The sequence below is a fragment of the Bradyrhizobium sp. 25ACV genome (assembly GCF_054863005.1).
The window spans coordinates 1-225,124 of sequence record NZ_JAVAYO010000014.1 but is presented as its reverse complement, the minus strand read 5'-3'; the positions used below and the strand labels follow the sequence as shown (position 1 = coordinate 225,124).

The following is a 225,124-nucleotide window of genomic DNA, read 5'->3' as shown; positions in this document are numbered from 1 at the left end:
AAGTACAGTGCGCCGACCGCAGCGTAGCCCGCGACGTTCGCGATCGACGGGATTGCGGGCATCGTAGCCTGAAAGATGAAGAAGCCGCCCGCCAGCGCCGACTGGCCTCCGCTGAGCACCATGGCCCATTGCGCGCCGTAGCTCCTCCAGCGCCGGACCGCCGTGCCGAGCTGAAGCAATCCGGCAAGGACCGCCCACGCACCGAAGATCCCGAGCACCCAATTCATGCTCACACGCAAGGCGAGGATGACCGCGATGGCGGTCGCCAGGCTGACCAATACGTTCAGGGACTGGGTGCGGTTTTGGTTCAATCCGCCGCTGCAGAACGCGTCGAGATAATTGGCCGCGGCGTCCCATGCTGGATAGGCGACGAGCAACGTTCCCGCGATTGCCGCAGACGACGGCGCGACGGCAAAGGCGGCAATGACCCAGGCAACGGAAAACGCGGCGCGAAGGAAATAGTATTGCTTCAGCCATTGCGCACGCTCGGACGTATCCGAAGCCATCTCAAGATCTCTCATTTTCTCTTCCTTACCTACTAGTTGGTAGTTTTCTTGCGAAACGAAATCGCCCCGCCGTTCAGGTCGATTGCAGCGTGCCGGTTGCGTCAGTGCCTGGGGGAAAGCCGATCCAGCAACGGCCGGGCGATGATCCCGAACATCTTTGGATCGCCATAGGCCCGCGCCGACAGCATCGCGCCGTGAACGGTGGCCATGAATCCTTCAGCCTCGACCCGAGCCGTGCCGGAGAGCTGGAGCCGCCCCTGCCGCTTGCCGCGCTCCATCACCGATGTCAGCCACGACGCCAGGGAGCGGAAGTGAGCCCGGACCTCGAGCGCGACTTCCTCAGGCAGGATCGGAAGCTCGCTGGCGAGCAGCGCGCAAACACAGAACGGAGCCGTCGCGTCCTTGATGCACGCTTCCCAATACGCGAGATAGCTCTTGAGCTGCTCGCCGGGGTCGGGGACGTTTCGCTCCATGGCCGCCAGCCCCGCCTGGGCTTCCTCGCGATATCGCGACACGAGGGTGCGGACCAGATCGACCTTGCTGGCGAAATGGTGATGGATGCTCGGTTTGCGGATGCCGACGATCTCGGCCACATCGGCGTAACTGAAGCCGTTGTAGCCGCCTGCAATGATCAGCGTGCGAGCGCAGGCCAGAATGTCGTCGGCGGTCGAGGAAATCTTGGTCATGGCAGGTTAGCTACCTTCCAGTTGGTAGGTCGTCAAGAACGGCGTGCTTCAACCCTCCGTGAGTGGTAGGAGCCCTGCATGACCATCCGCCCCATCGTCCGTTACCCCGATCGCCGGCTCACAATGCCGGCACGTCCGGTCACCACATTCGACGACGGCTTGCGCGAGCTTGCAGCAGACCTGCTTGACACCATGCGCGCCGCCCCCGGCATCGGCATCACCGCGCCGCATATCGGCGTGCCGCTGCGGCTCGTCGTGCTCGAGCTCGACGCCAAGGGTGGCCCCCTCACCTACGTCAATCCGGTCATTGAATGGACGTCACCCGAGATGATCCTGCACCGCGAAGGCAGCGTCTCGATGCCGGGCGTCAATGACGAGGTGCAGCGCCACGCCCGGGTGCGGATCAGCTACCACGATCTCGACGGCGAATTGCAGAGCGAGGAGTCGGAAGCCTTGCGCGCCGTCTGCCACCAGCACGAGATCGACCAGCTCGACGGCTTGTTCTGGATCCAGCGGCTGTCGCGGCTGAAGCGCGAGCGGCTGGTGAAGAAGTTCGAGAAGATGTCGCGGGACTCGTAGGGGACTAGCGGACGCGCAATCCACCGCCCCACCGCGCTCCCCAGCGCGACGGGCATGAGTTGCTGGATGACGCCAGCGGCCTTTGCTTTCGCGCAGCCGCTGGCGAGACCTTCGCACCCTCGCTCAGATCATCCTGCGTTGCCGGGAACAGGCGTGTTGAGCAACTGCTGCTCCCACAGATACGCGATGCCGCTACCGCCGGCATGCTGCGTGATCACCTCTGTCAGCGCCACAGCTTGATCGGTCCGAGCCCAGTCGCGCTGCCATTCGGCCGCCAGCGCCAGCCAGGTCATCATATTCGCCCCGGCCGCAATCATCCGCTGGATTGCGACCTCGTGGGCCTCCACTGACACGGCGCCAGAGGCATCGGTGATCACCGTTACATCCCAGCCTTCGCCGAGGGCCTGAATCGCCGGCATCGCAACGCAAATTTCGGTCCACAGGCCGGCGATAATGAGCTGCTTGCGGCCCGTGGCCTTGACTGCGTCCACCACCTTTCGGTCCTGCCAGGTGTTGATGAACGTCCGGTCGATCACGTCCTGGCCAGGAAAGACATCCGTGATCTGAGGGAACAGGAGACCACCCCGCTCAGCGATCACCGTGGTCAGGATCGTGGGGACACCGAAGGTCTTCGCGGCTTTGGCCAGACCTGTCGTATTGTTGATCACCATCTGCGGTTCGTGGCTGTTCACGTTCGCGAGCTGATAAGGCTGGTGGTCGATCAGAACGAGCACCGAGTCTTCGGGACGAAGAAGCGAAGCAAGGCCGTTACGAAAGTTCATCGTTGCATCCTCTATTGCCGTTGTGAGCGGCACTGGTTTTTTTAAAGACGTACGCCAGCAGCGACGTAGCCAACGCCGAGATTGGTGTTCCCGAGTGCGATGCGGTAGTGTCGCATTGCGGCACGCTGTGTCGCGGAATGAGGAACGCTGAATTGGATATCGAAGAGATACAGACGTTCGTCGAAGTCGCTGATACCGGGGGAATTTCATCCGCCGCGCTTCGGCTGGGCGTCGCCAAATCGATCGTCAGTCGTCGGCTCCTCCGGCTTGAAGAGGAACTTGGCGTCCAACTCCTTGCACGAACGACCCGCGGGGCTGCGCTCACGGAAGCCGGCGTTACCTTCCGCGATTATGCAGCCAGAGTCAGCGCCGAGATCGATGCAGCGAGGGAGGCGATCCTACCCGCTGGAGAGCTGCGCGGCCGCTTGCGGGTTGCAGTGCCGTTTTCCTTCGGCCCGACTCACTTCGCTCCCATCCTGTCGGAAATGGCCCGACGTCATCCCCAGCTCCAGATCCACACCTGCTACAGTGATCGCTTCGTCGATCTCGTCACGGAGGGTTACGATTGTGCGATACGGGTTGGTTATCTTCAGGACTCCAATTTGATCGCAAGACGCGTCGGCGCCGTCTATGGAAAGCTTGTCGCGAGCCCGGACTACATCAACGCCCATGGGTCGCCCGAGTCGCCGGAAGAACTCGGCGCCCATGAGGCCCTCATGCAAGGCACCGAAGCGTGGCAGCTCATGGATGGCGACAAGATCGTCACGGTTCGTCCGCAGGGACGCTTCAAGGCCGACAACGGCACAGCTCTGGTCTTGGCCGCAACGGCAGGACTCGGAATCGCCTATCTTCCCGACAGTCTCACTCGCGAATATGTAGCCTCCGGAGCGCTTGTGCCGGTCATGACACGATATCCCCCGCCTCCGGCGGGTGCATATGTGATCCGCCCACCGGGTCAGCATCCCGCGCGGAAGATACGGGTCCTCACGGAATTGCTGATCGAGTATTGTGAGCCCGCTCCGCATCCTGCGTGAACTCCCCCGCCGGCGTGGTCTCCAGATCTGGATCACGAAGGCGACGACTGACGGTGGTTGCCGGATCCAGCGGCTGTCGCGGCACGATAGGGTCCTAGCAGCGCTATTTCAGCGGCAAGAACAAATCCGCGACCGTTTCATGTTCGGGCACTTCCGGGAAGAAGCTCAGCCGCTGGCAATAGATCGGGAAGTCGCGGGCTTCCTCGCCGCTGGCCGGAAGCCAGTCGCGATAGAGGTAGAGCGCGGCGGGCTCCAGATTGTCGGTGTAGCCGACGATTCGCAGCACGGCACAGCGTCCGCCAGGGATCTCGCCGGCCTTGATCTCTTCGCCATTCGCCTCGATCGGCTGGTCGGTGCCAACACAGAGGTCCGTGCTATAGTCAGCCGACGACGCAGGACGCCGCTCGGATCGCCAGACGTTGAAGGTCGGGCTTGTCCTGGGGTGCAGGCCGGCGGCTCTGCGCCAAGCGATGAACCGCTGGATGGTGGCGCCGAGCGTCGCCGGGTCGCCCCGATGCTCCATGATCGCCACCCGCGTGGTGGGCACCTCGCGGATCGTCACATCGTCACTGCTAAAGGTCTTCATGAGCTTGTTCCTCGCATTGTCTAGAGGCCCGAAGGCCGCAAGCCACGGCTCCCAGTCGGGAGACTTCCGGAACGACGACGGCGATTGCCCGAACCGTTGCCGAAAGGCGCGGGCGAAGGCGTCCGGCGTATCGTAACCGGCATCCATCGCAATATCGGTGACGCTTTGGGCTTTACCGTAAGCCAGCTGATGCGAAGCGCGCTTCATACGGGCCAACTGGACATAGCGATGCACTGACAACCCGAAGGTCGCGGTGAATTGCCGGTGGAAATGAAACTTCGAGAACGCGGCAACAGCGCTTAAGCCGTCCAGGTCCAGATCATCGTCGAGATGCCGGTCGATATGATCCAGCACCCGTCGCATCCGGTCCTGATAGTTTTGCAGCGCCGCCTTCATCTTCGCTCCTTCCGTGGCGGCTCGATCTAGTCGCAGATGGCGATAACGCGCTCGACCGATCTTGCGGTTTGAAAGGATATCGGGGCGTTCGCCGGCCCGTAGGGCGGATTAGCGAAGCGTAATCCGCCATCTCGAGCGAGCAGCGGCGGATTACGCCTTGCGGCTAATCCGCCCTACGCACTTATCCCGCCATCAGCGCCTTCGCCAACGCCATATAAGCCGGCAGCGTCACGGGATCGTTGGCGGCGTTGCCCGCGACGGGGTGCGATGCGTAGCGCGCGATCACCATCTCGGCCTTGGGATCGACATAGATGCCCTGGCCGTAAACGCCGCGCGCCATGTAGGCACCGTGGGCGTTGTGGCTGACCCACCATTGGTTGCGATAGGAGGCGCCGGGCAAGGTGGTGTAGCCGGCGGCCTTGAACTTTTCGGGGTCGCCGCCGCGCGCGATGTCCTCGACCACGGATGAAGGCACGATCTGGCGACCGTTGAAGCAGCCCTGGTTGCGCATGGTCTCGCCGAAGCGGGCGAGGTCGCGCAAGCTGGTGGAGAGGCCGCCGCCGCCACTTTCGGTGCCGATGCGGTCGACGTGATAATATGCATCCTCCTCCGCACCCATGGGGATCCAGATGCGCTCGGACAGAAAATCGGACAGCGTCATGCCGCTGGCGCGCCTGATGATCCAGGCCAGCACGTCGGTGTTGACGGTCTTGTACGCAAAGACCTTGCCGTGCTCGCCCTGCTTCTTCTGCGCCACGAGGAAATCGAAAATGGTGGTCGGGCCGTCATAATCAGGCTCGATCGGCGCCATGCCGTTGGCGCGCCGCAAGCCCCATACGGCGGAATTCTTGTCGGTGTAGACCTCGGTGTATGCAAGCCCCGTGGTCATATCCATGACCTCGTGCACGCGCGCATCTCCGAACGCGCTGACCTTCAGCTTCGGCACATAGTCGGTGACAGGCGCCTGCGGATCGATCCTGCCATCGGCCACCAGAATGCCGGCAAGCACGCCGGTGAACGACTTCGTCACCGACATTCCGATATGCGGCTTGTGCGGTTTCAACGCGCCAAAATAGCGCTCATAGATCAGCTTGCCCCTATGCAGCACGGCGATGCCGTCCGCGTAAGTCTCCTCCAACATTTTTGCGAAGGTCATGGGCCGGCCGTCCATCGTGGTCGATGCGACCGCGCCGATGTCGTGGTCCTCGCGCGGAAGTGGCGAGGCCGGCCCTGCCCCGCGCCAGACGTTTACCGTCGGCACCAGCTGCCGGACATTGCTCCAGGCCCAGCGCAGCTCGGGAAAGCTGCGGAACGAGCCGTTCTGGAAGGTGATGGTGCGATCCGGCGCCGGCGGAAAGCCCTTCATCCAGCCGACGGTCTCGGGGTCGGTCTCGGCGGCGGTTGCGGGCTGTTGGCTGGGGGCGATCGCGGTGGACATGCAGGCTGGCTCCGGAGAGGACGATGCGGATGTCGTATCACGGCCGAACGTGGCGGAGATCCGACGTTTGCGCCGGGTCCCTGCGCGCCGATCAGGCAATCGTTCATCGCCAGAGGTGCGGCCGAGACCTCCTGATGGATGGCGCTGCGTCAAACCGTCCCGCGGCGACCTTGAACAAACACCGGCCTCGGGCGTCTACCGTTCCATCCTGTCAACTCAGGCGCAGAACGGAAGGATCCCATGAAGGTTCGCAAGTTTGCCGTGGCGGATGCGTCGTTCGAACGCTCGCCCGGGCAGGACGGAGACATTTTCGCAGGCAACGTGATCGACCAGCGCCACGGCGGCCCGATCACCATCGGATTCGGCCGCTATGCGCCGAACCAGAGCCTCGATGAAAAGCTCGTCGTGGACGATGTCATGCTCGTGCTGGAGGGCAAGCTGTCGGTGTCGAGTGCAGCCGGCACCGTCACCGCCGGCCCCGGCGAGATCGTCTACATGCCCAAGGGCGAGAAGGTCACCATCCGCTCGCACGAGCAAGGCGCCGTCACGGCCTACGTCACCTATCCACATTGGCAGGAGGCGCGCGAGTGAGGCGCTTCGGGTTCGGCACAGCTCTCAGGCCCTCTTGCCGCTCCGCTTGGTCAGCGGTGCATTGCGCCGCTCCCGCTTGCCGCGCGCGATCTCGGTCGCCAGCGCGTCCAGCTTCGGCTCCCAGAAAGTCCTGAACCGACCGACCCACGCATCCACTGCCTGAAGTCCAGCCGCGTCGACCGAGTAGAGGCGTCTTTGCGCTTCGGCCCGAACGGTCGCAAAGCCGCTCTCGCGCAGCACCTTCAGGTGCTGCGACACGGCGGCTTGCGTGATGCCGAATTCGGCGCCGATCGCCTCCACGATTTCCCCAGAGGCCATCTCTCCCGGGGCGAGCAGTTCGAGGATACGTCGGCGCACGGGATCGGCGAGGACTTCGAAGACGTGCATCAGCTTCCTGTGCCGGGGTGCGCGATGTCAGGCGGCATCTCGCCGCGATAGAAGGCAATGGTACGGTCCGAGCGCTGCTTCGCCGTGGCCGCATCGACCCCGCTCGCGACATGCGCTGCGCGCCACAACTCACCGCTCCCGGTCATGAATTCCTTGCCCTCGGGCGAGCCCATCCACGCCTCGGCCGTCTCGTGGTCGACCGATGCCCCTGTCGCAACGTATCGCTCGAGCCCGGCAATGGCGAGGTCCCAACCGATGCCGACCGCACCCGGACCGAACTGATTCCAATGATCCTCGATGATCGCGCTGTGCTCAAGCGTCAAGCGCGCCTGGCTCCGTTCTGCCGCCAGCGTGACGTCGATCCAGCTCACCGCGCCTGCAAATTCCCACGTCGCCGCGAAATGAGTTGGCGGCGCGCAGGCCGTGATGGCGCCGCCCGCGTTGCCCTTGAGCTGATACCTTCCGCCGAGCTGGAGATCTCCCTCGACCGGCAGAAACCAGCGCGGGATGCGTTCCCTGCTCGTCACCGCATCCCAGAGATCGTCGACGCAGGTGTCGTAGAGCCGCGTCAAGGTGACCGCGCTTGCCGCCTTCCCGTCCTTCTCGAAATTGCGCACCGAACGCGTGACAAGTCCCAACACCCTGGCAACGTCGATCTCCATCCCGGTCCTCCCTTTTGGCTTTGGAAGGAATATCGGCACATGCTTATATAAGTCAATACTTATATTATAGCTTGACCCTCACCTCGCCGTTAGGCGCGGTGGGTTCCGCTGCACACCTTGAGCGCGCGCCTGACGTCGCGCGCTTCATCCTCGGCCTGGAGGACTTCAACCGGCGCTGACGCGGCCAGGGGCGCGCTTGCGCTGGCGTTACCTCAGTACCGATGCTACGAGGCTGCACGCACAGGATGAATCACGGACGCCCCTCAAGAACGTCCCATTCTCAAACGGAATCCAGGAATGAATGTAACTGTCTCGATCGTCGTCGTGGCTGCCGAGCTTCTCGTCAGCGCGCTGAGTGCCTTCATCTCGATTGCCGCGCTCGGCTTTGCAGGAGAGGCCACCCGATCCAAGGACCTGACGGCCTTCGGCTGGTTCCTCGGGGCTCTCTACATCATCGTCGCCCTCACCCCCCTCGTCGCAACCGCATGGGTGGCTTACAGGCGGTTTGTGTCAGACAAGACATTTCCCGCGCTCGAAGTCATCTCGTCGCCGTATCTGGTCCCGGTGGTGCTGGTGGTCGGCGCAGCGATCTTCTGCGTCGGGCTGCTGGCGTTCCAGAACGGCGCGGGGTTGGCGCCGCGATAATTTCGCGAGCGCGATGGGTTTCGCTGCGCTCTGCCCATCCTACGGGCTCCGCATCATACCAATTCTCGGCAATGTTCTCATTGCTTGAAACAATGCTCGCGGTGCCACTTTAGAAAATGCGGATGAGGCCGATCCGACGGCCTTCTTGGCTCAAGTGCACGACCGAACTTGTTGATGATCGATCGGACTCCTTCCATGTCGTTTGTCTGGCGCGAGATCAGTATCTCCAGATCGTCGGCCAAGCTGATCAAACCACGGTCGAACATCCAATGTGCGGTACCGGACAGAGCGATCCCATTGCTCACGATGTCGGGCCCATGTGCCTCGACTGGCCGTATGTGAGCAGCCGCGACTTCCGCACGCCCCATTCCGTTAATGAGCTTTAGCCCCGTAATGGCGCAACGCTCATCATAGGCGCGGAGGACGATGCGGCGAAAAACGCGATCGCGCAAAATTCTCGACACTGTCAGGCTAACACGGTCGCGCTGCTGCACGAAGTGGAACGGTACCTGCTCCTCGTTAAGATCGAGTGGTCGAACGTCATCATCGCGCCGCGGCAGCAGCGGCGCATTCTCGGCCAAACCAAGTTCGCATATTCTGTTGAAATCGTCGGGAGCGATCGGCCGGACTGCCGACTGGGCACGCCCTGAAACTCGTCCCTGCTCATTCAGGACGCCGCGCTCCACGGGACCAGACGGTCCGTTGAAGGGCACCGGATTGGCAAAATCGAGATAACTTCCGGGCTCAATCAGAGCGAGATACATCCCTGAAGCACCGGAGTCGGGAATGACCTGTTGAACCCGAGCGATTGCAAAATAGCCGCGTGTCTCGGCGACTTTGCTCGGCTCGTAGTAGATTATCCAATCACCGACGCAGGCTTCAACGCGGCGAAGATACTGACTGGGAAATTGATATTGTTCAGCGGGGCTGTCATCGTAGATCGAGTCCGATCGGTGGATGAATATCCCAAATCCCATGATTTAATCGGTGCCGCCACTCCGAAACATTGGAGATTGAATGGGCACCCCTACTCCCATTCAATCGTCCCAGGCGGCTTGCTCGTCACGTCGTACACCACCCGGTTCACGCCCTTCACCTCGTTGATGATGCGCGTGGCGGTCTCGCCCAGGAATTTCATGTCGAACTGATAGAAGTCCGCGGTCATGCCGTCGGTTGAGGTGACGGCGCGCAGGCCCACGACGTAGTCGTAGGTGCGGCCGTCGCCCATGACGCCCACCGTCTTCACCGGGAGCAGCACGGCAAAGGCCTGCCAGATCTCGTCGTAGAGGCCGTGCTTGCGGATCTGGTCGATGTAGACGGCATCGGCCTTGCGCAGGATGTCGAGCTTGTCGCGGGTGATGTCGCCGGGGCAGCGGATGGCGAGGCCCGGCCCCGGGAACGGATGGCGGCCGACGAAGATCTCGGGAAGGCCGAGCTCGCGGCCGAGCTTGCGCACCTCGTCCTTGAACAGCTCGCGCAAGGGCTCGACGAGCTTCATGTTCATGCGCTCGGGCAGACCGCCGACATTGTGGTGCGACTTGATGGTGACTGAAGGTCCGCCGGTGAAGGAGACGCTTTCGATCACGTCAGGATAGAGCGTGCCCTGCGCGAGGAAGTCGGCGCCGCCGATCTTCTTGGCTTCCTGCTCGAACACCTCGATGAAGAGGCGGCCGATGGTCTTGCGCTTGGTTTCGGGATCGGTGACGCCTTCGAGCTCGCCGAGGAATTGCTTCGAGGCATCCACGTGCACGAGCGGGATGTTGTAGTGGTGGCGGAACAGGTCGACCACGGTCTTGGCTTCGTCGAGGCGGAGCAGGCCGTGATCGACGAACACGCAGGTGAGCTGCTCGCCGATGGCTTCGTGGATCAGCACGGCCGCGACTGCGGAATCGACGCCGCCCGAGAGGCCGCAGATCACCTTGCCCTTGCCGACCTGCTGACGGATCTTCGCGATCTCCTCCTCGCGGAAGGCGCGCATGGTCCAGTCGCCGGTGAGCCCTGCGATCTTGCGCACGAAGTTGCGGATGAGTTTCGCGCCGTCGGGCGTGTGCACCACTTCGGGGTGGAACATCAGGCCGTAATATTTGCGCTTCTCGTCCTGGATGATTGCGAACGGCGCGTTCGGCGAGGTGCCGGCAACCGAGAAGCCCGGCGGCATCTTGGTGATGCGGTCGCCATGGCTCATCCAGACCTGGTTCTTGCCGCCTGACGACCAGACGTCCTCGAACAGCTTGCTCGGCGCCTTCACCTCGACGTCGGCGCGGCCGAATTCGCGGTGATGGCCGCCCTCGACCTCGCCCCCGAGCTGAGCCGCCATGGTCATCTGGCCGTAGCAGATGCCCATCACGGGCACGCCGGAATCGAATATCGCTTGCGGGGCGCGAGGCGAGCCGGCCTCGTGGACCGACTCGGGGCCGCCGGAGAGGATCACCGCCTTCGGCTTCATCTCGTTGAAGGCGGCTTCGGCCTTGTTGAACGGGACGATCTCGCAATAGACGCCGTCCTCGCGCACGCGACGCGCGATCAGCTGCGTCACCTGGCTGCCGAAGTCGACGATGAGAATCTTGTCGTGCGCCGAGGCCACCGAGGGCGTCGACGCGGAGCGGTCGTTCTGTGCTGCTGTCATGGCCAGCAGATACGCGACGGGGGCTTTTCCCGCAACCGCGCGGGCCGCGCGCCCACATTCTTCTTTGGGCATGGACAAAGCAGATATAGGTAAGTATCATTGACCTAATTTCCCCTCTTCAAACGGGGGCCGATCAGGGAGAACGCCATGTCACAGCACCACCCGCCATCGTCGCTTGCCGCGCTCGGCCGGACCTGGGTCGAGGCCTGGAACGCGCGCGATCTCGAACGCGTGCTCGCGCTCTATGACGAGGCCGCATTGATGACCTCGGACCGCATTCCTTTGCTGGGGTTCGATGCCAGCGGCACCGTCCGCGGCAAGGACGCTTTGCGGGCGTATTGGGGCAAGGCGCTTGGGCTGCTGCCGGAGCTGCATTTTTCGCTGATCGATCTGTTCGTCAGCCCGGATAGCGTCGTGGTGTTCTACGCGAACGAGCGCGGGAAGAAGATCTGCGAATATCTGCGGGTGAATGATGCGGGCCAGATCGTGCAGGGCTCGGCAAACCATTTGGTGGCCTAGTCGCGGCCTGTTTTGGCGCTGCGGCGTCGCTCTCGTCGCAAGTGCTCCTCGCAATGACGGAGACTGCGGCACGCCCTTGCGCTAACAACAAAACCGCCGGCACCGAGACAGGACCTCCCTCATGAAACTCCCCGCCTCCCCCTTCACCGTCACCGACTGGAGCAAGGTCGAGGCCACCACGCATCCCGGTGAGACCGGCCAGGCCAGGTGGCGCATGCTCAACATCGGCGATCTCCGGGTGCGGATGGTCGAGTATTCGCCGGGCTATTTGGCCGACCATTGGTGCGATCGCGGCCACGTGCTTTACGTGCTCAATGGCGAGCTCGACAGCGAGCTGCGCGACGGGCGCAAATTCAAGCTCACGGCAGGGATGAGCTACCAGGTCTCGGACTACGGCGACGCCGCGCACCGGTCCTCGACCGCGACCGGAGCGACCCTTTTCATCGTGGACTGAGATCCGCCGGGCGGTTTAATTTGCACCGCAAAATAGCAAAGTCGTGCGACGTGCCGAGCCACGGGTGGTGCCTTGAACTGGCCCCAAATTCTCGCTATATTGTGATCATCGATACTTGGCCGAACGACTGGGCCGCTTCGCTTCGTTGCTGACGGGCGCGCACGCTTCAGATGAATTCTCCAAACATCGACTCATCAGGGACTATGGGCGCAATGCTGCGTACCGGTCCGCGTGCGTACTCAATCTAACTAACTAAAGGAAATTCCCATGGCTATGGGCACCGTGAAGTGGTTCAACACCCAAAAGGGTTATGGTTTCATCCAGCCGGATGACGGCCAGAAGGACGTGTTCGTGCACATCAGCGCCGTCGAGCGCGCCGGCCTCTCCTCCCTCAACGAGGGTCAGAAGGTCTCGTTCGACATCGTCGCCGATCGTCGCAGCGGCAAGTCCTCGGCTGACAATCTCCGCGTCGGCTAACGCCCGCGCACCGTTCTGACCACGGACGTACCGGCAGAACGTCAAGTTAGAAAACCCCGCGACCGGGATCCCGGTCTGCGGGGTTTTTGTTTTGGGGGAACTGTGGCGCGGCAGCTGCGGTGCCGTAGGGCGGATTAGCCCCGCGGATTGCGCAAAGCGCAACCCGCGAGGCGTAATCCGCCAACGCCTACGTCCCCGGGTACGGAAGTGGTGGATTACGCCGCCGGCCTGCGCTGCGCGCAAGCCGCCGGCTAATCCACCCTACGAGACCTTTTTCAGGATCGAGACGAAGAACCCGTCCGTCCCAGTCCGCCGCGGCGTCATCAGCCAGCCCTCGGGCGATTGCAGCGCGGCCTCGCCAAACGCCTCCGCCTTGTCCCACAGCACGCTCGCGGTCTGCTCGGGCGGCACGGCCGCGAACTCACCATGGCGCGCGACGAACGCCCTCACCTGTTCGCCGTTCTCTTCCGACAGCACCGAGCAGGTGATGTAGGCGATGCGGCCGCCCGGCTTCACGAGCGGCACCGCGCGCTCCAGCACCTCGGCCTGGTCACGCAGGCGAATCTCCAGCGCGCCCGGCCGCATCCGCCATTTGGCGTCGGGGTTGCGGCGCCAGGTTCCGGTTCCCGTGCAGGGCGCATCGATCACGACGAGGTCGGCAGAGGCGCGGATGTCGGCCAACGGATCGGCCTCGCCCTTGGGCGTGCGGACATCGGCATTGTGGACGCCGGCGCGCGAGAGCCGTTCGTGGATCGGCGCGAGCTGGCGCTTGTCGCTGTCGGTCGCGATCAACCGGCCCTTGCCCTGCATCAGGGCGGCGAGCGCCAGCGTCTTGCCGCCGGCGCCGGCGCAGAGGTCGATCACCTGCTCGCCGGGCTTTGCCGCGGTGAACTGGGCCGCAAGCTGCGATCCCTCATCCTGCACTTCAATTCCGCCCTTGATGAAATCCTCTTCGGCCTGGATCCCGGGGTTGCGCGCATCGGCCGAAAGCGCGATGCGCAGGCCCGTTGCCGACCAAGGCGTCGGTTTCGCATGAAGATGAGCAAGCGACTGCAGCGCCTTGTCGCGATTGGATTTAAGCGTGTTGACCCGCAGGTCGAGCGGCGCCCGGCTCGCCATCGCGGCGGCCTCCGCGGCGCGATCCTCGCCGAACACTTTTGCCAGGTGCGGATCCAGCCATTCGGGATAGTCGCCGGCGATCGCGGCCGGCGCGTCCTTGAGAGAACGCCGGCTGAGTGCCGCCTGCTCAGCCTCGGTCAGCGGCGCCGGCGCAAAGCGGCTGCCGTCGAACAACGCGCCCATGGTGGCCGTGTCCATGTCGCGCTCGAGCCGGAGCATGCCGATCAACCTGGCCCGCGCGGTGTCGGACTCCATCAGGAACGCGCTCGAGGCGTAGCGGCGCAGCACGTCCCAGACCAGGCCGGCGATGGCGGCGCGGTCGCCCGAGCCGGCAAAGCGGTGCGCAGTGCCCCACTCCTTCAGCGCCTTGGCCGCGGGCACGCGGTCTTTCTCGATGGTGTCGATCAGTTCGATGGCTGCGGACAGCCGGGCAGCGGGGGTCATTTGAATTGAATCTTTCAGATCAGATCCGACGGCTAACCGTCAGATCAACAACAGCATCTTCAGCGCGAAGTAGATCCACATCGCCAGCAGCACGAGGCCGCCGGCGAGCCAGACCGTGGAGCGGCGGCCGAGATCGTTCGAGGAGATGAACACGCCGGCATGGGCGAACCGCGTCACCACGAACACCCAGGACATCAGCACGATGAAGAGATCGGCATGGCGGAGCGGGAGCGCCAGCGCGATCAGGACGTAGAACAGCACCGGCAGTTCGAACTGGTTGCGGTAGCAATTGCCGATTTGCGTGGTGCCCTTCGGCCAGTTCGGCTCACCCAGCGCGATGTCGCGGATTTTGGTCTCGCCCGCAACCAGGGCGCGGCGGCGCGCCAGCACCATACCGATCAGAAGCGCGAAGGTGAGCCCCACCTGTACGAAGACAGGCAGCAGAACCATCTGGATAGACATCGGAACTTTCCCGTAAGGCGGCACGCCGCAGACCGTCATTAGCCGCGTCTGCTGGTCCTGACAATCAACCAGTTGAACCGGCGTTCCCGGTCTTGCGACCAACTGCCGATAGTTAAAGCGATTTGCCCCTGGGCCGCACGGCGAGCCAGCCATGAACACCCTGTCCAGCCTTTTGACCGATTCCGCTGACGGCGGGCTCGGTATCCTGATGTCGGCGCTGTCGGGCGTCGCGGCGGCCCTCGCGGTCGCGCTGGCAATGACTGTGTACTTCCGCCTGTCCTACCGGACCTGGCACGACGTCATCAGGCACGGCCTCGCCACCCTCGCCGCGACTGCCCTGTTCGCCTTTGCCGCCTACGACATGCGCCACGCCGCGCTCGCCTATCTCGGCCTCAATCCGTCCAAGCCCGCCGTGGAGTTCGAGATCCGCATGCCCCGGGCGATGCTGACGGCGGTGACCGACAGCCAGATCGAGCTGCATACCGACCGCAACCAGACGCTGGCGCTGGTCGACGGCGTACGCGACCTCTCGGACGGCCGCGCGTTGCTGCGCGGCGCGGTCGCGCTCAACCATCGGACCGCGGACCGCGTGCTGGTCGTGAACCTGCCCGGCAAGGGCACTTTCGAGTTCCGCCTCCGTCTGCCCGCCGAGCCGCATCGCTCCCAAGAGTTCGGCCCCTGGCACCTCGCCGACCGCATCGCCTCGCCGCCCGCCGACACCGTCGCGCCGCAGGACGCCTACACGATCCGGTACCGCGTGCTTTAAACTTTGTTCGTTGCGATCCATGCCCGCGCCGTCATCGTTCCGACGCGCGAGCACGGGTACGATGATCGCATGTCCGAATTTCGCCTGACGCAGATTTCCGACACCCATCTCGGCCGGCGCTTCCCCGGCCTGATCGCCAACTTCCAGGCGATCAGCGAGCATATCGACGGCAACCGGCCCGATCTCGTGATCAACACCGGCGATGTCGCCTTCGACGGGCCGACCGGCCGCGACGATGTCGTCTTCGCAAAAGACCTGCACGACGCCCTGCCCGTCGCCTGCCGCTACCTCCCCGGCAATCACGACATCGGCGATAATCCGACCGCGGTCGGCCCGGCGCCGAAGCCGCCGGTCACGGAAGCGCATCGCCGACAGTTCTGCGACCTCATCGGCGAAGACCATTGGTCGTTCGGGGCCGCCGGCTGGCGCTTCATTGGCCTCAACTCGCTGGTGATGAACTCGGGGCTCGCCTTCGAGGCCGAGCAGTTTGACTGGCTGTCGCAGGAGATCGCGCGCACGAATGGCCGGCCGGTCGCGCTGTTCCTGCACAAGCCGGTGTTTCTCAATCTGCCCGACGATCCCGAGACACCAGAAACCGCGATCCGCTACGTGCCGCAGCCGGCGCGGGCACGGCTGATCGAGATGTTGGGGACGATCGACCTGCGCCTCATCGCCAGCGGCCACGTGCACCAGCGGCGCGACTTCACCTGGCGCCACACCCGCCATGTCTGGGCGTCGTCGGCCGGCTTCGTCATCAACGATCAGCGCCAGGACCGGATCGCGATCAAGGAAGTCGGGCTGGTCGAATACCGCTTCCGACCCGACAGTTTTGAAGTCCGCCACGTCAGGGCCGCGGGCCAGGTCGATGTCGACATCGAGGAGCTGCTCGTCCAGATGGGCGGCGAGCATTAGGGCGCGCCGATCGGCTCAAGCGACGCTCTTGAGGTCCTGCTGGATCGCGGCGAGCAAGGATTGCAGCGCCTCGCTGTCCACCCGCTTGGCCGCGAGATCATTGGCAGGCGGCTGCCTGGCAGGCTGCGCGGCCTTGACCGGGCGCTTCGGGAATGGCGGGGGCGGTGCCGGCATCGAGGGGCGAGTAAAGTCGCTCTCCTCGTCGACACGGACGAACTTGCCATGGATGACGTCGTCGTGGCGGCCCATGACGAACATGGCCAGCCAATAGCCGGCGGCAAGCAGGATAACGCTGAAAACACTGATCTCTAACATCGCAGCACCTAAAATATGCCCGATGATTCAATGCCTTCGCGATCCCGTCAATGAACAGCCGGTCACACCTGCGGCTTTTGCGGGCAGGTGTGACCATTTGGTGACTCTTTCTTAACTATCCCCAGGAGGGCTGTGGCTCTGTAGCCACGTGAGTCCCAGTCCCTGTCGCCTAAAGCGCGATGAATGAGATCGTCATCGCGCTTTAGGTTGTTGTTTCGGCATGATCTTTCCGGAAAACCGCTTCGCACTTTTCCGGATCATGCCTAGGCCTTGTCCGGCCCGACCCGGACCAGCTGCTTGCCGAAATTGGCGCCCTTCAGGAGGCCCATGAAGGCGCCGGGCGCGCTGTCCAGGCCCTCGGTGACGAACTCCTTGTATTTGACCTTGCCGTCGCGGACCCATCCCGACATGTCGCGCAGGAAGTCGCCGTGGCGGGAGGCGAAGTCGGAGACGATGAAGCCGCGGAAGGTCAGCCGCTTGGTCAGCGTCGCGCGCATCATCGATGCGGCCCATTTCGGCGGCTTGGCCTCGGTGTCGTTGTAGTGCGCGATCAGGCCGCAGACCGGGACGCGCGCGAACGGATTGAGCAGCGGGAACACCGCCTCGAACACGGCGCCGCCGACATTCTCGAAATAGACGTCGATGCCTTTCGGGCAAGCGTCCTTCAGTTTCGCGCCGAGATCGGGATCGCGGTGATCGATGCAGGCATCGAAGCCGAGCTCCTTCACCACGTAGTCGCACTTGTCCTTGCCACCGGCGATGCCGACCGCGCGTGCGCCCTTGATCTTCGCGATCTGACCGACGGCCGAACCGACCGCGCCGGAGGCCCCCGCGACCACGACGGTCTCGCCTGCTTGCGGCTTGCCGATGTCGAGCAGGCCCGTGTAGGCGGTCATGCCGGGCATGCCGAGCACGCCGATCGAGGTCGAGATCGGACCGAGCTTGGGATCGACCTTGATCAGGCCCTTGCCGTTCGAGGTCGCGTGAGACTGCCAACCGGTTCGTGCACGGACGATGTCGCCCTTGGCGAAATCAGGATTGTTGGAGGCCGCAACCTCGCTCACCGCCTCGCCTTCCATCACGCCGCCGACCGGCACCGGCGCAGCATAGGACGGACCATCGCTCATGCGCCCGCGCATATAGGGATCGAGCGACAGCCAGATCGTGCGCAGCAGGACTTCACCCGCCGCGGGCGTCGGGACGGCGAATTCCTCGATACGGAAATCAGACGGCTTGGGCTCGCCGACGGGACGCGCGGCGAGAACGATGCGCTTGGCTTGGGACATGATGGCTTCCTCCGATTATCTTTCGACGTGAACGGAAGCGGAGGGAGCTAGCTGCGTCAATACAAAAGCGGCGGAGCGGTCAGGTGCAGAGGCGCGCACGGCTCTCGTGTCCCGGACGCGCTGCAGCGCGCAGCGTTGCTGCGCAGAGCCGGGACCCAGAAAGCAACACGGCAAAACGCGGAGACATGGGCCCCGGCTCTGCAGCGCATCACCGAAGAAGTGCTGCGCTGCGTCCGGGGCACGAGAGCGGAGTTGAAGGCGAGACCGGAGACTAACCCCCGCCCGGATAGTTCGGGCTCTCGCGCGTGATGGTGACGTCGTGGACGTGGCTTTCGCGCAGGCCGGCGCCGGTGATGCGGACGAACTGGGCTTTATCGTGCAGGTCCTTCATGTCGCGTGCGCCGACATAGCCCATCGCGGCGCGCAGGCCGCCGGCGAGCTGGTGCATGACGTTGCCGACCGGGCCCTTGTAGGGCACCTGGCCCTCGATGCCTTCAGGCACGAGCTTGAGCGTGTCCTTGATGTCCTGCTGGAAGTAGCGGTCGGCCGAGCCGCGCGCCATTGCACCGACCGAGCCCATGCCGCGATAGGCCTTGTAGGACCGGCCCTGCCACAAAAACACTTCGCCCGGCGTCTCGTCGGTACCGGCCAGTAGCGAGCCGACCATCGCGATGTCGGCGCCGGCGGCGAGCGCCTTGGCGAGGTCGCCGGAGAACTTGATGCCGCCGTCGGCGATGACGGGGATGTCGGCCTTCTTCGCCGCTTCCACCGCATCCATGATTGCGGTGAGCTGGGGAACGCCGACACCGGCGACGATGCGCGTGGTGCAGATCGAGCCCGGACCGATGCCGACCTTGATGCAGTCGGCGCCCGCGTCGATCAACGCCTGCGTGCCCTCGGTGGTGGCGACGTTGCCGGCGACGACCTGCACCGAGTTGGAGAGACGCTTGATGCGGTTCACGGCGTGCAGCACGTGGCGGGAATGGCCGTGCGCGGTGTCGACGACGACGAGGTCGACGCCGGCATCGATCAGCCGCTCGGTGCGCTCGAAGCCGGTGTCGCCGACGGTGGTGGCGGCGGCAACGCGCAGGCGGCCCTGCGCATCCTTGCAGGCGAGCGGATGGGCAACCGCCTTCTCCATGTCCTTGACGGTGATGAGGCCGACGCAACGATACTGCTCGTCGACCACGAGCAGCTTCTCGATGCGATGCTGGTGCAGCATCCGCCTCGCCTCGTCCTGGCTGACATTCTCGCGCACCGTGACGAGGCCTTCATGCGTCATCAGCTCGGAGACTTTTTGCCGGCGGTCGGTGGCAAAGCGCACGTCGCGGTTGGTGAGGATGCCGACCAGCTTGCCCGGCGTATTCTTGCCGGCGCCGGTGACGACGGGAATGCCGGAGATGCCGTGATCGCTCATCAGCTTGAGCGCGTCCTCGAGCGAGGCCTCGGGGCTGATGGTGAGCGGGTTCACCACCATGCCGGACTCGTAGCGCTTGACCTGGCGCACCTGGGCGGCCTGCCCTTCGGGATCGAAATTGCGGTGGATGACGCCGAGGCCGCCGGCCTGCGCCATGGCGATCGCCATGCGGGCCTCGGTGACGGTGTCCATGGCCGAGGCCATGATCGGGATGTTGAGCGGAATGGCGCGGGTGACGCGCGAGCGGATGTCGACCTCGCCCGGCATGACGTCCGACAGGCCCGGCTTCAGCAGCACGTCGTCGAACGTAAAGGCTTCGCGGATGCCCTGAAGTTGCACCGTGGCCATTTGCCAACTCCTTCCTGCGGCCTTGCCGCAAATGCTAATGGATGAGCGCCGCCCTCGGCGTACCTTGCGGCATCGCCTTGAGAATCGGAGCCCATCGGTGGGGTTGACGCGGGTCGATAGCACGGCCGCGTGACGAATCAAAGCAATTCGGACGGCTGGCCAGCCATGCACAGGCTTTTTTGGCGGATTCGGCCGAGAGTCAGCCCCACCCACCCACTGTCATTCCGGGGCGCGACGAAGTCGCGAACCCGGAATCCATCGCGCAGCAGGCCCTCCGGCCCAATGGGTTCGCGCCAAGGGCCGCGCCCCGGAATGACGAGGGAGCGAGAAGTCGCGAACCCCGTTTGACGCAGCGGAGGGTCACACCGTTGTTACGCGGGACTTAGGTGCTATGCGTCGATCCGCAATGGTCGGGGACCAGTGGCAGTGATAAGCCGCAACTCCACCCTCTTCCGATTTTCATTACCAATCCGTCATGGTCGACAAGCAACGCATCATTCCGCTGATCGTGGCCACTGCTCTCTTCATGGAGAACATGGACTCGACGGTGATCGCCACTTCGCTGCCGGCGATCGCGGCCGACATCGGCACCAGCCCCCTGACGCTGAAGCTCGCGATCACGTCCTATCTGCTGTCGCTCGCGGTGTTCATCCCCGCGAGCGGCTGGACCGCCGACCGGTTCGGCGCGCGGATGGTGTTCGCGATCGCGGTCGGCGTGTTCATGGTCGGATCGGTCGGCTGCGCGCTATCGAGTTCGGTCACCGATTTCGTGTTCGCGCGCATCCTGCAGGGCATGGGCGGGGCAATGATGACGCCGGTCGGGCGCCTCGTGCTGCTGCGCTCGGTCGACAAGAGCGCGCTGGTCAACGCCATGGCCTGGGTGACGGTCCCTGCCCTGATAGGTCCGGTGATCGGACCCCCGCTCGGCGGCTTCATCACGACCTACGCGTCCTGGCACTGGATCTTCCTGATCAACATCCCGATCGGGCTGCTTGGCATCTTCATGGCGCTGAAGTTCATCGACCCGATCAAGAGCGAGCAGCGCGAGCCGTTCGATCTGTACGGCATGGTGCTGGCGGGCATCGGCCTCGCCGGCATCGCCTTCGGCCTGTCGGTTGCCGGTCTCAACCTGCTGCCGTGGAGCACCGTCGCCGCGCTGATCGCGGGCGGCGCGATCTCGATGACGCTCTACGTCATTCACGCCCGGCGCACCGGCTCGCCGGTGCTCGATTTCTCGCTCCTGAAGCTGCCGACGTTGCGCGCGGCCGTGTTCGGCGGTTTCATGTTCCGGCTCGGCATCGGCGCGCTGCCGTTCCTGCTGCCGCTCTTGATGCAGATCGGCTTCGGCCTGTCGCCGTTCCATTCCGGCCTCGTCACCTTCGCCTCCTCGCTCGGCGCCATGGGCATGAAGACGCTGGCGGCGCGCATCATCCGCACCTTCGGCTTCCGCAATCTGATGACGGTGAACGCGATCATCAGCGCGTTCTTTCTCGCCGTCTGCGCGCTGTTCACGGTGACGACGCCCCTGCTGATCATCATGGTCATCCTGGTGGTCGGCGGCTTCTTCCGCTCGCTCGAGTTCACCGCGATCAACACGGTCGCCTATGCCGACGTCGAGACTGCGCAGATGAGCCGCGCCACCACCCTCGTCAGCGTCAACCAGCAGCTCGCCGTCTCCGCCGGCGTCGCCGTCGGCGCGGCCTGCGTGGAAACGACGATGTGGTTCAATCATGTCAGCGAGATCGACGCCACCGTGTTCGCCCCCGCCTTCCTCGTGGTCGCGCTGACCTCGGCGGCATCGAGTTGGTTCTTCTGGCAGATGCCCGTCGACGCCGGCCACGAGATCTCCGGCCGCAAGGCCGTGGAGATCGCCAGCCGCAAGGGCGCCGGCAAGGGCGCGGAGAAGGCGGCGGTCAAGACCGCGACGGAGGATACCCAGGACGTGCGGGATCAAAGGTTGGGGTGAGTTGGGCGAGCGGGCGCCTCACACTCGGTGTCGTCCCTGCGAACGCAGGGACCCATAACCGCAGGGACGAGACGTTGCGCGAGTCTGCCACTCCGAGTCTTCGCCAAACTTCTCCCTGTGGCTATGGGTCCCGGATCGGCGCTTCGCTCCAGACAACGCTACGCGTTGTCGGGAGCTTCGCTTGTCCGGGACGACAGGTGGAGATTGGCTCAGGCAGCCCCGCCCCGAAATCCCGTCGCCAGCACGTAACGCTCCGACGAATCCTGCCGGCTCGCCGCGGGCTTCACATGACGCACCGTCGCAAAATCGCGCTTGAGCTGGGCGAGCAGATCGGCGTCGGCGCCGCTCTGGAACGTCTTTGCCAGGAACGCGCCGCCGGGCTTGAGCACGTCGCAGGCAAAGGCAGCGGCGGTCTCGACCAGGCCGACGATGCGGAGCTGGTCGGTCTTGCGGTGGCCGGTGGTGTTGGCGGCCATGTCGGACATCACGAAATCGGCGCCGCCCCCAAGCATCGCGGTGAGCTTGTCCGGCGCATCATTCGCCATGAAGTCGAGCTGCGCGAAATCGACGCCGGGAATCTCGGGCATTTCCAGCAGGTCGATGGCGACGACCTTGCCCTTGCCTTCCACCGAGCCGACGCGCTTGGCCGCGATCTGGCTCCAGCCGCCGGGCGCCGCGCCGAGGTCGACGACGGCCATGCCGGGTTTCAAGAGCCGGAATTTGTCGTCGATCTCCAGAAGCTTGAACGCGGCGCGCGAGCGATAGCCCGCCGCCTTGGCCTTCACGACATAGGGATCGTTGAGCTGCCGCTCCAGCCACAGCTTCGACGACAATTTGCGCTTGCCGCCGGTCTTGACCTGGACGTGCAAGCGGCCGGTGGTGTCCTTGGCCATCTCACCAGCTCCTGAGCGCGCCGTCCTCGCGCATCATCTCGACCAGCATGCCTTCGCGCAAGCCCCGGTCGGCGACGCGCAGGCGCGGCAGCGGGAAGGCGCGGCGGATCGCGTCGAGGATGGCGCAGCCGGCGAGCACGAGATCGGCGCGCTCGACGCTGATGCAGCTGTTGCCGGCGCGCTCCTCATAGCTCATGCCGAGCAGCTTGTTGATGGTCGCGGTGATGTCGGAATCGTTCATCCAGATGCTGTCGATGCGGCGGCGGTCATAGCGCGCGAGGTTGAGATGGATGCCGGCGAGCGTCGTCACCGTGCCCGAGGTGCCGAGCAGGTGCATGCCGGCGAGATCGCTGCCGTGGACTTCGGCGAACGGCGCGACGTGGTTCGCGACCTCCTGCTCCATCGCGGCGTAGATCTCCGGCGTCACGTCACGGCCGCCGAACTGCTCGGCGAGCGTGACCACACCGTAGGGGATCGACATCCAGGCCTTGATCCGCGGCTCCGGATTTTGCGGATCGCGCTCGATCCGCACCAGCTCAGTCGAGCCGCCGCCGATGTCGAACAGGATCGCGCCGCGTCCCCGCGGGTCGACCAACGGCGAACAGCCGAGCACGGCGAGCGCGGCTTCGGTCTCGCGGTCGATCACCTCGAGCTCGATGCCGGTCTCGGCTGCGACGCGGCTACGGAACCCCTCCGCATTCGAAGCCGCGCGGCAGGCTTCGGTCGCGATCAGCCGCAACCGCCGCGCTTTGCGCAAATTGATCTTGTCACGGCAGATGCTGAGCGCGGCGATGGCGCGCTCGATCGCGGCCTCGCTGATGCACCCCGTCGCCGAGACCCCCTCCCCGAGCCGGATGATGCGCGAGAAGGAATCGACGACGCGAAAGCCGTCCTGGGTCGGACAGGCGATCAGCAGCCTGCAATTGTTGGTGCCGAGGTCCAGCGCCGCATAGACGCCGGTTCCCGACGCCTGCGCGCCGACAGCCGGTTCGGTGGCCAACGCCACCGCCGCCATCGACCCCTCCAGCTCACCGTGCGGCGCATGGCCGTCGCGGAGCCGCGTGTGGTCATTCATACAAACTGTCTTTCCGCGGCCGGTCGGGCCGGTCTGGAATTGATTTTTCGCCTGAAACATTAGCAGCGCAGCCGGCCTGCGCAACAACGCATCACATGGGACCATGCCCATTCGTGCGTTGTCGTGAACGGGGTGGTGGGTTATCTCAATGGAGTCCGGTGCCCCGCTGCCGCGAAAATGCGCAAATGCCGGCTTTTCAGGTCATTTCCCATGCAAGAACACACCAAATCGTCCACGCTCGAAAACGCTATTGCACTGCAAAAATATGGCGTCGGGCAGCCCGTCCGCCGCAAGGAGGACGACACGCTGGTGCGCGGCAAGGGCCGCTACACCGACGATTTCAACCTGCCCAACCAGGCCTATGCCGTGGTCGTTCGTTCCACCCACGCCCATGGGCTCATTCGCGGCATCGGCATCGACGCCGCCAGGGCGATGCCGGGCGTGCTCGGCGTGTGGACCGGCAGGGATCTCGATGCCGCCGGCTATGGCCCCTTCACCTGCGGCCTGCCGTTGAAGAGCCGCGACGGCTCGCCTTTGCTCCAGACCAACCGCCAGCCGCTGGCGACCGACAAGGTCCGCTTCGTCGGCGATCCCGTCGCCTTCGTCGTGGCCGAGACTCTGGCGCAAGCGCGCGATGCGGCCGAGGCGGTCGAGCTCGATATCGCGCCTCTGCCGGCTGTGACCGACCCTGAAGAAGCGGCCAAGCCCGGCGCGCCGCAGCTCTACGACCACATTCCTGATAACGTGGCGCTCGACTACCATTATGGCGACATGGACAAGGTCAACGCGGCCTTTGCCAGCGCCGCCCATGTCACCAGGATGGACATCGAGAACACCCGTGTCGCCGTGGTCTCGATGGAGCCGCGCGTCGGCCTTGCCTCTTACGACAAGACAACCGAGCGCTACACGCTTCAGGTACCGACGCAGGGCGTCGCCGGCAACCGCGCGAATCTCGCCAAGAACCTGAAAGTGCCGAACGAGAAGGTGCGCATCCTCACCGCCAATGTCGGCGGCTCCTTCGGCATGAAGAACATCAACTATCCCGAGTACATGTGCATCCTGTACGCGGCGAAAGTGCTGGGCCGCCCAGTGAAATGGCTCGACGAGCGCTCGACCGCCTTCCTCTCCGACAGCCACGGCCGCGCCCAGAAGATCCATGCCGAGCTGGCGCTCGACGCCGAGGGGCATTTCCTCGCGGCCAAGCTGTCCGGCTACGGCAATCTCGGCGCCTACATCACCGGCGTCGCGCCGGGGCCGCTCTCGCTCAACACCGGCAAGAACTTTTCCAGCGTCTACCGCACGCCGTTGATGGCGGTCGACATCAAGGTGGTGCTGACCAACACCACGCTGATGGGCGCCTATCGCGGCGCCGGCCGGCCTGAGGCGAACTATTACATGGAGCGGCTGATCGACCGCGCCGCCGACGAGATGGGCATCAACCGGCTGACCTTGCGCAAGCGCAATTTCATCAAGCCGAACCAGATCCCGTTCGCGGCCTCCTCCGGCGTCACCTATGACAGCGGCGACTTCCAGGCCGTGTTCAACAAGGCGCTCGAAATCTCCGACCACGAGAATTTCGCCAAGCGCAAGAAGGAGAGCAGGAAGGCCGGCAAGCTGCGCGGCATCGCGGTCGGCTCCTATCTGGAGGTCACCGCGCCGCCGAGCCCCGAGCTCGGCAAGATCGTGTTCGAAGCCGACGGCACCGTGCAGCTCATCACCGGCACGCTCGATTACGGCCAGGGCCATGCCACCCCGTTCGCGCAGGTGCTGAGCGAGCAGCTCGGTGTTCCCTTCGAGAGCGTCAAGCTGGTGCAGGGCGACAGCGATATCGTCCACACCGGCAACGGCACCGGCGGTTCGCGCTCGATCACGGCAACCGGCCAGGCCATCGTGGGGGCTGCCAAGCTCGTCATTGAGAAAGGCAAGCGCGCAGCGGCGCATATGCTCGAAGCGTCCGAAGCCGACATCGAATTCGAAGGCGGCAGCTTCACGATCGCCGGCACCGATCGCAGCATCGACATCATGGAGCTCGCCAAGAAGCTGCACGACGGCAAGACGCCGGAGGGCGTGCCCGATAGCCTCGACGTCGATCACACCAGCGAACCGGTCGCCTCGGCGTTCCCGAACGGCTGCCACGTCGCCGAGGTCGAGATCGATCCGGAGACCGGCGTGGTGCAGATCGTGCGCTACAGCGCGGTCAACGATTTCGGCACTGTGATCAACCCGCTGCTGGTCGCAGGCCAGCTCCATGGCGGCGTCGTCCAGGGCATCGGCCAAGCGCTGATGGAGCATATCCGCTACGACGAGAGCGGCCAGCCGATCACGGGTTCGCTGATGGACTACGCCCTGCCCCGCGCCGAGGACGTTCCCAACATGACAGTCGGCGATCACCCGGTGCCCGCCACGACCAATCCGCTCGGCAGCAAGGGCTGCGGCGAAGCCGGCTGCGCCGGCAGCCTGTCGACGGTGGTGAACGCCGTGCTCGATGCGCTCTCGGATTACGGCATCAAGCAGATCGACATGCCGCTGACGCCGGAGCGGGTGTGGCGGGCGATCCAGGACGCGAAGAGCAAGGCGGCGTAAGCTCCGTTCGTCATTCCGGGGCGGTCCGCAGGACCGAACCCGGAATCTCGAGATTCCGGGTTCGATGCTTCGCATCGCCCCGGAATGACGTTACCTGTGATTACGCCACCGCCTGCTCGCGCGGCTGGTAGATCGCAATGTGCTGGCAATGCGCCAGAGGCGTGGTGCCGTTGGCGACGACGAGCGCGACGAGCTCGACGAAGCGGTGGCCTTTCTTCTCGTAATTCGCAGTGACTTTCGCCCGCGCGGTGATCTCATCACCGGTGCGTGCGGCGGACAAGAGGTGCATGCGGCTGCCGACGTGGATCCACGGGCCGAGAATGGTGTTGTCGACCAGCACGCGGTTCATGACGCGCTGGATCAGGCCGGGATGGCCGAGCCCTTCGTGCGCAAAGATCGGATCGGTTTCCCTGATGTCGGCGAGATAGTCAGCCGCATCCTGCCCGGCCCATCGTCGGGGCGTCGTGCCCAACCATTTGCCTGTCTCGAACGTCGCGGGGCTGACCGGCGTGCGCTCAGCGACTGCGGGCACCGCAACGTAGTCACTCAGTGACACCGCAGGCGCCGCCGCCGGCAACGAGGCCGTGCCTGTCGCGCAGAGCTCGGTACGGCTGAACACCTCGATCGTCAGCAAGCCGTTGTGCTCGGTCGCATCGACATCGGCGGTCTCGCCGTCATAGACCGGCTTGATGAAGCGGGCCTCGACCAGCCCGCGCGACAGGAAATCGCGGCCCCAGCGAGCAATCGGCACGTGCATCATGTAGGCGAAGACATCGACGCCCGGGACCAGCCCGCCGGAAAAGCCGAAGCGACGCGCCACCGTGTCGTCATGCATCTTGTTTTCGGATTGCTTGGCGGTGTTGTAGGCCTCGACGCGCCAGGTTTCGAGCTGGTTCGGCATGGGGTCATCTTCCCTGTTCTTGTTGTTTCGGGCGGATCGTAGGCCCCAGGGAACACCGGTCAATCCCCTCGCCTTTGCGGCCCGAATGGGGTACCACGCGGCGAATGACTGACACCCCCACCCGCATCTATGTCGACGCCGACGCCTGCCCGGTAAAGGACGAGATCTATCGCGTCGCGCTCCGGCACGGCGTGCCCGTGAGCGTGGTCGCCGGCAATTTCATCCGCGTGCCGCACGATCCGCTGATCGAGCGTATCGCCGCAGGCGCCGGCATGGACGCCGCCGACGACTGGATCGTCGAGCGCGTCAAGCCCGGCGACGTCGTCGTGACATCGGACATTCCGCTCGCGAGCCGCTGCGTCAAGGCCGGCGCGGACGTGATCGCCCCGAACGGCAAGCCGTTCACAGAAGAGTCGATCGGGATGACGCTCGCGGTGCGCAATCTGATGACGGATCTGCGCTCGGCCGGCGAGGTCACCGGCGGCCCGCGATCATTCGCACCGCGCGACCGTTCCGCCTTCCTCTCGGCGCTCGACCAAACGCTGCGCCGGATCCAGCGCCGCCGCGCCGATCAGGCCGCAGCGAGCCAGAATTTGAGTCAGGGCTGATATGGCGCCGCCGCTGATCCAACTCAAAGACATCAGGCTGACCTTTGGCGGCACACCACTGCTGTCAGGCGTCGAGCTCAATGTCGCGCCGGGTGAGCGCGTCTGCCTGATCGGCCGCAACGGCTCGGGCAAGTCGACGCTGCTGAAGATCGCGGCCGGCCTCGTCGAGCCCGACGGCGGCACGCGCTTCGTGCAGCCGGGCGCGACCGTGCGTTACCTGCCGCAGGAGCCCGACTTCGGCGAGCACAAGACCACGCTTGCCTATGTCGAGTCCGGTCTCGCCCCCGGCGACGACCAGCACCAGGCGCGCTACCTGCTGGAGCAGCTTGGCCTGACCGGTGACGACAACCCGCATAACCTCTCCGGCGGCGAGGCCCGCCGCGCGGCGCTGGCCTATGTGCTCGCGCCCTCGCCCGACATTTTGCTGCTGGACGAGCCGACCAACCATCTCGATCTCGCCACCATCGAGTGGCTGGAGCAGGAGCTCGACTCCAGGCGCAGCGCGCTGGTGATCATCAGCCATGACCGCCGCTTCCTCACCAATCTCTCGCGCTCCACCGCGTGGCTCGACCGCGGCCGGATCAAACAGATCGATCGTGGCTTTGCTTCGTTCGAGAGCTGGCGCGACGAGGTGCTGGCGGAAGAAGAGCGCGACCAGCACAAGCTCGACCGCAAGATCGTCGACGAGGAGCACTGGCTGCGCCATGGCGTCTCCGGCCGGCGCAAGCGCAACGTCAAGCGGCTCGGCAATCTGCATGCGCTACGCGACCAGCGGCGCAACTATCGCGGCACGGCCGGCACCGCCAGTCTCGCAGCCAGCGAAGCGGAGCAATCCGGCAAGCTGGTGATCGAGGCGAAGGGCGTCACCAAGGCCTATGGCGAGCGCATGATCGTCGAGAATTTCTCGACGCGCATCCAGCGCGGCGACCGGCTCGGCATCATCGGACCGAACGGCGCCGGCAAGACCACGCTTGTCAATCTGCTCACCGGCGGCGGGGAACCGGATTCCGGCACGATACGTCTCGGCGCCAATCTGGAGGTAGCGACGCTCGATCAGCACCGCGAAAGCCTCGATCCGAAATCGACGCTAGCCGAAGCACTCACCGGCGGTCGTGGCGACCAGATCATGGTCGGCGGCAAGCCGAAGCACGTCGTCGGCTACATGAAGGACTTTTTGTTCGCGCAGGAGCAGCGCGGCACCCCGGTGGAGGTACTCTCGGGCGGTGAGCGCGGCCGGCTGATGCTGGCGCGGGCGCTGGCAAAACCCTCGAACCTGCTGGTGCTGGACGAGCCGACCAACGATCTCGATCTCGAAACCCTCGACGTCCTGGAAGACATGCTCGGCGATTACGAGGGCACCGTCATCCTGATCAGCCATGACCGCGACTTCCTCGACCGCGTCGTCACCTCCGTGATCGCGCCTGAGGGCAACGGCAAGTGGACCGAATATGCCGGCGGCTACAGCGACATGCTGACCCAGCGCGGCGCGGATCTGAAGCGTGAAACGGCGAAGGCGCAGCCGGTTGCGGAGAAGAGAGAGGAGCGCGCCGCTGCTCCCGCCTCCGCACCGAGGCGCAAGCTGAGCTTCAACGAGAAGCATGCGCTGGAAACGCTGCCGAAGAAAATGGAGACGCTGCAGGCCGATATTGCGAAACTGCAGCGCGTGCTCGACGATCCCAATCTCTATGCGAAAGATCGCAAGAAATTTGACGACACCTCCGCCGCCATCGCCAAGGCGCATGATGAACTGTCTGCCGCTGAAGAGCGCTGGCTCGAACTTGAAATGCTTCGTGAAGAAATAGAGCAGGCCTAGCGCGCATTCCGCAAAAGTGGGCACCGGTTTTGCCATCAGAATGCGCGCCAACTAAGAGACGACTCCCATGACAACTCCCCTCGCCGCAAAAATCGCCCGCGAATACGGCACGCCCTGCGCCGTCATCGACATGGACAGGGTCGAGCGCAACATCGCGCGGATCCAGAAAGCCTGCGACGAGGCCGGTGTCGCCAACCGTCCGCACATCAAGACGCACAAGAACCCGACCATCGCCAAGATGCAGGTCGCGGCCGGCGCCAAGGGCATCACCTGCCAGAAGCTCGGCGAAGCCGAGATCATGGTCAATGCCGGCATCGACGACATCCTGATCAGCTACAACCTTCTCGGCGAAGAGAAGATGGCCCGCCTCGGCGCGCTGCAGGCCAAGGCCAACATGACGGTGGCCGCCGACAATTCGACCGTCGTCGCCGGCCTGCCCAAGGCTGCGGCGGCATCGGGCCGTCCGCTCTCGGTCGTGGTCGAATGCGACACCGGCCGCAAGCGCGCCGGCGTCGAGACCCCGGCGGAAGCCATTGCGCTGGCGCGCGAGATCGCCGGCTCGAAGGGACTGCAGTTTGCAGGATTCATGCTGTATCCGACCGAGACCGGCTGGGCGGACGCGCAGAAATTCTACGACGAGGCGCTGGCCGGTGTGCGCGCGCACGGGCTGGACGCAAAAATCGTCTCGACTGGCGGCACGCCGAATCTGAAGAACATCGGCAAGCTCAAGGGCGGCACCGAGCATCGTTTTGGCACCTACATCTATAACGACCGCATGCAGGTCGCGGCCGGCGTCGCCAGTTGGGACGACTGCGCGCTCCACATCTATTCGACCGTGGTCAGCCGCGCCGCGCCCGAGCGCGGCATTCTCGATGCCGGCTCGAAGACGCTGACGACGGATACCGGCGGCCTCGACGGCCACGGCCTGATCCTGGAACACCCCGAAGCTAGAATCGCAAAATTCGCCGAGGAGCACGGCTTCCTCGATCTCTCCCGCAGCAACACGCGCCCGAACGTCGGCGACGTCGTCCGCATCGTGCCGAACCATGTCTGCGTCGTCGTCAACATGATGGACGAAGTGGTGATGGTGCGCGGCGAGGAGATCCTCGGCACGCTCCCGGTCGCGGCGCGGGGCAAGCTGAGGTAGCAGTTCGGCGCCCGCGCATCCTTCGAGGCTCGCCTTCCGGTGCTGTCGCACCGGAAGGCGAGCACCTCAGGATGACGCTTTCTCTTGAACTGTCCCCAAGACGACGCTCTCTCATAGCCGTCACCCTGAGGTGGCCGCTTCTTCAGCGGCCCTCGAAGGGCGACGGTGTTTTATGAACGCTTCAACCAGTCCAGCACGCCCCTGCCCGCGGCAGCCCCCGTCGCGAACGAGGCCTGGAGCAGATAGCCGCCTGTCGGCGCTTCCCAATCCAGCATCTCGCCGGCGGCGAACACGCCGGACAATTTGCGCAGCATGAAGTTTTGGTCGAGCTCTTCGAAGGATATTCCGCCCGCCGTCGAGATCGCGCGATCGATCGGGGCAACGCCGGTGAGCTGAACCGGAATGGCGTTGATCAGATGCGCAAGCTCGGCCGGCGAGAACGAGGCCAGTGGCCGGCCGGACACGATGGCGGCCTCCTGCATCAGGCCGATCCCGACCGGCGACAATTGCGCCGCCTTGCGCAGGAAGTTCGCGAGCGATTGCTTGCCGCGCGTCCCCGACAGCCGCGTGGTCAGCGCGGCGGCATCGAGGTCGGGCCGCAACGCGATCGAAAGCGTCGCTTGCCCGAGACCCAGCACCGCCTCCCGCAGCTCCGCCGACAGCGCGTAGATCGCGCCGCCTTCGATGCCGCTGCGTGTGATCATGGCTTCGCCCCGCACCGTGTGCGCGCCGATCGTCAGCGCCACGCCCTTGAGCGGCTGGCCCTCGAAACGATCGCGGAACACATCGGACCAAGCGACCGTGAAGCCGGAATTGGCTGGCCGCAGTTTTGAGATGGCAACGCCTTTCGCGGCAAGGAGCTCGACCCAGCCGCCATCCGATCCGAGCCGCGGCCAGCTCGCGCCGCCGAGCGCAAGCACCGTCGCATTGGCAACGACAGCCGCACCGCCATCTGGCGTTCGAAACAACAGCCGCCCCTCGTCATCCCAGCCGGTCCAGCGATGACGAAAGGCAAACCGCACGCCGCTCGCATCGAGCCGCCGGAGCCACGCGCGCAGCAAGGGCGAGGCCTTGAATGCCTTTGGAAACACCCGCCCGCTGGTGCCGACGAAGGTCGGCTCACCCAGGGCTTCGCTCCACGCGCGCAGCGCCTCCGGCGAGAACGCCTCGATCGCCGCCTGCAGCCTCGGAGCCGCCTCGCGATAGCGCGCCATGAATTCCGACAGCGGTTCGCTGTGGGTGAGATTGAGCCCGCCCCGGCCGGCCATCAGGAATTTGCGGCCCGCGGACGGCATCGCGTCGTACACGGTGACGCGCGCGCCGCCCTGCGCCAGCATCTCCGCCGCCATCAGCCCGGCGGGACCGGCCCCGATGACGGCGACGTCGGTCAGAGCTTGATCCCCGCCCGCGCCGCGGCCTGCGCCACGTATTTCTGCGTCTGCTCGAACGCCCCGGTCAGCGCCTTGGCTTTCGACATGTCGCTGATCTCCGCGAAATGCGCGGCGACCGCGTCCGGCGTCCATTCGGATTCCGGCAGGTTGATGCCTTCGCTCTCCACGATCTTGATCACCGCGAAGGAGCCCGCGCCGGCGCCCATGATGGTACGGGTCGGCGCGTCCTCGCTGAGCATGTATTCGACCGCGGGCGTGATCGCGTTCGGCTTCATCAGTTGCAGCGCCTGCGGCGGCAACAGCTCTTCCGTCATACGGGTCGCGGCCGTCGGCGAGATGATGTTGACGCGGATGTCGGACTTGCGGCCTTCCTCGGCCAGCACGTTCATCAGGCCGACAATGCCGGACTTGGCCGCGCCGTAATTGGCCTGGCCGAAATTGCCGTAGAGGCCGGAGGACGACGTCGTCAGCACGATGCGGCCATAGTTGCGATCGCGCATGCCGGCCCAAGCGGCCTTGCAGCAGTAGAAGGTGCCGACGAGGTGGACGTCGAGCACTTTCTGGAAGTCGGCGGCTTCCATCTTGCCGAACGACTTGTCGCGTAAAATGCCGGCATTGGCGCACAAGAGATCAACGCTGCCCCATTCCTTGGTGGCGCGCTCGACCATGGCGGTGACCTGTTCGAAATTCGAGACGTCGGCGCCATCGGCCATCGCGGTGCCGCCGGCTTTGCGGATTTCCTCGACCACGGTCTCGGCCGGCGACAGCGAGCCACCGGTGCCGTCACGCGCGCCGCCGAAATCGTTGACGACCACTTTCGCGCCGCGGCTGGCCAGCCCGAGCGCATGCGCACGCCCCAGACCATTGCCCGCGCCGGTGACGATGGCGACGCGTCCGTCGAACCTGATTGCCATGAGTGCGTTTCCTTTCTTCCTTCTCCCCCTTGCGGGAGAAGGTGGCATAGGCGGCCTACGGCCGCCGTCCTAAAAAGACGCCGACGCGTAGCGTCGGCTACGGCGCCGGATGAGGGGTTTGCTTCTACAGGCGAGTCCGCGGAGAGATACCCCTCACCCGGCTTCGCTCTGCGAAGCCACCCTCTCCCACAAGGGGAGAGGGTGAAATCGCGCGTTGCGTCGCTTTTGAGCAGCGATGGGTTGCCGGGTCAAGCCCGGCAACGACGCTTCGGGCCTAGGCGAAATAGATCAGACCCAGCCACTCCGCGACCAGCGCCGGCTTGTCCTCGCCCTCGATCTCCACCGTGACATTGGTGCGGGACTGCAGCTCGTTGGGCTTGCGGAGCTTGGCTTCGGCCAGCACGAAACGGCCGCGAACGCGCTTGCCCGAGCGGACCGGCGAGATGAAGCGCAGCTTGTCGAAGCCATAGTTCACGCCCATCGTGGTCCCCGCGATCACGGGCATCACCTCATAGGACATGATCGACAGCAGCGACATCGTCAGGAAGCCGTGCGCGATGGTGGTACCGAACGCCGTCTCCTTCTTGGCACGTTCAGGGTCGACGTGGATGAACTGGTGATCCTCGATCACGTCGGCATAGGTGTCGATGCGCGGCTGATCGATCAGGTGCCACGACGATACGCCGATCTCCTTGCCGACCATGGCCTGGTAGGCTTCCAAGGAAATCGGCGGCTTCTTCCAGACTTCGTTCACTTAGGTCTCACTCCGTGTTTTCGGCAGTTCCGGAAAATCCTCCTCACGGAATTCCCGGCCGCGCAGCGGATCGTTGCGATCATCGTCGCGCTCGAGCCTGCGTAGCTGCACGCGGCGGATTTTGCCAGAGATCGTCTTCGGCAGCTCGGTGACGATTTCGAGGCGACGGATGCGCTTGAACGGGGCGAGCCGCGTGTGCAGGTGCCGGAAGATGGACAGCGCGGTCTCCGGCGTCCGCTCCGCGCCCGAGGTCAGCAGCACGAACGCCTTGGGGATCGCGAGCCGGATCGGATCCGGGCTCGGCACCACCGCGGCTTCCGCAACCAGCTCGTGCTCGAGCAGCACGCTCTCCAGCTCGAACGGGCTGATGCGGTAGTCCGACGACTTGAACACGTCGTCGGAGCGGCCGACAAAGGTAAGATAGCCCTCGTCGTCTTCGAAAACGACATCGCCGCTGCGATAGAGCTCGCCTTCGTCGCCGGAGAGCTTGCCGTCGTCGCTCTGATAGCCCTGCATCAGCCCGGCGGGGCGCTCGACGCCGAGCAGCAGCGTGACCTCGCCTTCCTTCGCCTTGTTGCCGTCGGCATCGCTGATCTGCACGCGATAGCCCGGCAGCGGCCGGCCCATCGAGCCGATCTTGATCGTCTGGCCCGGCGAGTTGCCGGCCAGCGCGGTGGTTTCGGTCTGGCCGTAGCCGTCGCGGATGGTGAGGCCCCAGGCCGCCCGCACCTGGTCGATCACTTCAGGGTTGAGCGGCTCGCCGGCGCCGCAGACCTCGCGCAAGCTCACCTTGAAGGACGCCAGGTTCTCCTGGATGAATAGCCGCCACACCGTCGGCGGCGCGCACAGCGTGGTGACGCCGCAGCGGCCGATGGTGGCAAGCAGGCCTTTCGCATCGAAGCGCGGCTGGTTGACCACGAACACAGTGGCGCCCGCGTTCCATGGCGCGAAGAAGCAGCTCCAGGCATGCTTGGCCCAGCCGGGCGAGGAGATGTTGAGATGGACGTCGCCGGGCTTCAGCCCGATCCAGTACATGGTCGACAGATGCCCGACCGGATAGCTGCGCTGGCTGTGCCGGACGAGTTTTGGTTTTGCCGTGGTCCCCGAGGTGAAATAGAGCAGCATCGGGTCGTCGGCATTAGTCGAGCCGTCGGCGCTAAAACTCTCCGGGGCCTTTGCGGCATCATCATAGGAGAGCCATCCGTCGTGAGCCGGGCCGACCACGATGCGAACGATATTCTCGGCACCAAGGCTTTCGAATTTAAGGCTTGCGAATTTCGCGACTTGGTCCTCGGCGGCCACCACCGCCCTCGCCTTGCCGCGATCGAGGCGATCGCGAAGCTCGTCCGCGGTGAGCAGCGTGGTCGCAGGGATCACGACGACGCCGAGCTTCATCGCCGCCAGCATCGTCTCCCACAGCGGAACCACATTGCCGAGCAGCAGCAGAAGATGATCGCCGCGCTTCAGGCCCTGCCCACGGAGGAAATTCGCGACCTGGTTCGAGCGCTTCGACAGCGCCGCAAAGGATAGTTTTGTCTGCCGGTCCTGCGCGGCATCGACGATCCAGAGCGCGGCCCGGTCCTTGGCTTCCGCGTCCTTCGCGAGCTCATCGAACCAGTCGAGCGCCCAGTTGAAGGGAACCGGATCCGGCCAGCGGAAGCCTGTGACCGCCGTCTCGTAATCCGTGCGGTGCTTGAGCAGAAACGCGCGCGCGTCCTGAAATGTCGTCATGTTCCGGGCCCGTCGAATTGATGTTCGAGCGTAGCCCGGATGGAGCGAAGCGCAATCCGGGGCCGGCTACACCATTGGAAGCAGCTGTCCCGGATTTCGCTTCGCTCCATCCGGGCTACGAAGCCTCGCTATTTTCCAGCGAGGCTGCGAACGTGCTTGATAATTCCGGAAAAATCCACCCCACCTTGCCCGGCTGCGTCGAAAGACTGATAGATCTCCTGCGCATGCTTGCCGAGCGGGGTGGCCGCGCCCGCAGCCTTCGCGGCGTCCTGCGCCAGCGTCAGATCCTTCACCATCAGCGCCGAGGCAAAGCCCGGCTTGTAGTCGTTGTTCGCGGGCGAGGTCGGCACCGGGCCCGGCACGGGGCAATAGGTCGTCAGCGACCAGCACTGGCCCGACGAAGTCGAGGCGACGTCGAACAGCGCCTGATGCGAGAGCCCGAGTTTCTCGCCGAGCGCAAACGCCTCGCTCACCGCGATCATGGAGATGCCGAGGATCATGTTGTTACAGATTTTTGCAGCCTGCCCTGCGCCGGCCCCGCCGCAATGCACGATCTTCTTGCCCATGTTCTCCAGCACCGGCTTTGCCGCCGCGAATGCGTTCTCCTCGCCACCGCACATGAAGGTGAGCGTCGCGCCCTTGGCGCCGCCGGTGCCGCCGGAGACCGGCGCATCCACCGAAAGCACGCCGTGCTTGGCGGCGAGCGCATGCGCCTGCCGCGCACTCTCGACGTCGATGGTCGAGCTATCGATGACCAGCGCGCCCTTGGCCATCGCGGGAAGGATTTCGTTCCAGACGCCGAGCACATGCTTGCCGGCCGGCAGCATGGTGACGACGACATCGGCGCCCTTCACTGCGCCCGCGGCGCTGTCGGCGATGCCGGCGCCGTCGGCCTTGGCCTGATCGCGCGAGGCTTCGACGAGATCGAACGCCACCACCTTGTGGCCCGCCTTGACCAGATTGGCCGCCATCGGGCCGCCCATGTTGCCGAGACCGATGAATGCGATCGTGGCCATTGTCGTTTCCTCCAGCTTCAATCGTTGATTAGTTGAACTTCAGCTCGTCGGCGCCGATCTCGGCGAGATACGGCGCAAGCATCTCTGGCGTCACATCCTCGATCCGCGGCGGCGACCACGTCGGGTTGCGATCCTTGTCGATCACGGCCGCGCGCACGCCCTCGCGAAAATCGTCACTGCGAAACACCTCCAGTGCGGCGCGGTATTCGCGCACCAGGCACTCCTCCAGGCTCGACGCCTCGCGCGCCAGTCGCAACAGTTTCAGCGTCACCACCATGCCGCGCGGCGATTTCTCGTTGAGCGTCTTCAGCGTCGCCAGCGCGAAGTCGGAGCCGTCACGTTTCAGGGCAGCAAAGATATCTTCCATGCGGTCGAAGCCGAACAATGCGTCGATAGCAGGCTCTTTTGCGGCGACCGGTCCCGCGGTCTCGCCCGTCGCAAAGCCGTTGATGAGCCCGCCGACATCGGCGGCAGTTACGCCTGGACGAACCTTGGTTAGCGCCTCGCGCAGCTCCGGCCATTTGGCCGCTGGCACCACAGCGTCGGCGAACTTGGCATGGATCGCGTCGGGCCCGTTCATGGTCTGGCCGGTCAGGCCGAAGTAAGTGCCGACCTCGCCCGGCGAGCGCGACAACAGAAAGGTTCCGCCAACGTCAGGGAAGAAGCCGAGCCCGACCTCGGGCATCGCCAGTTTTGTGCGATCGGTGACGATGCGGTGGCTGGCATGGGCGGAGAGCCCGACGCCGCCGCCCATCACGATGCCGTCCATGAAGGCGATATAGGGCTTCGGGAATTTCTTGATCCGGGCGTTGAGGATGTATTCCTCGCGCCAGAGGATCTTGCCGAGGTCGCCGTTGACCTTCGAGCTCTCCCAGAGCGTGCGGATGTCGCCGCCGGCACAGAGGCCGCGCTCGCCGGAGCCTTCCAGCAGGATCACTGCGACGGCGGGATCGGCCTCGAAGCGGTCGAGCGCCTTGTCGATGTCGCGAAACATCTCCAGCGTGACGGCGTTGATGGCCTTGGGACGATTGAGCCTGATGATTCCGGCCGCGCCCTCGACGCGCGCGACCAGATCGCCCTCTTCCACCACCGTCATCGCGCGCCCTCGATCAGTTTGCGCGCCACGATCAGCCGCATGATTTCATTGGTACCTTCGAGGATCTGGTGCACACGCAGATCACGCACGATCTTCTCGATCCCATATTCGCTCAAGTACCCGTAGCCGCCGTGAAGCTGCAGCGCATGGTTGGCGACCTCGAAGCCGACATCGGTGCCGAAGCGTTTGGCCATCGCACATAGCATCGTGGCATCGGGGTCCTTGCGGTCCAGCGCCGCGGCGGCACGCCACAGAAAAGTGCGCGCGGCCTCGAGCTCGATCGCCATGTCGGCGAGACGGAATTGCAGCGCCTGGAATTCGTCGAGACGCTTTCCGAACGCCTTGCGTTCCTTCATGTAGGCGCGCGCCTTGTCGAGCGCGGTCTGCGCACCACCCAGCGAGCATGCGGTGATGTTGAGGCGGCCGCCATCGAGGCCGGCCATCGCGATCTTGAAGCCGATGCCCTCCTCGCCGAGGCGATTGGCAACTGGCACGCGGGCGTTCTCGAACATCACGGCGCGGGTCGGCTGCGCGTTCCAGCCCATTTTGCGCTCATTGGCGCCGAAGGAAACGCCCGGCGTCTTGCCGTCGATGACGAGCGTCGAGATGCCGCCGGGGCCATCGCCCCCGGTGCGCACCATCGCGACCAGCAGATCAGTGCCGCCGGCGCCGGAGATGAACTGCTTCTGGCCATTGAGAACGTAGTGATCGCCATCGCGCACCGCGCGGGTGCGGAGCGCCGCGGCATCCGAGCCCGCGCCCGGCTCAGTCAGGCAGTAGCTGGCGATCAGCTCCATGGTGCAGAGTTTTGGCAACCATGTATGGCGCTGGGTGTCGCTGCCGAAGGCATCGATCATCCAGCTCGCCATGTTGTGGATCGAGATGAAGGCGGAGGTGGTCGGACAGCCCGTCGCCAGCGCCTCGAAGATCAGCGCCGCGTCGAACCGTGTCATCGCGGATCCCCCGACATCCTCGCGGATGTAGATGCCGCCCATGCCCAGCGTCGCGGCCTCGCGCATCACGTCGACGGGGAAATGCTTCTCCTCGTCCCAGCGCAGTGCGTGCGGCGCGATCTTCTCCGCCGCAAACGCCAACGCCATGTCGCGAACCGCGATCTGATCCTCGTTCAGAGCGAACTGCATATGAGCCTCGCTCTCAAGGGGATCACTTCATCAGCGGGATCGAGAACTCCGCGCCTTCCTTGACGCCGGACGGCCAGCGCGAGGTCACCGTCTTGGTCTTGGTGTAGAAGCGGACCGAATCCGGACCGTGCTGGTTGAGATCGCCAAAACCCGACTTCTTCCAGCCGCCAAAGGTGTAATAGGCAATCGGCACCGGAATCGGCACGTTGATGCCGACCATGCCGACATTGACCTTGGCCGCGAAGTCGCGGGCGGCGTCGCCGTCGCGGGTGAAGATCGCAACGCCGTTGCCGTAGTCGTGCTCCGACGGCAGCGCCAGCGCTTCCTTGTAGTCGTGCGCGCGGACGACCGAGAGCACCGGGCCAAAGATCTCTTCCTTGTAGATCCGCATGTCCTTGGTGACGTTGTCGAACAGCGAGCCGCCGAGATAGAAGCCGTTCTCGTAGCCCTGCATCTTGAAGCCGCGGCCGTCGACGGCGAGCGTCGCGCCTTCCTTGATGCCGATGTCGATGTAGCCCTTGACCTTCTCGACCGCCTCGCGCGTCACCAGCGGACCGTAATCGGCGGACGGATCGATCGAGGTGCCGATCTTGAGCGACTCGACGCGCGGGACCAGCTTCTCCATGAGACGGTCGGCAGTGGACTTGCCGACGGGGACCGCGACCGAGACGGCCATGCAGCGCTCGCCGGCCGAGCCGTAGCCCGCGCCGATCAGCGCGTCGACGGCCTGGTCCATGTCGGCATCCGGCATGATGATGGCGTGGTTCTTGGCACCGCCGAAACACTGGCAGCGCTTGCCCGTTTGAGCTGCGCGCTCATAGATGTACTGCGCGATCGGCGTGGAGCCGACGAAGCCGACGGCCTTGATATCGGGATCGTCGAGGATGGCGTCGACCGCCTCCTTGTCGCCGTTGACGACGTTGAGGATGCCGGCCGGCAGGCCCGCCTCGATCATGAGTTCGGCGAGCAGCATCGGCACGCCGGGATCGCGCTCGGAGGGCTTGAGGATGAAGGCGTTGCCGCAGGCGATCGCGGGCGCGAACTTCCACATCGGGATCATCGCCGGGAAGTTGAACGGCGTGATGCCGGCGACGACACCGAGCGCCTGACGCATGGAATAGATGTCGATGCCGGGGCCGGCGCCTTCGGTGTATTCGCCCTTCATCAGATGCGGGATGCCGCAGGCGAACTCGGCGACCTCGAGGCCGCGCTGGATGTCGCCCTTGGCGTCCGGCACGGTCTTGCCGTGCTCGCGCGCGAGCAGCTCGGCCAGCTTGTCGTAGTCGCGCTGAACCAGCTCGACGAATTTCATCATGACGCGGGCGCGGCGCTGCGGGTTGGTCGCGGCCCACTCGGGTTGTGCTGCGCGGGCGTTCTCGACGGCGGCGCGGACCTCGGCCTTGGACGCCAGCGCCACCTTGGCCTGAACGTCACCGGTCATCGGCTCGAAAACGTCGGCGGTGCGGCCAGACGTGCCCTTTACTTCCTTGCCACCGATGAAATGTCCGACTGAGCGCATGAATGATCTCCTTGAGGCCGAGCTTGAACGCTTTGACAAATCCTATCGACCTGCATTTTATAGGATTCAAGTCTGAGATAATGCACCATAGATGTGCGAAAATGCTGGATCAAGGCGCTATCGATTGGGACGACTTCCGCTTCGTGCTGGCCATCGTGCGGGGCGGCTCGGTGTCGGCTGCGGCAAAACAGCTCGGAGTGGACCACGCCACGGTGATCCGCCGCGTCGATCGGCTGGAGAAACACCTGTCGGCCAAGCTATTCGACCGGCGCAAGACCGGCTACCTCCTCACCGAGGCCGGCCAGCGCGTCGCCGACAGCGCGGAAGCCATGGAATCGACCATCGTCGCCAACCAGGAGCAGGTCGGCGGCTCGGTGGCGCGGCTGACGGGGACGGTGCGGATCGGCGCGCCTGATGGCTTCGGCACCGCTTTCCTGGCGCCGCGGCTGGCCCCCTTCGCCGACCGGTATCCCGATCTCGATCTGCAACTTGTGGCCACCGCGCGGCTGTTCAGTCTCTCCAAGCGCGAGGCCGATATCGCCATCAGCCTGACCATGCCGAAGGAAGGCCGCATCGTCGGCCGCAAGCTGCTCGACTACCGCCTCGGCCTCTACGCCGCCCCCACCTATCTGGACCGCTTCCCGAAAATCATCTCGCGGCAGGACCTGCCGCAGCACCGCTTCGTCGGCTACATCGAAGAGCTCTTGTTCACGCCGGAACTCGATTATCTGCCGCAGGTGTCGCCGCGGATCTCCGCGCGCTTCCGCAGCGCCAATCTGATCGCACAGCTCAACGCCACGCTCTCTGGCTTCGGAATCGCAGTGCTGCCGCACTTCATGGCGAGCGATTATCCGCAACTCGTGCCGGTGCTGCCCGAGGAGATCTCGATCACGCGGACATTCTGGATGCTGATGCACGCCGACAGCAAGGATCTGGCGCGGATCCGAGCGGTGGCGGATTACATCGGCGAGATCGTCGAGCGCGAGCGAGCGCTGTTTGCGGGGCGCACTTCGTAGGGTGGATTAGCCGAAGGCGTAACCCACCAGGTCTGTCTCCGCGGAAATCGAAGAGGTGGATTACGCTTCGCTAATCCACCCTACGGCAGCTCGGCTAGTTCTTCGCCTTCTTCACCGCCGCCGCCTTCGGCTCGCGCTTCGTACCTTCCACCGCACTGTCCCGGCCCACCTTCAACACCTCGTCGGACAGCTCGCTCGACCCGGCAATGCGCGCCAGCAGCATGGTGCCGGCCATCGTCGCCAGCGTCGCAACCGCCTGCTTGCGTGCGGCCTTGCGCGGCATGTTCGGAATATTGTCCGCCAGCACCTCGATCATCTCGTCGAGCTTGCCGGCAAAGGCCTTTCGCGCCTTCGGGCTCTCGCGGGCGATCTCGGCACCGAGAGCGGGAATCGAACAGCCATGGCCGGGATTGTCGCGATGCAACGCCGACAGGTAGGCCTCCGCGATCATGGCCAGCCGCTTGTCCGGCGAAACCTCGTCGGTGATCTTGCGCCAGTGCTCCATCGAGCGGTCCATCGCGTAACCGAACGCCTCGATCACCAGCGCCTCGCGGGAATCGAAATGCGCGTAGAAGCCGCCATGGGTCAGGCCCGCCTCCTTCATGAGGTCGGCCACGCCGATGCCATGGGCGCCCTTTTCGCGCAGCCGCACAGAGGCCCTCTTCACGATGCGGTCGTGGGTTTCCTGCTTGTGTTCCCGGGAGTAGCGCATGCGGTTCTCATTGAATGTCGATGGTCATCTCATAACACGCAAATGACGAAAAGGGTGCATTAATTCATGTTAAGTTGCTTCCGATCATGGAAAACGTTGCAGTTGCGTGCACCGCAAGGGCGCCCTTGCCGTCCCGGACGAAGCCTTCGGTGTAGCTGGTCTGCCGTCCCAACTTGATCACCCTGCCTTCGGCCGAGATCAGGCCCGAGCGAACCGAGAGCGGACGCAGGAAGGTCATTTTCAGGTCGAGCGTCACAGAGCTCTGCCCCGCTTCCAACCGGGTCGAGATCGCGCATCCCATCGCGGTATCGAGCAGCGCAGCTGCTGTCGCGCCGTGGATGAGGCCGATGGTGTTTTCGAGATCCTCGCGCGGCTCCAGTTCCACGACGATCCGACCCGGCTCAACCACGCCCACCGTGAAGCCGATCAGTTTCGCAAAAGGCGGCGGCGGCAGCCGGCCGTCGCGAATGCCCAGCATGGCGTCCATGCCCGACAGGCCCATCGCCACTTTCGCGACCGGCGCCGGCACCTGCCAGTCCACCACGCGCTCGCGCCGCTGGGCGGGCGAAAACAGATCGAGTTGGTCGGATTCAGTCATGGCATCCCTTTTATATGATACATGTCATACTATGCCACGGAGTTCGCACTTGCAACTCGCCTCCCACCCGCTTGACAATAAGGACGTTTCGGCCCGGAAGTGGCACCGACCCGCGCGCCTCGCGCCGGTCCACGAAACCTTCGAGATGCCACGATGGAAATGCTCAACCCCCACTGCGGCGTGACGCGCGATACGCGCGGCGTCGTTCATGTCGCGATCTGCAACGCCGGCCCGCTCAATATTCTCGGCTCGCCGGTGACCGACGCCGTGCGCGAAGGCCTGCAGCAGCTTGCATCCGACCGCAGCATCCGCGTCGTGGTGCTGCGCGGCCAGAGCGAGAAGAGCATGATCGGCGGCGCCGACATCAAGGAGATGGCCAAGCTCGACCAACGATCGGCCGAAGACTTCATCAGCCGCCTGCGCGATCTCTGCGAGGCGGTGCGCGCCTTCCCCGCTCCCGTGATCGCGCGCATGCCCGGCTGGTGCCTTGGCGGCGGCCTCGAAGTGGCGGCCGCCTGCGATTTCCGGATTGCCGCGCATGATGCGCATTTCGGAATGCCGGAGGTGCGCGTCGGCATCCCCTCGGTGATCCACGCAGCGCTGTTGCCCCGCCTGATCGGTTGGGCCCGCGCGCGCTGGCTGGTGATGACGGCGGAGAATATCGACGCAGCCACCGCGCTCGCCTGGGGACTGGTCGACAAGGTCGCGGCGGAGGGCGAACTGGACGCGGCCGTCGAGCATACCGTGAAGGCGCTGCTCGAATGCGGCCCGGAGGCGCTGCGCTCGCAGAAGGCGCTGCTGCGGCAATGGGAGGAACTGCCGCTGACGGAGTCGGTGAATTTGAGTGTCAAGGTGTTCGGCGAGTCGTTTCTCACGGACGAGCCGACGCGGCTGATGCAGGCGTTCGTCAACAGGAAGCGGTAGGCGCGAGGAACGAAGGCGCTTCCTCAAAGACGGTGTCATGCTCCGCGAAGGCGGGCATCCGGTACGCCGCAGCCTCTCGGTTCTAGCCGCACGACCTCTGGAATACTGGATCGCCCGCTTTCGCGGGCGATGACAGTGTGCCGTAGGTAAGCCTCCCTCGCTCGAACGACCAAATCTCATCCCACCCACGACATTTTCTCATCCCTGGCGCGGTTGCATTTTTTGCACCGCATCATATGATGATCATAATCTTACACATCACCGCCAGGGAGCCCCATCATGGCTGAAGCCGCCGATCCCGTCGTCATCGTCTCCGCCGCCCGCACCCCGCTCGGCCGCTTCATGGGCAAGCTCTCGCCGCTCCCCGCGCACAAGCTCGGGTCACACGTGATCGGCGCGGCGCTGGAGCGCGCAAGACTTGCACCCGAGAAAGTCGACGAGGTCTTCATGGGCTGTGTGCTGCCGGCCGGACAGGGCCAGGCGCCGGCGCGTCAGGCGGCGCGCGCGGCCGGACTGCCCGACGCCACCGGCGCGACCACAGTCAACAAGGTCTGCGGCTCCGGCTTGAAGGCGACCATGCTTGCGCACGACATCATCCGCGCCGGCTCGGCCGAGATCGTCGTCTCCGGCGGCATGGAGAGCATGAGCAACGCGCCCTATCTGCTCGCCAAGGCGCGCGGCGGCTATCGCGTCGGCCACGACCGTATCATCGACCACATGATGATGGATGGGCTGGAGGATGCCTACGAGACCGGCCGTTCCATGGGCGATTTCGGCGAGGCCACCGCGGAGACATACCAGTTCACCCGCAAGGACCAGGACGCCTATGCGATGGAGACGCTCAGCCGCGCCCGCAAGGCCGTCGAGGGAGGCGCGTTCAAGGCCGAGATTGCGCCGATCACGCTCGCGGAAAAGGCCGGTCCCCGCGTCATCGCCAATGACGAGCATCCGCTGAAAGTCGACCCGGCGAAGATCCCGAGCCTGAAGCCGGCGTTCCGCGCCAACGGCACCATCACGCCGGCCGCCTCCTCCGCCAACGCCGACGGCGCCGCCGCGCTCGTGCTGGCGAAGCGGTCGCTTGCCGATCGGACTGGCCTGCCCATTCTCGCGGAGATCAAGGGCCACGCCACCCACAGCCAGGAGCCGCAATGGTTCACCACGGCGCCGATCCCGGCGATCCGCAAGCTGCTCGACAAGGTCGGCTGGGCTGCCTCCGACGTCGATCTGTTCGAGATCAACGAGGCCTTTGCCGTGGTCGCGATGGCGGCGCAGCGTGACCTCGGCATTCCCCGCGACAAGCTGAACGTCAATGGCGGCGCCTGCGCGCTCGGCCATCCCATCGGCGCCACCGGCGCGCGGCTGATTGTGACCTTGCTGCATGCGCTCGAGGCGAACAATCTCAAGCGCGGTATCGCGGCCCTCTGCATCGGCGGCGGCGAAGCCACGGCGATCGCGGTGGAGCGGTCGGCGCGCTGACGCGCCTGTGTCCGAAATAGAGGGAGGGAAGTCTGTCATTTCAGACTTCCCTTCCCCGTGCCAGACTGGAACCATGACGCGAGTCCCACCGGGCTCGCCAACCCACATTGAGGCCCAATGATCTCGAACTGGCTCGCGGCAGCATTGTCCCGCCGCAACATTCATTACGGCTGGGTGATGGTCGGCGTGACCTTCCTCGCCGCGCTGATCAGCGCCGGCACGGTCGGTGCGCCCGGCGTGTTCATCGTTCCGCTTCAGAAGGAGTTCGGCTGGAGCACGGCGGAGATCTCCTCCGCGCTGTCGATCCGCTTCATCCTGTTCGGACTGATGGCGCCTTTCGCGGCCGCCCTGCTCAACCGCTATGGCCTGCGCAACGTCACGCTGGCGGCTCAGCTGATCGTCGTCTCGGCGCTCGTGCTCTCCCTCGGCATGACCGAGGTCTGGCAGCTCGTCGCGCTGTGGGGCGTGGTGATCGGCATCGGCACCGGCATGACCGCGCTGGTGCTCGGCGCAACCATCGCCACGCGCTGGTTCGCAGACAGGCGCGGCCTCGTCGTCGGCATCATGACTGCGAGCGTCGCCACCGGCCAGCTCGTGTTCCTGCCGCTGCTCGCAAGCCTCACCGAACGCTACGGCTGGCGACTTGCGCTTGGATTCGTCTGCATCATGCTCGGCGTCTCCGCGCTGGCCGTCCTGCTTGCGATGCGCGACCGTCCGAGCGATCTCGGCCTGCGCCCGTACGGCGACGAAGGCACCGAGCCCCTGCCGGCTCCGCCCGTGAGCCACGGCTCGATCACGGGCGTGGCGCTCGGCACGCTACGCGATGCCTCGAAGTCGACCGCATTCTGGATCCTGTTTGCGACCTTCTTCGTCTGCGGCGCTTCCACCAATGGCCTCGTCCAGGTTCACCTGATCCCGATGTGTCTCGATTTCGGCATCCCGCAGGTGCAGGCGGCGAGCCTGCTCGCGGCGATGGGCATCTTCGACTTCTTCGGCACCATCATGTCGGGCTGGCTGTCGGACCGCTATGACAATCGGTATCTCCTGTTCTGGTACTACGGCCTGCGCGGGCTCTCGCTGATCTTCCTGCCCTTCAGCGATTTCTCGTTCTATGGCCTGTCGATCTTCGCGATGTTCTACGGCCTCGACTGGATCGCGACCGTGCCGCCCACCGTGCGCCTCACCGCGCAGAAATTCGGGCCCGAGCGCGCCAACCTGGTGTTCGGCTGGATCTTTGCCGGCCATCAGCTTGGCGCCGGTACCGCCGCCTTCGGTGCCGGCCTGTCACGGACGGTCTATGAGAGCTACCTGCCCGCTTTCTTCATCGCCGGCGCGCTCTGCGTGTTCGCGTCGCTGATCGTGCTGGCGCTGTCGCGGCAACCGAAACTACAGCCGGCAGCGGCCTCAGCCTAGTACCGGATCGTGGTGGTGACGCCGAACACTGCGGCGTCACCGATCCGCGAAACACCGCTCGGATCGTTCGGATTTGCAACGCCGCCGGAGGGACGGAACACATATTGAAAGTAAGGCGCGATCAGCCAGCCCGGCTTGATGTGCGCCTCGTAGATCATCTCGATCAGCGTCTCGTTGCTGCGCACTGGGCTTCGGATGCCGGTGAAGGCCTGCGTATCGACGTCGAGATGGCGCGCGGTGTTCGAGATCCGCATATAGGCCACCGCCACGCCGAAGCGGTCAAGCGGACGGCCCGGCGTGAAACCGACGAGGCCGATGCCACCGTCCATATAGAGGTCGATCAGATTGCGATCCGGCGGGCTGTAGGCGATGCGGCCGAACGCGGTGATGCCGGGGAGCGAGGCCGACGTGCTGGTCTCGGTGACCTCAGGCGGACGATACAGCACCTGCTCGATCACGGCGAAGATGCCGTAATTGCCTTTGAGCTTTGCGGGAATGCCGCTGCCGCCGGGATCGGCGATCGATATCCCCTCCGCCGTCAGGCGCTGGCTGTCGAACGAGCCGTAATGCCTCCACCCACCCGGCGTGAAATTGCCGGCGAGCGGGCGGCCGCCTATATCGATGTCGTAGTTGAAGCGGACCTGCCCGATCACCCATGGCGGATCGTTGATGCGGAATGCCAGGCCATGATGGTCGCGCAGCTGCGGATCGACATCGCCGGGCCCTGATGGATCGCCGTTGAACACCGCACCATACGCGGTGATCTTGTCGGTCAGTGCGGCCTTGATGCGAATGCCGGGCACCGCGATCGGCGGCGCGGGGCCGCCGGCCGGAAGGTTGGACGCCTTGATCGCGGGCCAGCCGAAGGTGCCGTTGATGAAGAGGTCGTCGGTCTGGCTGTCGAAGAACTCAACATCGGCGGCCTGCTGGCCGGCCCGGATGTTCAGGCGGTCATTGAAAAAGCTCTGCTCGACATAGGCATTGTAAAGCCGCTGGTCCGGCAGCGCCTCGATCTCGCTGATGGTGGCGAGGTTCATCACGTAGTTGCGGCTGAGCCCCTGGCCGTAGATGATGAAGGCATTGGCGTAAAAGCGGCCGCCGGTCCAGCCGACCAGTCTGTCGAGATCGGCATCGACCGACAGATCGAGCCGGCCGAATTGGATGACGCCGCGTTTCACGCCGCCGGCGGCATTGGCGATATTGTCTGCGATATAGGTGGCGCCGAAATTCAGGCCCTTGCTGGCAAGGCCGTCATGCCATTCGTTGAACCATTTGGGAAACAGCCATGCGGCCGCGCTCTCGTCCTTGGCACCGGCGAGCGCGCTCGTCGCCGTACAGGCCAGCGCAAGAGCGGCCGCCACGGATATTTGGGTCCCCCAACTCACGATCGACACACGCTACTTGAAGATACCGGTGCGCCGCATGAACAGATAGGCCGCGGCAACCGAGGAGGCCATCAGCACCGCGGCCCAGAGGAATCCGCTCTCGACCTCGGTCAGCGGCAGGCCCTTGGTGTTCATGCCGAAGATGCCGGTGATCAGCGTCGGCGGCAACAACAGCGAGGTCACGATCGAGAGGGTGTGGAGATGGCGGTTGCTCTCCTCCTCGTTCTTGAAGCGCAGCTCTTCCTCCAGCAGGCGACTGCGCTCGCGCAGCTCGACGATGTCGTGATCGAGCCCATCGAGCCGCTGCGCGAGCTTGCCGGCCTGGATCCGCAACGCCGGCGACAAATGATCGGTGTTCTTCTGATCGAGACGGTGAAACAGCGTGCGCAATCCGGTGAGCTGCCGATGCAGCCGCACGCAAGTGCGGCGCAGACGGCCGAGATTGCGGCGCATCTCCGGCTTGGCGTCGTCGGCCAGGATGCGCTCCTCGATATCGTCGATCTCCTGGCCAAGCTTGTCGGCCATCCGGTCAAGCGTGTCGGCGACCTCGTCGACGATCTTTTCGAGCAGATGGGCGACGTTGTCGACGCGGTAGCCGCCTTCGAGCACCCGCCGCGCGGCGTCCGCCGAGCACAGCGCCTGGTGGCGGCCGGAGACCAGCAGCCGCTCGGTCATGGCGAAGCGCAGGAACGCGGTCTCCTCCGTCGCGCTGTCGATCTCGCGCACGAGGTCGGAAAACACGCCATAGACGCAGTGATCGATGAGGTGAAGCTGCTGGAAGGTGTCGCTCGACAGCAGCAGCTCGCGCGCGAGCGGCGGCAGCTGCGACGCCGCGATCCAGGGCCGCGCCCGCGCGTCAGTCAGGTTGAAATGCAGCCAGAGCCGGCCGTCATGGCTGAACTCGATCGGCCGATCGACCGGCAGCGCCTCGGCACTGCCGTCGCTGTGCAGGCGGAAGGCCCAGACCAGGCCGGGAATGGCGGGTTCGCCGTCCGATAGTGCGCTGACAAGCTTTGCCGGCTCAGCCATGGCCAACCCCAACCGCCAACAACTGCCCCATTCCGGAAGATGGCTGACGGCATCTTCCGGACCCCACGCGGGTACTCAATTACGCCAGTGTTACAGTTTGATGATGCCGCCCTATTCCGCCGCGAGCCCCGTCGCGGCCGCCTCGGCTTGCCTGATGTAGTCGTGCACGACGCGGCCGAACGGCAGCGTTAGATCGGCAATGTAATGATGGGCGCCGAGGCAGCGGCGGACCGGGAAATCCGCAACCGGCGCGTTGACATGAGGCACCAGATGCAGCCGGCCCGGCCCCATCCAGGAGCCCTTCGGCACGATGTCGACGAGGTTGATCGCGACCAGTTGGCAGACCTCGAGACGGCCGTCCACGCCCGGGATCATCTTCAGATTGATCTGGGTTTTCGACAGCGTGGCGCGGGTGAGATCGCCGTTGCCGGCCATGCTCTCGTGCTTGTAGCCCATGGTGCCCATGGCGACGAGCTGGCCGGCATATTCCAGCGTGCCCGTCAGCGTGTCCTTGACGATCTCGAGTTTCGGATGGGCGTACTTCTTGGGAAAGCCCCAGATCTCGCGGCCGGCGGCGATCGGCGGATCGTCGTCGAGATACATCTGCGAGACGAAGTTGACGTCCTCGCCGTTGAGGCGCGCGGGGATGACGAGGCCGGATTCGGTGTAGCTGCCGAAGCCGGAGGAATCCGGCATCCTGATCCATTCGTAATGCACGATCGGCTGGTCGATCGGCTGTAATGGCTCAGGCAGGCCGGCGCGGATCAGCTCCGGGTCGGTCTCGTAGGTGATGACGAGGAACTCGCGGTTGACGAACCGATACGGCCCGGCCGGATAGCTCGGCCCTGCCGCGGGCATGGACGGAAGTCTCAGCACGTCTTCGCTTCGCATCGCTGGTCTCCTGTGAATCCTGATCGGCGGCAATTGCTAGCGATCCTCATTGACTGCGATGTGAAGCTTTTCCGTCAGGCGCACGACCCCCTGCCATTGCAGCGTGGTCGGTCTGCATTGCCGGCGATGCATCGGTACCGCCTTGTCATCACGCCGTCACCACGGGACGCAATCGTCTGGCGCAAGCAGGAGGCATCGCCATGGACGCCCGCACGTCGCAACCGACCTATCAGACACATCAGGCGCCCTCGCGGGGCTGGCGGCCCGAGCGCTGCGATCGCGTCGCGCTGGTGCTGCAGGGCGGCGGCGCGCTCGGCGCCTACCAGGCCGGCGTCTATCAGGCGCTGCACGAGGCCGGCATCGAGCCCGACTGGGTCTGCGGTGTCTCGATCGGCGCAATCAACTCCGCCATCATCGCCGGCAACAAGCCGGAGAAACGGCTCGAGGCGCTGCGCATCTTCTGGGAGCGCATCACCAACCGCAAGATCTGGCACTACACGCCCGACGGCGACATCTTCCGCCAGTGGCGCAATCTCACCAGCGCCTGGATGACCTCGGCGATGGGACAGCCGGGCTTCTTCACCCCGCACCAAATGAACCCCTGGTTCAGCCCGGTCGGCGCGCGCACCGCGACCAGCTATTACGACACGATGCCGCTGAAGGAGAGCCTGCTCGAGCTGGTCGACTTCGATCTCATCAACGAGAAGAAGGTCCGCTTCGCGGTCGGCGCGGTCAACGTGCTCTCGGGCAATTTCATCTATTTCGACAATTCCCATGACGAGATCGAGCCGGAGCACATCATGGCCTCCGGCGCCCTGCCCCCGGCGCTGCCGATGGTGCGGATCGGCACCGATCATTTCTGGGACGGCGGCATCGTCTCCAACACGCCGCTGCAGCATCTGCTCGACCAGGAGGATGCGCTCAATTCGCTGGTGTTCCAGGTCGACCTGTTCAGCGCGCGCGGCGTGCTGCCGCGCTCGATCCAGGACGTGATGGCCCGCCACAAGGACATCATGTATTCCTCGCGCACGCGCCACAACACCGACGTCTATCGCCGCACCCACAATCTCAAGGTCCTGCTCCACAAGGCGCTGGCGAAGTTGCCGGACGAGCAGCTGTCCGACGAGGAGCGCAAGCTCAAGGCGAGCCTGTGCCACATGCCGGAGATCGCGATCCTGCATCTGATCTACCAGCAGAAGGCCTATGAGGGCGACGCCAAGGACCACGAATTCTCGGGCACCTCGATGCGCGAGCACTGGACCAGCGGCTATGAGGACACCAAGCGCACCCTGAAGCGCCGCGACTGGATCAAGATGCCGGAGGAAGGCATGGGCCTCGTCGTACACGACGTGCACCGGGAGACGGAGAGCGCATAGGAGCCCTCGTGTCCCGGACGCGCTGCAATGCGTAACATTGCTGCGCAGAGCCGGGACCCAGACACTGCGCGGTCCGTCGCAACATAGGCCCCGGCTCTGCAGCGCATCGTCCTTCTGGACGATGCTTTGCATCGCCAGGGGGACGCTGCGCTGCGTCCGGGGCACGAGACTGCCCATAAAACATGATCCATTCAGAAGACACACTGTCGCATTCTCGCGACCCATTTCGCCCGAGCTTTGCTCTCTTCGTTGCCCTTCTTGTTCAGAAAGGGCGCAGGGAAGGCCGGGCGCCGGCTGGCACCCGCGGTCCCGTGTGCGAACAAGACGCGCACGGGGTGGACAACAGGTGTAGCCGGGCGACCGGCCTTCCCTGCGCGAATGGCTTTACGGCTTATGTCGTGCTCTCCCCGGGGAGCGATGCACTATTGCCCCCGTCGCCTTGCGGATGACTGATGTGCAGACCCGGTTGGGCCGCAACATCACCGCAACACTTGACGCACAGACCCCGGGCGTCAGGACCACACGATTTTGCCGTCCGCGCACATCCCCGTTCCTGTCCCCGATGGCTTGCGTGCGCTCACCATCGAGGCCGAACCGAGGACGCCGTCAGCGCCGTGTCGTATCGCGCGTGCCGCTGCTCACGGGGATTCCCGCCCTGCAGCCAGCCCAGCGCGCCGACGCCGTCGCGGCCACCGCCTCCCGGCCCGCGTCTCGTGACGATCGCGAAACGCCCCTTATGGCGGGCGGGATGGGCCATTGATACGACATATCCGAAATTCGGTAAACAAGAATGTTTTTGCGTCGGGGGATTGACAGGGTGTTTTGCCCGACGGGCGGCGGGCGGGTGTCACCGTGACTGAATATTCGATGCAATAGCGTAATGGGCGTTCGGGTCCCTCCCCTAATCACGGGGGGCGGGCAACAGCAGATCGTTTCGAGCAAGTCGCTCCCCTTCGGGCCGCGCCTGCCAGGGACAAAGAGCGCGCCTGGTCAAGCGCTCGAGCCGCGACATGGAGTCCTCGTCAGGTCAATTGCCCGTCAATTTCCACAGCGAAGCTTCGTCAACGGTGCTGACGGTAATTCTCCGGAATTGCCGTTGCGTCTGCCCCGGTCTGGGATGGGCCATTCAATGCATCCACGTCGAGACAAGACGACTGCCCCTGTATCTGTATCGTACATTGAGTCTGGAGATGATCATGCGCAACATTGCATCGGCGATTGCAATCGTGATCGCGTTGAGCGCGCCGGCTTTGGCTCAGAAGGCCGAGATCGAAGCAAACAATGCGAAATGGATCGAGATGTTCAACAAGGGAGATTTTTCCGGGATTGCGTCCCTCTACAGCGCCGATGCGACCGCGCTCCCGCCCGGCTCCCCGATGGTGCAGGGCCGACCTGCCATCGAGGTCATGTGGAAAAGCATGGCTGAACAAGTGACCGATCCGAAGCTCACAACGGTGGATGTCAAGCCGCTCGGTTCTTCCGCGGCCCGTGAGATCGGCACGTTCGTCCTGAAGACCAAGGGATCGACACCGCAGGACGTGACCGGAAAGTATGTCGTCGTCTGGGAGAAGGTCGGAGACGACTGGAAGCTCGCCACCGACATCTGGAACGACGGCAAGTAGTCGTCTTACATCCAAACCAGCGCTTGCGCAGAAAGCAGGAGGGATCAAACCGACGCGCGTGTTCATTCGCCGTTGTCATTCGATACGCAGGCGCTATCGTGCGCATGCGGCGCAGCCGCGACATTCATCCGATAATTCTAGCCATGGGAGAATCGCATGAAATTCATAACCACCTGGAGCGTACCTCAAGGCACCTTCAATGCAGCCGTCGCCCGCTTTCTCGAGACCGGTGGCGCACCACCCGAGGGCTGCTGGGTCGCTGGCATGGCATGAATGGACAGGGATTTGCGATCTCTGAATCGAGTGATCCAAAAGCCATGTACCGTTGGCTCGCGCAATGGTCTGACCTGCTCCCGTTGACCGTCACGCCCTGCCTTGAGGACGGAGACGCGGGCGAGGTGATGGCGTCGCTTCCCAAGCGTTGATCATCAAGCGAGCGAAGGGTTCCTTCGGGCTTGCTCCGCCTCTCCCGCTTGCGGGAGAGGCCGACGCGCTCACAGAGCGCGGCGGGTGAGGGCTCTCACCGCGCAGGGACGCCCTCGGCCATCCTCTAGCAATCCCGACGCGGAGACACCCCCACCCCGCCCCTCCCCCGCAAGCGGGAGAGGGAGCCGAGTGCCGATGCCGCCGCATCCTGCACACCATACGCTATCGCCTGGCCTCCGTCGGACCGGGCATATTGCCTGCAAACTGCGGATAACACTCGCGCAGTTCCTCGCGAATTCGGCCCCGGATCAAGGCCAACGTCGCCTCGTCCGGCAGCGGCGTCGTGACCTCGCATTGCTCGTTGTCGTACGAGAATCCCGTCGTGCCTCGAATGTCGCGCCAACCATATCCCGGATGGCTGCTCTCGAGGCGAAAGCGTCCCGCCTCTCGGTCGAAGGAAAACAGCGCCGCATTGGTCAGCAGCGCATGAGGACCGCCTCGCCGATAGACTGTCTCGTCGGTGACTCCAGGCGCGGAGACGAAGTCCACGTGCTCCACCAGGGATCGCAGGCTGTGCTCTTCACGGAACAGAATGACCCGCGGCACCAGGAAATACAGGTAGGCGGAGCCGAACGAGCCGGGCCACCTGACCGGATTGTTCGGATAGTCGCCGGTGCCAACAAGATTGACGTTGCCCTGGCCGTCGATCTGGCCGCCGCCGAGAAAGAAGGCGTCGAGGCGCCCCTGCGCGGCGCAATCGAACAGCTCCTCGGCACCGCCGGTGAAGGAATTGTGCTTGACCGACCCGAGGATCGAGACCTGCACGTGCTCCAATCCGTCACGCTGGTTGAGCGCGCGCAACAGCATCGCTCCCGCCGCCGGCATCGGCGACGATTGACCGACTGCAACATGCCGCACGCCTTTCAGCAGCCGCGAGATCGTATAGATCATCAACTCGCGGCTGGTGCACGCCTCGCTCATGCCGCGCTCCCCAGGCCCCGAACGTAGGCCTGGAATCCCTCCGGCGAGCGCGCCGCTCGCGCGTATTTCTCGACTTCCTGCCCGTCCCTGGGATACTCCGCGTAAAGCCCCGTCGGCCACGCACCCTTCTCGAGCTGTGCCACCGCGCTCACATAGATCGCGGGCAGGACGCCCGCGGCCATTTTCTCGTCGTCGAGCAGCGAGACCTCGGAGATGCGCTCGACGGTGACGAAAGCCTTCTTCGACGCATGGGCCAGCAGCATCGTTTCGCGCCGGCGCCCCAGCCGGACGTTGCCGAACCGGTCCGCTTCAGGTGCATGAAACAGGGCGATGTCGGGCTGGATCGCGGAGACCACGACGATCTTCTCAGCGTCATCGAACGGATTGGACGTCACCTTCCAATCGTCGCGCTTCTCCAGGACGTCGCTGCCGATGATGCCGCGGATCGGCATGAACGGCACGCCCTTCTCCACGGCCGTCAGACCTGCGAACACCGCCGGACAGGTGGCATCCCGGAGGCGAATGGATCCATCGCGCACAGCCCGGCTGAAACAGGGCGCGCCGCCCGCTTCGCCGAGACTGACGGCGCTCGTCTCCAGCGTCGCCACGGCACCGGCGCCGATCAGCATATCGACTTGCATGCCGCCAATCGGCGCGCAGACCACATGGAGATCGCGAATGCCGCGATCGATCAGCATCCGAACCAATCCCGGGGCCGCGGCGTAATCGTCCGGCGCCAGGCCGAGCTTGCACCCCGACGGTATCATCTCCGCCATCTCTCGCGGCGTTACGAAGTCTGTCATCTCTTCTCTCCCTCGGCTCCCGATCAACACGCCGCGTCGCGCACGATAGCGCCCTAGTCCTTTGCCGCAAGGTCCCTTGACACGACGTAGCCATCGCGCGTCTGCGGCAGCTTCCAGCCCAGGACCTTGCTGGCAACCAATGTGCGCAGCACCTGGGCCGTGCCGCCCCCGATCGTGAACATGCGGACATCGCGCGCCATCCGTTCGAGCGGAAAGTCGCGCGAATAGCCGCGGGCTCCGAACACCTGCAGGGCGTCGTTGACGATCTTGATGGCGGCTTCCGAGGCGAAGATCTTCGCCTGGGCGGCAAGCATGGGATCGGGGAATGCGCTGCCGCCCGGCCCGCGTGAAGCTGCCGCAGCGTGCAGCATCAGGCGCGATGCGGTCAGCTGCGTCTGCATATCTGCGAGCATCCAGTGCAGCCCCTGAAATTCGCCGATCGGCCGGCCGAACTGCTCGCGCGTCTTCGCCCATGCGATGGCGTGCTCCAGCGCGCCGGCCGCAATCCCCATGGCGACCGTGCCGGCGCCGACACGCTGGCTGTTGTAGGCATTGATGAGGTCGGCGAAGCCGCGCTTGAAGCCTGACGGCGGCAGCACCACCATGTCCGGCGTGATCTCGAGGTCCTCGAAGACGAGCTCGCCCTCGGGCATGCCGCACAGTCCCATCGTCGTCTCGCGCTTGCTGACGCGGAGCCCTTCCGCCTCGCCGCGTACCGCCAGGAAGCCGCCGACGCCCAGCTCCTCTCCGCTCTCGTCGAACACGCGCGCAAAGATCAAATGGAGGCGGGAGACCCCGGCGCCGGTGATCCAGTGCTTCTTGCCGTTGAGAACATAGCGGTTGCCACGTTTGTCGGCTCGCGTCGTCATTCCGCTCGCGTCACTGCCCGCGTCGGGCTCCGTGATGCAAATGGCCGGCTTGTCGCCATCCAGGACGAGATCGGCGGCGAGCTTTTTCTGCGCATCGGTCCCATAGGCCATCACAGTCGAGATGGCGCCCATGTTGGCCTCGACCACGATGCGCGCAGACACGGTACAGGACCGGGCGATTTCCTCGATGACCAGCACCGTGTCGAGGAAGCTCCGACCCTCGCCGCCATATTCGACCGGAATGGTCATTCCCATGAAGCGCTCGGCCTTCAGCGCCTCGACGACGTCCCATGGATATTCACGCGACCGGTCGATGTCGGCAGCACGTTTGCGGATCGTCTCGTTGGAGAGCGCAGCAGCCCTCTCCTTCAGCGCCAGCTGCTGGGATGAGAGCTCCATGTCCGTTCTCCATGTCCGCGGACAAGCGTGCTTGCCGAACAGGTCCGTCGGCCCGGTCAGCCGCGTCCCATGTTATAGAATTCCGGGTTCGGACGCATGCTCGTGACGTTGGCAAGCCGGTTGGAGAGGCCGAAGAAGGCCGAGATCGCGGCAATGTCCCAGATGTCGTCTTCCGTGAACCCGTGCGATTTCAGCGTGGCGAAATCGGACTCGGACACGTTGTAGGCCTCGGTCGACACGCGCACGGCGAAGTCGAGCATCGCCTTCTGCCGGTCGGTGATATCCGCCTTGCGGTAATTGACCGCGACCTGATCGGCAATCAGCGGATCCTTGGCGCGGATGCGCAGGATCGCGCCGTGCGCGATGACGCAATACTGGCATTGATTGAGGTTGCTGGTCGCAACCACGATCATTTCCCGCTCGGCCTTGGTGAGGTTGCCGGGCTTGTCCATGAGCGCGTCGTGATAGGCAAAAAATGCGCGAAACTCGTCCGGCCGGTGCGCCAGCACGAGAAAGACGTTCGGGATGAAGCCGGACTTCTCCTGGACGGCGACGATGCGGGCGCGGATGTCCTCCGGCATGTCGGCCAGATCAGGGACAGGGAAGCGACTAATTGCAAGTGCCTGGGTCATGGCCTGGTTATCCTTGTTACTCGTCGATGGAAATCGGTACGATCACGCGTTCCTTCGCCTGGATCATCGCGAGAAATCCTCGCGCGAAGACGTCGAGCGCGTCGGGGCGTCTTTCCAGCTTCGCCCGCAGCACCGCGCCCTCCCAGCCGATCCAGAAGAAATGCGCGAGGCTGTCGCAGTCGACGCCTTCGGGGATGTCGCCCGCCTGCTGCGCCGCGCGGAGGCAGCGCGAGGTCCGCGCTTCCCAGTCCCTGAAGACGGCGGCCAGGCGCTTTCGGAACGGCTCCGGCAGCGCCCCCATCTCTTGTCCGAGATTGCCGACGAGACAGCCACGTCGATAACCGTAGCGAGCCATGCCCGACCGCGCGTCTGCGATGAAATCGCGCAGGCGGTCCAGCGGCGCCCGCGCTGCATCGTCGAACCATCGATCCAGCTTGCGGGCGAAATAGGCGGCGTAGGCATCGATCAGTTCGAGGCCGAAAGCCTCCTTGCTGCCGAAGTAGTGATAGAATGACCCTTTCGGCACGTCGGCGGAGTCAAGGATCTCCTCGACGCCGACGGCGCTGAATCCCTTCTCGGTCAGAATCGCAACGCCCGTCCGCAACAGACGCGCGCGCGGCGCGTTCGGCTGCGACTGGTCCTTGGGAGGACGGCCCCGTCGGCGCGGCTCTGAAACCGAGGCTGCTCTGTTCATGAAGATTTATTAGACCGATCGGTTTGCCAAATCAACCCTCTCCCTCCCATGCCTCAAATCTCCCGCGGACCGCATTCGTCACCGGCTCCAGATTCGAGACATCTTGCCGTTAGACTCCCCGCACCAAACGTGGACAATACCCGGGCACGTCACGTGCGCAGTGCACACCAAGATGCGCCAGGGGAAACGAAAATGCCGACTGCCTTCCCGTCGTCCGAACCCACCATTCCGACCGCTCCCTTGACTGCCGAGATGCGCGATGCGTTGCGCGCGATCGTGGGTGAAAAGGGCCTCATCGAGGACGAGCACGGCAAGCAGCCGTTCGTGACGGATTGGCGGGGATTGCTGGTTGGCGGTGCCGGCGCCGTTGTTCGTCCTGGCAGCACCGAGGAAGTTTCGAAAGTGGTCCGGCTTTGCCATGAGCACGGCGTCGCCGTCGTGCCGCAGGGCGGCAACACCGGCCTGATGGGCGGAGCGACGCCCTGGCCTGCACACACCGGCATCGTGTTGTCGCTCGGCCGCATGAACCGCGTGCTGGACGTCGATCCCGTCGGCTACGCGATGACGGTCGAGGCCGGCTGCGTGCTGCAGACGCTTCAGGAGACGGCAAGCCGGCACGACAGGTTCCTGCCGCTCAGCCTCGGCGCCCAGGGCTCGTGCATGATCGGAGGCAATCTGTCGACCAACGCCGGCGGCGTGCAGGTGCTGCGCTATGGCAATGCCCGCAATCTCGTGCTGGGGCTCGAGGTCGTGCTGGCAAACGGCGAGGTCTGGGACGGATTGCGCGCGCTCAAGAAGGACAACACCGGCTATGACCTCAAGCACCTCTTCATGGGCGCCGAAGGCACGCTGGGCATCATCACCAAGGCCGTGCTCAAGCTGTGGCCGGCGCCGAAGGACGTCTCTACATCGTGGCTGGCGATCCGCGATCCGCGCGCGGCCCTGGAGATCCTGTCGGAAGCGCACGCGGCATCCGGAGACAATGTCGGCTCTTGCGAGCTGTTGAGCCGCGCCGCCATCGACATGGTGCTGCGCCATATTCCCGGCGCCCAGGATCCCCTCAAGGCCGACACGCCATGGTACCTGCTGCTGGAATGGTCGTCCTCGCGGGCGCGCCAGGACGGCACCGAGGGCATGTCCGAGAAGATGGAGCAGTTTCTCGCCGATCAACTCGAGGCCGGCCGCGTGCTCGATGCGGTGATCGCCCACACGGTCGGTCAATCGCGCAACATGTGGCGCATCCGTGAAAGTGTCGCCGAGGCCTCCCGGGCCGAAGGTCCGGGGCTCAGCTTTGATGTGTCGGTGGCCATCTCAGGGATTCCGGAGTTCATCGCCAAGGGCACCAAGGCCGTGCTCGACATTCTCCCGACCATCAGGCCCTATCCTTTGGGGCACATCGGCGATGGCAATCTGCATTTTTCGTTCATGGGGCCGACCGGCATGGATCAGCAGACGCTGACCCAATACAAGGGCGCCATCACGCGGGCCGTGAACGATCTCGTCACCTCGATGGATGGCTCGATCTCGGCAGAGCACGGCATCGGCATCGACAAGCTCGACGAGCTCAGCCATTACCGCTCGAAGACCGAGCTCGACATCATGCGGACCATCAAGCGCGCGCTCGATCCGCAGAACATCATGAATCCCGGCAAGGTGCTGCGGCTCTGACCGACGCTCCGCCCCGCATCAACGATTGGTCCAGCATGGGCGGGTCGCAACGATGTTGCTACCCGCCCGCGATCTTGTCGAGAGTGGTGTCCTCAGTCCTCAAGCCGCCGAACCGCCGCGCGGATTGACGATCGCATACCCTCGCAGTGAACGTGCGTGGATTCGCGTGGTGTGTCCGCCCGAGTTGGCATCATAAGCCATCCAGACATCGCCTCCGAGGTGCTGCTCCAGAACGAAAACGTGTCCTCGTCGCGCAGCAACCATTCCCGGTGCCGGTGATGTCCGCGGAAAGCGCAGCCAATTGGCCGCAAGATTCAATTCCGGCACGATACGACCGAACACGCGCAGAGCCGCGCCGCAGCCGCAGAAGGACGAAGGGCAACCTGCCGGACGACCACCGACGACGCGAGCCCCGGAGACACCGGAGACGGTCGCCGGCGTGGCGGCGCCCCCAGCATCAGTCACTGTCAGCTGCGTCGAGCGGTACGCTTGCAGTGACGGCGTGGAATTCAGTGAGGATCTGGAAGTAAGTGAAGACTTGAAAGTCCGCTCGCGTTGCATCTGCGAATACGAGAAGTCGCAGGGCATGGTGACATTGCATTCGGAAGCATGATGAATGCGATAAGGTCGCGCTTCCGAAGTAACAGAGCTCAAGACAACGAAGAGATACGCAGAAATTACTAGCCTGTACATTGCAGGACTCCAAAATAGAGTGGTCCTGCCCCAAGCAACGAGAAACCAATAACAGTTTGGCTGAAATGGGCCTAAAGAGCGGCTGAAAATGGCAGCCCTTGCCCGACGCTGTCTGCAATCATCATAGCCTACAAATAGCGATCGAAATGATTAACTCGCAGAGAACGAATGAACGCTCGACGTGTCCAACGCACCGCATGCAATCAAGTCCAGTGCGCATTCGTCGTGGATTCTGCAGCAAGCTCTCCTCGTCACTGCGCTGCCCTGATCGGCACAACGCCGCTATTCACTGCATCATCGCTGCCGCGATCTTCTCCGCCGACATCAACACGGGAAAGTTGGTGTTGGCGCATGGCACCACCGGAAAGATCGAGGCGTCGACGACGCGCAGGCCCTGGATGCCCTTGACGCGGCCCTGATTGTCGACCACCGCCATCGGATCGTCGGCGCGGCCCATGCGGCATGAGCAGGAAGCGTGCCACACGCCGATGGTCGCCTTGCGCACGAAGGCTTCCAGCGCCTCGTCGTCGTTCATCACCTGATCGAAGGTGAAACCTTCAACCACGAAATTGTCGATCATGTAGTGGCGCAGCGCGGCCGGCCCGTCCATCAGCGTCGCGGCGATCTTGGTCAGGATCCTGTTCTTGGTGTTGACCACGCCGATCTTGCGGACCTTGTCCGTGTAGGCGGCCGGGAACGGCTTGTCCGTCACCGCCCTCACCACGTCGCTCATCTGCACCGCCGCCATCTTGCGGAAGCCGCTCATCAAGCGATCGAGATCGCGCCGGTCGGACAACAGATTGAACTCGACGATCGGCTCTGCCGAGGGATCGCGCGCGGCCAGCTTGACCTGTCCGGTCTCGGAATAGGTCTTGTTGACGAAGGTCAGCAGCGAGCCGATCTGCTCGCCGACCGCATGCCAGGCCGACTTGGAGAGCAAGACGACGAACATGTCGCCCTTCGGCACGCCGGCGAGACCGGAGGAATAGCGCAGGCCCAGCTGCATGTGGCGCCTGGTGTGCTCGTTCATGCGCGCGCCGCGGCGAACAAAGGACGACAGCGAGATCGAGGGATGATCCATCAGGCGCTGGCCGACGCCCGGCAGTCCCATCAGCACGGGAATGCCGAGATCCTTGAGGTGGCCGACCGGCCCGATGCCGGCGCGCAACAGATGCGCCGGCGAATGGATGGCGCCGCTGGAGAGGATGATCTCGCGTCCACGGAATTCCTGCTCGCGTCCGTCCACGACGGCCTTCACGCCGACGCAGCGCGTCCCCTCGAACACCAGCTCGCGCACTTGCGTGGTGGTGGAGATGGTGAGATTGGCGCGCTGGCGGGTGTCGCGATCGAGATAGCCCATCGCGGCGGAGACGCGTTGCTCGGCCTGGTTCGAATGCGTCACCGGGAAGAAGCCGTCGACGAACTCGCCGTTCTGGTCCGGCAGGAATCGGTGGCCGGCCTGCTGGAAGGCCTCGGCGAAGGCCTGCGAATGCCGCGTCCAGTGCTCGCGCGGGATGCGGCGGACCGGGATCCGGCCATCCTTGCCATGGTACGGTCCGTCGAAATCGAGATCGCGCTCGACTTTCTTGAAGAAGGGCAGCACGTCGTTCCAGGTCCACCCCTCGGCGCCGCGCGCGTCCCATTCGTCGTAATCGGTGGGAGCGCCGCGGTTGGCCATCTGGCCGTTGATCGACGAACCGCCGCCGAGCACGCGCGCCTGCTCGTATTTGCGCAAGGGAGGCCGGCCCACGTGCGGGTTGTTGTGGCTGACGACCTGCGTCGTGACCTTGAGCTCGGTCCAGTGGAAGCGCGGATCGAAATAGGCCGTGCCCGGATAGCTGTCCCTGATCTCGGCCGGCTCGTTGCCGGGCGGCGTGTCCTGGCCGGCTTCGCACAGCAGGACCTTGTTGGCACTCTTCGCGGAGAGCCGGTGGGCCAGCACGGACCCCGCCGAGCCGCCGCCCACGATAATGAAGTCATACACGATTGGCGTTTCCTGTTGTTTTTGTTGGTTAGTAGTCCGTCATCCTGAGGCGCGAGCCGCGGGACGCAACGCGTCGCGCGGGGAGCCTCGAAGGATGTACGGCCCCGATGCAGCCGGGCCGTCGTCCTGCGAGGGCCGCTGAAGAAGCGGCCACCTCAGGATGACGGTGATGGAGCTGTGACTCCAGATCTTCTTCGCCGAGGGTTTCTGGATTGCTTCGTCGCAAGAGCTCCTCGCAATGACGGCTGAGCCTAAGGCCTGATCGAAAAGTTCTCCGGCGGCCCCGGCTTTCGCAGCGGCTCGGCCAGCCTTGCGAACTCGCACAGCAGCGACCTTGTCTTCCGGGGATCGATGATCTCCTCGACCCAGAATTTTTCGGCCGAGCGGAACGGCGAGCGCAGCTTGTTGAGACGCGCCTCGATCTCCTTGAGCTTCTCCGCCTTGTCCTCGGCCGCATCGATGTCGGCGCGGTAGGCGGCCTCGATGCCGCCTTCGAGCGGCAGCGAGCCCCAATAGGCCGACGGCCAGGCGTAGCGGATCGAGAAGCGGTCGGCCGGCTGGTGCACGACACCCGCAACACCAAACGCGTTGCGCAAGATCACGGTGCACCAGGGCACGGTGGTCTGGTTCACCGCGGCCATGGCGCGAACGCCGTGGCGGATGGTCGCCGCCTTCTCGGCATCGAGGCCGATCATGAAGCCCGGGCAATCCATGAGATAGACGACCGGCAGATGGAAGGTCTCGGCGAAGTCGACCCAGCGCACCACCTTCTGGCAGGCATCCGCCGTCCAGGAGCCGCCATAGTGGAAGCTGTCGCTGGCGAGAACCATCACCGCCCTGCCCTCGAGTCGCGCGAGACCGACGATGATGGGCTTGCCGAAATTCTTGCCGACCTCGAAGAACGAGCCCTTGTCCACGACGGACTCGATGATGGGCCGCATCTTGTAGACCTGCTTGCGGTTGCGCGGCACCGCGTTCATCAGCGCTTCGTCGCTACGTTCAGGATTGTCCGTGCAGGGCAAGGTTGGCGGCAACTCATAGACCGAGGACGGTAGATAAGACAGGAAGCGCCGCGCGCAGGCGAACGCTTCTTCTTCGGTGTCGACGGCGTGATCGACCGCGCCGGCACGGGTCTGGATGTCGGCGCCGCCGAGTTCCTCCTTCGACAGGTCCTGCCCCAGCGCCTTCACCACCGGCGGGCCAGCGACGAACATCGCGGACTTCCGGGTCATGATCGAATAGTGGCTGGCGGCGAGCCGCGCGGCACCGAGGCCTGCGACCGAGCCGAGGCCGAGTGCGACCACGGGAACGCGCGACAGGTTCTCCGTCGTGAAGCGATACCAGCGTGTGCCGCCGATGCCTCCAGGCAGGTTCGCCGCGCCCTTGGTCTCGATGGTCTTGACCGAGCCGCCGCCGCCGGAGCCCTCGATGATGCGGACGATCGGCAGGCGGAAATCATGCGCCATCTCCTCCGCCATCAGCGGTTTTGCGGAAATGGACGCATCAGCCGAGCCGCCCCGTACCGTAAAGTCGTCGCCGACCACGACCACGGTGCGGCCGTCGACGCGCGCGCGGCCAAACACGCAGTTCGCCGGCGTCAATTTCTGCAGCTCGCCGCTGGTATCGTACTCACCGATGCCGGAGACGGCACCGATCTCGTGGAAGCTGCCTTTGTCGATCAGCTTGTCGATACGCTCCCGAACAGTCAGCCGGCCCTGGTCATGCTGTCGCTTGACCTTGTCAACGCCGCCCATCTCCCGCGCGAAGGCTTCGCGCCGGGCGAGCTCGTCGAGTTCCGGCTTCCAGTTCATTCACTCCCTCCGAATTGATCGGCTTGTTATTGTTGTGCACGGCCATTGCGACCGGTTTACGCGGGATGCGGTTGTTGAAGGCGTCGCCTTCCGCGCCCTCCATCAGGCTGCCGAGCGACCGGCCGAGCTCGAGCATCAGGGGTGCGACTTCGGCATGCAGCCGCTGCTCGTCATACATCGTGGACAGAAGGCCGATCGTGATGACGACGTAGGTCTGGTATTGCGGCGACCAGATCGGCACCGCGAGCCCGTTGATGTGCGGGCTCCACAAGCCACAGGCCACGACATAGCCGCGCTCACGCAACATCTGCCGATTGGCTTCAATGCGGGGTTTCAGGATCTTCGCAGCCTCGGGCGCTTCCCGTTCCACGTCCGCGATGAAGGCATCGCCGATCTCCGGCGCCAGCGCCGCGGTGTAGGCCGCGCCCGCGGCGGTCGAGGCCATCGAGATGCGGCTGCCGGTGCCCTCGTGCAGGCCGAGGGCGGTCGCCGAGCGCGCGAACTGGAGATAGACCAGATGGAAGCGATCGGGCACGACGAGGCCGACGGTGCCCGGCAGCTGCTCGGCGACTTCCTGAAGCCGTTGCCGGATCATGCTGCGCAATTGCGCGCCCTTCATCATCGAGGCGCTCATCGCCACTGCGCTCGGGCCGATGCGATATTTCTGATCGCGCGGCAGGTAGACCAACTGGCCCATCCGCGTCAGCGTGTGCGTGAGCCGCGACACCGTCGAGCGTGGCAGGCCGCAGCGATTTGAAATCTCGAGATTGCCGAGCCTTGCCTCGTGGCCCTCGAAGCATCGCAACACGTCGAACGCGCGCGAGACCACCTGGATGACATCACCCTCACCGGCATCGCCAGCGAGCACACCTTGCCTACTCAACCGCTCGGATCGTCGTCCCATGTTCCCTACCGTTTGTTCCGCTGTGCGGAATTAAATTCCACTTGCAGACGACGCTACCTCAGGCATTTTGCGACGACAACAAAAAGGGATGGCATGCCAGAAATTAAGATCGTCACGGAGGTCGCCGGGCGCGTCTGCGCAACTCCCGTGCAAGTTGGAGGAACCATTGCGGAGGGCGATGAAATTGTAATCGTCGAAGCCATGAAGATGGAAATACCGGTGCTCTCGCCTGCAAGCGGCACGATCACATCGCTTCTGGTGAAACTCGACGACCTCGTTGCCGAGGGACAGGCGGTCGCGATTGTCGCGTGCTGACGGCGTTATCCGCGGCAATCTGTCAGTCTCGTTCCCGCATGCGCGGTACGGCGTTGCCATCGCCTGATACGGGTGACATGATCCGTCGCAAACAAAACTCTGTTTCAAACAAAGAACGAAAATCTTCGCGGCAAACGCGAAAGATCATTGGAGGGAAACATGCATCGTGGGCTGCTCGTGCTCGCGCCTGCCTTGGTGGCGGGCATCTCTTTTGCGTCTACACGCTACTCGTTCGCCGAAGACATCAAGCTGCCGGCGACGTTGACGTTCACCGCCTATGACACCGGAACCGCCGGCTTCAACATCGCGGTCGGCGTCGGCAAGATGATGAAGGACAAGTACGGCACCGATGTGCGCGTGCTGCCCGCAGGCAACGACGTTGCCCGCCTCGCGCCGCTGCGCGCCAAGCGCGCGGCATCTTCGGCGATGGGATCCGGCACCTACTTCGCGCAGGAAGGCATGTTCGAGTTCGGCGCGAAGGAATGGGGTCCGCAGCCGCTTCAGATCCTGCTCTCGACCGTCGACTGCAATTGCGGATCGCTCGGCGTCGCCGCCGACACCGGTGTGAAGGAGCTGAAGGACCTCAAGGGCAAGCGTGTCGGCTTTGTGGTCGGCTCACCCGCGCTGAACCAGAACTCGCTCGCAGTGCTCGCCTTCGCCGGGCTGACGCAGAAAGACGTCAAGGCCGTCGAATTCGCAAGCTACGGCGCGATGTGGAAAGGGCTGATCAACAACGACGTCGACGCCGCTTTCGGCACCACCATCACCGGCCCCGCCAAGGAAGCCGAGACCTCGCCGCGCGGCTTGATCTGGCCGCCGCTGCCCGCCAAGGACAAGGAAGGCTGGGCGCGAATGCAGAAGGTTGGATCGTTCTTCTTCCCGCAAGTCGCGACCTGCGGGGCCGGCATCTCGCCGGACAAGCCGGTCGAGCTCGGCAACTACCCCTACCCGATCTTCGTCGCCTATGCCTCGCAGCCGGCCGACCAGGTCTATGCCATCACCAAGGCGATGATCACAAATTACGACGCCTACAAGGATTCGGCGCCCGGTGCCGGTGGCCTCGCGGCCGACCGCCAGACCAAGAACTGGGTGGTGCCGGTGCATCCCGGCTCGGTGAAGGCGCTGAAGGAAGCCGGACAATGGAGCGATGCGCAGGAGGCGCACAACAACAAGCTGATCAAGCGGCAGGAGGTGCTGGCAGCCGCGTGGGCCGATTACGGCAAGTCCAACCCGCCGTCGGACGACAAGGCATTTCTCGACGGCTGGATGAAAGCGCGCGCGACGGCGCTTGCGAAAGCCGACATGCCGAACGGGTTCGAGGATTAGAGCGCGATGTTGTTGGGCTTGATGGCCGCCGCGCGAGAAGTGCGTCGACCTCTCCCGCAAGCGGGAGAGGTCGAGGAGCCCGCGGCTTGATCGATTCAACCAACGGCCGTTCGCTTAGTTAGTTACCAGCCCACGCGGGACCGCTTATGTCTTCTTCCACCTCCACTGCCCCGCAAGACGAGACCAAGCGGGTCGTGTTCGACGATCCCCATGGCGCGGCCGGCAACATGCAGGAGGCCGAAGTCACGCGCGTGCGCACCTTGCGCGGCGCCTGGCGCTGGACGCTGGTCGCGGCGACCGCAGCCACGATCCTGCTCTGCATCAACCAGCAGTTCTCGTTGCGCTTCTTCATCGGCTACACCCAGCTCAACACGGAGTATTTCTATCTCCTGATCGCGTTGATGCTGCCCTTCACCTTCCTGATCTTTCCGGGCACCGAGCGCGCCCCGCTCGACCGGATCCCCTGGTACGACCTCATCTTGTTCGTCGCGACTTTCGCCGCAGCGCTGCTGCTGATGTCGAACGTGCGCAAGGCGGCGGAGGCCGGTTGGGAATTCGGCGGCGCGCCGAACAACGTAATCGCGGCGGGGCTCGTGATGTGGGCGATGCTGATGGAGGCGCTGCGCCGCACGGGCGGCTGGAGCCTGCTGTTGAGCGTGCTCCCCTTCACCGTCTATCCGCTGTTCGCCGAATCCAGCTGGCTCGGCCCGTTCCGCGGCACGCAATCGACGCTGGAGCAGGCGACCGCCTATCACGTGCTCTCCGGTGAAAGCCTGCTCGGCATTCCGATCCAGGCCTTCGCCGACACCGTGATCGGCTTCCTCGTGTTCGGCACCGCGCTGATGCTGACCGGTGCCGGAAAGTTCTTCATCAACCTTGCCTTCGCGCTGTGCGGCACGTTCCGCGGCGGCGCGGCCAAGGTCTGCATCTTTGCCAGCGGCCTGCTCGGCATGATGTCGGGCTCGATCATCTCCAACGTGCTGACCGCCGGCACCATGACCATCCCCGTGATGAAGAAGAGCGGCTTTCGCGCCTCCTATGCCGGCGCGATCGAAGCCTGCGCCTCGACCGGCGCGGTGCTGGCGCCGCCGGTGATGGGCGCGACCGCCTTCGTGATCGCGCAGTTCCTCAATATCAGCTACGCCGAGGTCGCGGTCGCCGCGATCATCCCGGCCGCGCTCTATTATGTCGGCCTGTTCATGCAGGTCGACTCCTACGCCGCGCGCCACGGGCTGAAGGGGATTCCGCGCGCCGAGCTGCCGCGGATCATGGATACGATCAAGGACGGCTGGTACTACGTCTTCGTCATCGCCCTGCTGGTCGTGATGCTGCTCTATTTCAAGCGCGAAAGCCATGCGCCGTTCTACGCGACCGCGCTGCTGCTGGTGCTCAACCAGTTCTTCTCCAAGGACACGCGCTGGACCTTTGCGACGATCGGCAAATTCCTCGAGGTCAACGGCCGCACTTTCGTCGAGCTGGTCGGCATCCTCGCCGGCTGCGGTCTCCTGATCGGCGCGTTCTCGATGACCGGTGTGGTGTCGAGCCTTGCCAACGATCTCTTGCATATTGCCGGCGACAATCCCTTCCTGCTGCTCGGCATGTGCGCCCTCACCAGCCTGATCCTCGGCCTCGGGCTGACGACGACGGCCTGCTACATCTTCCTCGCCATCCTGGTCGCGCCCGCGCTGGAGAAGCTCGGGCTGAACAAGATGGCCGTGCACATGTTCATCTTCTATTGGGGCATGCTGTCGTCGATCACCCCGCCGGTCGCGATCGCCTCCTTCGCGGCCGCAGGCATTGCCGGCTCGCCGGCGATGAAGACGGGCTGGGAATCGATGTGGGTCGGCAGCATCATCTATTTCATCCCGTTCTTCTTCGTGCTCAATCCGGCGCTGGTGCTGCAAGGGCCGAGCCCGTATCTCGCCGGTCTCGGCCTGATGGGACTTGCCGCGTTCGGCACGCTGTTCATCTGCGGCGGCATTCAGGGCTACCAGCCCTTCGTCGGCGACCTCCGCCGCGCTGGCGGGCTGGAATGGCCGATCCGGGTTCTGCTGGTGATCGGCGGCTTCGTGGTGGCGACACCGGGCGGCGGGATCATGCCGCTGTCGCAGATGCAGGTGACGCTGCTGGGCCTTGCCATCCTCGCGCCCACGGTTTTGCTCGCCCTGCTGCTGGTCCGGCGGCAGGCCGTGGTTCCGAACGGGTTGCGCGTACCCTGATTGCGTTGCACAAGAGAGGCGATGACCCCGCTCTCGCCTCTCGCCGCCGCCTGGACCCGCTCGAAGCCGCCCTTGCTGCGGTTTCTAAATAATTGCCTCAACGAATTCTCCGCCGAAACCTCGGGCAGCGTCGCCGACTACATCCCCGAGCTGAGCAAGGCTGATCCTGCCTATTTTGGCATCAGCCTCGCCACGCTCGACGGCCACGTCTACGAGGTCGGCGACTCCAGGGTGCCCTTCACCATCCAGTCGATGTCAAAACCGTTCGTGTTCGCGCTGGCGCTGGACCTTCTGGGCGCAGGCCGGGTCGAAAGCGCGATCGGCGTCGAACCATCAGGCGATCCCTTCAACTCGATCCGGCTGAATTCCGAGAACCACCCGTTCAACCCGATGGTCAATGCCGGCGCGATCGCCTGCACCGGGCTGATTTACGACAGCAAGGGCGCGGATGCCTTCGAGCAGATTCGCCTCGCACTGAGCCGCTTCGCAGGCCGCGATCTCGCCGTGGACGAAGCCGTCTACGGCTCGGAGAGCCAGACCGGCGACCGCAACCGCGCCATCGGCTATCTCCTCAAGACCAACGCGGTGATCTCCGACAATGTCGCGGGCGTGCTCGACGTCTATTTCCGGCAATGCGCCGTGCTGGTCACCGCGCGCGACATCGCGGTGATGGCGGCGACCCTCGCCAATCGCGGCGTCAATCCGGTCACGGGCGAGCAGGTGCTGACGCCTTACGCGATCTCGCGCACGCTCTCGGTGATGACCTCGTCGGGCATGTATGACTATGCCGGCGAATGGATCTACCGTATCGGCATTCCCGCCAAGAGCGGCGTGGGCGGCGGCATCCTCGCCGCCCTCCCCGCGCGCCTCGGGCTCGGCAGCTATTCGCCAAGGCTCGACAAGCACGGCAATAGCGTGCGCGGCATCAAGGTCTGCGAGGCGCTGTCCTCGCATTACGACCTGCACATGCTCAACCGCAGCGACGATGCGCGCAACGCCGTCATCGCCGACTACGATATCGGCAAGAGCCCGTCACGCCGCGTGCGCCGGCCGCAGGAGCGCGAGATTCTGGCTGCGCATGAGCAGGAGGTGCGGATCATCGAGCTGGTCGGCACGCTGTCGCTGTCCGCGGTCGACTACGTCTCCCGCCGGCTCGCGGGGCGGCCCCGTCCGCAATTCGTGATCTTCGATCTGCACCGCGTCACCTCCACCACGCGCGCCGGAGCGCGGCTCGTCGCCGAAGCGTTCGAGGAGCTCGCCGCACTGAATGTCACGGTGGTGCTGTCGGGCGTCAGGCGCGCATCCAAGGAATGGGACACGTTGCGGGAATGGACGGCCGAGCTGAAGAATGTCCGCGACTTCTACCTGCTCGACACCGCGATCGAATGGGCCGAAGACCAGATCGTCTACCGCTACGGCGGCTCGATCGACTTCCACGAGACCACCGAGCTTGCCGAGCAGCCGCTGCTCGAGGGCCTCGGCGAGGACGAGCTGGCGGATCTCGCCTCGATCTGCACCATCCGCACCTATCAATCCGGCGCCAAGATTCTCACCACGGGCGATCGCGCCGATTCCCTGTTCTTCCTGCGCAGCGGCGCCGTGCACGTCACGCTGCCCGACGGCGTGCGGCTCGCGACGCTGACCGCGGGCATGGCGTTCGGCGAGATGGCGCTGCTGGAGTCCACGCGCTCGGCCGACGTCTTCGCCGACATGGCCGCAACCGCCTATGAGGCTCCGCTGCAGGCGTTCGAACGCTTCCGCCAGCAGCACCCGCACGCCAGCGAGCGCATCATGCGCAACCTCGCCCAGCTCCTCGCCGATCGCCTGATCGTGGCGAACGCGAAGGTCGACATCCTGACGTCGACGTGAGTGCACGCCTACCGGCTCGCCGCCTCGCTCAGCCGCCGCTTGATCTTTGCCGCGCTCCTTTCGAGTAGCTCGGACGGTTTCTGGCCGGTCGTCGCGCAGAGGCAGGCCCAGTAATAGATGACGTCGCCGAGCTCATCGACGAGGCCAGCCTTGTCGAGCCAGTCATCGCGCAACAGCTTCTTGATGTGCTCGGCCACCTCGCCGGCCTCGCCCGCGAGCCCGAGACCGAGATAGGACAGCCGCTCGTTGGACGGATGTTCATCGACTTTCGCAACGCTCGCGGCCCAGGCCGCATATTCATCGATCGTCATTGGCATCCCTCGCCGCGGTGCTTCGATCAGCCCACCACTTCGGTAACGGGCTGGAGATCGATCTCGAACGTCTCCAGGAATTTTGACGTCATGATGTAGAAGCCGACCGAGAGCTGCAGCTCGACCAGCGCAGCCGGCGTCAGCTTCGCTGCGATCGCCTTGAAGGTCGCATCCGTCGGCTTCTTCAGCTTCACGATCTCGTCGGTGAAGGCGAGCGCCGCGCGCTGCACCTCGTTGAAGCACGTCGCCGCCTGCCAATTCTCGAGCGCCTCGTTCTGCGCGTCGGTGACGCCGACATTCTTGCCGATCCGCTTGTGCGCGACGATCTCGTACGGGGCCTCGCACAAGATGCCGGTGCGGGTGATCGCAAGCTCGCGCACGACCGGATCGAGCTCGCCCTTGTGACGGATGGCGCCCCCCAAGCGGCAGTACTGCTCGAAATAGCTTGGCGAGTGCGCCATCATGCGGAAGATGTTGGCGTTGCGGTTCTTGTCGAGAATTTCGCGGGTGCGGTCGGATGCCTTGGACGGGTCGCTGTAGCTGATACGGGCCATGATTTTCCTGAAGTTTTCCCTGATTTTTTGATGCTTTTTGTCGTCGTCCGCGCAAGTTCCCGAAGACTCTATTCGCGCGAGGACGCAGGAGCAACATTATCGAGTCAAATTGCCGCCGCATTGCTGATCGACCCTGACACAGTCGATATTCGCCGCGTGGGGACAAATCACGGTGAGTACTCGCAAATGGGGTGTTCCGAGTAAAACAATTGGCCATTGGGTGCGCTAGCCGCACAACGATGAGTCACGCCCAAGTCTAGGGAGAAAAAGGCATGAAGGAAGCCACCAAGGGGGCGGCCTCGGGAGCGCTCGCGCATATGCTGGCGGTGACGGCGATGCTCGTCATCGCCAGCATCTTGTTCTACGGGCGTTAGTTGGAGTTCTAGAGTTTTCGTCATTCCGGGGTGGCCCTCGCACAGGCCAAGCCCAGAATACCCGTTCCAGGCTCGGTCATAGGACCGCCCCCGAATGACGAATCCCGTTACGTGTCCTTCGTGAAGAACGGTACGAGTTTCCCGGCAAACGGCTTGAAGCTCGCGACGACCGAATCGCCGATGGCGAGTCCGTTGTCGCCATGCGCCATCATGCGAAAGCCCTCGGCGCAATCGATCAGCAGGATGTTGTAGGGCACGTGTGCGCGCGTCTCGGGCGTGGCGGCACGACAGACCAGCGAGGTGGCGTAGACCCTGCCCTTGCCGCTGGCGCGCTGCTCGCGCGGATCCGATTCGCCACAAGCCGCGCAGAAGGCGCGGTGGAAGTACTGCACGTGCCCGCATGAGTTGCAGGTCTGGTAGGTGATGGCCGCTTCGCCCTTGGTCCAGTCTGCCAGACGCCCGCTCATCGCACCCGCTCCAGGAACATGCTCACATGCGACGACAGCACGCCGCCGTCGCCATGCAGCAACGCAATCGAGGCGTCGCGCACTTGGCGGCTCGTCGCCCGCCCCGTCATCTGCAAATGCGCCTCAACCAGATGCGCCATCGCGCCGCCGACGCCGCAATGGCCGTAGCTGAGCAGCCCGCCATGGGTGTTCAGCGGCATCGCGCCGTCGCGGCTGAAATGGCCTGATCGCACGCGGGCTGCGGCCTCACCGCGGCCGGCAAGGCCGAGGTCTTCCAGCAGCATCGCGAGCGTGATGGTAAAACTGTCGTAGATCGCGGCGTAGCGCACATCGGAGATCGCAAGGCCGCAAGCCTCCTTGGCGCGCGCGATGGAGAGCTCGGCGCCGAGCTCACTGAGCGCGGGCGCGGCCGTGACATGCTGATGGGTATGCGCTTGCGCGCAGCCGCGGATGCGCACGCCCGCCTCCCCGGTCCGCTCGCGGCTGACGACGAACGCCGCGCCGCCGTCGGACACCGGACAGCAATCGAGCAGCTTGAGCGGCATCGCCACCGGCTTCGAGGCCATGACGTCGGCAACGGTGATGGGGTCGTGGGATTGCGCGCCGGGATGGGTGCAGGCGTGCGCGCGCATCAGCACCGCGAATTCGGCGAGATCCTCTTCCGTCACGCCGTATTCGTGCATGTACCTGTTGGCGACCAGGCCGTAATAGGCAGGAATGGTCGGCCCCAGCGGCACCTCGTAATCGGGATGGCCGACCTGCGCCAGCGCCTGGATCGAGGCATCGCGGCTCTGCCCGGTGAGGCGGTTCTCGCCGGCGACCACGAGCACATTGCGCGCGGCGCCCGAGGTGACGAGGTGATGCGCCAGCATCGTCATCGCGAGCCCCGTGGCGCCGCCAACCTGCACGGCGTGGGCGTAAGACGGGCGAATGCCAAAGTGCTCGGCGAACACGGTCGCCAGCATGATGTGGGGCGAGACGGTGGAATAGCCGCACAGGATGCCGTCGATATCCGAACGCTTCAGCCCGGCATCGTCGAGCGCGGCTTGCGCGGCCTTGCTCATCAGGTCGAGCGAGGACGAGCCTTCATGCTTGCCGAAGGGCGTGAGGCCGACGCCGGTGATGAAGCTCATGGTGCCTCTCCCCACTCAGGTGGCGAGCGTGTGACGCCGTCGCGCACCATGGCGGCGATCTCGTCGGCGGAGTATCCGATCTCGCGAAGAATCTCCGCGCCGTGCTCGTTGAGACGCGGGGCCAGCCGCACCGGCTCGGCCTCCGTCTCCGACCAGGTCGCGGTCACCTTCATGCTGCGGATCGGACCCTCGGTCGGATGGTCCACGACGGGGAAGAAATTCGTCGCCTGCAGATGTTCATCATGCAGGATCGAGGCAAGGTCGTGCATTGGCATGACGGGCACGTCGGCCTTGGTGAGCAGGTCGATCCATTCGGCGGTCGTGCGCGTCTCGAAGATGCGCGCGAGCTCGGCATAGACCACATCGATATTGGCGGCGCGCCCCGCGAAGGTCGCGAATCTGGGATCGGCGCGGAGGTCATCGCGCGCGGTCGCCTTGAAGAAATTGTCCCACTGCTTGTCGTTGTAGACGATGACGCTGAGATAGCCGTCCGAGGTCTTGTAGGGCCTGCGGTCGCGCGAGAGGTGGCGGGCATAGCCGCCCTTGTCGAGCGGCGGCTCATAGGTGAGCCCGCCCATGTGATCGCCCATGACGAAGCCGGCCATGGTCTCGAACATCGGGATATCGACGCGCTGGCCGCGTCCGGTGCGGTCGCGATGCACGAGGCTGGCGCAGATCGCGCCGACGGCGGTGAGGCCGACGATGCGGTCGACCAGCGCGTTCGGCACGTAGCGCGGTACGCCGTCGCCGGTCTGCGCCATCAGCGCCGGCAGCGCGGTGGCGCCCTGGATCAGATCGTCATAGGCGGGCTTTGCGGCATACGGGCCATCCTGGCCAAAGCCGAACACGCCGGCATAGACGAGGCGCGGATTGATTTTCGAGACGACGTCGTAGCCGAGCTGCAGCCGCGCCATCGCCTGCGGGCGGACGTTGTAGACGAGAACGTCGGCGTCCTTCAGAAGCCGCAGCACGGCCTCGCGGCCGGCGGGCTTCTTCAGATCGAGGCAGATCGAACGCTTGCTGCGGTTGGTGTTGAGAAACACCGGGCCCATGCCGGCGTGGCGCATCGGGCCGATCAGGCGGGTGACGTCACCGTCCAGCGATTCCACCTTGATGACGTCAGCGCCGTAGTCGCCGAGCATCTGGGTCGCATAAGGCCCCATCAGCACGGTGGTCATGTCGATGACCTTGATGCCCTTCAGCGGCCCCATCGTTCGCTCCCGATTGCGCGAGGGGCCAAGGCGCGGCCCCGCGATTTCGGTCCAGCTAAGGGCAGCGGTGCCGCGCGCGCAAGGGCGGCCGGCGTATGGCCGCATGCGCCGCGCGGTGATACCGGCCGCTATTTCTTCTGGCGGGAATCGCGGATCTTGAGGAGCCGGTCGAGCTCTTCGTTCTGCTGGCTGATCCGGTCGGCGATGCGCGACTCGTTCTGCTCGCCTGAGGCGGCCGCGGCCTGCTCGATGAGCTGCCTTATATTGTCCTCAAGGATCGCAATCCGACCGTTGAGTGCGTCCATCGACAGCGAGTCTTCGTAGTCAGTGCTCATGATGCTTTTCCGCCAATCAATCAGGAGCCGTAAGGTGGGCAAAGCGAAGCGAGCCCACCATGATCTAGCGCAAGGAAGATGGTGGGCACGGCGCCTTCGCGCCTTTGCCCACCCTACAAGACCTACTTCAGCGGCTCCAGCACCGAGACGTAGTTGGCGACCGCGGCACCGCCCATGTTGAAGATGCCGCCGAGCTTGGCGTTCTTGAGCTGCATGCCCTCGGGCGCCTGGCCTGCGAGCTGCATCGCGGTCATCACGTGCATGGAAACGCCGGTGGCGCCGATCGGATGGCCCTTGGCCTTCAGGCCGCCGGACGGATTGACCGGCAACTTGCCGTCCTTCAGCGTCCAGCCTTCCTTGATGGCGCGGGCACCCTGGCCCCTCGGCGTCAGGCCCATCGCTTCGTATTCGATCAGCTCGGCCACGGTGAAGCAGTCATGGGTCTCGACGAAGGAGAGATCGGACAGCGTCACCCCGGCCTTCTCCAGCGCGCGCTGCCAGGCAACCGTGCAGCCCTCGAACTGGAGGATGTCGCGCTTGGACATCGGCAGGAAGTCCTGGGCGTGCGCGGTGGCGCGGAAGCCGATCGACTTGGTCATGCCCTTGGCGGTCTCGGCGTCGGCCAGCACCAGCGCGGCGGCGCCGTCGGAGACCAGCGAGCAATCGGTGCGCTTCAGGGGGCCGGCGACGTAGGGGTTCCTCTCGCTCTCGGCGCGGCAGAAGTCGAAACCGAAATCCTTGCGCATCTGGGCGAAGGGATTGGCGACGCCGTTCTTGTGGTTCTTGGCCGCGATCAGCGCCAGAGCGTCGGACTGGTCGCCGTATTTCTGGAAATAGGAGCTGGCGATCTTGCCGAACACGCCGGCGAAGCCGCCGACGGTGTCGCCGTCCTCGGGCAGGTAGGACGCCTTCAGCAGGTTCTTGCCGATCTCGGCGCCCGGGGTGCGGGTCATCTGCTCGACGCCGACGACCAGGACGATCTTGGCGGCGCCTGCGGCGATCGCGCGCAGGCCCTGGTGCACGGCGGCAGAACCGGTGGCGCAGGCGTTCTCGACCCGGGTCGCCGGCTTGAAGCGCAGCTTCGGGTCGGCCTGGAGCACCAGCGAGGCGGTAAAATCCTGCGCCGAGAAGCCGGCGTTGAAATGGCCGAGCACGATCTCGTCGACATCGCCGGCCGAAATGCCGGCATCGGCCATCGCCTCATTGGCGACGCGGGTGACGAGGCTTTCGACGGTTTCGGTGTCGAACTTGCCGAACGGCGTATGCGCCCATCCGACGATGCTGGCGGTCATGGTCATGTCTCCCTGGGGTCTCTCTTCCTGAGCTAAGTCTTAGCGCAGGGATGGCAAGACTTCACGCGGGTTTCAGGGCCTTGAGGGTGCGCTGGCAGATGGCAGTTATGCCGGCCCAGTTCCCGGCCCTGATCTCGGCCGTCGGGCACAGCCAGGAACCGCCGACCGCGACCACATTGGGCTCGGCGAGCCAGCTCGCCGCGTTGGCCTCACCGATGCCGCCGGTCGGGCAGAACCGCACGTTCGGGAACGGTCCGCCGAGCGAACGCAGGCCCTTGATGCCGCCGGCCTGCTCGGCCGGGAAGAATTTTGCGACGTCGAGGCCGTGCGACAGCGCCAGCATCAGCTCGGACGCCGTGGCGATGCCCGGCGCGAACGGCAGCGAGCTGTGGGCGGCGGCCTTGAGGAGATCGGGGGTCAGGCCGGGGCTGATGCCGAAGGCGACGCCGAGCTTCTCGACACGGGTGAAGTCGGCCGGATTGAGGATCGTGCCGATGCCGACGACCGCCTCCGGGACTTCGGCCATCATCGCCCTCGCCGCCTCGATCGCAACCGGGGTGCGCATCGTCACCTCCAGCGTGCGGACGCCGCCGGCAACCAGCGCGCGCGCCAGCGGCACGGCATCCTGGATACGCTCGATGGTGAGGACGGGAATGACGGTCGCCGCCTTGAACAGCGCGGCGAGGTGGTTCTGTTGGGCAGTCGTGGTCATAGGGTCTCGATCTTTACTTGGTCGCCTGGCGGGAGGTCGCCGGCCGGTGTCGTTTCTTCGGCGGCATGGCATAGCCCGGAATGATGGCGCCGGAATAGCAGATCACGACGCCGGCGAGGCGATGCCCAGCCTGGGCGGCCTCGACCGGATCGGAACCGGCGAGCCGGGCCGCGATATAGGCCGCGGCAAAGCTGTCGCCGGCCGCCGTGGTGTCGACGACGGGCTTGGTCATCGGTTCGGCGCGGACCTCATGGGTAGCACCGGGGAAGCGCAGCAGGCTGACGGGCTCGGCGAGCCGGAACACCAGCTCGGGCGTCGGGATGCGCGCCATCAGCTGATCGTTGCTCTCGCCGGGATAAAGCGCGAGTAGATCCTCGGTGGAGGTCAACACGATGTCGGCGGCGGCGAAAGCAGCCGCAAACACCTCGCGCGCGACATCGCGGTCCGGCCATCCCCGCGCGCGAAAATTGGTGTCGAAAACGAAGCGGGTGCCGAGCAGGCGCGCGCGCTTGATCGCCGCGAACAGGCGTTCGCGCCCGGGCGCATCGTAGATCGAGAGCGTGATCGCGGAGAGATAGACGATGTCGTAGCTCATCAGCGAGTTGAGGAGCTCATCGGTCTCCGGCAGGCTCATCAGCTGGCGCGCCGCCGCGCTGTCGCGCCAGTGGAAGAACTGGCGCTCGCCCTTCGCATCCAGCTGGATCATGTAGAGGCCGGGCAGCTTGCCAGCCAGGCGCACGACACGCCTTGTACCGACATTCTCCGCGTTCCAGGCCGCGATCATCTCGTCGCTGAGGCCGTCATCGCCGAGCGCGGTGAGATAATCGACCTTGACCTCGAGCCGCGCCAGATAGACCGCGGTGTTGAGGGTGTCACCGCCGAAGCCGCGCGAATACAGCCCGCCGCCCTGCCCTTGCCCGGCAGACGCGTTTCCTTGCGCCTGTCTGAGCTCGACCATGCATTCACCGATGCAAGCAACGCTCGCCATCACCAGGGCCCGCTCAGTCAGGGATCATGCGACGAAGTTGCCGCCGAGCTCGTCTTCGATGTGAATGCGGATGATATCGTCGAAAGTCTTCTCGGCGGTGGTGAAACCGAGCTCGAGCGACCGCTTCGCATTGAAATTGCGCGGCCAGCCGCCGACGATGCCGACGATGAAGGGATCGGGCTCGCGCTTGATGCGCGCGGCGACCTTCTCGCCCGCAACCCGCTTCAGGGCGGCGATCTGCTCGCCGACCGTCGCCGACAGGCCCGGCATGGTCAAATTGCGGCGCGGGCCCACCGCGGCGAGATCCATGGTGCCGGCGTGCAGCAGGAATCCGACCGCCGAGCGCGGCGTGGCGTGCCAGTGGCGGACATCCTCGGAAACCGGGAGCACCGCTTCCTTGCCGGCCAGCGGCTCGCGCAGGATGTTGGAGAAGAAGCCCGATGCCGCCTTGTTGGGCAGGCCGGGCCGGATGCAGATGGTCGGCAGCCGGATGCCGATGCCGTCGAGGAAGCCGCGGCGCGAATAGTCGGCCAGCAGCAATTCGCCGATCGCCTTCTGCGCGCCGTAGCTGAGCAGCGGGGTGTGGAAGAACTCGTCGCCGATCGCATCCGGGAACGGCGCGCCGAACACCGCGATCGAGGACGTGAACACTACGCGCGGCTTGTAGCCGCCACCGACCAACCGAATGGCATCGAGCAGCATTCGCGTGCCATCGAGATTGATGCGGTAACCCTTGTCGAAATCGAGCTCGGCCTCGCCCGAGACGATCGCGGCGAGATGGAAAATCACGTCCGGGCGGCCGGCGATCAGCTTTTCGGCAGCGCCCGGCACGGCGAAATCGCCAGACACGGTCTCAACGGGGAAACCAGCCTTCTCGGGCTTCTTCGGCTCGACCACGTCATGCATGGTGAGCTTGGTGATGTCGCTCTTGCCGAGCCGGCCGTCACGCAACAGCCGTTCACACAATTTGCGGCCGACCATGCCGGCGGCGCCCAGAACCAGAACGTGCAAGAGCTTAACTCCTTGGTTTTTGGCCGGAGCGCGCAGCCTCCGGCGCGCTCCGTGGCAGACCCCGCGATTATTCCTTCACGGCGCCGGTCATCGCGGACACATAATGCTCCACGAAGAAGGCGTAAAGGATGACGAGCGGCAGCGAGCCGGCCAACGCTCCGGCCATCAGCGAACCCCAGCGGTAGATGTCACCGTCCACGAACTCGTTGACGATCGCGACCGGCACCGTCTTGTTGCTGGTCGACTGCAGGAAGGTCAACGCGTAGATGAACTCGTTCCAGCACAGCGTGAAGCAGAAGATGAAGGCCGAGATCAGGCCGGGGATTGCGAGCGGCAGAACGATCTTGACCAGGATCTGCCAGCGGCTCGCCCCGTCGATCAGCGCGCATTCCTCGAGCTCGAACGGGATGGTCTTGAAATAGCCCATCAGCAGCCAGGTCGAGAACGGGATCAGGATGGTCGGATAGGTCAGGATCAACGCCAGCGGCGAGTCGAACAACCCGTACTGGAACACGACGGTGGCGAGCGGGATGAACAGGATCGACGGCGGCACCAGATAAGCGAGGAAGATCAGCCCGCCGACGAGATTGGCGCCCTTGTAGCGCAAGCGCACGATGGCGTAGGCAGCCAGCACCGACGCGATGATCGAAAGCACCGTCGCGCAGACGGCCACGTACATCGTGTTCCAGAGCCAGTACGGGTAGTAGCTCTCGAACAGCAGCTTGTGGAAATGCTTGAAGGTCGGATTCCAGGTCCAGAACGGGTTGTACCTGTCGAGATCGAGCAACTGCTCGTCCGGCTTCACCGAGGTCAGCGCCATCCAGTAGAACGGGAACAGCAGAACGATGACGATGATCGCGAGCGGCAGGTACAGCGTCACCATCCGGCGCGGCACCGACTGCAGATAGCTCATGCCCTCGCTGTGATCGTCCTTCGCCACCGTCGGAGAGGATCCGGATAGCACGGCCTTGAGATCAACGGACCTGGTGGGCAGATCAGTCATTGTTCTCTCCCTGCTGCCATTTCCTGCGCTGGAGGCCGAACCACGAGACCATAATTGCGGCGAGCAGGAACGGGATCATGGCGCTCGAGATCGCGGCGCCCTCGCCCAGCTGCCCGGCGATGATCGCGCGCTGGTAGGACAATGTCGCCATCAGATGGGTGGCGTTGACGGGCCCGCCGCGCGTCATCGCCCAGATCAGCTGGAAGTCGGTGAAGGTGAACAGCACCGAGAAGGTCATCACGACGGCGATGATCGGCGTCAGCAGCGGATAGGTGATGAAGCGGAAATTCTGCCAGCGCGTGGCGCCGTCGAGCGTTGCGGCTTCATAGAGCGAGGGCGACACCGTCTGCAGGCCCGCCAGCAGCGTGATCGCCACGAACGGCACGCCGCGCCAGATATTGGCGAAGATCACGCAAATGCGTGCCCAGGTCGTGTCGCCGAGGAAGTTGATGTTCTGGTCGATGATGCCGAGATGCCTCAGCGACCAGGAGATGATGGAGAATTGCGAATCGAAGATCCACCAGAACGCCAGCGCCGAGAGCACCGTCGGCACGATGAAGGGGATCAGGACCATCGCGCGCAGCATCGCCTTGAACGGCATGTTCTCGTTCAGCAGCAGCGCGAGATAAAGCCCAATCGCGAATTTGAGGGCGCTGGCGACGAAGGTGTAGAGCAGCGTGTTGAACACCGACAGCCAGAAGATGGAATCGTCCCACAGCCACTCATAGTTCTCGGTGGCGACAAAGTGCCCAACCCTGCCGATGCGGGTGTCCGTGAAGGACAGCCAGATGCCGAGCCCCAGCGGATAGGCCAGGAAGAAGATCAGGAACGCCATGGCCGGCACCATGAACCAGAAGCCGAGCCAGTTGCGATTGTGTTTGAGCTGGGTCCAGGCGCTGTCCTCGCTCATATGAGGCTTGGCCCGGGGAATTGCGACATCAGCCATGCCCGATATCCCTGATCGAAATGTTGACGAGCGGGCGGCGCGACTGCCGCCCGCTCAGTGACCCTCAGCGATAGATGCGCTTCAGCTGGCGCTCGGCTTCCGCCATCGCGCCCTTCGCATCCTTGGTGCCGGTGCAGTAGTTGGCGAACATGTCGACGACGATGAAGTCGGCGATTGCCGTCGCCGCCTTTTCGCCGACGGTGCCGATACCGGCCGCCGGTAGAGTGCGCTTGGACGCCTGCGCGAACACGGCGTTCTTGGGATCCGCCGTCCAGATCGGCGCCGACTCATAAGCGTTCAAGGTCTGCGTCAGATAGCCCTGCGCGCCGTCCAGCCACTTCTCGTAGTTCTCCTTCTCCAGCATGAAGGCGACGAAGGCCTTCGCCGCGTTCGGATATTTGGTGAAGTTGAAGGCGAGGATCGGCAGCGCAAGCTGCAGCTCGGTCGGCTTGCCAACCGGTCCGACCGGCCAGAGCGCGTGATAGGTGTCCGCGGCGAGCTCCTTCTTGCTCGCATCGGTCTTGGCGGCGACGTAGATCGAGATGCCGTTCGCCGTGCAATAGAGCTCGCCGGCGAGGAACGCCTTGTTGTTAGACGAATCGTTCCAGGACGCGGTGCCCGGGATGAAGGCCTCGTACAGCGCCTTGCAATATTCCAGCGCCTTCGCCGTCTCGGGCGAATTGATGATGATCTTGTCGTTCTGGTCGACCGTGTAGGCGCCGTGGCCCCACAGCACCCAGTGCAGCCACGAATTGCCGTCGCCCGAGGCGTGCCCGAGAGCGAAGCCGGCCGGCGTGTTGTTCGCCTTCAGTGCCTTGCACATCTCGAGGAAGCTGGGGAAGTCCTTCGGGAATTCCTTGAACCCCGCCTTGTCGAGCGCCGACTTGCGGTACGTCATGTAACCGCCGTTGGTCGCGACGGGAATGCCGAGCCAATCGTTGCCTTGCTTGCAGGTCTTGGCGGCCGCATCGGTCCAGCCGCCGTATTTCTTGCCGAGATAATCGGCAACGTCGTTCATCTTCAGCACTTTGGTGGGGAACAGCTGCGGCAACGTGTGCAGGCCCCAGGCAAGATCGAGCCCGGAGCCGGTATTGGCCGCAACAGAGGCCTTCGGTTGCACGTCCTCGAAGGATTCGCTGAACACGTTCATCTCGGTGCCGGTGGCAGCCTTGAACGCCGCGACCATTGCGTTGAACGCATCGTCCTCAGCCGGCACGAAGCGCTTCCACCGCATCACGGTCAGCTTGGCACCGGGCTCCGCCTTCCAGGGCGCGCTCTGCGCCCAGGCCTTGGCGAAATCGAACAGTGCCGGCCCGGTAAGCATGCCGGTTGCAGCCAGTGCCGTTCCGCCTTGAAGCAGAGTCCGGCGGGTAAAGTCTTGCATGTCGTCCTCCCTGTGATGCTTTTTATTATCTTAACTTAAACTTACGCTACGCGTTCAGGCGCTTTCCCGTCGCCTCGTCGAACAGATGCACCAGTGACGGGTCGGGCTTCAGCCGGACCTTGTCGCCCGGGTTGAACTGGTGGCGTTCGCGGAAGACCGCGACGACCTGCTCGCCGCCGATCTTGGCGAACACCTGCGTCTCCGAGCCGGTCGGCTCGACCACGATGATCTCGGCTTCGGCACCGTCGTCGGCAATGGTGAAATGCTCGGGCCGCACGCCGTAGACCGCGGGACGGCCGTCGGACGCCGCGGGCGCGGTCTTGAGCGGCAGCTTGACGCCGTTCGGCCCCTCGAAGGTCGCAACGCCGTTGACGCGCACATGCCCCTTCAGGAAGTTCATCGCGGGCGAGCCGATGAAGCCGGCGACGAACTGGTTGTCGGGCTTGTCATAGAGCTCCAGCGGCGTGCCCATCTGCTCGACGATGCCGTCATGCATGACGACGATCTTGTCGGCCATGGTCATGGCTTCGATCTGGTCGTGGGTGACATAGACGGTCGTCGTCTTCAGCCGCTGGTGCAGCTCCTTGATCTCGGTGCGCATGGCGACGCGCAGCTTGGCGTCGAGATTGGACAAGGGCTCGTCGAACAGGAAGACCTGCGGGTCACGCACGATGGCGCGGCCCATCGCGACGCGCTGGCGCTGACCGCCGGAGAGCTGGCGCGGATAGCGATCGAGCAGCGGCGACAGCGCGAGGATCTCGGCGGCGCGCTTGACGCGCTTGTTGATCTCGTCGGCGCCGGCATTCCGCAGCTTCAGCGAGAAGCCCATGTTGTCGGCGACCGTCATGTGCGGATAGAGCGCGTAGTTCTGGAAGACCATCGCAATGTCCCGCTCCTTGGGCTGGACATTGTTGACGACGCGGTCGCCGATCGAGATCGTGCCGGAGGTGATGTTCTCGAGACCGGCGAGCATGCGCAGAAGCGTCGACTTGCCGCAGCCGGAGGGGCCGACCAGAACGACGAACTGGCCGTCCTCGATCGGTACAGTCACGCCGTGCAGGACTTCAAAATTGCCGAACGATTTCCGCACGTCGCGGATTTGCACAGACGACATCTAGCTCCCTCCTCGAAAGTCCACGGCGCCTCTAGCGCCGCGACCGTCTTGTTTTTTCAGACTTCACCGAACTCGGCCCGATCTTAGCGGGCAACATTGTCGGCAGTTTGTGCGGTTTTGGCAATTTGTCTTTGGTTAGTCGTTGCTGGTAGCGCTGTCAACGTTCCTTTGTTTGCGGGACTGACTGTGTTAAGAGCAGCAAATGGGTCGAAAACGCACCAAGTCAGGCAAGATCCGGCTGGCGGAAGTCGCCGAGCTTGCCGGCGTCAGCCCGATTACGGCGTCCCGCTTCTTCCGTAATCCGGAGGCCCTCTCGGTTGCCAAGCGGACACGGGTCGAGAGCGCCGCCAAGGAGCTCGGCTATGTGCCGAACCTTGCGGCCCGCGCGCTGGCCTCGCAACGCACCGAGGTGATCGGTGTCTTGATCCCCTCCCTCACCAACAACGTGTTCTCGGACGTGCTGCGCGGCATCTACGACGCGTCCGAAGGCAGCCGTTACTCGATCCAGCTGTCCAACACGCGCTACAGCATCCTCCAGGAAGAGAAGCTGCTGCGACTGTTTCTGGCGCAGAAGCCGGCCGGGCTGATCGTCACCGGCATCGACCAGACCACGGAATCGCGCGCCATGCTGGAGGCCGCCGATTGCCCGATCGTGCAGATCATGGAGATCGGCCCCGACCCGGTCGACATGATGATCGGCTTTTCGCACTATGATGCAGCCCGCGCAGCGGTTGCGCACCTGTTCGAGCAGGGCCGCCGCAAGATCGGCTTCGTCGGTGCGCGCATGGACCCGCGGGTGCAGCGGCGGCTGGACGGATATGTCTCGGCGATGAAGGATGCCGCACTGTTCGAGCAGCGCCTCGTCGTCACCACGGCGACACCGACCTCGGTGACGCTGGGCGGCGCGCTGTTCACCGATCTCCTGGCGCGCGAGCCGAATCTCGATGCGGTGTTCTGTGCCAATGACGACCTTGCGCTCGGCGTGCTGTTCGAATGCCGGCGCCGGGAGATCGCCGTCCCCGAGCAGATCGCGATCGTCGGCTTCAACGACCTCGAATTCATGGCCTCCGCCGTCCCCACCCTTACCAGCGTGCGCACCAACCGCTACGAGATGGGCAAAACGGCCGCCACCATGCTGATCGAGGCGATCGACGGACGGCGCCCGGAGCAGCCGGTGCTCGATCTCGGCTTCCGGGTGATCGAGCGGCAAAGCTCGTCGCCGCGCCATTCAGACAGCCGGCCGACTGTCTCGGGCGTGGGCACGGCGAACAAAATGGTAGCGTTACCAAGTAGCCATGACTAGTATCGCATTTGTGAGGAAACGACCCGCCAGCGGGCCAGCGATCCGTCATTCGCGCCGTTGGGCATCGCACAAGCCGACACCCCAAGACTTGATGTAAATGGACGGACGCCAGTGCGTTTGCATTGCAGGAGAAACCAATGACAAAAAAACCGACCAATGGGCATGCGCCCGCCGGCAACGGCTCCCGACGCCACCTTCGCTCCCAGGAATGGTTCAACAACCCGCATAATCCGGGCATGACGGCGCTCTACATGGAGCGCTACCTCAATTACGGCCTCACCCGTGCCGAGCTGCAGTCCGGCAAGCCGATCATCGGCATCGCCCAGACCGGCAACGACCTCTCTCCCTGCAACCGCCACCATATCGAGCTTGCCCATCGCATCCGCGAGGGCATCCGCGAGGCCGGCGGCATCGCGATGGAATTCCCGACCCATCCGATCCAGGAGACCGGCAAGCGCCCGACCGCCGCGCTCGACCGCAACCTCGCCTATCTCGGCCTGGTCGAGATCCTCTACGGCTATCCGCTCGACGGCGTCGTGCTCACCACCGGCTGCGACAAGACCACGCCGGCCTGCATGATGGCGGCTGCGACCGTCAACCTGCCCGCGATCGTGCTGTCGGGCGGCCCGATGCTCAACGGCTGGCATGCCGGCGAACGCACCGGCTCGGGCACCATCGTCTGGAAGTCGCGCGAGCGGCTCGCCGCGGGCGAGATCGACTATGAAGAGTTCATGGAGATCGTGGCCTCGTCGGCGCCGTCGGTCGGCCATTGCAACACCATGGGCACCGCCTCGACCATGAACGGTCTTGCCGAAGCGCTCGGCTTCTCGCTGCCGGGCTGCGCGGCGATCCCCGCGCCCTACCGCGAGCGCGGCCAGATCGCCTACGAGACCGGCAAGCGCGCCGTCGAGATGGTGTGGGAAGACCTCAAGCCCTCGGACATCCTGACCCGCAAGGCGTTCGAGAACTGCATCGTGATCAATTCGGCGATCGGCGGCTCGACCAACGCGCCGATCCACATCAACGCGCTGGCCCGCCACATCGGCGTCGAGCTCACCATCGAGGACTGGCAGAAGGTCGGCCACGACGTGCCGCTCCTGGTCAACATGCAGCCGGCCGGCTTCTATCTCGGCGAGGAATTCCACCGCGCCGGCGGCGTGCCTGCGGTGGTGCGCGAGTTGATGAAGCACAAGCGCATCCATGAGGACGCCGTCACCGTCAACGGCCGCGGCATCGGCGAGAACTGCAAGGACGCGCCGGTCCCCGACAACGACGTGATCTGGGCCTACGACAAGCCGCTGGTGAAGGACGCCGGCTTCCTGGTGCTGAAGGGCAATCTGTTCGATTCCGCGATCATGAAGACCTCAGTGATCTCCAAGGAATTCCGCGATCGCTATCTCAGCAATCCGAAAGACCCCAACGCATTCGAGGGCCGCGCCATCGTGTTCGAGGGTCCGGAGGACTATCACGAGCGGATCGACGACGCCTCGCTCGAAATCGACGAGCACTGCGTGCTGTTCATCCGCGGCACCGGGCCGATCGGCTATCCTGGTGGAGCCGAGGTCGTGAACATGCAGCCCCCGGCAGCGCTGATCAAACGCGGTATCCTGTCCCTGCCCTGCATCGGCGACGGCCGCCAGTCCGGCACCTCGGGCTCGCCCTCGATCCTGAACGCCTCGCCGGAAGCTGCCGCCAATGGCGGGCTTGCGGTCCTCAAGACCGGCGACAAGGTCCGCGTCGATCTCAACAAGGGCAGCGCCAACATCCTGATCTCGGACGAGGAGCTGAAGAAGCGTCACGCCGAGCTCAAGGCCAATGGCGGCTTCAAGCATCCGCAGAACCAGACGCCGTGGCAGGAGATCTATCGCAACACCGTCGGCCAGCAATCGACCGGCGCATGCATGGAGCTCGCCACGCGCTACCAGAACGTCGCCGGCACCTTTGGTGTGGCGCGGGATAATCACTAACCAAGATTGTCATTCCGGGATGCGCCGCAAGGCGCAGGCCCGGAATCCATACTCCCGATCGTGGTTATGGATTCCGGGCTCGCGGCTGCGCCGCGCCTCGGAATGACGGCACCCATTCAAGGAGAAAACAACATGGCAGACCGCCTCAAGGGCAAACGCGCCGTCGTCACGGCTGCAGCCGCCGGCATCGGGCGCGCATGCGCCCTCGCATTCGCGCGTGAAGGCGCAACCGTCATCGCTACCGACATCAACGAGGCCGGTATCGCTGATCTGACCAAGGAAGGCATCGCCGAGGTCGCAAAGCTCGACGTGCGCAACACCGCCGACGTCAACGCCTTTGCCAAGCGTATCGGCAAGATTGACATCCTGCTCAATGCGGCCGGCTTCGTGCATCACGGCACCATCCTGGAGTGCTCGGAAGAGGATTTTGATTTCTCGTTCGACCTCAACGTCAAGTCGATGCACCGGACCATCAGGGCCTTCCTGCCCGACATGATCGCGGGCGGCGGGGGCAGCATCGTCAACATCTCGTCCTGCGCAGCGCTGCGGCCGCCGGCGAACCGCTACGTCTACAGCTCGTCGAAGGCGGCAGTGTCGCTGCTGTCGCGTGCGGTCGCGCTCGACTTCATCACCAAGGGCATCCGCTGCAACTCGATCTGCCCCGGCACGGTCGAGACGCCCTCGATGCTCGACCGCGCTGCCGCACAGGGACCGCAAGGCAAGGAGATGTTCATCTCCCGCCAGAAGATGGGCCGGCTCGGCACCGCCGACGAGATCGCATCGATGGCGGTCTATCTCGGCAGTGACGAGAGCGCCTTCACCACCGGCGTCGACCTCGTCGTCGACGGCGGCTACATGCTCTGATCGCAGAGGCACCCGGCATGAACAAGATCGACCTCAACGGCCGCGTCGCCATCGTCACCGGCGGCGCGCAAGGCTTTGGCCGTGCCATCACCGAGCGCCTCACCGCCTCCGGCGCCAAGGTCGCGATCTGGGATTTCGACGCCGCGCTGGCCGAGAAGACGGCGAAAGAGATCGGTGGCGAGACCAAGGTCTTCAAGGTCGATGTCACCGACACCGCGGCCGTCGAGCAGGCGCGCGATGCGACGCTCGCCGCATTCGGCAAGATCGACATCCTCGTCAACAACGCCGGCATCGCCGGCGTCAACAAGCCGGTCTGGGAGACCGATCTCGAGGAATGGCGGAAAGTCCTGCGCATCAACCTCGATGGTCCCTTCATCGTCTGCAAGGCCATCGTGCCCGCGATGCTCAAGCAGAAATACGGGCGCATCGTGAACATCGCCTCGATCGCCGGCAAGGAAGGCAACCCGAACGCCTCGCACTATTCGGCGTCCAAGGCCGGCTTGATCGCGCTGACAAAGTCGCTCGGCAAGGAGCTCGCTGCGCATGACATCCTCGTCAACGCGGTGACGCCGGCGGCCGCGAAGACCGCGATCTTCGACCAGATGACGCAGCAGCATATCGACTTCATGCTGTCGAAGATCCCGAAGGGGCGCTTCGTGCTGGTCGAAGAGCTCGCCGCGATGGTGGCCTGGCTCGCATCCGAAGACTGCGCGTTCTCGACCGGCGCGGTGTTCGACATCTCCGGCGGACGCGCAACCTATTGAGGACACCATGATCCGGGAAGGCGGATGCCTGTGCGGCGCGGTGCGGTTCAAGGCGGAGGGCGAGCCGCTCAACGTTCGCGTCTGCCATTGCCGCCTGTGTCAGAAGGCGATGGGGTCGCCCTTCTTTGCCCGCGCGCAGTTCGACCAGCGCGCGCTGAGCGTCGAAGGCGAGACGGAGCGCTATGCGTCGTCCGAGGCGATCGACCGCGTGTTCTGCAAGCGCTGCGGCACCCGCCTGTTCGCGTGGCGGCGCAATGGTACGCTGGCGGGCGTGTCCCTCTCCGTTTTCGACGATCGCAACGCCTTTGCGCCGACCGAGCACATCTGGATCTCGGAAAAGCCCGCCTGGCTCAAGCTCGACGACGGTTTGACGCAATATCCGGGAACGATCCCGGCGTGATGTCAGGCTTGGCCTGACGCAGGCGCGCTTGCCGTCGGCGCACGCCGACCCTGTGTCGTCGCGATCCAGATCCCGCCAAAGACCGCGACGATCCCGGCCGCCAGATTCCAGCGCAACGGCTCGTTCAGCAGCCAAGCGCCGACCAGCGACGCCGTGATCGGGTTGACCGTCACCGAGATCGCGACACGCGTCGGCGTCGTCCGCTCCAGCGCGAAAGCCCAGAGATAGAAGGTCAGCGCTGCGCCGAATGCACCGAGATAGAGAGCCGCCATCCATTGCGGTGCACCGAAGCCCGCGACCGGCGCAAAGCTGCCGCGGATCCAGGAGAGCAGGATGAGGCAGGCTGCGCCGGCGGCCATGCTCATGGTGGTGAAGGCGATCGGGCCGGAGCGCCGGATCAGTGGCTTCGACCAGATACCATACAGTGCCATGCACAGTGCGGCCGCCATCATCAAGAGGTCACCGCGCCAGGCGCCCGATGGCGCCGAGCTCAGATCGGAGAGCAGCGCGACCGCGACGCCACAGGTTGCAATCACGACGCCGATCGATTTACGCCAGGTCAGGGCTTCAGCGCCAAGCGCAGCGCCGATCACCAGCGACAACAGCGGAAGTGTCGACAAGGCCAGCGCGCCGCGCGCGGCAGTGGTGAAGATCAGCGATGCGTTGAACAGGATCGGAAACAAAGCGAAGAACAGGATGCCGAGCCCGGTCGCGGCGGCCCAGTCCGCGCGCGGTGGCCAGCGATCTCCGCGCAGCAGCGTCAGGGGCAGCAGCAGGAGGAAGCCGATGCCGAAGCGGAAGGAACCGATCGCCAGCGGATCGAGGTTGCTCACGAGATAGCGCGTGGCGCCGATCGAGGTGCCGCCAAGACCGCTCGACAGCACGGCCGCCAGAACGCCGGAGATTTCGCCCACGCTTCCTCCCGTCGATACTTCGAAGGCAGCATACGAGGCACGCCGAAACAGGGAATGGAATTTCCGTGATGCTGGGATAAGTTTTCGTCATGAGCGCCCCCGATCTCGATCCCGACCTGCTGAAGGCGTTTCTCGCGGTCGACGAGCATCGTTCGTTCACCCGCGCGGCCCATGTGCTCAATCGCACCCAATCGGCGGTGAGCGTCCAGATCAGGCGGCTGGAGGAGCGGCTTGGCACCAAGCTGTTTCAGCGCACCAGGGCTGGTGTCATGCCGACCGCGACGGGCGAAGAGTTGCGCACTTATGCGCGGCGCATTCTCACGCTCAATGCGGAGGCCGTCGGCGCGCTCGGCGCACGCAAGGCCGACGCCGTCGTCCGCCTCGGCGTGATGGACGATTACGGCACCCTCGTCATTCCGCCGTTGCTGGCGAGCTTTGCCAGGCACCATCCACTGGTCCGGGTCGAGATCGAGACGGGACTGACCGCGACGATGCCGGCGCGGCTCGGCGAGGCCTACGACCTCGTCATCGCCATGCATCCGCAAGGATGCGGCGATGGCGAGTTATTGAGGCGCGAACAGGCGGTCTGGGCAGCCGCCCCATCCTATCGGACCGCGGCGCAGTGTCCCCTTCCCATGGCGCTCTACCCGCCGGGCTGTCTGTTTCGCCAATGGGCTGCAGAAGCGCTCGACGCCGCGGACATGCCCTGGCGTCTCGCCTATGTCAGCCGGACGCTCGCAGCGGTCGAGACGATCGCGGCTCAAGGTCTCGCAGTGACGGTGGTGAAGGCCGGGACCTTGCCGCCGAGCCTACGTGCGCTGTCCGATCGTGACGGCATGCCGCCGTTGCCGGCGGCGGAGATCCGCCTCCACCGCGCGCGCGACCTGTCGACCGCAGGCGCCCACCTGGCGGATCATTTGCAACGGGCAATTTCGGAATTGGACGCCATATAACGGTGGATCGTGAAGGATTGTGGCCCTATACGGCCTGCTTTGCGAAGCGCGCTGGCAAACCGGGACGGACGAGCCGTGAACATTTCCTTTTATGACCTTTCCGTCTGGGTGCTTCCCCTCGTGCTCGCCATCACCTTCCATGAGGCCGCGCACGCTTTCGTCGCGGACCGGCTCGGGGACGACACGGCCTCGCAGCTCGGCCGCGTCAGCTTCAACCCGCTCCGCCACATTGACCCGTTCGGCACCGTGATCCTGCCGGCGATGCTGCTGTTCGCGCACTCGCCGTTCCTGTTCGGCTACGCCAAGCCGGTGCCGGTCAACTTCCGCAAGTTGAACAACCCCAAACTGGACATGGTCTGGGTGGCGCTGGCCGGGCCTGTCACCAACATCCTGCTGGCGCTTGCAGTGGCCCTCGCCTTCCACGCCCTACCCCTTGTCCCCGCAAGCTCGGCGAAATGGGTCGCCGACAACCTCAAGAATGGGCTCATCATCAACGCCATCCTCGCGGTCTTCAACATGATGCCGATCCCGCCGCTCGATGGCGGGCGCGTCGCGGTCGGGCTGTTGCCCCGCCCGCTCGCCATGCCGCTGGCCCGGCTCGAGCCGTTCGGAATGCTGATCCTGATCGGCCTGTTGATCCTGCTGCCTCTTGCAGGTTCCCAGTTCGGTCTAAATCTTGATGTTATTTCAGCAATACTGCGAACGTTGACCGGTTATGTGATTCAGGCTGTTCTCTTCCTGACCGGCAATGCGTAGTTGAACAGCCACCCGAACTTTAAGCCGAAGGGCCAGAGGCCGACTTGGTCAAAGCTGCCGATATGCTGATCGCGCGACGCGCGGATACCCGCGCCCGCGCCGATTTTGCCACCTGGAAGATGATGGCCAAGCTCAACGGGGCGTCCGCGCTGCCGCCGGAAGCCCAGGAGTTTCTGGCGAGCTACCAGAACCTGCTGGCGCAGATGAGCGAGGGCGAAGCCACCGAGGCGACCATCGGTGCGATCTACAAGGCCTATTATGCCGAGATGGGCGGTGCGGGGGCGGCACCCGACGTCCGCCCTCGCCCCCCTGAAGCAGCAGCGGACAATGTTACCGCTTTCCGCCGTCCGGCGCCGAAGCCAAAGACGACCAGCTTTTTCGGGGCTGGTGCGGCAGCTGGAACCCAGAAACGGCCGCTCCCGGTGGCGCTGATCTTCGCCTGCCTAGTCGTCGTCTATGTCGGCATCCGGCTCTACTGGCGCTGAGCGGTCTTCTTCTTTTTCGCGTCGGCCGGCGTGAAGATGATATCGACGGTCCGCTCGAACCGGTCCTCGGTCAGCCCGGCAGGCGGCTGCGGGATCGGATCCGACTTGCGGACGATCGAGACCGCGGCCGCGTCGTAGGCTGAATCCCCTGATGACTCCACCACATCCACCGACAGCACGTTGCCCTTCCGGTTGATCGCGAAGCTCACCTTGACCTTCTGGTTATTGGGCTGCTTGCCTTCCGGATTGATCTTGTGCAGCGACAAATGCGCGCTGATCTTCCGGTTCCAGTCGGCGGTCAGCTTCAGGATGTCCTTGCCGATGCCGATGACGGGCGCCAGCGCCTTCTCGGCCTCGCGCGCGTCCTCCTCGAGCGTCTGCCGTGCCGTCGCAACCGATTTCGGCGAGGCTTCGGCGGCCGGCGTTTCGATCGCTTGAATTTTCGGATCGTCTTCGGTCGGCTTCTTCGCGTTGTTCTCGGTCACGACGCGGTCGGGATCCTCGACCTGCTGCGACTGGTCCTTTGGAAGCTCCGTCTCCTTGGTCTCGGCCTTCTGCTCGGGAAGCGCCTGCTGCTCCTGCATTGCTTCGCTGTCGGGCCCGGGCGGCAGATCTGTTTCGGGCGCCTTGGGCGATGCCATCTCCACGGCGAATTCCGCGCCGTTCGCACCCAGGCCGTCGCCGTCGTCGTCAGCGCGCAAATGAGCCAGCGCGAGCGCAGCACCACCCAAATGGAGCACGAGCGCGGCCACCGCCGCCAGGATCCAGAGCTTCCGGGATGGTCTGTGTTCGTCCGACATAGCGGGCCTCTAAGGCTGAGCGGCGCCTGCCGCAGGCGCCCCCGGCGCGCCTTCCAGCGCCACCAGCTTCACCCGCGTATAGCCGCCTGAACGCAAGAGCTCCATGACGCCCATCAACTCCCCATACGGTACCGACTTGTCGGCACGCAGGAACACGTACTTATCCTTGCTCATGTCGGACAGTCCGTCGAGCGTCCCGATCAACTCGGCCCGGTGAACGGGGTTCTCCCCGAGGGCAAGCGTCAGATCGGGCTTGATGCTGAGATAGGTCGGCTTATCCGGCTTCTTCTGCGGCGTCGCGCTCGACGTCGGCAGATCGATCGGCAGGTCGACCGTGGAGAGCGGAGCTGCGACCATGAAGATGATGAGCAGCACGAGGATGACGTCGATGAACGGCGTGACGTTGATGTCATGCGTCTCCGAGAAATCGTCGTCGTCATCATTGTCTGCGAGCGAAACGCCCATGGCTCACTCCGCTGCGCGCGAATGCACGCTGCCGTGGCTGCGGTCGAGATCACGCGAGAGCAGCCGCCCCGCGGCACCCGAGGCACGGCTGACGAGTTCGAGATAGCTCTTCGTCACGCGCGAGAAGTGGTTGTAGATGATGACGGCCGGGATCGCGGCGACGAGGCCGATCGCGGTGGCGAGCAGCGCTTCGGCGATGCCGGGCGCGACGACGGCGAGGTTCGTGGTCTGCGACTTCGAGATGCCGATGAAGCTGTTCATGATGCCCCAGACCGTGCCGAACAGGCCGACGAAGGGCGAGGTCGAGCCGATGGTCGCGAGCACGCCCATGCCGATGCGGATGCGCCGCGCCTCGGCGCGCACGATCTCGGAAAAGCTGGAGGCTGCGCGCTCCTTGATCCCCGCGTCGCTGGACAGGCCGGCCGACATCCGCGCCTCGCGCAGGGCCGCCGTCAGGAACGACGGCAGGATACCCTCCTTGGCTCCGAGCGCCATCTGCGCTTCGGCGAGGGAGCGCGTCTCCGCAACCTTCTTCAGCGCCGAGCGAAGCTTGGAGGATGCGACCGACAGCTCGATCGACTTGGCGATGAAGACGGTCCAGGTCATCAGCGACGCGAAGGCGAGCCCGATCATCACCGCCTTCACGATGACGTCCGCCGACATGAACATCACCCAGGGCGACAATTCCTTCATCGCCGGCGCGATGCCGGCCGACGCATCGGGCTTGGCATCAGGCTTCGCGGTGGTCGAAAAGGCGGCCGCTGAGGGCGCCGTCGGAGCGACCGGGGTGACCGCCGTCGAAGCCGAAGGCGCCGGGACCGCAGGCGCGGTGGCCGCGGGCGCCGCCGGAGCCGGAGCGACTGGGGCCGGCTGAGCCGTCGACTGCGCCGGTGCCGAGGGGGGTTGCGTCTGGGCCGAAACGGGGGATGCGAGCCAGGCGGCCGTCAGCATCAAAGCTGCGGCAAGGCTTGCTTGGAAGGTCATGGTCTTCATACTTCGGCCCAGTAGCGAATGAGGTTGTGATAGATACCCGTCAATTTGACCGTTTCGGGATCGTCACGCCCGAGCCGGTCCACCAGCGCCTGAATCGCGGTGTCGAGGTCGAAGATCATGGTGCGGGCTTGATCGTCCCGTATCATGCTCTGAAGCCAGAAGAAAGACGCAACCCGTGTTCCCCTGGTCACCGGCGTGACGAGGTGGAGGCTGGTCGAGGGATAGAGCACGCAGTCGCCGGCTGGCAACTTGACTTCGTGCGAGCCGTAAGTGTCCTCGATCACAAGTTCGCCACCGTCGTACTCTTCCGGCTCGGCGAGGAACAGCGTCACCGAGAGGTCCGTGCGGATGCGAAGGCCGGTCAGACGGTCGCCGCGGATCGCATTGTCGACATGCAGGCCGAAATGGTGGCCGCTATCCGCCGCATAGCGGTTGAACAGCGGCGGGAAGATCTGGAGCGGAATTGCCGCCGCGATGAAGCGCGGGTTCGACGTCAGCGCCGAGATGATACGGTTGCCGAGCTTGCGCGCGACCTCGCTGTCGGGCGGCAATTGCTCGTTGCGCTTGACCATCGCCGACTGCGCACCGGCAGTCGACCGGCCGTCCTCCCATGCGCTGGCGTCCATGATGCGGCGGAAATCCGCCACATCATCCTTGCTGAGAACGCCAGGCAGGCACGTCAACATGATCAGAACTTCGCTGTGGTCACGAGGTAGAACGCCCTGCCCGGCGCGACTGCGACGAACGGCACGGCGCTGCGATAGAACGAGTCGTAATACAGCTTGTTGGTCAGGTTCTGGGCGTAGAACTTCATCGTCCAGTTCTTGTCGATCTTCTTCTCGACGAACGCATCGAAGCGCCAATAGCTCGGCAACTCGTTGGTGTTGGCCGCGAACGTGCCGCCATAGACCTTCGAGCGATACACCGCCTGTCCGCCAAGCTCCCAGCCATCGTCGAACTTGTATTTGGTCAGCATGCTGAACGACTGGTGGGCGATATTGGCAAGCTGCAAGCCGATGTTCGAGGCAACGCCGCTCTGCGTGACCTTGGACTGCATCAACACCAGGCCGCCGAAGATGCTCCAGCGATCGGTGATCTTACCCTCGGCTTCGATGTCGATGCCCTGGATCCTGTAGGCAGCGCCCGAGGTAAGCAGGCCGCTGACGGTCTCGCGCGCGTTGTCCTTGGTGGTCTGGAACAGCGCGCCGGTCACCAGCAGATGGCGATCAGCAAGCTCCCATTTGGTACCGACCTCGATCGCCTTGTTGCGCTCGGGTCCGAGCAGGATGGTCGAGTTGGCGGGAACACCACCGTAGTCGGTACCGGTCGCGTCAAGCTCCGAGCCGAACGGATTGGCCGAGGTCGCGTAGGCTGCATAGACGCTGCCGATCGACATTGGCTTGTAGACCAAGCCGACGTTGTAATTGACCAGATCGTTGTTCTGCTTGAGGTAGGCCGAGTTCGTCGACGCGCTCTGGCTGTAGCCGTCGTAGCGGATACCGCCGTTGACGATGATCGTGTCCTGCCAGTTCGCGGTGTCCATGACATACACGCTGCTGGTATTGACGCCGTAGCGCGTCGGATTTCCGACGAGCCCCGGAATGCCGAAGGGAATGTTGGTATATTGCGGGGAGTAGAGATTGACCCCCGTGACGGCACCGGTGCTCGTGAAGGGGCTTCCGGCCAGTTCCGACGCGAGGCCGGCGTAGCGGTCGATCGAGATGTTCTCGTTCGAATATTCGACGCCGAACACTGCGGTGTGCTTGACCCCGCCGGTGTCGAGCTTGAACGTGGCCTCGTTCTGGTTGGCCCACACGTCCACGTTCTGCAAGCGGCTCTGCGCGCTCGCCGTCGTGGTCCAGAGCATCGGATTGGGGCTGGTCGTAATCGGGTTCTGCGGCAGCGTGCCGATATAGTTGAGCACAGAATGCTCGCCGCGCACCTTGCTGGTCAGCGTGATGGCATCGTTGACCTTGTACTCGATCGTGCCGGTGCCGAAATCCTGCCGCGCCGTCTGGAAGTCGCGATTGAGGAAACCGTACCAGTTGCCGCGCGGAATACCGGCCGAGGTCACCGGCACATTGCCCTGCCTGTAATAGGGCACGCCGAAATCCGGCAGACCGCTGAGGTCGGTGTGGACGTAGTTCGTGGTGATCTTGATATCGTTGGTCGGGGTGTACTTGGTCGAGATGAAGGTGCCCCAGCGATTGTCGGTCACGTAATCGCGGCCGGCGACGTTGGCATCCTGGAACAGGCCGCCGGTGCGCACCGAGAAGGTCGGATCGATGACCTGGTTGACGTCGAGCGTGACGCGCTTGGTCATGTCGGTACCGAACTCGGAGTCCATGCGCTTGAAGTTGACGTCGCCAGCCTGCTTGGTCACGATATTGATGGCACCGCCGGCGGTGCCGCGACCCGCGTAGGAGGATGCCGGTCCGCGCAGAATCTCGATCTGTTCGGTGAAGAAGTTCTCGCGGATGGAAACGGCGGGATCGCGGATGCCGTCGATGAACACGTCGTTGCGCGCATCGAAGCCGCGGATGAAGAAACGGTCGCCGAACGCGTTGCCGCCCTCGCCCGAGCCCAGCGTCACGCCCGCGGTCGAGCGCCCGATCTCCTTCAGCGTCGTCGCGTTCTTGTCCTCGAGCACTTCCTTGCTGAGCACCGTGATCGACTTGGGCGTGTTCAGCATCTTCTCGGGAAACTTGCCGCTGGCCTGGACGTGGTCGACCTTGTAGGGCGCGGCCGGATCGGCATAGGGATTGCCGTCGGGAGCGCCTGACGGCGTGGTCGGCGCCGTCTGCTGTGCCGCCTGCTCACGCTGCGCGGCGCGGCGAATCGCATTGCGGGCGCGGACTTGCTCCGGCGAGGGCTTCGACGACGTCGGACGCGGACGTTCGACGGGAGCATCGACCGTCACCGGCGGCAGGTTCGACTGCTGCGCCTGCGCACCACTCGACACCGACGCCACCGCGATCAAGCTCGCAACTGCCGAGACCTTCTTGCCGGAAACGCCTGCGAACTTTTCATCCACCAGACCGAATGCTGCGACCGAACGCAACGACTTCGGTGCGACCACCTGCCCCATTACCAAACGCCCCATCTTCCTGTTCGCTCATTCACTTCGACGAACGGTGGGTTGTTGGTATCGACCGCAAAATAGCGGGTCAATGCGAGCGCCTCGCAAGAACCCTTGAATCAGTCCAGTTCAAAACAATTCTAAACTACAGTTTGAAACCGTTCTAAACTGACATTGGACTCGTTCTAAAAGACAGCGCGCCGATGCGCGGCAATCGACGGTCTCGCTCACAACATCAATCGCTGCTCGGCGGCTTCATCAGCGAAAACAATTCATCGACGGTTTTCAGCGCGACGGCGCGCACGCGATCGGTTGAGTCCATGCCGGCGATGTTGACGCCGTTCACGACGGCTTTGATCTCGTCCCGGAAGTCGGTGAGGAAGCGCAAGGGATCGCGCTGCTCATTGGCGACACGCGCGATCAATCCCGTGATCAGAATCTGACACGCGATCAGCTTGCCGTTTAGCTCGTCCATCCTGCGCTCCCTTTGTGGCGGCGCCGATATGGACGATGCCGGAATTCCTGACAACCGAAACGGCTTCCGCCCGACTTAGAACCATTCTTGTTACCGATACCGACTGGCGGCTCGGCCCGCACCATTCGGCCCGAGCACACCGTCTGGGGTGCTGCTTGAGGTTTGCTCGCCGATCGCGCCTGCCGGGAAAATGCAGCACTGCACACCGCCGCGCCAGACCACTGCCCAGACGATGCAAAGCTTTCCAATTGTTTAGGATTCTCAACTGATAGTGCTGTTTACACTGGAACTTGGCGTGTATTATACAAACGCTATGGAACCCTACGATTGCCCCATAATTCGTAGCTGAGGGCACAAGAGCCGACACGAGACGATATGAAAAAGTCCCGGCCGATCCTCTGGATTCTGATCATCGCGGCCGTGGCCTCTGCGGGTTACTATGGTTGGCAGAAATTCGGCGCCCCCCAGGCTGGAAAAACCCAGACCGCCCAGAAGGGTCCACCCCGCCCGCCCGCCGTCCCCGTCAGCGTTGCCCCGGTCCAGAAGGTCGATTTCCCGGTCTATCTGACCGGTCTCGGCACGGTTCAGGGGTTCAACACCGTGCAAGTCCGCACCCGCGTGGATGGCCAAATCGACAAGCTCGCCTTCCGCGAAGGCCAGATCGTCCAGCAGGGCGAACTTCTGGTCTCGATCGATCCCCGTCCCTATCAAGCCACGCTCGACCAGGCCAAGGCCAAGAAGGCGCAGGACGAGGCTAGTCTCGCCAACGCCAATCTCGAACTTCAGCGCGCCATGAAGCTCGGCGAATTCGCGACCGCCCAGCGGGTCGACACCCAGCGCTCGACCGTCGCCCAGCTCACCGCCCAGATCGCCGCCGACGAAGCCGCGATCGCCAACGCCCAGACCCAGCTCGACTACACCCAGGTCAAGGCGCCGATCACCGGCGTCGCCGGCCTGCGCCAGGTCGACATCGGCAACATCGTCAACGCCTCGACGCAGACGGGCATCGTCACGATCTCGCAGGTCGAGCCGATCTCCGTGATCTTCACCGCGCCGGAAGACCAGCTGCCCTATATCACCGAAGGCCAGAAGAGCGGCGCGCTCAAGGTGATCGCCTTCACCACCGACGGCAAGAAGACGCTGGCCGAGGGCAAGCTTGCGGTCATCAACAATCAGGTCGACACCAGCAGCGGAACGATCCGGCTCAAGGCGGTGTTCGACAACAAGGACCACACGCTGTGGCCGGGCCAGTCGGTCTCGACGCGGCTTCTGGTGCGGACGCTGAAGGATGCGACCGTGGTTCCGGATGACGCGGTCCAGCATTCGACCAACGGCCTCTACGCCTATACCGTCAATCAGGACAACAAGGCCGAAGTGCACAAGGTCAAGGTCAGCTACGCCATCGATGGACATTCGGTCATCGAAGAAGGGCTCAGCCCCGGTCAGCAGGTGATCACCGGCGGCCAGTTCAAGGTGCAGCCCGGAAGCCTCGTCTCGACGACGGTGGCGAGTTCGAACCCGGCCAAGAACAAGGTACGACAGGAATGACCGAGGGCGGGATTTCGGCACCTTTCATCCGTTATCCCATCGGCACCTCGCTGCTGATGGCCGGCATCCTCTTCGTCGGTCTCGTCGCCTATCCCCTGCTCCCGGTCGCACCGCTGCCGCAGGTCGACTTCCCGACCATCCAGATCACCGCCAATTTGCCGGGCGGCAGCCCCGAGACGATGGCTTCGTCGGTGGCGCAGCCGCTGGAGCGGCAGTTTGCGCAGATTCCCGGCATCGCGCAGATGACCTCGACGAGCTATCTGGGCACCGCGTCGATCACCATCCAGTTCGATCTCAACCGCAGCATCGACGGCGCCGCCAACGACGTGCAGGGCGCCATCAACGCCGCCAGCGGCCAGCTGCCGAAGAATCTTCCCTCGCCGCCAACCTATCGCAAGGTCAACCCGGCCGATGCGCCGATCCTGCTGCTGTCTGCGACATCGGAGACGTTGCCTCTGACCAGCGTCAGCGACGCGGTCGACGCCCAGCTCGCCCAGCAGATCAGCCAGCTCTCCGGCGTCGCCCAGGTCTTCATCGGCGGCCAGCAGAAACCCTCCATCCGCGTCCAGGTCGATCCGGCGAAGCTGGTCGCCAAGGGCCTGTCGATGGAGGACGTACGCAGCCAGATCGCGATCACCACGGTTGACAGTCCGAAGGGCAATATCGACGGCGAAAAGCGCGCCTACACGATCTACGCCAACGACCAGCTCACGCACGCGAAGGACTGGAACGACGTCATCATCGCCTATCGCAACGGCGCTCCGTTGCGAATCCGCGACATCGGCCAGGCGGTCAGCGCCGCTGAAGACGCCAAGCAGGCGGCTTGGGCCAACGGCAAGCGCGGCGTGTTCCTGGTGATATTCAAGCAGCCGGGCGCCAACGTCATCGAGACCGTCGATCGGATCAAGGCGACCCTGCCCCGCCTCGTGGCGGCGATCCCGCCCGCCATCAAGATCGAGCTCATCAGCGACCGTACCACGACCATCCGCGCCGCGGTCGAGGACGTCCAGTTCACGTTGCTGCTGACCATCGCGCTCGTGGTCATGGTCATCTTCATCTTCCTGCGCAGCTTCTGGGCCACCGTCATTCCCGCCATCACGGTTCCGCTGGCGCTGCTCGGCGCCTGCGCGCTGATGTGGGTCGTCGGCTATTCCCTCGACAATCTATCGCTGATGGCGCTCACCATCGCGGTCGGATTCGTCGTCGACGATGCCATCGTGATGCTCGAGAACATCACGCGCTACATCGAGGAAGGCGAATCGCCGATGGCGGCGGCCTTCCGCGGCTCGAAGGAAATCGGTTTCACCATCGTGTCGATCAGCATCTCGCTGGTCGCGGTGCTGATTCCGCTGCTCTTGATGGGCGGTATCATCGGGCGCCTGTTCCGCGAATTCGCCGTCGTGCTGGCGATGACCATCTTCGTCTCGATGTTCGTGTCGCTGACCCTGACGCCGATGATGGCCTCGCGCTTCCTGCGCGCCCATGGCGAGGTGCGCCACGGCCGGTTCTATCAATGGAGCGAGCGCGCCTTCGACGCGATGCTGCGCGGCTACGAATACGTTCTCGATCACGCCCTGGCCTGGCGGCGCACCACGCTGGCGATCTTCTTCGCCACGCTCGGACTGTCGATCTATTTGTTCGTCCTGATCCCGAAGGGTTTCTTCCCGCAGCAGGATGTCGGCCTGATCACCGCCACCTCAGAAGCCTCGCAGGACATCTCGTTCAAGGAGATGACCCGGCGTCAGGAACAGCTCGGCAAGATCATCCTCGCTGATCCCGATGTTGCCAGCGTCGCCATGTCGATCGGCGGCAGCGGCCGCGCCGGCAACAACGGCAACATATTCATCACGCTGAAGGCTCGCGACAAGCGCGATGCCTCGGCTCAGCAGATCATCGCGCGACTGCGTCCCCAGTTCGACAAGATCGAGGGCGCCCGCGTCTACATGCAGGCAGCCCAGGATGTGCGGCTCGGCGGACGGCCGACGCGCACGCAGTTCGAATTCACGCTGCAGGACGCCGATCTCGCCGAGCTCAACGAGTGGGCGCCGAAAATTCTCGCCAAGATGCAGACGCTGCCGGAGCTGCGCGACGTCGCGACCGACCAGCAGACCCAGGGCACCACGGTCCAGCTCAAGATCAACCGCGACACCGCCGCGCGCTACGGCATCCAGCCGCAGCTGATCGACGACACGCTGTATGACGCCTTCGGGCAGCGGCAGGTCACGCAGTATTTCACCCAGCTCAACACCTACAAGGTGATCCTCGAGATCCTGCCGGAGATGCAGGGCAATCTCGACAGCCTGAACAAACTCTATCTGAAGTCGCCGCTGACGGGCGACCAGGTCCCGCTATCGACCTTCGCGACCTGGACCACCGATCCGGTCCGTCCGCTCTCGATCAGCCACCAGGGCCAATTCCCGGCGATCACCATCAGCTTCAACCTCGGCCAGGGCGTCGCGCTCGGCCAGGCGACGGAAGCCGTGCAGAAGGCGATGGCAGATCTCGGCGCGCCGCCGACGCTGAATTCGAGCTTCCAGGGCACGGCGCAGGCGTTCCAGCAATCGCTCGGCACCGTGCCGCTGCTGATCCTCGCCGCGCTCGTCGTGGTCTACCTGATCCTCGGCATTCTCTACGAGAGCTACATCCATCCGATCACGATCCTGTCGACCCTGCCCTCGGCCGGCGTCGGCGCGCTCGCGATTCTGATGGCGGCCGGGTTCGACTTCAGCCTCATTGCCTTGATCGGAATCATTCTCTTGATCGGCATCGTGAAGAAGAACGGCATCATGATGGTCGACTTCGCCATCGCCGCCGAGCGCGACGAGCACAAGACGCCGGCGGAGTCGATCCGCCAGGCCGCCCTGCTCCGCTTCCGCCCGATCATGATGACGACGATGGCCGCGCTGCTCGGCGGCGTGCCGCTGATGCTCGGTCACGGCACCGGCGCCGAGATCCGCCAGCCGCTCGGCTACGCCATGGTCGGCGGCCTGATCGTCAGCCAGGCGCTGACGCTGTTCACCACGCCGGTGGTCTATCTCTATCTCGACGAGCTCAACAACTGGTTCTCGGGCTGGGGCCGTTCGGGTGACGGCGAAGGCGGCGAGGCGGTCGAGCACGGCACCGTTAAGGAAGCCGCCGAGTAGCGGCTTGCACGGCGCTTCCGGCGACGCTACAGCGAGGCCCCCGGTTCACGCCAACGCGGTTTCGCCATGCTCATGCAATCCAGACTTGTCGCCCTCGCCGCAGCTGTCCTGTTGCCCTTGGGCGCCGCGTATGCCCAACAGGCTAAGAAGAACGCTCCCGCCCCTGCGGCACAGCCGGCACCGGCTCCGACGCAGCCACAGGCAGACGGCGCGCCGGCGCAACAGCCCGGCTGGATCGTGCGTTGCACCAGCGCCAGCCGCGACGCGCCGCTCGAATGTGCGATGGAGCAGAACGCGGTGCTGACCAAGACCGGCCAGACCATCGTCCTGATCAACGTCCGCATCTCGCCCGACACCCGAACGCCGGTGGCGCTGCTGCAATTGCCGCTCGGCCTCAACCTTCCCATCGGCGCCAAGCTCCAGGTCGACGAGGGCAAGACGGTCGACCTCCAGATCCAGACCTGCGAGAACCGCGGCTGCTACGCCTCGGCGCCGATCGCACCGGATTTGCTTGCCGCGTTGCGGTCGGGCAAGCAGCTCAAGGTCTCCTTCCAGAACATGGCCAAGGAGACGATCGCGATCCCGATGCCGCTGGGCGATTTCGCTTCGGCCTACGACAAGATCAAGTAACGAACTCCCCGCGTCACTGCCGCGCCATCTGCGCGTTGCCGACGGCATCGCCGTCGAGCCGCTGGTCATTGTGCATGGTGACGGTGACGCGCAGCAGCCGTCCGGCGAATTCGAACGGCGCCTCGTAATGCGACACCGGGCTGCCGCGGTCGCGGCCGATGTCGAGACCCGACCACGAGATCAGCGTGTGGAATCCGAGCTGGGTCTGGAGCGAGCCAGCCGGCTCGCCGTCGATCAGCAGCGTATATTCGGTGACGCCGGTGCGCGAGCCCTTGTCAGCTGACGACGTCGCTCGCCCTGAGCAAGGTCGTGAAGCCGCCATAGATCATGCGCTTGCCGTCGAACGGCATGCCCTCCATCTTCAGCCGCGGGTCGGCCATCACCTTCTTGTTGACGGCATCGCGGGTCTCCCGGTCGCGGTAGACGATCCAGGCGAACACCACGACCTCGTCCTCCTTCGCCATCACCGCGCGCGGAAACGAGGTGAGCTCGCCATAGGGGACATCGTCAGCGACGCATTCGACATAATCGAGCGCGCCGTGCTCCATCCAGAGCGCGCAGGCGGCCGTCGACAGCGTCTTGTAGGCCTCGATCTTGTCCTTCGGCACGGCCAGAACGAAACCATCGACATAGGGCATCAGGGATCTCCTTGAGTTGTGTGACCCAAGGACGATGCAGAGCACGGCGATCCGACCGGGGAAATGCGATTCCAGATGAGGCAAACGGTCGCGACCGACGGCGCGGCCCATGGACCGTCACTGTCACCGAGGGACCTCGAGATCTGGACCTTTAGGCGTGCCCTGAACTGGCTGGGGAACCTGGATTCGAACCAAGACAAACAGAGTCAGAGTCTGTTGTGCTACCGTTACACCATTCCCCACCGAAGCGCTTGAAATCGCTAAGCTTTCTTCGGAAGTTCTGCGAGGGCGGGCTGACAGTTTTGCAAATCAGCGGCTCGCAGGCCGCTGATATAGCCGCGCTGACCTTCGCGGTCCAGCCCTTCTGTGAACATCGTCGGCTTGTTCTGGCTGCGTTCGCACCGGCAGAACGAACTGTCTCAAGCCTTCCCGAAGGAATCCTGCGAGCCTTTGCGGCTGTAGAACAGCGATCGGCGCGCCCGATCGATCCATCGCTGGACCGTGAACTCGAAGGCGAGCGCGACGACCGTGGATGCGAGCAGGATGCCCAGGGTCTGAAACAGAATTCGCCAATGGCTCACAATGTGCGGGTTGGTCAGCGTGATCGGATCGAAGAACTGCAAATTGATCGCGATCTGGATGAAGAGAAAATGCGAGAGATAGACACCATAGGAGGCGTCGCCCAATGCGGTCGACAGCGGTCCGTTGATCCTTGAGAAGAGCGTCGGAATCACGATGCAGGTTGCGATAACCAGCGGTACGCCCTGAACGATGCCCCCGTGATAGTCGACGTCGGCATAGACGTCGCCGAGGAGATAGAGGCAGTAGAGAGCCGCGAGCCAGTAGCCCGCACGCGTCGACCATGTCAGGCGATCTCGCAACGAGAAAAGCAGAACGCCGGTGCCGAAATAGCCGATCTGGCTGTAAAACGGGAAGTAAGCCCATTTCCATTCGTAGACGTGCAGAATGGTCATCTTGATCGCGAAGGCGGCGACCACCAACCCGGCGAGCCATTTTCTGTTGAGGAGAAGCAAGGCAGGCAGCAGCGCGTAGAAGACGATCTCCGCGCTGATCGACCATGCCTGCGGAACCAGGAGATACGTGGTGCTGTGCATCGCCGAATAGAGATCGAGACCCAGCAGCGACAGGTTGATCACATAGGGCCGCTCATCCGTTCTGAGGGAATTGAAGATGCCGCTCTCGTTCGCCGGGTTCCACAGATGTAGCGCGAACGTAGCTGCCAGGACAGCGAGGTAGAACGGATAAAGCCTCGCGAAGCGGCTGGCGAAGAATGCAGCAGGCCGTCCCGGATAGTGCCGCTCATAGGCGGCGGCCATGTAGAAGCCACTGATGATGTAGAAGACTTCTACAGCGGCCAAGCCTCCGATTGTCTGGTGAATGACGCCAAATTGGCAATGAAATCCAACGACGATCGCCGCCAGCAGAAAACGAACAGTCCCCATCAGCCCCGCACCCGTTGGCTGATGCGAACTTAGACCGGCGACCGGCACTGAACAAGCGGCCGCCGCTCTCGACATGCGGCGGCCGGCTTATCTCATCGCGTGCCGCCCTACTCCAGCTTGATGTTGGCGGCCTCGATCACCTTCTTCCAGCGCGCCGTCTCAGCGTTGATGTAGGCCGCGAACGGCTCGGAATCCACGGCGACCGCGGTGGCACCGAGCTCGGCCATCTTCTGCACCGTCTCCGGTTGCTGCATGAAGGCGCGGATCTCGGCCGAGAGCTTTTCGACGATCGGCTTGGGCGTGCCCGCGGGCACAATGAAACCGTGCCAGGCCACCGCCTCGAAGCCGGGCAGGAATTCGGCAGCGGCCGGCGCCTCGGGATCGAAGGCGGCGCGCTTCGGCGTTGCGGTCGCGAGCAGCGCGAGCTGGCCGGTCTTCACCTGCGGCAGCAGCAGCGGCACGTTGTCGAAGGCGAGATCGATCTGGCCGCTGAGCAGGTCCGTCAACATCTGGCTGGAGCCCTTGTAGGGCACGTGCACCATCTTGGTGCCGGTCATCTGCTGGAACAGCTCGCTGGCAAGATGCTGCGAGGTGCCGACGCCGGCCGAGCCGAACGAGACCTTGTCCGGATTCGCCTTCAGATAGGCAATCAGCTCCGGCACGGTACGCGCCTTGATCTTGTTGGGATTGACGACGAGAACGTTGGGCACGACGCTGATCTGGGCGACCGGCACCAGGTCCTTGTCCGGCTGGTAGCTGAGCTTCGGCCCGTAGAGCGATGGGTTGATCGCAAGCGCGGACGTGCTGGCAAGGCCGAGCGTGATGCCATCCGGCGCCGATTTCGCCACCCGCGTCACGCCGAGGATCGAGCCGGCACCGCCGACATTCTCGACCACGAAGGGCTTGCCGAACTTCGCCTGCAAATGGTTGGAGACCATCCGCGCGAAGATGTCCGCGGTGCCGCCGGCGGCGAAGGGAACGACCACCGTCACCTGCTTGGACGGATAGCCGTCCTGCGCCTTTGCGGGTGAGGCCGCCAGCACTAAGGCTGAGGCAAGGACAAGCCACATCGATCTCATAGACGTTTCCTCTGTTTTCCGTGTTGTTGATTGGTTGCCGCGCGCGAGCGGCGGAGACTGTTAGAACGCGACCTCGTACATGTTCAGGATCGCATCCCGGCCGAGGTCGCGCGGATTGTTGTCCAGCAGGCGGCGAATGGCGTGCGCCTCGTCGGCCATCACGCCGAGATCGTCCCGGGGCACGCCGAGCGCGGACAGCCGCATCTCGATGCCGAGGTTCTTGCAGAACCCGTAGGTGGCGTCGAATGCGAGCTTTGGATCGCCCTGCTCCGGCAGCCCGAGCGCCTGGAGCACCGCGACCGTCTTCGCTTCCACCGCCGGCATATTGTAGGCCAGCGTATGCGGGAAGATCACCGCGCAGGCGAGGCCATGCGCCACATGGTGACGGGTGCCGAGCGGATACGCCACCGCGTGGCCGGCGGTCGTGTTCACCGGTCCCAGGCAATAGCCACCATAGAGCGAGGCCAGCGCGAGGCCCGCACGCGCCTCGCGATCGCCGCCATCGGCCACCGCGCGCTTGAGATAACGTCCGACCAGCCGCGCGCCTTCGAGCGCGTAGAGGTCAATCGTCGGATGCGCCTTGCGGCTGGTATAGGCCTCGACGCAATGCGCCAGCGCATCGACCCCGGTTGCCGCAGTGACCTCTTTCGGCACCGTCATCGTCAGATCCGGATCGACGATGGCGATGTCGGCCAGCATGAAGCGGCTCTGCACTGCCTGCTTGTTCTGGCTGACGGGATCGGTCACGAGCGCGCGGGTGCCGGCTTCGCTGCCGGTGCCCGAGGTCGTCGGAACCTGCATCAGCGCGACGCTGCGGCCGGCCACCTTCTCCGGCCCGACGATGTCGGCAAAGGGCACGTCGCTCGTGCACATCACCGCAACCAGCTTGGCGAGATCCATCGCGCTGCCACCGCCGAAGCCGACGATGAGGTCGGGCTTGACGTCCTTCGCCATCGCCACCGCCTTCTCGAGATTGGGCAGGTCCGGCTCGGGCTTGACGTCACCGAACACCTTCACCGCACCCGGCAGCGCCAGCATGTCGACCCTGCGTGCATTGAACGGATCGGAAATCACAAGCGGCCGCCTGGCACCGATCCGCTCGGCGAAGCGCGCCGCAGCGCCGATCGTGCCGTTGCCGAACTCGAGGATGGTGGGACGCTGGATTTCGATGGGCGTGAAGGCGTTGGTCATCGTGCGGTCGATCTCGTCACTTGGATACAGGGGAAGCGCCACCGGCGAGACGCTCGGCATAGTCGATGGCCTCGATCAGGCTGTGCTCGTTGGCGATGCCCTTGCCGGCGATGTCGAAGGCGGTGCCGTGGTCGACGGAGGTGCGGATGATCGGCAAGCCCAGCGTGATGTTGACGCCGGACAGCTCCTGCCAGCGGCCGGTCGCAGGATCGACCTGGAAACCGAGGAGCTTGACCGGAATGTGGCCCTGGTCGTGATACATCGCAACCGCGGCGTCGTACTGGCCGGCGCGCAGCTTGACGAAGATGGTATCGCCCGGCACGGGGCCGACGACGTCGAGGCCGTCGGCGACCGCTTCCGCAATCGTCGGCGCGGACACGTCGATGTCCTGCCGGCCGAACAGGCCGCCCTCGCCGGCGTGTGGATTGAGCGCAGCGATCGCGATCTTCGGTTTAACAATGCCGAGCCGCAGCAGGGCATCGTTGGTGAGGTCGATGACCATGCGCAGCCGCTCCGGCGTCAGACGCTTCGGCACGTCCTCGAGCGCCACATGGGTCGAGACATGGCTGACGCGCATGTTGCCATGGGCGAGCAGCATCACCGAGCCGCGCACGCCGGTGAGATGCGCCAGCATCTCGGTATGACCAGGGAAATGATAGCCGGCCTTGTTGAGCGCTTCCTTGTTGAGCGGTGCCGTGACGATCGCCGCGGTCCGGCCCCCCTGCGTCAGGCGCACGCCCTGCTCGATCGCCTTGTAGGCAAAGCGGCCGCCATCGGCGCTGAGCACGCCGGGCTTGATCGGGTCGCCCTCGATGTCGGCCTGGAGGAAGCAGAGGTTTGGCCAGTCGCGATCCTCGGCGCGCACTTCGGGAATCGCAATGCCGGCACCAAGCGCGGCTTTCGCACCATCGAGCGCCGCGCCGCTGCCGATGATCAGGATCCGCAGATCGCCTTTCGCGATCCGATCCTTCAGCCCGACGCAGGCCTTGACGATGATCTCCGGACCGATCCCGGCGGGATCGCCCATGGTGATGGCTAGATGACGAGAGGTCATGTCGGACTCCCCTTGCTAAGCAAATGATTATCCCGAAGCAGGTCGCGCCACAGCTCGCTGGGGCCGAATGCGCCGGACTTCGAGATGACATCGACGCCGGCCCAACGGCCGCCTTGCAAGATCGAGCGCGGCAATCCCGGCACGATACGTCCTGTCACCTCGAGCGCATGCGCGCCAAGGGCAACGCATGCGGCCTTCAGGGTTTCCCCACCGGCAACAACCAGCGTGCCCGGCGGTTCGAGTGCCGCGATCAGCCCCGCCATCTCGTGCGCGATCCGCCGCGCCGCCTCGGCCCGCACCAAGCCGTCGGCGAGGGCGAATTTCACCAGCGCCACACCCTCGTCGGCCAGCTTGCGCCGAACGCCCGCGTCGCCCTCCCCCTCGGCCAGCGCAATGGTGGCGTTACCACATGCCGCCAGCTGGGATGCGGTGGCGGCCTGGTCGGAGCCAAACAGCCCCAGCACCGGCCGCTTCAGTTGCGAGGACGCAGCGGTGCCTTGACCGCGGGCAAGCGCACCGGCCAGGCCGCCGCTCCCACACCACAACACGGGCCCCGGCATGCGCCGCGCCATTTCGACGACGCGATCGAGGTCGAGGTCGCTCTCGGCATCGAACACCTGAACGCCGCCTTGCGAGAGCGTGTCGGGCGTGCCCTGTCGTGCTTCGATGCCGTCTTGCCGCAATTGATCCAGCAAATTGTCGCCGACCCTGTGCCAATCGCCATGCACGGTGCGGGCGAATTGCTGGCCACCGACGGTGCGGCGTCCCTGATAATCGAACGCGGGCGCGACTACGCAGGAGGCCCAATGGCCACTGCGCAGGCAGGCGTCTAGCTCTGCCGTCCACGCGCCCCGAAGGAGGCTATCGACCTTCTTGTAGGCGATCGTCCCGCCCTGAAGGTGGGGCGCCAGTCGCCTAGCGATTTCGACGCTCTCGGCCTTCGATCGCTCACGGGTGCCGCTATCGATTGCCAGGCTCCCGGACTCCAGCGGCGCCAGCGCGTCCGACCAGACGACATCGAACGATCCGCACAGGCCGACGAACTCAGCCGCGGTGTCGAGCGCACCGGTGAGATCGTCAGCAAGCAGGCGGACGCTCGTCATGGTCATGCCGCTCCCGCACCAAAGATCTTGCCGGGATTCATCAGCCCGTTCGGGTCTAGCAAGCGCTTGATGTCTCGCATCAGCTCGATATCGAGCGGATCGGCGACACGGGCAAGCCGGCCACGATTGGTGATGCCGATGCCGTGCTCGGCACTGATCGCTCCGCCCTGCGCCGCCGTCTCGTCGTCGACAATCTCGTTGATCTCGGCCACAAGCGCAGCCGTCGCCTCCGGGTCCTGGCAACGCGCGCGGTCGATCAGGGCGATGACGTGGATGTTGCCGTCGCCGATGTGACCGTGCATCACGACCCGCGCGTGCGGTACCGCGGCGTTGATCCGGGCCTCGACATTGGTGACGAAAGCGGCCTGACGCTCCAGCGGAACGACACTGTCGTGCGAGACGACATAGCCGCTACGCTTGTTGCCTTCGGACACGCTGTGCCTGACAGCCCAGATCGCCTTCGCCTGCGCGAGGTTGGAGGCCAGGATGACGTCCTCGGCAAGGTGCGCCTCCATCGCATCCGCCAGCACCGTGGCGAGCGGCTCATCGAGGTCGACGCCGGCGAGCGTGTCGGTCAGTTCGACGATCAGATACCACGGCGTCGTCAGCTCGAAGGGGATCGTGACATGCGGCACGGTCTCTGCGATCGCCTCGATCTGCGCGCGCGACATGATCTCGAGGCTGCCGAGCCGGTCACCGACCGTGCCGCGCAAGCGCTGCATGATCTCGAGCGCCTGCTCCACGCCCTGCAGTTTCAGTAGCGCCAGCGCCGAGCTGCGCGGCGGCGCGAACAGCTTCAACACCGCCGCGGTGACGATGCCGAGCGTCCCCTCCGCCCCGATGAACAGCTGCTTGAGCGCGTAGCCGGTATTGTCCTTGCGCAGTGCGCGCAGGCCGTTGAAGATTCGCCCGTCGGGCAGCACGACCTCCAGGCCGAGCACGAGATCGCGCGTCGGACCGTAGCGCAGCACGGCGGTGCCGCCGGCATTGGTCGAGATGTTGCCGCCGATCTGGCACGAGCCCTCGGCGCCAAGGCTCAGGGGAAAATAGCGATCGACGTCGAGCGCCGCGTTCTGCACCTCCGCGAGGATGCAGCCGGCCTCCACAGTGATGGTGTTGGCGAGCGGGCTGACGTCGCGCACAGCGCGCATCCGGTCTAGCCGGATCACGACATTGCCGGCGTGATCGTCGGGCGTCGCTGCCCCGCACATGCCGGTGTTGCCGCCCTGCGGCACGATCGCGAGCTGCCGTGCCGCACAGAATTTGACGACGGCGGCGACCTCGGCCGTCGATCCGGGCTTCACCACCGCCACCGCACGGCCGTGATAGCGCCCGCGCCAGTCGACCACATAAGGCTCCTGGTCGGGCCCGGACGCGATGACGTGCTTGTCGCCGACGATAGCGGCGAGCCCGGCCAGCGCATCCTGGAAAGCATCGGACATCGGTTCGCCTCGTCGCCCGGGCTGACTCTAGACGGTGGCGGCTGCGAATGCCGCGGCATCCGCAAGCAACTCTTTCGCTTGAGCCGGCGGCAGCGACTCCAGCGGCGGCCGCAGGCGCTGCCATCCGGCATGGCCGGTGCGCTCGGCGACGATCGCCTTCAGCGAGGCCATCTGCGGGAAGCGCGAGACCAGCTCGCGCGCTTTCACGATGCGCGCCTGCGCCGTCTTGAGCGCCGCGTCGTCGTCGCTATCGCGAAAATGCTTGTAGACATAGGCAAGGTCCCGCGCGACCAGATTGGAGGTCGCCGTGATGCAGCCGGCGCCGCCCTTGCGCAGCAGCGGCAACAGCAACGGATCGGCTCCGACCAGGACCGAAAAGCCGGCGAAGCGCTCCACCATCGCGGTCATGTTCGCGAAGTCGCCGGAGGAATCCTTGATACCCACGAACGTTGCCGGATAAGCCGTTCGCAGCCGCTCGATCAGCGCATGCGAGATCGGCTGCGCCGACATCTGCGGGATGTGATAGAGCACGACCTTGAGCCTGGCATCGCCAATGCGCTGCACAATTTCGCTATAGGACGCGTAAACGCCGTCGTCCGTGACACCCTTGTAATAAAACGGCGGCAGCATCACGACGGTGTCGACGCCGACTGAAAGCGCGTGGCGCGTCAGGGCGATGGTCTCGCTGAGCGCGGCAACGCCGGTGCCCGGCAGAAGACGTTGCGGCGCGATGCCGGCAGCCACCACCGCCTCGAGCAGCGCCATGCGCTCCGCCGCGGAGAAGGAGTTCGCCTCGCCCGTCGTGCCGAGCAGCGCGATGCCGTCGCAGCCCTCATCGAGGAGATAGCGGCAATGCGCGATGAAGCGCGCATGATCGGGGGCAAGCTGGGCGTCGAGCGGAGTCAGCGCGGCGGAAAACACACCATGAGGGTGCAGCGATGGTGTCGACAAACTTCCTCCGATCGTCAAATCAGTTGTTCGGATTGCGAACATTTGTTACTAGCTTGCACCAGTCGTAAAATCAGCTTGCCGCCACGTCAAGGGCGGTGGCTGTCATGGCAAGGCATTCGAGCATGGCCAAGGTCGAAAAGAAGGCCACGAAGCGCAAATCGGAATCGCCCCCGAAAAACCCCAAGAATCACGTCGCGTCCGTCGGCAAGGCCTTTGCCGTGCTCAAGAGCTTCAGCAGCGAAGCCTTTGAGCTCACCCTGAGTGAGATTGCCGCACGGGCCGATCTCGATCGCGGAACGGCGTTCCGGCTGATCCAGACCCTGACCGAGCTCGGCTATCTCCAGACCGTGCCGCAGAGCCGCAGGTTCCGCCTCGGCGTTGCCTGCCTCGACCTCGGTTACACCGTGCTGTCGCACGGGTCGTTGCGCCCGATGGTCGAGCCATTGCTGCGAGATCTCGTGCCCGATGTCGGCGATGCGGCTTCGCTCGGCATCCTCGACGGCGGTGACGTGGTCTATCTCGCGCGCGTCGGCGCCGGCCTCGACCGCCACAAGATGGATCGCCGGCCGGGCACGCGCATTCCCGCCTATAGCGCCGCACTCGGTCATGTCATGCTGGCGCATCTGGCGCGGGACGAGCAGGTCGAGCGACTGGAATCGCGCCCTCGCGTCAAACTGTCGGAGCGCACACTGACCGATCTCGATGCCCTGCTCGCCCGGCTCGATCAGGTGAAGAAGAAAGGCCACGCCGTCTCCGACGGCGAAAACGCCTACGGCCTGCGCACGCTGGCAACGCCGATCTTCGACGCCCAGGGCCTCGTGATCGGGGGATTGAGCATCACGGTCGATGCCATGCGCATGGACATGGCGACCTTCCGCGACCAGGCGCTGCCGCGGTTGATGGAGCTGACCGGCGAGGTGCAGGATCTCGCGATCAAGTCGGGATTGACGAGCTGAGCGATCTCTTCGCGGACGTGTCCCGTGTGACCTCACAGCTGACGATCTGCATTCGAAGATCATTGTGAAAAAGCTTTCGCGACCTATATCCTCGAGACTTCTTCCGAAACCCGATCTCCCCTTGCGAAGAGCCGTGCTCATTTTCTTCCTGCTCCTGTTCGTGCCGATCGGCCTATCGGCCGCGCGGTACTATTGGCTTGGAGATGGCCGCGGCAATTGGCAGGCGGCTGACCGTTCCAGCGCAGGCCTGCTGCCGCCGGCTTCTTCCCATCCCGATGCCCTGATCCGGGTTTATGCGGCCCGAACGGTCCGGTGGCGAAGCATCTTCGCCGTCCACACGTGGATCGTCGTCAAGGAAAAGGATGCGACCAGCTACAGCCGATACGACTACACCGCGTGGGGCGAACCGATCCGGAGCAACGGCTTCGCCCCCGATGGAAGGTGGTTCGGCGCCCTGCCGGAAACCGTCGTCGCCGTAGATGGGTCACGGGCCGAGCTCCTCATTCCCAGGATTCGGACCGTCATCGAGACCTACAAGTTTCGAACCTACGGCGACTACAGCGCCTGGCCGGGACCGAATTCAAACACCTTCGTTCAAGCCGCTCTTGATGCCGTGCCGGAACTTCGCGCGGTTCTGCCGCCAACCGCGATCGGCAAGGATTATCCCTATTCCGGGGAATGGATCGGGCTGACCGCCTCGCGCACCGGCTTCTATGCCTCGCTCTTCGGCTATCTCGGCCTGACCCTCGGCTGGGTCGAAGGCCTCGAGATCAACTTCTTCGGCGCCGTGCTCGGCCTCGACATCCGCCGGCCTGCCGTCAAGCTGCCGGGCATCGGCCGCCTCGGTGTTGCCGCCGGTCTATAGCGCCGGACGAGACGGCGATGGCGATGTTTCGTCGCGACGACTAGATCACGATGTGATCGAAGTCGGCGGCGATCCGGCTGTTCGGAAAGATCCGCGCCGCCTCGGCGAGAATCTCTTCGTCCTCATAGCGTCCCGACATATGGGTCAGCACGAGCTGCTTCACATTGCTCGCTGCCGCAAACGACGCCGCTTCTGCTGCGGTGAGATGTCCGTAGTCCCGCGCGGTCGACGCGTCACGATCGAGGAACGTTGCCTCGATCACCAGCATGTCGGCATCAACGACGTGTTGCGCCAGCCCCTCGGTGGTTTCGGTGTCGCCGATCACGACGAGCTTCCTGCCGCCGCTCGGCGGCCCCAGGACATCTTCCGGATCTATCGTTCGATCGCCCTCGATCACGACTGCCCGGCCTGCGGCCAGCTCGCCGCGCAAGGGACCGTCGGGAACGCCAAGCGCCGCCAGCCGATCCGGCTGAAGGTGGCGGCGAGCGGGGCTTTGGAAGACGAATCCAAAACTGTCAGTGTCGCGATGGCGAACCGGAAAGCAGTCGATGGTGAAGTCACCGGCGTCGACGAACCGTCCTGCAGCCAAGGGAGAGAATTCCACCGGAAGCGGCGCCCTGCCCGCGCCCCACAAGCCGGCCAGCATTTGGATGACCGTCTCCAGCGTCGATGGGCCACCATGAATCATCATCACCTCGGCGCTCTGCCGCAAACGCAGCGTCGAGAACAGGCCGGGGATGCCGAGCACATGATCGAGATGCGCATGCGTCAGCAGAATGCGGTCGAGCCGTCGAAAACCTGCGCCACTGCGCAGCAACTGGCGCTGCGTGCCCTCGCCGCAATCGACCAACATGCGCTGTCCGGCGGCCTCGATCAGCAGGGCCGGATGGTTGCGTTCCGCGGAGGGAACGCTCGCCGAGGTGCCGAGGAATGTCAGGGCAAACATGGTCGTCGCTGTCCAGCGACCGCCCCTCTCCGCGACGGAACGGTGGACGGTCTCACCGTCCCCAATGCCACGTGAGCAACAGCGCGTACAGCCCCATCGACGCGGCGTAAAGCGCGGCAAGAAGTGCATAGCCCGCGATCTGGCGACTGATCGCCGCCTTCGGCGTGACCCACCAGTCGAGTGCCCGAAAGGCGGCGGGCACGAGCCACCAGCCGAGCAACTGGGTGCTGACGAGATTGCCGATGAACAGCGACAACCAGACTGGCACCCCGTGGCTGTCGATCAGCGGCCGGCTGACGAAAGTGCCCCACAGATAGACCACGGGATAAAGCACCAGCAGGACGATGAGGTTGCTCTTCCAGATCAGGGCTGGGCCCTGCTCTGGAGCCCCAGTCTTGCCGGCGGGAAACCAGAAATTGAAGCCGTAGCTAGCGCGCTTCACGTTCATGCCGGCGTTGAAGCGCTCGCCCTCCTTAAGCAGGGTCTGCCGGACGGGCGAGCCCAGCCATGCATTGAGGTTGGCGTCGCTGTCGAACGACAGGATGACGATCCATTCGTCGCGCAAGCCAGGAATCGGCCGCTCGATCTTATGGCGCAGAAATCCCTTGAACTCAGCCTCGGCGGCCTGGATGCGCTGCTGCCATTTGAGGAACGCGTCCTCTAATCCATCCGGCACCTTGAAGGAGATGACGGCCGACACCGCGCTGTCACGCTGAACGCCGGTGTCGGGCAAAATATGGACATCCTCCGAACCGACGAAGAAGCGCTGCACCTCTGTGATCAACCGCGCCCGCACCTCGCTCTGAAGCCAGGCGCGCGCGGCGGCCGGACTGGCGAAGCGCAGGATCGTCACCCAGTCGACATGCGCCGGCGGCTGCGGCGGCACCACCTCCTGGCCGAGAAAGCCGGGCCAGGCCTTGAGCGCCTCGCCCACCTCGCCGTTCCACCGCGCGAACGCGGCAAAGCCATCATCAGCGATGCGGCGCTGGATGACGAGGGCGACCGGCTTGCCGGCTGTATCCGGAGACGTGCTCATCGTCGCGGTCCGCTTCAGCTCTTCTTATAGAGCCGCTTGCCCATCACCCAGGTCTCGTCGACGCAACGATCGTCGCCGACCATCATGACGGCGAACAGCATGCTCGCGGCCTCGTCCATCGTGCGCGGGCCGGCGCCCTCGGCGATCAGCGATTGGTGCCACGCTTGCGCGATCTGCCCGCCATTCGGATCGAGCGCGACGAAATCGGCTTCCTTGCCGGGCTCGAAATTGCCGAGCTTGTCGTCGATGTAGAGGCCCTCGGCACCGCCAAGCGTGATCGACCAGAAGCCGCGATAGGGCGAGAGCTTGTTGCGCTCGGCTTCCGCAAGGTCCTTCCGCGTGGGATCGATGCTGCCGTCGAGCAGCGTGTTGTTGCACATGCCGACCTTGTAGGCGTCGTCGAGCACGGAGATCATCGAGAAGCGGTTGCCGCCGCCGACGTCGGTACCGAACGACATCTTCACGCGATGCTCGGGATCGGTGGCGCGGCCGAGGCGGAACAGGCCGCTGCCGAGGAACAGGTTCGAGCACGGGCAGAACACCACCGCCGCGCCCTTCTTCGACATGCGGCGGAATTCGTTGTTCGAGAGATAGACGCCGTGGCCGCCGGAGAATTTTGGTCCGACCAGGTCGAACTTCTCGTAGACGCCGAGATAGTCCTGGCAGTCCGGGTGCTCGACCAGCACGCCACTGCATTCAGCCGGGTTCTCGGAGATGTGGGTGTTGACCCAGCAATCCGGATGCTCGTGCTTGAGGCGCTGGCACGCCTTGAGCAATTCCGGCGAGGCGCCGAAGGCGAAGCGCGGCGTGATGGCGTAGAGGTTGCGGCCCTTGTTGTGATACTCTGCGATCAGCCGCTTGCTGTCGCGATAGAAATTCTCCGGCGTATCGATGAAATCGGCCGGCGCGTTGCGATCGATGCCGGTGAGGCCCGCGATCACGCGCATATTGCGGCGGGACGCTTCCTCGAACAGTTCCTCGGTTGAAACAGGCGACGAGCTCGTGAAGGCCTGACAGGTGGTGGTGCCGGAGGCCAGCAGCGCGTCGAGGAAACGCTTGACGCCCTCGCGCGCGTAGTTGCGATCCCGGTATTTGAGCTCTTCCGGATAGACCCATTTCTGGAGCCACGGCAGCAGCTGCTCGCCATAGGCCCCGAGCACGCGGGTCTGCGGCAGATGGATGTGGCCGTCAATGAAGCCCGGGACGATGATGCGGTCCTTGATGTGGGTGATCTCAACGCCGGGATGGGCGGCGGCGATCGTCTCGTAGGGTCCGAACGCCTTGATGACGCCATCGGTGACGATCATGAGACCGTCCTGGTGAAAGCGCGCGGCGGCCTGCTCGTTGCCGACGTGCTTCCAGGGATCGTCGACGAAGTCGAAGAACGTGCCGCGAATACCGACCGTGGTCATGATTGAGTCCCTTCCTTAAGTCTGAGTGGCTTGGCGCACTGAGGGCAGCGAGATCGCGAGCAGCATGCCCGCAACGGCGCAGAGGCCGAGATAGAGCCATCCGATCGGCGCTTGTGTTGCCTCAGGCAACACTGCCGCGATCGCCATGGCGCCGCTCACGGCGAGATAGCAGAGCGCGCTGATGAGGCCGCCGATCAGGCCGTGGTCGCGTTCGAACAGGCCGAGCGCCATGCCGTACATCATCGGGCACAGCACGCCGCAGCCGCCGAGCACCAGCGCACCGCCGATCGTGATCGACGCGAAATCGAGACCGACGACGATGCCTGTCACGGTCAGCACGGCGGAGCCTGCGAGAAACAGCGCGAAGGCACCGAAGCCCAGCATGCGGGCCGGCATGACGCGCGCGAAATGGGCGCAGCCGAGCTCGCCGGCGAGATTGACCCCGCCAAGGCCGAGCGCGACGAGGCCGTAGATCGCCGCGGAATAGCCGAGGCCGGTCTGGTAGAAGAACGGCGCGACGACCCCGAACGCCAGCTGCGCGCTGGCTGCTGCGGCGAAGACCAGCACGAAGGCCAGGAAGCCGGGGCGGACCAGCGCCTCGCGCAAGATGCCCGCGGTACGGCGCGGATCGAACGGCGCCCGCCGCTCCGCCGGCAACGTCTCGGGCAGAAGAAACACGACGATCGCAGCGACGATGGCCGCGGCAATCGCAATGATGACGAAGACACCGCGCCAGGACGTCAGCTCGACGATGAAGCCGCCGGCCGCGGGCGCAAGCACCGGCGCGAGCCCCCAGGCCGCGCCCAGCAGGCCGGAGATCGCCGTGAGCTCACGACCGCGATAGCAATCCGCCGCAACCGCATAGGCGACGACGAGGCAGGTGCAGCCGCCGATCCCTTGCAGGAAACGCAGCGCGAGCAGCAGCGAGGCGCTGGTGGCGAGCGCGCAGGCGATGCTCATCGCGATCAGCACCGACAGGCCTGCGAGCAGGACGTTGCGGCGGCCCAGCGTGTCGGAGGCGATGCCGACCGGCACCAGCGCGAGAGACATGCCGAGCATGTAGGCGGTGACGGTGTTCTGCATCGAGGCGGGATCGGCAGCCAGATCCACCACCATCTGCGGCAGGCCGGGCGTGTAGGCATCGAGCGGGATCTGGCTGAACGGCACGACGCACAGCAGGATCGGCACGATCCCCCGCTTCGCGCAACCGGCGTCCGAAGCAAGTGCGGTCATGAGCAACGCCCCCTTGATCTCCGCGGGCCCCCGTCTTTTCGTGCGCGCAATGAGAGGCGCCGATGCGGGTTGCGGATACGCGCGGGAAGCTGACACAACTGTGTGTAGAAACTCTTAGGGGTGCCCGGATCGTCACGGATTCTGCGACCGATGCCAGGGCTCGGATGCGCTCAAAACAAAAACGCGAAAACAACCCCATGCACAGTACAAATCATTGAAGAATATGGCTTGCATGCAGCTCGGACTCTGCCCGCAGACACATTTGACACGTCGGCCAAAACAGGCGCACGGTTACATCATCAGCCGAGGATCAATTCGCCGTTGAGCCGACCCATTAACCTGTCGGAAGGCATGAGCAACAGCGACCACCTCGCGCTCCATCGCGTCGGACCAAGATCGATTCGGATGACGGGGCCAAAGCTGCGGCACAACGGAGTTCGTGATGCAAAAGGGTTTGAACGCAGATGCCGGCGACCTGAGCTACGGCTCGATCAGAGCACTGGCGAGCGCCCTGCACGCCCGCAAGGTGTCTGCATCCGAATTGCTCGAACACACGATCGCGCGCATCGAGGCGCTGGACGGGCCGATCAACGCGATCATCGTGCGCGATTTCGATCGCGCGAGAGCGACCGCGCGCGCTGCCGATGCCGCGATTGGCCGCGGCGAGCGGCAGCCATTGCTCGGCATCCCCGTGACCTTGAAAGAGCCCTTCAACGTCGTGGGCCTGCCGACGAATTGGGGCTTTCCGCATTTCAGGGATTTCCGACCGACCGAGGATGCCCTCGTCGTCTCGCGCTTGAAGGCGGCCGGCGCCATCGTCCTCGGCAAGACCAACATCCCGATCGGCCTCAGGGATTTCCAGAGCTACAACGAGATCTACGGGACGACTAACAACCCCTGGGACCTCGGCCTGTCGCCCGGTGGCTCCTCAGGCGGATCGGGCGCGGCACTGGCTGCTGGCTTCGGTCCGCTCTCGATCGGCTCGGATATCGGCGGCTCGATCCGGGTCCCCTCGCATTTCTGCGGCGTGTTCGGACACAAGCCAAGCCTCGGCCTGGTCCCGCTGCGCGGATACAGCCTGCCGCCGGCACCGCCCGTCCCCGGCCAGGGCGATCTCGCGGTCGTTGGGCCGATGGCGCGCACAGCTTCGGACCTTGCACTGGCGCTCGACGTGATCGCCGGCCCGGACGAGACGCGCGACGGCGTCGGCTACCGCCTCGCGCTGCCGGCCCCGCGCCACGACCGGCTCGGGGATTTCAGGATCCTTGTGATCGATACACATCCGTTGATGCCGACGGGTGACGCCGTGCGTTCAGCCATCGGGCGATTGTCCGAACGGCTCGAGCGTTTCGGCGCGCGTGTCGCGCGCTCAAGCGCGGCGCTGCCCGATCTCGCCGAGTCTGCGCGGCTCTACATGAGGCTGCTGAACGCCGCGCGAAGTCCGCGCCTCACAGCGGTCGCCCTCGCGGAGGCGCAAGGAGCTGCCGCCGCACTCTCCCCCGACGACCGCAGCCTGCAGGCCGAGCGCGCCCGCGGCTGGGGCATGATCCATCGCGAATGGCTCGCGACCGATGCGGCGCGCCTGCAGCTGCAGCAACGGTGGCAGGAGCTCTTCCGCGAGTTCGACGCGGTGATCTATCCGGCAGCGGCGGTGCCGGCCTTTCCACACGACCATTCCGAACCGTTCGACGCGCGGCAGTTGGACATCGATGGCAAGCTCTACAACTACTCCGATGCGTGCTTCATCTGGGCTGACCCCGCTTCCACCTGCGGGTTACCTGCGACCGCCGTTCCGATCGAGCGCACGTCGTCGGGCCTGCCGGTCGGCGTCCAGATCATCGGGCCCTATCTGGAGGATCGTACGACGATGGCGCTCGCCGGACTGATCGAGCGCGAGTTCGGCGGCTTCGTGCCGCCGCCAGGGCTGTCTGCATAATCTGCGGGATGCCATCACGCTCTGTCGGCCGACTGCGCCTCGACCGCCTGCACGGCGACATCAGCCACCTGCCGCAGCGCTTCGCGATCTGCGCCCGAGGATGCCATCACGCCCATGCCGACCGCGACGGCCGAGACGTAGCGCGCGAGCGCGGCGGGGTCGGCGCTTTCCTTGAGATCGCCATCGGCCTTGGCACGAACAAAACGGTCCCGGAGCTGGTCCTCGTTCTGGGCGCGGCGGGCGGCGAGCTCGAACGGGACGTTTTCGGAGCCGGTGCCGCAGGCGATGCCGCCCTGCACGAGCAGGCAGCCGGGCGGATTGGCGGGATCGGTCTGCTTCTCGGCGATGCCCATCAGCATCCGTTCGGCGACGTCCCGGGCGGTGGATGCGGCTACCACCTCGTCCATCCAGACGCCGCGCAGCTTGGTGTAGCGATCGAGCGCAGCCTTCAGCAGACCTTCCTTATTGCCGAAACAGGCATAGAGGCTGGGCGGATTGATGCCCATGGCCTCGGTCAACTGGGCGATGGTGGCGCCCTCATAGCCATGGCGCCAAAACACTTCCATCGCCTGGTCCAACGCCGTTTCGGCGTTGAACTCGCGGGGGCGTCCCATGCGCATGTGCCTGTCTCCTCGGAATCGGCGGCCTGTGTCAGCTTAACGCCGGTCCTATCTATTTGTTCTGGCTTTCTTTTTCTTGTGTCTTCCAATCGTCGCGGTATCGGCGTACATTTTTCTTAGTGAATGGTACATAAGTATCTTGCACTGCGACATCCAGCTCCACATCTGTAGTGAACACTACATATCTGGAGCGCGCAAATGCCCCCCTCCCAACATACCTCCCGTGCCGGCCGCCTTCGCCGCCTTCTTGGCGGCGTCGCCATCGTCGGCACCCTTGCTGTGGCCGGTACGATTGCGACCGGCCACTATCTTCGTTCCGCCCAGGCAACCGCAACGGCCGCCGCGGCTGAACAGGCGGTGTCCGTCACGGTTGCCATGATCGAGCCGCGCCAGACGGCGCTGTGGGACGACTTCTCCGGCCGGTTGGAAGCCATCAACCGTGTCGAGCTCCGCCCGCGCGTTGCCGGTGCGATCCTCGCGACCAACTTCACCGAAGGCGCGCTGGTGAAGGCTGGCGACGTGCTGTTCAAGATCGATCCGGCGCCTTACGCCGCCGAGGTCGACAAGGCCAACGCCCAGCTCGAGGCCGCAAAGGCGCGCGTGGTGTTCACCACCAGCGAGGTCGAACGCGGCGCGCAGCTGGTCGGCAACGCCGTCGTGACGCGCCGCGATTTCGACCAGCGCGAGAACGCCAACCGCGAAGCGATCGCCAGCGTGAAGGCGGCCGAGGCAACGCTCCAGACTGCAAAGCTCAATCTCGACTACACCGAGGTGCGCGCGCCCGTGGACGGTCGCGTCGGCAAGATCGAGATCACCGTCGGCAATCTCGTCGCTGCCGGCACCGCCTCACCGGTGCTGACCTCGCTGGTCTCGGTCAATCCGATCTATGCGTCCTTCGATGCGGACGAAGAGGTCGTGCTGCGTGCGCTGAACTCGATCGCGGACGCCAAGGGGGGACGCGGCAAGCTCGACCAGATCCCGGTTGAGATGGCGACCTCCGGCGGCCTCTCGGCAAAAGGCCACATCCAGCTCATCGACAACCAGGTCAACGGCCAGAGCGGCACCATCCGGGTGCGCGCGGTGTTCCGGAACGAGGACGGGCGTCTGATGCCCGGCCAGTTCGCCCGCGTGCGCATGGGCCAGCCGAAGCAACAGACGCTGGTGATGATCGACGAGCGCTCGATCGGGACCGATCAGGACAAGAAGTTCGTGATGGCGGTCGGCGACGACAACCGCGCGGTCTACCGTCCGATCACGCTCGGCAGCGCCGTCGACGGGCTTCGCATCGTCACCTCGGGCCTGAAGTCCGGCGATCGTATCGTCGTCAACGGCCTGCAGCGCGTGCGTCCGGGCGCCCTCCTCAAGACGGAGGTCGCCGCGATGGGCGCGCGTGGACAACAGGCTTCGAACCACAGCAACCAGGACGTCGTGCAACGCTAGTGCACCCCGTCATCCCGGGGCGCGCATCGCGCGAACTACGGTGCGCAATTGCGCACCTGAGGATCTCGAAGTTACGAAACTCCGACCAGCTCACTTCTGGATTCCGGGGGCGCGCGTTGCGCGCCCCGGAATGACGGCGGAGCTGTCGGAGATGCACAAGACATTGCCCAGGGGCAAAGCCATGAATCTCTCAAAATTCTTCATCGATCGTCCGATTTTTGCCGGCGTGCTGTCGGTCCTGATTTTCCTTGCCGGCCTGATCTCGCTGTTCGCGATGCCGATCTCGGAATATCCGGACGTGGTGCCGCCCTCCGTCGTGGTACGCGCCACCTATCCCGGCGCCAATCCCAAGGTGATCGCGGAGACGGTCGCGACCCCGATCGAGGAGCAGATCAACGGCGTCGAGAACATGCTCTACATGTCGAGCCAGGCGACCACCGACGGCGCGATGACGCTGACGGTGACGTTCCGGCTCGGCACCGACCCCGACAAGGCGACGCAGCTGGTGCAGAACCGCGTGCAGCAGGCCGAGCCGCGCCTGCCCGCCGTGGTGCGTCAGCTCGGCATCGTCACCAAGAAGTCCTCGCCCGACCTCACCATGGTCGTGCATCTGTTGTCGCCCAACGGCCGCTACGACATGACGTATTTGCGCAACTACGCGGTGCTCAACGTCAAGGACCGGCTGGCGCGGATCGACGGCGTCGGCGACGTCCAGCTCTACGGCGCCGGCGACTATTCGATGCGGGTCTGGGTTGATCCGCAGAAGGCGGCCGAGCACGGCCTGACCGCGAGCGACATCGTCAAATCGATCCAGGCGCAGAACGTCGAGGCTGCCGCCGGCGTCGTCGGCTCCTCCCCGAACGTGCAGGGCATCGACCTGCAACTGTCCGTCAATGCGGAAGGCCGGCTGTCCAGCGAAGAGCAGTTCGGCGACATCGTGGTCAAGACCGGCACGCGCGGCGAGGTCGTTCGGCTGCGCGACGTCGCGCGGATCGAGCTCGGCGCATCGCAATATGGCCTGCGCTCGCTGCTCGACAACAAGCAGGCGGTGGCGATCCCGATCTTCCAGGCGCCGGGCTCCAATGCCCTGCAGATTTCCGACAACGTCCGCGCCACCATGGCCGAGATCAAGAAAAACATGCCGGAAGGCGTGTCCTACCAGATCGTCTACGACCCCACCCAGTTCGTACGCTCCTCGATCGAGGCTGTCATCCACACGCTGCTGGAAGCGATCGCGCTGGTGGTGCTGGTGGTGATCCTGTTCCTCCAGACCTGGCGGGCCTCGATCATCCCGCTGCTGGCCGTGCCGGTGTCGATCGTCGGCACGTTCGCGGTAATGCACGTGTTCGGCTTCTCCATCAACGCGCTCAGCCTGTTCGGCCTCGTGCTCGCGATCGGCATCGTCGTCGACGACGCCATCGTCGTGGTCGAGAATGTCGAACGCAACATCGAGGCCGGGCTGTCGCCGCGCGACGCCACCTACCAGGCCATGCGCGAGGTGTCGGGTCCGATCATCGCCATCGCCATGGTGCTGATCGCTGTGTTCGTGCCGCTGGCCTTCATCTCCGGCCTCACCGGGCAGTTCTACAAGCAGTTCGCACTGACGATCGCGATCTCGACCGTGATCTCCGCGGTCAACTCGCTGACGCTGTCGCCGGCGCTGTCGGCGCTGCTGCTCAAGGGGCACAACGAGCCGAAGGACCGGCTGACGCTCATCATGGAAAAGAGCCTTGGCTGGTTCTTCCGCGGCTTCAACAAGGCCTTCACGCGCTCCTCGGACAATTACAGCGGCACCGTCACCAAGGTGATCTCGGGCAAGGCCGCGGTGATGGGCCTCTACGTGGTCCTGGTCGGCCTCACCGCCTTCTTGTTCCAGCAAGTGCCGAGCGGCTTCGTGCCCGGACAGGACAAGCAATATCTCGTCGGCTTCGCCCGCCTGCCCGACGGCGCAACGCTCGACCGCACCGAAGAGGTGATCCGCAAGATGAGCGACGTCGCGCTGACCCAGCCCGGTGTCGAGAGCTCCGTGGCCTTCCCTGGCCTGTCGATCTCCGGATTCACCAATTCGTCCAATGCCGGCATCGTGTTCTCGACGCTGAAACCATTCGACGAGCGCAAGGGTCCGGCCCTCAGCGGGAATGCCATCGCGGCCGACCTGAACAAGAAATACGCCGGCATCCAGGAGGCCTTCATCGCCATGTTCCCGCCGCCGCCGGTCAACGGCCTCGGCACCATCGGCGGCTTCAAGCTCCAGATCGAGGATCGCGCCGGTCTCGGCTACGAGGCGCTGAACGAGGCGACCAACGCGTTCATGGCGGCAATGCAGAAGGCGCCGGAGATCGCGGGCGTGTTCTCGAGCTTCCAGGTCAACGTGCCCCAGCTCTTCGCCGACATCGACCGCACCAAGGCGCTGCAGCTTGGCGTGCCCGTGACTGAAGTCTTCAACACGCTCCAGATCTACCTCGGCTCCTACTACGTCAACGACTTCAACAAGTTCGGCCGCACCTACTCGGTCTATGTGCAGGCCGACGCGCCGTTCCGCGCACGCGCCGACGACATCAGGCAGTTGAAGGTGCGCTCGTCCTCGGGCGACATGGTGCCGTTGTCGGCGCTGCTCAATGTCCGCCAGAGCGCGGGACCCGAGCGCGCGATCCGCTACAACGGATTCCTGTCGTCCGACATCAACGCCGCCGCCGCGCCCGGCTTCTCGTCGGGCCAGGCGCAGGAGGCGGCAACCCGGATCGCGGCGGAGACGTTGCCGCCCGGCTTTGCCTTCGAGTGGACCGACCTGACCTATCAGGAGTTCATCGCAGGCAATTCCGGCCTCTGGGTGTTTCCGCTGGCGATCCTGCTGGTGTTCCTGGTGCTGGCCGCGCTCTACGAGAGCCTGACCCTGCCGCTCTCGATCATCATGATCGTGCCGATGGGCCTGCTCGCCGCCATGTTCGGCGTCTGGATCTCCAAGGGCGACAACAACGTCTTCACCCAGATCGGCCTGATCGTTCTCGTGGGACTCTCGGCCAAGAACGCGATCCTGATCGTCGAGTTCGCGCGTGAGCTCGAATTCGCCGGGCGCTCGCCGATCCGCGCCGCGATCGAGGCGAGCCGCTTGAGGCTTCGCCCGATCCTGATGACGTCGATGGCGTTCATCATGGGCGTGCTGCCGCTGGTGCTCTCGACCGGCGCGGGCTCGGAGATGCGGCGAGCCATGGGCGTGGCCGTGTTCTCCGGCATGATCGGCGTCACCGTGTTCGGCCTGTTCCTGACGCCGGTGTTCTATGTGCTGCTGCGGACCGTGACCGGTAACAAGCCGCTGGTGCATCATGGCAGCGACATCAGCGCGGCACCGGTCCAAGGACTTCACGAAGTCCAAGGACACTAGATCAGGGATATCCCCGACAGGAGCAACAGAACGAGCACGGTCTTGCGAAAGACCGTCTCGTTGACCCGGTGGAAAGCGATCACGCCGAGCGCCGAGCCGGCGAACAGCGCCGGCAGGCTGACGGCAAGGTCGACGAAGACCTTTGGCGACAGGTCCTGATGTCCGACCAGCAGGACGATCGCGAAGATCTGCATCGCGGCGATGAAGGGCTGCACCAGGCCGCGCTGCTCGCTCTTGGGCATGCCGCGCATGTCGCACCAGATCGTCGGGATTGCGCCCGGCATCGCGGTGAGCCCGCCGACGAGCCCTCCTCCAAACCCGATCAGCGCGACCCAGTGCCGGCCGACGGCCTCGCCGGCGGTCACCAGCGTCGGCCGCAGCAGCATATACGCGGCATAGAGCGCGACGATGATGCCGAAGCCACGCCTGAGCAGATGCGTATCCGCGCTCTGCAACAGCGACACAGCGATGGGAACGCCGATCAATCCGCCGACGATAAGCAGCAGACTGCCCTCCCAGCGGATGCTGCGCCGGAGCGCCCATAGATTGGTCGCCTGCACGCCGATGCTGCACGCCATCATCAGCGGCACGGCTTCGAGCGGCTGAAACACCCGCAGCAGGATCGCGCCCGCGACGGCCGAAAACGCGAAGCCCGAGAGTCCCGAAACGAAGGCGCCGGCGAAGACGGCAACGCTAAGCAGAATCAGAGTCGTGACATCAGGCACGGACCGTCCTCCGGTCAATCATAGGGGATTTGCGGAACGGCAACATCCGGGGCGTCTGTGCAGGCCGCCGGTTCGCGCGTAAACGACATTTGCATCGCATGGGCGTGGGATCGTTCCAGAAGCGCCAGCCCGACCAGTTGAAGAGCGACGAGCGCCCCGGTCAGCGCAATCGCGACGATGTTGAAATTACGCGCGCTCGTAGGCGGGCGCGCCGGCGGCGCGCTCGCGCGCATCAGATCCGTGGGCATTTCCTGAAACATCCTCTTGCTTGCTGACCGGAATGATTTCGTTCAAAGGCAATGTGTCGCCGGGCTGGGCCAGCAAGTGGTGATAGCGCTGCAATGCGCGTTGCGCGTCGATCTTGCGCTGCTCGCGGAACACGGCGCCGACGCGAGTGACGATGTCGCGGAACTTGTCGGCCATCGCAAGTGACGTCCTTGGCATAACGACCTCCTCTCAACCTGCGCGAGAGAATGATGAGATTCACCCCAGTCTGATGTGAGTTGCTTCACAAAGAAGTCTGACACGTCGAACAAGAAATCGTGTGACGTGTCTGTAGAAGAGAACGCAAAAAATCGCGTCATTCGATCGAATGACGCGCGATAACTTTCTAATGATGTCTCTGTTTGAACCTGTCGGCGTACTGCAGCGAGGGACCCGCGACGCACGTGCGCGTCAGTGCAGAAGCGGATTGGAAAATCCCGCCGCGAGCTTGACCAGATCAGCCTGACGGGACACGCCGGTCTTGGCGAAGACGCGATGCAGATGGGTCTTCACCGTCGTCTCGGCAATCCCCAGGGCCGCCGCGGTCTCCGGCACACCGCCGACCTCGACGATCGATTGCAGAACCCTCAGTTCCGCGGGCGTCAGTTCGAAGGTGCGGTCGATCAGGCCGGCACATGAGCGGCTGTCGAGTTCCGCCTTCCAGACCAGCAAGGCTCCGACGGCCGAGGTGCGCTCCGTCGCACCATCGCGCAGCAGCGAGGGCAGCGCAATTACGTGCGCGACGTAGTGCGAACCGTCATGCGCCGTCAGAGAAATATTTCGACCTTCGGCCGCAGCCAGAGCCACCTCGCCCGGATCGCGGAAGATCTTGCGCAGGGCCAGATTGGCTTCGGAGGATCTCGTCACCAGCCGGCCGGAGATCGAGCGCAGGACATCGTCCGCGGCCAGGATCGTCTCGGCCGCCGGATTGCTGTGGACGATTCGGCAGGCTGCATCGAGCAGGATGACGCCGGCATTCAGACGATCCACGACGTCGGCCAGCGCGGTCGCGCGTTGCTGCTTCCGCTCGATCGCGCGGTTGATCATCAGCGCCCGGCTCGCATGCGGGACCAGGAACTGCATGCGCGCGCGCTGCTCGGCGCCCAGCATCTCCCTGCCCGGGATGACGGTCAGCAACATCGGGCACGGAGACTTCGACTGTTCCAGCACCACATTGGCGACGTCGATGCAGCCTTGGGGCCGCAGCCATTCCTGATAGAAGCGCCCGCGGCGGTATTCGTCGAAATTCACGAGGTCCGGAATGTTGCGCACCTCGCCGTACCCAGGAAGCCGGGCGAGCGGATCGTACCGGGAGTAGGTTTCGGAATAGAGCTGGATGTAGTGCGGGTCTACTCCGCAATAATAGTGGGTCGCCCCGGACTTGCTGACCGTATCCTTCGAAATCAGGCCGCAGGCCTGGCTGCCGATGAACGCATTGAGCATGACGACGACGTCGCTCCACAACTCAGGGTGGAGCCCGGCATCATAGATGCTCTCGATCAGCTCGGAATGTCTTGGAGGTCGGGGCATCGGAAGAGCCAATGGTCAAAGTCGGAGATTTGCGGAATGTTCTCCGCGCCTAGCGGCTCCTGTGAGTCTGTCGCGGGAGAAAAAGGTTCAACGCCGACGGCGATCTTCAGTGGACGAGCGGATTGGCAAATCCCGCCGCGAGCCTGACGAGATCGGCCTGCCGGGACACGCCGGTCTTGGCGAAGACGCGATGCAGATGCGTTTTCACGGTCGTCTCCGCGATACCGAGCGTGGCCGCCGTCTCCGGGACACCGCCGACCTCGACGATCGACAGGAACACGCGGAGCTCCGCCGGCGTCAGCTCGAAAGTTCGCGCGATCAATTCACCGCAGGATTGTCCACCGAGCGCCACCTTGCGCACAAGCAGCGCACCGGCGGCATCGACCACGCGCTCGCCGCCGTTGCGCAGCAAGGACGACAACGGCAGCATGTGAGCGACGTAGCGCTCGCCGGTGGCGGACAACAGCGGAATCGCATGGCCGCCTGCGGCCAGCACTGCACCGTCGCGATGGTCCGCAAACGCCTTGCGCAGGCTCTGATTGGCTTCAGCGCTGCTGGTCACGAGTTGCCCGGCAACGGACCGCACCACGTCATCGGCCGCGAGCAGGAGCTGACCGGCCGAATTCGCATGCACCAGGCGGCAGAGGCCGTCGAGCAGGAAGATCCCGACCGTCAAACTGTCGAGCACGTCCGCCAGTGCCGTCGCCAGCGTCAGTTGCGCGGTCATGGCGCGGTTGATCAGCAGCGCGCGGCTGGCGTGCGGCACCAGCAGCGAGAGGCGCTGCTTCATGCCCGGGTCAACCATGCGGCGGCCCGACAGCACGGTCATCATCACCGGGCAGCTCGCATTCGACATCTCGAGCACGACGTTGGCCGCGTCGCTGCACCCCTGCGGCTGCATCCATTCCTGGTAGAAGCGCCCGCGCCGGTACTCTTCGAAATTGACGAGATCCGGAATGCTCACAATCCGGCCGTGTGGCGGCAGCACCGTCAGCGGATCGAACTTCGAATGGGTCTCGGCATAGAGCTGGATGTAGTGCGGGTCCGCTCCGCAATAGTAATGCGTGACACCGGATTTGCTGATCGAATCCTTCGAGAACAGCCCGCACGCCTGGCCGCCGACGAAATCCCGGATGCCGGCCACCGCGTTATTCCACAGCGAAGGATCGAGCCCGGCATCGTAGATGGACTCGACGAGATCTGGCAGCTTTTGCGATCCGTGCATGGCTCAAAATGGCACTGAATGATCAATGCCGGGGAGCATAACACAACCGTAGCATGCGACATCCTCCGATCGGAGGAGGCGCCGGCCGGGCGGATGGTGCCCGGCCGGCGGCATCGCGTTTGAGCCGCCAGCGCTGATGCCGGCTCAGAACGCGACGCGAACGCCACCCTTGGCCGTGCCGGTGCGGCTCTGGTCGGACATCATCATGCCCTCGACCGCGCCGAACACGGACAAATTGGCCCCGGTGCGGTAGTCGAAGCCGACGCCGGCCACTGCGCCGATGAATGCGCCTCGCGTCGAACTGGCGCAGACTTGCTACACCGAAGCGGCACTCACGCCTGGTCCCAGCCCTGCTTCTCGGCGCACTCCGACCAGACCGGGGCGCGATAGATTTCGCGGCCGCTGTTGTCTCTAACGCGGATCCAGGCGTCGCGGTCACGCAGATCATCACGCCAGACGAACAGATGGTTTGCCATCTCGTTGGCCACCACGAATGTCGCTTCCGCACATTCGAACACCATGCCGCCCGGGTCGATCTTCGCGATGTTGCCGACCAGGAGGTCGAAAAAGAAACGGCGCATTCAATACTCCGGCTGCGGATGCCGCACGCAACGCTTGGGTCATGGCTTTGCAATCAAGGATCACGTCGGATCCCTGTCTGCTGGCTGAAATGGGCAGTTGGCAGAAATTCAGTGGCGCACGGTCACGGCATTTCGCCGCTCCTGATGTCGCTCGGCGTCGCGTTATAGGTGCGCCGGAAGCAGCGGTTGAAATAGGAGAGATCGCCGAAGCCGACATCGTAGGCGATCGAGCTCACGGTTCGCCCGGCATATCCGGGTTCCCGCAGCATGCGGTGCGCGCGCTTGACGCGTTGCTCGATCAGGAATGACGAGAACGTCTTGCCGTCGGCCTCGAACAGGCGCTGGAGATAGCGCGGCGTCACGCCGAGCTCCTGGGCGACCGAGGCCACCGACAGATCTTGCCGCCAGCAATTGTTGGCGATGGAGACTTTCGCCTTCTGGAGCCGCGCCGCCTTGACGCCGCGCCGTCCGGCCAGCTCCCGCGCTTCTCCGGTGGCACCGAGGACGAGCGCCAGCAGATCGTGCAGATGCCCGACCCCAAGCTGCCGCAGCACGGGCGTCGCGAACGCCTTCTCCCGCACCAGCGTTACCGCGTAGTCGACCAGCAGCCTCAGTCCGGCGGAGCTTTCCGGCATGACGCGCATCACGGCATCGTCGACGTCCACGATCATCGGCGCCAGCACGCGCCTTGGCACGCGCAGCGAGAAGCAGCTTCCGAGCGATAGCCGCTCGAACGTCGTGACGTCCTCCGCGCTCGTCAGCACCGCCTCTCCGGCGTGAAGCCTCAGATCGTGTCCCCGCTCGGATATGCCGAGAACGCCCGACCTGTTCACGATCAGGGCGAGGCTGTCGTCGCCATCGGCCACCAGCTGCTTGGTGCGAATGACCCGCGCTCCGCACAGACCCCCGATCAACAACCGGGCTTCGGGCAAGACATGAGAGGTGAAGCTCGCCGCGGCCGGCTTTCCATCCCTTGCCTCGACCTCCGCCTTCAGCACCCCGCGGCAATAGAAATCGCGAAGCAACGGGATGCGCTCGTTTTCGGGAATTTCGTTCGTTGAAACATTGAGAACGGAAAAATCAACCATGCTGCTCACTGCAATCTCTCCAGCCGACGAGCAGACCCGGCCACGCGCTGTCGTTTCCTCACACGCGCGTTCGATGCCGTTGTGGCAAGCTTCGCGGCGCTCGCTGCTCTTCAATTATCAGATGCGCGATATACGAAAGTCTCGAATCACTCGCGTCCTGCATTCGGATGACCCGTGAGCGCGGATCATCACAATGGATTGAGAACGCGGCACGTAACATCGAGGCATGCGAAATGAATCACGCGACGCCGTCGTCGCTCGTTCGCCGCGCGAACGGCACGGCAAAGCCGGCGGCGATCTTCACCAGATCAGCCTGCCTGCCGGCGCCCGTCTTCTCGAACAGGCGACCGAGATGCGTCTTCACCGTCGTCTCGGCGATGCCGAGTTTTGCGGCGATGTCGGGAACACCGCCGATCTCGATAATCGCCATCAGCACGCGCAATTCAGACGGCGTCAGCCTGAAGGCTGCTACGATCGCGTCGGCTGCGAGCAGCGGCAGCATGGAAGCTCTTTGAACGAAGAGCATCGTGGCTGCGATGTCCCGCGGCAGGCTGCGATCCCGCTTCAGCGGAAAAGCATGGAGCAGATAATGCTGCCCATCGGCCGACGTCGCAAGTTCGATCTGACGACGAGCAGCGGAATGTGTGCCTTCATCGAATTCGCACAGGCCGCGGAATATTTTGTCGGTCTGGGTGTTGCGGGCCACGATCCGGTCACCGACGATCGCGAACAGATTGGCATCGGCGAACAACTGACGGCATGCCGCATTGGCATGGACGACGCGGCCGTCCGCGTCGAGCAGGCAGATCGCCGTGTTCAATCCGTCGAGGACGTCGGCAAGGTTGTCCACCGTGTGCGAGCGCGCCCTGATCTGACGGCCCATGATCTGCGACCGATGGATGTGCGGAGCGAGCAGCCGCATGCGCTCGCGCATCGCCTCGTCGACGGTTCCGCGCGAGCGATGGCGCAACACCTGCAGGATCGTGGTGCGCGCGGCCGTCTTCTCGAGCGCGACGGTCGCAAGGTCTATTGCCCCCTGCGGTTCCACCCACTCGCGGTGGAAGCTCGTCTCGAGGAAGTCCGCATGGGGCATGATGTCGGTCACGCCGATCGTCTGTTCGGGCGCGAGGGTGAGATGACGGTCGAGCAGAGGATCGAGATCCACATACCGGTCGCGATAAAGCTGACGGAAGCGGGCGTCGGTTCCAAAATGCTGGTGAATCTCGATCGATAGCCGTGCCGAATCCCTGGACAGGATCATCGCGGCGCAACCACCGACGAATTGCGAAACCTGTTCCAACGCGCCGCTGCGCAAGGCGGGGTCAACCGCCGCGTCGTAAATCTCGCCGATGAGAGACGAGAACCGGTTTGCCTGATGGGTCGTCATCGGACGGACGACGCCATCTGCGTTCGGTCCGTCCGAGACGGAGAGCTCGCGATCCGGGAACTGACGGAGAAGACGGGCCGGTCAATTGCCGCCTTCGACGAGGAAAAAACGTTGCAGCCAGATGCTGGAATATCGAACATCGTCCTTGCGTAACGTCAACCGCAGGGTGCGGCTTGGACTGTTTCGCCAAAGACTAGGATAAATGCGAACAGCGCGCGGACTGTGTGCGATGAGTCACGCGCCGGTTCGCTGCCACCCGCTTCATTGCCGACGTCCTGCCGGCTTCACGGCCGGCAGCGGCAACCTATTTCCGATTCTCCTCGCAGAACTTCAACGCCGCCAGCGCCTCGCCGGCACGCGGTACCTGCATCTCGATACTGTCGTCGTCATCGTCCTCGAAATCGAGCGTCAGGCGCCTCGCCTTCGACAGGCGATCCATCATCGACTGGTCGTACTCGAAGATGCCGCGCACGGTGGTCTTGTCCATGACCTCCCACTTCGCCTTCTTCATGATGTCCGCATCGTCAGTGCCGACATCGGCCCGAAGGATCTCGCCAACCTTCTCCCATTCCCAGCCATCGTAGATCATCACGATCACGATCGCCTTCTCGGAATAGGTGATTACGATGACGTAGTCGCGGTTCTCGTCATCCTTGTCCTTGTAGCCACGGCTCGCATTGCAATGCGTGTCCTGCGTGCGCTTTTCGATGGTCCAGTCGCCGACCTTGGATTGTTGCGCAAGCGCCGGCCCGGCGCTCAAGGCCCCCGTCGCGGTCAGCAAGGCGGCAAGAAGGAATCGTTTCATGTCAGCCTCCAGCGCGTTCCCCGGGCTGAGATGACCACCTCCGCGGGAGGGCCGCAAGGGCTTACCCGGGGCAGACGGCGGCGCCTGTGCCTATCCCCGCCGCGGCACGATCGCGATGGGAGTGAAGGTGTAAACCTCCTCGCCGCTCTGGTTGAACATGGTCCATTTCACCAGCGCGATACCCTGCGGCTTCGACTTCGAGGGCGTCAGGCTCATGACCTCCCCAACCAGATGCAGGCGGTCATTGGGCCGTACCGGCATCGTCCAGCGCAGGCCGTCGACGCCGGCGCCGATCAGCGGATGCGGGCCGAACGGGGGGGTCTGGATCGCGAGATTCATGGCAATCGCCGCGGTGTGCCATCCCGATGCTGCAAGGCCCTTGAACAGGGTCGCCTTGGCCGCCTCGTGGTCGAGATGCATCGGTTGCGGATCGAACTCGGCCGCGAAGCGCTTGATGTCGGCCTCGGTGACCTCGACCTCGGGGGACCTAAACCGCATTCCGATCGCCAGATCGTCGAACCATTCGACCTGCGCCATGATTTTGCCTCGCAATGTCGTGCGCCGCCTTCGAAGAGGCGGCCAAAGGGCTCCAGCAATAGCGGGACCGCAGCGCACAAAACCAGCCCCGGGGTTCCCCGCGAAACCCCTTTCCCGAGGCGACGAAACATCGCTGAAACAGATGGCCGCTTAAGTCGTTGTCAAAATAAATACAGGGACGGCTACCATGCAATTCCTTCTCGACCTGATCTACGACTATTCCTGCTGCCGCAACCTCGTTGCCCATTCACTACGGGAGGACGAGCTATGATCGAGCTGATCTCGGGTTTGCTCGCCCTTTGCAGCGCCGGTGTCTTCGCGGCGCACGCGCTGGACGCCTACCGCACCACGCACCACTAACCACTTCGCCGTTTCAGCCGCTAGAAAGGCCGCCGGTAGAAGTGCTCCGAATGCGTTGCCGGCGGAAACCGGTTGGCGAGAGAGAGCGCACCTGTCTCATCCGTCTCGAGCGCGATCTTCTGCGCCAGCATGACGTCGCCCGGCACCAGGAAGCCTGACGGGACGAAGCACCACCCCATCGTCGCGCGGCCTTCGCCGTCGATTTCGTGGACATTGGCGGCGGTGCCGTAGTGAATGCGATAGGTTTTGCCGGTGTCGCATCCGATGACGTCGAAATACCGGTGCTCTTCGAATTGCGCTCGCTGTGCGGGCGAGAGCCAATCGAAGAGCAGCCGGCGACCACGGGCATCCGGCGTGTTCTCGCCGAAAAAGCGCCGATAAAGTTCACGCAGCGCATGCAGACGCGCACGCGCCGGCGCGCGGAGCCAAACCGCTGTAATCATGAGCAGCTCAGATCAACCGCCGACCAGGCGGGGATAGAACAGCGTTTCGTGCGCGGTCGGGTCGAACGATCTGATACGAGTGACTTCGCCGGGTCCGTTGCGAAGGGCCGCGGTGAAGCCGGCTCCGGTCAGCTCCCGAAAGCGCCGTTCGGCTCGCGCCAGCGCTTCGGCATTGCCAGGATCAAACTCGTGGCGCGTATCGCCAGTCTGGTCCATCACGATCTGGGTTGCCATGTTGAGTCTCCTCATGCCCAGCCCTGAATCTGATCAAAGCAAACCTCGTGCCCTCGGTTCCTGATGGCAACAACTTTCTCATGTCGGCGCATCACGCCTTGCTGAGCGGGAGCGTTTTCGAGCGAAGTGGACGGGTTTTCGTCAGCGCGAGGCCGCCGCTCCGCCGCCCTCGTCGATCTGCCGGCCCATCAGCGCGATCGCCTTCTGATAAACACCTGCCGCATTCCAGGCCTCGATGGCGGCGAAATTCGGCTCGCCCGGCTGGTAACCGGCTCCTGCTTTCCAGCCATGACCTTTGAGGAAATTCGCCGTCGAGTTCAGCGCGTTGGCGGCCACCTCGAGGTTGCCGGTGCCATAGGCCAGGATGTTCTTGGGCATGAACTGGGTCTGGCCGACCTCGCCATGCATGGAGCCGCGGGTCGCCCGCGACAGCGTGCCGCGATCGACCAGCTTCAAGGCCGCGTAGAGCTGGTCGGTGAAGAATTCAGGACGACGGCAGTCATAGGCCAGGGTTGCGATCGACGACAACATGTTCTGGTTGCCGCGCTGGCTGCCGAAACCGGTCTCCATGCCCCAGATCGCGATCAGCGGGCCGGGCGGGACGCCATAGCGCTGCTGGATGGAGGCGAACAAGGCAGCCTGCGACTGCTTGAGCTGGCGCCCCTTGGCAACGATGGTGGTGGCGCCGCGCTTGGCGAGAAACTGGTCGAGCGTCAGCGAAAAGCTGCGCTGGCCGCGGTCGGCCGCGATGGTGGCACTGGCGTAGTTGGTCTGCATCAAGGCCGAGAGCGCGGTCTGGCCGATACCCTTGCCCTGCGCCTCCGCGCTGAACTCTCGTTTCCAGGCCTCGAACCCGCCCGGCCCGTTGCCGCAGGTGGCGGCCTCGGCGCGGGGCGCCAGAGAGAGCACCAGCGCTGTGGCGCCGATCATGGCCGTCGCAACGGTCCTGCCCTTGGTCATTCCTCTTATCCTCTCCTCAAATACGCGACCGGCTCGCGCGAGCGCATGATCCTACGTCGGCTTTGATCGCTCAAGCCCCGCGGAGCGCAACGGGCGCCTTGACATCCGGGCGGATCACCGCCCTTCGCCACGGCCGAGCAGGAAATCCACCATGATCCCCTGGTGCTGCTCGTACATGTCCGTGCCGGTCCCAGTCACGCAGCCGGCCTTTCGGGCCGCCGCGATGAAGGGCGAGATTTCGGGCTTGGTGATGACACAGCCGCAATAGGCCGAGGGCGCAAGCCGCGCCACATCGACCGGCAGCGGATCGCCTTCTTTCATCCCTGCCGGTGTCGCATTGGCGACAAATTCAAAACCGGTGGGATCCGTGCTGCCGGCCCGCACTGGCGTCTTGCCGAGCCCGCTGAGTTGGCCGATCAACGCGTCGCGGCGCTCAGTCGCGCTATCGTGAATGGCGAGCTCGCTCACGCCGGCCTCCACCAGTGCAAGCGCGATGGCCGAGCCCGCGCCGCCGGCGCCGACGAGCAGCGCCCGCATGCCCGCAGGGTTGACCCCTTTCGCCCGCGCGGCACCGACGAAGCCAAGGCCGTCGACCATGTCGCCATGCCATGCGCCATCGGCGCGCCGGCGCATGAGGTTGACGCTGCGCAGGAAGTGAGCGCGCTCCGTCGCACTCGTGCAAGCCTGGTAGCAGGCGAATTTGTGCGGGATGGTCACGACGAGGCCGTCGAGATTCTTCAGGCGCGGTACCAATGAGAGGAAATCCGGCAGATCCGCGACCGAGACCTGAACCGGAACGAGAATGCCGTCATGGCCGCGGGCCGCGAAGGCTGCGGTCACGCCCGCGGGCGAGCGCACCTGGGCGATGGGATCGCCGACGATGACATAGAGGCGCGTGGCGCCGGTGGGTGGCGGGATCATACCGCTCAAGCCGACAACGGAGAGCCGCCTGCCTCCGCCGCGGTCCCATAGGTCAACTCCAGTCCGTCCAGATTGCCTTCCTTCCGCCATTTGTCGAGCAGGCGCAGGAACGCCACCGGCCCGCGCCAATATTGGCTGTTTCTTGCCGCGATGGGATCGAACACGCCTTCGTTGTTGTAGTAGCCGGGCGTGCATTCGGCGAGATAGGTCTGGCGGCCGAGCGCGGCCTTGACGACCTCCTCGACCCAGGCGTTTTCCGCGGCGAGCGTCGGCTCCAGCGTTCGGGCTTTGCGCTTGCGCGCTTCGGCGATCACATGGGCGATGTGCTGCGATTGCTCGTCGATGATGTGCGGGAAGTTGGCGCTCTGCCCGGCCTGCACCGTGACGATCAGGAAGCAGTTCGGAAAGCCGCGGCTGTAGAACCCATGCATCGTCTTGACGCCGCCCTGCCAGCGCTCGGTCAGGCTCATGCCGTCGCGGCCGTAGACCTCGAAGCCCATGCGGCGGGCGTAATCGGTGCCGACCTCGAAGCCACTGGCATAGATCAGGCAGTCGAGCTCGTAAGCCTTGCCGCCGGCCACGACGGCATTCTCGGTGATGCGCTCGACACCCTGCCCTTTGGTGTCGACGAGATGCACGTTGGGACGATTGAAGACATCGAGATATTCGTCGTGGAAGCACGGCCGCTTGCAGAACGCCTTGTACCAGGGCTTGAGCGCGTCCGCGGTCGCCGTGTCCTTGACCACCGCATCGACGCGGGCGCGGATTTCCTCCATCTTGCGGTAGTCGGCCTGCTCGATGACCTTCAGCGCCTCTTCCATCGAGGTCACCGGCTGCGGCTGACGGCGCGGCGCCAGCAGGATCTCGCCGAGCAGGCCGGTCCAGCCGTCCTGCACCAGATCCCGTTCGACCGGTTCGCCCGAGATCACGGCGGTGAAATTGTCCATGCGCTCGCGCTGCCAGCCGGGCTTGAGGCTATGCGCCCAGTGTTGATCCGTCGACCGGTCGTCACGCACGCCAATCGCTGAAGGCGTGCGCTGGAAGACGTAGAGCTCCTTCGCAGCGCGGCCGAGATGCGGCACACATTGCACGGCGGTGGCGCCGGTGCCGATGATGCCGACGCGCTTGTCGGCAAGGCCAGTCAGTCCACCATCCGCATTGCCGCCGGTATAGCCGTAATCCCAACGACTGGTATGGAAGCTGTGACCTTTGAAGGTCTCGATGCCTGGAATGCCCGGCAGCTTCGGTCTGCTGAGCGGACCTCCGGCGAGAATGACGAAGCGCGCACGGATGCGATCGCCCCGATCGGTCTCGATCAGCCAACGCGCCTCCTGCTCCTGCCATGCCATCCGCGAGATGACGGTCTGAAACAGCGCGCGGTCGTAGAGGCCGAAGTGGCGGCCGATGCGGCGGGAGTGCTCGTAGATCTCCGGCGCGCGCGCATATTTGCGCACCGGCATGTAGCCGGTCTCTTCCAAGAGCGGCAGATAGATGTAGCTCTCGGTATCGCAGGCGGCGCCGGGATAGCGATTCCAGTACCAGGTACCGCCGAAGTCCGCAGCCTTTTCCACGATGCGGAAATCATCGATGCCGGCTTCGCGCAAACGCGCGGCGCAGAGAAGCCCGCCAAAGCCGCCACCGACGACGAGCACTTCAGTCTCTTCACTGACAGGTGCGCGCGCAAATCCGGGATCGGCCCAGGGGTCGTCGAGGTAGCGGCCGAATTCCCCTGTTACCTCGACATACTGGGCCTTGCCCTCGGCACGCAAACGGCGGTCGCGCTCGTCGCGGTAGCGCGCGCGGAGGGCTGCAATATCGACGGTAGGTTCGCCGGCTGCGCCGGTCTTGTGTCTTTCCGCTGACATGCATTTCCTCCACGGAGAACGCTGCTTCGCCGGCAGCTCGGATCAGTTAGCCCTGAAAAAGTGACGCATGCAATCGCGTCCCTTGTTTTTTGCGTGAACGCCGCGTGACGTTCCGCTAACCTCACGCGCAAATCACAAGCGCAACGCCACGCGACGACGTGGCCGTGGAGGAGACCATGCAGGGATTGATGATGGACATGCCGCTTCTGATCAGCGGCCTGATCCAGTATGCCGCGGACAATCACGGCGAAGCCGAGATCGTCGCGCGCGAGATCGAGGGCGACATTCATCGCTACACTTATGCCGACGCCCATCCGCGCATCAAGCGCATGGCGCTGGCGCTGAAGCGGCTCGGCATGAATCCCGGCGATCGCGTCGGCACGCTGGCCTGGAATACGCATCGTCATTTCGAGATGTTCTATGCCGCGCCGGGCATGGGCTATGTGCTGCACACCGTCAACCCGCGGCTGTTTCCCGAGCAGCTCGTCTACATCATCAACCACGCCGAAGACCGCCTGCTGTTCATTGACCGCGCCACGCTGCCCATCGTCGAGGCGATCGCGCCGCAGCTCAAGACGATCGAAGCCTATGTCGTGATGTCGTCGCGCGAGCGGATGCCTGAGACCAAGCTCGCCAACGTGCATTGCTACGAGGAGCTTCTCGACAAGGAGAACGAGGCCGGCTTCACCTGGCCGGAGTTCGACGAAAAGTCCGCCTCCACCATCTGCTACACGTCGGGCACGACCGGCAATCCCAAGGGCGTGATCTATTCGCACCGCGCCGCGATCCTGCAGACCATGACCTGCTGCAATTTCGACTTCCTGCCGGGACATGTCGAAGGCGTGCGCGAGGTGATGATGCCAATGGCGCCGCTCTTCCACGGCAATGGCTGGAACATGCCGTTCACCGCCCCCTATACCGGCTCGAAGCTGGTGCTGCCGGGCCGCAATTACGAGCCCGACAAGCTCTACGAATTGCTCGAAGGCGAGAAGGTGACGCTGTCGGCGGGCGTGCCGAGCTTCTGGCTGATCCTGCTCGACTGGCTGGGCCGCACCGGCAACAAATTCTCCACGCTGCGGGCAACGCTGTCGTCGGGCTCGGCGCCGCCGCGCGCCATGGTCGAGAAACTGAAGCGTGACTACAGTGTCGACTACATTCAGGCCTGGGGCATGACCGAGGCGCTCGGCTGCTCTATGCCGGGCTTGAGACCCGGCTCGGAGCATCTCGGCGACAAGGAGAGGTTCGACCGGCGCCAGGTGTCTGGCCGCGCCTGCTTCGGCACGAGCTTGCGCATCGTCGACGACAGCGGCGTCGAGCTGCCACGCGACGGCAAGTCCGTCGGCCATTTGCGCGCCCGTGGCCCCTGGGTCGCCTCCGGCTACATGAAGTTAGAGGAAGGTCTCGACCGCGACGGCTGGCTGATCACCGGCGACATGGCCGTGATCGACCCGCAAGGCCACGTCACGCTGACCGACCGCTCCAAAGACGTGATCAAGTCCGGCGGCGAATGGATTTCCTCGATCCAGCTCGAGGACGTCGCCTTGTCTCACCCCGACGTGCTTCAGGCAGCGGTGGTCGCGATCAACCATGAGAAATGGCAGGAGCGTCCCCTGCTCCTCGTCGTCCGCAAGAAGGGCGCGACCGTCGACGGCAAGACGCTGCTCGAGCACATGCGCCCGAAGATCGCGAGCTGGTGGATGCCGGACGCCGTCGAATTCCTGGACGAATTCCCGATGACCGGCACCGGCAAGGTGTTGAAATCGGCGCTGCGCGAGAAGTTCAGGGAGTATCGCGTCGCGTGAACGACACGCGATCACATGCGAGCCGTTCCGTACCCGATCGTCTTCATCTTTTGGTAGATTTGGGGGCGATATAGCGAGACGTCGCTAATCGCTCATTGAGGACATCATGGCGTTTTCCGGATTGGGCCTGCATCTCGGCAATCTGTCGCGCCTGTCGAACGCGCAGACGCGTTCGATCAGCCCCGAGAACTTCACCGGCGAGAAGGGCAAGGGCGGCATGTCCGTAGACGGCCCCGCCGCCCGCCAGGCCCGCGATCTCGGACAGGGCTGGAAGGTCTCGCCCTACGTCGTGATCGAACCGGGCACGACCTTCACGCTCGGCGACATCGCCGGGCAAGGCGCGATCCAGCAGATCTGGATGACGCTGGCGCGCGGACGGCTGCGGCATTCGATCCTGCGCATCTACTGGGACGACCAAACGCTGCCGAGCGTCGAGTGCCCGGCCGGCGATTTCTTCGCCTGCGGATGGGAAGAGTTCGCGCAGGTGTCCTCCCTCGCGGTCTGCGTCAATCCCGGCCGCGCCTTCAACTGCTATTGGGAGATGCCGTTTCGCAAGCGCGCGCGCTTCACGCTGGAGAACCGCAGCGAGGAGCAACTCACCGTCTACTACCAGATCAACTACACCCTGACCGACGTGCCGGACGACTGCGCCTACTTCCATGCCCAATTCCGCCGCACCAACCCGCTGCCTTACAAGGAGGTCTATACCATCCTCGACGGCATCAGCGGCGCGGGCCACTATGTCGGCACCTACATGGCATGGGGCGTCAACAACAACGGCTGGTGGGGCGAAGGCGAAATCAAGTTCTTCATCGACGGCGACGGTGACTTCCCGACGATCTGCGGCACCGGCACCGAGGACTATTTCTGCGGTGCCTATAATTTCGATCCCTATGTCGCCCATTCCGGCCAGGGCCAGCAATCGCGCTACCAGGAATTCACCACGCCCTATGCCGGCTTGCCCCAGGTGATCCGCCCCGATGGCGTCTACAAATCGCAGCAACGTTTCGGCATGTATCGCTGGCACATCCCCGATCCCGTGCGCTTCCGCACCGATCTGCGTGTGACGATCCAGGCGCTGGGCTGGTTGCCGGGCACCAAGGAGGCCAAATACCTTCCGTTGCAGGACGACATCGCCTCCGTCGCGTTCTGGTATCAGACGCTGCCGACGGCGCCCTTCCCGAAACTGCCCGGCCCGGATTATCTCGAAATCGGCTGATCCTGCCGCCGATCATCAAGGAGACCAGAGATGCTTTACCCGATGTCGCCAAAAGTCGTCGAGCTCAAGCGCAAGCTCGAGAGCTTCATGGACCGGCACATCTACCCGAACGAGGAGCGCTTCTATCGCGAGGCGGAAGAGCTGGGACCCTGGAAGGTTTATCCCCTCGTCGAGGAGTTGAAGCCGCTCGCGCGTGCGGAAGGCCTCTGGAATCTGTTCCTACCGGAGTCCGGGCATGGCGCAGGCCTGACCAATCTCGAATATGCCCCGCTCTGCGAGGTGATGGGCCGATCGCATCTGGCGCCCGAAGTGTTCAACTGCTCGGCGCCCGATACCGGCAACATGGAGGTGCTGGAGCGCTACGGTTCGGAGAAGGACAAGGAGCGTTGGCTGAAGCCGCTGCTCGCAGGCGAAATCCGCTCCTGCTTCGCCATGACCGAGCCAGCGGTCGCCTCATCCGATGCGACCAACATCGAGAGTTCGATCCTGCGTGACGGCGACCATTACGTCATCAACGGCCGCAAATGGTACACGACCAATGCGACCGACCCGCGCTGCAAGATCTGCATCTTCATGGGCAAGACCGATCCTGACAATCCGGACCGCCACAAGCAGCAATCGATGATCCTGGTGCCGATGGACACGCCTGGCATCGAGGTGAAACGTCCCCTGCCCGTGTTCGGCTTCTACGGCGTGCCTGACCGGGCGTCCGAAGTCGTCTTCACCAATGTGCGGGTCCCCAAGGAGAACATGCTGCTCGGCGAAGGCCGTGGCTTCGAGATCGCGCAGGGCCGCCTGGGGCCCGGCCGCATCCACCATTGCATGCGGCTGATCGGCCTTGCCGAACGTACGCTGGAGAAGATGTGCCGCCGCGTGCGCAGCCGCGTCGCCTTCGGCAAGCCGGTCTCCGAGCAGACGGTGACGCAAGAGCGCATCGCGGAATCCCGCATCATGATCGAGCAGGCCCGCCTCCTCACGCTGAATGCGGCCTACGCGATGGACACGGTCGGCAACAAGGTCGCGAAGGCCGAGATCGCAATGATCAAGGTCGCGGTGCCCAACATGACCTGCCAGATCATCGACTGGGCGATCCAGGCCCATGGCGGCGGCGGCACCTCGAACGATTTCGGCTTGACCCAGGCCTATGCCACCGCGCGTTTGCTGCGGCTCGCCGATGGACCGGATGAGGTCCACCGGAACCAGATCGCACGGTTCGAGCTGAAGAAATATTCGAACGCGTGAAAGAAGACGGCTAGCTCACCGGGCGACGCTCTCTTTCTTCCTTCTCCCCTTGTGGGAGAAGGTGGCGCGAAGCGCCGGATGAGGGGTATCTATCCGCACGCACGAAACTAGAGATTCGCGGGCGGAGACATACCCCTCACCCAAGTGAGCTTTTGTCTACGAACGGAGCTGCCCTCTCCCACAAAGGGAGAGGGCACAATAATGCGCAACCTCTCAGCCTCAGTTCACCACATACACATCCGGATCTGCGCTCCAGCTCGGCTTCTTGAAGGCGTTGCGCAGGGCGGGCGACATCGGGACGTTGTAGTTGAGGCCGTTCGGCGGCGTCGGGGACTGCAGCCATTTCTTGTAGAGCACCTCGATCTCCGGGCTTGCATAGAGCTCCGCAGTCGCACGGTCGGCGAGCGCCTTGAACGGCGCATCCTCTCGCCGCAGCATGATGCCGTAGGGCTCGGGCTTCGAGAACGCCTCCTCGCTGATCATGAAGGCTTGCGGCTCCTTCGAGCGCGCGATCGCGACCGCGAGCTGCACGTCGTCGAGTGCGTAGGCCTGGGCGCGGTCAGTTTCCAATAGCAGGAAGGCCTCGGCCTGGTCCTTGGCCGGCATCACATTGATACCGAGATTGCGCTCGGTGTTGACCTTGGCGAGCTGGGTCAGGTTGACCGAGCCGGCCACGGCCGTGACCGCCTTGCCCTTGAGATCGTCGATGGTGTTGATCTTTGCGGCCTTCTTGGCTGCAAAGCGCGTCGCACTGAGGAAATGCGTGTTGGTGAAGGCGACCTGCTTCTGGCGATCGGCGTTGTTGGTGGTCGCCGAGCAATGCAGGTCGAGAGTCCCATTGACCATCAGCGGAATGCGGTTCGACGACGTCACGGCGAGAGTGTCGACGGCGATGTCGGGCATGCCCAGCTGTTTCTTCACGGCATCGACGATCCTAAGGCAGATGTCCATGGCGAAGCCGACCGGCTTCTGGTTTCCGTCGAGATAGCTGAACGGGACCGAGGCCTCCTGATAGCCAAGGGTGATCTTCTTGGTCTCCTTGACCTTCTGGAGCGTGCCCGACAGGTCTTCGGCTGAAGCTGCGCCCGCAAGACATGTCAGGGCCAGGATAACGGTGGGTAGACGCATCGGCTGCTCCTAAGGCTGCTCCTAAAGGGGGCTGGCGCCTCCATCCCGGGCGCAATCGCGGGATTTGATAGCGCAGACGCACGCCAGCCGCCAGACGGGCTCGCGCCTATCAGCTATCGCAGCTTTCGATATGACGAGCGGCCGTTCGACTCCGCCTGTGCCGAGACGGACCTTACGCGTCGATGCCGCGCTGGACCAGGATGCGCTCGGCGCTGTCGTTCCAGACATCCATCTTGGTGATCTTGCCATTGCGCACCACGAAGCGGTCGACGTAACGGTTGCCCTCGAACGGGGTGCCGTCCTTCCATTCGCCGTAGAGCGTACCGACGCTGTAAACCACGGTCTCGCCGTCGCCGGGGCAGACGTCGAACCGGTCCATCTTCTTCTTGACCCAGCGGTAGCGCTTGGCGTTGAAGGCGGTCGGGCCGCGCGGATGATCGAACTCGCGCCCGCCGGTGAACGTGATGACGGTGCCCGGCGCCATATAGGCGGCCGCAGCGTCGGGATCGGGGATCATCGATGCCGTGAGATAGGCCTCCACGATCGCGGCGTCGGACAAATGAGCAGTTTCGGCTCTGGCGGCAACGGACATGGCAGGCTCTCCCGGGTTCGCGGAATATTACCGCCACTGTCGCGGAATCCATGCATATATTTTGAACATTTGCCTCGCTACACTGCCGACAATCTGGAGCCGCCGATCCCCGCCGATTGCTCTAAGTTCCGTCCGCAAGAGCCATGATCACCCAGCCCGCCTTCGACCTGATCTTCCGTAACGCGTTGTTGCGATCATCCGCCGCGCCTGTCGACATCGGCGTGAAAGGCGGCCGGATCGCCGCGATCGAGCCGAAGCTCGCCTGCGAAGCGGTCGAGGTCGATATCGGCGGTCACCTCACCCTGCCCGGCTTCGTCGACACCCACATCCATCTCGACAAGGCCTGCCTGCTCGACCGCTGCGGCCACGATCACGGCAGTCTCGGTGACGCCATCCGGGCCGTGTCGGCGATGAAGCGCGACTTCACCGTCGAGGACGTTTACGTCCGCGGCGCCAAGGTGCTCGAACGTGCGATCGTGAACGGCACGACGCGGATGCGCACGCATGTGGAAATTGACCCGCGGATCGGCCTGCGGAGTTTCGAGGCGGTGAAGGCGCTGAAGCGCGACTATGCGTGGGCGCTCGACCTGTCGCTCTGCGTCTTCCCGCAGGAGGGGCTAACCAACGATCCCGGAGCTGAGGAGCTGCTGGTTCAGGCGCTGCGCGATGGCGGCGAGACGATTGGCGGCTGTCCCTATACCGACACCGATCCGACCGCGCATCTCGCCCGCATCTTCGACCTCGCCCAGGAATTCGACGTCGACGTCGACCTCCATCTGGATTTCGATCTCGATCCCTCCTGGTGGCATCTCGACGAGGTCTGCCGCCAGACCGAGTGGCGCAACTATCATGGACGGGTCGCGATCGGCCATGCGACAAAGCTCTCGGCATTGCCGCCGGAGCGGATGAAGACGGCCACGGTGCAATTGGCGAAAGCCGGCGTCGCCGTCACCGTGCTGCCCGCGACCGATCTCTATCTGATGGGGCGCGAAGCCACCCACAATGCGCCACGCGGGCTGACCCTCGCCCACAAGCTCGCGGGCGACGGCGTGGTTTGCTCGGTCGCGACCAACAACGTCCTCAATCCCTTCACGCCGTTCGGCGACGCCTCGCTGCTGCGGATGGCGAACTTCTACGCCAATGTCGCGCACGCCTCGGTGAGGGATTTCGACACCTGCCTCGATCTCGTGACCGAGCTGCCGGCGCGGCTGATGAACTTCGACGATTACGGCATCAAGCTCGGCAATCCCGCCGATCTCATCGTGCTTGATACGCAAGACAGCCGCTTCGCCATCGCCGAGCTGCCCGACGTCATGATGGGCTTCAAGGAGGGCCGACAGACGTTTGCACGGCAGCGGCCCGCTCTGTTCCGGCCTGGGGCCTGAACGCGTTTCCGGTCGAATCTCCAACGGTAAAATCGTCGGGAACACGGCTGATCGTCGGACCGTTTCCGTACCGATTCGCGGCCGATCTGTCCTCAGATCCGAGCCCGGTAGAATCCCGGACCGTAGCTGTGCGCATTGCACAAGAGGCCATCAGGATCATACTAAGGGGACGCACTGAACGACCTGTTCAGTGGGGAAGCATGTATATGTTCAGCGCATTCAGTAGCATCGATTATCGCTCCATTCAGGCCAACACGCCGGCGGAAACCGCCGTCAAGCGACTGAATGGAATCGGCGAAGTCCTATCTGGCCTCGATATCTCGGCGATCCACACCCAGGACGACATGACCCGCGCGCTCTGGACGCTGGATACCGCCGACAAGTGCATCCGCATGATTCTCACCGAGTTCCGCACCGCGCCCGCCAAGGAGCAAGTGGTCCGCGAGGCCAAGCGCCTGGTCGACCTGATCGAGCTCGCCCGTGACGAAATCTCGAACTATCGCGACAGCGGCAGGGTTTTGAGCTCCACCTACGCGTTCGGCGTCAGCGTTTGATCTTGCTCAGGATTCGATCTGCCTCGGCACGCCAATCAGCGCTGCGCGCGAACTCCGCCGTGCCCCTGACGCCGAACAGCCCTTCATCGGCAAGGTCAGCCACCCAGGCCTGACGCTCTGCCGTGCCCTGCGCGGACCATGGTGTCAGTCCCGCCTCACGCACGGTCTCGGCGACCTCACGCACCTCCTCAGCACGCCTGCGACCGTGCTCGATAACGCGCTGAAAGAAATAGGCGCCCTGCTTCTCCCAATTGATCCCGGGGAACGTCTCCGCGAGCGAGGCCAGCACCGCGTCCTCGACCCCATAGGCGCGCGCGGTCGTAAAACTCTCGATGACCATCGCCTCCAGGCCCTTGATCATGATGCTGCGGCACATCTTCACCGCGGAGGACACGCCGAGCTTGTCGCTGGCAACCTTGGCGGCAAAGCCGATTGCGTTCAGAAGCGGCTCGATCTCTCGCGCGCCGGGACCGCCGAGCAGCAGCGGCACCTTGATGCGATACGGCGGAACTGAGGTCATCACGGCACCTTCGACGTAGCGTCCGGCGGCGCCGTCGATCAGCGCAGCGGCGCGCTGTTTGGCGCCTGGAGAGGCCGAATTGAAATCGAGGAACCAGGTGCCCTGGTTGATCACAGCGGCGCAGGCCTTTGCGACAGGCACCGCCTGGCTGGCGGTGACGGCGGAGATGATGAAGTCCGATTTCGCGGTCAGCTCGGCATGCGAGGCCGCGAGCAGCACGCCGAACTTCGCCGCATGCTCCTTCAGCGGCGCGCCCTGCTCGCCCCCGAGCTTGATGTCGTAGGCTGCGACCTTGATGTCCTGCTGGCGCAAATCCTCGGCCAAGATCCTGCCGACTTCGCCGTAGCCGACCAGCCCGATCTGCCATCGTTTCGGATCCACCATCAGTTCAATCCTCGTGTCGTCTCGTCGAACAGCTCCTCGACCGCATAGCGGCGCGGGATCAGCGCCTGCTGGAATGCGTAGTCGACGATCAGCTCCAGCGGCTTCCGGTTGGCCTCGATCCCGAAGGGGACAAGGTCGGGTGTCGCTGCGGGCCCCATCTGGTTCTTGTTGCGCTTGAGTAGATCATAGACGCCCGCAACGATCTCGGGACGCGTTCTCGCGAGTTGCTCGGTCACGACGACCAGATGATTGACCGGCACGACGCCGCGCTTGGCGTACCATTTGGCGGCCTCCGCGGCTGGATCGGGAAATAGCGGCTTCAGCTCGGGATTATCAGAGGTCTCGCCGAGGACAGCGTCGAGCTCGCCGTCGAGCAGCATCTGCAGGATATTCTTGCCCTTCGGCGCGCGCTCGGTGGTGTCGACATATTCGGCGACGTGCGGATTCTCGAAGGTGACCCAGCGGATCTTGTCGAGATTGACGCCATAGTCGTTGGCGAGGATGCCCCTGATCCAGGCGCCGGTCGTGGTCGTGAACGAGCGGATGCCGACGCGCTTACCTTCGAGATCGGGCGGCCCCAGCATTCCCCGTGCGGGATTGTACAGCGCATAGGAATGCTGGAAGCGCCCGAGCATGGTCGCCGGCAGCAGCACCAGCGGCTTGCCATGCGCCTTCGCCATCAAATACGTCACGATCGCCATCTCGCAGACGTCGAACGCCTGTTCCCGCACCATCGGCTTGAACGCAGTATTGGTCGGCGTGTACGTGATGAAGTCGAGATCGAAAAGATCGGAGCGGAGCGCGCCGCTCTTCACGGCCTGGACGTGGGGGTGACTACCGAGCACGGCCTTCAGCTTGAGACGTTCCATCCACCCGCTCCCGCCGTTGCTCTAGACGTCCTCGGGATTGTCGACATAGACGAGCCCGGCCTTCGCCAGCGCCTCGCGCATACCGTACATGTCGAGACCCAGTTCGCCCGAGGCAAGGCGCTTGCGCTTGCCGCCTTCGTCTGCGTTGCGCTTCCTCGCCTTCTCGGCGACCTCGGCGGCGTAGCGCTTCGGGACCACGACGACGCCATCGTCATCGGCCACGACGATATCGCCGGGGTCGACATTGATGCCGGCGCAAACGACGGGGACGTTGACCGAGCCGAGCGTCGCCTTGACCGTGCCCTTGGCCGAGACCGCGCGCGACCACACCGGAAACTTCATCTCGTGCAGCGCTTTGACGTCGCGGCAGCCGGCATCGATGATCAGCCCTTGCACGCCGCGTGCCTGCAGCGAGGTCGCCAGCAATTCGCCGAACATGCCGTCGGTATTGTCGGTGGTGCAGCCGACGACGAGGATGTCGCCCTTTTTGCACTGCTCGACCGCGACATGGATCATCCAATTGTCGCCGGGCTGCGCCAGCACGGTGACCGCGGGGCCGGCAATCGCCGCCCCCGGCCAGACCGGCCGCAAATAAGGCTTCATCAGGCCGATCCGCGCATAGGCCTCGTGCACGGTCGAGACGCCGTACTCCGCCATCCCGGCGGGATCGGCACGCTTGATATTGCGAACGACGACCGGCTTCATGCCAGCTCCTCCGCAACCGTCGGGAACAGGCGCTGATAGGCCTCGCCATAAGTCATGGGCACGCCGGTATTGCGGCTGCCCTGAATACCGCGGTTGAGCGCGACGCGCTCGTAATAACCCCACAAGTGTTTTTGTGCGGCCAGGATCTGGAACGCTTCGTATTTCTCCTTCCAGACCTCGTCGATCTTGAGGATCGTGTCGGGCTTGTAGTTGCACTGCTCGGGCTGGTGCGGCTCGAACAGAAACACGGGCGGCGCGGAATATTTGTACTGTGCGCCGGGCTTGTGGCCCATGGCCTGCGCGACCACGCGGGTCTCCTGCGCGAAATGCGCAGCGTTCGGATGGTCGAAATTATAGGGGTCTTCCAGCGCGTGGGTCAGCACGAAGCTCGGATTGAGCTCGCGGTAGATGTCGACCATGCGGTCGAAATGCGCCTCGGTGAGCTTGAGAGGATAATCGCCGCAATCGAAGAACTCGATCTCGGCACCGAGCAGCTTTGCCGCCCGCTCCGCCTCGTCCTTGCGGCCGGCTTTGACCGATTCCAGCGTCGCGCCCTTCTCTTTCCAGGCGAATTGGCTTTCGCCGCGCTCGCCAAAGGACATGCAGACGATCTTCATGCGATAGCCCTTCTTCGCATGCAGCGCAATCGCGCCGCCGGCGCGCCAGACGAAATCGCCGGGATGGGCGGTGACGACGAGACCTGTCTTCATGGGAGAAACTCCCCTCTCTTGTTCGTAACCATCATAGGCCGCCAGCGTCACGCCGGAAGCCAATTCATCAGATTGCAGCAGCCACCTGTTCCTCGCCGTCGAGCACACGCCTCAGGCGCTCGCCGTCGAGCGCGCCTTCCCATTTGGCAATCGCGATGGTCGCGACCGCGTTTCCGATCAGATTGGTCGGCGTCAGCCCCTGCGACATCAGGCGGTGGATGCCGAGCACCAGTGCCACGCTCGTCACCGGGATGGTGCCGGTCGCCGACAGCGTTGCCGCCAGCACGACGAACGCGGCGCCCGCGATCCCCGCCGCGCCCTTGGAGGTCACGAGCAGGATCAAGAGCAGTTCGATCTGCTCGGCCAGCCCGAACGGCGTGTTGGTCGCCTGCGCCAGGAACACCGAGGCGGCGGCAAGGTAGAGGCAGGTGCCGTCGAGATTGAAGGAGTAGCCGGTCGGGATCACGAGCCCGACCACGCTCTTCTCGCAGCCCGCCTTCTCCAGCTTGATCAGCATCCGCGGCAGCACCGTCTCCGACGACGTCGTGGCGATGCAGATCAGCAGCTCTTCCCAGATGTAACGGATCAGCTTCAGCAGTGAGAAGCCGCATAGCCGCGCCACCGGGCCGAGCGCCACGACGATGAAGACCACACAGGTGAGATAGAAGCCTCCGAGCAGCTTGCCGAGCGAGGCCAGCGATCCCACGCCGAACTTGCCGACCGTAAAGGCGATGGCACCGAACGCACCGATCGGCGCCGCCCACATCACGAAACCGACGACGGCGAACACCATTTTGGCGGCGATGTCGATCAGATGGACCAGCGGCGCCGCCCGTTCGCCGAGCTGCACCAGCGCAAAGCCGCAAAGGACGGAGATGAACAGCACCTGGAGGATGTTGCCTTCGGCAAAGGCGCCGATGAACGTCGCGGGCACGATGTTCATCAGGAACGGCACGAAGCCGATGACGCTGGTCTGCTTGACGTAAGGCTCGATCGCGCTGGCATTGATGCTGGCGGGATCGATGTTCATACCGACGCCGGGCTTGAGCAAATTGATCGCAATGAGACCGATGATCAGCGCGATCGTGGTCATGATCTCGAAATAGACGATCGCCTTCACCGCGACGCGCCCGACCCGCGCCATGTCGGCCATATGGGCGATGCCGTGCACGACGGTGCAGAAGATGATCGGCGCGATTAGCATCCGGATCGCTTTGATGAAGGCATCCCCCAGCGGCTGCATCTTGGCGCCCGCCTCGGGGCTGACGATCCCAAGCGCGATGCCGGCGGCCATGGCGATGAGCACCTGGATCCAGAGCTCCCTCCACCAGGGCCGCCCGCGCGGCTTGTCGATTGCAAGCACCGTCATCGGTCGAACTCGAACAGGCGCGCCGGATTGTCGACCAGGATCTTCTGCTGGAACTCGGGCTCGGGCGCGAACAGCGGAATCAGGTCGACGAGGTCGCCGTCATTCGGCATCATCTTGACGTTGGGATGCGGCCAGTCGGTGCCCCAAATGACGCGATCCGGCGCGGTCTCGACGATCTTTCGCGCGAACGGCACCGCGTCGGTAAAGGGCGGACCGCTGGAGGATACCCGCTCCGAGCCGCAGATCTTGACCCAACATTTCTCGTCGCGCTGCATCAGCTCGATCAGGATCCTGAACGGCAATTGGTCGAGCCCTTCGGAGGCCTTCACCCGTCCCATATGGTCGATGGTGTAGCTCAGCGGCAGCTTTGCCAGCATCTCGGCGTAATCAGGCAGGTCGATCGCATCGAAATGCAGGTCGATGTGCCAGCCGAGCGGCGCGACCATGGCGATGACGCGATCGAACACGCCCTTATCAGGGACGCCGCCGAGATGGCGGACGAAATTGAAGCGGCAGCCGCGAAAACCGCCCTCATGCAGCGCACGAAGCCCGCGCTCGGTGATGGTGTCGTCGATATTGGCAACGGCACGGTAGGCACCGTTACTCTGCGCGATCGCATCGAGCGCCACACTGTTGTCGGTGCCGTGCACGCTGGCATTGACGATGACGGCGCGCTCGACGCCGAGCTTGGCATGCAGGATGCGAAAATCCTCCAGCGGCGCATCCGGCGGCGTGTAGGATCGGTCCGGCGCATAAGGGTATTTCGCACCGGGCCCGAAGATGTGGCAATGCGCGTCGCAGGACAGCTTCGGCAGCTTGAACTTCGGCGTGCGCGTGTTCGGATCTGGCGGCGGAATGGTGGGCGTATACATCATCGTCATCACTTCAACCGTCGGGCGAGACGGCTTTTTCAAGACTTGCTGCTGACGACCGGCCGCCGCCGCGCCGGCGCGGCATGATCGAGCGGAAGCGCCTGGAATGCGGCAACCGTGGCCTGCACCAGCTGCTCGATAGCGCTGGCGGCATCGCCGCCATCGGCCTCGCCGCGCGACAGGCGCGAGACGCGATCGGGCGTCACCAGCGAGTAATAAAGTGCACCGAGCAGGAAGTGACTGCGCCAGACGATGTCGGTGCGCGGAATGTGTGGCAGGCTCTCGTGGATCGCATCGATGAAGGCGTGGCTGGTGTCGTCAAAGGTCTGCGCGATGATTTTTCGCGCGACCTCGTTGCCCTCGGCCGACATCACCGCGCGCAGCCGTGTGAAGCGCGCACCGCCGCCGGCAAGATCGCTGCCCGAGGTGAAAGCCGGCACGACATAGGCCCGCACCACCGCCTCCAGCCGGTCCTGGAGATCGCGCACCCGCCTGGCGGCGGCGAGCAGCTCCGAACGGCGCAAATTCATCGGCCCGCAATGCCGCCGGTAGATCTCCAGCAGCAGGCCGTCCTTGGTCTTGAAATGATAGGTCACGCTGCCGGGATTGGCGCCGGCAGCCTGCGCGATGTCGCGCACCGAGACGGCGTTGAAGCCGTTGGTGGCGAACAGCTCCTCGGCCGCGGCGAGGATCGCCTCGCGCATGTTCGGCTTGCGGGCCGTTTCCTTGCTGGTGGGCTTGCGTACCATGGGATTTGTACTATCGTACAAAAGATCAGGTCTCGTCAACAAAAACCATGGGCGGCGTCCGGACGGTTCGAAGACCGACGCAAGGATGCGTGCGCCCGCCAGGAGTGCTGGGAAAATGCTGGGTTTGAACAAGACAATCGGCGGATTGATGCTGGGCGCCGGTTTGCTGCTCGCGGGCAGCGTGGCGCAGGCGGCCGACAATTATCCGAGCAAGCCGGTTCACATCCTCGTGCCCTACGCGGCCGGTGGCGCGGTTGACGTGCTCGCGCGCACGCTGAGCCAGGCGCTGGCCAAGACCTGGGGGCAGCAGCCGGTGGTCGACAATCGTCCCGGCGCCGGTGGTATCGTCGCCTCGCAGGCGCTGACGCAGGCCGCGCCCGACGGCTACACGCTGATCCTGGTCGCCAGCGGCCATCCGCTCAACCAGTTCATCTATCCGAGCGTGCCCTACGACACGTTCAGGGATTTTACCGCGATCACCGAGGTCGCTTCCTCGCCGCTCGCGATCGTCGTAGCCAAGGACAGCCCCTACAAGACGCTCGGCGATCTCCTGACTGCGGCGAAGAAAGAGCCGGACAAGCTCTCTTATGGCATGTCCGGCAACGGCACCTCGGCTCATCTGGCCGGCGAACTGCTGAAACACATGTCCGGCAGCAAGATCGTCGCGATCCCCTACAAGGGCGGCGCGCCGGCACTGACCGCGGTCATCGCCGGCGAGATCCCGCTCAGCATCAATCCGCTTGCGGAAGCGATCGGTCAGCTCGAAGGCGGTCCGGTGCGCGCACTCGCGGTGACCTCGGCCGAACGCTCCAAGGCGCTGCCTGATGTCCCGACCGTCGCCGAGTCCGGCGTCTCCGGCTATGACGTCTCGGTGTGGTGGGGCGTGCTTGGTCCGGCAAAAATGCCGCCGGAGATCGTGGCGAAGCTCGAGACCGATCTCAAGGCGGCGCTGCAGGATCCGAACGTGCTGTCGACGCTCGGCAAGATCGGCGCCGCTCCGGTCGGCTCCTCCGCCAAGGAGTTTGACGCTTACATGCACGCCGAGGCGACCAAATGGGAGCCGGTGCTGAAGGCAGCCAACATCCGCGCGCAATGAGCCTCTTTGCATGAGGATATCGTTTGGAATTGTTGCGTGTTCCTTCTGCTCACAGGCATGGCGAACATTGCGCAAGCGGTGGCCGCGCGCGTGCAGGCGGCCGTTGTCGGCACCGGATGGCCCCGCGGCTACTCAATTGGGCGCGCTCGCCCGCATCTTTTCCGGCCGCGTAACGGGCCGCAGGAAATCGGCATCATCGTCGGCCGACGGCATCAGGATCGCGCGCTCGCGCGGCAGCGCCTCCGGCATCTCGTCGCGAATGAAGGCGACGAGCTTTTCCCTGATCTCGCAGCGCAGGTCCCACGACTGCGGCGCGTTTCTCGCGCTGACCAGCGCGCGGAGCTCGATGGTGCGCGAGTCCGCGTCGATCACCTGAAGATTGACCACCGCGCCATCCCAGAGCTTGGACTGCTTGACGGCGTCCTCCAGCCAACGCCGGATGCGCGGCACGTCGGCACGATAGTCGACATGCAGCGCAATCACGCCGATCAGGGATGCGGTGTCGCGGGTCCAGTTCTGGAACGGCTTTTCGATGAAATAGGACAGCGGCACCACCATGCGACGCCAGTCCCACAGCCGGATCACGACATAGGTCGAGGCAATATCCTCCACCCAGCCCCATTCGTTCTCGATGATCACGGCATCCTCGATGCGGATCGGCTGGGTGATCGCGATCTGCAGGCCCGCGATTAGGTTGCTGAGCAGCGGCCGCGCGGCAAGGCCGACGATGATGCCGGCCGCGCCGGCGGATGCGAACAGGCTGACGCCGTATTGCCTCACCGAATCGAACGTCATCAGCGCGGTGGACACCGTGATGACGACGATGATGGTATCGGTGACGCGCTTGAACACGCGAACTTGCGTGACGTGCTTGCGCGCGACGAAATTCTCGGTGACATCGCGGAAATTCTGCAAGTACCGCGCCGCGCTCATGTCCACGACCCGGATCGAGATCCAGCCGATCAGGGCGATGACGGCCACGACGAACAGGCGCATCAGCGGCGTGCGGATCATGTCGTCGAGCGGCGCAAGCGGCAGGACCAATGCGACGGCCGCCAGGCAAAGCGCCAACTGGGCGGGGCCAGCCGTGCGGTCGATGAACACGCTCAGCAGCGGGAGGCGGGTTCCGAAGGCGCGCGCGAGCAGCCATACGGCGACCCGATAGACGAACAGCGCAAGCAAGATCGCGCCGACAACCAGGCCGAGGCCGACAAACCACGACGGTATCCAGCCGAACATCCTGTCGATGTCGGCCATCAGGGCCTCCAGATTCATCGATTGTCCCCGTCATTGCATTCGCGTAGCCCGCTCAACGCCTCCCGGCCGGCTTGGCTCCCCTCTCTCGTGCAACGCAGCATTCCGCAGATGCAACCGTCGCCGAACTGCGATAATTTGGGGGCACCATGACCAGACGTACCGGCCGCGCCGATCTTCCCTTGCACACCGGACGAGTTCCGCCGTGGCTTGCGAGCCGCATGGCTTCGCTTGGGTCGATCGTCACGCAGGCGATCGTGCATCATTACGGCCGCGATGCGTTTCTCCAGCGCCTGTCCCATCCATTCTGGTTCCAGTCGTTCGGCGCCGTGATGGGAATGGATTGGCACTCCTCCGGCATCACGACATCAGTGATCGGCGCTTTGAAGCGGGGGCTCGGGCCGCTCCAGGATGAGCTTGGCATTTATGTCTGCGGCGGCCGCGGCCAGCATTCGCGCAAGACGCCGGACGAGCTGATGCAGCTCGGCGATCGCGTTGGATTTGACGGCGCAAAGCTGACCCGCGCCAGCCGCCTGGTGGCGAAGGTCGACAGCGCGGCCGTGCAGGACGGCTTCGACCTTTATCTCCACGGCTTCTTCGTCACCGCCGACGGCAAATGGACGGTGGTGCAGCAGGGCATGAACGGCGACAAGCGGCAGGCCCGCCGCTATCACTGGCATTCCGAGGCGCTGAAGAGCTTCGTCGACACGCCGCACAGCGCGATCGACGGCCAGCAGCAAGGCGAGATCGTCAATCTGACCGACCACCGCGCCGATATCTCGCGGAGCGCGCAGCTCGAGCTGCTCAGCGATCTCGGCCCCGATCGCATCCTCACCGAATTCGAGCGGCTCACCGGGACTGCGCCCGAGCCTGCGCAGGCCGTGCTGCCGCATCTGATCATGCCCGCGCATCATGATGTCCGGCCGAAGGATGTGTTCGCGCGGCGCCTGCACGGCACCCTCGCTGCAGCCGCCGAACGTGGCCCGGTCGATTTTCCGGAGCTGCTGCTGACGCCTGGCGTCGGCGCGCGCACCGTGCGCTCACTGGCGATGGTCGCCGAGGTCGTGCACGGCGCGCCCTATCGCTTCACGGATCCCGCGCGCTTCTCGCTCGCCCATGGCGGCAAGGACCGGCATCCCTATCCCGTTCCGATCAAGGTCTACGACGAGACCATTCGCGTGCTGAAGGGCGCGATCCAGAGCGCCAAGCTCGGACGTGATGAAGAGATGCAGGCGATCCGCCGCCTCGACGACCAGGCGCGGCGGCTGGAACGCACCGCGCACGGCCCGTCGGTCGATACCTATATCGCCGGCGAGCGCGCGGCGTCGCCCGATCTCGACGGCCGCTCCGTGTTCGGCTGGGAGCGCGATCTCGTGCCGACAAAAAAGCGGACCGGCTGAACACCGGTCCGCGAGTTCAGCGGGAGGAACGCCCCTCTCAGGTCTCGTCAGTCTCCGGCGTCTCGTCGAGCCGGTTGGCTGCATGATCCTGATACTGATCGGTCTGAATGGACTTGCCGTCCATGCCGCGAATGTCCGAATGCTGGGCCTTGTCGCGGTTGGACAGGACCATGTTATCGCCGATCTTGTCCTTGGGCACTTCGGTCAATGCACCGGTGCCGTCGCCCTTGCCATGCATGCCGGATCTGAAGTGCGTCTTGCTGCCGTGCCCACTTGGCATCAGTCTCTCCTCTTGGCTCGGTACGTCCGTTGTACCGGCATTGGTCGCGGCGGCTGCTGTGGTCTATCTGCCGCCGCCCTTGCCGGCCGCGTCGTGGCGGTGATGGGAATCCTGCTCGCCTCCACCACCGGAGACGCGACTGTGGCTTCGCTGTTCATCGTCCGCAGGCGGCTTCTTCACCTCCAGCGGCGCCTTCGCGTTCTCATGCGATGCGCCGGGGCCACCCTGGCGAATGCTGTTGGGTGTCTTGGTGGATGTCGACATGAATGTCGCCTCCTCAACGGTCTTGCTGGTATCCCTGATTGGTCGTGTTCTGCTTGATGTTGCCTTGCTGTCCCTGTTGGTCCGGATTTTCCGCGCGCTGCTGGCCGCGCGGAGTCTGATCGGCCGACGTTTGCTTGGTGTCGCCAGTTCCCTTCCGGCTCTGATTGTCCGGCGGAACATTCGGCATTTTGCTGGTCATGATCCAACCTCTTTGAAAGATGGGAATCCTGGACACGGAACTGTTCCTTCGCATGCCCTCAAGTCCCGGTGGACAACAGCAAGCGCCGCAGGCCGTTCCGAGCAGAGCATGGTCAGCGACGATTTGCCGAAGGAGAGAGCTTCACTCCGCCCGCACGGGAGAACGATCAGCCACCGCTGGCGTCGCAGCGGCAAATGTTCCGTGGACCTCGGCCGTGACAGGAAGCTTCGCAATCATGCGAATCCCCGGCCGCTTGCGCCAATGGATCTGCGAGGGATCGACGGCCAGACCAAGTTTCGGCCACCGCACGAACAGCGCTTCCAGCGCGCAGGCCGCCTCGATGCGCGCAAGCTGATGGCCGAGGCAGAAATGGATTCCTGTCCCGAACGAGAGGTGACGGTTCGGCTTGCGCTCGAGATCGAGGCTTTCGGGACGATCATGCATCGCCGGGTCCATGTTGGCGGCGGCGAGCATCACCATGACACGGTCGCCCTTCTTCAGACGCACGCCTTCGACCTCGACGTCCCGCCGCACATAGCGTGGCTTGGAGAACTGCACCGGTGACACGAAGCGAAGAAACTCCTCCACCGCAAGTCCGACGCGGCTCCAATCCTGCTCCAGCCAATCGCGGAGGCCAGGACTTCTGAGCAGCTCGTAGGCGGAGCCGCTGATCAGATGCGTGGTCGTCTCGGAGCCGGCTGCCAGCAGCAGAAACACCATGGAGACCATTTCATCCGGCGTGATCTGGGCACCCTCGCGCTCGACCTGGACCAGTTCGGCGATCAGGCCTTCACCGCCCTGCACGCGCGCGGCCTGCAATTGCTGCTCGAGGTAGCCCCGCATCTTTCGGAACGCCCACAGCAAGCGGAAAAAGCTGACGACATTCGTCAGCGAGGACATCGCGTTGCCCCAGGCGATGAATTTGGGCCGGTCGGCCAGAGGCAATCCCAGAAGCTCGGAAATCACTGCGAGCGGCAGGATGCGCGCGTAGCGCTGGACCAGATCGGCTGGCCGTCCCTCCGCGAACAGCTCGTCGGCCAAGCCGTCGGCAATGGCACGGATGCGCGGCTCCATCGCGACGATGGCACGGCGGCGAAAGGCCTCGTCCACGATGCTGCGGAGCCTCGTGTGATCCGGCTCATCCATCGTCAGCATGTTGTTGGCGATGGTTCTGACCAAGCTCGGCATCCACCAGCGCAGACCCGCGACGTCGCCATCCTCCTTGCGCAGCGTGAAGGTAGCGCCGTCCTTCAGCACCTGTGCCGTCGCGTCATGGGTCGTGGTGATCCAGACATCGCCGACCAGAGGAAATCGCGTCGCGACGAGAGGACCGGACATGCGCAACGCCGCGATCGCCTTGGGCGGATCGCGAAAGAAGGCCTCGCTGGTGAAATCGAGGCGCGTTGTCATGGGATCACCGGACTGATTGCTGGCGTCTCACCCAAATGGTATGGGCGGGCCAACGCGCAAGGGTCGGAACTGGCGCGAGGAGACGACGATTTATCCACGCCCCGGCGAGCGCTGACCGGTCTTGCGCTGCTGCTGGTTGGTATAGGCGTCCCAATGGCTCCAGCTGCCATTGCTGAGGCTCTGCATGTCGGTGCCGAGCGGACGGCGCGTGCGCTTGTCGTGATCAGCGATCACGCGCTCGGACTGGGCGATCTTGCGCTTGAGTTCCGCGATCGCCTTCTGGGTCTGGCCGTTCCGCTTCGAGGAGGCGATCTCGCCCATCGTGAAGCGCGCGGTCTCCAGCGCCTTCAACTCGGCGCGGTTCTTCTTCAACTGGACCCGGTGCCAGGCGATGTTGCTGTCGCTGTCCGCAACCATGTGGGAACTCCGCTGATTCGTTCCCACAGTGTATCAAGCGCCGAATCGGCGCCGCAACGGGCCCCTCGCGGCGAAAATGCGGTCTTCTCAAGCTAGAATTGCGCGTTAGCGCTCGGCAAAGGCCTTTTCGACCACGAATTGGGCCGGCTCGCCGTGATTGCCCTCCACAAAGCCGCGCTCTCCCAGGAGCATGCGGGTATCCGCCACCAGCGCGGGGCTGCCGCAGATCATGACCCGGTCATGGGCGGCCTCGAGCACCGGCAGGCCGATATCGGTGAACAGCTTGCCGGAGGTGATGAGGTCGGTGATGCGGCCGCGGTTGCGGAAGGGATCGCGCGTCACGGTCGGATAGTAGATCAGCTGATTCTGAATGTACTCGCCGATCAGTTCGTCCTTCGGCAGCGTCTCGGTGATCATCTCGCCATAGGCGAGCTCCTTGACGTGCCGGCAGCCGTGCAGCAGCACGACCTTCTCGAACCGCTCGTAGGTTTCGGGGTCCTTGATCACGCTCAGGAACGGCGCAAGGCCGGTGCCGGTGCCGATGAGGTAGAGGTTGCGCCCCTCCTCCAGATTGTCGATCACCAGCGTGCCGGTGGCCTTGCGGCTGACGATGATCTCGTCGCCTTCCTTCAAGTGCTGGAGCCGCGAGGTCAACGGGCCGTCCGGCACCTTGATCGAGAAGAACTCCAGCGTGTCTTCGTAATTGGCGCTGGCGACGCTGTAGGCCCGCAGCAGCGGCTTCTCGCCGACCTTGAGCCCGATCATGGTGAATTCGCCGTTGCGGAAGCGGAAGGTCGGGCTGCGCGTGGTCTTGAAAGAGAACAGCGTGTCGGTCCAGTGGTGGACGCTCAAAACGCTTTCCTGATTGAAATTGCTCATCTCACCTTCCCTGTCGCTTCCAATGCGGTTCCGAGGCGGGCAGCTATGCGTCGTTTGTACACGATCATTCGTGTACTAATGAATAATCCTGCTTGATCCCGCGGTCAAGGCTGCCCAAGATCGCGAGCGTTGCAGTTAGGAATAAGGAGCCCCCTCCATGGCGCATGACGCACCCCAGGCCACCGGACCCTCGAAGCTCGTGATCCGGAATATCGGCCTGATCCTGTCCGGCGCCCTGGAAAAGCCGATCCTGGACGGCGACACGATCGTCGCCGAGAACGGCAAGATCACCGCGATCGGCCGCTTCAAGGACCTCAACACCGAAGGCGCGACCACGATCGTCGAGGCCAACGGGACCACGGTCGCGCCGGGCCTGATCGACAGCCACGTCCACCCCGTGGCGGGCGACTGGACGCCGCGGCAGAACCAGATCGGCTGGATCGACAGCAATCTGCACGGCGGCGTCACCACGATGATTTCCGCCGGCGAAGTGCACATGCCCGGCCGCCCGCGCGACGTCGTCGGGCTGAAGGCAATGGCGATCTTCGCCCAGCGCGCATTCTGGAATTTGCGGCCGGGCGGCGTGAAGGTTCACGCCGGCGCGCCCGTGATCGAATGCGAGATGGTCGAGGAGGACTTCAAGGAGCTGGCCGCCGCCGGCGTCAAGCTGCTCGGCGAGGTCGGCCTCGGCGGCGTCAAGGACGGCCCCACGGCACGCAAGATGGTCGGCTGGGCGCGCAAATACGGCATCCAGAGCACCATCCACACCGGCGGCCCCTCGATCCCCGGCTCCGGCCTGATCGACAAGGACGTCGTGCTGGAGGCCGACACCGACGTGGTCGGCCACATCAATGGCGGCCACACCGCCCTGCCCGACGATCAGATCCGCTGCATTTGCGAGGGCTGCAAGCGCGGCCTCGAGCTGGTGCACAACGGCAATGAGCGCTCCGCTCTGTTCACGCTGCGCACCGCGCGCGAGATGGGCGATTTGCACCGGGTCATCCTCGGCACCGACGCGCCCGCCGGCTCCGGCGTGCAGCCGCTGGGCATTTTGCGCATGGTCTCGATGCTGTCCTCGCTCGGCGAGCTGCCGGCCGAGATCGCGTTTTGTCTCGCCACCGGCAACACCGCCCGGATGCGCGAACTCGATTGCGGCCTCATTGAAGTGGGGCGATCCGCCGACTTCGTCATCATGGACAAGGCCCAGCACTCGCCCGGCAAGAACATCCTGGAGAGCGTCCAGCTCGGCGACCTCCCGGGCATCGGCATGACCATCATCGACGGCATCGTGCGCACCCAGCGCAGCCGCAATACCCCGCCGGCCGGCAAGGTGCCGGAGGTGGTGGCGAAGTGACGCAGCCGGAGCGGCACACGGCTCCGATCGCCCCTCGAAGGCGTTGAACAAGTCTGCGGCCTGCTGCGTCTAACGCAGGCAGCCCTCGGTGGCGGCAGTTCATTGCTGGACCATCGAGGGAAACATGAAGAACTCATCGCGAATAGCCCTCGGCGTTGCTGGCGCGGTGGCGGGCTATGTCGCGATCTTTGTGCTGTTTTCCCTGTTCGATTTCGGCAACCGCGCGGACCCGATCACCTCGGGTCTGTTGGGACTGTTCGTCTACTCCCCCATCGGCGCGATCACCGGCGCGGTGTTTGCCAACTGGCTGGTGACGCGTTCGGGCCAGGACGCAGGCAATGGCAGCGTCGCGCGCAACAGCCTGAAGTCTCTCGGCGTCGTCGTCCTGCTCTGCGTCGCCGGGATCGGCATCTACATTGCCTACGCCTATGCGACGGCGACGCCCTGGCTCAACCGGAACGGCGGCAATCCCCTGCTCGTATTCGAGGTCCGTTTTCCGGCCGGGGTCGCGGTGCCGACATCGGCCCAGGGCATCACCATCGAATTGCAGACCGACCTCAACACGATGCCGGGCGAAGTGACCCCGGCCGCCTTCTATCGTGACGGCGACCAGCCCGTCATCGCAGGTGAAGTCGAGCTCGCGTTTCGAACCTCACACCGGCAGCTCGCCGTCAATATCGAAGGCCAGCCGAGCCGAATCTACCCGATCGACTTGACGGCCCGGGCGCCGCATACGCCGGAGTTCGGGACCTGGCGGCGGCTCGCCGACGGCAGCGAAATCCGCTACCGCGCCAAATGGCCGGGCAAGACGTAAGCATTTGAGATCAGCGCTTCTTCGCGATCTCACAACGCACATAGGTCTGGCGCTTGGCCTGCCCGACCGGTCCGTTGTCCATCACCAGCTTGCCGTCCACGGCGATGGAGACCCGGGGATTGGAGCGAAACTTCTCGCCCTCGCCTTCGCAAGCGAGCTTCATCTTCCAGCCGAGCTTTCCGTCGGCGGTGATCTCGCTGGCGCGACACCGCGTCTCGTACCAATACAGCCGATTGCCGCCTTCGATGCTCATGCGGTTGGGGCTGTCGTCATCGCGGCAGTCCTTTTTGGTCGACGCCCAGAAGCCCTCGTAGGGCTGCGCGGCAAAGGCAGGCGCGCTGCCCGCCAGCGCCGTACCGAGAGTGAGGAGCATTACAAATTTCGTGGCGACTCTCATGAATAAAGACCTCGACAGACCCTTCATCGAGATTAGTCGCCAGTCCTCGCACCTTGTTCAACTGCCGTAGGGTGGGCAAAGGCGCGAAGCGCCGTGCCCACGATCTTTTCCTGATTGAGCCAGATGGTGGGCACGCTTCGCTTTGCCCACCCTACGGCACCCTCACCGCAGCTTGTTCAACAACGCCATCAGCATCTCGCGCTCTTTCGCGTCGAGCGGCGCCAGCGTCTCGCGGGTGATGGCGAGCGCGTTCGGCGCGACCTTCTCCGAAAGCTGCTGACCGGCGCGCGTCAGGCTGACCAGCAGCCGCCGACCGTCCTCGGGATCCTGACTGGTTTCGGTCAACCCGCGCGCCGTGAGCCGATCGATCACGCCCTTGATGGTCGCGACGTCCATCGCCGTCAGCCGGCCGAGCTGGTTTTGCGAGCACGGGCCGGTCTCAGCGAGCTTCGACAATGCCGCCCACTGCGTCGGCGTCAGATTGGTGCCGATATCGCGGGAGAAGATGGAGCTGTGGCGCTGCCAGACCTGGCGCAGGATGAAACCGACCTGCTCGTCGAGCACATAAGGCGGTTTTGCCGGTTTGACGCCCTTCTTCACCGCGACACTTCTCGCCATCCGTCCCCCGCCTCTCACAACGACAGATGCGCGTCGCGGATATCCGGACGCGCATCGAGCTCGGCCATGGTGCCGCCGAAGCAGATGCGGCCGCGCTCGATGATGTAGGCGCGGTCGGAGATCAACCGCGCGAAATGCAGATTCTGCTCGGAGACGACGATGCTGACGCCCTCCTTCTTCATGGTCAGGATGGCATCGACCATCTGCTCCACGATCTTCGGCGACAGACCTTCCGAGGGCTCGTCCAGCAGCACCAGCGACGGATTGCCCATCAGCGTGCGCGCGATCGTCAGCATCTGCTGCTCGCCGCCGCTCATGCGACCGCCGGGACGGTTCTTCATCTCGCCGAGATTTGGAAACAGCGCGAACAGCTTTTCGCGCGTCCAATGCGGCGCGTTCGGACGCTTGGGCTGCTTGCCCACTTCGAGATTTTCCTCGACGGTCAGGTCGGTGAATATCCGGCGCTCCTCCGGCACATAGCCGAGCCCCTCGCGCACGATCTCGTGGGTCGGCCTGGCCGAGACGTCCTTGCCCTCGAACATGATGCGGCCGGTTCGTTGCGCGACCAGGCCGACGATCGAGCGGAACGTCGTCGACTTGCCGGCGCCGTTGCGCCCGAGCAGCGCCACCACCTCGCCCTCGCCGACCTCGAAGCCGATGTCGAACAGGATATGCGCCGGGCCATAATGGCTGTTGAGGCCCTCGACGGTGAGCTTCATGTTGCCGCTCCCTCGCGATGGCGGGCATCGTAGACCAGGCCCTCGCCGAGGTAGACCGCCTGCACCTGCGGATTGCCGCGCACCTCGGCTGGCGTGCCCTCGGCGATCAGCGTCCCTCGATTCAGCACGATGATGCGGTCGGCGTGCTCGAACACCACGTCCATATCGTGCTCGGTGAAGAGCACGCCGATTGATTTCTCCCGCGCAATGCACGCAGTGAGCCGCATCAGGTCGACGCGTTCGCGCGGCGCCATTCCGGCGGTCGGCTCGTCCATTAACAGCAGCTTGGGCTGGTTGGCGAGCGCCACCGCAAGCTCGAGCCGCTTGAGGTCGCCATAGGCAAGCTCGCCGCAGGGCCGATCGGCATAGCCGCCCATGCCGACCAGCTCGAGCAGACGGCCGGCCTCGCCGCGGTCGAACTTCGGCGCTGAGCCAAACAGATTGAAGAGCTGCTTCCCGTGCGAGATCAGCGCGACCTGCACGTTCTCGCGCACCGTCATGGTGGCGAAGGTCGCCGTGATCTGGAAGGTGCGCCCGACCCCGAGCCGCCAAACCTCGCGCGGCTTCCTGCCCGTGATCTCCTCGCCAAGCAGGCGGACATGGCCGGTATCGGGCTTGTTCTGGCCGTTGAGCATGTCGAAGCACGTGCTCTTGCCCGCGCCGTTCGGCCCGATCAGCGCCAAAATCTCGCCGGCGCGCAGCGAGAACGACACACCACGCACGGCGTGAATGCCGCCGTAGGATTTGGTCAAGCCTTCAACGGCGAGAAGTGGGGGTGCAACACTCATTCGGCAGACTCGATCGGCTTGGCGAGCAGAGGTGATCCCGGCGGCGATGCCTTCCTGCGGCGCTGCGCCAGCATCTCCAGCATGCCGACGATGCCCTTGGGGAAGACGACGACGATCAACACGATGAAGCCGCCGAGCACGAGTTTCGACAAATCGGTCTGGCTGACCAGCCAGATGTTGAGGGCTTTGTAGACGATGGCGCCGATCACCGCGCCCGACACCGTCTCGACACCGCCGAGCAGCACCATCACCAGCGCATCGACCGAGAGCGAGATGCCGAGATTGTCTGGGAAGACACTACCCTTGAGGTAGGCGAACAGCGCGCCGCCGATGCCGGCGGTCGTCCCTGCGATCACGAAGGCGGTCCACTGGATGCGCTTGGCATTGATGCCGATCGCCTCGGTGCGCAGGAGCGAGTCGCGCGTGGCGCGGAGCGCGTAGCCGAATGGCGAGAACACCATCGCCCGCAGCGCGATGGTCACCAGCGCCGCAACGCCGAGCGCCAACCAGTAGAAGTGCGACGGGCTAGCCGCCCATTTTTCCGGCCAGACGCCCAGGATGCCATTGTCGCCGCCGGTGACGCTCACCCACTGGAACGCGATCGACCACACGATCTGCGCGAAAGCGAGCGTCAGCATCGCGAAGTAGACGCCGGAGAGCTGCACGGCGAAGAAGCCGAACACGGCGGCGCCCATGCAGCCGAGCAGCGGCCCGAGCAGCAGGCACACGATCATCGGCAACCCCGCCATCTTGGCGAGGAAAGCGACGCCGTAGGCACCGAGCCCGAAATAGGCGGCATGGCCGAAGGACGCGAGCCCGCCGACCGACATCAGGAAGTGCAGGCTGACGGCGAAGATGACGAAGATCGCGATCTCCGAGCCGACGGTCAGCGCGTAGTTACCGGCGAACAGCGGCAGCGTCGCTGCGATCACGAGCGCGGCAAGCGCTGCAAGCCGCTCGTTCGACGTCAATGGCCGCCAGGGATTGACGGTGAGCCCCGGCGTCTTGCGCGCCGGCGCCTCCGGTTTGCCGAACAGACCCCAGGGGCGCACGATCAGCACCACCGCCATCACCAGGAAGACCAGGATGATCGAAATCTTGGGGAAGATCAGGATGCCGAAGGCATTGAGCTCGGAGACCAGCACCGCCGCGACGAACGCGCCGACGATGCTGCCGAGGCCGCCGATCACGACCACGACGAAGACTTCGACGATGATGCGCAGATCCATCGCGTGATGAACGGCATCGCGCGGGATCTGAAGCGCGCCGCCCAGCGCGGCGAGGAAGACGCCGACCGCGAAGACGGACGTGAACAGCCATTTCTGATTGACGCCGAGCGCTGCGACCATGTCGCGGTCCTGCGTCGCCGCGCGCACCAAAACGCCCCAGCGCGTGCGCTGGAACAGCAGCCAGAGAATGCCGAGCACGACGGGGCCCAGCACGATCAGGAACAGATCGTAGCTCGGGATGTTCTGCCCGAAGAAATCGATGGCCCCCTTGAATCCGGGCGCACGACGGCCGACGAGATCGTCGGGTCCCCAGATCAGCACCACGAGATCCTCGACCATCAAGGTCAGGCCGAAAGTCGCGAGCAGCTGGAACAGCTCCGGGGCGTGATAGATGCGGCGAAGCAGCACCATCTCGACCAGCACGCCGATCAGCGCCACGGCAATCGCGGCCAGCACGATACTGCCCCAGAAGCCGAACGCGCCCGACAGGCGCTCCGTCAGCGTGAAGGCAATGTAGGCGCCGATCATGTAGAAAGCGCCATGCGCGAAATTCACGATCCGCGTCACGCCGAAGATGATCGACAGGCCCGAGGCCACCAGGAACAGCGACGCCGCGCTGGCGAGACCGGTCAGAAACTGTACGACGTAAAAGGCCATCGGCGGTCCGGGTTGGTGTTGGGTCTCCTCCCTCCCCATGCGGAAAGAGCGAGCTTCGTAGGGTGGGTTAGCCCAGCGACTGCGCGAAGCGCAGTTCGCTCGGCGTAACCCACCTCTTCTCGTTCTGCAGATGCAGACCGTGGTGGGTTACGCCTTCGGCTAACCCACCCTACGGCAGCGGGGATCAATCCTTCGGACGCAGCTTCTCGACTTCGGCATCGCTGGGCAGATAGTCCGCGCCCTTCTTGTAGGACGAATCCACCATCACGCCCTTGCCGTCCTTCAGCGCGGTCTTGCCGACAAAGGCACCGAGCGTCGACTGGTGGTCGATCTTGCGGAAGGTGATCTCACCGAATGGCGAGGGCATGGAGATCCCCTCCGCCGCGACGATCAGCTTCTCCGGATCGGTCGAGCCGGCCTTGGCCAGGATCGCTGCCGCCGCCTTGATGGTCTGGTAGCCGACGATGGAGCCGAGGCGCGGATAGTCGTTGTACTTGGCCTGGTACGCCTTCAGGAACGCGTCATGCTCAGGTGTCTTGATCGAGTACCAGGGGTAACCGGTGACGATCCAGCCTTCGGGCGTTTCGTCCTTCAACGGATCGAGATATTCCGGCTCGCCGGTCAGGAACGAGACAACCTCGCGCCCCTTGAACAGGCCGCGGGTGTTGCCTTCACGCACGAGCTTGACGAGGTCGGCACCGAAGGTGACGTTGAGGATCGCTTCGGGATTGGCGGCGGCAACTGCCTGCACCACCGGGCCCGCGTCGATCTTGCCCTGCGGCGGCCACTGCTCGTCGACCCACTGGATGTCCGGACGCTTCTCCGACATCAGCTTCTTGAACACGGCAACCGCCGACTGGCCGTATTCATAGTTCGGCGCGATCGTCGCCCAGCGCTTGGCCGGCAGCTTTGCGGCTGCTTCCACCAGCATCGCCGCCTGCATGTAGTTCGAGGGGCGCAGGCGGAAGGTGTATTTGTTGCCCTTGGACCAGGTCACGGCATCCGTCAGCGGCTCGGCCGCGAGGAAGAACACCTTCTTCTGGTTGGCGAAGTCGCTGACGGCAAGGCCGATGTTCGACAGGAACGTACCCGTCAGCATCGCGACACCCTCGCTCGACACCAGCTCATTCGCCGCGGTCTGCGCGTCCGCCGGCTTGCCGCCGTCGTCCTTCGAGACCACAACCAGCTTCTTGCCGTTGATGCCGCCGGCCGCGTTGATCTCTTCGACCGCGAGCTGCCAACCCTTGCGATAGGGTTCGGTGAACGCCGGCAGCAGCGAATAGCTGTTGATCTCGCCGATCTTGATGTCCTGCGCCAGGGCCGAATGAGCCATGCCGCCCGCCAGAAGCGCGAAGGCCGCGCCGACGAAGTAATTTCTTGCTCGCATCCCAACCTCCAGTTTTGAACTCTTTACGTCTTCTGCGTGATCTCACCGGAGAGGCTGTGCCCGCCTCCCGCTTCGAGCCCTATCTCAGACCGTCCTCGCCCTTCACTTCCGCAACCGTGAGCCCGCCGACGCGCGGCAGCGGACGACCGCTGTCGGTGACGGCGACCGCGACCATGATCTCGTTGGCACACGGCGCATCGTTGATCTGCACTTCCATGCCGTCGAAATGGCTGCGCACGAAGGCCGCGTCCTTGTGCCCAAGCGGGATGTCGAGCGTCGTGCCCGGCCCGCTCCGCTTTTTCGACGACGGGATCAGGGCCGCGCCCTTGCTCAGCACCTTGCGCACCGGCGCGCCCATCTTGGGATGGAGGATCGCGGCGGCATGCTCCAGCTCACCGTTCTCGCCGACGGCAGCAGCCTTGCCATAGCTCTGCGCCTTCGCACCATCGATACCGAGCGCCGCCACGGCGCGCTTCGACAGCAGCTCTCCGAGCTCCTCGCCGATCGCGATCAGCGGCGAGAGATCCTCGACATATTGTCCGGCAAAGGGATTTTCGATGACGGCGATCGCAGCCGCGCGCCGGGTCGGCGGCGAGACCTGGCGGCCCATCTCCATCTGGGTCTCTTCGACGACGGTGACGATCTTGCGGATGATCGCGCTCATGTTTCGCTTCCCTGTTCAGGCACAGACCGCGTTCTCCAGCGCAAGCGGGCGCGTTCGTTGCTCTTCTATATCCTTAGGTCCGATGACAAGCATATCACCACAAAGCCGCACCACGGCACCCTCGATCAATCCGCGATCGAACAATTGGCGTGCACATTCCGCGCCAGATTCGAGCGCCGTCGCGATCTCGTCCTGCGACAACTCGCCGACGTCGCGGGTGACGAGGCGCGAGCCGAGATCGCTGTCGGGCTGAAGCTCGTTTGCGGGCGTCCGGATGATGGCGGGATGCCCGGGCAGATCGACGGCGTTGGCTATGACCGTGGCAGCCGCATCGGCCTGCGACGCCGTTGCCGCCAGCACCGTCACCGCGTCGGCAATGCCGAGCGAAAAGCTGCGGCCGTGCCGTCCGCTGGTCGCGATGCCGCGCACGGGGTCATCCGCATCGACCTTTATCCTCCGCATCACGCCCACTAAGTCGGGCCGATCCATCAGGCCGACCGAAAAATGCTCGCCCTTGCCGAGATGGAGCGCGATGTCGCCACCGTTATTGACATAGGCCTGATCGAGCGTCGCAGCGCCCAGCATGGCACCCAGGATCTCCTCGGCCACGCTGCCGGCAACAGCCGCCATCGGCGTGATGAAGCAATCGGCGGCGTAAGGCGCGACCGCAGTGTGCATCCGGCGCGCGACCACGCCCGTCAGCGAAGTCCGATTCCCGGCGGCCGTCCGCAACTCCGGCAATTCGGCGCAGAGCTCGTCGAGCAGTCCTGTGAAGCGGCGCACAGCCGCCTCATAGGCTGCACGCACATCGTCCGTGCGCCCCCTCGCCTCAACGACCAAATCAATCGGTCCATCCTGCAAATGCAGCCGCCGGCCATCAGACAGCAATGCGATTTGCGGGAGCCGTGTCATGCCCGCGGCCCCGGAATCGGGTTCTGCCATGGCAGCTGGCGGACATCGTCGCCGTTCTGGACCTCTGAGAGCGGCTTCACGTAATCCATGTGCCCGCCGAGCGCGGCGTAGTCGGACAGCTTCATCGTGAACTCGATCGGCGCGACCAGCGCCGGCGTCGGCACGTAGCCGAACGCGCCCGCCGGCATCTGCGTCACGTCGACCATGTAGGTGATGCCGCCCCCCGGCCAGACATAGACCGGTGCGCCGCCACTGGTGACGCGCGTCAGCGCATCCTTCACCGAGCGCGTCAGCCGCACCGGATTGTCGGTGACACCGGCGCGCAGCGAGCCGCCGGCCCCCGCCATGAACAGCACCGTGCACAGCGCCGGCTCGCAATTCTCCTGGATGCGCTCGACCGAGAATTTCAGGTCGTCAGGCATGTCGGTCTCGACCGGCTTCAGGGCGTCGTCGAGCACGTAGTAGGACGAATGCTCGCCAGTCGTGGAGACCATCAGCATCGAGAGACCCGGTTTTGCTTCCTTGGCGTCGAACGGCCCGAGGATCGCCAGCGGATCGGAGATGTTGGTGCCGCCCCACCCCGTGCCGGGATCGGCGACCTGGAAATAGCGGCCGGGCGTCGAGCGGCGGCCCTTCATCTTGATGCCGGTGTCGGCGATGTCGAGCAGCTTGCCGGCCTGATGCTCACTGAGCACGCCGGTGATGTGGTCGTCGACCACGACGACCTCGTCGACCTTGCCGTGCCATTGCTTGGCGAACATGCCGATCGTCGCCGAGCCGCAGCCGACGCGCATGCGCTCTTCTTTCATGCCGTTGACGATCGGCGGCTGGCCGGCCTGGACCACGACGCTCGCGCCGCCGTCGATGGTCAGCTCGACCGCCTTGCAATTGGCGAGATCCATCAGCGTGTCGCAGGTGACGCGGCCCTCCTTCTTGGAGCCGCCGGTCAGGTGATGCACGCCGCCCAGCGACAACATCTGCGAGCCGTATTCGCTGGTCGTGACGTGGCCGACCGCCTCGCCCTGCGCGCGCACGGTTGCGGTCTCCGGCCCAAGATAGCGATCGGTGTCGATCTTCACCTTGATGCCGCAATAGGAGAAGATGCCCTCGGTGACCACAGTCACCATGTCGACGCCGTCGACCTCCGCCGAGACGATGAACGGCGCCGGCTTGTAGTCGGGATAGGTCGTGCCCGCACCGATCGCAGTCACAAAGGTGGAAGGTTCGTGGACGATCTTGCCGTCCCAATCTTCGGTGCGGCTGAACGGGACCAGCTTGCCGCCATGCGAGACCGTGCGCTCCAGGATCACATGCGGATCGACGCGGACGAGCTTGCCGTCGTGGTTGGCGTAGCGGTCGCAAGCGCCCGCCGCCCCCGGCTTGATGTAGCACATCACCGGACAGGCATCGCAGCGGATCTTGTCGATAGCAGCGCTCGTCGTTTCCATCACCATGTCAGAGCCAGCGAGATCGCGGTTATCATTCGTATACGAACGATGTTGCGCGCGCCCCCGATGACTGTCAAGCGGCGGTGCAGCGCAAAAGATGCGGCTGCTGCATAAAACCTCATTTGCCTATCCGCTCTGTCCACAAAGAAGGCAGTCGCGCTGCAGTGCGGCATGCATGGCTTGCACGTTTGTGTACAAACGGTATCGTCGCGACGTAGATTTTCGCCATGACTTGGCCGAGCGCTTGGAAACGAGGATGACGCAGACACCGATCCGCCTCACCGTGAACGGGGGGATCCACGAGGTCGCTGCAGCGCCGGAGACGCCGCTGCTCTACGTGCTGCGCAACGATCTCGCGCTCAACGGCCCGAAATATGGTTGCGGCCTCGGCGAATGCGGCACCTGTGCTGTCCTGATCGATGGGGCCGCGGCCCGCGCCTGCGTGATTCCCGTCAGTGGCTGCGCCGGCCGCGACATCGTGACGCTCGAAGGGCTCGGCACGCGCGACAAGCCTGACGTGGTGCAGCAGGCCTTCATCGACGAGCAGGCTGCGCAATGCGGCTATTGCCTCAGCGGCATGATCATGACCACCAAGGCGCTGCTCGCGATCAACCCGCGGCCAACCGAGCAGGAGGCGCTGGCGGCGCTGCGCTACAATCTCTGCCGCTGCGGCACGCATATCGAAATCCTGCGCGCCGTGATGCGCGCTTCGGGCCAGCTCACCGAGGCCGTTGATTGATGGCGTCCCCTGCCCCTGATGGAGCTGAGCGCCAATCCGGCTCGCTCGTCGTCGCCCGCACCGTGGACGAACTCACGTCCGAGACTTTCATCCGCATTACCGCGGATGGATCGGTCAACGCCTATAACGGCCATGTCGATCTCGGCACCGGCATCCGTACCGCGCTCGGCCAGATCGTCGCCGAGGAGCTGGATGTGTCCTTTGCGCGCGTCGTCGTCGTGCTCGGCGACACTGCGGTCGTGCCGAACCAGGGCGCGACGATCGCGAGCGAGACCATCCAGATCACCGCCGTGCCCCTGCGCAAGGCCGCGGCGCAAGCGCGCCACTTCCTGATCGCGCGCGCGGCCGAGCGGCTGGAGTTGCCGGCGGCGGACCTCAGGATCGAGGACGGTCTCGTGCGCGGCCGCGACAACCGCAGCATCAGCTATGGCGAATTGATCGGCGACGAGACGATCAGCCTCGAGCTAGCCGACGATGTCACCGTCAAGGCGATCGGCGATTATGCCATCGTCGGCCAGTCGATGCCGCGCGTCGACCTGCCCGCCAAGGCCACGGGCGAGCTGACCTTCGTCCACGATATCCGTGTCCCCGGCATGCTGCACGGCCGCATGGTGCGACCGCCCTATGCCGGCGTCGATGCCGGTCCGTTCGTCGGCACCAGCCTGATCGCGGTCGACGAATCCTCGGTGCGCAACATTCCCGGGCTTGTCGCCGTGGTGCGCATCGGCGACTTCGTCGGTGTCGTCGCCGAGCGCGAGGAGAACGCGATCCGCGCGGCGGAGCAGCTCAAGGTGAGCTGGAAGCCTACGCCTACCCTCACCGATCTTGCCGACATCGAGACCGCGCTGCGCGCCAATCCATCGACCCCGCGCACGCTGATCGACAAGGGCGACGTCGATGCGGCCATTGCCGGCGCGTCCAAGCCGATGCAGCGCACTTACGTGTGGCCGTATCAGATGCATGCCTCGATCGGCCCGTCCTGCGCCGTCGCGGATTTTCAGGACGGCAATATCCGGGTCTGGTCGGGCACGCAAAATCCGCACGTGCTGCGCAGCGACCTCGCATTGTTGATCGAGCGTCCCGAGAGCGAGGTCGAGGTGATCCGGCTGGAAGCCGCCGGCTGCTACGGGCGCAACTGCGCTGACGATGTCACTGCCGATGCCTTGCTGCTGTCGCGCGCCGTCGGCCGGCCCGTGCGCGTACAGCTGACACGCGAGCAGGAGCACGCCTGGGAGCCCAAGGGCACCGCGCAGCTCATCGACGTCAATGGCGGTCTGGATGCGAACGGCGGTATCGCAGCGTATGATCTCGCCACGCGTTATCCCTCGAATGCCGCACCGACGCTGGCGCTGCTGCTCACCGGTCGCATTCCATCCGAGCCTGCCGTACTGCAGATGGGCGACCGCACGGCGATCCCGCCCTACGATTACGACCACATGCGCGTCGTCGCCCATGACATGCCGCCGATCGTGCGCGCATCCTGGTTCCGCGGCGTCTCGGCGCTGCCGAACACGTTTGCCCACGAATCCTACATCGACGAAGCCGCAGCCGAGGCCGGCGTCGATCCGATCGAATACCGCCTGCGCTACCTCAAGGACCAGCGCGCCGTCGATCTCGTCAATGCGGTCGCCGAACGCGCGGGCTGGACGCCCCGGCCGGCGCGCGAAGAGAAAGACGGCGAGATCGTGCACGGCCGCGGCTTTGCCTATGCGCTCTACGTCCACAGCAAGTTTCCCGGCTATGGCGCGGCGTGGTCGGCCTGGATTGCCGACGTCGCGGTGAACAAATCGACCGGCGATGTCAGCGTGACGCGCGTGGTTGCAGGACAGGATTCCGGATTGATGATCAATCCGGACGGCGTCCGCCACCAGATCCAAGGCAACGTCATCCAATCCACCAGCCGCGCGCTGATGGAAGAAGTCTCGTTCGAGCGCGGCACGGTGGCGGCGCGCGAATGGGGCGCCTATCCGATCATCCCCTTCCCCGATGTGCCCAAGATCGACGTCTTGATGCTGCCGCGTCAGGACCAGCCGCCGCTGGGCGTCGGCGAATCCGCCTCGGTGCCGAGCGCGGCGGCGATCGCGAATGCGATCTTCGATGCCACCGGCGTGCGTTTTCGCGAGCCGCCGTTTACGCCCGAACGCATCCTGAGGGGATTGCACGGTGAAACATCGCCCGTACCGCAGGCCCTGCCCGCGCCAGCTGCGCCGCAGCCGTCGCGCATCTGGGAGAATCCCTTCGCCAATCGCGCCGGCATCTTGGCTGCGATTGCCGCCGTCTGCACCGCCGCGATCGGCATCGGCGCGGCGCTGCTGCCGGGGCGCGCGATTGCGCCGATCGCGCGACCGGATGCATCTGTCTATTCCGCCGCGACGATCGCGCGCGGAGAGCAGCTTGCTGCGCTCGGCAATTGCGCGGAGTGCCACACCAATATCGGCGGCGTACTCAATGCCGGCGGCCGCGCATTGGAGACGCCATTCGGCACGATCTATTCAACCAACATCACCTCCGACGTCGAGACCGGCATCGGCGCCTGGTCCTATCCCGCCTTCGAGCGCGCAATGCGCGACGGCTTGCATCGCGACGGCCGGCAGCTCTATCCTGCATTTCCCTACACACACTTCTCCAAGACAAGCGAAGCCGACCTTCAGGCGCTCTACGCCTATCTGATGGCGCAGCCTGCAGTGCGCGCGACGGCGCCGGCGAACACGCTCGCCTTCCCGTTCAACCTGCGGCCGCTGCTCGCGGGTTGGAATGCGCTCTTCCACCAGGCAAAGGAATTCAAGCCCGACCCCACCAAGTCCGAGGCCTGGAATCGCGGCGCCTATCTCGTCGAGGGCCTCGGCCATTGCGGCGGCTGCCATTCGCCGCGCAACGCGCTCGGCGCCGAGCAGCGTGAGGCCTATCTCGCCGGCGGCTTCGCCGAAGGCTGGGAAGCGCCGCCGCTGACCTCGCTCTCTCACGCCCCGATCCCGTGGAACGAGGACGAGCTGTTCGCCTATTTGCGCACCGGCCATTCGCGCTATCACGGCGTCGCCGCCGGCCCGATGGCGCCTGTTGTCAGGGATCTCAAGGCTCTGCCCGATCAGGACATCCGCGCGATGGCGATCTATCTCAACTCGTTCAACGACACCGCAGCCGATGCGCCGGGGCTGCTTGCCGCGAAGCTGGAGAGCGCGACGCAGGTTACCATCGCCTCCTCCACCGGCGCACGCCTCTATCAGGGCGCCTGCGCCGTCTGCCACGAGGTCGGCGGCCTGCCGCTGTTCGGCAGCCGTCCCTCGCTCGCGCTCAACAGCAATCTGCACAGCGCCACATCGGACAATCTCGTGCAGGTGATCCTCCACGGCATCGCCGAGCCGGTGTCGAGCGACCTCGGCTACATGCCGGCGTTCAGGAACAGCATGAGCGACGCGCAAATCGAGGAGCTCGTCAGCTTCCTGCGCGGCCAGTTCGCGCCGGACAAGCCGGCGTGGGCCGGCCTGCGCGAGACGATTGCGCGGGTGAGGTCATCAACCCACTGATCTCATGAGCATGACCTTGTCGGAAAACCGCTTCACACTTTTCCGGGTCATGCTCTAAGCGTGCTTCTTCACGTCCACCGGCGGCGTGCCGTGGGTGTGGAAGGACTCGATCGTCTTCAGCCCCCACGCCTGGCCCTTCTTGCGCTCCTCCTCGGTCCACACGATCGGCTTCCAGTCCGGCGCGAGGATCAGGCGGGCGCCGGCATTGGCGACCTCGACGCGGTTGCCGCCGGGTTCGTAGACATAGAGGAAGAAGGTCTGCTGGATCGCGTGCTTGTGCGGGCCGGTCTCGATGTGGATGCCGTTCTCCAGGAAGATGTCGGCAGCGCGCAGAATTTCCTCGCGGCTGTCAAGCGCGTAGGTGACGTGGTGGAAGCGGCCCGGCACGCCTGAACGGTCGAGCGAATAGGCGAAGTCATAGCTCTTGTTCGACATCGTCAGCCACATCGCTGCTTCCCGGCCGTCGTTGAGCACGATCTGCTCGGTGAGGCGGCAGCCGAGGTAATTCTCGAAGAACTCACGGTTGGCCTTGATGTCGACGGCGAGGCAGTTGAGATGATCGAGGCGGCGGACATTGACGCCGCGCGCGGGAAACCGCTGCGCCTGGTTCTTCAGCGCCGGCTTCAGCTCGGGCGGCGCCTGATACCATTCGGTCTCGTAATAGAGCTCGACGATGTGGCCGTCAGGGTCGCGGCAGCGGAAGGTCGGCCCCTGCCCCATGTCGCCGTCGATCCAGCCGATATCGAAGCCGGAGCCTTTTAGCGCGGCGACGCGGCGATCGAGCGCCTGCTGGCTGCGCGCGCGCAGCGCCATGTGCTCCATGCCCGAAGTCTTGGACGCCGTGAGCTTGAGCGAATAGCGCTCGTAATCGTCCCAGCCGCGCAAGTAAACCGACTCGCCCTTCTGGCCGCTGACGGTCATGCCCATGACGTCGACGAAGAATTTCAGACTCTCATCCGGCTTGGGCGTCAGCAGCTCCATATGGCCGAGATGAGCGAGATCGAGGATCGGTTCGGGCTGCATGCTTTCCTCCAGGGCACAGCTGGCGATCCGCCGACCGGATCGCGTCATCGGGCGCAAGGCTGCAACGCGCTCAGCGCCCGGAGACGGTCACGAGGCCCGCCAGCCTATTTGTACTAATGTACAAATGATTAGGTCTCGTCAACAAAGCAAACACCCCTCGATCGAAGGAAGACGTCCCCCGAACGGTGGAACTGACTGGCCGGATGGTAAAATGTTCCTTAATTGCCTATCGGCTCCATTGGCCTGAATCGCGCCAATTTCCCGCCGTTTCCGCCCGTAAGTATGCAATCGGAACAAACCTCACGGCCGAATTGTCGCGGATTTAACGAAGTGCCCGCGCCTGGCGCTTAACCGTTTGTGCAGCCGCGGCCGCGCATAGTCCGGGCAAATCCCTCGCTCTCGCCAGGTTCATTCATCGTGACATCCTTTGGACGCGTGATTTCGGTTCGCGGATCGCTGGCCCGGGTCGGGTTGCTGGCAGAAAGCCAGATGCCGATCTCGGAAGTTCGGGCGACCGTAGGCCGCTTCGTCAGTATTCGCAGCGCCAGCTCGGTCATCGTTGCGATGATCACCGAGGTGTCCTGCGAGAACCTGTCGAGCAGCGACAGTTATATCGCGGTTGCCTCGGTCGACCTGCTCGGCGAGATCCTCAACGCCAGCGACAAGCCGAAATTCCAGCGCGGCGTCACCAACTATCCGACCATCGGCGATTCCGTCGATCTGATTACCAGCCAGGAGCTGCGCACGATCTACGCGCCCACCGGCTCGGACCAGATCAATGTCGGCTTCCTCCAGCAGGATCGCTCGGTCGTCGCCTATGTCGATGTCGAGGAAATGCTGTCCAAGCATTTTGCAGTGCTGGGATCGACCGGCGTCGGCAAATCCACCGGCGTGTCGCTGCTGCTCAACGAGATCCTGAAGGCGCGCCCGAACCTGCGCATCTTCCTGCTCGACGTGCACAACGAATATGGCCGCTGCTTCGGCGACCGCGCGCTGGTGCTCAACCCGCGAAACCTGAAGCTGCCGTTCTGGCTGTTCAATTTCGAGGAAATCGTCGACGTGCTGTTCGGCGGCCGCGCCGGCGTGCCCGAGGAGCTCGACATCCTGGCCGAGGTGATCCCGCTCGCCAAGGGGGTGTACACCCAATACCAGAACGCCGACCGCATCGGCCTCAAGCGCATCGATCCCAAGCAGATCGGCTACACCGTCGACACCCCGGTGCCGTACCGCCTGGTCGACCTGATGTCGCTGATCGACGAGCGCATGGGCAAGCTCGAGAACCGCTCCTCGCGCATCATCTATCACAAGCTGATCTCGCGCATCGAAGCGGTGCGCAACGACCCCCGCTACGCCTTCATGTTCGACAACGCCAATGTCGGCGGCGACACCATGGCCGAGGTCATCAGCCATCTGTTCCGCCTGCCGGCGAACGGCAAGCCGATGACGGTGATGCAGCTCGCCGGCTTCCCGGCCGAGGTGATCGATTCCGTCGTCTCGGTGCTGTGCCGCATGGCCTTCGATTTCGGCCTGTGGAGCGACGGCGTCTCGCCGCTGCTGTTCGTCTGCGAGGAAGCGCATCGCTACGCCTCCGCCGACCGCAACATCGGCTTCGGCCCGACCCGCAAGGCGGTGTCGCGCATAGCCAAGGAAGGCCGCAAATACGGCGTCTATCTCGGTCTCATCACCCAGCGTCCGGCCGAGCTCGACGCCACCATCATCTCCCAGTGCAATACGCTCTTCACGATGCGTCTTGCCAACGAGCGCGACCAGGCGCTGCTGCGCGCCGCGGTGTCGGACGCCGCCGCGAACCTGCTCTCGTTCGTGCCTTCGCTCGGCACGCGTGAAGTGCTGGCCTTCGGCGAAGGCGTCGCGCTGCCGACCCGGTTGCGCTTCAAGGAGGTGCCACCGCACCAATTGCCGCGCGGCGAGGCCACCATCAGCAGCGTGCCTTCGGTCACCTCCGGCCACGACATGCACTTCGTCAGCGCCGTGCTCGAACGCTGGCGCGGCGCCACCTCGCAGCGCGACGTGCCGAACGACCCTGTGTTCTCGGCTCCGCCCGCCAAAACGCTCTCCAACGTCGAGGCCCCGATGCTGCAGCCCTCGATGGGGCTCGATCCGGACCGCTTCTCGCTGTTGAAGAAGCCGCTGCGGTAAAGACTCGCGTGTCCCGGACGCGCTGCAGCGTGAAACGCTGCGCAGAGCCGGGAGCCACGCCACAATCACGGCACTCTCGGAGACATGGGCCCCGGCTCAGCAGCGCACCGCACCGGACGATGCTTCGCATCGCCGGGAGCGCTGCGCCCGGGGCACGAGACCTTGCTTGGCCTCTGGAGCGGCTCGCTGGCATCGACTATGTTTTGCCGGCGCGAAGCCGGCTTCATCCCCATGATAGCCCGCGCGCAACCTCATGGGACGCGTGCCGAGAGGGCGACGGACAAAACATGACCGAACTGGATTGGCCCGAAATTCTGCTGCGCCTCGGAAGCGCGACGCTCGCCGGTAGCGCAATCGGGCTGAACCGCGACCTGCACGGCAAGCCGATCGGGCTGAAGACGCTCGGCATCGTCGGGCTCTCCACCGCGGCCGTCGTGCTGCTCGCGGTCCAGTTCGCCGAGCCTGGCAAGATCACCGATGCGACGAGCCGTGTGATCCAGGGCATCCTGACCGGCATCGGCTTTCTCGGAGCCGGCGTCATCGTCCACGAGAGCGATCGTTTTCGCGTGCGCGGCCTGACCAGCGCCGCCTGCACCTTCCTCGCCGCCTGTCTCGGCATTGCGTGCGGCGCCGGGCAGTGGAAAATAGTCCTAGTCGCGCTGGCCTTCGCTTTCGTGCTGCTCACGATCGGCCGCCGTGTCGAACGCTGGCTGCATCGGATGCTTGGCGGCAAGGATGAGAGACGTGACGTCGACCACGACATCGAAGCACGCCATTTGTCAGAGCCCGATCGGCATCCATAGACCTCAGCGCGGTTGACCCGCGCGACGCCAGCAGAAGATGGCCAGAACGACCGGCAGCGACAACGCCAGCCACGAAAGAGCGTCCCAGACACCGTCTCCGACGAGCGCAAGGCCGAGCCCTGCGCCGCAGATGACGCCGACAAGGACAGGCCAGCGGAAGACATCCCACGCGCTTCTGTGGACGCGAGGCTGATTCCGGGAGGGAATGGCCATGGGACTAGACGCCGACTGCCGCGGTCCGGCCCGCGTCTAGCGGCTTGCGGCGGACCGATGATTTCCGCCGCGCGATCCAGAGATAGATCCCGCTGACGAGGACGATGATCGTGATGATGTCCAGCAGCGCCCAAATGATTTTCAGCGGAAGCCCGCCATAGTCCCCGAAATGCAGCGGGCGCGAGACCTGAAGCGTCTTCAGATACCAGGGCACCTCGGGGGCCACGATCGTCTTGCCGTCATTGGCGTCGACGAGCATCGGCTGGAGCATGCGCGCCGTGAAGGGCGTCGCGCCCTTGGTCCAGATGACCAAGTGCTGCGGGCTGCCGAAGCGTGCCGATGTCGGCATCGTCACCGAGGTGACCAGACGATCCGGAAATCTCGCGCGGACGAGCTCGACGGCAGTCTCAACCGACGGGATCGGAGCCACGGGCTTGCCGAGATGAGGCGCCAGCAAGACCGGGATCAACTGCGCGCGCCACAGGTCGAACAGCGGCGTCGCCAGCGTGTTGATCATGCCGGTGAGACCCACCACCGTCGCCCAGGTCACGGTGACGATGCCGAAGAGATTATGGGTGTCGAGCCATTTGGCGCGAGGCGATGATCGCCGTCGGATCGTGCCGAAATCGAGCCGGCGCATGAACGGCCAATAGACGATCACGCCGGAGATGATCGACGCGGCGAACACGAGACCCATCGCGCCGAGAAACAATTCGCCCGGCAGGCCTGCGAACATGTCCTTGTGAATTCGCAACACGAAATCCATGACGCTCTGATGTGGAGCTTCCTCCCCGAGCATTGCGGCCGTCCGCGCATCGAACGTTAGACGATGGAAGTTACCCGGCGCCGGGACAGCGGTCGGAGACACCGCGACCGTCACCAGCGGCTCCGTCTGCTTGAGATTGAGAAGCAGGACGTATTGCCCGGGAAAGCGCGCTTGAGCCGCAGCGATCATCCGGTCGAGCGAGAGCCGCGGCGTTCCCTCCGGCATGGCGGGCGCCGCGATCTCATCCTCGAGCAGATCGTCGATCTCGTCGTGGAAAACCAGCGGAAGCCCGGTCACGCACAGCATCAGCAGGAACAGCATGCACGCCAGCGACGTCCAGGTGTGGATGCGCGACCATAGCCGGATCGTGCGTGCCTGAACCATGATCTCTACCAGCGATAGCTGACGGTGCCCGTGATGGTGCGCGGGCTGGTGTATTGGCAGCCGCCGTTCGCCGTGCAGGCAAGCGTGACGCGATCGGCGATGTTCTTCACGTTGAGCGCCAGGTTGACGCCCTTCGGCTGGCGATAATGCAGGCCGGCATCGAACACGACGTAGCCCTCGTTGACGATGGTGTTGGTGATATCGGCGAAGGTCGGCCCGTTGTAGCGGACGCCGCCGCCAAGACCCCAGCCGCCCCATGTGCCGCCCTGGACAGTGTAGTCGAGATAGGCCGACGCCATCTGGCGGGCGACCAGCGTCGGCACCTTGCCGAGGTCGGTGCCAGTGCTCTGCGTCACCTTCACATCCTGGTTGGTGTAGGTCGCCACCAGGTTCAGCCCGGGGATGATCTGCGCCAGCGTCTCGAACTCGAAGCCGCGCGAATTCACCTCGCCGAGTTGGACCGAGAAGCCGAGATGCGATGGATCGCTCGTGAGCGAGTTTTGCCGCGTCAAGTCATACAGCGCCACCGTCATCAACAAGGTCCGCGACGGTTGATATTTGACGCCGATCTCATGCTGCTGCGCCCTCGTCGGCTTGAACGGGCTGCCCGCAAAGTCCGTGCCGGGCGTCGGCAGAAACGATTCCGAATAGCTGTAGTAAGGCGCCACTCCGGAATCGAACACGTAGGAGACGGCTCCTCGCTTGGTGAAGGCCGTGTCCTTGGTGTCGGTGGTCTTGTTGGTCGCCAAGGCGTAGGTATTTTGTTCCGAGTCGTCGTAACGTCCGCCCAACGTGAAGATCCAGTTCTGGATCTTCATCTGGTCCTGCGCATAGACGCCGACTTGGTCGATCGTCTGGTTCGCTGAGGGGGCAGTGAGCGCAGTCGGAACCGCAATGGCCTGGTCATAGACGGGATTGATCTTGCTCAGCGGCGGTGCAGCTCCGAAATAGGTCCGGTCCGTCATGTTGAACGTCAGATAGTCGACGCCGGAGACCACCGTATGTTGGAGCGGCCCGGTGCTGAACTTGCTGATCAGGTGGTTGTCGGTCGACAGGGTGTCGATCTGCTCCTGGATACGCATCGAACGTCGCGGAAAAACCGAGGTCGTATCGAGCGGAGTTCCGATGAACGTCAGATACCGATAGTCGAGCTCGGTGTGACTATAACGAGCCTTGGATTCGAAGATCAGGTTGTTGCTGAAGCGGTGCTCGAGCTGGTAGCCGACGCGCTCCTGCTCCTGGTCGAATTTGTTGTAGCTGGGGTCGCCGAGAAACACCGGCAACGCCGTGATGCCGGTGACCTTCCCGCCCGTCACATGGACCATCGACAGCGGAAAGGCATTTCCAGTCACATCGTGCGTGTAGTCGGCGAGAATGGTCAGCGTCGTATCGTTGGTCGGCTTCCAGGTCACGGCCGGAGCGATATAGGTCCGGTTGTCCTTCACGAAATTCGAGAAGTTCGCGATCTGCGCATCGGAATCCCTGAACACGCCGGTTAACCGGTAGAGCAATGTGCCATCCTTGGTCGCAGGACCGCCGAAGTCGAATGCGCCCTGAAAGCGGTCGTAATTGCCGAACTGGCCGACGATCTCGCCGAAGGCCCGTTCGGGCGGCCGCTTGCTGATGACGTCAACGAGGCCGCCTGGCGCGCCCTGCCCGTACATGACCGAGCTCGGTCCCTTGATGACGTCGATGCGTTCGAAGCCGTAGGGCTCGTTGCGGAACAGCGACAAGAAGTTGGGATCGCCGACCTCACGAAGCCCGTCGCGATAGGCACCGTAGCCATTGTTGTCGAAGCCACGGATGAAGACGTTGTCGAAGCGCGGGTCTTTGCCGCCCGGCTGGATGGCGAGACCTGCGACATACTGCAATCCTTCGACAAGCGTCGTGGCCGAGCGCGCATCGAGCTGATCGCGGCTGACCACCGAAACGGATTGAGGTGTCTCAAGAATAGGTGTGTCGGACTTCATCGCAGCCGAGCTGACGACGGGCACAAACCCCTTCACCGGATCCGTACCGCGTTCCACCGCAGCGGAGGCCGGCTGAGAACCGGCCTCGGCAGCCTGTCCTGCCACGTGTGATCGCGCACGTCGGACACTCGCAGATCGCGAGTTGCGCGATGTCGTGACCTGACGCTTGTTCGCGCGGCCTTGCTCGACCACGACGGGCGGAAGATCCGATGCTCCACTCACGCCCTGGGCCTGCGCGTTGCCGCCAAAGGCGATGGCCGGAGGAAGCACGAGAAGACCGCACAACGTCGACACGCATCCGCGCTTCGTTGCGCGTGCGTGAAACACAAATTCCAGCATTCCCAGTCCCCGAATTTACGGGGACGACCATGCAAAGACTCCGAACGCACAATCAAAGTCTTTCGGACATTCACGTCGTAGAATCTATGTAGACTAGACCTGTTCTAATGAAACGACGTCAGCATCTCGCAGGCGTCTTCCGTTGGCTGCACGAATTCCCGACGCTGAACGATTCCCGCCGCGCGCCGCGATGAGCGATCGACCTGCCGCGTCACCATTTAGAATCGCAGTCGCCGCGCCCAGATAGATTTCAGCAATTTGAGCACCGTGAGCACCAGCAATCCCGCGCCGAGCGTGACCATGAGATCGTCGAGGTGCAGGGGGCCGAAACGAAACAGGCTGGATGCTGGCGGCCAGAACAGGGCCGCGGCCAGAACGAGCGCGATCGACAGGAATATCCAGAGCAATGCCGGGTTCGGACGGAAGAAGGCTGACAAGAACGACGCGCTGAAGGACCGGTTGACCAGCACCAGCGCGACGACGCAAACGACCAGCGCAATGAAGGCCAGCGTGCGCGCCTCGTCGGGTGGAATACCGGAACGAAGCGCAACGACGAAAATCGCGGCGATCAAGGCAAATGCCATGACGCCTTGAAGGATGCTCCAGCCGACCAAAGCCCACGAGAACAATTCCGCATCGGCGCGCCGCGGCGGGCGCGTCATGACATCGCGCTCCTCCCGCTCGGCTTCGAACACGAGCGAGCAGACCGGGTCGATGATCAGCTCCAGAAACGCGATGTGAACGGGTCCGAGAATCAGAGGCAGCCCGAAAACCAGCGGAAGCAGGGCCAGCCCCGCGATCGGAACGTGGACGGCGAAAATGAAGGCCATCGCCTTGCGGAGATTGTCGTAGATCCGGCGCCCCAGCCGGATGGATGCGACGATGGAGCCGAAATCGTCGTCGAGCAGGACGATCGAGGATGCCTCGCGCGCGACATCGGTACCGCGGCCACCCATCGCGATCCCGATATGGGCAGCCTTCAGGGACGGCGCGTCGTTGACGCCGTCGCCGGTCATCGCGACGATCTCGCCGTTGCGCTTCATCGCCTGAACGATCCGCAGCTTCTGCTCCGGCAGGACCCGAGCGAACACGTTCACGTTCCTGACGAGGGCCTCCAGCCCGCTCTCGTCCGCGAGCTTGATCTGCTCACCGGTCGCGACCTCGTTGACGTCGAGCCCGGCCTGCCTGGCGATCGCCATGGCGGTCGCCGGATAGTCGCCCGTAATCATGACGACGCGGATGCCGACCGAACGACATTCGGCCACCGCCTCGGGGACGTGCGGACGAAGCGGATCGGCCAACCCGACCAGACCGAGGAAGCGAAACGAAAAACCTTCCTGCGAGCCCGGCAGGGCCTCGCCGTCGCAGGTCGCGGCGGCCACGCCGAGCACGCGAAGACCGTCCTTCGCCATCGCCGCGACCGCATCCCGCATCGCGTCCTGGTCCGCACCATCCAACTTGCAGAGGCGCGCAATCGCTTCGGGAGCACCTTTGGCCGAGGCGAACACTCCTTGGGACGATTGCCAAACTTGGGTCATCGCCAGGAGCTCGGGGCGCAGGCCGTAGGTGCGGATCAAGGTCCGAGCACCCGGGGTTTCATCATCCTCCGGCAGGCTCGCCTGCGCGAACGCGTGCAGGGCCTTTTCCATCGGATCGAATGGTTCGGGCGAGCTCGCCAGAGCACTGCAACGCGCCAGGTCGAAAAACTCCGCTCCCACGGGCGCTGGCTGCGAAGACACCAGGCGCACGCTCGTCCCGTCGCGTAGCCTCAGCTCCGCAACCGACATCCGGTTCTGTGTCAGCGTGCCGGTCTTGTCGGTGCACAGCACCGTGGCGGAGCCGAGCACCTCGATCGCGGCCGCGCGCCGCGTCAGCACCCGCGCCTTCGATATCCGCCAGGCGCCCATGGCCATGAACACCGTGAGGACGACGGCAAACTCCTCAGGCAGCATGGACATGCCGATCGCGATGCCTCCGAGCATCGCCTGCAGCCAATCCCCGCGCAACGTTCCGTAAAGCAGGACGGCGGCCAGGCTGATCGCCGCGCCGCCGAGAAAGCAAAGCCGTACGAGCCGTGCGGTCTGCTGCTGCAGCCGCGGCGGCTCCGGCTGCAAGCCATGCAGCGACAGCCCGATCTTCCCGATCTCGCTGCGAGGACCGGTGGCCTCGACCTCGGCGAGGCCCTCGCCTCGCACGACCAGTGAGCCCGAATACACGAAGGGCAGGTCATCGCCGCCCGGGCGATGCTCGGCCAAGGTGGCTTGGGAGGGCGTCTTAATGGCCTGCTTGCGAACGGGGACCGATTCTCCGGTCAGCAGCGACTCATCGACCGCCAGATCACGCGCGCTGACGAGTACCGCATCCGCCGGAATCCGATCGCCCTCGGCCAGGACGAGGAGATCGCCGCGAACGACGTCCCTGCCCGCGATGCGCCGGCGCTCCCCGTCCCTGACCACGAGCGCTCGCGGACTGGTCAGCTCTCGCAACGCCTCCAGCACGCGCTCGGTGCGGGTTTCCTGCACGATCGTGATCACGACGGAGATGGCGCCGAATGCCAGGAGGAGCAGCGCCTCGCGAAGGTCGCCGAGCAGCAGGTAGACCAGCCCGCCACACAGAAGGAGGGCGAGCATCGGCTCGCGCAACACCTCCAGCACGATGCGCAGCGGCGTGCGCCGTTCGGGCCGTGGCAGTTCGTTGTAACCTTCCTGTTGCAGCCGCAGCCGGGCCTCGGTTTCGCTGAGCCCGGCCGAACCGCCGCTTTCTGTCCTGCTCACGTCCTCCGCCGCATGCTCCAGAGACTTCCAGCCCCCACGACGGCTGTCACGAGCAGGACGGCGACGAAGGTCTGGATGATGGTGAAGTTCAGGGCATCGCGCGCGACGAACAGCGCGGTGACCGCGCCGGCGACGATAAAGACGATGCGAAAGATGATGCTCACGGCCGTGCCTCCAGTCTTGCATGACTTGGAGCCCGGGCCCGCGACGTCGGGGCACAACGCTGCCTCTGCAACCATGCAGGCAGACTCTAACCGGTCACAGCGACGCAGACTTGCGGCAGGTCAAGCCTGACCTGGCCATCGCCGCATCCGGCCGGTCGACGGGTGCGACCTGATGTCCACGTCGGAGTGATCAGCCGCTAACGCTTCGCCATCAACTCGAGCGCCGGAGCAAAGCGCTCCGCGAACGTCAACGACTTGGCGTGGTGAACTGCGGCAAACGATGCCGAAATTCCCGCCGAAGCGACCGCGAGCAACGCAATTACGAAAGCCAGACGGCGCATGTTCGCCTCCTGTGTGAGCTCGACTACCCCATAGAGATGGGACGGCTCTGTTTCAGGACGGTTTCATGGGCGCGGAAATTGATTTCACTCAAGCGCCTGTGATGGGATCCGGCTTATCTGGACGCATTCCGTAACCAACTAACAATGGTCGACGTATTTTGCAGCGGAGCGCGGCCGTGTTGGGAATTCTACATCCGCGGACACAATCCTGAGCACTGCGGCGACCAGCAGCATTCGCTGGAATGGGAGTCATCAAGGACTATTCAAATGAAGATCGTGATCCAGAAGCTCAACGGCCTGTGGCATCTCATCGTCGGGTCGAGCCAAATCCGAACGCCCTTCCTGGACACCCAGGACCGCGCGCTGGTGATCACTTACGCTCGCCGCGCCTATCCCGGCGCCAGGATCTTCCAGCGCGACTGATGTGAAGCATCACCGCACGCGATTCACGACGCCCCTAATCATCGTCCTCCGGACCGCACCATCCGGGCAGATAGACCGCATCCTTGCTCTTGGCTGCGGACATCGCCTTCTCGATCGCCTTGTCGAAATCGGCCTCCACCGTCTTGCGCGAGACCTTTCGGCGCAGGAAATCGGCCCACAGGAATTCGGAGAACGGCGTGGTGTCCTTGGCGAAGCCGCCCAGGCGGCGCAATTCGCCGGCAAGGCTGCGGAACGGATCGTCCTTGAGATCGGCAACCGATTTAGGCAGGTCGCGGAACTGTCGCCGCTCGCCCTTGGCGTCGTAAGGATAGACCCAACGCTTGTTATCCATCACGCCCCAGAAGGCCTCGCGCTCGACCATGCGGAGGTCGCCGACGATGGTCACCAGCACCTCCTTGACGCCTTCGTCGTGCAGCGCGCGGCCGAGATGATGATGGTCGATCACATAGTACCGCGCGTCGGGGCCGTAGACGACGGGGATCATGTGCTTGCCGAGAAGATCGGCCTGCTTCTTCTTGTCATGCTCGCGCCAGCGCTTCCGCTTCTCCTTGACCTCGCGCATGCCGACCGTCATCTGCGTCGGCCGGAGCGACAGGATCGGGACCGGGTGCACTCTCGGCTCACGCGCGTTGGTCGTGGTCATGGTCGAAGGCCCCTCGCATGGATGCAACTGACGGTTCAGGTTCCCCGACTATGACATGGGCCATGCGGCGGCAAAACGTGTTCGGAAGGACGCGGAGATCACAAGCCGATGTAAAGGGGAACGAAGGCGTGAGTCCTTGGCCTTTGCTACCTCTGTTGTTGCAACGCAACCCTTGCATCCCTGCCGCCGACACGACGGCTGGTTCCGCGGTCGCTTCCCACGATCCATGCACAAATAGTGCGAGCGTACAAATGCACGCGGGCATTGCGAAGATTTTCTGCAACACGTTCATCACGTGTGCTATCTAAAATCGCTGCTTCGGAGTGATCCCCGCCCCATGACTACCCAGCGGCCCATAAGCTCTGACGACGAGCACCGGGTGCTCCAGTTCAGGCCGCGCACCTCGCCTTCCCCGACGGTCCACCGCGGCAGCGGCACCGTGCAGCCGTTGCGAGTCGCCCCCGAACCGCTCGACCTGTCGCGTTACGAGAAGCCCCGCGCCGAGTCGGACGATTTCCGCCATCGTATGCTCGCCAACATCGCGGCGCTGGCCTTCACCATCGCGCTGACCGCAATCGGAATCTGGCTCGCGGTGAGCATCGCCGACCTCCGCCGGACCCAGGATTGCGTGCTGATGGGCCGTCGCGACTGCGTCAAGATCACGACGCCGCATATCTAGGCCTGCCTCGCCCCGGCCCCGGCGGGCAAGGGACTCCAGCGGGGCATCCCCAGCCCCGTCTCACCGCCTGCCCGCCTCCATTGAACTCAGGGCGGCGCTCCGATATACGGGCTTTCGACCCGGCCAGAGGGGGGTTTGAGGGCGTCATCAGGGGCGCGATGCCCACCCACCGTGCCACTCTGGACAATCTGACAAATATCCGCAATATATCAAAGGCTTAGTGATGTCTTCCACATTCGATCAGGTCGCCACGATCATCGCTGAAACCTGCGACATCCCGCGCGACACGATCACGCCGGATAGTCATGCCATTGACGATCTCGGCATCGACAGCCTCGATTTCCTTGATATCGCGTTTGCGATCGACAAGCAGTTCGGCATCAAGCTCCCGCTGGAAAAGTGGACCCAGGAGGTCAACGACGGCAAGGCGACCACCGAGCAATATTTCGTTCTGAAGAATCTGTGCGCCCGCATCGACGAACTGGTTGCGGCCAAGGGCGCGAGCGCCTAAGCGCGCGGTCATGCAACTCGAATACTTCCACATGATCGATCGCATCGTCGACCTCAACGTCGACGAGAAGACGATCGTCGTCGAAGCGCAGGTCCCGCAGGAGAGCACCATCTTCGAGGGGCACTTCCCGGGTTACCCCTTGATGCCCGGCGTGCTCCTGATCGAATCGATGGCGCAAGCCTCGGGCTGGCTTCAGCTCGGCGTGTTCAAGTTTGAGCGCATGCCGATCCTTGCCGCCGTGAAGGAGGCCAAGGTCCGCGGCTCGGTCTTCCCCGGCGATCTCATGAGCATCGAGGCGAGCCTCGTCCATGAAGGCTCCGGCTATGCCATGACCGAAGCCAAGATCAGGGTCGGCGGCAAGCTGCGCGCGAATTCGGCGCTGACCTTCACGCTGATCCCCTTCCCCAATGCGGATATGCGCGGCTACATGACGAAAGTCGCCGAGCGCGTCGGCTTTCCGCAACAGGCCGTATCGCCATGACTGACACTGCTTCGAAGCCCGGCCAGACCGAAGTCTGGATCACCGGCATTGGACTCGCGACCTCGCTCGGCGAGGGCCTGGACGCCAACTGGGCCGCGCTTGCCGAGAAGCGCATCAATGTCGACGAGAAGGGCTTTGCGCCCTACGTCGTGCATCCCTTGACGCCTGTTAGCTTCGACAGCCAGATCCCGAAGAAGGGCGACCAGCGCCAGATGGAAGCCTGGCAGCGCATCGGCACCTATGCCGCCGGGCTTGCGCTCGATTCCGCCGGGATCAAGGGCAACAAGGACATCCTGTCCAAGATCGACATGGTGGTGGCCGCCGGCGGCGGTGAGCGCGATCTCAACGTCGACACCGGCGTCTTGACGGCCGAGGCCAAGGGCGCGAACGCGCCCGGCTTCCTCAACGAACGGCTGATGAGCGATCTCAGGCCGACGCTGTTCCTGGCGCAGCTCTCCAATCTGCTCGCCGGCAACATCGCCATCGTGCACGGACTTGGCGGCACCTCGCGCACCTTCATGGGCGAAGAGGTCGCCGGCGCCGATGCCGCCCGCATCGCCCTTGCGCGCATCGCCTCGGGCGAGAGCGACATCGCGCTGGTCGGCGGCTCGCACAATGGCGAGCGCAAGGACTTGCTCGTCCTCTACGAATTCGGCGATTTCAACCTCAAGGACAAGTTCGCTCCCGTCTGGGCGCGGAAGGACCACGCCGGCTTCGCGCTCGGCTCTGCCGGCGCCTTCCTGGTGCTGGAGTCGAAAGCACATGCGCAAGCGCGCGGCGCAAAGCCGTTCGCAAGACTGTCGAGCGTCGTCGCCGACCTCGCCCGGCGCAAGCAGCCCGGCGACATGGCCGCGACGCTGGAGCAGCTGTGGGCCAAGCTACCCAGGCGCGAAGGCAAGGGCGCGATCATCTCAGGCGCGACCGGTGCGGAGCCCGCGACAAGCGAAGAGCGCGACTTCCTGAAAGGCCATGCCGACTTCCCGGTGCGTTCGACCGGCACGATGTTCGGCCACACCATGGAGACGCAATTCCCGCTCGGCATCGCGCTCGCCGCGCTCTCGATCTCGCGCGGTGCGCTGTTCCCGCCGAACGATTCCGCGGGCACCGAGATTGAAATGCAGGGAGCGCCCACCCAGATTGTGGTGGTGGGGGCCGGACACTGGCGCGGCGAAGGCATGGCGCTGGTCGAGGCAGTTGGCTAAAGCGCGTCGCGCTTTAGCGAGTTAATGTTTGGAGCATGATCTTTCCGGAACACCGCGTCACACTTTTCCGGATCATGCTCTAGCTCTATCGGGGGATCGACATGACTGCACCACGCGACAAACTCGGGCGCCCCGTCGTCGTCGTCACCGGCATGGGCATCATGACCTCGCTCGGTGCCGGCAAGGCCGACAATTGGGCCAAGCTCGTCGCCGGCGAATCCGGCATCCGCACCATCACGCGCTTTCCGGTCGACGGCCTGAAGACCACGATGGCCGGCACCGTCGATTTCGTCAGCGTCGATCCGTTCTCCTCCACCGCCCTGTCCGAGCGGATGGCTGAGCTCGTGACGGAGGAAGCGCTCGAGCAGGCCGGCATCGGCGCCAAGGCCGATTTCCCGGGTCCCCTGTTCCTCGCGGTTGCGCCGGTCGAAGTCGAATGGCCGCAGCGCCGCGAGCTCGGCCGCGCCGTCGGCGCGCTCGACTTCAACTATGACGATCTCTTGCGCATCTCCGGCGGCGGCAAGTACAGCGCCTATCATCACCGCTTCATGTTCGGCTCGGTGGCCGCGCATCTCGCCGAGACCTTCGGCACCAAGGGCTCGCCGATCTCGCTGTCGACGGCCTGCGCGTCCGGAGCCACCTCGATCCAGCTCGGCGTCGAGGCGATCCGCCGCGGCGAGACCGATGCCGCGCTGTGCGTCGCGACCGACGGCACCGTGAACCCGGAAGCCCTCGTGCGCTTCTCGCTGCTTTCGGCGCTGTCGACCCAGAACGATCCGCCGCAGGCGGCCTCCCGCCCCTTCTCCAAGAACCGCGACGGCTTCGTCATGGCCGAAGGCGCCGGCGCGCTCGTGCTGGAAAGCTACGAGGCCGCCACCGCGCGCGGCGCAAAGATCCTCGGCGTGATCGCCGGCTGCGGCGAGCTCACCGATTCCTTCCATCGCACCCGCTCTTCGCCCGACGGCAAGCCGATCATCGGCTGCATGAACAAGACGCTGGCCGATGCCGGCATGACGCCGGACCAGATCGACCACATCAACGCGCACGGCACCGCGACGCCCGAGAACGACAAGATGGAGTTCAACACGACATCGGCCGTATTCGGCGAGCTCGCGCAGAAGATTCCGGTGACGTCCAACAAGTCGATGGTCGGCCACACCATCTCGGCCGCAGGCGCGGTCGAGGCGATCTTCTCGCTGCTGACGCTCGAGCATCAGCGCATCCCGCCGACGATCAATTACGAGACGCCGGATCCCACGATCCTGTTCAACGTCGTCGGCAACAAGGCGCGCGATGCCCGCGTCACGGCGGTGATGTCGAACTCGTTCGGCTTCGGCGGCCAGAACGCCTCGCTGATCCTGACCCGCGAACCGGCCTGACCGGACGCATGGCGCTGCTTCCTGCGAGGACGAAGGCCCGCGCGCGGGAGGCTGCGAAATCGATCGGCGGCAGCCTGATCGGCGCCGCCACCGTGGGCATGCTGCGCACCACGCGCTATTTCGATCCGGCCAAGACCTCGGACTTTTTCGCGCGCGTGGTGAAGCTGATCGGCCCGCGCCTGCGCGAGCACCGCATCGGCCGCGCCAACCTCACCGCGGCGTTTCCGGAGAAGTCGCCAGAAGAGATCGAAGCCATCCTGATGGGCGTCTGGGACAATCTCGGCCGCGTCGGCGCCGAATTCGCCCATATCGACCATGTCTGGGATTACGATCGCGATCATCCGGACAAGAGCCGGATTGAATTGTCGCCGCGCAGCATCGAGCTGTTCGACCAGATCCGCGACGACGGCAAGCCGGCGCTGATCTTCGCCGCGCATCTCGCCAACTGGGAACTGCCGGCGCTCGCTGCCGTCGCGCACGGGCTGGATACCGCGATCCTCTATCGCCGGCCGAACATCGCCTCCGCGGACCGCATCATCCAGGAGATGCGCCAGGTCAACATGGGCACGCTGATCCCGGCGGGCCGCGATGCGCCGCTGCGGCTCGCGCAGGCGCTGAATGACGGCAAGCACGTCGCGATGTTGATCGACCAGTACCTGACCGCCGGCGTCGAGGTCAGCTTCTTCGGCCGCAAGACCCGCGCCAATCCGATGCTGGCGCGGCTCTTACGCCAGGTCGAATGCCCGATCCACGGTGTGCGCATCATCCGCCTGCCCGGCAACCGCTTTCGCGGCGAGCTCACCGAAGAGATCAAGCCGATCCGCGATGCCGAGGGCAAGATCGACATCCAAGGCACGACGCAGGCGATCACCAGCGTCGTGGAAGGCTGGGTGCGCGAGCATCCCGAGCAATGGCTCTGGCTGCATCGGCGGTGGCGGTAGTTACGCCGTCATTGCGAAGAGCGGAGCGACGAATGCCCCTCACCGCCCCGTCTTCACCTTCGTCCACAGCCGGTTGATGATGCGCTGGGTCGCCGGCTCGCGCGCCGTGATGACGAACAGTTTTGCGAGCGTCGCCTCGTCCGGATAGATGTTCTTGTCGTTCAGGATCTTCGGGTCGACCAGCTTCTGGCTGGCGAGGTTGCCGCTCGCGTAGGACAGGAAGTCCGAGTTCTTGGCGGCGACATCGGGCCGATAGAGATAGTTGATCAGCTCGTAGGCTTCCTTGACGTTCTTGGCGTCGGCGGGGATCGCGAGATTGTCGAAGAACATCTGCGCGCCCTCCTTCGGAATGGCGTAGCCGATCTCGATGCCGCTGCTGTTGTCTTTCTTGGCCTCCGCCGCACGCGCGCGGGCCTGCATGATGTCGCCAGACCAGCCGACCACGAAGCAGATCTCGGCGGTCGCGAGCGCGCTGAGATATTCGGAGGAGTGGAATTTGCGCACGGAGGGGCGGACTTTTGCGACGACATCAGCGGCCTTCTCGAGGTCAGCCTGCTTGGTCGAGTTCGGATCGAGCCCGAGATAATTCAGCGCCGCCGGAAAGATGTCGTCGGCGGAGTCGAGCATGTGGACGCCGCAATCTCTAAATTTGGCCAGGTTCTCCGGCTTGAAAACGATGTCCCAGCTGTCGATCTTCGCATCGGGCCCCAGGATCTGCTTCACCTTGGCGACGTTGTAGCCGATGCCCGTCGTGCCCCACATATAGTTGGCGGCGTAATTGTTGCCGGGATCGTAGGTCGCAAGGTTCTTGGTCACCATCGGCCAGGCATTTTCCAGATTCGGCAGCTTCGCCTTGTCGAGCTTCTGGAAGATGTTGGCCTTGATCTGGCGCTGCAGGAAATAGGCCGTGGGCACCACGACGTCGTAGCCGGACTTGCCGGCCATCAGGCGCGTCTCCAGCGTCTCGTTCGCATCGAAGGTGTCGTAGACCACCTTGATGCCGGTCTCCTTGGTGAAGGCCTCGAGGACGTCCGGCGCCATGTAGTTGGACCAGTTGTAGAAATTGACGACCCGCTCCTCGGCCCTGACAGGGGCGGAAAGCAAATTCAGCGCGGCGGCGATCGCGAGGCCAAGGCCAAATCCGCAGCGGCCGACGTTCGTCATCTCTACCTCTTGCGACCGCGCACCGCGTCCGACAGCCGTTCCAGGGCGGTGTCGAGGGTCTCGTCCTTCTTGGCAAAGCAGAAGCGCACCACCGAGGTAACGGGGTCCTGCTCGTAGAAGGCCGACACCGGGATCGCCGCGACCTTGTAGTCCTTCACGATCCGCCAGCAGAACTCGGTGTCGCTTTCGTTGAGCCCGAGCGGCGACAGGTCGACGGTGAGGAAGTAGGTCCCTTGCGACTTCAACACGGGGAAGCCGAGGCTCTCCAGCCCCTTGGTCAGGCGGTCCCTGCTCCGCATCAGGTCCTTGCGCATCGACAGGAAATACTCGTCGGGCTTGCCGAGGCCGTAGGCGACGGCGGCCTGCAGGTTCGGCGCGGTGGTGAAGGTCAGGAACTGATGCACCTTGGCGGCGACGCGCAGCAGCGGCGGCGCGGCGCAGACGAAGCCGATCTTCCAGCCCGTCAGCGAGAAGATCTTGCCGGCCGAGCCGACCTTGATGGTGCGCTCGCGCATGCCGGGGATGGTGATCAGCGGGATGTGCTTGTGCTCGTCGAAGGTGACGTGCTCCCAGACCTCGTCGCAGATCGCGATGACGTCGAACTCCTGGCAGTAGCGCGCCAAGAGTTCGAGATCCTCGCGCGGGAAAACCACCGCGCTGGGATTCAAGGGGTTGTTGAACAGCACCGCCTTGGTCTTTGAATTGAAGACGCTTTTCAGCATGTCCTCATTCAAGCGCCAGTGCGGCGGCTCGAGCCGCACGAGACGCGGAATGCCGCCGGCCTGGCGGATGATCGGCAAATAGGAATCGTAGACCGGTTGGAAGCAGACCACCTCGTCGCCGGGCTGGACCACCGCGAGGATGGCCGAGGTCAGCGCCTCGGTGCCACCGGAGGTCACCATCACCTCGCTCATCGGATCGAGCTTGAGCCCGTGCCAATGGCCGTAATGGGTCGCGATCGCCTGGCGAAGCTCCGGCAGGCCCATCATCGAGGGATACTGGTTGTAGCCGTTCAGCGAGGCCTCGGCCGCGGCGCGGCGGATGTCCTCCGGACCCGGATCGTCGGGAAAGCCCTGGCCGAGATTGATGGCGGCATTGTCGCGCGCGGCCTGCGACATCGCCTCGAAGATGGTGACGGGAAGGTCGGCGAAGACCTTGTTCAGCGAGGAGCTCTTGGTCGTCATCGCGAGGTCAGCCACCGACCTTGCTGGGAAGCCCCGCCGCCTTCCAGCCCAGCATGCCGCCGGCCAGATGCTTGTCGTAAGGCAGGCCCGCCGCCTGCGCCGCGAGCGAGGCCGTTACCGAGCGTTTTCCGGAACGGCAGGCGAACACGACGTCCTTGCCTTGGGGATCGGGGATCGCCTTGGGATCGAAGGTCGAGAGCGGTACCACGACGCCGTAGGGATAGGCCTCGGCTTCGACCTCGTTCGGCTCGCGCACGTCGACGAGGAGATAGCGGCCCTCCGCGACACCCTTGGAGACCTCGTCCGGGGTCAGATCCTGCACCTGGTTTGCCACATCATCCTCCAACGTCGCGCGTGCCAGCCGGACCTATCCCGGCCGGCGGCAACCTCGCCTCTCGGCTCACGAAAATCAAGCGCTACAAAGGCTTGAGCCGCGCGGCGCAAGTTAAAGCTAAATCGCAGCGACTTGAAGTGCGGCGTTGGTTCGGCCGCCTAGATCGTCACCTGCGTTCCGACCTCGACTACGCGGCCAGAGGGGATCTGGAAATAGTCGGTGGCATCGTTGGCCGAGCGGCTGAGCGAGATGAACAGCCGGTCCTGCCAGCGCGGCATGCCGGAATGGACGGCGGGCTTCAGCGCTCTGCGCGACAGGAAGAACGAGGTCGACATGATGTCGAACTGCCAGCCGAGCTTGCGGGCGATCGCCAGCGCCTTCGGCACGTTGGGCGATTCCATGAAGCCGAACTTCAGCGTCACCTTGGAGAAGGTCGGGCTGATCTGCTCCAGCTTGACGCGCTCGGCTGGATCGATCCGTGGGGTCTGTGCCGTCTCGATGGTGAGAATGACATTCTTCTCATGCAGCACTTTGTAGTGCTTCAGACTATGCATCAGCGCGGTCGGCGCGCTGAGCGGGTCCGAGGTCAGGAACACGGCGGTGCCAGGCACCCGCTGCGGCGGGCGCTTCTCCAGCATCGCCACGAGATCGGCGAGCGGGAACTCGAGCTTGCGCGACTTCTCGAACAGCAGCCGGCTACCGCGCCGCCAGGTGTACATCAGGATGATCATGACCGCGCCGAGCGCCAGCGGCACCCAGCCGCCCTCGAACACCTTGAGCAGGTTGGCGGCCAGGAACGTGAGGTCGAGGAACAGGAACGGCGCAATCAGCGCCCCGGCGGCGAGCGGCGACCAGCGCCAGACCTTCCAGATGACGATAAAGCCCATCATCGCCGTGACCACCATGGTCCCGGTGACGGAGATGCCGTAGGCCGAGGCGAGCGCGCTGGACGAGCGGAACAAGAGCACCAGCAGCACCACCGCGACCAGCAGCAGCTGGTTGATGCGCGGGATGAAGATCTGGCCGGAATGGGCTTCCGACGTATGACGAATTTCGAAGCGGGGCAGCAGGCCGAGCTGAATTGCCTGGCGCGTCAGCGAATAGGCGCCGGTAATGACCGCCTGGCTGGCGATGACGGTCGCCATGGTGGCGAGCACGACCATGCAGCCGCGGAAGAAGCCTTGCGGGAAGAGCTGGAAGAAGGGGCTGACGATGGCGCCGGGATCGCCGAGCACGAGCGCGCCCTGCCCGAGATAGTTCAGCGCCAGCGACGGCAGCACGATGGACAGCCAGGCGGTCTGGATCGGCCGCTTGCCGAAATGGCCGAGATCGGCATAGAGCGCCTCGGCCCCGGTGACCGCCAGGAACACGGCGCCCAGTGTGACGAAACCGATGATCCCGTGATGGAACATGAAAGAGACCGCATAGAGCGGGTTCAGCGCATACAGCACTTGCGGCTGCTGGATGATCGGATGGATCGCCGCCGCGGCAAGGACGGCAAACCAGACGCACATGATCGGGCCGAAGAAGGCGGCGACGCGGGCGGTTCCGCGCGACTGCACGGCGAACAGGCAGACCAGGATGACCACGGTCAGCGGCACGATATAGGGCTCGAACCGCAGCGTGACGTCCTTCATGCCCTCGATCGCCGACAGCACCGAGAGTGCCGGCGTGATCACGGCATCGCCGTAGAACAGCGCGCCGGAAATGATGCCGAGCAGGACGACGGTCGCCCCGCCGGTGCCGACCGCGCGCTGGGCCAGCGCCATCAGCGCCAGCGTGCCGCCCTCGCCGTTGTTGTCGGCCCGGAGCAGGATGACGACGTATTTGAGCGTCACCACGACAATCAGTGCCCACAGGATCAGCGAGAGCACGCCGAGCACGGCCGCGGGCGTCGGCAGCCCCTCTGCGCCCGAGGCGGCCATCACCGCCTCGCGGAACGCGTAGAGCGGGCTGGTGCCGATATCGCCGTAGACGACGCCGATGCTGCCGAGGGTCAGCGCACCGAAACGGGCGGTGGTATGGGCCTCGCCATGCCCATTGGCCGCCGCCGTTTCCGGGGCGGAAATCACTACATCGCTTGTCATGGAAGAGCCCAGTGGCCTCTAAAATGCTTCACTGCACAACGGCGGAAGAGCGCGCGGCTTATAGTCCTGCGCTACCGGCATAGCCTAGCCTGATTCCGGGGCTTAGACATGCAAATTTGCATGACTAAGGCAGTTGCGTTCTAGATGGTGACTTGGGTTCCGACTTCAACCACCCGCCCCGTGGGGATCTGGAAGTAATCCGTGGCGTCGTTGGCGGACCGGCTGAGCGCAATGAACAAATGGTCCTGCCACAGCGGCATGCCCGACTGCGCCGACGCCTTCAGCGACCTCCGGGACACGAAGAACGACGTCGACATGATGTCGAACTGCCAGCCCTGCTTGCGCGCGATCGCGAGCGCCTTGGGCACGTTCGGCTGCTCCATGTAGCCGAAGCGCAGGCGGACTTTCGAGAACTTCTCGCTGATCTTCTCCATGCGGAAACGCTCCGCCAGGTCGACCCGGGGCGTATGCGCGGTCTCGATGGTCAGGATCACGTTGTGCTCGTGCAGCACTTTGTTGTGCTTGAGATTGTGCAGCAGCGCGGTCGGCACAAAGGAGGGATCGCTGGTCAGGAACACCGCGGTGCCCTTGACGATGTGCGGGGGCCGCTTCTCCAGGCTGCGGATCAGATCGTCCAGTGGCACCTCGATCCGGCGCGTCTTCTGGATCAGGATTCCGGAGCCCTTCCGCCAGGTCCAGATCGTTCCCGCCATTGCCACGCCGAACAGCAGCGGCACCCATGCGCCCTCAAGCAGCTTCAAGAGATTGGCGCTGAAGAAGCTCAGATCGACGATGACGAAGGGCATGATCACGGCCGCAGCCGTGGCAGCGCGCCAGTTCCACAATTTCCAGATCACGATGAAGCCCATGATGCCGTCGGCGACCATGGTGGTGGAGACCGCGATGCCGTAGGCCGAGGCCAGATTGCTGGGGGTGTGGAACAATAGCACCAGCAGCATCACGCCGATCAGCAGCAGCCGATTCACCCGCGGCAGGTAGATCTGCCCGGCGTGAGTCTCGGAGGTGTAGCGGACCTCGAAGCGCGGCAAGAGACCGAGCTGTACCGCCTGATAGACCAGCGAATAGGCGCCGGTGATCACCGCCTGGCTGGCGATCACGGTCGCGGCGGTCGCAAGCCCGACCAGCGGCAGCACCAGGCTCTCGGGCACCATGCGATAGAACGAGTGCTCGATCGCGCTGGGATCGGACAGCACCAGCGCGCCCTGCCCGAAATAATTGATCAAGAGCGCGGGCAGCACGAAGAACATCCAGGCCGACTGGATTGGCTTGCGGCCGAAATGGCCGAGATCGGCATAGAGCGCCTCGCCCCCGGTCACCGCCAGGAACACGGCGCCGAGGGTAACAAGGCCAATCGTGCCGTGCGACAGCACGAACTGCACGGCGTAATAGGGATTGATCGCCGCCAGCACGGACGGATCGTCGGCGATGTGGACGGCTCCCATCACGGCGATGACGGTGAACCAGATCACCATCACCGGCCCGAAGGCCGAGGCGACCAAGGCCGTGCCCTTGCTCTGGACCGCGAACAGCAGCGCCAGGATGAAGACGGTCAGCGGCACGACGTAATGCTCGAGCGCGGGGGTTGCGAGCTTCAGGCCTTCGACCGCCGATAGCACCGAGATCGCCGGCGTGATCATGGAATCGCCGATGAACATGGAGGCGCCGACCACGCCCAGAGCGAGCAGGAACCAGCTCCGCCGCCCGAGGGCGCGCTGGCCGAGCGCCATCAGCGAGAGCGTGCCGCCCTCCCCGTTGTTGTCGGCGCGCAGCAGCAGCAGGACGTATTTGGCGGTGACGACGATCAGCAGCGCCCACAGGATCAGCGACAGCACGCCGAGCACCATGACCCGCGAGACCGGCTCGCCATGGGCCGCGCCCTTGACAGCCTCATGGAATGCGTAGAGCGGCGAGGTGCCAATATCGCCGAAGACGACGCCGATGCTCCCGAGCGTAAGGGACCAAAAGCCCGAGGTGACCGGCCCGTCCTGGGTCTCGGCCTGTGTGATGCTCGCCGTCATGAAGGTGGAAAACGCTTCTTCCCTGGAATTGATCCGGCGCCTTTTGACGCTTCCTGCGCGCCTGTCAATCGGCGCACCACCATAGCAGGCGCCGAGCCGGATGCTGTGACGCAGCAGCCACGCTCATCGCCAGCGCGACGACATGCCTCAGGTAAGATGGTAGCGCAAGAGGGTTAGGGCTTGAGATTCGGCGGCAGCGGCGGATCTTCGCGCATCAGGGTGATGGTCACCCGCCGGTTGGCCGCGAGCGAAGGATCGTCCGGAAACAGCGGCTGAGTGTCCGCCTTGCCGGAGACGGCGAAGATGTGCGACGGCGGCAGGCCCTCGCGTTCGAGGATCTGGCGCACGGCATTGGCACGGTCGGCCGACAGATCGAAGGCGCCGTAGTCGCTGCGGGTCGGCACGAATCCGGCCGCGGTGTGGCCGGCGATGGAGACGCGGAGCGGCGTGGCCTTGAGCGGGATCGCGAGCTTCTCGACCAGGCGGCGGGTGCGGTCATAGGGCACCTTGGAGCCGTCGGCGAACATCGAGCGGCCGTCCTGGTCGACAATCTCCAGATTGAGACCCTGCTTGGTCTCCTCGAACATGATGTGCTTGGACATCTCGGTCAGCTCCGGCATGTCCTGCAACGCCTGGCGCAGCGAGGCTGCGGCGAGCGCGAAATTGCGGTCGACCTTGATCTTCGCGCCCGACGTGCGGTCGCGATCCTCCTGGTCCGGCGTCGGCGTGTTGGAGGCATCCTCGGGCTGGATATGGTCGACGTTCTTCAGCCGCGGGCGGGTCGGCAAACCGTCGGACTCGACGATTCCGGCATAGCGCGCCTCGCTCTGGACGCCGAAGGCGTCGCGCATGGAGCCAGCGACGATCTTCAGCTTGTTGGCGTCCTGCGTCGAGAACGCCACGAGCATCACGAAGAAGCTCATCATCAGGCCCATGAGGTCGGCGAAGGTCACGAACCAGCCGTGACCGCCTCCATGGGCATCGCCGCGTTTCTTCTTGGCCATGGCTCAAATCCCGGCGGGCGGGCTTACGCCGGCACCGGCTCGCCCTCGGCGTGGCGATGCTTCTCCGGCAGGTAGGCCAGCAGCATTTCGCGTACCAGGGTCGGGCTCTTGGAGTCGCGGATCATCAGGATGCCGTCGATGATCAGCGTGCGGTTGGTCTCCTCGTCCAGCAGCTTGCCGTGCAGCTTGTCGGCGATCGGCAGACAGAACAGGTTCGCGACCAGCGCGCCGTAGAGCGTGGCGAGCAGCGCGGTCGCCATGAACGGGCCGAGCTTGGAAGGGTCGGTCATGTTGGCGAACATCTGCACCATGCCGATCAGGGTGCCGATCATGCCGAAGGCCGGAGCGCAGTCGCCGATGGCGCGATAAATCTTGCTGCCCTCGTCGAGGTGCATGAGGAAGTTGTCGCGGTCGCGCTCGAGATTGTCGCGGATGAAGTCGAGGTCGTAGCCGTCGGCGACGTAGCGGATGCCCTTGGCGAGGAAGGGCTCGTCGGTCTCGACCTTTTCGAGACCCACCGGGCCCTGCTTGCGGGCGATCTCGGCGATGCGGGCGAGCTCGTCGACGAGGTCGTGTGCCGACAGGCGGCTCATGGTGAAGGCGAACTTGGCGCCGAGCGGAAGGCCGTGCAGGAGTGCCGAGAGCGGAAAGCGGATCATGGTAGCGGAGATCGAGCCGCCGAAGATGATGATCATGGCATGTTCGGAGATGAACATGTGAAGGTCGCCGCCCATGAAGATCATCATCGTGATGACGATGATGCCCGCAATGAGCCCGACGCTCGTCATGATATCCATGGGATACTCCAACGCGTACGCAACAACGGCCGTCCTGGCCGCTGGCGCGGCCCAACCCCGAACCGCATCGGAAACCCTAGAGTGCCGCCCTTAAAGCCGCGTAAAGGTTAAGTTGAGCCGGCGCGCCAGACCGGCGCAGCGCGTCGGGATGAGGCCGGCTTTGCCGATGGCCGACACGAATTTCAACACTTTGCTAACCATGATGGCGGCGCGCTAGCGTGCCAGGCCCGTCAGCTTCAGGCTCAGTTCGCGCAGGCGCTTGCGGGCAACTGCATCGTAGGCCTGCGGATTGGCACGCGCCTCGTTCATGCCGTTGAAGAACAGCCCGCTCTTGTCTGCGACATCGTCGCCCTCGACAAGGCGCAGGATCGCCGCGCCGCCCTGCTCCACCGTCGAGATCGGCGTGACGCCGCCGACGCGCACCATCGTGGTGTTCATGTAGGTCGCCGGATGCAGCGCGTTCACGGTGATGCCCGCGCCTCTCAGTTCGTCCGCGAGATCGATGGTGAACATGATCTGGGAGAGCTTGCTCTGTGCATAGGCACGCGAACCGCTGTAGCCTTTCGTGATCATGACGTCGTCGAAATCGATCGGATGCTGACCGAGGGAGGCGACGTTGACGATCCGCGACGGCGCCGCAGCCTTGAGCAGCGGCAGCAACAGATGGGCCAGCAGGAAACCGGAGAGGTAGTTCACGGCAAAGCGCAGTTCGTGACCGTCGGCGCTGACTTGTCGCTGCGGCCCATCGTTTTGCGAACCGATGCCGGCATTACTGACGAGGACGTCGAGACGTTGATGATCGCGGATGACCGCTTCGGCGAGCGCACGCGTACCCGACATCGACGACAGATCGGCCTGGTAGAAGGTCGGCGCGGCACCGCCGGCTTTCGCGATCTCGTCGCGAAACACCTTCGCACGCGCCGCATCGCGGCCATGGATCAGGACCCTTGCACCGTCTTCGGCCAGCCGGCGCGCGACGTAGCGGCCGACGCCGTCGGTTGAGCCGGTTACCAGGATCGTCTTGCCATTCATCTTCATCGTGTGTCCTCCGGCTGCGGCCCTGCGCCACGGGGGCGGAACGAGGGATGACTGCTATTCTACGGCCCTGCAGCATGCTCCATCGCGGGAGCCATTTTGCAATGTTGACGCTGTTCAGTCTTCTCACCGCGCTGCCTGCGGTGTTGGCGCTCCACCTGCTCGAGCCGGAACTCGTTCTGCCGGCCTTCAGCCTCGTGCTCTTTGCCGAGGCCGCCTTCGCGGTGATCGCAGCGCGCTTGATCCACCTTCCGGACAATGCGGAGGACATCACGCTGTGGGACCTTGCAGGTGGCTTCACCCTGATCGGGTGCGCCGCTGCAGTGTTCGGCGAGCCGGATCAGGCCGCCCTGTTTCTGACGGAACAGGGCGGCCCGCGGCCGGTGTCGCGGCCTTAGGCCGCCCCATCACCCCTCAGTGAATCTCCGCCGAACGCTTCAGCGCGGCCTTCAGTTTCTCGAGCGAGAAGTCGGGGCTGCGGGCGATCTCCAGGATCGGCGTCTCGCGGCGGCCGCAGAGTTCGGCGGCCTCCGGCAGCTTTGCTGCGATGTCGAGCGGGATCACGATGGCGCCATGCTGGTCGGCGTGGATCAGATCGTCAGACTTCACGGTCATGCCGGCAACGCGAACCTCGCCGCCAAAGCTCTCCGCATGCACCCAGGCATGCGACGGGCCGATCGAACCGGCCAGCGCCTGGAAGCCAGGGGCCCATTGCGGGATGTCGCGGATCGAGCCGTCGGTGATGACGCCGAGACAGCCGAGCGCCTTGTGCACGTTGCTCTGCACCTCGCCCCAGAACGCGCCGAAGCCGACGTCGGGACCATCGATGTCCTGGATCACCGAGATGCGCGGACCATGGCCGGTGCCGACATATTCGTAATACTCGATGCGGCGCCTGGACTGCTCTTCGGCCGGAAGCGAGGATTTCAGCACCGAGCGGATCGCGACCGTACGGGCATAGCCGACGATCGGCGGCAGATCGGGGAACGGGCAGACCAGTTGCTTGGTGGTGTAGCCGATCAGCCGGCGCTCGGGCGCCACGATCTCCATGGCATTGCAGATCGTCGGCGTGTCGTAGCGGCCCAGCGCTTCGAGGACGGAAGCGGGCAGCGGCCCGGTCGCTTTATCAGTCACGGCGTTCTCTCCCAGATTGGCGGTCGCTGTTGGCGCGATGCCGCCGGCACAGGGCGATATAGCCGAGATCAGGTCTCAACCCAACTCGGAGGGCCTCATGGCAGATATCCGCGTGTGGCCGCTCAGTGCAGCCGACCGGGCCGGTCGTCGTCGTCGTTGGACGGCTCCGACAAATTCGCCAGCGTCGGCGCCGACGGCGGTGAGGTGACCTCGCCTCCCGACGGCGCGGTGGCGTCCATCGCGCGGGCCTGGTCGCGATAGGATTTGTAGCCGAGCGGCAAAGCGAGAAGATACAGCACCGTGCCAATCGATAGCACGTGCCAGGGATAGGCGATCAGCAGCGCGATGAAGACGATCACCGCGACGAACGCCGGCAGCACCAGCTCCGGCGGCACGCGCATGCGCTTGGTCTTGCCGGAGAACACCGGCAGGCGCGACACCATCAGGAATGCGATCAGCAGCGTATAGGCCGCCGTCATCGCGGCGGGCCAGCGGCCGAGATCGAGGAACGCAACATAGATCGGCAGCAGCACGGTGATCGCGCCGGCCGGCGCCGGCACGCCAGTGAAGAAATTGGCAGCGAAGGCCGGCTTGTTCGGATCGTCCATGGTGGCATTGAAGCGCGCCAGGCGCAGGCCGCCGGAAATCGCGAACACCATGGCGGCGATCCAGCCGGCATTGCCGAGCTCGTGCAGCTGCCAGAAATACAGCATGAGCCCGGGCGCGACGCCGAAATTGACGAAATCGGCGAGGCTGTCGAGCTCGGCGCCGAACTTGGACTGGCCCTTGATCATGCGCGCGATGCGGCCGTCGATACCGTCGAGCGCGGCCGCGAACACGATGGCGTAGACGGCGAGCGACATCCGCCCTTCGATCGACAGGCGGATCGAGGTCAGGCCGGCACAGATCGCCAGCAGCGTGATGACGTTGGGCACCAGCATCCGCACCGGAATCGGGCGGAACCGCCGGCGGCGCGTATCGGGGTATTTGAAGTCATAGGGCGTCATCGCGGGTCCTCACCTCAAGGCGAGATATAGCAAGCCGCGTCTCCATCCGCCATTGCGGCGGAAGGCCCCCACAGACCGACTTATTGGTTAATTGGCGCGGAAGGCGCGGCTGGGGTCGTCTCCGGAAAGGTCGGCCAAAATCGTCTCGCCGGCGATCGCAGTCTGCCCTTCCGAGACCAGCGCCTTGGTCCCCACAGGCAGATAGACATCGAGCCGGGAGCCGAAGCGGATCAGGCCGAAGCGCTCGCCGACGCCGATCGCCTGACCCTCCCTGACGAAGCAGACGATGCGCTTGGCGACGAGCCCTGCGATCTGCACCACGCCGATCCGCGCCGTCGCCGTCGAGATGACCAGCGAGTTGCGCTCATTGTCCTCGCTGGCCTTGTCGAGCTCGGCATTGATGAAAAGACCGGGGCGGTAGGCGATGCGGTCCACCCTGCCCGCTACGGGAGCGCGGTTCACGTGGCAATTGAACACGCTCATGAACACCGAGATGCGCGGCAGCGGCCGGTCGCCGAGCCCGAGCTCGGCCGGCGGCAGCGCCATGGTGATCATCGAGACGCGGCCGTCGGCCGGCGACACCACAAGCCCCTCGCGCACCGGCGTCACACGGACGGGGTCGCGGAAGAACAGCGCACACCACACGGTCAGGATCGTGCCGATCCACCCCAAAGGCGACCACAGCCAGAACAGGACGAGGCTTGCCAGCGCGAAGCCGCCAATGAAGGGATAGCCCTCCTTGTGGATCGGCGGGATCTGACGCTGGATCGAATCGAGAATGGACATCGGTATCTGCCGCTCGGGGTTAATGGCACGGATCGTCGCGCGGGCCTGTTTAGGCCAGAGTTGGGACCGGAGACAAGGTCACTCCGCTGCCGCAGGCGCCGTCAGGGCGTCATCGACCGGCGGCGGCTCCCGGTTGGGGGCCTCGCTGGTATCGGCCATCTTGGCCAGTTTCTCGCGGGCCGCCTCGGCCTCACGCTGCCTGTTCCACATGCTGGCATAGAGACCGCCATGCGCGAGCAACTGGCCATGGGTCCCCCGCTCGGCAATGCGGCCCTGGTCCAGCACGATGATCTCGTCGGCCCCGACGATGGTCGAAAGCCGGTGCGCGATCACCAACGAGGTGCGATTCTTCGCCACGCGATCGAGCGCGCCCTGGATCTCGTGCTCGGTATGGGTATCGAGCGCCGAGGTCGCCTCGTCCAGCACCAGGATCGGCGGCGCCTTCAGGACGGTGCGCGCGATCGCGACGCGCTGCTTCTCGCCGCCGGACAGTTTGAGCCCGCGCTCGCCGACCTGGGTCTCGTAGCCCATCGGCGCCATGCGGATGAAATGGTCGATCTGCGCCAGCTGCGCCGCCTCTTCGACTTCAGCGTCATCGGCGTCCCAGCGACCGTAGCGGATGTTGTAGCGGATGGTGTCGTTGAACAGCACGGTGTCCTGAGGCACCATGCCGATCGAGGCACGAAGCGAATCCTGGGTCACCGCGCGGATGTCCTGGCCGTCGATCAGGATCCTGCCGCCGGAGACATCATAGAGGCGAAACAGAAGGCGCGAGATGGTCGACTTGCCTGCGCCCGACGGGCCGACGATGGCGACGGTCTTGCCGGCCGGCACCTCGAAGCTGATGCCCTTGAGGATCGGGCGGGTCGGCTCATAGGCAAAGCGCACGTCCTCGAAGCGCACGGTGCCGGCGGAAATGACCAGCGGCGTTGCATCGGGCGCGTCCTTGATCTCGGCCTCGCGGCCGATCACGCCGAACATCTTCTCGATGTCGATGATCGCCTGCTTGATCTCGCGATAGACCATGCCCATGAAGTTCAGCGGCTGGTAGAGCTGGATCATCATGGCGTTGACCAGCACGAAATCACCGACCGTGTTGGTGCCGTTGCGCACGCCGATCGCGCACATCAGCATGGTCGCGGTCAGCCCCAGCGTGAAGATCACGGCCTGGCCGGTGTTGAGCACCGCGAGCGAGGTGTAGGTGTGGACGCTCGCCTCCTCGTAGCGCGCGACCGACTTGTCGTAGCGCTGCGCCTCGCGGGCCTCGGCGCCGAAATACTTCACGGTCTCGTAGTTGAGCAGCGAGTCGATCGCCTTGGTGTTCGCCTCCGTGTCGGAATCGTTCATCCTGCGGCGGATGCCGATGCGCCACTCGGTCGCGATGTAGGTGTAGTACATGTAGAGCGTGACCGTGATCAGGGTCGCGACCACGTAGCGCCAGTCGAACTGCCAGAGCAGCACCGCCATCAGCAGCGAGACCTCGACGATGGTCGGGATCAGCTGCAAGATCACCATGCGGACGATGACCTCGATGCCCTCGCGGCCGCGCTCGAGCACGCGCGTCAGACCGCCGGTCTTGCGCTCGAGGTGAAAGCGCAATGACAGCTCGTGCATGTGGACGAAGGTGATGGTGGCGAGCTTGCGCACCGCATGCATGGCCACGCGCGCGAAGATGCCGTCGCGCCATTGCGTCAGCAGCGCCATCAAGATGCGCATCACGCCGTAGCTCACGGTCAGCAACAGCGGCGAGGCGATCACCCAGAGGTGCCAATTGTCCGCCTGCACCGGCGCCGTGTTGGCGCCGGTCAGCGCGTCCGTCGCCCATTTGAAGCTGAACGGCACCGTCAGCGTGATAAGCTTGGCAGCAAGCAGCAGCACAAGCGACCACACCACGCGCATCTTCAGGTCGAAGCGGTCACCCGGCCAGATATAGGGCCACAGATGCGCCAGCGTGCCCATCAGCGTCGCCCGCTCCGGTGCGCCGCCGGGAGGAGGATCGGGAACGTCGGCGCCGTCGAACGATTGAGGTTGGTCCATCAAAACGCCTGAAAGCCCGCCGGATGCGGGCGCCGCTGCGATTAACGATTTTCGCCCGTCATATAGAGCCTTCCTGATGTCAGCGCACCCCGCCAGATGGCGAATCTTCGATTGTTTGCCGTCGTTTACCAGTAGATTTCCGGGAGTATCGAATCACCGATTGGGCTTGACGCCTCTTCGCTGCAATGCATCATGGCACCAATGAGCACTATCAAAACCGTCTGTGTCTATTGCGGCTCCGGCCCCGGAACCAATCCCCGCTTCACCGAAGGCGCCAAGGCGTTCGGCAAGGCGCTCGCCGAGAACAACGTTCGGCTCGTCTATGGCGGCGGCTCGCTCGGCCTGATGGGCTCGGTCGCGACCTCCGTGCTCGATCACGGCGGCACCGTCACCGGCATCATCCCGGAATTCCTGCGGATGCGCGAGAACGCGCTGACGCGCGTGCAGGAGATGATCGTCACCCCCGACATGCACGAGCGCAAGCGCCTGATGTTCGAACGCTCCGACGCCTTCGTGGCGCTGCCCGGCGGCATCGGCACGCTGGAAGAGCTGGTCGAGCAATTGACCTGGAAACAGCTCGGCCGTCACGCCAAGCCGGTGCTGCTCGCCAACATCGACAATTTCTGGGAGCCGCTGTTCTCGCTGCTGTCGCACATGCGCCAGACCGAGTTCATCCGCGCCGGCCTCTCGGTCGACATCCTCAAGGCCGATCGGGTCGAGGACATCTTGCCGAAGCTGAAGGCGGCTGCAGCCCAGATTGACGAGGCCGAGAAGAAGCTCGCCCCGGAAGTCGCTCGCAAGCTCTGACGTCCTACTCGCTCGGAAACGTCACCGCCTCGATCCGGTTACCATCGGGGTCGGTGACGAAGGCCGCGTAGTAGCGCACGCGGTCATGCGGCCGGATGCCGGGCGCACCGTCCGAGGCGCCGCCGGCGGACAGCGCTGCGGCGTGAAACGCATCGACCTCGCTTGTCGTCTTCGCCCGCAGGCAGGTATGGACGCCGCTTTCGGGCGCCACGCGCGGCATGGCCTCGCGTAGATTGATCCAGAATTCCGGATAGGCCTTGCCGAAACCGATCGTGCGCGGCCGCGTGACGAGGCGCGAAAGGCCGAGGGCGGCGAGCGTTGCCTCGTAGAATTTCGCGGCGCGGTCGAGATCGCTGACGCCGACGGAGATGTGATCGATCATTGGTCGCGCTACCCTCTCCCACCGTCATTCCGGGGCACGCGGAGCGTGAACCCGGAATCTCGAGATTCTCAGGTGCGCAACTGCGCACCATAGTTCGATGCTCCGCATCGCCCCGGAATGACGAGACAAAACCCTACGCCGGCGCGCCCGACTTCACGAGCTTGTAGATCACCGAATCCATCAGCGCCTGGAACGAAGCGTCGATAATGTTGGGGGAGACGCCGACGGTGGTCCAGCTGTCGCCGTTCTCGTCCTCGCTCTCGATCAGGACGCGCGTGACCGCGCCGGTGCCGCCGTTGAGGATACGCACGCGGTAGTCGATCAGCTTCAGCCCCTCGATGTATTTCTGGTACTTGCCGAGGTCCTTGCGCAGGGCAACGTCGAGGGCGTTGACGGGACCGTTGCCTTCGGCAGCCGAGATCAGATGCTCGCCGGCGACGTCGACCTTCACCACGGCCAAAGCGACGGTGACACGTTCGCCATGCGAATTGTAGCGTTGCTCGACATTGACGTCGAACTGCTCGACCTCGAAATAATGCGGTACCTTGCCGAGCGTGCGGCGCGCCAACAGTTCGAACGAGGCGTTGGCGGATTCATAGGCGTAGCCGGCCGCCTCGCGCTCCTTCAATTCCTCGACGAGGCGCGTCAGCTTCGGATCGCTCTTCTCATAGGGAATGCCGGCGCGGTCGAGCTCGGCGATGACGTTGGAACGTCCGGCCTGGTCCGAGACCAGGACCTTGCGGTGGTTGCCGACCGTCTCCGGCAGCACGTGCTCGTAGGTCTGCGGGTCCTTCAGCACCGCGGACGCATGGATGCCGGTCTTGGTGACGAAGGCGCTCTCGCCGACATAGGCCGCATGCCGGTTCGGCACCCGGTTGAGCATGTCGTCGAGCGTGCGCGAGACCTTGACAAGCGTCGCCAGCTTCTCGGCCGTGACGCCGATCTCGAGGGCGTCCGAAAACTCCGGCTTCAGCTTCAGCGTCGGGATCAGCGAGCAGAGATTGGCGTTGCCGCAGCGCTCGCCAAGGCCGTTCAGCGTGCCCTGGATCTGCCGCGCGCCGGCACGCACCGCGGCGAGCGAATTGGCCACCGCCTGCTCGGTGTCGTTATGGGCGTGGATGCCGACATGGTCGCCAGGGATGTGCCTTGTGACTTCGGTAACAATGGCCTCGACCTCGTGCGGCATGGTGCCGCCATTGGTGTCGCACAGCACCACCCAGCGCGCGCCGGCCTCGAAGGCGGCCTTGGCGCAGGCGAGCGCGAAGCTCGCATCTTCCTTGTAGCCGTCGAAGAAATGCTCGCAGTCGAGCATGACCTCGCGACCGGCGGCCTTCGCGGCCGCGACGCTGTCGCGGATCGAGGCGAGGTTTTCCTCCTTCGTCGTCTCCAGCGCGACGCGCACCTGATAGGCGGATGCCTTCGCGACGAAGCAGATCGCGTCGGCCTTCGCTGCCAAAAGCCCGGCGACGCCGGGATCGTTCGAGACCGAGCGCCCGGCCCGGCGCGTCATGCCGAACGCCGTGAAGCGCGCATGAGCGAGCTTGGGCTTGCTGCCGAAGAACTCGGTGTCGAGCGGATTGGCGCCGGGATAGCCGCCTTCGACATAGTCGATGCCGAGGTCATCGAGCATCGCGGCGATGACCTGCTTGTCGGTCAGCGTGAAATCGACGCCGTTGGTCTGCGCGCCGTCGCGCAGCGTGGTGTCGAACAGATAAAGGCGCTCCTTGCTCATTGCCCCGCTCCGAGCGTCTTCTTCATGGTGGTGTTGGCGAGCCACTCGTCGTTGATGGTGATGCTGTTACGCTGCATGGCGACGTAGCCGCGCTTGGCGAAAAAGCCCTGCGCGGTGTCGCTGGCATCGACCGAGAGGTTTTGCGCGCCGCGGCCGCCGGCAAGCTTTTCCAAAGCGTCGACCAGCAGGGTTGCGATGCCCTGCCCGCTGACGGCCGGATGCACATAGAGCATGCGAATGTGATCGGTGCCGCGCAGCGAGGCAAAACCAACCGGCGAGCCATCGAGCGTCGCGATCAGCGTCAGATCGGACGCGAGGTGCTTGCCGAACTCTTCGCCGTCCGCCGCCTCCATCCAGGCCTGCTGCTGCGCCTCGCTATAGTCGTCGCCGGTCAGCTCCTCGATGCTGGCGGCGAAGATCGCGGCAAGCACCGGCACGTCATCAGGCAGGAACGGCCGCAGGCCGGGCTTTGGCAAAGTCTGTCCCATCGTCCTCACCACATCCCATAAAGCTTGAGAACCAGCGCCACGGCACCCGCGAGCAGCGCGATCTTCAGCGCGATGTAATAGAGCCAGTGCCGCGGAAAAGGCGTGTCGGGCCGGGTCATCGCGAAAACTCCCAGGTGGTGCCGTCCTTGGAGTCCTTGATCGCGACGCCCATTGCAGCGAGCAGATCGCGAATGCGGTCGGATTCCCTGAAGTCCTTGCGGCTACGGGCCGCCGTTCGCTCTGCGAGCAGGCGCTCGACCTCCTTGGCGTCGACGCCGCTCGCCTGCTGCTTGCGGCCTTCCCACTGCGCCGCGCTCTCGGACAAGAAGCCGAGCAGGCGCAACGAGCCCGCGAGGGCGCCCACGTCACCTCCACGCAGGCTGTGCAGCGCCGCGATCGCCAGCGGCGTGTTGAGATCGTCGAGCAGCGGCTCGACCACGGACGCAGCCGGCTCGCCGGGCGCGACGTCGGCGGCAACGCGATACCAGTCGTCGAGCGTCTTGGCGCTCTCCTCCAGCGACTTCATGGTCCAGTCGATCGGCGAACGGTAGTGCGTCTTGAGCATGTTCAGGCGCAGCACCTCGCCCGGCCAATCCGCGAGCAGCTCATGGATGGTGATGAAGTTGCCGAGGCTCTTCGACATCTTCTCGCTCTCGACCTGCAGGAAGCCGTTGTGCATCCAATAGTTCGCCATGCGCTGCTGGTGGAAGGCGCAGCAGGTCTGCGCGACCTCGTTCTCGTGATGCGGAAACACCAGATCAATACCGCCGCCGTGGATGTCGAAATGCTCGCCGAGATGCTTCCAGGCCATGGCCGAGCACTCGATGTGCCAGCCCGGACGCCCCTCGGCCTTGATGCCGGCCGGCGACGGCCAGGACGGCTCGCCCGGCTTGGACGGCTTCCACAGCACGAAATCGGTGGCATCGCGCTTGTAAGGCGCGACATCGACGCGGGCGCCGGCGATCATCTCGTCGAGCGATCGCTTCGACAGCGCACCGTAGCGGGGCAACGAGGAATTTGCTGCGTTCATCGCCTGCGGCGAGAACAGCACGTGGTCCTCGGCGACATAGGCAAAGCCGCCCTTGATCAGCCGCTCGATGATCTCGCGCATCTCGCCGATATGCTCGGTCGCACGCGGCTCGACGCTCGGCCGAAGCGCTCGAAGCGCGTCGACGTCGGCGTGAAACTGCTTGCCGGTCTGCTCGGTGACCTTGCGGATCGCCTCGTTCAGCGGCAGGCCCGGAAAGTCGCGCGCGGCGCGGTCGTTGATCTTGTCGTCGACGTCGGTGATGTTGCGGACATATTTGACGTGCGCCTCGCCATAGAGATGGCGTAGCAGCCGAAACAGCACGTCGAACACAATCACCGGCCGCGCATTGCCGATATGGGCGAAGTCATAGACGGTCGGCCCGCAGACATACATGCGGACGTTCTCCGCATCGAGCGGCGCGAAGATGCGTTTTTCCTTCGTCAGCGTATCGTAAAGGCGCAATTCCATATGGATACCCGTCGGCTGTTGGCCGGGCGTCCAGGGCTCTCAATGTTTTTGAGAAAAGACGGCTCCAGCCAGCGAATCGCTAGCTCATAATCTCGCGGCAAATGGCGCAAATGGCGAGGAGACCGTTCATGCGGCCACATATGGGCTATGAGGCGGCCCCGCGTCAAGGGAGCCGCGGAAATGCCGTTTTATGTCCGCAAAGCGCGCAGCCCGCCGGGATCGTTCATGATCCTTAACTATTTGAGCCCATTCTGGAACCAGATTGTTCCCTTTTTGCCTCCCGGTATTTTCATGCGATCCTTGCTCGCGCTCATTTTCAGCGCCTCAATCCTCGCGGCATCCGGTGCCGGCGCCGAGACCCGCGTCTTCATCATCGCCAACCAGGCTGACGGCTACGGCGTCGATCAGTGCCTGGCCAAGGGCGAGAAATGCGGCGCCTCCGTCGCCCGCACCTACTGCCAGTCACGAGATTTTGCCCAGGCATCAAGCTATCGCCGGGTCGATCCCGACGAAATTACCGGCTCTGTCCCCAAATCCGGCGCAAACTGCTCCCATGGCCATTGCGACGAATATGTCGCAATCACTTGCCAGCGCTGAATTCGCTCGGAGCTGGCGCAGCTTAGGCCCGGTCTTTGGTCCCCAAAACGACGTGACGATGCCGCAGGAAGCGGCTATTGGGAGGGCGCGCTTCGGCCCCCAGATCACATTGGGCCATGACCTCGCTAGAATGGCGGATATGCCTGAATTTTTGTCCCTCTCTCGTGCTCGCCTACTTCTTGCCTGCACCGTGCTCTTGAGCACGGCCGTGCTCGTCACCGGCGCTTTCGCGCAGGCCGGTCCGCCCGGACCGCCGCCTCAACCCGGCCAGAACGGACTTGGGCCCAATCCGATGTGCGTGCGGTTGGAAGGCCAGCTCGCGGCGCTGGACCGCGGCGGCGGTGGTGACCCCGCGCGCGAAGACCAGATCCGCCGTTACCAGGATTCCCAGGCCAAGCAGCAGGCCGAGCTCGACCGCGTCACCATGCAGGCCAAGCGCATGGGCTGCGATTCCTCCGGCTTCTTCTCGCTGTTCAATGGCCAGTCGGCCCAATGCGGACCGGTCAACACCCAGATCCAGCAGATGCGCGCCAATCTGGACCAGATCACCGGCAATCTCGAGCGTTTGCGCGGCGGTGGCGGCGGCTTCAGCGCGGAACGCGACAGTCAGCGCCGCTCGGTGCTGGTTGCGCTGGCGCAGAACAATTGCGGCCCGCAATATGCCAACGCCGTGCAGTCGCAAGGCGGCGGCAACTTCCTCAGCAATCTGTTCGGCGGCAACAACGCGGGCAATCCGCAAAGCGTGCCGCCCTCCGATCTCGGCCCGCAATCCGGCACCTATCGCACCGTGTGCGTGCGCACCTGCGACGGCGCCTATTTCCCGGTCTCGTTTGCGACGGTGCCGGCGCGCTTCCCCGACGACGAGAAGACCTGCAAGGCGCTCTGCCCGGCCGCGGAAGCCGTGCTCTACACCCATCGCAATCCCGGCGAGGACATGAACTCCGCGGTCTCGGTCAGTGGCCAGCCCTACACGGCGCTGCCGACCGCTTTCAAATTCCGCAGCGAGTTCAACCCATCCTGCTCCTGCAAGGCTGCGGGACAGACCTGGGCGGACGCATTGAAATCGGCCGACGACAAGGCGGCAGCCGAGCAGCAGGGCGATATCATCGTCACCGAGGAGAGCGCCAAGAAGATGCAGCAGCAGCGGCTCAACAAGGGCACGCCTGCGAATGCCAAGAAGGGCGCAGCTCCCGCTCCGACGACGGCGAATGCACCGGCCGCGACGCCGCCGGCGGATACCGGCACGGCAGCATCGAGTTCAGAGAACAAGCCGATCCGCTCGGTCGGACCGACCTTCCTGCCGCAGCAGCAGAAGTAAATCACCTTTTGCTCAACTGTCATGCCCCGCGACCGGCTACGCCAAGGCTTCGCCGGGGTTTGAGGTCTTGGCTCGCCGAAGCTTCAGCGTAGGCGGCAAGCGGGGCATCCAGTACTCCGTGTCGGTCATCCGCTTTCGCGGATGATGACAACAATCAATGGGGCGCAATCGCCCGTCTCACTCACCCTCGCGGCTCCACGGGAAGAGATTGGCCGGAAAGTCCGCTGCGTAGCGCCTTCCCTTCGGGGGCGGCGGCGGCGCGTCCGGTGGATTCGGATTCGGCTCGACCACCCGCCGATAGAGGTGCCAGGTGGCATGGCCAAGCACCGGCAGAACGACAGCGAGACCGACGAAGAGCGGTACCGAGCCGATCACGAGCAGCGCCGCGACGATGAGGCCCCATCCGGCCATCGCAACCGGGTTCGCCGCTACTGCTCGGAGCGAGGTGCGGATCGCGTCGATCGCAGTCGCATGCCGGTCGAGCATCAACGGAAACGACACGACGCTAACGCACAAAGCCACAACCGCAAACAGGAAGCCGACACCGCAACCGACGATGATGAGCGACCAGCCTTCCGGTGTCGTCAGCACGCGCGTTGCGAAGTCGGGAATGCTTGCGGCCGCCGCATGACCGAAGATTGAGACATAGATTGCGTTCGCGACACCGATCCAGGCCCCGAACAGGACCAGCAGGAGCACACCGAGTTCGACCATGGCCCCGAAAGACGGTGCGCGCAGCACCTTGACCGCATCCCATGCATCGACCTCCTCGCCGCGCTCACGACGCCGGCTGAGTTCGTAGAGACCGATCGCGGCAAACGGGCCAATCAAGGCAAAGCCGGCGGCCAGTGGAAATAGTAGCGGCAGCACCGAATAGCCGAGAACCATCCTGAACAGGACGAGACCGAGAACGGGATAAATCACGCACACGACGATCGCGTGACTCGGCATCGCCTGGAAATCCTCCCAACCCAGGCGCAGGGCCTCGGTCAGATCGGACAGGGTGATCTTGCGAATGGGATAGGAGGCCGCTTCGCCGAATACGTGCCGCCTGATGATGTCGTGGGAGTACAGAGTGGCCATGAACGGACCTCCCGTGCTGAAAATCGCGGTTTCGATAACACGCGCTTTCCAGCCACGCGTGTCCGCCTGACGAGCAGGAAACGCGATGGGGCGAGTACGGCAACCCAGGTTCAGCGAACGAGCCTGGCCGGACGGAACCCGTCGCGACCTGCCTCGCAAAGTTTAGCGCTTGCGGCGCAAGGCTGCACTCACGGTTGAGTGAATTGTGCACTAGCACGGATTTGTGCGTTGCATCACCCAGACCCAACATGCGCGCCTGATGCTCTGTCGGCTTGCCAGCACCGCAATCACCCCACGTCGGGGCACCTACATTGCGCTATTGACGCCGGGTTAGGCAGGTATCATTTTAGACGCAGACGCCCTTAGAGTTGATGGTCGCGAACATTCTCTTGATTTCGCGGCCAGTGGAATGGGCGAGGCAAGAGGCCGGCGATGGCATAAGTGCCAACCGAGAAAGGCCAGCCATCGCGACAGACATGAGCTCCGCCCTGGATTCGTATCCGTAGCCTTCGATGGCAAGGATGGATCAGGATGGCTGTCGCACTGATACTGCTTCTGGTCGCGATCGGCTCGGTGCTGTTTCACATCTACAGCCCCTGGTGGTGGACGCCGATTGCCACGAACTGGGCCTATATCGATCACACCATCAACATCACGTTCTGGATCACGGGCTTTGTTTTCGTCGCCGTCATCGCCTTCATGGCCTATTGCGTCTTCCGCTTTCACCACAAGGAGGGAAGACAGGCTGATTACAATCCGGAGAACAAAAAGCTCGAATGGTGGCTGAGCGTCGGGACCGGAATCGGTGTCGCGGCCATGCTGGCGCCTGGCCTCGTGGTCTGGCATCAGTTCGTGACCGTGCCTGCGGACGCCACCGAGGTCGAGGTCATGGGCCAGCAATGGCAATGGAGCTTCCGCCTTCCGGGCAAGGACGGGCGGCTCGGCACATCCGATGTCCGCAACATCGCTTCCGACAATCCGATGGGACTCAATCGCGACGATCCGCATGCGCAGGACGACGTCGTGATCGAGAACGGCGACCTGCACCTTCAACTGGGAAAGCCGGTCAAGGTTCTGCTCCGCTCGGTTGATGTCCTGCACGATTTCTACGTGCCCGAATTCCGGGCCAAGATGGACATGGTTCCAGGCATGGTGACTTATTTCTGGATCACGCCGATCCGAACCGGAACGTTCGACGTTCTCTGTGCGGAGCTTTGTGGCGCGGCTCACTATCAGATGCGGGCCAAGGTCATCATCGACGAAGAGCGTGAATATCACGCTTGGCTGGAGCAACAGAAGACGTTTGCCGAATTGTCGCCGGCAAACACCGTCGTGAAGGCGAGATATCAATCCGGCGGCAAGTAGCAAGGCGCCGCCGCGAAGATGAATCGGGTGCGTGAGACCAACTCGTCGCCCCCGATGGAAACGACCGAGGAGGTTTTCTATGGTCGATATTCCATATGAAGGGATCGCTGGCACGCCGCCTGCCGAAGTACCTGATGTCGAGCTCTATCATCCGAGGAGCTGGTGGACACGGTATGTCTTCTCGCAGGACGCCAAGGTGATCGCCATTCAGTACTCGCTGACGGCCTCGGCCATCGGGCTGGTGGCCCTGGTGCTGTCGTGGCTGATGCGACTGCAGCTGGGATTCCCCGGCACGTTCTCCTTCATCGATGCCAACCAGTACCTCCAGTTCATCACCATGCACGGCATGATAATGGTGATCTACCTGCTCACCGCGTTGTTCCTCGGCGGCTTCGGCAACTACCTGATTCCGCTGATGGTCGGCGCCCGGGACATGGTCTTCCCTTATGTGAACATGTTGAGCTACTGGGTCTATCTGCTCGCAGTGCTGGTGCTGGCCTCGACATTCTTCGTGCCCGGCGGCCCCACCGGCGCCGGCTGGACGCTGTACCCGCCGCAAGCAATCCTCTCCGGAACGCCCGGGCAGGATTGGGGCATCATTCTCATGATGTCGTCCCTGATCCTGTTCATCATCGGCTTCACGATGGGCGGGTTGAATTATGTGGTCACGGTGCTCCAGGCACGCACCCGCGGCATGACCTTGATGCGCCTGCCCCTGACGGTGTGGGGGATTTTCACGGCGACGGTCATGGCGCTCTTGGCATTCCCTGCCCTCTTCGTTGCCTCGGTCATGCTGCTGCTCGACCGTCTGTTGGGCACCAGCTTCTTCATGCCGTCCCTGGTCGAGATGGGCCAGCAGTCGAAATATGGCGGCGGCAGCCCGCTGCTCTTCCAGCACCTGTTCTGGTTCTTCGGCCACCCCGAAGTCTACATCGTCGCCCTGCCCGCCTTCGGCATCGTCTCCGATCTGATCAGCACGCATGCGCGCAAGAACATCTTCGGCTACCGCATGATGGTCTGGGCGATCGTGGCCATCGGCGCGCTCAGCTTCGTCGTATGGGCGCACCACATGTATGTGAGCGGCATGTTCCCGCAATTCGGGTACTTCTTCGCCACCACGACGCTCATCATCGCCATCCCCACCGCGATCAAGGTCTATAACTGGGTGCTGACCCTGTGGCGCGGCGACATTCATCTCAGGGTGCCGATGCTGTTCGCCCTCGGCTTCATCATCACCTTCGTGAACGGCGGGCTCACCGGCCTCTTCCTCGGCAACGTCGTCGTGGACGTGCCCCTCTCCGATACCATGTTCGTAGTCGCGCATTTCCACATGGTGATGGGCGTAGCGCCGATCATGGTCGTGCTGGGTGCGATCTATCACTGGTACCCCAAGGTCACGGGGCGAATGTACAATGACGCACTCGGCAAGTTTCACTTCTGGGTCACTTTCCTCGGCGCCTACCTGATCTTCTTCCCCATGCACTATCTTGGGCTGCTCGGGGTTCCGCGCCGGTATTTCGAACTCGGAGATACGTCGTTCATCCCGTCCTCGGCCCATTCACTGAACGCCTTCATCTCCGTGGTGGCCTTGACCGTCGGCTTCAGCCAGATGGTGTTCCTGTTCAATCTTGCCTGGAGCCTGTTCAAAGGTGAGGCCTCAGGCGGCAATCCGTGGCGGGCGACGACGCTGGAATGGCAGACGCCGGAGACGCCTCCCGGACACGGCAACTGGGGCAAGGAGCTGCCGGTCGTCTACCGCTGGGCTTATGACTACAGCGTACCCGGCGCGGACGAGGACTTCATTCCGCAGAACCAGCCGCCGCGCGCGACGCACGTCCTTCAAGGAGCTGCTTCGTGAGTGCCGTCCTCCTGTTCGTGGCTGTGATCGCGGTCGTCGCCGGATGGTGGCTGTCGCAGCAGCGGCTGACGGCCCGGCCCTGGCTGGAGGAAGGTCCGGCCGGTGACTTCCCCGGCGGCGACGCCATGACCTGGCCGGCAGCGAAGATCGGACTTGGCGTGTTTCTCGCCGTCGCGAGCGCATTGTTCGTCCTCTTCATCAGCGCCTACTCGATGCGCATGGACGTGGCGGACTGGCGGACGCTGCCCGTGCCGCGGCTGCTGTGGTTCAACACGGGCGTCCTGATCCTGAGCAGCGTCGCGCTGCAATGGTCCTACGTGGCCGCGCGCCGAGACGACCCTGAAGGCGTCATGATCGGCCTGCTCGCGGGCGGCGCAGCTGCCGTGATCTTCCTCGGCGGACAGCTTCTGGCCTGGCAACAGCTCGGCGCGGCCGGATATTTCGTGGCGTCGAATCCGGCGAACTCCTTCTTCTACCTGTTGACCGCTGTGCACGGGCTGCATCTGACGGGCGGTCTGGTGGCTTTGGGCCGAACCTCGACCAAGATGTGGCGTGGCGCCGGGATCGCCGACATGCGCTTGAGCGTGGAGCTGTGCGCCATCTACTGGCACTTCCTGCTGCTGGTCTGGCTTGTTCTGCTCGGGCTTCTCACGGGCTGGACCGACGATTTCGTCAACATCTGTCGCCGATTGCTGAGCTAGGGAGGCGAGACCAGATGGCAGAGACCGTGCTGACAAATCCGGGCCATTCGACTGCGCGGCTTGAAGGCTGGCGCGGCATCGCCGCCGACTGGGCGTCCGATCAGCGCGCCTTCAAGAACGTGTCCTGGGGCAAGGCCATGATGTGGATCTTCCTCCTCAGCGACACCTTCATCTTCAGTTGCTTCTTGCTCTCCTACATGACGGCGCGCATGTCGACGACCGTGCCGTGGCCCAATCCCAGCGAGGTCTTCGCCCTCAACATCGCCGGCAATCACATTCCGCTGATTCTGATCGCAATCATGACCTTTGTCCTGATCAGCAGCAGCGGCACGATGGCGATGGCCGTCAATTTCGGCTACCGCCGCGATCGCGTCAGAACCGCGGCCTTGATGCTGGCCACGGCGGCGTTCGGCGCAACCTTCGTCGGCATGCAGGCCTTCGAATGGACCAAGCTGATCATGGAGGGCGTCCGGCCCTGGGGCAATCCGTGGGGCGCGCCGCAGTTTGGTGCGAGCTTCTTCATGATCACCGGATTCCACGGCACCCACGTGACCATCGGCGTGATCTTCCTGATCGCCATTGCGCGGAAGGTCTTGCGCGGCGACTTCGACGTCGAGAGGCGCGGCTTCTTCACCAGCCGCAAGGGATATTACGAGATCGTCGAGATCATGGGCCTGTACTGGCACTTCGTCGATCTCGTGTGGGTATTCATCTTTGCATTCTTCTATCTTTGGTGAGGTCGGCGCATGACAAACGCGGCGGTACACATGGAAGGACAGCTTCACGCTCCGGCGCATGGCGCAGTCGCAACGGGAGCCGTTCACGCCAGCGGTCAACAGCACCCGATCAAGCTCTACCTCGTGGTCTGGGGCTGGTTGTTCGTCCTCAGCACGTGCTCCTACCTCGTCGACTATTTTGGCCTGCATGGCTACCTGAGGTGGTCGCTGATCCTGCTGTTCATGGTGTTGAAGGCCGGCCTGATCGTCGCCGTCTTCATGCACATGGCCTGGGAGCGACTGGCCTTGGCCTATGCCATCCTGCTGCCGCCGATCGCGGTATTGGTCTTTGTGTCGATCATGGTGCTCGAATCCGAATACACGCACTTCCTGCGGGTGCTGTTTTTCGCAACCCCGTCATAGCGCCAATCTGAGTTCTCACCGCCATTACTTTGCGAGGTGGGCATCTGGTTACGCCAGCTCGCTGCGAAGCCTGCGATCTATTGCGCGCAGCAGTTCGCCAACCCGTCCTCCACCGGACGGTGCGAGCGGGTAGCGGCGCAGAACCTCGACGAGCCCAGGCGTCGCGCGCCGGACGGCGCGCTCAACATAGTCGGCACCAACATCTGCAGCATCGCCCGCTGCAAGTTCAGTGGCCCGGGCTGCATGGGCGGGCGCGCCGAGAATGTGCCTGACCTGAGTCGATCGAGCCAAGGGATGGAGATAGGCCGCGGATGAGGCACACATCGCGGCGCGCGCAGCTTGGCTGGCTGCTGCATTTTCGGCTTCCTTTGCTGCCTTCAGCGCGGCCCAGGCAGCATCGCGCAGGGCCTTCACCCGCTTGCCTCCTCTTGCGAACGTCCGGGCGGTTTCGAGCGCATCGCGCGGACGGGAATCTGCGGGATACGATTGCTCGAATATCTCCAGCACGTCCGCGGCATTTTCCGCCGCGTAGGCAGCGACCTCACGGAGGTCCTCAATATCTAGGATGAACTCGTCTGCCATGCCTCACCTGCTCGACACCAGCGCGGGGCCATCCCTATTGACGCGCTATGGCCGAAGTCGGTCGTCTCAATATCCGCCGCGGAGTACTGGATCATCCGCCTTCGCGGATGATGACAGCGAACCATGGGGCGCTATCGTCCTCACACCGAAAGCTTCACCCCTCGAACGCGTCGATCGACGCCTTGCTGCCGCGCGAGACCAGCGTCTCGTCGACGGCGGGCAGCCCCTCCCCCTTGTCGCGAAAGCGGTTGGTGATGGGATAGCGGCGGTCGCGGCCGAAATTCCTCGGCGTCACCTTCACGCCGGGCGCGGCCTGGCGGCGCTTGTATTCGGCGACGTTGAGCAGATGGTCGATGCGGGTGACCGTTTCGCGATCGAAACCGGCCGCGATGATCTGATCCAGCGGCTGCTCGCGCTCGACAAGACGCTCCAGGATGGCATCGAGCACCTCATAGGGCGGCAGCGAATCCTGATCGGTCTGGTTCTCGCGCAGCTCCGCGCTCGGCGGCCGCGTGATGATGTCGGGCGGGATCACCTCGCCCGCCGGCCCGAGCGCGCCATCGGGCTTCCAGCCGTTGCGCAGGCTTGCCAGCCGAAACACCTGGGTCTTGTAGATATCCTTGATCGGGTTGAAGCCGCCGTTCATGTCGCCATAGAGCGTGGCGTAGCCGACCGACATTTCCGACTTGTTGCCTGTCGTCACCACCATCAACCCGGTCTTGTTGGAGATCGCCATCAAGAGCGTGCCGCGGCTGCGAGCCTGGAGGTTCTCCTCGGTGATATCGGGCGGCAGATTCTTGAAGAGGCCCGAGAGGATGGTCTCGAACCCGGTCACAGCCTCCGCGATCGGCAGCACCTCGTAGCGGATGCCGAGATGGCCGGCGAGCTCGCCCGCATCGGCGATCGAGTGTGCTGCGGTATAGCGATACGGCAGCATCACGCCATGCACCTGATCGGCGCCGAGCGCATCGACCGCGATCGCCGCACAGAGGGCCGAGTCGATACCGCCGGAAATGCCGAGCAGCACGCCGGGAAAACCGTTCTTGGTGACGTAGTCGCGCAGGCCCAGCACGCAGGCGGCGTAATCGGCCTTGTCGCCCCCGGGTTGCTCGGCGATCGGGCCCGTGCAGCGCCAGTCGTCGCCATTTCTCGCAAAGCGCAGCGTGACGATGCTCTCCTCGAACGCCGGCAATTGCGCAGCAAGCGAAAGATCGCCGTTGAGCGCGAAGGACGCGCCGTCGAACACCAGTTCGTCCTGGCCGCACACCTGGTTGAGATAGACCAGCGGCAGCGCGCTTTCGGTGACGCGCGCCACCGCGACCGACAGGCGCACGTCGCTCTTGTCGCGGGCGTAAGGCGAGCCGTTCGGCACCAGGATGATCTCGGCGCCGGTCTCGGCCAGCGTCTCGACCACGTTCTCGTAATCCTCGGACTCTTCCAGCCAGATGTCCTCGCAGATGGGTACGCCGATGCGCACGCCACGCACGGTCACGGGGCCCGCCGCCGGGCCGCGCGCAAACAGCCGCTTCTCGTCGAACACGCCGTAATTCGGCAGATTGCATTTGAAACGCAAGCCAGCGATGCGGCCGCCGTCGAGCAGCGCGCAGGCATTGTAGAGCTTGCCGTCCTCGACCCAGGGCGTGCCGACCAGCATGGCCGGCCCGCCATCGGCGGTCTCTCGGGCCAGTGCCTCGATCGCGGCGCGGCAGGCCGCCTGGAAGGCCGGCTTCTGCACGAGGTCTTCCGGCGGATAGCCGGCGATGAACAATTCCGGAAACAGCACGAGATCGGCGCCGTCGGCGATGGCCCTCGCGCGCGCATCGCGCGCCTTCGCGGCATTGCCCTCGATGTCGCCCAGGGTCGGATTGAGCTGGGCGAGCGTGACCGCGAATGCTTTGAGACGTTCGGTCATAGCCACCGCGCTCCGATCAGATAAATCCCAGTCGCTCGATGATGGCAATGATCCAGAACGCGCCGGCCATCAGCAGCGCGACGCCGACGGCGGCCGAGCCCATGTCCTTGACCCGCCCGATCTGCTTGTCGTGATCCATCGTCAGCCGGTCGGCAAGCTTTTCGATCGCGGTGTTGAGCAGCTCGACGGTCAGCACGAACGCAACCGAACAGACCAGCTCGACCGCGCGCATCGCGGTCGCGCCGATCAACCAGGCCAGCGGCAGCGAGGCGAGGAGCGCAAAAATCTCCTCGCGGACGGCCTGCTCCGATCGGAACGCAAAGGCCAGACCGTTACGGGAATTGATCGTGGCCTTCCAGATCCGCAGCAAGATCCTAGAGCCCCGCTGCGGCCGGCATCGGCGTGGCCTTGCCGGCGCGTTCCTGCTTAAGGAGCTCGGCGATCAGGAAAGCCATGTCGATGGATTGCTCGGCATTGAGGCGGGGATCGCAGACCGTGTGATAGCGGTCGTTGAGGTCCTCGTCCGTGATCGCGCGGGCGCCGCCGATACACTCGGTGACGTCCTGCCCGGTCATCTCCAGATGCACGCCGCCGGCATGGGTGCCTTCGGCGGCATGGATCGTGAAGAAAGACTTCACCTCAGACAGAACCCGGTCGAACGGGCGCGTCTTGTAGCCTGAGGTCGAGGTGATGGTGTTGCCGTGCATGGGGTCGCACGACCAAACCACCACTTTGCCCTCGCGCTTCACGGCGCGGATCATGTTCGGCAGATGCTCGCCGACCTTGTCCGAGCCGAAGCGGCCGATCAGCGTCAACCGGCCCGGCTCGTTGTCGGGATTGAGCACGTCGATCAGCTTCAAGAGCTCGTCGGATTTGAGCGACGGGCCGCATTTCAGCCCGATCGGGTTCTTGATGCCGCGGAAATATTCGATATGGCCGTGATCGAGCTGGCGGGTGCGATCCCCGATCCAGATCATGTGGCCCGAGGTCGCGTACCAGTCGCCGGTGGTGGAATCGACGCGGGTCATCGCCTGCTCGTAGCCGAGCAGCAGCGCCTCGTGGCTGGTGTAGAAATCGGTGGCGCGCAGCTCGGGATGGGCTTCGAGATCGAGACCGCAGGCGCGCATGAAGTTGAGCGCATCCGAGATGCGGTCGGCCAGCTCCTTGTAGCGGCGGGACTGCGGTGAATCCTTGAGGAAGCCGAGCATCCACTGATGCACGCTGCCGAGATTGGCGTAGCCGCCGGTCGCGAAGGCGCGGAGCAGGTTCAGCGTCGCCGCGGACTGGCGATAGGCCATCAGCTGGCGCTGCGGATCCGGCACGCGCGCTTCCTTGGTGAAGGCGATGTCGTTGACGATGTCGCCACGATAGCTCGGCAGCTCGACGCCATTGAGCTTCTCGGTCGGCGACGACCGCGGCTTTGCAAACTGGCCGGCGACGCGGCCGACCTTCACCACCGGCACCGCGCCGGCGTAGGTCAGCACCACCGCCATCTGCAGCAGCACGCGGAAGAAATCGCGGATGTTGTTGGCGCCGTGCTCGGCAAAGCTCTCGGCGCAGTCGCCGCCCTGGAGCAGGAAGGCCTCGCCGGCCGCAACGCGCCCCAGCGCCTTCTTCAGATTGCGCGCTTCGCCCGCGAACACCAGCGGCGGAAAGGTCGCAAGCTGCGCCTCCACGTCGGCCAGGGCCTTGGCGTCGGGATAGTCGGGCACCTGTAGCACCGGCTTGCTGCGCCAGGACTCGGGCGTCCACCGCTCGGACATCGCAATCTCTCCGTGAAGCAAAAAGCACAACCTGATCTGTGGGTTGCGAGGGCCGCCTTATACACAGGCTGGCCCCGCCCCGCCAGTTGTAAATCCATTTGGTCCTGCAAACCCTTGCGGGGAAAGCCAAATTCGCATTTGCTGGGAGGGCGAGGCAACTGGCAGGATACCTTGCGCCCATGGACGCGGCACTGGACGACGTTTTCATCGACGAGATCAACTTCCCGGCGACCGACGGGTATGCCCTGACCGGCACCCTGTTCCTGCCGCGCGGCACCAAACGCCATGCCGTCCTGATCAATTCGGCGACCGCCGTCCCGCGCAAGATTTATCGGGGCTTTGCCTCCTACCTCGCCCATCGCGGCTGCGCGGTGCTCACTTACGACTATCGCGGCATCGGCGATTCCCGGCTGCCGGCGATGGTCGGCTACAACCAGCCGAAATCGCTGGTCGGCTTCAAGGCCTCGATGTCGGATTGGGCCGCGCTCGACGTCACCGCCGCGGTCAGCTGGATGCGGGAGCGGTACAACACCCTGCCGCTGGCCTATGTCGGCCATTCCTTCGGCGGTCAGGCGCTGGGGCTGATCGCGAACAACAGCGAAATCTCGCGCGCAGCCTTCGTGGCCTCGCAGGCCGCGACGTGGCGGCTGATGACCTCGCCGGAGAAATACCGCGTCTTCGCCTTCATGAACCTGATCGGCGTACCGCTCGCCCACACGCTCGGCTATGCCCCGGGCTGGGCCGGCGTCGGCGAGGATTTGCCCAAGGGCGTCTTCCTGCAATGGGCCGAGTGGGTCTCGAGCCCCCGTTATCTCTTCGATTCCAAGCTGCCGGCGCTGGAGAATTTTGCGAAATTCAAGGGCGAGCTGCGGGCGCTGTGCTTCTCAGATGATCCCTGGGCGACGCGGCCGGCGGTCGAGCTGCTCGCGAGCGGGTTCACCGCGATCAAGCCGGAGGTGGTCAACGTCACACCGTCCGACGTCGGGGCCAAGGGAATAGGCCATTTCGGCTTCTTCCGTCCCGAGCACCGCGACACGCTCTGGCGTGGCGTCGCCGAATGGATTCAGGGAGACTGAGCCCGATGCGGGCGCGGTGACGACGGTCTCCCCTCTCGTGTCCCGGACGCGCTGCAGCGTTCTTACGCTGCTGCGCAGAGCCGGGACCCAGCAGGCCGCGGCACGCGCTGTAACATGGGCCCCGGCTCTGCGCAGCAACGCGAAAGGCGTTGCAGCGCGTCCGGGGCACGAGAGCCTTGTTCGGTGGCTGACATAGGTTTTCGTCCTCGCGGCGCATCTCGCCCGAGCTTTGCTCATCGCTTCACCCTCTTTTGAAAGAGGGCGCAGGGAAGGCCGGGAGCCGGTTGGCTCCCATGGACCGCCATGCGAAGAGCAGATTGCGTGTGCTTCATGCATAGCGGGTAACAGGGCAACCGGAGCATCCCGGCCTTCCCTGCGCAGTGGC

215 protein-coding genes and 1 tRNA gene (1 of these 216 cut by a window edge) are annotated in these 225,124 nt (G+C 64.5%); 73 read left to right on the top strand and 143 right to left on the bottom strand.

Features of this window, described 5'->3' with window-relative positions; all coding sequences use genetic code 11:
• On the bottom strand, window positions 1-521 hold the 5' portion of the coding sequence (locus tag RAD04_RS28815; RefSeq protein ID WP_461626494.1) for a DUF308 domain-containing protein. It extends 58 nt beyond the left edge of the window; 521 of the gene's 579 nt are visible here — the first part of the coding sequence; its start codon is at window positions 519-521; its stop codon lies beyond the left edge, outside the window.
• Between the two features lie 86 nt (window positions 522-607).
• Window positions 608-1,192 (bottom strand): TetR/AcrR family transcriptional regulator, encoded by a 585-nt coding sequence (locus RAD04_RS28810; RefSeq protein WP_461626493.1) that lies wholly within the window; start codon window positions 1,190-1,192, stop codon window positions 608-610.
• Window positions 1,193-1,270: 78 nt separating this feature from the next.
• Between RAD04_RS28810 and RAD04_RS28805 the strand changes: the two genes are divergently transcribed.
• Window positions 1,271-1,771 (top strand): peptide deformylase, encoded by a 501-nt coding sequence (locus RAD04_RS28805; protein WP_461626492.1) that lies wholly within the window; start codon window positions 1,271-1,273, stop codon window positions 1,769-1,771.
• A gap of 128 nt (window positions 1,772-1,899) precedes the next feature.
• Here RAD04_RS28805 and RAD04_RS28800 read toward each other — a convergent pair whose 3' ends face one another.
• Window positions 1,900-2,553, bottom strand: coding sequence for a hydrolase (locus RAD04_RS28800; protein ID WP_461626491.1), 654 nt, complete (start codon window positions 2,551-2,553; stop codon window positions 1,900-1,902).
• 152 nt (window positions 2,554-2,705) lie between these two features.
• Between RAD04_RS28800 and RAD04_RS28795 the strand changes: the two genes are divergently transcribed.
• Window positions 2,706-3,587, top strand: a complete 882-nt coding sequence (locus RAD04_RS28795) for a LysR family transcriptional regulator (protein ID WP_461626490.1) — start codon at window positions 2,706-2,708, stop codon at window positions 3,585-3,587.
• 103 nt (window positions 3,588-3,690) lie between these two features.
• On the opposite strand, the gene RAD04_RS28790 is transcribed toward RAD04_RS28795, so the two are convergent.
• Window positions 3,691-4,569 (bottom strand): AraC family transcriptional regulator, encoded by an 879-nt coding sequence (locus RAD04_RS28790; protein ID WP_461626489.1) that lies wholly within the window; start codon window positions 4,567-4,569, stop codon window positions 3,691-3,693.
• Window positions 4,570-4,750: 181 nt separating this feature from the next.
• Entirely contained in the window at window positions 4,751-6,007 is a 1,257-nt protein-coding gene (locus RAD04_RS28785; RefSeq protein ID WP_461626488.1) for a serine hydrolase domain-containing protein, read from the bottom strand.
• Window positions 6,008-6,247: 240 nt separating this feature from the next.
• On the opposite strand from RAD04_RS28785, the gene RAD04_RS28780 reads away from it, so the two are divergent.
• Complete coding sequence (locus tag RAD04_RS28780) at window positions 6,248-6,598, top strand: AraC family ligand binding domain-containing protein (RefSeq protein WP_461626487.1); 351 nt, start codon at window positions 6,248-6,250, stop codon at window positions 6,596-6,598.
• 24 nt (window positions 6,599-6,622) lie between these two features.
• Here the strand turns inward: RAD04_RS28780 and RAD04_RS28775 are convergent, their stop codons facing one another.
• Together RAD04_RS28775 and RAD04_RS28770 are read right to left on the bottom strand one after the other, a co-directional pair.
• A complete protein-coding gene (locus RAD04_RS28775) occupies window positions 6,623-6,985 on the bottom strand; it encodes an ArsR/SmtB family transcription factor (RefSeq protein ID WP_461626486.1) in 363 nt (120 codons plus the stop codon).
• Window positions 6,985-7,647, bottom strand: a complete 663-nt coding sequence (locus RAD04_RS28770) for an SRPBCC family protein (RefSeq protein WP_461626485.1) — start codon at window positions 7,645-7,647, stop codon at window positions 6,985-6,987. Before RAD04_RS28770 ends, RAD04_RS28775 begins: the two co-directional genes overlap by 1 nt.
• A 297-nt stretch (window positions 7,648-7,944) precedes the next feature.
• Here RAD04_RS28770 and RAD04_RS28765 point away from each other — a divergent pair, with 297 nt between their 5' ends.
• The gene (locus RAD04_RS28765) at window positions 7,945-8,292 is read left to right on the top strand and encodes a hypothetical protein (protein ID WP_461626484.1); all 348 of its coding nucleotides are present in this window, start codon (window positions 7,945-7,947) and stop codon (window positions 8,290-8,292) included.
• Window positions 8,293-8,369: 77 nt separating this feature from the next.
• On the opposite strand, the gene RAD04_RS28760 is transcribed toward RAD04_RS28765, so the two are convergent.
• Together RAD04_RS28760 and guaA are read right to left on the bottom strand one after the other, a co-directional pair.
• On the bottom strand, window positions 8,370-9,269 hold the full coding sequence (locus tag RAD04_RS28760) for an HNH endonuclease (RefSeq protein WP_461626483.1): 900 nt from the start codon (window positions 9,267-9,269) through the stop codon (window positions 8,370-8,372).
• Between the two features lie 50 nt (window positions 9,270-9,319).
• Window positions 9,320-10,918, bottom strand: a complete 1,599-nt coding sequence (gene guaA / locus RAD04_RS28755) for a glutamine-hydrolyzing GMP synthase (protein ID WP_461626482.1) — start codon at window positions 10,916-10,918, stop codon at window positions 9,320-9,322.
• Between the two features lie 147 nt (window positions 10,919-11,065).
• On the opposite strand from guaA, the gene RAD04_RS28750 reads away from it, so the two are divergent.
• The 3 genes from RAD04_RS28750 (at window position 11,066) to RAD04_RS28740 (ending at window position 12,368) form a co-directional block, all read left to right on the top strand.
• Window positions 11,066-11,437, top strand: coding sequence for a nuclear transport factor 2 family protein (locus tag RAD04_RS28750; RefSeq protein WP_461626481.1), 372 nt, complete (start codon window positions 11,066-11,068; stop codon window positions 11,435-11,437).
• A gap of 121 nt (window positions 11,438-11,558) precedes the next feature.
• On the top strand, window positions 11,559-11,891 hold the full coding sequence (locus RAD04_RS28745) for a DHCW motif cupin fold protein (RefSeq protein ID WP_461626480.1): 333 nt from the start codon (window positions 11,559-11,561) through the stop codon (window positions 11,889-11,891).
• A 267-nt stretch (window positions 11,892-12,158) separates the two neighbouring features.
• The gene (locus tag RAD04_RS28740; RefSeq protein ID WP_008141931.1) at window positions 12,159-12,368 is read left to right on the top strand and encodes a cold-shock protein; all 210 of its coding nucleotides are present in this window, start codon (window positions 12,159-12,161) and stop codon (window positions 12,366-12,368) included.
• A gap of 261 nt (window positions 12,369-12,629) precedes the next feature.
• On the opposite strand, the gene RAD04_RS28735 is transcribed toward RAD04_RS28740, so the two are convergent.
• Both RAD04_RS28735 and RAD04_RS28730 read right to left on the bottom strand, forming a co-directional pair.
• Complete coding sequence (locus RAD04_RS28735) at window positions 12,630-13,931, bottom strand: RsmB/NOP family class I SAM-dependent RNA methyltransferase (RefSeq protein WP_461626479.1); 1,302 nt, start codon at window positions 13,929-13,931, stop codon at window positions 12,630-12,632.
• Between the two features lie 39 nt (window positions 13,932-13,970).
• A complete protein-coding gene (locus RAD04_RS28730) occupies window positions 13,971-14,393 on the bottom strand; it encodes an MAPEG family protein (RefSeq protein ID WP_461626478.1) in 423 nt (140 codons plus the stop codon).
• 151 nt (window positions 14,394-14,544) lie between these two features.
• Here RAD04_RS28730 and RAD04_RS28725 point away from each other — a divergent pair, with 151 nt between their 5' ends.
• Both RAD04_RS28725 and RAD04_RS28720 read left to right on the top strand, forming a co-directional pair.
• A complete protein-coding gene (locus RAD04_RS28725) occupies window positions 14,545-15,159 on the top strand; it encodes an acriflavin resistance protein (RefSeq protein WP_461626477.1) in 615 nt (204 codons plus the stop codon).
• Between the two features lie 69 nt (window positions 15,160-15,228).
• The gene (locus RAD04_RS28720) at window positions 15,229-16,071 is read left to right on the top strand and encodes a metallophosphoesterase family protein (protein WP_461626476.1); all 843 of its coding nucleotides are present in this window, start codon (window positions 15,229-15,231) and stop codon (window positions 16,069-16,071) included.
• A 15-nt stretch (window positions 16,072-16,086) separates the two neighbouring features.
• On the opposite strand, the gene RAD04_RS28715 is transcribed toward RAD04_RS28720, so the two are convergent.
• From RAD04_RS28715 to guaB, 3 genes are all read right to left on the bottom strand, one after another.
• Window positions 16,087-16,386: a hypothetical protein gene (locus tag RAD04_RS28715; RefSeq protein WP_461626475.1), complete on the bottom strand. Its 300-nt coding sequence runs from the start codon at window positions 16,384-16,386 to the stop codon at window positions 16,087-16,089.
• Window positions 16,387-16,649: 263 nt separating this feature from the next.
• Entirely contained in the window at window positions 16,650-17,672 is a 1,023-nt protein-coding gene (locus RAD04_RS28710; protein ID WP_461626474.1) for an NADP-dependent oxidoreductase, read from the bottom strand.
• A 271-nt stretch (window positions 17,673-17,943) separates the two neighbouring features.
• A complete protein-coding gene (gene guaB / locus RAD04_RS28705; RefSeq protein WP_461626473.1) occupies window positions 17,944-19,437 on the bottom strand; it encodes an IMP dehydrogenase in 1,494 nt (497 codons plus the stop codon).
• A gap of 475 nt (window positions 19,438-19,912) precedes the next feature.
• On the opposite strand from guaB, the gene RAD04_RS28700 reads away from it, so the two are divergent.
• Complete coding sequence (locus RAD04_RS28700; RefSeq protein ID WP_461626472.1) at window positions 19,913-21,403, top strand: MFS transporter; 1,491 nt, start codon at window positions 19,913-19,915, stop codon at window positions 21,401-21,403.
• 209 nt (window positions 21,404-21,612) lie between these two features.
• Here RAD04_RS28700 and RAD04_RS28695 read toward each other — a convergent pair whose 3' ends face one another.
• Both RAD04_RS28695 and RAD04_RS28690 read right to left on the bottom strand, forming a co-directional pair.
• Window positions 21,613-22,296 (bottom strand): RlmE family RNA methyltransferase, encoded by a 684-nt coding sequence (locus RAD04_RS28695; protein WP_183706799.1) that lies wholly within the window; start codon window positions 22,294-22,296, stop codon window positions 21,613-21,615.
• Between the two features lies 1 nt (window position 22,297).
• On the bottom strand, window positions 22,298-23,371 hold the full coding sequence (locus RAD04_RS28690) for a Ppx/GppA phosphatase family protein (protein ID WP_461626471.1): 1,074 nt from the start codon (window positions 23,369-23,371) through the stop codon (window positions 22,298-22,300).
• 210 nt (window positions 23,372-23,581) lie between these two features.
• Between RAD04_RS28690 and RAD04_RS28685 the strand changes: the two genes are divergently transcribed.
• Window positions 23,582-25,954 carry a xanthine dehydrogenase family protein molybdopterin-binding subunit gene (locus tag RAD04_RS28685; RefSeq protein ID WP_461626470.1) on the top strand — a complete coding sequence of 791 codons (2,373 nt, stop codon included), beginning with the start codon at window positions 23,582-23,584 and terminating at the stop codon, window positions 25,952-25,954.
• 100 nt (window positions 25,955-26,054) lie between these two features.
• Here the strand turns inward: RAD04_RS28685 and RAD04_RS28680 are convergent, their stop codons facing one another.
• Complete coding sequence (locus tag RAD04_RS28680) at window positions 26,055-26,855, bottom strand: hypothetical protein (RefSeq protein WP_461626469.1); 801 nt, start codon at window positions 26,853-26,855, stop codon at window positions 26,055-26,057.
• Between the two features lie 104 nt (window positions 26,856-26,959).
• Between RAD04_RS28680 and RAD04_RS28675 the strand changes: the two genes are divergently transcribed.
• The 3 genes from RAD04_RS28675 to RAD04_RS28665 all read left to right on the top strand — a co-directional run bounded on the left by RAD04_RS28675 (window position 26,960) and on the right by RAD04_RS28665 (window position 30,423).
• Entirely contained in the window at window positions 26,960-27,463 is a 504-nt protein-coding gene (locus RAD04_RS28675) for a YaiI/YqxD family protein (protein ID WP_461626468.1), read from the top strand.
• A gap of 1 nt (window position 27,464) precedes the next feature.
• Window positions 27,465-29,276, top strand: a complete 1,812-nt coding sequence (locus tag RAD04_RS28670) for an ABC-F family ATP-binding cassette domain-containing protein (protein ID WP_461626467.1) — start codon at window positions 27,465-27,467, stop codon at window positions 29,274-29,276.
• 67 nt (window positions 29,277-29,343) lie between these two features.
• Window positions 29,344-30,423: a D-TA family PLP-dependent enzyme gene (locus tag RAD04_RS28665; RefSeq protein WP_461626466.1), complete on the top strand. Its 1,080-nt coding sequence runs from the start codon at window positions 29,344-29,346 to the stop codon at window positions 30,421-30,423.
• Window positions 30,424-30,593: 170 nt separating this feature from the next.
• Here the strand turns inward: RAD04_RS28665 and RAD04_RS28660 are convergent, their stop codons facing one another.
• From RAD04_RS28660 to RAD04_RS28625, 8 genes are all read right to left on the bottom strand, one after another.
• The gene (locus RAD04_RS28660) at window positions 30,594-31,814 is read right to left on the bottom strand and encodes a BaiN/RdsA family NAD(P)/FAD-dependent oxidoreductase (RefSeq protein ID WP_461626513.1); all 1,221 of its coding nucleotides are present in this window, start codon (window positions 31,812-31,814) and stop codon (window positions 30,594-30,596) included.
• Window positions 31,811-32,728 (bottom strand): SDR family NAD(P)-dependent oxidoreductase, encoded by a 918-nt coding sequence (locus RAD04_RS28655; protein WP_461626465.1) that lies wholly within the window; start codon window positions 32,726-32,728, stop codon window positions 31,811-31,813. The genes RAD04_RS28660 and RAD04_RS28655 overlap by 4 nt, the downstream gene beginning before the upstream one ends.
• A 274-nt stretch (window positions 32,729-33,002) precedes the next feature.
• Complete coding sequence (locus tag RAD04_RS28650; RefSeq protein WP_028145119.1) at window positions 33,003-33,482, bottom strand: MaoC family dehydratase; 480 nt, start codon at window positions 33,480-33,482, stop codon at window positions 33,003-33,005.
• Window positions 33,483-35,213: an AMP-binding protein gene (locus RAD04_RS28645; RefSeq protein ID WP_461626464.1), complete on the bottom strand. Its 1,731-nt coding sequence runs from the start codon at window positions 35,211-35,213 to the stop codon at window positions 33,483-33,485. It abuts the gene before it with no gap.
• A 128-nt stretch (window positions 35,214-35,341) separates the two neighbouring features.
• Complete coding sequence (gene mmsB / locus RAD04_RS28640) at window positions 35,342-36,244, bottom strand: 3-hydroxyisobutyrate dehydrogenase (RefSeq protein ID WP_461626512.1); 903 nt, start codon at window positions 36,242-36,244, stop codon at window positions 35,342-35,344.
• Window positions 36,245-36,257: 13 nt separating this feature from the next.
• A complete protein-coding gene (locus RAD04_RS28635; protein ID WP_461626463.1) occupies window positions 36,258-37,325 on the bottom strand; it encodes an enoyl-CoA hydratase/isomerase family protein in 1,068 nt (355 codons plus the stop codon).
• Window positions 37,322-38,467, bottom strand: coding sequence for an isobutyryl-CoA dehydrogenase (locus tag RAD04_RS28630; protein WP_092252673.1), 1,146 nt, complete (start codon window positions 38,465-38,467; stop codon window positions 37,322-37,324). The genes RAD04_RS28635 and RAD04_RS28630 overlap by 4 nt, the downstream gene beginning before the upstream one ends.
• Before the next feature lie 22 nt (window positions 38,468-38,489).
• Entirely contained in the window at window positions 38,490-39,986 is a 1,497-nt protein-coding gene (locus RAD04_RS28625) for a CoA-acylating methylmalonate-semialdehyde dehydrogenase (protein WP_461626462.1), read from the bottom strand.
• 101 nt (window positions 39,987-40,087) lie between these two features.
• On the opposite strand from RAD04_RS28625, the gene RAD04_RS28620 reads away from it, so the two are divergent.
• Window positions 40,088-41,002, top strand: a complete 915-nt coding sequence (locus RAD04_RS28620) for a LysR family transcriptional regulator (RefSeq protein ID WP_461626511.1) — start codon at window positions 40,088-40,090, stop codon at window positions 41,000-41,002.
• Window positions 41,003-41,096: 94 nt separating this feature from the next.
• Here the strand turns inward: RAD04_RS28620 and RAD04_RS28615 are convergent, their stop codons facing one another.
• Window positions 41,097-41,714 carry a TetR/AcrR family transcriptional regulator gene (locus RAD04_RS28615; RefSeq protein WP_461626461.1) on the bottom strand — a complete coding sequence of 206 codons (618 nt, stop codon included), beginning with the start codon at window positions 41,712-41,714 and terminating at the stop codon, window positions 41,097-41,099.
• A gap of 64 nt (window positions 41,715-41,778) precedes the next feature.
• Window positions 41,779-42,312, bottom strand: a complete 534-nt coding sequence (locus RAD04_RS28610) for a PaaI family thioesterase (RefSeq protein ID WP_461626460.1) — start codon at window positions 42,310-42,312, stop codon at window positions 41,779-41,781.
• 153 nt (window positions 42,313-42,465) lie between these two features.
• Between RAD04_RS28610 and RAD04_RS28605 the strand changes: the two genes are divergently transcribed.
• The 3 genes from RAD04_RS28605 (at window position 42,466) to RAD04_RS28595 (ending at window position 46,125) form a co-directional block, all read left to right on the top strand.
• Window positions 42,466-43,236, top strand: coding sequence for an enoyl-CoA hydratase (locus tag RAD04_RS28605; protein WP_461626459.1), 771 nt, complete (start codon window positions 42,466-42,468; stop codon window positions 43,234-43,236).
• Window positions 43,237-43,515: 279 nt separating this feature from the next.
• The gene (locus RAD04_RS28600; RefSeq protein WP_461626458.1) at window positions 43,516-44,712 is read left to right on the top strand and encodes an acetyl-CoA C-acyltransferase; all 1,197 of its coding nucleotides are present in this window, start codon (window positions 43,516-43,518) and stop codon (window positions 44,710-44,712) included.
• A 117-nt stretch (window positions 44,713-44,829) separates the two neighbouring features.
• Complete coding sequence (locus RAD04_RS28595) at window positions 44,830-46,125, top strand: MFS transporter (protein WP_461626457.1); 1,296 nt, start codon at window positions 44,830-44,832, stop codon at window positions 46,123-46,125.
• On the opposite strand, the gene RAD04_RS28590 is transcribed toward RAD04_RS28595, so the two are convergent.
• The 3 genes from RAD04_RS28590 to RAD04_RS28580 all read right to left on the bottom strand — a co-directional run bounded on the left by RAD04_RS28590 (window position 46,122) and on the right by RAD04_RS28580 (window position 49,430).
• The gene (locus RAD04_RS28590) at window positions 46,122-47,486 is read right to left on the bottom strand and encodes a carbohydrate porin (protein WP_461626456.1); all 1,365 of its coding nucleotides are present in this window, start codon (window positions 47,484-47,486) and stop codon (window positions 46,122-46,124) included. The genes RAD04_RS28595 and RAD04_RS28590 overlap by 4 nt on opposite strands.
• Before the next feature lie 36 nt (window positions 47,487-47,522).
• Window positions 47,523-48,539, bottom strand: a complete 1,017-nt coding sequence (locus RAD04_RS28585; protein ID WP_461626455.1) for a transporter — start codon at window positions 48,537-48,539, stop codon at window positions 47,523-47,525.
• A gap of 111 nt (window positions 48,540-48,650) precedes the next feature.
• Window positions 48,651-49,430, bottom strand: coding sequence for an acetoacetate decarboxylase (locus RAD04_RS28580; RefSeq protein WP_461626454.1), 780 nt, complete (start codon window positions 49,428-49,430; stop codon window positions 48,651-48,653).
• 200 nt (window positions 49,431-49,630) lie between these two features.
• Between RAD04_RS28580 and RAD04_RS28575 the strand changes: the two genes are divergently transcribed.
• The 4 genes from RAD04_RS28575 to RAD04_RS28560 all read left to right on the top strand — a co-directional run bounded on the left by RAD04_RS28575 (window position 49,631) and on the right by RAD04_RS28560 (window position 52,853).
• Complete coding sequence (locus RAD04_RS28575; RefSeq protein WP_104463092.1) at window positions 49,631-50,806, top strand: patatin-like phospholipase family protein; 1,176 nt, start codon at window positions 49,631-49,633, stop codon at window positions 50,804-50,806.
• 1,190 nt (window positions 50,807-51,996) lie between these two features.
• The gene (locus RAD04_RS28570) at window positions 51,997-52,428 is read left to right on the top strand and encodes a YybH family protein (RefSeq protein ID WP_461626453.1); all 432 of its coding nucleotides are present in this window, start codon (window positions 51,997-51,999) and stop codon (window positions 52,426-52,428) included.
• A 156-nt stretch (window positions 52,429-52,584) separates the two neighbouring features.
• Complete coding sequence (locus RAD04_RS28565) at window positions 52,585-52,701, top strand: DUF3303 family protein (RefSeq protein WP_461626514.1); 117 nt, start codon at window positions 52,585-52,587, stop codon at window positions 52,699-52,701.
• Entirely contained in the window at window positions 52,698-52,853 is a 156-nt protein-coding gene (locus tag RAD04_RS28560) for a DUF3303 domain-containing protein (protein ID WP_461626510.1), read from the top strand. The genes RAD04_RS28565 and RAD04_RS28560 overlap by 4 nt, the downstream gene beginning before the upstream one ends.
• A gap of 223 nt (window positions 52,854-53,076) precedes the next feature.
• Here RAD04_RS28560 and RAD04_RS28555 read toward each other — a convergent pair whose 3' ends face one another.
• Genes RAD04_RS28555 through acuR form a run of 5 tightly spaced genes read right to left on the bottom strand, consistent with a single transcriptional unit; the run spans window position 53,077 to window position 57,232 of the window.
• The gene (locus tag RAD04_RS28555; RefSeq protein ID WP_461626452.1) at window positions 53,077-53,835 is read right to left on the bottom strand and encodes a CoA-transferase; all 759 of its coding nucleotides are present in this window, start codon (window positions 53,833-53,835) and stop codon (window positions 53,077-53,079) included.
• Window positions 53,832-54,638 carry a CoA transferase subunit A gene (locus RAD04_RS28550; RefSeq protein ID WP_461626451.1) on the bottom strand — a complete coding sequence of 269 codons (807 nt, stop codon included), beginning with the start codon at window positions 54,636-54,638 and terminating at the stop codon, window positions 53,832-53,834. The genes RAD04_RS28555 and RAD04_RS28550 overlap by 4 nt, the downstream gene beginning before the upstream one ends.
• Window positions 54,639-54,691: 53 nt before the next feature.
• Window positions 54,692-55,906: a 3-sulfinopropanoyl-CoA desulfinase gene (acdA, locus tag RAD04_RS28545; RefSeq protein ID WP_461626450.1), complete on the bottom strand. Its 1,215-nt coding sequence runs from the start codon at window positions 55,904-55,906 to the stop codon at window positions 54,692-54,694.
• 56 nt (window positions 55,907-55,962) lie between these two features.
• Window positions 55,963-56,538, bottom strand: a complete 576-nt coding sequence (locus RAD04_RS28540; protein WP_461626449.1) for a peroxidase-related enzyme — start codon at window positions 56,536-56,538, stop codon at window positions 55,963-55,965.
• Between the two features lie 16 nt (window positions 56,539-56,554).
• Entirely contained in the window at window positions 56,555-57,232 is a 678-nt protein-coding gene (gene acuR, locus RAD04_RS28535; protein ID WP_461626448.1) for an acrylate utilization transcriptional regulator AcuR, read from the bottom strand.
• Window positions 57,233-57,424: 192 nt separating this feature from the next.
• Here acuR and RAD04_RS28530 point away from each other — a divergent pair, with 192 nt between their 5' ends.
• Complete coding sequence (locus tag RAD04_RS28530) at window positions 57,425-58,900, top strand: FAD-binding oxidoreductase (RefSeq protein ID WP_461626447.1); 1,476 nt, start codon at window positions 57,425-57,427, stop codon at window positions 58,898-58,900.
• Between the two features lie 99 nt (window positions 58,901-58,999).
• Here RAD04_RS28530 and RAD04_RS28525 read toward each other — a convergent pair whose 3' ends face one another.
• The 4 genes from RAD04_RS28525 to RAD04_RS28510 all read right to left on the bottom strand — a co-directional run bounded on the left by RAD04_RS28525 (window position 59,000) and on the right by RAD04_RS28510 (window position 64,292).
• A complete protein-coding gene (locus RAD04_RS28525; RefSeq protein ID WP_461618287.1) occupies window positions 59,000-59,593 on the bottom strand; it encodes a hypothetical protein in 594 nt (197 codons plus the stop codon).
• Between the two features lie 286 nt (window positions 59,594-59,879).
• Complete coding sequence (locus tag RAD04_RS28520; RefSeq protein WP_461626446.1) at window positions 59,880-61,577, bottom strand: GMC family oxidoreductase; 1,698 nt, start codon at window positions 61,575-61,577, stop codon at window positions 59,880-59,882.
• Between the two features lie 251 nt (window positions 61,578-61,828).
• Window positions 61,829-63,388, bottom strand: a complete 1,560-nt coding sequence (locus tag RAD04_RS28515) for an acyl-CoA carboxylase subunit beta (RefSeq protein WP_461626445.1) — start codon at window positions 63,386-63,388, stop codon at window positions 61,829-61,831.
• Window positions 63,318-64,292: an IclR family transcriptional regulator gene (locus RAD04_RS28510; RefSeq protein WP_461618290.1), complete on the bottom strand. Its 975-nt coding sequence runs from the start codon at window positions 64,290-64,292 to the stop codon at window positions 63,318-63,320. Before RAD04_RS28510 ends, RAD04_RS28515 begins: the two co-directional genes overlap by 71 nt.
• Window positions 64,293-64,385: 93 nt before the next feature.
• Here RAD04_RS28510 and RAD04_RS28505 point away from each other — a divergent pair, with 93 nt between their 5' ends.
• The 4 genes from RAD04_RS28505 to glsA all read left to right on the top strand — a co-directional run bounded on the left by RAD04_RS28505 (window position 64,386) and on the right by glsA (window position 70,021).
• Window positions 64,386-64,607, top strand: a complete 222-nt coding sequence (locus RAD04_RS28505; protein ID WP_461626444.1) for an acyl-CoA carboxylase biotin carboxyl carrier protein subunit — start codon at window positions 64,386-64,388, stop codon at window positions 64,605-64,607.
• Window positions 64,608-64,766: 159 nt separating this feature from the next.
• Window positions 64,767-65,933 carry a TAXI family TRAP transporter solute-binding subunit gene (locus RAD04_RS28500; protein ID WP_461626443.1) on the top strand — a complete coding sequence of 389 codons (1,167 nt, stop codon included), beginning with the start codon at window positions 64,767-64,769 and terminating at the stop codon, window positions 65,931-65,933.
• Between the two features lie 146 nt (window positions 65,934-66,079).
• The gene (locus RAD04_RS28495; RefSeq protein WP_461626442.1) at window positions 66,080-68,152 is read left to right on the top strand and encodes a TRAP transporter permease; all 2,073 of its coding nucleotides are present in this window, start codon (window positions 66,080-66,082) and stop codon (window positions 68,150-68,152) included.
• A 21-nt stretch (window positions 68,153-68,173) separates the two neighbouring features.
• Window positions 68,174-70,021 (top strand): glutaminase A, encoded by a 1,848-nt coding sequence (gene glsA, locus RAD04_RS28490; protein WP_461626441.1) that lies wholly within the window; start codon window positions 68,174-68,176, stop codon window positions 70,019-70,021.
• 8 nt (window positions 70,022-70,029) lie between these two features.
• On the opposite strand, the gene RAD04_RS28485 is transcribed toward glsA, so the two are convergent.
• The 14 genes from RAD04_RS28485 to RAD04_RS28420 all read right to left on the bottom strand — a co-directional run bounded on the left by RAD04_RS28485 (window position 70,030) and on the right by RAD04_RS28420 (window position 82,856).
• Window positions 70,030-70,332 (bottom strand): nucleoside triphosphate pyrophosphohydrolase family protein, encoded by a 303-nt coding sequence (locus RAD04_RS28485; RefSeq protein ID WP_028145149.1) that lies wholly within the window; start codon window positions 70,330-70,332, stop codon window positions 70,030-70,032.
• Window positions 70,333-70,358: 26 nt separating this feature from the next.
• A complete protein-coding gene (locus tag RAD04_RS28480) occupies window positions 70,359-70,886 on the bottom strand; it encodes a carboxymuconolactone decarboxylase family protein (protein WP_461626440.1) in 528 nt (175 codons plus the stop codon).
• A 481-nt stretch (window positions 70,887-71,367) separates the two neighbouring features.
• Window positions 71,368-71,727, bottom strand: coding sequence for a Zn-ribbon domain-containing OB-fold protein (locus RAD04_RS28475; RefSeq protein ID WP_461626439.1), 360 nt, complete (start codon window positions 71,725-71,727; stop codon window positions 71,368-71,370).
• Window positions 71,724-72,860: a thiolase family protein gene (locus RAD04_RS28470; protein WP_461626438.1), complete on the bottom strand. Its 1,137-nt coding sequence runs from the start codon at window positions 72,858-72,860 to the stop codon at window positions 71,724-71,726. Before RAD04_RS28470 ends, RAD04_RS28475 begins: the two co-directional genes overlap by 4 nt.
• A complete protein-coding gene (locus tag RAD04_RS28465) occupies window positions 72,857-74,071 on the bottom strand; it encodes a CaiB/BaiF CoA transferase family protein (protein ID WP_461626437.1) in 1,215 nt (404 codons plus the stop codon). Before RAD04_RS28465 ends, RAD04_RS28470 begins: the two co-directional genes overlap by 4 nt.
• Before the next feature lie 128 nt (window positions 74,072-74,199).
• A complete protein-coding gene (locus RAD04_RS28460) occupies window positions 74,200-74,406 on the bottom strand; it encodes a hypothetical protein (RefSeq protein WP_461626436.1) in 207 nt (68 codons plus the stop codon).
• Between the two features lie 122 nt (window positions 74,407-74,528).
• A complete protein-coding gene (locus RAD04_RS28455) occupies window positions 74,529-75,698 on the bottom strand; it encodes an acetyl-CoA acetyltransferase (RefSeq protein ID WP_461626435.1) in 1,170 nt (389 codons plus the stop codon).
• A 61-nt stretch (window positions 75,699-75,759) separates the two neighbouring features.
• Entirely contained in the window at window positions 75,760-76,410 is a 651-nt protein-coding gene (gene eda / locus RAD04_RS28450; protein ID WP_092252610.1) for a bifunctional 4-hydroxy-2-oxoglutarate aldolase/2-dehydro-3-deoxy-phosphogluconate aldolase, read from the bottom strand.
• Between the two features lie 13 nt (window positions 76,411-76,423).
• On the bottom strand, window positions 76,424-77,398 hold the full coding sequence (locus RAD04_RS28445; RefSeq protein ID WP_461626434.1) for a sugar kinase: 975 nt from the start codon (window positions 77,396-77,398) through the stop codon (window positions 76,424-76,426).
• A gap of 24 nt (window positions 77,399-77,422) precedes the next feature.
• Complete coding sequence (denD, locus tag RAD04_RS28440) at window positions 77,423-78,409, bottom strand: D-erythronate dehydrogenase (protein ID WP_018319836.1); 987 nt, start codon at window positions 78,407-78,409, stop codon at window positions 77,423-77,425.
• Window positions 78,410-78,476: 67 nt separating this feature from the next.
• A complete protein-coding gene (locus tag RAD04_RS28435) occupies window positions 78,477-79,412 on the bottom strand; it encodes a carbohydrate ABC transporter permease (protein WP_018319835.1) in 936 nt (311 codons plus the stop codon).
• Window positions 79,405-80,322 carry a carbohydrate ABC transporter permease gene (locus RAD04_RS28430; RefSeq protein WP_461626509.1) on the bottom strand — a complete coding sequence of 306 codons (918 nt, stop codon included), beginning with the start codon at window positions 80,320-80,322 and terminating at the stop codon, window positions 79,405-79,407. The genes RAD04_RS28435 and RAD04_RS28430 overlap by 8 nt, the downstream gene beginning before the upstream one ends.
• Before the next feature lie 100 nt (window positions 80,323-80,422).
• Window positions 80,423-81,742: an ABC transporter substrate-binding protein gene (locus tag RAD04_RS28425; protein WP_461626433.1), complete on the bottom strand. Its 1,320-nt coding sequence runs from the start codon at window positions 81,740-81,742 to the stop codon at window positions 80,423-80,425.
• 46 nt (window positions 81,743-81,788) lie between these two features.
• Window positions 81,789-82,856, bottom strand: coding sequence for an ABC transporter ATP-binding protein (locus RAD04_RS28420; RefSeq protein ID WP_091954325.1), 1,068 nt, complete (start codon window positions 82,854-82,856; stop codon window positions 81,789-81,791).
• A gap of 202 nt (window positions 82,857-83,058) precedes the next feature.
• Between RAD04_RS28420 and gntR the strand changes: the two genes are divergently transcribed.
• The 5 genes from gntR (at window position 83,059) to RAD04_RS28395 (ending at window position 88,154) form a co-directional block, all read left to right on the top strand.
• Window positions 83,059-84,159 carry an HTH-type transcriptional regulator GntR gene (gene gntR / locus RAD04_RS28415; RefSeq protein WP_092252602.1) on the top strand — a complete coding sequence of 367 codons (1,101 nt, stop codon included), beginning with the start codon at window positions 83,059-83,061 and terminating at the stop codon, window positions 84,157-84,159.
• A gap of 137 nt (window positions 84,160-84,296) precedes the next feature.
• Entirely contained in the window at window positions 84,297-86,126 is a 1,830-nt protein-coding gene (locus RAD04_RS28410) for an IlvD/Edd family dehydratase (protein WP_461626432.1), read from the top strand.
• Window positions 86,127-86,258: 132 nt separating this feature from the next.
• The gene (locus RAD04_RS28405) at window positions 86,259-86,990 is read left to right on the top strand and encodes an SDR family oxidoreductase (RefSeq protein ID WP_461618304.1); all 732 of its coding nucleotides are present in this window, start codon (window positions 86,259-86,261) and stop codon (window positions 86,988-86,990) included.
• A gap of 17 nt (window positions 86,991-87,007) precedes the next feature.
• On the top strand, window positions 87,008-87,754 hold the full coding sequence (locus RAD04_RS28400; RefSeq protein WP_461626431.1) for an SDR family NAD(P)-dependent oxidoreductase: 747 nt from the start codon (window positions 87,008-87,010) through the stop codon (window positions 87,752-87,754).
• 7 nt (window positions 87,755-87,761) lie between these two features.
• Window positions 87,762-88,154 carry a GFA family protein gene (locus RAD04_RS28395; RefSeq protein WP_461626430.1) on the top strand — a complete coding sequence of 131 codons (393 nt, stop codon included), beginning with the start codon at window positions 87,762-87,764 and terminating at the stop codon, window positions 88,152-88,154.
• Between the two features lie 2 nt (window positions 88,155-88,156).
• On the opposite strand, the gene RAD04_RS28390 is transcribed toward RAD04_RS28395, so the two are convergent.
• Window positions 88,157-89,068: a DMT family transporter gene (locus tag RAD04_RS28390; protein ID WP_461626429.1), complete on the bottom strand. Its 912-nt coding sequence runs from the start codon at window positions 89,066-89,068 to the stop codon at window positions 88,157-88,159.
• Between the two features lie 89 nt (window positions 89,069-89,157).
• Here RAD04_RS28390 and RAD04_RS28385 point away from each other — a divergent pair, with 89 nt between their 5' ends.
• The 3 genes from RAD04_RS28385 (at window position 89,158) to RAD04_RS28375 (ending at window position 91,262) form a co-directional block, all read left to right on the top strand.
• Window positions 89,158-90,021, top strand: coding sequence for a LysR family transcriptional regulator (locus RAD04_RS28385; RefSeq protein ID WP_461626428.1), 864 nt, complete (start codon window positions 89,158-89,160; stop codon window positions 90,019-90,021).
• 75 nt (window positions 90,022-90,096) lie between these two features.
• The gene (locus tag RAD04_RS28380) at window positions 90,097-90,777 is read left to right on the top strand and encodes a site-2 protease family protein (protein ID WP_461626508.1); all 681 of its coding nucleotides are present in this window, start codon (window positions 90,097-90,099) and stop codon (window positions 90,775-90,777) included.
• Between the two features lie 62 nt (window positions 90,778-90,839).
• Window positions 90,840-91,262 (top strand): hypothetical protein, encoded by a 423-nt coding sequence (locus RAD04_RS28375; protein WP_091955167.1) that lies wholly within the window; start codon window positions 90,840-90,842, stop codon window positions 91,260-91,262.
• On the opposite strand, the gene RAD04_RS28370 is transcribed toward RAD04_RS28375, so the two are convergent.
• The 6 genes from RAD04_RS28370 to RAD04_RS28345 form a co-directional block, all read right to left on the bottom strand.
• Window positions 91,250-92,062: an energy transducer TonB family protein gene (locus RAD04_RS28370; RefSeq protein ID WP_104463066.1), complete on the bottom strand. Its 813-nt coding sequence runs from the start codon at window positions 92,060-92,062 to the stop codon at window positions 91,250-91,252. The genes RAD04_RS28375 and RAD04_RS28370 overlap by 13 nt on opposite strands.
• A 9-nt stretch (window positions 92,063-92,071) precedes the next feature.
• Complete coding sequence (gene exbD, locus RAD04_RS28365) at window positions 92,072-92,527, bottom strand: TonB system transport protein ExbD (protein WP_038970925.1); 456 nt, start codon at window positions 92,525-92,527, stop codon at window positions 92,072-92,074.
• A 3-nt stretch (window positions 92,528-92,530) separates the two neighbouring features.
• Window positions 92,531-93,520: a tonB-system energizer ExbB gene (gene exbB, locus RAD04_RS28360; RefSeq protein WP_461626427.1), complete on the bottom strand. Its 990-nt coding sequence runs from the start codon at window positions 93,518-93,520 to the stop codon at window positions 92,531-92,533.
• Window positions 93,517-94,206, bottom strand: coding sequence for a Fe2+-dependent dioxygenase (locus RAD04_RS28355; protein WP_461626426.1), 690 nt, complete (start codon window positions 94,204-94,206; stop codon window positions 93,517-93,519). Before RAD04_RS28355 ends, exbB begins: the two co-directional genes overlap by 4 nt.
• Window positions 94,207-94,208: 2 nt before the next feature.
• A complete protein-coding gene (locus RAD04_RS28350) occupies window positions 94,209-96,608 on the bottom strand; it encodes a TonB-dependent receptor (RefSeq protein WP_461626507.1) in 2,400 nt (799 codons plus the stop codon).
• 226 nt (window positions 96,609-96,834) lie between these two features.
• Window positions 96,835-97,074, bottom strand: a complete 240-nt coding sequence (locus RAD04_RS28345) for a hypothetical protein (RefSeq protein WP_018319817.1) — start codon at window positions 97,072-97,074, stop codon at window positions 96,835-96,837.
• A 375-nt stretch (window positions 97,075-97,449) separates the two neighbouring features.
• Here RAD04_RS28345 and RAD04_RS28340 point away from each other — a divergent pair, with 375 nt between their 5' ends.
• The 3 genes from RAD04_RS28340 (at window position 97,450) to RAD04_RS28330 (ending at window position 102,395) form a co-directional block, all read left to right on the top strand.
• On the top strand, window positions 97,450-98,622 hold the full coding sequence (locus RAD04_RS28340; protein WP_461626425.1) for an efflux RND transporter periplasmic adaptor subunit: 1,173 nt from the start codon (window positions 97,450-97,452) through the stop codon (window positions 98,620-98,622).
• On the top strand, window positions 98,619-101,765 hold the full coding sequence (locus tag RAD04_RS28335) for a multidrug efflux RND transporter permease subunit (protein ID WP_461626424.1): 3,147 nt from the start codon (window positions 98,619-98,621) through the stop codon (window positions 101,763-101,765). The genes RAD04_RS28340 and RAD04_RS28335 overlap by 4 nt, the downstream gene beginning before the upstream one ends.
• 66 nt (window positions 101,766-101,831) lie before the next feature.
• The gene (locus tag RAD04_RS28330) at window positions 101,832-102,395 is read left to right on the top strand and encodes an invasion associated locus B family protein (RefSeq protein WP_461626423.1); all 564 of its coding nucleotides are present in this window, start codon (window positions 101,832-101,834) and stop codon (window positions 102,393-102,395) included.
• A gap of 13 nt (window positions 102,396-102,408) precedes the next feature.
• On the opposite strand, the gene RAD04_RS28325 is transcribed toward RAD04_RS28330, so the two are convergent.
• The 10 genes from RAD04_RS28325 to RAD04_RS28280 all read right to left on the bottom strand — a co-directional run bounded on the left by RAD04_RS28325 (window position 102,409) and on the right by RAD04_RS28280 (window position 111,316).
• On the bottom strand, window positions 102,409-102,717 hold the full coding sequence (locus tag RAD04_RS28325) for a hypothetical protein (protein ID WP_461626422.1): 309 nt from the start codon (window positions 102,715-102,717) through the stop codon (window positions 102,409-102,411).
• A complete protein-coding gene (locus RAD04_RS28320) occupies window positions 102,671-103,033 on the bottom strand; it encodes a DUF1428 domain-containing protein (protein WP_461626421.1) in 363 nt (120 codons plus the stop codon). Before RAD04_RS28320 ends, RAD04_RS28325 begins: the two co-directional genes overlap by 47 nt.
• A 168-nt stretch (window positions 103,034-103,201) precedes the next feature.
• A tRNA-Gln gene (locus RAD04_RS28315) sits at window positions 103,202-103,275 on the bottom strand.
• Window positions 103,276-103,452: 177 nt separating this feature from the next.
• Complete coding sequence (locus RAD04_RS28310; protein ID WP_461626420.1) at window positions 103,453-104,571, bottom strand: acyltransferase family protein; 1,119 nt, start codon at window positions 104,569-104,571, stop codon at window positions 103,453-103,455.
• Window positions 104,572-104,603: 32 nt separating this feature from the next.
• Window positions 104,604-105,575 (bottom strand): Bug family tripartite tricarboxylate transporter substrate binding protein, encoded by a 972-nt coding sequence (locus tag RAD04_RS28305; protein WP_461626419.1) that lies wholly within the window; start codon window positions 105,573-105,575, stop codon window positions 104,604-104,606.
• Window positions 105,576-105,635: 60 nt separating this feature from the next.
• Window positions 105,636-106,826, bottom strand: coding sequence for an iron-containing alcohol dehydrogenase (locus RAD04_RS28300; protein ID WP_461626418.1), 1,191 nt, complete (start codon window positions 106,824-106,826; stop codon window positions 105,636-105,638).
• Window positions 106,783-107,820 (bottom strand): 4-hydroxythreonine-4-phosphate dehydrogenase PdxA, encoded by a 1,038-nt coding sequence (gene pdxA / locus RAD04_RS28295; protein WP_461626417.1) that lies wholly within the window; start codon window positions 107,818-107,820, stop codon window positions 106,783-106,785. Before pdxA ends, RAD04_RS28300 begins: the two co-directional genes overlap by 44 nt.
• A complete protein-coding gene (locus RAD04_RS28290) occupies window positions 107,817-108,923 on the bottom strand; it encodes a four-carbon acid sugar kinase family protein (protein WP_461626506.1) in 1,107 nt (368 codons plus the stop codon). Before RAD04_RS28290 ends, pdxA begins: the two co-directional genes overlap by 4 nt.
• A gap of 2 nt (window positions 108,924-108,925) precedes the next feature.
• The gene (locus RAD04_RS28285) at window positions 108,926-110,365 is read right to left on the bottom strand and encodes an FAD-binding oxidoreductase (protein ID WP_461626416.1); all 1,440 of its coding nucleotides are present in this window, start codon (window positions 110,363-110,365) and stop codon (window positions 108,926-108,928) included.
• A gap of 27 nt (window positions 110,366-110,392) precedes the next feature.
• Window positions 110,393-111,316 carry a dihydrodipicolinate synthase family protein gene (locus tag RAD04_RS28280; RefSeq protein WP_461626415.1) on the bottom strand — a complete coding sequence of 308 codons (924 nt, stop codon included), beginning with the start codon at window positions 111,314-111,316 and terminating at the stop codon, window positions 110,393-110,395.
• A gap of 104 nt (window positions 111,317-111,420) precedes the next feature.
• Here RAD04_RS28280 and RAD04_RS28275 point away from each other — a divergent pair, with 104 nt between their 5' ends.
• Both RAD04_RS28275 and RAD04_RS28270 read left to right on the top strand, forming a co-directional pair.
• Complete coding sequence (locus RAD04_RS28275; protein WP_461626414.1) at window positions 111,421-112,272, top strand: IclR family transcriptional regulator; 852 nt, start codon at window positions 111,421-111,423, stop codon at window positions 112,270-112,272.
• Between the two features lie 133 nt (window positions 112,273-112,405).
• Entirely contained in the window at window positions 112,406-113,137 is a 732-nt protein-coding gene (locus RAD04_RS28270; RefSeq protein ID WP_461626413.1) for a DUF3750 domain-containing protein, read from the top strand.
• Window positions 113,138-113,177: 40 nt separating this feature from the next.
• Here the strand turns inward: RAD04_RS28270 and rnz are convergent, their stop codons facing one another.
• From rnz to RAD04_RS28250, 4 genes are read right to left on the bottom strand one after another with little or no spacing between them, the layout of a single operon-like run.
• A complete protein-coding gene (rnz, locus tag RAD04_RS28265) occupies window positions 113,178-114,083 on the bottom strand; it encodes a ribonuclease Z (RefSeq protein WP_461626505.1) in 906 nt (301 codons plus the stop codon).
• A gap of 52 nt (window positions 114,084-114,135) precedes the next feature.
• Window positions 114,136-115,119 carry an antibiotic biosynthesis monooxygenase gene (locus RAD04_RS28260; protein ID WP_461626412.1) on the bottom strand — a complete coding sequence of 328 codons (984 nt, stop codon included), beginning with the start codon at window positions 115,117-115,119 and terminating at the stop codon, window positions 114,136-114,138.
• Window positions 115,120-115,133: 14 nt separating this feature from the next.
• Window positions 115,134-116,531, bottom strand: coding sequence for a guanine deaminase (gene guaD, locus RAD04_RS28255; RefSeq protein WP_461626411.1), 1,398 nt, complete (start codon window positions 116,529-116,531; stop codon window positions 115,134-115,136).
• Between the two features lie 15 nt (window positions 116,532-116,546).
• A complete protein-coding gene (locus RAD04_RS28250; protein ID WP_461626410.1) occupies window positions 116,547-117,764 on the bottom strand; it encodes a multidrug effflux MFS transporter in 1,218 nt (405 codons plus the stop codon).
• A 442-nt stretch (window positions 117,765-118,206) separates the two neighbouring features.
• Here RAD04_RS28250 and RAD04_RS28245 point away from each other — a divergent pair, with 442 nt between their 5' ends.
• The gene (locus RAD04_RS28245) at window positions 118,207-119,700 is read left to right on the top strand and encodes an amidase (protein ID WP_461626409.1); all 1,494 of its coding nucleotides are present in this window, start codon (window positions 118,207-118,209) and stop codon (window positions 119,698-119,700) included.
• A gap of 14 nt (window positions 119,701-119,714) precedes the next feature.
• Here the strand turns inward: RAD04_RS28245 and RAD04_RS28240 are convergent, their stop codons facing one another.
• Complete coding sequence (locus RAD04_RS28240) at window positions 119,715-120,320, bottom strand: TetR/AcrR family transcriptional regulator (RefSeq protein ID WP_461626408.1); 606 nt, start codon at window positions 120,318-120,320, stop codon at window positions 119,715-119,717.
• 198 nt (window positions 120,321-120,518) lie between these two features.
• Here RAD04_RS28240 and RAD04_RS28235 point away from each other — a divergent pair, with 198 nt between their 5' ends.
• Entirely contained in the window at window positions 120,519-121,760 is a 1,242-nt protein-coding gene (locus RAD04_RS28235) for an efflux RND transporter periplasmic adaptor subunit (RefSeq protein WP_461626407.1), read from the top strand.
• Window positions 121,761-121,941: 181 nt separating this feature from the next.
• A complete protein-coding gene (locus RAD04_RS28230; protein WP_461626406.1) occupies window positions 121,942-125,142 on the top strand; it encodes an efflux RND transporter permease subunit in 3,201 nt (1,066 codons plus the stop codon).
• On the opposite strand, the gene RAD04_RS28225 is transcribed toward RAD04_RS28230, so the two are convergent.
• The 15 genes from RAD04_RS28225 to RAD04_RS28155 all read right to left on the bottom strand — a co-directional run bounded on the left by RAD04_RS28225 (window position 125,139) and on the right by RAD04_RS28155 (window position 138,067).
• Window positions 125,139-125,867, bottom strand: coding sequence for a sulfite exporter TauE/SafE family protein (locus RAD04_RS28225; protein ID WP_461626405.1), 729 nt, complete (start codon window positions 125,865-125,867; stop codon window positions 125,139-125,141). The two genes, RAD04_RS28230 and RAD04_RS28225, sit on opposite strands and share 4 nt — an antisense overlap.
• A gap of 186 nt (window positions 125,868-126,053) precedes the next feature.
• Window positions 126,054-126,290, bottom strand: coding sequence for a hypothetical protein (locus tag RAD04_RS28220; RefSeq protein ID WP_461626404.1), 237 nt, complete (start codon window positions 126,288-126,290; stop codon window positions 126,054-126,056).
• A gap of 252 nt (window positions 126,291-126,542) precedes the next feature.
• Complete coding sequence (locus RAD04_RS28215; RefSeq protein WP_461626403.1) at window positions 126,543-127,661, bottom strand: helix-turn-helix transcriptional regulator; 1,119 nt, start codon at window positions 127,659-127,661, stop codon at window positions 126,543-126,545.
• A 106-nt stretch (window positions 127,662-127,767) separates the two neighbouring features.
• On the bottom strand, window positions 127,768-128,886 hold the full coding sequence (locus RAD04_RS28210) for a helix-turn-helix transcriptional regulator (protein WP_461626402.1): 1,119 nt from the start codon (window positions 128,884-128,886) through the stop codon (window positions 127,768-127,770).
• 144 nt (window positions 128,887-129,030) lie between these two features.
• Window positions 129,031-129,159 carry a hypothetical protein gene (locus RAD04_RS28205; RefSeq protein WP_461626401.1) on the bottom strand — a complete coding sequence of 43 codons (129 nt, stop codon included), beginning with the start codon at window positions 129,157-129,159 and terminating at the stop codon, window positions 129,031-129,033.
• A gap of 59 nt (window positions 129,160-129,218) precedes the next feature.
• Entirely contained in the window at window positions 129,219-129,467 is a 249-nt protein-coding gene (locus RAD04_RS28200; RefSeq protein ID WP_461626400.1) for a DUF6894 family protein, read from the bottom strand.
• A gap of 122 nt (window positions 129,468-129,589) precedes the next feature.
• Window positions 129,590-130,555, bottom strand: coding sequence for a helix-turn-helix transcriptional regulator (locus RAD04_RS28195; RefSeq protein ID WP_461626504.1), 966 nt, complete (start codon window positions 130,553-130,555; stop codon window positions 129,590-129,592).
• A 238-nt stretch (window positions 130,556-130,793) separates the two neighbouring features.
• Window positions 130,794-131,942 carry a helix-turn-helix transcriptional regulator gene (locus RAD04_RS28190; RefSeq protein ID WP_461626399.1) on the bottom strand — a complete coding sequence of 383 codons (1,149 nt, stop codon included), beginning with the start codon at window positions 131,940-131,942 and terminating at the stop codon, window positions 130,794-130,796.
• Between the two features lie 304 nt (window positions 131,943-132,246).
• Window positions 132,247-132,747 (bottom strand): hypothetical protein, encoded by a 501-nt coding sequence (locus RAD04_RS28185; RefSeq protein ID WP_461626398.1) that lies wholly within the window; start codon window positions 132,745-132,747, stop codon window positions 132,247-132,249.
• 90 nt (window positions 132,748-132,837) lie between these two features.
• Window positions 132,838-133,284, bottom strand: coding sequence for a MaoC family dehydratase (locus RAD04_RS28180; RefSeq protein WP_461626397.1), 447 nt, complete (start codon window positions 133,282-133,284; stop codon window positions 132,838-132,840).
• A gap of 380 nt (window positions 133,285-133,664) precedes the next feature.
• Window positions 133,665-134,087 carry a hypothetical protein gene (locus RAD04_RS28175; RefSeq protein WP_018319784.1) on the bottom strand — a complete coding sequence of 141 codons (423 nt, stop codon included), beginning with the start codon at window positions 134,085-134,087 and terminating at the stop codon, window positions 133,665-133,667.
• Window positions 134,088-134,099: 12 nt separating this feature from the next.
• Complete coding sequence (locus RAD04_RS28170) at window positions 134,100-134,321, bottom strand: hypothetical protein (protein WP_438739468.1); 222 nt, start codon at window positions 134,319-134,321, stop codon at window positions 134,100-134,102.
• 141 nt (window positions 134,322-134,462) lie between these two features.
• Window positions 134,463-135,281 carry a lytic murein transglycosylase gene (locus RAD04_RS28165; protein ID WP_461626396.1) on the bottom strand — a complete coding sequence of 273 codons (819 nt, stop codon included), beginning with the start codon at window positions 135,279-135,281 and terminating at the stop codon, window positions 134,463-134,465.
• Between the two features lie 114 nt (window positions 135,282-135,395).
• Entirely contained in the window at window positions 135,396-136,202 is an 807-nt protein-coding gene (locus RAD04_RS28160) for a shikimate dehydrogenase family protein (protein WP_461626395.1), read from the bottom strand.
• A 5-nt stretch (window positions 136,203-136,207) separates the two neighbouring features.
• On the bottom strand, window positions 136,208-138,067 hold the full coding sequence (locus tag RAD04_RS28155; protein ID WP_461626394.1) for a flavin-containing monooxygenase: 1,860 nt from the start codon (window positions 138,065-138,067) through the stop codon (window positions 136,208-136,210).
• 176 nt (window positions 138,068-138,243) lie between these two features.
• Between RAD04_RS28155 and RAD04_RS28150 the strand changes: the two genes are divergently transcribed.
• The 3 genes from RAD04_RS28150 (at window position 138,244) to RAD04_RS28140 (ending at window position 142,330) form a co-directional block, all read left to right on the top strand.
• Entirely contained in the window at window positions 138,244-139,869 is a 1,626-nt protein-coding gene (locus tag RAD04_RS28150; protein ID WP_461626393.1) for a long-chain fatty acid--CoA ligase, read from the top strand.
• A 106-nt stretch (window positions 139,870-139,975) separates the two neighbouring features.
• On the top strand, window positions 139,976-141,088 hold the full coding sequence (locus RAD04_RS28145) for a glycoside hydrolase family 172 protein (RefSeq protein WP_461626392.1): 1,113 nt from the start codon (window positions 139,976-139,978) through the stop codon (window positions 141,086-141,088).
• Window positions 141,089-141,118: 30 nt separating this feature from the next.
• Complete coding sequence (locus tag RAD04_RS28140; protein WP_461626391.1) at window positions 141,119-142,330, top strand: acyl-CoA dehydrogenase family protein; 1,212 nt, start codon at window positions 141,119-141,121, stop codon at window positions 142,328-142,330.
• 219 nt (window positions 142,331-142,549) lie between these two features.
• Here RAD04_RS28140 and RAD04_RS28135 read toward each other — a convergent pair whose 3' ends face one another.
• Window positions 142,550-143,458, bottom strand: a complete 909-nt coding sequence (locus tag RAD04_RS28135) for an amino acid ABC transporter substrate-binding protein (RefSeq protein ID WP_104461613.1) — start codon at window positions 143,456-143,458, stop codon at window positions 142,550-142,552.
• Between the two features lie 172 nt (window positions 143,459-143,630).
• Window positions 143,631-144,050 carry a nuclear transport factor 2 family protein gene (locus RAD04_RS28130; RefSeq protein WP_461626390.1) on the bottom strand — a complete coding sequence of 140 codons (420 nt, stop codon included), beginning with the start codon at window positions 144,048-144,050 and terminating at the stop codon, window positions 143,631-143,633.
• A gap of 143 nt (window positions 144,051-144,193) precedes the next feature.
• Here RAD04_RS28130 and RAD04_RS28125 point away from each other — a divergent pair, with 143 nt between their 5' ends.
• Window positions 144,194-145,435 carry an amidohydrolase family protein gene (locus RAD04_RS28125; protein WP_461626389.1) on the top strand — a complete coding sequence of 414 codons (1,242 nt, stop codon included), beginning with the start codon at window positions 144,194-144,196 and terminating at the stop codon, window positions 145,433-145,435.
• Window positions 145,436-145,641: 206 nt separating this feature from the next.
• Window positions 145,642-145,989: a hypothetical protein gene (locus RAD04_RS28120; protein ID WP_165637163.1), complete on the top strand. Its 348-nt coding sequence runs from the start codon at window positions 145,642-145,644 to the stop codon at window positions 145,987-145,989.
• Here RAD04_RS28120 and RAD04_RS28115 read toward each other — a convergent pair.
• The 7 genes from RAD04_RS28115 to RAD04_RS28085 form a co-directional block, all read right to left on the bottom strand.
• Window positions 145,979-146,893, bottom strand: coding sequence for a DUF1932 domain-containing protein (locus RAD04_RS28115; RefSeq protein ID WP_461626388.1), 915 nt, complete (start codon window positions 146,891-146,893; stop codon window positions 145,979-145,981). The genes RAD04_RS28120 and RAD04_RS28115 overlap by 11 nt on opposite strands.
• Window positions 146,893-147,762 (bottom strand): substrate-binding domain-containing protein, encoded by an 870-nt coding sequence (locus RAD04_RS28110; protein ID WP_461626387.1) that lies wholly within the window; start codon window positions 147,760-147,762, stop codon window positions 146,893-146,895. The genes RAD04_RS28115 and RAD04_RS28110 overlap by 1 nt, the downstream gene beginning before the upstream one ends.
• 21 nt (window positions 147,763-147,783) lie before the next feature.
• Window positions 147,784-148,467, bottom strand: coding sequence for a 4-carboxy-4-hydroxy-2-oxoadipate aldolase/oxaloacetate decarboxylase (locus tag RAD04_RS28105; RefSeq protein ID WP_461626386.1), 684 nt, complete (start codon window positions 148,465-148,467; stop codon window positions 147,784-147,786).
• Entirely contained in the window at window positions 148,464-149,177 is a 714-nt protein-coding gene (locus RAD04_RS28100; RefSeq protein WP_211403268.1) for a PIG-L deacetylase family protein, read from the bottom strand. Before RAD04_RS28100 ends, RAD04_RS28105 begins: the two co-directional genes overlap by 4 nt.
• A 67-nt stretch (window positions 149,178-149,244) precedes the next feature.
• Window positions 149,245-150,546, bottom strand: coding sequence for a C4-dicarboxylate transporter DctA (dctA, locus tag RAD04_RS28095; RefSeq protein WP_461626385.1), 1,302 nt, complete (start codon window positions 150,544-150,546; stop codon window positions 149,245-149,247).
• The gene (locus RAD04_RS28090) at window positions 150,543-151,427 is read right to left on the bottom strand and encodes an amidohydrolase family protein (protein ID WP_461626503.1); all 885 of its coding nucleotides are present in this window, start codon (window positions 151,425-151,427) and stop codon (window positions 150,543-150,545) included. Before RAD04_RS28090 ends, dctA begins: the two co-directional genes overlap by 4 nt.
• Window positions 151,428-151,456: 29 nt before the next feature.
• Complete coding sequence (locus RAD04_RS28085; RefSeq protein WP_461626384.1) at window positions 151,457-152,167, bottom strand: TetR/AcrR family transcriptional regulator; 711 nt, start codon at window positions 152,165-152,167, stop codon at window positions 151,457-151,459.
• Window positions 152,168-152,282: 115 nt separating this feature from the next.
• Here RAD04_RS28085 and RAD04_RS28080 point away from each other — a divergent pair, with 115 nt between their 5' ends.
• Window positions 152,283-153,263 (top strand): tripartite tricarboxylate transporter substrate binding protein, encoded by a 981-nt coding sequence (locus RAD04_RS28080; RefSeq protein WP_461626383.1) that lies wholly within the window; start codon window positions 152,283-152,285, stop codon window positions 153,261-153,263.
• 132 nt (window positions 153,264-153,395) lie between these two features.
• On the opposite strand, the gene RAD04_RS28075 is transcribed toward RAD04_RS28080, so the two are convergent.
• Window positions 153,396-154,538 (bottom strand): mechanosensitive ion channel family protein, encoded by a 1,143-nt coding sequence (locus tag RAD04_RS28075; protein WP_461626382.1) that lies wholly within the window; start codon window positions 154,536-154,538, stop codon window positions 153,396-153,398.
• A 128-nt stretch (window positions 154,539-154,666) separates the two neighbouring features.
• On the opposite strand from RAD04_RS28075, the gene RAD04_RS28070 reads away from it, so the two are divergent.
• Entirely contained in the window at window positions 154,667-155,917 is a 1,251-nt protein-coding gene (locus RAD04_RS28070) for a DUF763 domain-containing protein (RefSeq protein WP_461626381.1), read from the top strand.
• A 37-nt stretch (window positions 155,918-155,954) separates the two neighbouring features.
• On the opposite strand, the gene RAD04_RS28065 is transcribed toward RAD04_RS28070, so the two are convergent.
• The 6 genes from RAD04_RS28065 to RAD04_RS28040 all read right to left on the bottom strand — a co-directional run bounded on the left by RAD04_RS28065 (window position 155,955) and on the right by RAD04_RS28040 (window position 159,366).
• The gene (locus RAD04_RS28065) at window positions 155,955-156,197 is read right to left on the bottom strand and encodes a hypothetical protein (RefSeq protein ID WP_091954157.1); all 243 of its coding nucleotides are present in this window, start codon (window positions 156,195-156,197) and stop codon (window positions 155,955-155,957) included.
• Window positions 156,198-156,260: 63 nt separating this feature from the next.
• Window positions 156,261-156,461 carry a hypothetical protein gene (locus tag RAD04_RS28060; RefSeq protein ID WP_018320983.1) on the bottom strand — a complete coding sequence of 67 codons (201 nt, stop codon included), beginning with the start codon at window positions 156,459-156,461 and terminating at the stop codon, window positions 156,261-156,263.
• Window positions 156,462-156,474: 13 nt separating this feature from the next.
• Complete coding sequence (locus RAD04_RS28055; RefSeq protein WP_461618367.1) at window positions 156,475-156,660, bottom strand: hypothetical protein; 186 nt, start codon at window positions 156,658-156,660, stop codon at window positions 156,475-156,477.
• 141 nt (window positions 156,661-156,801) lie between these two features.
• Window positions 156,802-158,070, bottom strand: coding sequence for a cytochrome P450 (locus RAD04_RS28050; RefSeq protein ID WP_461626380.1), 1,269 nt, complete (start codon window positions 158,068-158,070; stop codon window positions 156,802-156,804).
• A 90-nt stretch (window positions 158,071-158,160) separates the two neighbouring features.
• The gene (locus RAD04_RS28045; RefSeq protein WP_018320980.1) at window positions 158,161-158,487 is read right to left on the bottom strand and encodes a hypothetical protein; all 327 of its coding nucleotides are present in this window, start codon (window positions 158,485-158,487) and stop codon (window positions 158,161-158,163) included.
• Window positions 158,488-158,592: 105 nt separating this feature from the next.
• Window positions 158,593-159,366 (bottom strand): ferredoxin--NADP reductase, encoded by a 774-nt coding sequence (locus RAD04_RS28040; protein WP_461626379.1) that lies wholly within the window; start codon window positions 159,364-159,366, stop codon window positions 158,593-158,595.
• Between the two features lie 157 nt (window positions 159,367-159,523).
• On the opposite strand from RAD04_RS28040, the gene RAD04_RS28035 reads away from it, so the two are divergent.
• Together RAD04_RS28035 and RAD04_RS28030 are read left to right on the top strand one after the other, a co-directional pair.
• Window positions 159,524-160,720, top strand: coding sequence for an amidohydrolase family protein (locus RAD04_RS28035; RefSeq protein WP_461626378.1), 1,197 nt, complete (start codon window positions 159,524-159,526; stop codon window positions 160,718-160,720).
• A 124-nt stretch (window positions 160,721-160,844) separates the two neighbouring features.
• Window positions 160,845-161,534, top strand: a complete 690-nt coding sequence (locus tag RAD04_RS28030) for a hypothetical protein (protein WP_461626377.1) — start codon at window positions 160,845-160,847, stop codon at window positions 161,532-161,534.
• 10 nt (window positions 161,535-161,544) lie between these two features.
• Here RAD04_RS28030 and RAD04_RS28025 read toward each other — a convergent pair whose 3' ends face one another.
• The 9 genes from RAD04_RS28025 to RAD04_RS27985 all read right to left on the bottom strand — a co-directional run bounded on the left by RAD04_RS28025 (window position 161,545) and on the right by RAD04_RS27985 (window position 170,359).
• Complete coding sequence (locus RAD04_RS28025) at window positions 161,545-161,931, bottom strand: hypothetical protein (protein ID WP_461626376.1); 387 nt, start codon at window positions 161,929-161,931, stop codon at window positions 161,545-161,547.
• 162 nt (window positions 161,932-162,093) lie between these two features.
• A complete protein-coding gene (locus RAD04_RS28020; RefSeq protein ID WP_461626375.1) occupies window positions 162,094-162,549 on the bottom strand; it encodes a MarR family winged helix-turn-helix transcriptional regulator in 456 nt (151 codons plus the stop codon).
• A 14-nt stretch (window positions 162,550-162,563) separates the two neighbouring features.
• Window positions 162,564-163,268, bottom strand: coding sequence for an ABC transporter ATP-binding protein (locus RAD04_RS28015; RefSeq protein ID WP_461618374.1), 705 nt, complete (start codon window positions 163,266-163,268; stop codon window positions 162,564-162,566).
• Window positions 163,265-164,056: an ABC transporter ATP-binding protein gene (locus RAD04_RS28010; RefSeq protein WP_461626374.1), complete on the bottom strand. Its 792-nt coding sequence runs from the start codon at window positions 164,054-164,056 to the stop codon at window positions 163,265-163,267. The genes RAD04_RS28015 and RAD04_RS28010 overlap by 4 nt, the downstream gene beginning before the upstream one ends.
• Window positions 164,053-165,942 carry an ABC transporter permease gene (locus RAD04_RS28005; protein WP_038946329.1) on the bottom strand — a complete coding sequence of 630 codons (1,890 nt, stop codon included), beginning with the start codon at window positions 165,940-165,942 and terminating at the stop codon, window positions 164,053-164,055. Before RAD04_RS28005 ends, RAD04_RS28010 begins: the two co-directional genes overlap by 4 nt.
• A 184-nt stretch (window positions 165,943-166,126) precedes the next feature.
• Window positions 166,127-167,329, bottom strand: a complete 1,203-nt coding sequence (locus RAD04_RS28000; protein ID WP_461626373.1) for an ABC transporter substrate-binding protein — start codon at window positions 167,327-167,329, stop codon at window positions 166,127-166,129.
• A gap of 79 nt (window positions 167,330-167,408) precedes the next feature.
• Window positions 167,409-167,993, bottom strand: coding sequence for an amino acid synthesis family protein (locus RAD04_RS27995; RefSeq protein ID WP_461626372.1), 585 nt, complete (start codon window positions 167,991-167,993; stop codon window positions 167,409-167,411).
• 15 nt (window positions 167,994-168,008) lie between these two features.
• On the bottom strand, window positions 168,009-168,905 hold the full coding sequence (locus RAD04_RS27990; protein WP_461626371.1) for a UPF0280 family protein: 897 nt from the start codon (window positions 168,903-168,905) through the stop codon (window positions 168,009-168,011).
• Window positions 168,902-170,359 carry a 6-hydroxynicotinate reductase gene (locus tag RAD04_RS27985; protein WP_461626370.1) on the bottom strand — a complete coding sequence of 486 codons (1,458 nt, stop codon included), beginning with the start codon at window positions 170,357-170,359 and terminating at the stop codon, window positions 168,902-168,904. Before RAD04_RS27985 ends, RAD04_RS27990 begins: the two co-directional genes overlap by 4 nt.
• A 250-nt stretch (window positions 170,360-170,609) precedes the next feature.
• Between RAD04_RS27985 and RAD04_RS27980 the strand changes: the two genes are divergently transcribed.
• Complete coding sequence (locus RAD04_RS27980) at window positions 170,610-171,092, top strand: (2Fe-2S)-binding protein (RefSeq protein ID WP_461626369.1); 483 nt, start codon at window positions 170,610-170,612, stop codon at window positions 171,090-171,092.
• Complete coding sequence (locus tag RAD04_RS27975) at window positions 171,092-174,616, top strand: molybdopterin cofactor-binding domain-containing protein (protein WP_461626368.1); 3,525 nt, start codon at window positions 171,092-171,094, stop codon at window positions 174,614-174,616. The genes RAD04_RS27980 and RAD04_RS27975 overlap by 1 nt, the downstream gene beginning before the upstream one ends.
• 54 nt (window positions 174,617-174,670) lie before the next feature.
• Here RAD04_RS27975 and RAD04_RS27970 read toward each other — a convergent pair whose 3' ends face one another.
• Window positions 174,671-175,639 carry a catechol 2,3-dioxygenase gene (locus RAD04_RS27970; protein WP_461626367.1) on the bottom strand — a complete coding sequence of 323 codons (969 nt, stop codon included), beginning with the start codon at window positions 175,637-175,639 and terminating at the stop codon, window positions 174,671-174,673.
• Between the two features lie 417 nt (window positions 175,640-176,056).
• Here RAD04_RS27970 and RAD04_RS27965 point away from each other — a divergent pair, with 417 nt between their 5' ends.
• Both RAD04_RS27965 and RAD04_RS27960 read left to right on the top strand, forming a co-directional pair.
• A complete protein-coding gene (locus RAD04_RS27965) occupies window positions 176,057-177,796 on the top strand; it encodes an ATP-binding protein (RefSeq protein ID WP_026202466.1) in 1,740 nt (579 codons plus the stop codon).
• 287 nt (window positions 177,797-178,083) lie between these two features.
• Window positions 178,084-178,599, top strand: a complete 516-nt coding sequence (locus RAD04_RS27960) for an MgtC/SapB family protein (protein ID WP_461626366.1) — start codon at window positions 178,084-178,086, stop codon at window positions 178,597-178,599.
• A gap of 217 nt (window positions 178,600-178,816) precedes the next feature.
• Here the strand turns inward: RAD04_RS27960 and RAD04_RS27955 are convergent, their stop codons facing one another.
• The 5 genes from RAD04_RS27955 to RAD04_RS27935 all read right to left on the bottom strand — a co-directional run bounded on the left by RAD04_RS27955 (window position 178,817) and on the right by RAD04_RS27935 (window position 185,550).
• The gene (locus RAD04_RS27955; protein ID WP_461626365.1) at window positions 178,817-179,962 is read right to left on the bottom strand and encodes a PepSY-associated TM helix domain-containing protein; all 1,146 of its coding nucleotides are present in this window, start codon (window positions 179,960-179,962) and stop codon (window positions 178,817-178,819) included.
• Between the two features lie 5 nt (window positions 179,963-179,967).
• A complete protein-coding gene (locus RAD04_RS27950) occupies window positions 179,968-182,037 on the bottom strand; it encodes a TonB-dependent siderophore receptor (RefSeq protein WP_461626364.1) in 2,070 nt (689 codons plus the stop codon).
• Between the two features lie 452 nt (window positions 182,038-182,489).
• Window positions 182,490-185,045: an HAD-IC family P-type ATPase gene (locus RAD04_RS27945; protein WP_461626363.1), complete on the bottom strand. Its 2,556-nt coding sequence runs from the start codon at window positions 185,043-185,045 to the stop codon at window positions 182,490-182,492.
• On the bottom strand, window positions 185,042-185,209 hold the full coding sequence (locus RAD04_RS27940) for a hypothetical protein (RefSeq protein WP_461626362.1): 168 nt from the start codon (window positions 185,207-185,209) through the stop codon (window positions 185,042-185,044). The genes RAD04_RS27945 and RAD04_RS27940 overlap by 4 nt, the downstream gene beginning before the upstream one ends.
• Window positions 185,210-185,406: 197 nt before the next feature.
• Entirely contained in the window at window positions 185,407-185,550 is a 144-nt protein-coding gene (locus tag RAD04_RS27935) for a hypothetical protein (RefSeq protein WP_162832236.1), read from the bottom strand.
• Window positions 185,551-185,817: 267 nt separating this feature from the next.
• Between RAD04_RS27935 and RAD04_RS27930 the strand changes: the two genes are divergently transcribed.
• Entirely contained in the window at window positions 185,818-185,973 is a 156-nt protein-coding gene (locus RAD04_RS27930) for a hypothetical protein (protein WP_461626361.1), read from the top strand.
• 34 nt (window positions 185,974-186,007) lie between these two features.
• Here RAD04_RS27930 and RAD04_RS27925 read toward each other — a convergent pair whose 3' ends face one another.
• On the bottom strand, window positions 186,008-186,637 hold the full coding sequence (locus tag RAD04_RS27925; RefSeq protein ID WP_461626360.1) for a ParB-like protein: 630 nt from the start codon (window positions 186,635-186,637) through the stop codon (window positions 186,008-186,010).
• Between the two features lie 337 nt (window positions 186,638-186,974).
• Here RAD04_RS27925 and RAD04_RS27920 point away from each other — a divergent pair, with 337 nt between their 5' ends.
• From RAD04_RS27920 to RAD04_RS27895, 6 genes are all read left to right on the top strand, one after another.
• Complete coding sequence (locus RAD04_RS27920; protein ID WP_461626359.1) at window positions 186,975-187,316, top strand: hypothetical protein; 342 nt, start codon at window positions 186,975-186,977, stop codon at window positions 187,314-187,316.
• A gap of 223 nt (window positions 187,317-187,539) precedes the next feature.
• Complete coding sequence (locus RAD04_RS27915) at window positions 187,540-187,827, top strand: acyl carrier protein (protein ID WP_007592476.1); 288 nt, start codon at window positions 187,540-187,542, stop codon at window positions 187,825-187,827.
• Between the two features lie 10 nt (window positions 187,828-187,837).
• Window positions 187,838-188,308, top strand: a complete 471-nt coding sequence (locus RAD04_RS27910; protein ID WP_461626358.1) for a 3-hydroxyacyl-ACP dehydratase FabZ family protein — start codon at window positions 187,838-187,840, stop codon at window positions 188,306-188,308.
• Window positions 188,305-189,510, top strand: coding sequence for a beta-ketoacyl-ACP synthase (locus RAD04_RS27905; protein WP_461626357.1), 1,206 nt, complete (start codon window positions 188,305-188,307; stop codon window positions 189,508-189,510). The genes RAD04_RS27910 and RAD04_RS27905 overlap by 4 nt, the downstream gene beginning before the upstream one ends.
• A 101-nt stretch (window positions 189,511-189,611) precedes the next feature.
• Entirely contained in the window at window positions 189,612-190,889 is a 1,278-nt protein-coding gene (locus RAD04_RS27900; protein WP_091954090.1) for a beta-ketoacyl-ACP synthase, read from the top strand.
• An 8-nt stretch (window positions 190,890-190,897) separates the two neighbouring features.
• A complete protein-coding gene (locus RAD04_RS27895) occupies window positions 190,898-191,830 on the top strand; it encodes a lipid A biosynthesis lauroyl acyltransferase (RefSeq protein WP_461626356.1) in 933 nt (310 codons plus the stop codon).
• Between the two features lie 39 nt (window positions 191,831-191,869).
• On the opposite strand, the gene RAD04_RS27890 is transcribed toward RAD04_RS27895, so the two are convergent.
• The 8 genes from RAD04_RS27890 to RAD04_RS27855 all read right to left on the bottom strand — a co-directional run bounded on the left by RAD04_RS27890 (window position 191,870) and on the right by RAD04_RS27855 (window position 201,477).
• Window positions 191,870-192,994 (bottom strand): polyamine ABC transporter substrate-binding protein, encoded by a 1,125-nt coding sequence (locus tag RAD04_RS27890; protein ID WP_461626355.1) that lies wholly within the window; start codon window positions 192,992-192,994, stop codon window positions 191,870-191,872.
• Between the two features lie 2 nt (window positions 192,995-192,996).
• Window positions 192,997-194,178 (bottom strand): aminotransferase, encoded by a 1,182-nt coding sequence (locus RAD04_RS27885; protein WP_461626354.1) that lies wholly within the window; start codon window positions 194,176-194,178, stop codon window positions 192,997-192,999.
• Window positions 194,179-194,185: 7 nt separating this feature from the next.
• Window positions 194,186-194,512: a rhodanese-like domain-containing protein gene (locus tag RAD04_RS27880; RefSeq protein WP_026202463.1), complete on the bottom strand. Its 327-nt coding sequence runs from the start codon at window positions 194,510-194,512 to the stop codon at window positions 194,186-194,188.
• Window positions 194,513-194,670: 158 nt separating this feature from the next.
• Window positions 194,671-196,599: a potassium transporter Kup gene (locus RAD04_RS27875; protein ID WP_461626353.1), complete on the bottom strand. Its 1,929-nt coding sequence runs from the start codon at window positions 196,597-196,599 to the stop codon at window positions 194,671-194,673.
• A 140-nt stretch (window positions 196,600-196,739) separates the two neighbouring features.
• Window positions 196,740-198,638, bottom strand: coding sequence for a potassium transporter Kup (locus RAD04_RS27870; RefSeq protein WP_461626352.1), 1,899 nt, complete (start codon window positions 198,636-198,638; stop codon window positions 196,740-196,742).
• 173 nt (window positions 198,639-198,811) lie between these two features.
• On the bottom strand, window positions 198,812-199,642 hold the full coding sequence (locus RAD04_RS27865) for an OmpA/MotB family protein (RefSeq protein ID WP_018320942.1): 831 nt from the start codon (window positions 199,640-199,642) through the stop codon (window positions 198,812-198,814).
• A 23-nt stretch (window positions 199,643-199,665) separates the two neighbouring features.
• The gene (locus RAD04_RS27860; protein ID WP_018320941.1) at window positions 199,666-200,439 is read right to left on the bottom strand and encodes a motility protein A; all 774 of its coding nucleotides are present in this window, start codon (window positions 200,437-200,439) and stop codon (window positions 199,666-199,668) included.
• A gap of 213 nt (window positions 200,440-200,652) precedes the next feature.
• Complete coding sequence (locus tag RAD04_RS27855) at window positions 200,653-201,477, bottom strand: SDR family NAD(P)-dependent oxidoreductase (RefSeq protein ID WP_461626351.1); 825 nt, start codon at window positions 201,475-201,477, stop codon at window positions 200,653-200,655.
• Window positions 201,478-201,578: 101 nt separating this feature from the next.
• Here RAD04_RS27855 and RAD04_RS27850 point away from each other — a divergent pair, with 101 nt between their 5' ends.
• Window positions 201,579-201,872: a hypothetical protein gene (locus RAD04_RS27850; RefSeq protein ID WP_461618393.1), complete on the top strand. Its 294-nt coding sequence runs from the start codon at window positions 201,579-201,581 to the stop codon at window positions 201,870-201,872.
• A 16-nt stretch (window positions 201,873-201,888) separates the two neighbouring features.
• On the opposite strand, the gene RAD04_RS27845 is transcribed toward RAD04_RS27850, so the two are convergent.
• The 4 genes from RAD04_RS27845 to RAD04_RS27830 form a co-directional block, all read right to left on the bottom strand.
• Complete coding sequence (locus RAD04_RS27845) at window positions 201,889-202,608, bottom strand: RraA family protein (RefSeq protein WP_461626350.1); 720 nt, start codon at window positions 202,606-202,608, stop codon at window positions 201,889-201,891.
• Window positions 202,609-202,730: 122 nt separating this feature from the next.
• Window positions 202,731-203,615, bottom strand: a complete 885-nt coding sequence (locus RAD04_RS27840) for a CDP-alcohol phosphatidyltransferase family protein (protein ID WP_461626349.1) — start codon at window positions 203,613-203,615, stop codon at window positions 202,731-202,733.
• Window positions 203,616-203,702: 87 nt separating this feature from the next.
• A complete protein-coding gene (locus RAD04_RS27835) occupies window positions 203,703-204,425 on the bottom strand; it encodes a phosphatidylserine decarboxylase (RefSeq protein ID WP_461626502.1) in 723 nt (240 codons plus the stop codon).
• Between the two features lie 54 nt (window positions 204,426-204,479).
• Window positions 204,480-206,438 (bottom strand): ABCB family ABC transporter ATP-binding protein/permease, encoded by a 1,959-nt coding sequence (locus RAD04_RS27830; RefSeq protein WP_461626348.1) that lies wholly within the window; start codon window positions 206,436-206,438, stop codon window positions 204,480-204,482.
• A gap of 201 nt (window positions 206,439-206,639) precedes the next feature.
• On the opposite strand from RAD04_RS27830, the gene RAD04_RS27825 reads away from it, so the two are divergent.
• The gene (locus RAD04_RS27825) at window positions 206,640-207,245 is read left to right on the top strand and encodes an LOG family protein (protein WP_461618395.1); all 606 of its coding nucleotides are present in this window, start codon (window positions 206,640-206,642) and stop codon (window positions 207,243-207,245) included.
• Window positions 207,246-207,249: 4 nt separating this feature from the next.
• Here RAD04_RS27825 and RAD04_RS27820 read toward each other — a convergent pair whose 3' ends face one another.
• From RAD04_RS27820 to cysS, 4 genes are all read right to left on the bottom strand, one after another.
• Window positions 207,250-207,627, bottom strand: coding sequence for a VOC family protein (locus RAD04_RS27820; RefSeq protein WP_461626347.1), 378 nt, complete (start codon window positions 207,625-207,627; stop codon window positions 207,250-207,252).
• A gap of 133 nt (window positions 207,628-207,760) precedes the next feature.
• On the bottom strand, window positions 207,761-209,359 hold the full coding sequence (cimA, locus tag RAD04_RS27815) for a citramalate synthase (protein WP_461626346.1): 1,599 nt from the start codon (window positions 209,357-209,359) through the stop codon (window positions 207,761-207,763).
• Window positions 209,356-209,847 (bottom strand): GNAT family N-acetyltransferase, encoded by a 492-nt coding sequence (locus RAD04_RS27810; RefSeq protein WP_461626345.1) that lies wholly within the window; start codon window positions 209,845-209,847, stop codon window positions 209,356-209,358. The genes cimA and RAD04_RS27810 overlap by 4 nt, the downstream gene beginning before the upstream one ends.
• A gap of 115 nt (window positions 209,848-209,962) precedes the next feature.
• Complete coding sequence (gene cysS, locus RAD04_RS27805; protein ID WP_461626344.1) at window positions 209,963-211,345, bottom strand: cysteine--tRNA ligase; 1,383 nt, start codon at window positions 211,343-211,345, stop codon at window positions 209,963-209,965.
• 291 nt (window positions 211,346-211,636) lie between these two features.
• Between cysS and RAD04_RS27800 the strand changes: the two genes are divergently transcribed.
• Both RAD04_RS27800 and RAD04_RS27795 read left to right on the top strand, forming a co-directional pair.
• Window positions 211,637-211,942: a hypothetical protein gene (locus RAD04_RS27800; protein WP_177236915.1), complete on the top strand. Its 306-nt coding sequence runs from the start codon at window positions 211,637-211,639 to the stop codon at window positions 211,940-211,942.
• Window positions 211,943-212,072: 130 nt separating this feature from the next.
• Complete coding sequence (locus RAD04_RS27795; protein ID WP_461626343.1) at window positions 212,073-213,260, top strand: DUF2865 domain-containing protein; 1,188 nt, start codon at window positions 212,073-212,075, stop codon at window positions 213,258-213,260.
• Window positions 213,261-213,437: 177 nt separating this feature from the next.
• Here the strand turns inward: RAD04_RS27795 and RAD04_RS27790 are convergent, their stop codons facing one another.
• A complete protein-coding gene (locus RAD04_RS27790; protein ID WP_461626342.1) occupies window positions 213,438-214,343 on the bottom strand; it encodes a DUF2189 domain-containing protein in 906 nt (301 codons plus the stop codon).
• A 531-nt stretch (window positions 214,344-214,874) separates the two neighbouring features.
• On the opposite strand from RAD04_RS27790, the gene RAD04_RS27785 reads away from it, so the two are divergent.
• The 5 genes from RAD04_RS27785 to RAD04_RS27765 all read left to right on the top strand — a co-directional run bounded on the left by RAD04_RS27785 (window position 214,875) and on the right by RAD04_RS27765 (window position 219,406).
• Window positions 214,875-215,708: a cytochrome c oxidase subunit II gene (locus tag RAD04_RS27785; protein WP_461626341.1), complete on the top strand. Its 834-nt coding sequence runs from the start codon at window positions 214,875-214,877 to the stop codon at window positions 215,706-215,708.
• Window positions 215,709-215,787: 79 nt separating this feature from the next.
• Window positions 215,788-217,566: a cbb3-type cytochrome c oxidase subunit I gene (locus RAD04_RS27780; protein ID WP_461626340.1), complete on the top strand. Its 1,779-nt coding sequence runs from the start codon at window positions 215,788-215,790 to the stop codon at window positions 217,564-217,566.
• A complete protein-coding gene (locus RAD04_RS27775) occupies window positions 217,563-218,267 on the top strand; it encodes a cytochrome c oxidase subunit 3 (protein WP_461626339.1) in 705 nt (234 codons plus the stop codon). Before RAD04_RS27780 ends, RAD04_RS27775 begins: the two co-directional genes overlap by 4 nt.
• Window positions 218,268-218,281: 14 nt before the next feature.
• Complete coding sequence (locus tag RAD04_RS27770) at window positions 218,282-219,004, top strand: heme-copper oxidase subunit III family protein (protein ID WP_091954023.1); 723 nt, start codon at window positions 218,282-218,284, stop codon at window positions 219,002-219,004.
• A gap of 9 nt (window positions 219,005-219,013) precedes the next feature.
• Entirely contained in the window at window positions 219,014-219,406 is a 393-nt protein-coding gene (locus tag RAD04_RS27765; RefSeq protein ID WP_461618406.1) for a cytochrome C oxidase subunit IV family protein, read from the top strand.
• Window positions 219,407-219,454: 48 nt separating this feature from the next.
• On the opposite strand, the gene RAD04_RS27760 is transcribed toward RAD04_RS27765, so the two are convergent.
• From RAD04_RS27760 to RAD04_RS27745, 4 genes are all read right to left on the bottom strand, one after another.
• Window positions 219,455-219,988 carry a putative immunity protein gene (locus tag RAD04_RS27760; protein WP_104461659.1) on the bottom strand — a complete coding sequence of 178 codons (534 nt, stop codon included), beginning with the start codon at window positions 219,986-219,988 and terminating at the stop codon, window positions 219,455-219,457.
• A gap of 154 nt (window positions 219,989-220,142) precedes the next feature.
• Window positions 220,143-221,900, bottom strand: coding sequence for an NAD+ synthase (locus tag RAD04_RS27755; protein WP_461626338.1), 1,758 nt, complete (start codon window positions 221,898-221,900; stop codon window positions 220,143-220,145).
• 16 nt (window positions 221,901-221,916) lie between these two features.
• Complete coding sequence (locus RAD04_RS27750) at window positions 221,917-222,270, bottom strand: diacylglycerol kinase (RefSeq protein ID WP_028145281.1); 354 nt, start codon at window positions 222,268-222,270, stop codon at window positions 221,917-221,919.
• 4 nt (window positions 222,271-222,274) lie between these two features.
• Window positions 222,275-223,663, bottom strand: coding sequence for a class II 3-deoxy-7-phosphoheptulonate synthase (locus RAD04_RS27745; protein WP_461626337.1), 1,389 nt, complete (start codon window positions 223,661-223,663; stop codon window positions 222,275-222,277).
• Window positions 223,664-223,842: 179 nt separating this feature from the next.
• Here RAD04_RS27745 and RAD04_RS27740 point away from each other — a divergent pair, with 179 nt between their 5' ends.
• Window positions 223,843-224,739 carry an alpha/beta hydrolase family protein gene (locus RAD04_RS27740; RefSeq protein ID WP_461626336.1) on the top strand — a complete coding sequence of 299 codons (897 nt, stop codon included), beginning with the start codon at window positions 223,843-223,845 and terminating at the stop codon, window positions 224,737-224,739.
• Window positions 224,740-225,124: the final 385 nt, after the last annotated feature.

What these genes read in the sequence shown, in the direction of transcription:
- RAD04_RS28810 (WP_461626493.1), bottom strand. Translation starts at nt 1,192, where the DNA reads ATGACCAAGATTTCCTCGACCGCCGACGACATTCTGGCCTGCGCTCGC.
- RAD04_RS28805 (WP_461626492.1), top strand. Translation starts at nt 1,271, where the DNA reads ATGACCATCCGCCCCATCGTCCGTTACCCCGATCGCCGGCTCACAATG.
- RAD04_RS28800 (WP_461626491.1), bottom strand. Translation starts at nt 2,553, where the DNA reads ATGAACTTTCGTAACGGCCTTGCTTCGCTTCTTCGTCCCGAAGACTCG.
- RAD04_RS28790 (WP_461626489.1), bottom strand. Translation starts at nt 4,569, where the DNA reads ATGAAGGCGGCGCTGCAAAACTATCAGGACCGGATGCGACGGGTGCTG.
- RAD04_RS28785 (WP_461626488.1), bottom strand. Translation starts at nt 6,007, where the DNA reads ATGTCCACCGCGATCGCCCCCAGCCAACAGCCCGCAACCGCCGCCGAG.
- RAD04_RS28780 (WP_461626487.1), top strand. Translation starts at nt 6,248, where the DNA reads ATGAAGGTTCGCAAGTTTGCCGTGGCGGATGCGTCGTTCGAACGCTCG.
- RAD04_RS28775 (WP_461626486.1), bottom strand. Translation starts at nt 6,985, where the DNA reads ATGCACGTCTTCGAAGTCCTCGCCGATCCCGTGCGCCGACGTATCCTC.
- RAD04_RS28770 (WP_461626485.1), bottom strand. Translation starts at nt 7,647, where the DNA reads ATGGAGATCGACGTTGCCAGGGTGTTGGGACTTGTCACGCGTTCGGTG.
- RAD04_RS28765 (WP_461626484.1), top strand. Translation starts at nt 7,945, where the DNA reads ATGAATGTAACTGTCTCGATCGTCGTCGTGGCTGCCGAGCTTCTCGTC.
- RAD04_RS28760 (WP_461626483.1), bottom strand. Translation starts at nt 9,269, where the DNA reads ATGGGATTTGGGATATTCATCCACCGATCGGACTCGATCTACGATGAC.
- guaA (WP_461626482.1), bottom strand. Translation starts at nt 10,918, where the DNA reads ATGACAGCAGCACAGAACGACCGCTCCGCGTCGACGCCCTCGGTGGCC.
- RAD04_RS28750 (WP_461626481.1), top strand. Translation starts at nt 11,066, where the DNA reads ATGTCACAGCACCACCCGCCATCGTCGCTTGCCGCGCTCGGCCGGACC.
- RAD04_RS28745 (WP_461626480.1), top strand. Translation starts at nt 11,559, where the DNA reads ATGAAACTCCCCGCCTCCCCCTTCACCGTCACCGACTGGAGCAAGGTC.
- RAD04_RS28740 (WP_008141931.1), top strand. Translation starts at nt 12,159, where the DNA reads ATGGCTATGGGCACCGTGAAGTGGTTCAACACCCAAAAGGGTTATGGT.
- RAD04_RS28735 (WP_461626479.1), bottom strand. Translation starts at nt 13,931, where the DNA reads ATGACCCCCGCTGCCCGGCTGTCCGCAGCCATCGAACTGATCGACACC.
- RAD04_RS28730 (WP_461626478.1), bottom strand. Translation starts at nt 14,393, where the DNA reads ATGTCTATCCAGATGGTTCTGCTGCCTGTCTTCGTACAGGTGGGGCTC.
- RAD04_RS28725 (WP_461626477.1), top strand. Translation starts at nt 14,545, where the DNA reads ATGAACACCCTGTCCAGCCTTTTGACCGATTCCGCTGACGGCGGGCTC.
- RAD04_RS28720 (WP_461626476.1), top strand. Translation starts at nt 15,229, where the DNA reads ATGTCCGAATTTCGCCTGACGCAGATTTCCGACACCCATCTCGGCCGG.
- RAD04_RS28715 (WP_461626475.1), bottom strand. Translation starts at nt 16,386, where the DNA reads ATGTTAGAGATCAGTGTTTTCAGCGTTATCCTGCTTGCCGCCGGCTAT.
- RAD04_RS28710 (WP_461626474.1), bottom strand. Translation starts at nt 17,672, where the DNA reads ATGTCCCAAGCCAAGCGCATCGTTCTCGCCGCGCGTCCCGTCGGCGAG.
- guaB (WP_461626473.1), bottom strand. Translation starts at nt 19,437, where the DNA reads ATGGCCACGGTGCAACTTCAGGGCATCCGCGAAGCCTTTACGTTCGAC.
- RAD04_RS28700 (WP_461626472.1), top strand. Translation starts at nt 19,913, where the DNA reads ATGGTCGACAAGCAACGCATCATTCCGCTGATCGTGGCCACTGCTCTC.
- RAD04_RS28695 (WP_183706799.1), bottom strand. Translation starts at nt 22,296, where the DNA reads ATGGCCAAGGACACCACCGGCCGCTTGCACGTCCAGGTCAAGACCGGC.
- RAD04_RS28690 (WP_461626471.1), bottom strand. Translation starts at nt 23,371, where the DNA reads ATGAATGACCACACGCGGCTCCGCGACGGCCATGCGCCGCACGGTGAG.
- RAD04_RS28685 (WP_461626470.1), top strand. Translation starts at nt 23,582, where the DNA reads ATGCAAGAACACACCAAATCGTCCACGCTCGAAAACGCTATTGCACTG.
- RAD04_RS28680 (WP_461626469.1), bottom strand. Translation starts at nt 26,855, where the DNA reads ATGCCGAACCAGCTCGAAACCTGGCGCGTCGAGGCCTACAACACCGCC.
- RAD04_RS28675 (WP_461626468.1), top strand. Translation starts at nt 26,960, where the DNA reads ATGACTGACACCCCCACCCGCATCTATGTCGACGCCGACGCCTGCCCG.
- RAD04_RS28670 (WP_461626467.1), top strand. Translation starts at nt 27,465, where the DNA reads ATGGCGCCGCCGCTGATCCAACTCAAAGACATCAGGCTGACCTTTGGC.
- RAD04_RS28665 (WP_461626466.1), top strand. Translation starts at nt 29,344, where the DNA reads ATGACAACTCCCCTCGCCGCAAAAATCGCCCGCGAATACGGCACGCCC.
- RAD04_RS28655 (WP_461626465.1), bottom strand. Translation starts at nt 32,728, where the DNA reads ATGGCAATCAGGTTCGACGGACGCGTCGCCATCGTCACCGGCGCGGGC.
- RAD04_RS28645 (WP_461626464.1), bottom strand. Translation starts at nt 35,213, where the DNA reads ATGACGACATTTCAGGACGCGCGCGCGTTTCTGCTCAAGCACCGCACG.
- RAD04_RS28635 (WP_461626463.1), bottom strand. Translation starts at nt 37,325, where the DNA reads ATGACGGTGGTGGAAGAGGGCGATCTGGTCGCGCGCGTCGAGGGCGCG.
- RAD04_RS28630 (WP_092252673.1), bottom strand. Translation starts at nt 38,467, where the DNA reads ATGCAGTTCGCTCTGAACGAGGATCAGATCGCGGTTCGCGACATGGCG.
- RAD04_RS28625 (WP_461626462.1), bottom strand. Translation starts at nt 39,986, where the DNA reads ATGCGCTCAGTCGGACATTTCATCGGTGGCAAGGAAGTAAAGGGCACG.
- RAD04_RS28620 (WP_461626511.1), top strand. Translation starts at nt 40,088, where the DNA reads ATGCTGGATCAAGGCGCTATCGATTGGGACGACTTCCGCTTCGTGCTG.
- RAD04_RS28615 (WP_461626461.1), bottom strand. Translation starts at nt 41,714, where the DNA reads ATGCGCTACTCCCGGGAACACAAGCAGGAAACCCACGACCGCATCGTG.
- RAD04_RS28610 (WP_461626460.1), bottom strand. Translation starts at nt 42,312, where the DNA reads ATGACTGAATCCGACCAACTCGATCTGTTTTCGCCCGCCCAGCGGCGC.
- RAD04_RS28605 (WP_461626459.1), top strand. Translation starts at nt 42,466, where the DNA reads ATGGAAATGCTCAACCCCCACTGCGGCGTGACGCGCGATACGCGCGGC.
- RAD04_RS28600 (WP_461626458.1), top strand. Translation starts at nt 43,516, where the DNA reads ATGGCTGAAGCCGCCGATCCCGTCGTCATCGTCTCCGCCGCCCGCACC.
- RAD04_RS28595 (WP_461626457.1), top strand. Translation starts at nt 44,830, where the DNA reads ATGATCTCGAACTGGCTCGCGGCAGCATTGTCCCGCCGCAACATTCAT.
- RAD04_RS28585 (WP_461626455.1), bottom strand. Translation starts at nt 48,539, where the DNA reads ATGGCTGAGCCGGCAAAGCTTGTCAGCGCACTATCGGACGGCGAACCC.
- RAD04_RS28580 (WP_461626454.1), bottom strand. Translation starts at nt 49,430, where the DNA reads ATGCGAAGCGAAGACGTGCTGAGACTTCCGTCCATGCCCGCGGCAGGG.
- RAD04_RS28575 (WP_104463092.1), top strand. Translation starts at nt 49,631, where the DNA reads ATGGACGCCCGCACGTCGCAACCGACCTATCAGACACATCAGGCGCCC.
- RAD04_RS28570 (WP_461626453.1), top strand. Translation starts at nt 51,997, where the DNA reads ATGATCATGCGCAACATTGCATCGGCGATTGCAATCGTGATCGCGTTG.
- RAD04_RS28565 (WP_461626514.1), top strand. Translation starts at nt 52,585, where the DNA reads ATGAAATTCATAACCACCTGGAGCGTACCTCAAGGCACCTTCAATGCA.
- RAD04_RS28560 (WP_461626510.1), top strand. Translation starts at nt 52,698, where the DNA reads ATGAATGGACAGGGATTTGCGATCTCTGAATCGAGTGATCCAAAAGCC.
- RAD04_RS28555 (WP_461626452.1), bottom strand. Translation starts at nt 53,835, where the DNA reads ATGAGCGAGGCGTGCACCAGCCGCGAGTTGATGATCTATACGATCTCG.
- RAD04_RS28550 (WP_461626451.1), bottom strand. Translation starts at nt 54,638, where the DNA reads ATGACAGACTTCGTAACGCCGCGAGAGATGGCGGAGATGATACCGTCG.
- acdA (WP_461626450.1), bottom strand. Translation starts at nt 55,906, where the DNA reads ATGGAGCTCTCATCCCAGCAGCTGGCGCTGAAGGAGAGGGCTGCTGCG.
- RAD04_RS28540 (WP_461626449.1), bottom strand. Translation starts at nt 56,538, where the DNA reads ATGACCCAGGCACTTGCAATTAGTCGCTTCCCTGTCCCTGATCTGGCC.
- acuR (WP_461626448.1), bottom strand. Translation starts at nt 57,232, where the DNA reads ATGAACAGAGCAGCCTCGGTTTCAGAGCCGCGCCGACGGGGCCGTCCT.
- RAD04_RS28530 (WP_461626447.1), top strand. Translation starts at nt 57,425, where the DNA reads ATGCCGACTGCCTTCCCGTCGTCCGAACCCACCATTCCGACCGCTCCC.
- RAD04_RS28525 (WP_461618287.1), bottom strand. Translation starts at nt 59,593, where the DNA reads ATGTACAGGCTAGTAATTTCTGCGTATCTCTTCGTTGTCTTGAGCTCT.
- RAD04_RS28515 (WP_461626445.1), bottom strand. Translation starts at nt 63,388, where the DNA reads ATGAACTGGAAGCCGGAACTCGACGAGCTCGCCCGGCGCGAAGCCTTC.
- RAD04_RS28510 (WP_461618290.1), bottom strand. Translation starts at nt 64,292, where the DNA reads ATGGGACGACGATCCGAGCGGTTGAGTAGGCAAGGTGTGCTCGCTGGC.
- RAD04_RS28505 (WP_461626444.1), top strand. Translation starts at nt 64,386, where the DNA reads ATGCCAGAAATTAAGATCGTCACGGAGGTCGCCGGGCGCGTCTGCGCA.
- RAD04_RS28500 (WP_461626443.1), top strand. Translation starts at nt 64,767, where the DNA reads ATGCATCGTGGGCTGCTCGTGCTCGCGCCTGCCTTGGTGGCGGGCATC.
- RAD04_RS28495 (WP_461626442.1), top strand. Translation starts at nt 66,080, where the DNA reads ATGTCTTCTTCCACCTCCACTGCCCCGCAAGACGAGACCAAGCGGGTC.
- glsA (WP_461626441.1), top strand. Translation starts at nt 68,174, where the DNA reads ATGACCCCGCTCTCGCCTCTCGCCGCCGCCTGGACCCGCTCGAAGCCG.
- RAD04_RS28485 (WP_028145149.1), bottom strand. Translation starts at nt 70,332, where the DNA reads ATGACGATCGATGAATATGCGGCCTGGGCCGCGAGCGTTGCGAAAGTC.
- RAD04_RS28480 (WP_461626440.1), bottom strand. Translation starts at nt 70,886, where the DNA reads ATGGCCCGTATCAGCTACAGCGACCCGTCCAAGGCATCCGACCGCACC.
- RAD04_RS28475 (WP_461626439.1), bottom strand. Translation starts at nt 71,727, where the DNA reads ATGAGCGGGCGTCTGGCAGACTGGACCAAGGGCGAAGCGGCCATCACC.
- RAD04_RS28470 (WP_461626438.1), bottom strand. Translation starts at nt 72,860, where the DNA reads ATGAGCTTCATCACCGGCGTCGGCCTCACGCCCTTCGGCAAGCATGAA.
- RAD04_RS28465 (WP_461626437.1), bottom strand. Translation starts at nt 74,071, where the DNA reads ATGGGGCCGCTGAAGGGCATCAAGGTCATCGACATGACCACCGTGCTG.
- RAD04_RS28460 (WP_461626436.1), bottom strand. Translation starts at nt 74,406, where the DNA reads ATGAGCACTGACTACGAAGACTCGCTGTCGATGGACGCACTCAACGGT.
- RAD04_RS28455 (WP_461626435.1), bottom strand. Translation starts at nt 75,698, where the DNA reads ATGACCGCCAGCATCGTCGGATGGGCGCATACGCCGTTCGGCAAGTTC.
- eda (WP_092252610.1), bottom strand. Translation starts at nt 76,410, where the DNA reads ATGACCACGACTGCCCAACAGAACCACCTCGCCGCGCTGTTCAAGGCG.
- RAD04_RS28445 (WP_461626434.1), bottom strand. Translation starts at nt 77,398, where the DNA reads ATGGCGAGCGTTGCTTGCATCGGTGAATGCATGGTCGAGCTCAGACAG.
- RAD04_RS28435 (WP_018319835.1), bottom strand. Translation starts at nt 79,412, where the DNA reads ATGACTGATCTGCCCACCAGGTCCGTTGATCTCAAGGCCGTGCTATCC.
- RAD04_RS28430 (WP_461626509.1), bottom strand. Translation starts at nt 80,322, where the DNA reads ATGAGCGAGGACAGCGCCTGGACCCAGCTCAAACACAATCGCAACTGG.
- RAD04_RS28425 (WP_461626433.1), bottom strand. Translation starts at nt 81,742, where the DNA reads ATGCAAGACTTTACCCGCCGGACTCTGCTTCAAGGCGGAACGGCACTG.
- RAD04_RS28420 (WP_091954325.1), bottom strand. Translation starts at nt 82,856, where the DNA reads ATGTCGTCTGTGCAAATCCGCGACGTGCGGAAATCGTTCGGCAATTTT.
- gntR (WP_092252602.1), top strand. Translation starts at nt 83,059, where the DNA reads ATGGGTCGAAAACGCACCAAGTCAGGCAAGATCCGGCTGGCGGAAGTC.
- RAD04_RS28410 (WP_461626432.1), top strand. Translation starts at nt 84,297, where the DNA reads ATGACAAAAAAACCGACCAATGGGCATGCGCCCGCCGGCAACGGCTCC.
- RAD04_RS28405 (WP_461618304.1), top strand. Translation starts at nt 86,259, where the DNA reads ATGGCAGACCGCCTCAAGGGCAAACGCGCCGTCGTCACGGCTGCAGCC.
- RAD04_RS28400 (WP_461626431.1), top strand. Translation starts at nt 87,008, where the DNA reads ATGAACAAGATCGACCTCAACGGCCGCGTCGCCATCGTCACCGGCGGC.
- RAD04_RS28395 (WP_461626430.1), top strand. Translation starts at nt 87,762, where the DNA reads ATGATCCGGGAAGGCGGATGCCTGTGCGGCGCGGTGCGGTTCAAGGCG.
- RAD04_RS28385 (WP_461626428.1), top strand. Translation starts at nt 89,158, where the DNA reads ATGAGCGCCCCCGATCTCGATCCCGACCTGCTGAAGGCGTTTCTCGCG.
- RAD04_RS28375 (WP_091955167.1), top strand. Translation starts at nt 90,840, where the DNA reads ATGCTGATCGCGCGACGCGCGGATACCCGCGCCCGCGCCGATTTTGCC.
- RAD04_RS28370 (WP_104463066.1), bottom strand. Translation starts at nt 92,062, where the DNA reads ATGTCGGACGAACACAGACCATCCCGGAAGCTCTGGATCCTGGCGGCG.
- exbD (WP_038970925.1), bottom strand. Translation starts at nt 92,527, where the DNA reads ATGGGCGTTTCGCTCGCAGACAATGATGACGACGACGATTTCTCGGAG.
- exbB (WP_461626427.1), bottom strand. Translation starts at nt 93,520, where the DNA reads ATGAAGACCATGACCTTCCAAGCAAGCCTTGCCGCAGCTTTGATGCTG.
- RAD04_RS28355 (WP_461626426.1), bottom strand. Translation starts at nt 94,206, where the DNA reads ATGTTGACGTGCCTGCCTGGCGTTCTCAGCAAGGATGATGTGGCGGAT.
- RAD04_RS28350 (WP_461626507.1), bottom strand. Translation starts at nt 96,608, where the DNA reads ATGGGGCAGGTGGTCGCACCGAAGTCGTTGCGTTCGGTCGCAGCATTC.
- RAD04_RS28345 (WP_018319817.1), bottom strand. Translation starts at nt 97,074, where the DNA reads ATGGACGAGCTAAACGGCAAGCTGATCGCGTGTCAGATTCTGATCACG.
- RAD04_RS28340 (WP_461626425.1), top strand. Translation starts at nt 97,450, where the DNA reads ATGAAAAAGTCCCGGCCGATCCTCTGGATTCTGATCATCGCGGCCGTG.
- RAD04_RS28335 (WP_461626424.1), top strand. Translation starts at nt 98,619, where the DNA reads ATGACCGAGGGCGGGATTTCGGCACCTTTCATCCGTTATCCCATCGGC.
- RAD04_RS28330 (WP_461626423.1), top strand. Translation starts at nt 101,832, where the DNA reads ATGCTCATGCAATCCAGACTTGTCGCCCTCGCCGCAGCTGTCCTGTTG.
- RAD04_RS28325 (WP_461626422.1), bottom strand. Translation starts at nt 102,717, where the DNA reads ATGGCGGCTTCACGACCTTGCTCAGGGCGAGCGACGTCGTCAGCTGAC.
- RAD04_RS28320 (WP_461626421.1), bottom strand. Translation starts at nt 103,033, where the DNA reads ATGCCCTATGTCGATGGTTTCGTTCTGGCCGTGCCGAAGGACAAGATC.
- RAD04_RS28310 (WP_461626420.1), bottom strand. Translation starts at nt 104,571, where the DNA reads ATGTCGAGAGCGGCGGCCGCTTGTTCAGTGCCGGTCGCCGGTCTAAGT.
- RAD04_RS28305 (WP_461626419.1), bottom strand. Translation starts at nt 105,575, where the DNA reads ATGAGATCGATGTGGCTTGTCCTTGCCTCAGCCTTAGTGCTGGCGGCC.
- RAD04_RS28300 (WP_461626418.1), bottom strand. Translation starts at nt 106,826, where the DNA reads ATGCCGAGCGTCTCGCCGGTGGCGCTTCCCCTGTATCCAAGTGACGAG.
- pdxA (WP_461626417.1), bottom strand. Translation starts at nt 107,820, where the DNA reads ATGACCTCTCGTCATCTAGCCATCACCATGGGCGATCCCGCCGGGATC.
- RAD04_RS28290 (WP_461626506.1), bottom strand. Translation starts at nt 108,923, where the DNA reads ATGACGAGCGTCCGCCTGCTTGCTGACGATCTCACCGGTGCGCTCGAC.
- RAD04_RS28285 (WP_461626416.1), bottom strand. Translation starts at nt 110,365, where the DNA reads ATGTCCGATGCTTTCCAGGATGCGCTGGCCGGGCTCGCCGCTATCGTC.
- RAD04_RS28275 (WP_461626414.1), top strand. Translation starts at nt 111,421, where the DNA reads ATGGCAAGGCATTCGAGCATGGCCAAGGTCGAAAAGAAGGCCACGAAG.
- rnz (WP_461626505.1), bottom strand. Translation starts at nt 114,083, where the DNA reads ATGTTTGCCCTGACATTCCTCGGCACCTCGGCGAGCGTTCCCTCCGCG.
- RAD04_RS28260 (WP_461626412.1), bottom strand. Translation starts at nt 115,119, where the DNA reads ATGAGCACGTCTCCGGATACAGCCGGCAAGCCGGTCGCCCTCGTCATC.
- guaD (WP_461626411.1), bottom strand. Translation starts at nt 116,531, where the DNA reads ATGACCACGGTCGGTATTCGCGGCACGTTCTTCGACTTCGTCGACGAT.
- RAD04_RS28250 (WP_461626410.1), bottom strand. Translation starts at nt 117,764, where the DNA reads ATGACCGCACTTGCTTCGGACGCCGGTTGCGCGAAGCGGGGGATCGTG.
- RAD04_RS28245 (WP_461626409.1), top strand. Translation starts at nt 118,207, where the DNA reads ATGCAAAAGGGTTTGAACGCAGATGCCGGCGACCTGAGCTACGGCTCG.
- RAD04_RS28240 (WP_461626408.1), bottom strand. Translation starts at nt 120,320, where the DNA reads ATGCGCATGGGACGCCCCCGCGAGTTCAACGCCGAAACGGCGTTGGAC.
- RAD04_RS28235 (WP_461626407.1), top strand. Translation starts at nt 120,519, where the DNA reads ATGCCCCCCTCCCAACATACCTCCCGTGCCGGCCGCCTTCGCCGCCTT.
- RAD04_RS28230 (WP_461626406.1), top strand. Translation starts at nt 121,942, where the DNA reads ATGAATCTCTCAAAATTCTTCATCGATCGTCCGATTTTTGCCGGCGTG.
- RAD04_RS28220 (WP_461626404.1), bottom strand. Translation starts at nt 126,290, where the DNA reads ATGGCCGACAAGTTCCGCGACATCGTCACTCGCGTCGGCGCCGTGTTC.
- RAD04_RS28215 (WP_461626403.1), bottom strand. Translation starts at nt 127,661, where the DNA reads ATGCCCCGACCTCCAAGACATTCCGAGCTGATCGAGAGCATCTATGAT.
- RAD04_RS28210 (WP_461626402.1), bottom strand. Translation starts at nt 128,886, where the DNA reads ATGCACGGATCGCAAAAGCTGCCAGATCTCGTCGAGTCCATCTACGAT.
- RAD04_RS28200 (WP_461626400.1), bottom strand. Translation starts at nt 129,467, where the DNA reads ATGCGCCGTTTCTTTTTCGACCTCCTGGTCGGCAACATCGCGAAGATC.
- RAD04_RS28195 (WP_461626504.1), bottom strand. Translation starts at nt 130,555, where the DNA reads ATGGTTGATTTTTCCGTTCTCAATGTTTCAACGAACGAAATTCCCGAA.
- RAD04_RS28190 (WP_461626399.1), bottom strand. Translation starts at nt 131,942, where the DNA reads ATGACGACCCATCAGGCAAACCGGTTCTCGTCTCTCATCGGCGAGATT.
- RAD04_RS28185 (WP_461626398.1), bottom strand. Translation starts at nt 132,747, where the DNA reads ATGAAACGATTCCTTCTTGCCGCCTTGCTGACCGCGACGGGGGCCTTG.
- RAD04_RS28180 (WP_461626397.1), bottom strand. Translation starts at nt 133,284, where the DNA reads ATGGCGCAGGTCGAATGGTTCGACGATCTGGCGATCGGAATGCGGTTT.
- RAD04_RS28175 (WP_018319784.1), bottom strand. Translation starts at nt 134,087, where the DNA reads ATGATTACAGCGGTTTGGCTCCGCGCGCCGGCGCGTGCGCGTCTGCAT.
- RAD04_RS28170 (WP_438739468.1), bottom strand. Translation starts at nt 134,321, where the DNA reads ATGGCAACCCAGATCGTGATGGACCAGACTGGCGATACGCGCCACGAG.
- RAD04_RS28165 (WP_461626396.1), bottom strand. Translation starts at nt 135,281, where the DNA reads ATGACCAAGGGCAGGACCGTTGCGACGGCCATGATCGGCGCCACAGCG.
- RAD04_RS28160 (WP_461626395.1), bottom strand. Translation starts at nt 136,202, where the DNA reads ATGATCCCGCCACCCACCGGCGCCACGCGCCTCTATGTCATCGTCGGC.
- RAD04_RS28155 (WP_461626394.1), bottom strand. Translation starts at nt 138,067, where the DNA reads ATGTCAGCGGAAAGACACAAGACCGGCGCAGCCGGCGAACCTACCGTC.
- RAD04_RS28150 (WP_461626393.1), top strand. Translation starts at nt 138,244, where the DNA reads ATGCAGGGATTGATGATGGACATGCCGCTTCTGATCAGCGGCCTGATC.
- RAD04_RS28145 (WP_461626392.1), top strand. Translation starts at nt 139,976, where the DNA reads ATGGCGTTTTCCGGATTGGGCCTGCATCTCGGCAATCTGTCGCGCCTG.
- RAD04_RS28140 (WP_461626391.1), top strand. Translation starts at nt 141,119, where the DNA reads ATGCTTTACCCGATGTCGCCAAAAGTCGTCGAGCTCAAGCGCAAGCTC.
- RAD04_RS28135 (WP_104461613.1), bottom strand. Translation starts at nt 143,458, where the DNA reads ATGCGTCTACCCACCGTTATCCTGGCCCTGACATGTCTTGCGGGCGCA.
- RAD04_RS28130 (WP_461626390.1), bottom strand. Translation starts at nt 144,050, where the DNA reads ATGTCCGTTGCCGCCAGAGCCGAAACTGCTCATTTGTCCGACGCCGCG.
- RAD04_RS28125 (WP_461626389.1), top strand. Translation starts at nt 144,194, where the DNA reads ATGATCACCCAGCCCGCCTTCGACCTGATCTTCCGTAACGCGTTGTTG.
- RAD04_RS28120 (WP_165637163.1), top strand. Translation starts at nt 145,642, where the DNA reads ATGTTCAGCGCATTCAGTAGCATCGATTATCGCTCCATTCAGGCCAAC.
- RAD04_RS28115 (WP_461626388.1), bottom strand. Translation starts at nt 146,893, where the DNA reads ATGGTGGATCCGAAACGATGGCAGATCGGGCTGGTCGGCTACGGCGAA.
- RAD04_RS28110 (WP_461626387.1), bottom strand. Translation starts at nt 147,762, where the DNA reads ATGGAACGTCTCAAGCTGAAGGCCGTGCTCGGTAGTCACCCCCACGTC.
- RAD04_RS28105 (WP_461626386.1), bottom strand. Translation starts at nt 148,467, where the DNA reads ATGAAGCCGGTCGTCGTTCGCAATATCAAGCGTGCCGATCCCGCCGGG.
- RAD04_RS28100 (WP_211403268.1), bottom strand. Translation starts at nt 149,177, where the DNA reads ATGAAGACAGGTCTCGTCGTCACCGCCCATCCCGGCGATTTCGTCTGG.
- dctA (WP_461626385.1), bottom strand. Translation starts at nt 150,546, where the DNA reads ATGACGGTGCTTGCAATCGACAAGCCGCGCGGGCGGCCCTGGTGGAGG.
- RAD04_RS28090 (WP_461626503.1), bottom strand. Translation starts at nt 151,427, where the DNA reads ATGACGATGATGTATACGCCCACCATTCCGCCGCCAGATCCGAACACG.
- RAD04_RS28085 (WP_461626384.1), bottom strand. Translation starts at nt 152,167, where the DNA reads ATGGTACGCAAGCCCACCAGCAAGGAAACGGCCCGCAAGCCGAACATG.
- RAD04_RS28080 (WP_461626383.1), top strand. Translation starts at nt 152,283, where the DNA reads ATGCTGGGTTTGAACAAGACAATCGGCGGATTGATGCTGGGCGCCGGT.
- RAD04_RS28075 (WP_461626382.1), bottom strand. Translation starts at nt 154,538, where the DNA reads ATGAATCTGGAGGCCCTGATGGCCGACATCGACAGGATGTTCGGCTGG.
- RAD04_RS28070 (WP_461626381.1), top strand. Translation starts at nt 154,667, where the DNA reads ATGACCAGACGTACCGGCCGCGCCGATCTTCCCTTGCACACCGGACGA.
- RAD04_RS28065 (WP_091954157.1), bottom strand. Translation starts at nt 156,197, where the DNA reads ATGCCAAGTGGGCACGGCAGCAAGACGCACTTCAGATCCGGCATGCAT.
- RAD04_RS28060 (WP_018320983.1), bottom strand. Translation starts at nt 156,461, where the DNA reads ATGTCGACATCCACCAAGACACCCAACAGCATTCGCCAGGGTGGCCCC.
- RAD04_RS28055 (WP_461618367.1), bottom strand. Translation starts at nt 156,660, where the DNA reads ATGACCAGCAAAATGCCGAATGTTCCGCCGGACAATCAGAGCCGGAAG.
- RAD04_RS28050 (WP_461626380.1), bottom strand. Translation starts at nt 158,070, where the DNA reads ATGACAACGCGCCTCGATTTCACCAGCGAGGCCTTCTTTCGCGATCCG.
- RAD04_RS28045 (WP_018320980.1), bottom strand. Translation starts at nt 158,487, where the DNA reads ATGGTTGCGGACAGCGACAGCAACATCGCCTGGCACCGGGTCCAGTTG.
- RAD04_RS28040 (WP_461626379.1), bottom strand. Translation starts at nt 159,366, where the DNA reads ATGAGCAATTTCAATCAGGAAAGCGTTTTGAGCGTCCACCACTGGACC.
- RAD04_RS28035 (WP_461626378.1), top strand. Translation starts at nt 159,524, where the DNA reads ATGGCGCATGACGCACCCCAGGCCACCGGACCCTCGAAGCTCGTGATC.
- RAD04_RS28030 (WP_461626377.1), top strand. Translation starts at nt 160,845, where the DNA reads ATGAAGAACTCATCGCGAATAGCCCTCGGCGTTGCTGGCGCGGTGGCG.
- RAD04_RS28025 (WP_461626376.1), bottom strand. Translation starts at nt 161,931, where the DNA reads ATGAGAGTCGCCACGAAATTTGTAATGCTCCTCACTCTCGGTACGGCG.
- RAD04_RS28020 (WP_461626375.1), bottom strand. Translation starts at nt 162,549, where the DNA reads ATGGCGAGAAGTGTCGCGGTGAAGAAGGGCGTCAAACCGGCAAAACCG.
- RAD04_RS28015 (WP_461618374.1), bottom strand. Translation starts at nt 163,268, where the DNA reads ATGAAGCTCACCGTCGAGGGCCTCAACAGCCATTATGGCCCGGCGCAT.
- RAD04_RS28010 (WP_461626374.1), bottom strand. Translation starts at nt 164,056, where the DNA reads ATGAGTGTTGCACCCCCACTTCTCGCCGTTGAAGGCTTGACCAAATCC.
- RAD04_RS28005 (WP_038946329.1), bottom strand. Translation starts at nt 165,942, where the DNA reads ATGGCCTTTTACGTCGTACAGTTTCTGACCGGTCTCGCCAGCGCGGCG.
- RAD04_RS28000 (WP_461626373.1), bottom strand. Translation starts at nt 167,329, where the DNA reads ATGCGAGCAAGAAATTACTTCGTCGGCGCGGCCTTCGCGCTTCTGGCG.
- RAD04_RS27995 (WP_461626372.1), bottom strand. Translation starts at nt 167,993, where the DNA reads ATGAGCGCGATCATCCGCAAGATCGTCACCGTCGTCGAAGAGACCCAG.
- RAD04_RS27990 (WP_461626371.1), bottom strand. Translation starts at nt 168,905, where the DNA reads ATGACACGGCTCCCGCAAATCGCATTGCTGTCTGATGGCCGGCGGCTG.
- RAD04_RS27985 (WP_461626370.1), bottom strand. Translation starts at nt 170,359, where the DNA reads ATGGTGATGGAAACGACGAGCGCTGCTATCGACAAGATCCGCTGCGAT.
- RAD04_RS27980 (WP_461626369.1), top strand. Translation starts at nt 170,610, where the DNA reads ATGACGCAGACACCGATCCGCCTCACCGTGAACGGGGGGATCCACGAG.
- RAD04_RS27975 (WP_461626368.1), top strand. Translation starts at nt 171,092, where the DNA reads ATGGCGTCCCCTGCCCCTGATGGAGCTGAGCGCCAATCCGGCTCGCTC.
- RAD04_RS27970 (WP_461626367.1), bottom strand. Translation starts at nt 175,639, where the DNA reads ATGCAGCCCGAACCGATCCTCGATCTCGCTCATCTCGGCCATATGGAG.
- RAD04_RS27960 (WP_461626366.1), top strand. Translation starts at nt 178,084, where the DNA reads ATGACCGAACTGGATTGGCCCGAAATTCTGCTGCGCCTCGGAAGCGCG.
- RAD04_RS27955 (WP_461626365.1), bottom strand. Translation starts at nt 179,962, where the DNA reads ATGGTTCAGGCACGCACGATCCGGCTATGGTCGCGCATCCACACCTGG.
- RAD04_RS27935 (WP_162832236.1), bottom strand. Translation starts at nt 185,550, where the DNA reads ATGCGCCGTCTGGCTTTCGTAATTGCGTTGCTCGCGGTCGCTTCGGCG.
- RAD04_RS27930 (WP_461626361.1), top strand. Translation starts at nt 185,818, where the DNA reads ATGAAGATCGTGATCCAGAAGCTCAACGGCCTGTGGCATCTCATCGTC.
- RAD04_RS27925 (WP_461626360.1), bottom strand. Translation starts at nt 186,637, where the DNA reads ATGACCACGACCAACGCGCGTGAGCCGAGAGTGCACCCGGTCCCGATC.
- RAD04_RS27920 (WP_461626359.1), top strand. Translation starts at nt 186,975, where the DNA reads ATGACTACCCAGCGGCCCATAAGCTCTGACGACGAGCACCGGGTGCTC.
- RAD04_RS27915 (WP_007592476.1), top strand. Translation starts at nt 187,540, where the DNA reads ATGTCTTCCACATTCGATCAGGTCGCCACGATCATCGCTGAAACCTGC.
- RAD04_RS27910 (WP_461626358.1), top strand. Translation starts at nt 187,838, where the DNA reads ATGCAACTCGAATACTTCCACATGATCGATCGCATCGTCGACCTCAAC.
- RAD04_RS27905 (WP_461626357.1), top strand. Translation starts at nt 188,305, where the DNA reads ATGACTGACACTGCTTCGAAGCCCGGCCAGACCGAAGTCTGGATCACC.
- RAD04_RS27900 (WP_091954090.1), top strand. Translation starts at nt 189,612, where the DNA reads ATGACTGCACCACGCGACAAACTCGGGCGCCCCGTCGTCGTCGTCACC.
- RAD04_RS27895 (WP_461626356.1), top strand. Translation starts at nt 190,898, where the DNA reads ATGGCGCTGCTTCCTGCGAGGACGAAGGCCCGCGCGCGGGAGGCTGCG.
- RAD04_RS27890 (WP_461626355.1), bottom strand. Translation starts at nt 192,994, where the DNA reads ATGACGAACGTCGGCCGCTGCGGATTTGGCCTTGGCCTCGCGATCGCC.
- RAD04_RS27885 (WP_461626354.1), bottom strand. Translation starts at nt 194,178, where the DNA reads ATGACGACCAAGAGCTCCTCGCTGAACAAGGTCTTCGCCGACCTTCCC.
- RAD04_RS27875 (WP_461626353.1), bottom strand. Translation starts at nt 196,599, where the DNA reads ATGACAAGCGATGTAGTGATTTCCGCCCCGGAAACGGCGGCGGCCAAT.
- RAD04_RS27870 (WP_461626352.1), bottom strand. Translation starts at nt 198,638, where the DNA reads ATGACGGCGAGCATCACACAGGCCGAGACCCAGGACGGGCCGGTCACC.
- RAD04_RS27865 (WP_018320942.1), bottom strand. Translation starts at nt 199,642, where the DNA reads ATGGCCAAGAAGAAACGCGGCGATGCCCATGGAGGCGGTCACGGCTGG.
- RAD04_RS27860 (WP_018320941.1), bottom strand. Translation starts at nt 200,439, where the DNA reads ATGGATATCATGACGAGCGTCGGGCTCATTGCGGGCATCATCGTCATC.
- RAD04_RS27855 (WP_461626351.1), bottom strand. Translation starts at nt 201,477, where the DNA reads ATGAAGATGAATGGCAAGACGATCCTGGTAACCGGCTCAACCGACGGC.
- RAD04_RS27850 (WP_461618393.1), top strand. Translation starts at nt 201,579, where the DNA reads ATGTTGACGCTGTTCAGTCTTCTCACCGCGCTGCCTGCGGTGTTGGCG.
- RAD04_RS27840 (WP_461626349.1), bottom strand. Translation starts at nt 203,615, where the DNA reads ATGACGCCCTATGACTTCAAATACCCCGATACGCGCCGCCGGCGGTTC.
- RAD04_RS27830 (WP_461626348.1), bottom strand. Translation starts at nt 206,438, where the DNA reads ATGGACCAACCTCAATCGTTCGACGGCGCCGACGTTCCCGATCCTCCT.
- RAD04_RS27825 (WP_461618395.1), top strand. Translation starts at nt 206,640, where the DNA reads ATGAGCACTATCAAAACCGTCTGTGTCTATTGCGGCTCCGGCCCCGGA.
- RAD04_RS27820 (WP_461626347.1), bottom strand. Translation starts at nt 207,627, where the DNA reads ATGATCGATCACATCTCCGTCGGCGTCAGCGATCTCGACCGCGCCGCG.
- cimA (WP_461626346.1), bottom strand. Translation starts at nt 209,359, where the DNA reads ATGAGCAAGGAGCGCCTTTATCTGTTCGACACCACGCTGCGCGACGGC.
- RAD04_RS27810 (WP_461626345.1), bottom strand. Translation starts at nt 209,847, where the DNA reads ATGGGACAGACTTTGCCAAAGCCCGGCCTGCGGCCGTTCCTGCCTGAT.
- cysS (WP_461626344.1), bottom strand. Translation starts at nt 211,345, where the DNA reads ATGGAATTGCGCCTTTACGATACGCTGACGAAGGAAAAACGCATCTTC.
- RAD04_RS27800 (WP_177236915.1), top strand. Translation starts at nt 211,637, where the DNA reads ATGCGATCCTTGCTCGCGCTCATTTTCAGCGCCTCAATCCTCGCGGCA.
- RAD04_RS27795 (WP_461626343.1), top strand. Translation starts at nt 212,073, where the DNA reads ATGGCGGATATGCCTGAATTTTTGTCCCTCTCTCGTGCTCGCCTACTT.
- RAD04_RS27790 (WP_461626342.1), bottom strand. Translation starts at nt 214,343, where the DNA reads ATGGCCACTCTGTACTCCCACGACATCATCAGGCGGCACGTATTCGGC.
- RAD04_RS27785 (WP_461626341.1), top strand. Translation starts at nt 214,875, where the DNA reads ATGGCTGTCGCACTGATACTGCTTCTGGTCGCGATCGGCTCGGTGCTG.
- RAD04_RS27780 (WP_461626340.1), top strand. Translation starts at nt 215,788, where the DNA reads ATGGTCGATATTCCATATGAAGGGATCGCTGGCACGCCGCCTGCCGAA.
- RAD04_RS27770 (WP_091954023.1), top strand. Translation starts at nt 218,282, where the DNA reads ATGGCAGAGACCGTGCTGACAAATCCGGGCCATTCGACTGCGCGGCTT.
- RAD04_RS27765 (WP_461618406.1), top strand. Translation starts at nt 219,014, where the DNA reads ATGACAAACGCGGCGGTACACATGGAAGGACAGCTTCACGCTCCGGCG.
- RAD04_RS27760 (WP_104461659.1), bottom strand. Translation starts at nt 219,988, where the DNA reads ATGGCAGACGAGTTCATCCTAGATATTGAGGACCTCCGTGAGGTCGCT.
- RAD04_RS27755 (WP_461626338.1), bottom strand. Translation starts at nt 221,900, where the DNA reads ATGACCGAACGTCTCAAAGCATTCGCGGTCACGCTCGCCCAGCTCAAT.
- RAD04_RS27745 (WP_461626337.1), bottom strand. Translation starts at nt 223,663, where the DNA reads ATGTCCGAGCGGTGGACGCCCGAGTCCTGGCGCAGCAAGCCGGTGCTA.
- RAD04_RS27740 (WP_461626336.1), top strand. Translation starts at nt 223,843, where the DNA reads ATGGACGCGGCACTGGACGACGTTTTCATCGACGAGATCAACTTCCCG.